The 223,915-nt window shown below is 57.8% G+C and carries 255 protein-coding genes, 3 tRNA genes and 1 pseudogene (1 of these 259 cut by a window edge); 102 read left to right on the top strand and 157 right to left on the bottom strand.

The window, feature by feature from the left end; genetic code table 11:
- On the bottom strand, positions 1–604 hold the 5' portion of the coding sequence (gene parC, locus G6R15_RS20320) for a DNA topoisomerase IV subunit A (protein ID WP_164661805.1). The gene continues 1,748 nt to the left of window position 1, outside the view; the window shows 604 of its 2,352 coding nt (coding positions 1–604); its start codon is at positions 602–604; the stop codon falls past the left edge of the window.
- A 210-nt stretch (positions 605–814) separates the two neighbouring features.
- On the opposite strand from parC, the gene G6R15_RS20315 reads away from it, so the two are divergent.
- From G6R15_RS20315 to G6R15_RS20290, 6 genes are all read left to right on the top strand, one after another.
- On the top strand, positions 815–1,453 hold the full coding sequence (locus tag G6R15_RS20315; RefSeq protein WP_164661804.1) for an SH3 domain-containing protein: 639 nt from the start codon (positions 815–817) through the stop codon (positions 1,451–1,453).
- Between the two features lie 69 nt (positions 1,454–1,522).
- Positions 1,523–2,353 (top strand): SDR family NAD(P)-dependent oxidoreductase, encoded by an 831-nt coding sequence (locus G6R15_RS20310; RefSeq protein ID WP_164661803.1) that lies wholly within the window; start codon positions 1,523–1,525, stop codon positions 2,351–2,353.
- An 80-nt stretch (positions 2,354–2,433) separates the two neighbouring features.
- A complete protein-coding gene (locus G6R15_RS20305) occupies positions 2,434–2,640 on the top strand; it encodes a twin transmembrane helix small protein (RefSeq protein ID WP_164661802.1) in 207 nt (68 codons plus the stop codon).
- A complete protein-coding gene (locus G6R15_RS20300; protein WP_164661801.1) occupies positions 2,641–3,213 on the top strand; it encodes a cob(I)yrinic acid a,c-diamide adenosyltransferase in 573 nt (190 codons plus the stop codon).
- A 240-nt stretch (positions 3,214–3,453) separates the two neighbouring features.
- Positions 3,454–4,212 (top strand): electron transfer flavoprotein subunit beta/FixA family protein, encoded by a 759-nt coding sequence (locus tag G6R15_RS20295; protein WP_164661800.1) that lies wholly within the window; start codon positions 3,454–3,456, stop codon positions 4,210–4,212.
- A complete protein-coding gene (locus tag G6R15_RS20290) occupies positions 4,212–5,141 on the top strand; it encodes an electron transfer flavoprotein subunit alpha/FixB family protein (protein WP_164661799.1) in 930 nt (309 codons plus the stop codon). Before G6R15_RS20295 ends, G6R15_RS20290 begins: the two co-directional genes overlap by 1 nt.
- A gap of 56 nt (positions 5,142–5,197) precedes the next feature.
- On the opposite strand, the gene G6R15_RS20285 is transcribed toward G6R15_RS20290, so the two are convergent.
- Complete coding sequence (locus G6R15_RS20285) at positions 5,198–6,019, bottom strand: DUF6473 family protein (RefSeq protein WP_164661798.1); 822 nt, start codon at positions 6,017–6,019, stop codon at positions 5,198–5,200.
- Positions 6,020–6,185: 166 nt separating this feature from the next.
- Between G6R15_RS20285 and G6R15_RS20280 the strand changes: the two genes are divergently transcribed.
- Entirely contained in the window at positions 6,186–7,061 is an 876-nt protein-coding gene (locus G6R15_RS20280) for a 3-hydroxybutyryl-CoA dehydrogenase (RefSeq protein ID WP_164661797.1), read from the top strand.
- A 12-nt stretch (positions 7,062–7,073) separates the two neighbouring features.
- Here G6R15_RS20280 and G6R15_RS20275 read toward each other — a convergent pair whose 3' ends face one another.
- The 7 genes from G6R15_RS20275 to G6R15_RS20245 are packed head-to-tail and all read right to left on the bottom strand — an operon-like array spanning position 7,074 to position 12,477.
- Positions 7,074–7,964, bottom strand: coding sequence for a lysophospholipid acyltransferase family protein (locus G6R15_RS20275; RefSeq protein ID WP_164661796.1), 891 nt, complete (start codon positions 7,962–7,964; stop codon positions 7,074–7,076).
- Between the two features lie 44 nt (positions 7,965–8,008).
- Positions 8,009–8,278, bottom strand: a complete 270-nt coding sequence (locus G6R15_RS20270) for an HPr family phosphocarrier protein (protein WP_085794338.1) — start codon at positions 8,276–8,278, stop codon at positions 8,009–8,011.
- A 15-nt stretch (positions 8,279–8,293) separates the two neighbouring features.
- Positions 8,294–8,686 (bottom strand): PTS sugar transporter subunit IIA, encoded by a 393-nt coding sequence (locus G6R15_RS20265; protein ID WP_164661795.1) that lies wholly within the window; start codon positions 8,684–8,686, stop codon positions 8,294–8,296.
- 9 nt (positions 8,687–8,695) lie between these two features.
- Positions 8,696–9,577 carry an RNase adapter RapZ gene (gene rapZ, locus G6R15_RS20260; RefSeq protein WP_164661794.1) on the bottom strand — a complete coding sequence of 294 codons (882 nt, stop codon included), beginning with the start codon at positions 9,575–9,577 and terminating at the stop codon, positions 8,696–8,698.
- On the bottom strand, positions 9,574–10,026 hold the full coding sequence (locus tag G6R15_RS20255; RefSeq protein WP_164661793.1) for an HPr kinase/phosphorylase: 453 nt from the start codon (positions 10,024–10,026) through the stop codon (positions 9,574–9,576). The genes rapZ and G6R15_RS20255 overlap by 4 nt, the downstream gene beginning before the upstream one ends.
- 3 nt (positions 10,027–10,029) lie before the next feature.
- The gene (locus G6R15_RS20250; protein ID WP_164661792.1) at positions 10,030–11,739 is read right to left on the bottom strand and encodes a sensor histidine kinase; all 1,710 of its coding nucleotides are present in this window, start codon (positions 11,737–11,739) and stop codon (positions 10,030–10,032) included.
- Between the two features lie 33 nt (positions 11,740–11,772).
- On the bottom strand, positions 11,773–12,477 hold the full coding sequence (locus tag G6R15_RS20245) for a response regulator transcription factor (RefSeq protein ID WP_164661791.1): 705 nt from the start codon (positions 12,475–12,477) through the stop codon (positions 11,773–11,775).
- 339 nt (positions 12,478–12,816) lie between these two features.
- Between G6R15_RS20245 and G6R15_RS20240 the strand changes: the two genes are divergently transcribed.
- The 4 genes from G6R15_RS20240 (at position 12,817) to G6R15_RS20225 (ending at position 17,441) form a co-directional block, all read left to right on the top strand.
- Entirely contained in the window at positions 12,817–14,415 is a 1,599-nt protein-coding gene (locus G6R15_RS20240; RefSeq protein WP_164661790.1) for a phosphoenolpyruvate carboxykinase, read from the top strand.
- Between the two features lie 349 nt (positions 14,416–14,764).
- Complete coding sequence (locus tag G6R15_RS20235; RefSeq protein WP_164661789.1) at positions 14,765–15,058, top strand: hypothetical protein; 294 nt, start codon at positions 14,765–14,767, stop codon at positions 15,056–15,058.
- A 29-nt stretch (positions 15,059–15,087) separates the two neighbouring features.
- Positions 15,088–15,633 carry a hypothetical protein gene (locus G6R15_RS20230; protein WP_240336819.1) on the top strand — a complete coding sequence of 182 codons (546 nt, stop codon included), beginning with the start codon at positions 15,088–15,090 and terminating at the stop codon, positions 15,631–15,633.
- 284 nt (positions 15,634–15,917) lie between these two features.
- A complete protein-coding gene (locus tag G6R15_RS20225) occupies positions 15,918–17,441 on the top strand; it encodes a trimethylamine methyltransferase family protein (protein ID WP_164661788.1) in 1,524 nt (507 codons plus the stop codon).
- A gap of 3 nt (positions 17,442–17,444) precedes the next feature.
- Here G6R15_RS20225 and G6R15_RS20220 read toward each other — a convergent pair whose 3' ends face one another.
- Positions 17,445–18,212 (bottom strand): TSUP family transporter, encoded by a 768-nt coding sequence (locus tag G6R15_RS20220; protein ID WP_373456020.1) that lies wholly within the window; start codon positions 18,210–18,212, stop codon positions 17,445–17,447.
- 143 nt (positions 18,213–18,355) lie between these two features.
- Here G6R15_RS20220 and G6R15_RS20215 point away from each other — a divergent pair, with 143 nt between their 5' ends.
- The gene (locus G6R15_RS20215) at positions 18,356–20,047 is read left to right on the top strand and encodes an acyl-CoA dehydrogenase family protein (RefSeq protein WP_164661786.1); all 1,692 of its coding nucleotides are present in this window, start codon (positions 18,356–18,358) and stop codon (positions 20,045–20,047) included.
- Positions 20,048–20,320: 273 nt separating this feature from the next.
- Positions 20,321–20,710 (top strand): META domain-containing protein, encoded by a 390-nt coding sequence (locus G6R15_RS20210; protein ID WP_164661785.1) that lies wholly within the window; start codon positions 20,321–20,323, stop codon positions 20,708–20,710.
- Here the strand turns inward: G6R15_RS20210 and recO are convergent.
- The gene (recO, locus tag G6R15_RS20205) at positions 20,694–21,419 is read right to left on the bottom strand and encodes a DNA repair protein RecO (RefSeq protein ID WP_164661784.1); all 726 of its coding nucleotides are present in this window, start codon (positions 21,417–21,419) and stop codon (positions 20,694–20,696) included. The genes G6R15_RS20210 and recO overlap by 17 nt on opposite strands.
- Before the next feature lie 121 nt (positions 21,420–21,540).
- On the opposite strand from recO, the gene G6R15_RS20200 reads away from it, so the two are divergent.
- Positions 21,541–21,846 carry a hypothetical protein gene (locus G6R15_RS20200; RefSeq protein ID WP_164661783.1) on the top strand — a complete coding sequence of 102 codons (306 nt, stop codon included), beginning with the start codon at positions 21,541–21,543 and terminating at the stop codon, positions 21,844–21,846.
- A 5-nt stretch (positions 21,847–21,851) separates the two neighbouring features.
- Here G6R15_RS20200 and G6R15_RS20195 read toward each other — a convergent pair whose 3' ends face one another.
- From G6R15_RS20195 to folK, 11 genes are all read right to left on the bottom strand, one after another.
- Complete coding sequence (locus G6R15_RS20195) at positions 21,852–22,181, bottom strand: DUF1491 family protein (protein ID WP_164661782.1); 330 nt, start codon at positions 22,179–22,181, stop codon at positions 21,852–21,854.
- Positions 22,178–23,086: a GTPase Era gene (era, locus tag G6R15_RS20190; RefSeq protein ID WP_164661781.1), complete on the bottom strand. Its 909-nt coding sequence runs from the start codon at positions 23,084–23,086 to the stop codon at positions 22,178–22,180. Before era ends, G6R15_RS20195 begins: the two co-directional genes overlap by 4 nt.
- A 76-nt stretch (positions 23,087–23,162) precedes the next feature.
- Positions 23,163–23,846, bottom strand: coding sequence for a ribonuclease III (rnc, locus tag G6R15_RS20185; protein ID WP_164661780.1), 684 nt, complete (start codon positions 23,844–23,846; stop codon positions 23,163–23,165).
- Positions 23,843–24,658: a signal peptidase I gene (gene lepB / locus G6R15_RS20180; protein WP_164661779.1), complete on the bottom strand. Its 816-nt coding sequence runs from the start codon at positions 24,656–24,658 to the stop codon at positions 23,843–23,845. The genes rnc and lepB overlap by 4 nt, the downstream gene beginning before the upstream one ends.
- Before the next feature lie 65 nt (positions 24,659–24,723).
- Positions 24,724–25,143 (bottom strand): holo-ACP synthase, encoded by a 420-nt coding sequence (gene acpS / locus G6R15_RS20175; protein ID WP_164661778.1) that lies wholly within the window; start codon positions 25,141–25,143, stop codon positions 24,724–24,726.
- A complete protein-coding gene (locus G6R15_RS20170) occupies positions 25,140–25,763 on the bottom strand; it encodes a LysE family translocator (RefSeq protein WP_164661777.1) in 624 nt (207 codons plus the stop codon). Before G6R15_RS20170 ends, acpS begins: the two co-directional genes overlap by 4 nt.
- Positions 25,760–26,506 (bottom strand): pyridoxine 5'-phosphate synthase, encoded by a 747-nt coding sequence (locus G6R15_RS20165; protein ID WP_164661776.1) that lies wholly within the window; start codon positions 26,504–26,506, stop codon positions 25,760–25,762. The genes G6R15_RS20170 and G6R15_RS20165 overlap by 4 nt, the downstream gene beginning before the upstream one ends.
- A 33-nt stretch (positions 26,507–26,539) precedes the next feature.
- The gene (locus G6R15_RS20160) at positions 26,540–27,196 is read right to left on the bottom strand and encodes a DUF2062 domain-containing protein (RefSeq protein ID WP_164661775.1); all 657 of its coding nucleotides are present in this window, start codon (positions 27,194–27,196) and stop codon (positions 26,540–26,542) included.
- 30 nt (positions 27,197–27,226) lie between these two features.
- A complete protein-coding gene (locus tag G6R15_RS20155; RefSeq protein ID WP_164661774.1) occupies positions 27,227–29,359 on the bottom strand; it encodes a bifunctional (p)ppGpp synthetase/guanosine-3',5'-bis(diphosphate) 3'-pyrophosphohydrolase in 2,133 nt (710 codons plus the stop codon).
- A gap of 27 nt (positions 29,360–29,386) precedes the next feature.
- Entirely contained in the window at positions 29,387–29,740 is a 354-nt protein-coding gene (gene rpoZ, locus G6R15_RS20150) for a DNA-directed RNA polymerase subunit omega (protein ID WP_164661773.1), read from the bottom strand.
- A gap of 94 nt (positions 29,741–29,834) precedes the next feature.
- Positions 29,835–30,407, bottom strand: a complete 573-nt coding sequence (folK, locus tag G6R15_RS20145; protein WP_205520595.1) for a 2-amino-4-hydroxy-6-hydroxymethyldihydropteridine diphosphokinase — start codon at positions 30,405–30,407, stop codon at positions 29,835–29,837.
- Between the two features lie 131 nt (positions 30,408–30,538).
- On the opposite strand from folK, the gene G6R15_RS20140 reads away from it, so the two are divergent.
- The 5 genes from G6R15_RS20140 (at position 30,539) to G6R15_RS20120 (ending at position 34,015) form a co-directional block, all read left to right on the top strand.
- On the top strand, positions 30,539–31,114 hold the full coding sequence (locus tag G6R15_RS20140; RefSeq protein WP_085794315.1) for an NYN domain-containing protein: 576 nt from the start codon (positions 30,539–30,541) through the stop codon (positions 31,112–31,114).
- 268 nt (positions 31,115–31,382) lie between these two features.
- A complete protein-coding gene (ispH, locus tag G6R15_RS20135) occupies positions 31,383–32,333 on the top strand; it encodes a 4-hydroxy-3-methylbut-2-enyl diphosphate reductase (RefSeq protein WP_164661771.1) in 951 nt (316 codons plus the stop codon).
- Positions 32,330–32,929, top strand: coding sequence for a class I SAM-dependent methyltransferase (locus G6R15_RS20130; RefSeq protein ID WP_164661770.1), 600 nt, complete (start codon positions 32,330–32,332; stop codon positions 32,927–32,929). The genes ispH and G6R15_RS20130 overlap by 4 nt, the downstream gene beginning before the upstream one ends.
- Positions 32,922–33,389, top strand: a complete 468-nt coding sequence (gene rnhA, locus G6R15_RS20125) for a ribonuclease HI (RefSeq protein ID WP_164661769.1) — start codon at positions 32,922–32,924, stop codon at positions 33,387–33,389. Before G6R15_RS20130 ends, rnhA begins: the two co-directional genes overlap by 8 nt.
- Entirely contained in the window at positions 33,386–34,015 is a 630-nt protein-coding gene (locus tag G6R15_RS20120; RefSeq protein WP_164661768.1) for a trimeric intracellular cation channel family protein, read from the top strand. Before rnhA ends, G6R15_RS20120 begins: the two co-directional genes overlap by 4 nt.
- Before the next feature lie 94 nt (positions 34,016–34,109).
- Here G6R15_RS20120 and G6R15_RS20115 read toward each other — a convergent pair whose 3' ends face one another.
- From G6R15_RS20115 to def (G6R15_RS20090), 6 genes are read right to left on the bottom strand one after another with little or no spacing between them, the layout of a single operon-like run.
- Positions 34,110–34,349 (bottom strand): GlsB/YeaQ/YmgE family stress response membrane protein, encoded by a 240-nt coding sequence (locus tag G6R15_RS20115; protein WP_164661767.1) that lies wholly within the window; start codon positions 34,347–34,349, stop codon positions 34,110–34,112.
- A gap of 1 nt (position 34,350) precedes the next feature.
- Positions 34,351–34,587, bottom strand: coding sequence for a hypothetical protein (locus G6R15_RS20110; protein WP_164661766.1), 237 nt, complete (start codon positions 34,585–34,587; stop codon positions 34,351–34,353).
- A gap of 13 nt (positions 34,588–34,600) precedes the next feature.
- A complete protein-coding gene (gene fmt, locus G6R15_RS20105) occupies positions 34,601–35,506 on the bottom strand; it encodes a methionyl-tRNA formyltransferase (RefSeq protein WP_164661765.1) in 906 nt (301 codons plus the stop codon).
- An 8-nt stretch (positions 35,507–35,514) separates the two neighbouring features.
- Positions 35,515–36,012: a peptide deformylase gene (gene def / locus G6R15_RS20100; protein ID WP_164661764.1), complete on the bottom strand. Its 498-nt coding sequence runs from the start codon at positions 36,010–36,012 to the stop codon at positions 35,515–35,517.
- On the bottom strand, positions 36,009–36,503 hold the full coding sequence (gene def, locus G6R15_RS20095) for a peptide deformylase (protein WP_164661763.1): 495 nt from the start codon (positions 36,501–36,503) through the stop codon (positions 36,009–36,011). The genes def (G6R15_RS20100) and def (G6R15_RS20095) overlap by 4 nt, the downstream gene beginning before the upstream one ends.
- Positions 36,504–37,022 (bottom strand): peptide deformylase, encoded by a 519-nt coding sequence (def, locus tag G6R15_RS20090; protein WP_164661762.1) that lies wholly within the window; start codon positions 37,020–37,022, stop codon positions 36,504–36,506.
- A gap of 98 nt (positions 37,023–37,120) precedes the next feature.
- Between def (G6R15_RS20090) and G6R15_RS20085 the strand changes: the two genes are divergently transcribed.
- Together G6R15_RS20085 and G6R15_RS20080 are read left to right on the top strand one after the other, a co-directional pair.
- Complete coding sequence (locus G6R15_RS20085; protein WP_164661761.1) at positions 37,121–38,290, top strand: MalY/PatB family protein; 1,170 nt, start codon at positions 37,121–37,123, stop codon at positions 38,288–38,290.
- 2 nt (positions 38,291–38,292) lie between these two features.
- A complete protein-coding gene (locus tag G6R15_RS20080; protein WP_164661760.1) occupies positions 38,293–38,826 on the top strand; it encodes a murein L,D-transpeptidase family protein in 534 nt (177 codons plus the stop codon).
- A 255-nt stretch (positions 38,827–39,081) separates the two neighbouring features.
- Here G6R15_RS20080 and G6R15_RS20075 read toward each other — a convergent pair whose 3' ends face one another.
- Positions 39,082–39,435, bottom strand: a complete 354-nt coding sequence (locus tag G6R15_RS20075; RefSeq protein ID WP_164661759.1) for a hypothetical protein — start codon at positions 39,433–39,435, stop codon at positions 39,082–39,084.
- A gap of 220 nt (positions 39,436–39,655) precedes the next feature.
- Between G6R15_RS20075 and G6R15_RS20070 the strand changes: the two genes are divergently transcribed.
- Entirely contained in the window at positions 39,656–40,630 is a 975-nt protein-coding gene (locus G6R15_RS20070) for a glutathione S-transferase family protein (RefSeq protein ID WP_164661758.1), read from the top strand.
- On the opposite strand, the gene G6R15_RS20065 is transcribed toward G6R15_RS20070, so the two are convergent.
- Complete coding sequence (locus G6R15_RS20065) at positions 40,627–40,989, bottom strand: response regulator transcription factor (protein WP_164661757.1); 363 nt, start codon at positions 40,987–40,989, stop codon at positions 40,627–40,629. The two genes, G6R15_RS20070 and G6R15_RS20065, sit on opposite strands and share 4 nt — an antisense overlap.
- A 191-nt stretch (positions 40,990–41,180) precedes the next feature.
- Between G6R15_RS20065 and cobD the strand changes: the two genes are divergently transcribed.
- Genes cobD through G6R15_RS20050 form a run of 3 tightly spaced genes read left to right on the top strand, consistent with a single transcriptional unit; the run spans position 41,181 to position 44,253 of the window.
- Positions 41,181–42,146 carry a threonine-phosphate decarboxylase CobD gene (gene cobD, locus G6R15_RS20060; RefSeq protein WP_164661756.1) on the top strand — a complete coding sequence of 322 codons (966 nt, stop codon included), beginning with the start codon at positions 41,181–41,183 and terminating at the stop codon, positions 42,144–42,146.
- Entirely contained in the window at positions 42,143–43,060 is a 918-nt protein-coding gene (gene cbiB / locus G6R15_RS20055; protein WP_164661755.1) for an adenosylcobinamide-phosphate synthase CbiB, read from the top strand. Before cobD ends, cbiB begins: the two co-directional genes overlap by 4 nt.
- Before the next feature lie 29 nt (positions 43,061–43,089).
- Entirely contained in the window at positions 43,090–44,253 is a 1,164-nt protein-coding gene (locus G6R15_RS20050; RefSeq protein ID WP_164661754.1) for a lytic murein transglycosylase, read from the top strand.
- 258 nt (positions 44,254–44,511) lie between these two features.
- Here G6R15_RS20050 and G6R15_RS20045 read toward each other — a convergent pair whose 3' ends face one another.
- The 5 genes from G6R15_RS20045 to G6R15_RS20025 form a co-directional block, all read right to left on the bottom strand.
- Positions 44,512–44,877 carry a hypothetical protein gene (locus G6R15_RS20045; protein ID WP_164661753.1) on the bottom strand — a complete coding sequence of 122 codons (366 nt, stop codon included), beginning with the start codon at positions 44,875–44,877 and terminating at the stop codon, positions 44,512–44,514.
- 55 nt (positions 44,878–44,932) lie between these two features.
- A complete protein-coding gene (locus tag G6R15_RS20040) occupies positions 44,933–45,310 on the bottom strand; it encodes a hypothetical protein (RefSeq protein ID WP_164661752.1) in 378 nt (125 codons plus the stop codon).
- A 46-nt stretch (positions 45,311–45,356) separates the two neighbouring features.
- On the bottom strand, positions 45,357–48,812 hold the full coding sequence (locus G6R15_RS20035) for a chromosome segregation SMC family protein (protein ID WP_164661818.1): 3,456 nt from the start codon (positions 48,810–48,812) through the stop codon (positions 45,357–45,359).
- Positions 48,813–48,926: 114 nt separating this feature from the next.
- A complete protein-coding gene (locus G6R15_RS20030) occupies positions 48,927–49,490 on the bottom strand; it encodes a hypothetical protein (protein WP_164661751.1) in 564 nt (187 codons plus the stop codon).
- A 34-nt stretch (positions 49,491–49,524) separates the two neighbouring features.
- On the bottom strand, positions 49,525–50,742 hold the full coding sequence (locus tag G6R15_RS20025; protein ID WP_164661750.1) for a PLP-dependent aminotransferase family protein: 1,218 nt from the start codon (positions 50,740–50,742) through the stop codon (positions 49,525–49,527).
- 174 nt (positions 50,743–50,916) lie between these two features.
- On the opposite strand from G6R15_RS20025, the gene G6R15_RS20020 reads away from it, so the two are divergent.
- Entirely contained in the window at positions 50,917–51,687 is a 771-nt protein-coding gene (locus G6R15_RS20020) for a FadR/GntR family transcriptional regulator (RefSeq protein ID WP_164661749.1), read from the top strand.
- Between the two features lie 302 nt (positions 51,688–51,989).
- Here the strand turns inward: G6R15_RS20020 and G6R15_RS20015 are convergent, their stop codons facing one another.
- The 6 genes from G6R15_RS20015 to G6R15_RS19985 all read right to left on the bottom strand — a co-directional run bounded on the left by G6R15_RS20015 (position 51,990) and on the right by G6R15_RS19985 (position 56,559).
- Positions 51,990–52,550 (bottom strand): F0F1 ATP synthase subunit B, encoded by a 561-nt coding sequence (locus tag G6R15_RS20015; protein ID WP_164661748.1) that lies wholly within the window; start codon positions 52,548–52,550, stop codon positions 51,990–51,992.
- A gap of 5 nt (positions 52,551–52,555) precedes the next feature.
- Entirely contained in the window at positions 52,556–53,101 is a 546-nt protein-coding gene (locus G6R15_RS20010) for a F0F1 ATP synthase subunit B' (RefSeq protein ID WP_164661747.1), read from the bottom strand.
- 86 nt (positions 53,102–53,187) lie between these two features.
- The gene (locus tag G6R15_RS20005; RefSeq protein WP_011048925.1) at positions 53,188–53,412 is read right to left on the bottom strand and encodes a F0F1 ATP synthase subunit C; all 225 of its coding nucleotides are present in this window, start codon (positions 53,410–53,412) and stop codon (positions 53,188–53,190) included.
- A gap of 48 nt (positions 53,413–53,460) precedes the next feature.
- Entirely contained in the window at positions 53,461–54,219 is a 759-nt protein-coding gene (locus G6R15_RS20000; protein WP_164661746.1) for a F0F1 ATP synthase subunit A, read from the bottom strand.
- A gap of 3 nt (positions 54,220–54,222) precedes the next feature.
- Positions 54,223–54,564, bottom strand: coding sequence for an AtpZ/AtpI family protein (locus G6R15_RS19995; protein WP_164661745.1), 342 nt, complete (start codon positions 54,562–54,564; stop codon positions 54,223–54,225).
- Positions 54,565–55,662: 1,098 nt separating this feature from the next.
- A complete protein-coding gene (locus tag G6R15_RS19985; RefSeq protein ID WP_164661743.1) occupies positions 55,663–56,559 on the bottom strand; it encodes a LysR substrate-binding domain-containing protein in 897 nt (298 codons plus the stop codon).
- Positions 56,560–56,662: 103 nt separating this feature from the next.
- On the opposite strand from G6R15_RS19985, the gene G6R15_RS19980 reads away from it, so the two are divergent.
- Together G6R15_RS19980 and G6R15_RS19975 are read left to right on the top strand one after the other, a co-directional pair.
- Positions 56,663–56,872 carry a hypothetical protein gene (locus G6R15_RS19980; protein WP_164661742.1) on the top strand — a complete coding sequence of 70 codons (210 nt, stop codon included), beginning with the start codon at positions 56,663–56,665 and terminating at the stop codon, positions 56,870–56,872.
- A gap of 39 nt (positions 56,873–56,911) precedes the next feature.
- Entirely contained in the window at positions 56,912–57,253 is a 342-nt protein-coding gene (locus G6R15_RS19975) for a helix-turn-helix transcriptional regulator (protein ID WP_164661741.1), read from the top strand.
- Positions 57,254–57,522: 269 nt separating this feature from the next.
- Here G6R15_RS19975 and G6R15_RS19970 read toward each other — a convergent pair whose 3' ends face one another.
- The 4 genes from G6R15_RS19970 to G6R15_RS19955 form a co-directional block, all read right to left on the bottom strand.
- Complete coding sequence (locus G6R15_RS19970; RefSeq protein ID WP_164661740.1) at positions 57,523–58,218, bottom strand: DUF2268 domain-containing putative Zn-dependent protease; 696 nt, start codon at positions 58,216–58,218, stop codon at positions 57,523–57,525.
- A gap of 88 nt (positions 58,219–58,306) precedes the next feature.
- A complete protein-coding gene (locus tag G6R15_RS19965; RefSeq protein WP_164661739.1) occupies positions 58,307–58,762 on the bottom strand; it encodes a GNAT family N-acetyltransferase in 456 nt (151 codons plus the stop codon).
- Positions 58,755–59,678: a DMT family transporter gene (locus G6R15_RS19960; protein WP_205520598.1), complete on the bottom strand. Its 924-nt coding sequence runs from the start codon at positions 59,676–59,678 to the stop codon at positions 58,755–58,757. The genes G6R15_RS19965 and G6R15_RS19960 overlap by 8 nt, the downstream gene beginning before the upstream one ends.
- Complete coding sequence (locus G6R15_RS19955) at positions 59,675–60,553, bottom strand: LysR family transcriptional regulator (protein WP_164661738.1); 879 nt, start codon at positions 60,551–60,553, stop codon at positions 59,675–59,677. The genes G6R15_RS19960 and G6R15_RS19955 overlap by 4 nt, the downstream gene beginning before the upstream one ends.
- A 131-nt stretch (positions 60,554–60,684) precedes the next feature.
- Here G6R15_RS19955 and G6R15_RS19950 point away from each other — a divergent pair, with 131 nt between their 5' ends.
- The gene (locus G6R15_RS19950; RefSeq protein WP_164661737.1) at positions 60,685–61,266 is read left to right on the top strand and encodes an FMN-dependent NADH-azoreductase; all 582 of its coding nucleotides are present in this window, start codon (positions 60,685–60,687) and stop codon (positions 61,264–61,266) included.
- A gap of 236 nt (positions 61,267–61,502) precedes the next feature.
- Here the strand turns inward: G6R15_RS19950 and G6R15_RS19945 are convergent, their stop codons facing one another.
- The gene (locus tag G6R15_RS19945; protein ID WP_164661736.1) at positions 61,503–62,030 is read right to left on the bottom strand and encodes a prolyl-tRNA synthetase associated domain-containing protein; all 528 of its coding nucleotides are present in this window, start codon (positions 62,028–62,030) and stop codon (positions 61,503–61,505) included.
- 80 nt (positions 62,031–62,110) lie between these two features.
- On the bottom strand, positions 62,111–62,620 hold the full coding sequence (locus G6R15_RS19940; RefSeq protein ID WP_205520593.1) for a hypothetical protein: 510 nt from the start codon (positions 62,618–62,620) through the stop codon (positions 62,111–62,113).
- Positions 62,621–63,005: 385 nt separating this feature from the next.
- Here G6R15_RS19940 and ffh point away from each other — a divergent pair, with 385 nt between their 5' ends.
- The 13 genes from ffh to G6R15_RS19875 all read left to right on the top strand — a co-directional run bounded on the left by ffh (position 63,006) and on the right by G6R15_RS19875 (position 73,388).
- Positions 63,006–64,520 (top strand): signal recognition particle protein, encoded by a 1,515-nt coding sequence (gene ffh, locus G6R15_RS19935; protein ID WP_164661734.1) that lies wholly within the window; start codon positions 63,006–63,008, stop codon positions 64,518–64,520.
- Between the two features lies 1 nt (position 64,521).
- On the top strand, positions 64,522–65,064 hold the full coding sequence (locus G6R15_RS19930; RefSeq protein ID WP_164661733.1) for a GNAT family N-acetyltransferase: 543 nt from the start codon (positions 64,522–64,524) through the stop codon (positions 65,062–65,064).
- The gene (locus G6R15_RS19925) at positions 65,061–65,588 is read left to right on the top strand and encodes a GNAT family N-acetyltransferase (protein WP_164661732.1); all 528 of its coding nucleotides are present in this window, start codon (positions 65,061–65,063) and stop codon (positions 65,586–65,588) included. Before G6R15_RS19930 ends, G6R15_RS19925 begins: the two co-directional genes overlap by 4 nt.
- Positions 65,589–65,700: 112 nt before the next feature.
- The gene (locus G6R15_RS19920) at positions 65,701–65,997 is read left to right on the top strand and encodes a chorismate mutase (RefSeq protein WP_164661731.1); all 297 of its coding nucleotides are present in this window, start codon (positions 65,701–65,703) and stop codon (positions 65,995–65,997) included.
- 41 nt (positions 65,998–66,038) lie between these two features.
- On the top strand, positions 66,039–66,398 hold the full coding sequence (gene rpsP, locus G6R15_RS19915; protein WP_164661730.1) for a 30S ribosomal protein S16: 360 nt from the start codon (positions 66,039–66,041) through the stop codon (positions 66,396–66,398).
- Between the two features lie 14 nt (positions 66,399–66,412).
- The gene (gene bluB, locus G6R15_RS19910) at positions 66,413–67,048 is read left to right on the top strand and encodes a 5,6-dimethylbenzimidazole synthase (protein WP_205520591.1); all 636 of its coding nucleotides are present in this window, start codon (positions 66,413–66,415) and stop codon (positions 67,046–67,048) included.
- 6 nt (positions 67,049–67,054) lie between these two features.
- A complete protein-coding gene (rimM, locus tag G6R15_RS19905) occupies positions 67,055–67,573 on the top strand; it encodes a ribosome maturation factor RimM (RefSeq protein WP_164661729.1) in 519 nt (172 codons plus the stop codon).
- Positions 67,574–67,714: 141 nt separating this feature from the next.
- The gene (gene trmD / locus G6R15_RS19900; protein WP_164661728.1) at positions 67,715–68,515 is read left to right on the top strand and encodes a tRNA (guanosine(37)-N1)-methyltransferase TrmD; all 801 of its coding nucleotides are present in this window, start codon (positions 67,715–67,717) and stop codon (positions 68,513–68,515) included.
- 68 nt (positions 68,516–68,583) lie between these two features.
- Positions 68,584–69,339: a TylF/MycF/NovP-related O-methyltransferase gene (locus G6R15_RS19895; protein WP_164661727.1), complete on the top strand. Its 756-nt coding sequence runs from the start codon at positions 68,584–68,586 to the stop codon at positions 69,337–69,339.
- Positions 69,340–69,611: 272 nt separating this feature from the next.
- Positions 69,612–69,995 carry a 50S ribosomal protein L19 gene (rplS, locus tag G6R15_RS19890; RefSeq protein WP_164661726.1) on the top strand — a complete coding sequence of 128 codons (384 nt, stop codon included), beginning with the start codon at positions 69,612–69,614 and terminating at the stop codon, positions 69,993–69,995.
- An 11-nt stretch (positions 69,996–70,006) separates the two neighbouring features.
- Entirely contained in the window at positions 70,007–70,228 is a 222-nt protein-coding gene (rpmE, locus tag G6R15_RS19885; protein ID WP_108789909.1) for a 50S ribosomal protein L31, read from the top strand.
- 105 nt (positions 70,229–70,333) lie between these two features.
- Positions 70,334–72,442, top strand: a complete 2,109-nt coding sequence (locus G6R15_RS19880; RefSeq protein WP_164661725.1) for a DEAD/DEAH box helicase — start codon at positions 70,334–70,336, stop codon at positions 72,440–72,442.
- Between the two features lie 136 nt (positions 72,443–72,578).
- Entirely contained in the window at positions 72,579–73,388 is an 810-nt protein-coding gene (locus G6R15_RS19875) for a division plane positioning ATPase MipZ (protein WP_164661724.1), read from the top strand.
- 154 nt (positions 73,389–73,542) lie between these two features.
- Here the strand turns inward: G6R15_RS19875 and G6R15_RS19870 are convergent, their stop codons facing one another.
- Entirely contained in the window at positions 73,543–74,790 is a 1,248-nt protein-coding gene (locus G6R15_RS19870; protein WP_164661723.1) for an adenylate/guanylate cyclase domain-containing protein, read from the bottom strand.
- A 78-nt stretch (positions 74,791–74,868) separates the two neighbouring features.
- Complete coding sequence (locus tag G6R15_RS19865) at positions 74,869–75,306, bottom strand: MarR family winged helix-turn-helix transcriptional regulator (RefSeq protein ID WP_164661722.1); 438 nt, start codon at positions 75,304–75,306, stop codon at positions 74,869–74,871.
- A gap of 71 nt (positions 75,307–75,377) precedes the next feature.
- On the opposite strand from G6R15_RS19865, the gene hmgA reads away from it, so the two are divergent.
- The 7 genes from hmgA (at position 75,378) to maiA (ending at position 82,281) form a co-directional block, all read left to right on the top strand.
- On the top strand, positions 75,378–76,733 hold the full coding sequence (hmgA, locus tag G6R15_RS19860) for a homogentisate 1,2-dioxygenase (protein ID WP_164661721.1): 1,356 nt from the start codon (positions 75,378–75,380) through the stop codon (positions 76,731–76,733).
- A 114-nt stretch (positions 76,734–76,847) separates the two neighbouring features.
- Positions 76,848–78,107 (top strand): fumarylacetoacetase, encoded by a 1,260-nt coding sequence (fahA, locus tag G6R15_RS19855; protein WP_164661720.1) that lies wholly within the window; start codon positions 76,848–76,850, stop codon positions 78,105–78,107.
- A gap of 12 nt (positions 78,108–78,119) precedes the next feature.
- The gene (locus G6R15_RS19850; RefSeq protein ID WP_164661719.1) at positions 78,120–79,070 is read left to right on the top strand and encodes an MBL fold metallo-hydrolase; all 951 of its coding nucleotides are present in this window, start codon (positions 78,120–78,122) and stop codon (positions 79,068–79,070) included.
- Positions 79,071–79,208: 138 nt separating this feature from the next.
- Positions 79,209–80,819 carry an FAD-dependent oxidoreductase gene (locus G6R15_RS19845; protein WP_164661718.1) on the top strand — a complete coding sequence of 537 codons (1,611 nt, stop codon included), beginning with the start codon at positions 79,209–79,211 and terminating at the stop codon, positions 80,817–80,819.
- A gap of 5 nt (positions 80,820–80,824) precedes the next feature.
- Complete coding sequence (locus G6R15_RS19840) at positions 80,825–81,025, top strand: DUF2783 domain-containing protein (RefSeq protein WP_164661717.1); 201 nt, start codon at positions 80,825–80,827, stop codon at positions 81,023–81,025.
- 3 nt (positions 81,026–81,028) lie between these two features.
- Positions 81,029–81,574 (top strand): VOC family protein, encoded by a 546-nt coding sequence (locus tag G6R15_RS19835; protein WP_164661716.1) that lies wholly within the window; start codon positions 81,029–81,031, stop codon positions 81,572–81,574.
- Positions 81,575–81,642: 68 nt separating this feature from the next.
- The gene (maiA, locus tag G6R15_RS19830) at positions 81,643–82,281 is read left to right on the top strand and encodes a maleylacetoacetate isomerase (RefSeq protein ID WP_164661715.1); all 639 of its coding nucleotides are present in this window, start codon (positions 81,643–81,645) and stop codon (positions 82,279–82,281) included.
- A 15-nt stretch (positions 82,282–82,296) separates the two neighbouring features.
- Here the strand turns inward: maiA and G6R15_RS19825 are convergent, their stop codons facing one another.
- The gene (locus G6R15_RS19825) at positions 82,297–82,482 is read right to left on the bottom strand and encodes a hypothetical protein (protein ID WP_164661714.1); all 186 of its coding nucleotides are present in this window, start codon (positions 82,480–82,482) and stop codon (positions 82,297–82,299) included.
- 116 nt (positions 82,483–82,598) lie between these two features.
- Here G6R15_RS19825 and speB (G6R15_RS19820) point away from each other — a divergent pair, with 116 nt between their 5' ends.
- Complete coding sequence (gene speB, locus G6R15_RS19820) at positions 82,599–83,558, top strand: agmatinase (protein WP_164661713.1); 960 nt, start codon at positions 82,599–82,601, stop codon at positions 83,556–83,558.
- Between the two features lie 11 nt (positions 83,559–83,569).
- Here speB (G6R15_RS19820) and G6R15_RS19815 read toward each other — a convergent pair whose 3' ends face one another.
- Positions 83,570–85,720 carry a glycosyltransferase family 41 protein gene (locus G6R15_RS19815; protein WP_164661712.1) on the bottom strand — a complete coding sequence of 717 codons (2,151 nt, stop codon included), beginning with the start codon at positions 85,718–85,720 and terminating at the stop codon, positions 83,570–83,572.
- A gap of 145 nt (positions 85,721–85,865) precedes the next feature.
- On the opposite strand from G6R15_RS19815, the gene G6R15_RS19810 reads away from it, so the two are divergent.
- The gene (locus G6R15_RS19810) at positions 85,866–86,201 is read left to right on the top strand and encodes a DOPA 4,5-dioxygenase family protein (protein ID WP_164661711.1); all 336 of its coding nucleotides are present in this window, start codon (positions 85,866–85,868) and stop codon (positions 86,199–86,201) included.
- Between the two features lie 6 nt (positions 86,202–86,207).
- On the opposite strand, the gene G6R15_RS19805 is transcribed toward G6R15_RS19810, so the two are convergent.
- The 9 genes from G6R15_RS19805 to G6R15_RS19770 form a co-directional block, all read right to left on the bottom strand.
- Positions 86,208–87,836, bottom strand: a complete 1,629-nt coding sequence (locus G6R15_RS19805) for an acyl-CoA synthetase (RefSeq protein WP_164661710.1) — start codon at positions 87,834–87,836, stop codon at positions 86,208–86,210.
- A gap of 124 nt (positions 87,837–87,960) precedes the next feature.
- A complete protein-coding gene (locus tag G6R15_RS19800; protein ID WP_164661709.1) occupies positions 87,961–89,679 on the bottom strand; it encodes a metallophosphoesterase in 1,719 nt (572 codons plus the stop codon).
- Between the two features lie 55 nt (positions 89,680–89,734).
- Complete coding sequence (locus G6R15_RS19795; RefSeq protein WP_205520589.1) at positions 89,735–89,941, bottom strand: hypothetical protein; 207 nt, start codon at positions 89,939–89,941, stop codon at positions 89,735–89,737.
- Entirely contained in the window at positions 89,935–90,054 is a 120-nt protein-coding gene (locus G6R15_RS23145) for a hypothetical protein (protein WP_373456022.1), read from the bottom strand. Before G6R15_RS23145 ends, G6R15_RS19795 begins: the two co-directional genes overlap by 7 nt.
- A gap of 263 nt (positions 90,055–90,317) precedes the next feature.
- Positions 90,318–90,950, bottom strand: coding sequence for a DUF4166 domain-containing protein (locus G6R15_RS19790; RefSeq protein WP_164661708.1), 633 nt, complete (start codon positions 90,948–90,950; stop codon positions 90,318–90,320).
- Positions 90,947–91,417 (bottom strand): thiol-disulfide oxidoreductase DCC family protein, encoded by a 471-nt coding sequence (locus tag G6R15_RS19785; RefSeq protein WP_205520588.1) that lies wholly within the window; start codon positions 91,415–91,417, stop codon positions 90,947–90,949. The genes G6R15_RS19790 and G6R15_RS19785 overlap by 4 nt, the downstream gene beginning before the upstream one ends.
- A gap of 103 nt (positions 91,418–91,520) precedes the next feature.
- The gene (locus G6R15_RS19780; RefSeq protein ID WP_164661814.1) at positions 91,521–92,822 is read right to left on the bottom strand and encodes an ABC transporter permease; all 1,302 of its coding nucleotides are present in this window, start codon (positions 92,820–92,822) and stop codon (positions 91,521–91,523) included.
- 5 nt (positions 92,823–92,827) lie between these two features.
- Positions 92,828–93,634 carry a taurine ABC transporter ATP-binding protein gene (locus G6R15_RS19775; RefSeq protein ID WP_164661707.1) on the bottom strand — a complete coding sequence of 269 codons (807 nt, stop codon included), beginning with the start codon at positions 93,632–93,634 and terminating at the stop codon, positions 92,828–92,830.
- A gap of 96 nt (positions 93,635–93,730) precedes the next feature.
- Positions 93,731–94,720: an ABC transporter substrate-binding protein gene (locus tag G6R15_RS19770; protein WP_164661706.1), complete on the bottom strand. Its 990-nt coding sequence runs from the start codon at positions 94,718–94,720 to the stop codon at positions 93,731–93,733.
- 165 nt (positions 94,721–94,885) lie between these two features.
- Between G6R15_RS19770 and G6R15_RS19765 the strand changes: the two genes are divergently transcribed.
- The 4 genes from G6R15_RS19765 to G6R15_RS19750 all read left to right on the top strand — a co-directional run bounded on the left by G6R15_RS19765 (position 94,886) and on the right by G6R15_RS19750 (position 98,400).
- A complete protein-coding gene (locus G6R15_RS19765; RefSeq protein WP_164661705.1) occupies positions 94,886–95,065 on the top strand; it encodes a hypothetical protein in 180 nt (59 codons plus the stop codon).
- 65 nt (positions 95,066–95,130) lie between these two features.
- On the top strand, positions 95,131–96,528 hold the full coding sequence (locus G6R15_RS19760; RefSeq protein WP_164661704.1) for an aspartate aminotransferase family protein: 1,398 nt from the start codon (positions 95,131–95,133) through the stop codon (positions 96,526–96,528).
- Between the two features lie 183 nt (positions 96,529–96,711).
- Positions 96,712–97,302: a GNAT family N-acetyltransferase gene (locus tag G6R15_RS19755; protein ID WP_205520586.1), complete on the top strand. Its 591-nt coding sequence runs from the start codon at positions 96,712–96,714 to the stop codon at positions 97,300–97,302.
- A 240-nt stretch (positions 97,303–97,542) separates the two neighbouring features.
- Positions 97,543–98,400: a DUF2189 domain-containing protein gene (locus tag G6R15_RS19750; protein ID WP_164661702.1), complete on the top strand. Its 858-nt coding sequence runs from the start codon at positions 97,543–97,545 to the stop codon at positions 98,398–98,400.
- A gap of 43 nt (positions 98,401–98,443) precedes the next feature.
- Here the strand turns inward: G6R15_RS19750 and G6R15_RS19745 are convergent, their stop codons facing one another.
- Together G6R15_RS19745 and G6R15_RS19740 are read right to left on the bottom strand one after the other, a co-directional pair.
- Positions 98,444–99,430 carry an NAD(P)H-quinone oxidoreductase gene (locus tag G6R15_RS19745; RefSeq protein WP_164661701.1) on the bottom strand — a complete coding sequence of 329 codons (987 nt, stop codon included), beginning with the start codon at positions 99,428–99,430 and terminating at the stop codon, positions 98,444–98,446.
- Between the two features lie 41 nt (positions 99,431–99,471).
- Positions 99,472–100,161 carry a COQ9 family protein gene (locus G6R15_RS19740; protein WP_164661699.1) on the bottom strand — a complete coding sequence of 230 codons (690 nt, stop codon included), beginning with the start codon at positions 100,159–100,161 and terminating at the stop codon, positions 99,472–99,474.
- Positions 100,162–100,271: 110 nt separating this feature from the next.
- Here G6R15_RS19740 and rpsU point away from each other — a divergent pair, with 110 nt between their 5' ends.
- On the top strand, positions 100,272–100,478 hold the full coding sequence (gene rpsU, locus G6R15_RS19735; RefSeq protein ID WP_005614280.1) for a 30S ribosomal protein S21: 207 nt from the start codon (positions 100,272–100,274) through the stop codon (positions 100,476–100,478).
- A gap of 86 nt (positions 100,479–100,564) precedes the next feature.
- On the opposite strand, the gene G6R15_RS19730 is transcribed toward rpsU, so the two are convergent.
- Together G6R15_RS19730 and ppk2 are read right to left on the bottom strand one after the other, a co-directional pair.
- Positions 100,565–101,377 carry an amidohydrolase family protein gene (locus tag G6R15_RS19730; RefSeq protein WP_205520584.1) on the bottom strand — a complete coding sequence of 271 codons (813 nt, stop codon included), beginning with the start codon at positions 101,375–101,377 and terminating at the stop codon, positions 100,565–100,567.
- A gap of 304 nt (positions 101,378–101,681) precedes the next feature.
- The gene (ppk2, locus tag G6R15_RS19725) at positions 101,682–102,572 is read right to left on the bottom strand and encodes a polyphosphate kinase 2 (RefSeq protein ID WP_373456021.1); all 891 of its coding nucleotides are present in this window, start codon (positions 102,570–102,572) and stop codon (positions 101,682–101,684) included.
- 276 nt (positions 102,573–102,848) lie between these two features.
- On the opposite strand from ppk2, the gene G6R15_RS19720 reads away from it, so the two are divergent.
- Positions 102,849–103,688, top strand: coding sequence for a CPBP family intramembrane glutamic endopeptidase (locus G6R15_RS19720; RefSeq protein WP_164661696.1), 840 nt, complete (start codon positions 102,849–102,851; stop codon positions 103,686–103,688).
- Here G6R15_RS19720 and G6R15_RS19715 read toward each other — a convergent pair.
- On the bottom strand, positions 103,685–104,143 hold the full coding sequence (locus G6R15_RS19715) for an Lrp/AsnC family transcriptional regulator (protein WP_164661694.1): 459 nt from the start codon (positions 104,141–104,143) through the stop codon (positions 103,685–103,687). The two genes, G6R15_RS19720 and G6R15_RS19715, sit on opposite strands and share 4 nt — an antisense overlap.
- A 138-nt stretch (positions 104,144–104,281) precedes the next feature.
- On the opposite strand from G6R15_RS19715, the gene ald reads away from it, so the two are divergent.
- Complete coding sequence (gene ald / locus G6R15_RS19710) at positions 104,282–105,397, top strand: alanine dehydrogenase (protein ID WP_164661693.1); 1,116 nt, start codon at positions 104,282–104,284, stop codon at positions 105,395–105,397.
- A gap of 121 nt (positions 105,398–105,518) precedes the next feature.
- On the opposite strand, the gene G6R15_RS19705 is transcribed toward ald, so the two are convergent.
- The 6 genes from G6R15_RS19705 to G6R15_RS19680 form a co-directional block, all read right to left on the bottom strand.
- A complete protein-coding gene (locus G6R15_RS19705; RefSeq protein WP_255456191.1) occupies positions 105,519–106,505 on the bottom strand; it encodes a D-cysteine desulfhydrase family protein in 987 nt (328 codons plus the stop codon).
- A 61-nt stretch (positions 106,506–106,566) separates the two neighbouring features.
- Positions 106,567–107,082, bottom strand: a complete 516-nt coding sequence (locus G6R15_RS19700) for a hypothetical protein (protein ID WP_164661690.1) — start codon at positions 107,080–107,082, stop codon at positions 106,567–106,569.
- 111 nt (positions 107,083–107,193) lie between these two features.
- Entirely contained in the window at positions 107,194–107,937 is a 744-nt protein-coding gene (locus G6R15_RS19695) for an aspartate/glutamate racemase family protein (RefSeq protein ID WP_164661689.1), read from the bottom strand.
- A gap of 41 nt (positions 107,938–107,978) precedes the next feature.
- Entirely contained in the window at positions 107,979–109,217 is a 1,239-nt protein-coding gene (locus G6R15_RS19690) for an FAD-binding oxidoreductase (protein WP_164661688.1), read from the bottom strand.
- Positions 109,218–109,221: 4 nt separating this feature from the next.
- Positions 109,222–111,435: a TRAP transporter fused permease subunit gene (locus G6R15_RS19685; protein WP_164661686.1), complete on the bottom strand. Its 2,214-nt coding sequence runs from the start codon at positions 111,433–111,435 to the stop codon at positions 109,222–109,224.
- Between the two features lie 81 nt (positions 111,436–111,516).
- The gene (locus G6R15_RS19680) at positions 111,517–112,524 is read right to left on the bottom strand and encodes a TAXI family TRAP transporter solute-binding subunit (protein ID WP_164661685.1); all 1,008 of its coding nucleotides are present in this window, start codon (positions 112,522–112,524) and stop codon (positions 111,517–111,519) included.
- A 129-nt stretch (positions 112,525–112,653) separates the two neighbouring features.
- Here G6R15_RS19680 and G6R15_RS19675 point away from each other — a divergent pair, with 129 nt between their 5' ends.
- Complete coding sequence (locus G6R15_RS19675; protein WP_164661683.1) at positions 112,654–113,592, top strand: LysR family transcriptional regulator; 939 nt, start codon at positions 112,654–112,656, stop codon at positions 113,590–113,592.
- Positions 113,593–113,782: 190 nt separating this feature from the next.
- Here G6R15_RS19675 and G6R15_RS19670 read toward each other — a convergent pair whose 3' ends face one another.
- The 3 genes from G6R15_RS19670 to ectA all read right to left on the bottom strand — a co-directional run bounded on the left by G6R15_RS19670 (position 113,783) and on the right by ectA (position 116,074).
- Positions 113,783–114,187: an ectoine synthase gene (locus G6R15_RS19670; protein WP_164661681.1), complete on the bottom strand. Its 405-nt coding sequence runs from the start codon at positions 114,185–114,187 to the stop codon at positions 113,783–113,785.
- A gap of 3 nt (positions 114,188–114,190) precedes the next feature.
- Positions 114,191–115,477, bottom strand: coding sequence for a diaminobutyrate--2-oxoglutarate transaminase (gene ectB, locus G6R15_RS19665; protein ID WP_164661680.1), 1,287 nt, complete (start codon positions 115,475–115,477; stop codon positions 114,191–114,193).
- A 66-nt stretch (positions 115,478–115,543) separates the two neighbouring features.
- Entirely contained in the window at positions 115,544–116,074 is a 531-nt protein-coding gene (ectA, locus tag G6R15_RS19660) for a diaminobutyrate acetyltransferase (protein ID WP_164661679.1), read from the bottom strand.
- A gap of 216 nt (positions 116,075–116,290) precedes the next feature.
- Between ectA and G6R15_RS19655 the strand changes: the two genes are divergently transcribed.
- Positions 116,291–116,767, top strand: a complete 477-nt coding sequence (locus G6R15_RS19655; RefSeq protein ID WP_164661677.1) for a MarR family winged helix-turn-helix transcriptional regulator — start codon at positions 116,291–116,293, stop codon at positions 116,765–116,767.
- A gap of 53 nt (positions 116,768–116,820) precedes the next feature.
- Here the strand turns inward: G6R15_RS19655 and G6R15_RS19650 are convergent.
- Positions 116,821–116,897: transfer RNA gene (locus G6R15_RS19650), tRNA-Met, on the bottom strand.
- Between the two features lie 83 nt (positions 116,898–116,980).
- On the bottom strand, positions 116,981–117,787 hold the full coding sequence (locus G6R15_RS19645) for a mechanosensitive ion channel family protein (RefSeq protein ID WP_164661676.1): 807 nt from the start codon (positions 117,785–117,787) through the stop codon (positions 116,981–116,983).
- A 224-nt stretch (positions 117,788–118,011) separates the two neighbouring features.
- Between G6R15_RS19645 and G6R15_RS19640 the strand changes: the two genes are divergently transcribed.
- Entirely contained in the window at positions 118,012–118,710 is a 699-nt protein-coding gene (locus G6R15_RS19640; protein WP_164661674.1) for a glutathione S-transferase N-terminal domain-containing protein, read from the top strand.
- On the opposite strand, the gene G6R15_RS19635 is transcribed toward G6R15_RS19640, so the two are convergent.
- Positions 118,707–119,153, bottom strand: a complete 447-nt coding sequence (locus G6R15_RS19635; protein WP_164661672.1) for a YtoQ family protein — start codon at positions 119,151–119,153, stop codon at positions 118,707–118,709. The genes G6R15_RS19640 and G6R15_RS19635 overlap by 4 nt on opposite strands.
- 76 nt (positions 119,154–119,229) lie before the next feature.
- Positions 119,230–121,626 (bottom strand): phenylalanine--tRNA ligase subunit beta, encoded by a 2,397-nt coding sequence (gene pheT / locus G6R15_RS19630; RefSeq protein WP_164661669.1) that lies wholly within the window; start codon positions 121,624–121,626, stop codon positions 119,230–119,232.
- A 262-nt stretch (positions 121,627–121,888) separates the two neighbouring features.
- On the opposite strand from pheT, the gene G6R15_RS19625 reads away from it, so the two are divergent.
- Positions 121,889–122,989: a DUF2652 domain-containing protein gene (locus G6R15_RS19625; RefSeq protein WP_164661667.1), complete on the top strand. Its 1,101-nt coding sequence runs from the start codon at positions 121,889–121,891 to the stop codon at positions 122,987–122,989.
- Here G6R15_RS19625 and G6R15_RS19620 read toward each other — a convergent pair.
- From G6R15_RS19620 to G6R15_RS19600, 5 genes are all read right to left on the bottom strand, one after another.
- Positions 122,980–123,783, bottom strand: a complete 804-nt coding sequence (locus G6R15_RS19620; RefSeq protein WP_164661812.1) for a polyhydroxybutyrate depolymerase — start codon at positions 123,781–123,783, stop codon at positions 122,980–122,982. The two genes, G6R15_RS19625 and G6R15_RS19620, sit on opposite strands and share 10 nt — an antisense overlap.
- 65 nt (positions 123,784–123,848) lie before the next feature.
- Positions 123,849–124,256 (bottom strand): cupin domain-containing protein, encoded by a 408-nt coding sequence (locus G6R15_RS19615; RefSeq protein WP_164661665.1) that lies wholly within the window; start codon positions 124,254–124,256, stop codon positions 123,849–123,851.
- 144 nt (positions 124,257–124,400) lie between these two features.
- On the bottom strand, positions 124,401–124,676 hold the full coding sequence (locus G6R15_RS19610; protein ID WP_164661664.1) for a hypothetical protein: 276 nt from the start codon (positions 124,674–124,676) through the stop codon (positions 124,401–124,403).
- A gap of 21 nt (positions 124,677–124,697) precedes the next feature.
- Positions 124,698–125,771 carry a phenylalanine--tRNA ligase subunit alpha gene (pheS, locus tag G6R15_RS19605; RefSeq protein ID WP_164661662.1) on the bottom strand — a complete coding sequence of 358 codons (1,074 nt, stop codon included), beginning with the start codon at positions 125,769–125,771 and terminating at the stop codon, positions 124,698–124,700.
- A 66-nt stretch (positions 125,772–125,837) separates the two neighbouring features.
- Complete coding sequence (locus tag G6R15_RS19600) at positions 125,838–126,905, bottom strand: Hint domain-containing protein (protein ID WP_164661660.1); 1,068 nt, start codon at positions 126,903–126,905, stop codon at positions 125,838–125,840.
- Between the two features lie 166 nt (positions 126,906–127,071).
- Here G6R15_RS19600 and G6R15_RS19595 point away from each other — a divergent pair, with 166 nt between their 5' ends.
- Positions 127,072–128,265: a YbfB/YjiJ family MFS transporter gene (locus tag G6R15_RS19595; RefSeq protein ID WP_164661658.1), complete on the top strand. Its 1,194-nt coding sequence runs from the start codon at positions 127,072–127,074 to the stop codon at positions 128,263–128,265.
- Positions 128,266–128,551: 286 nt separating this feature from the next.
- Here G6R15_RS19595 and rplT read toward each other — a convergent pair whose 3' ends face one another.
- From rplT to pyk, 4 genes are all read right to left on the bottom strand, one after another.
- Positions 128,552–128,917 carry a 50S ribosomal protein L20 gene (gene rplT, locus G6R15_RS19590; RefSeq protein ID WP_164661657.1) on the bottom strand — a complete coding sequence of 122 codons (366 nt, stop codon included), beginning with the start codon at positions 128,915–128,917 and terminating at the stop codon, positions 128,552–128,554.
- A gap of 15 nt (positions 128,918–128,932) precedes the next feature.
- Positions 128,933–129,133 (bottom strand): 50S ribosomal protein L35, encoded by a 201-nt coding sequence (rpmI, locus tag G6R15_RS19585; RefSeq protein ID WP_164661656.1) that lies wholly within the window; start codon positions 129,131–129,133, stop codon positions 128,933–128,935.
- 112 nt (positions 129,134–129,245) lie between these two features.
- Positions 129,246–129,470, bottom strand: coding sequence for a hypothetical protein (locus G6R15_RS19580; protein WP_164661655.1), 225 nt, complete (start codon positions 129,468–129,470; stop codon positions 129,246–129,248).
- Between the two features lie 28 nt (positions 129,471–129,498).
- Positions 129,499–130,944, bottom strand: a complete 1,446-nt coding sequence (gene pyk / locus G6R15_RS19575; protein WP_164661654.1) for a pyruvate kinase — start codon at positions 130,942–130,944, stop codon at positions 129,499–129,501.
- Between the two features lie 115 nt (positions 130,945–131,059).
- Between pyk and G6R15_RS19570 the strand changes: the two genes are divergently transcribed.
- From G6R15_RS19570 to G6R15_RS19560, 3 genes are all read left to right on the top strand, one after another.
- Positions 131,060–131,797, top strand: a complete 738-nt coding sequence (locus tag G6R15_RS19570) for an N-formylglutamate amidohydrolase (protein WP_164661652.1) — start codon at positions 131,060–131,062, stop codon at positions 131,795–131,797.
- Between the two features lie 122 nt (positions 131,798–131,919).
- Positions 131,920–132,159, top strand: coding sequence for a DUF6868 family protein (locus G6R15_RS19565; protein WP_164661651.1), 240 nt, complete (start codon positions 131,920–131,922; stop codon positions 132,157–132,159).
- Between the two features lie 297 nt (positions 132,160–132,456).
- Positions 132,457–132,771, top strand: a complete 315-nt coding sequence (locus G6R15_RS19560; protein ID WP_164661650.1) for a DUF1244 domain-containing protein — start codon at positions 132,457–132,459, stop codon at positions 132,769–132,771.
- Here the strand turns inward: G6R15_RS19560 and G6R15_RS19555 are convergent.
- The 4 genes from G6R15_RS19555 to dgcN form a co-directional block, all read right to left on the bottom strand.
- Positions 132,758–133,948 (bottom strand): CaiB/BaiF CoA-transferase family protein, encoded by a 1,191-nt coding sequence (locus G6R15_RS19555; RefSeq protein ID WP_164661649.1) that lies wholly within the window; start codon positions 133,946–133,948, stop codon positions 132,758–132,760. The two genes, G6R15_RS19560 and G6R15_RS19555, sit on opposite strands and share 14 nt — an antisense overlap.
- An 85-nt stretch (positions 133,949–134,033) precedes the next feature.
- Complete coding sequence (locus tag G6R15_RS19550; RefSeq protein WP_164661648.1) at positions 134,034–134,894, bottom strand: D-amino-acid transaminase; 861 nt, start codon at positions 134,892–134,894, stop codon at positions 134,034–134,036.
- Between the two features lie 10 nt (positions 134,895–134,904).
- Positions 134,905–135,870, bottom strand: coding sequence for an N-acetyl-D-Glu racemase DgcA (gene dgcA, locus G6R15_RS19545; protein WP_164661646.1), 966 nt, complete (start codon positions 135,868–135,870; stop codon positions 134,905–134,907).
- 75 nt (positions 135,871–135,945) lie between these two features.
- Positions 135,946–136,947: an N-acetyltransferase DgcN gene (dgcN, locus tag G6R15_RS19540; protein ID WP_164661645.1), complete on the bottom strand. Its 1,002-nt coding sequence runs from the start codon at positions 136,945–136,947 to the stop codon at positions 135,946–135,948.
- Between the two features lie 301 nt (positions 136,948–137,248).
- On the opposite strand from dgcN, the gene G6R15_RS19535 reads away from it, so the two are divergent.
- Both G6R15_RS19535 and G6R15_RS19530 read left to right on the top strand, forming a co-directional pair.
- Positions 137,249–138,208, top strand: coding sequence for an L-malyl-CoA/beta-methylmalyl-CoA lyase (locus tag G6R15_RS19535; protein WP_164661644.1), 960 nt, complete (start codon positions 137,249–137,251; stop codon positions 138,206–138,208).
- A gap of 70 nt (positions 138,209–138,278) precedes the next feature.
- Complete coding sequence (locus G6R15_RS19530) at positions 138,279–138,902, top strand: hypothetical protein (RefSeq protein ID WP_164661643.1); 624 nt, start codon at positions 138,279–138,281, stop codon at positions 138,900–138,902.
- A 228-nt stretch (positions 138,903–139,130) separates the two neighbouring features.
- Here G6R15_RS19530 and G6R15_RS19525 read toward each other — a convergent pair whose 3' ends face one another.
- Entirely contained in the window at positions 139,131–139,712 is a 582-nt protein-coding gene (locus G6R15_RS19525) for a hypothetical protein (protein WP_164661642.1), read from the bottom strand.
- A gap of 146 nt (positions 139,713–139,858) precedes the next feature.
- Positions 139,859–140,311: an Lrp/AsnC family transcriptional regulator gene (locus G6R15_RS19520; protein ID WP_164661641.1), complete on the bottom strand. Its 453-nt coding sequence runs from the start codon at positions 140,309–140,311 to the stop codon at positions 139,859–139,861.
- A 73-nt stretch (positions 140,312–140,384) separates the two neighbouring features.
- Between G6R15_RS19520 and G6R15_RS19515 the strand changes: the two genes are divergently transcribed.
- Positions 140,385–140,978 carry a LysE family translocator gene (locus G6R15_RS19515; RefSeq protein WP_164661640.1) on the top strand — a complete coding sequence of 198 codons (594 nt, stop codon included), beginning with the start codon at positions 140,385–140,387 and terminating at the stop codon, positions 140,976–140,978.
- 6 nt (positions 140,979–140,984) lie between these two features.
- Here G6R15_RS19515 and G6R15_RS19510 read toward each other — a convergent pair whose 3' ends face one another.
- Positions 140,985–141,818: a GyrI-like domain-containing protein gene (locus G6R15_RS19510; RefSeq protein ID WP_164661639.1), complete on the bottom strand. Its 834-nt coding sequence runs from the start codon at positions 141,816–141,818 to the stop codon at positions 140,985–140,987.
- 124 nt (positions 141,819–141,942) lie between these two features.
- Between G6R15_RS19510 and G6R15_RS19505 the strand changes: the two genes are divergently transcribed.
- Positions 141,943–142,905 (top strand): acetyl-CoA carboxylase carboxyltransferase subunit alpha, encoded by a 963-nt coding sequence (locus G6R15_RS19505; protein ID WP_164661638.1) that lies wholly within the window; start codon positions 141,943–141,945, stop codon positions 142,903–142,905.
- 260 nt (positions 142,906–143,165) lie between these two features.
- Here G6R15_RS19505 and G6R15_RS19500 read toward each other — a convergent pair whose 3' ends face one another.
- The 6 genes from G6R15_RS19500 to G6R15_RS19475 all read right to left on the bottom strand — a co-directional run bounded on the left by G6R15_RS19500 (position 143,166) and on the right by G6R15_RS19475 (position 148,358).
- Complete coding sequence (locus G6R15_RS19500) at positions 143,166–144,305, bottom strand: lytic murein transglycosylase (protein WP_164661637.1); 1,140 nt, start codon at positions 144,303–144,305, stop codon at positions 143,166–143,168.
- A 40-nt stretch (positions 144,306–144,345) separates the two neighbouring features.
- A complete protein-coding gene (locus tag G6R15_RS19495) occupies positions 144,346–145,134 on the bottom strand; it encodes an ABC transporter permease (RefSeq protein ID WP_164661636.1) in 789 nt (262 codons plus the stop codon).
- A complete protein-coding gene (locus G6R15_RS19490) occupies positions 145,127–145,894 on the bottom strand; it encodes an ABC transporter ATP-binding protein (RefSeq protein WP_164661635.1) in 768 nt (255 codons plus the stop codon). Before G6R15_RS19490 ends, G6R15_RS19495 begins: the two co-directional genes overlap by 8 nt.
- Before the next feature lie 7 nt (positions 145,895–145,901).
- Positions 145,902–146,915, bottom strand: a complete 1,014-nt coding sequence (locus tag G6R15_RS19485; protein WP_164661634.1) for an ABC transporter substrate-binding protein — start codon at positions 146,913–146,915, stop codon at positions 145,902–145,904.
- Positions 146,916–146,990: 75 nt separating this feature from the next.
- Positions 146,991–147,635, bottom strand: a complete 645-nt coding sequence (locus G6R15_RS19480) for a GntR family transcriptional regulator (RefSeq protein ID WP_373456019.1) — start codon at positions 147,633–147,635, stop codon at positions 146,991–146,993.
- Between the two features lie 36 nt (positions 147,636–147,671).
- Positions 147,672–148,358 carry a M48 family metallopeptidase gene (locus tag G6R15_RS19475; RefSeq protein WP_164661632.1) on the bottom strand — a complete coding sequence of 229 codons (687 nt, stop codon included), beginning with the start codon at positions 148,356–148,358 and terminating at the stop codon, positions 147,672–147,674.
- 97 nt (positions 148,359–148,455) lie between these two features.
- Here G6R15_RS19475 and G6R15_RS19470 point away from each other — a divergent pair, with 97 nt between their 5' ends.
- Both G6R15_RS19470 and G6R15_RS19465 read left to right on the top strand, forming a co-directional pair.
- Complete coding sequence (locus G6R15_RS19470; RefSeq protein ID WP_164661631.1) at positions 148,456–148,782, top strand: TIGR02300 family protein; 327 nt, start codon at positions 148,456–148,458, stop codon at positions 148,780–148,782.
- Positions 148,783–148,945: 163 nt separating this feature from the next.
- A tRNA-Ala gene (locus tag G6R15_RS19465) sits at positions 148,946–149,021 on the top strand.
- A gap of 84 nt (positions 149,022–149,105) precedes the next feature.
- Here the strand turns inward: G6R15_RS19465 and G6R15_RS19460 are convergent.
- Both G6R15_RS19460 and G6R15_RS19455 read right to left on the bottom strand, forming a co-directional pair.
- Positions 149,106–149,807, bottom strand: coding sequence for a hypothetical protein (locus G6R15_RS19460; protein WP_164661630.1), 702 nt, complete (start codon positions 149,805–149,807; stop codon positions 149,106–149,108).
- Positions 149,800–150,243: an SRPBCC family protein gene (locus tag G6R15_RS19455; RefSeq protein WP_164661629.1), complete on the bottom strand. Its 444-nt coding sequence runs from the start codon at positions 150,241–150,243 to the stop codon at positions 149,800–149,802. Before G6R15_RS19455 ends, G6R15_RS19460 begins: the two co-directional genes overlap by 8 nt.
- A 194-nt stretch (positions 150,244–150,437) precedes the next feature.
- On the opposite strand from G6R15_RS19455, the gene G6R15_RS19450 reads away from it, so the two are divergent.
- A complete protein-coding gene (locus G6R15_RS19450; protein WP_164661628.1) occupies positions 150,438–151,889 on the top strand; it encodes a trimethylamine methyltransferase family protein in 1,452 nt (483 codons plus the stop codon).
- The gene (locus G6R15_RS19445; protein WP_164661627.1) at positions 151,886–154,306 is read left to right on the top strand and encodes an FAD-dependent oxidoreductase; all 2,421 of its coding nucleotides are present in this window, start codon (positions 151,886–151,888) and stop codon (positions 154,304–154,306) included. The genes G6R15_RS19450 and G6R15_RS19445 overlap by 4 nt, the downstream gene beginning before the upstream one ends.
- 3 nt (positions 154,307–154,309) lie before the next feature.
- Here the strand turns inward: G6R15_RS19445 and G6R15_RS19440 are convergent, their stop codons facing one another.
- Positions 154,310–155,092 carry a pyridoxine 5'-phosphate synthase gene (locus G6R15_RS19440; RefSeq protein WP_164661626.1) on the bottom strand — a complete coding sequence of 261 codons (783 nt, stop codon included), beginning with the start codon at positions 155,090–155,092 and terminating at the stop codon, positions 154,310–154,312.
- Positions 155,093–155,520: 428 nt separating this feature from the next.
- Between G6R15_RS19440 and gap the strand changes: the two genes are divergently transcribed.
- A complete protein-coding gene (gene gap, locus G6R15_RS19435; RefSeq protein ID WP_164661625.1) occupies positions 155,521–156,552 on the top strand; it encodes a type I glyceraldehyde-3-phosphate dehydrogenase in 1,032 nt (343 codons plus the stop codon).
- A 6-nt stretch (positions 156,553–156,558) separates the two neighbouring features.
- Here gap and G6R15_RS19430 read toward each other — a convergent pair whose 3' ends face one another.
- Positions 156,559–157,497 (bottom strand): LysR family transcriptional regulator, encoded by a 939-nt coding sequence (locus tag G6R15_RS19430; RefSeq protein ID WP_164661624.1) that lies wholly within the window; start codon positions 157,495–157,497, stop codon positions 156,559–156,561.
- Between the two features lie 159 nt (positions 157,498–157,656).
- On the opposite strand from G6R15_RS19430, the gene G6R15_RS19425 reads away from it, so the two are divergent.
- The 7 genes from G6R15_RS19425 (at position 157,657) to G6R15_RS19395 (ending at position 163,419) form a co-directional block, all read left to right on the top strand.
- Positions 157,657–158,664 (top strand): TRAP transporter substrate-binding protein, encoded by a 1,008-nt coding sequence (locus tag G6R15_RS19425; protein ID WP_164661623.1) that lies wholly within the window; start codon positions 157,657–157,659, stop codon positions 158,662–158,664.
- Positions 158,665–158,736: 72 nt separating this feature from the next.
- The gene (locus G6R15_RS19420) at positions 158,737–159,273 is read left to right on the top strand and encodes a TRAP transporter small permease (RefSeq protein ID WP_164661622.1); all 537 of its coding nucleotides are present in this window, start codon (positions 158,737–158,739) and stop codon (positions 159,271–159,273) included.
- Positions 159,274–159,289: 16 nt separating this feature from the next.
- Positions 159,290–160,630, top strand: a complete 1,341-nt coding sequence (locus G6R15_RS19415) for a TRAP transporter large permease (protein ID WP_164661621.1) — start codon at positions 159,290–159,292, stop codon at positions 160,628–160,630.
- Positions 160,631–160,647: 17 nt separating this feature from the next.
- The gene (locus tag G6R15_RS19410) at positions 160,648–161,142 is read left to right on the top strand and encodes a universal stress protein (RefSeq protein ID WP_164661620.1); all 495 of its coding nucleotides are present in this window, start codon (positions 160,648–160,650) and stop codon (positions 161,140–161,142) included.
- Between the two features lie 37 nt (positions 161,143–161,179).
- The gene (locus G6R15_RS19405) at positions 161,180–161,566 is read left to right on the top strand and encodes a nuclear transport factor 2 family protein (RefSeq protein ID WP_164661619.1); all 387 of its coding nucleotides are present in this window, start codon (positions 161,180–161,182) and stop codon (positions 161,564–161,566) included.
- Positions 161,567–161,595: 29 nt separating this feature from the next.
- The gene (locus G6R15_RS19400; protein ID WP_164661618.1) at positions 161,596–162,999 is read left to right on the top strand and encodes an FAD-binding oxidoreductase; all 1,404 of its coding nucleotides are present in this window, start codon (positions 161,596–161,598) and stop codon (positions 162,997–162,999) included.
- Between the two features lie 57 nt (positions 163,000–163,056).
- Positions 163,057–163,419 carry a cupin domain-containing protein gene (locus tag G6R15_RS19395; protein ID WP_164661617.1) on the top strand — a complete coding sequence of 121 codons (363 nt, stop codon included), beginning with the start codon at positions 163,057–163,059 and terminating at the stop codon, positions 163,417–163,419.
- Between the two features lie 45 nt (positions 163,420–163,464).
- Here G6R15_RS19395 and G6R15_RS19390 read toward each other — a convergent pair whose 3' ends face one another.
- Positions 163,465–164,355: a LysR family transcriptional regulator gene (locus tag G6R15_RS19390; RefSeq protein ID WP_205520582.1), complete on the bottom strand. Its 891-nt coding sequence runs from the start codon at positions 164,353–164,355 to the stop codon at positions 163,465–163,467.
- 141 nt (positions 164,356–164,496) lie between these two features.
- On the opposite strand from G6R15_RS19390, the gene glyA reads away from it, so the two are divergent.
- Positions 164,497–165,759, top strand: a complete 1,263-nt coding sequence (glyA, locus tag G6R15_RS19385) for a serine hydroxymethyltransferase (RefSeq protein ID WP_205520580.1) — start codon at positions 164,497–164,499, stop codon at positions 165,757–165,759.
- Positions 165,760–166,029: 270 nt separating this feature from the next.
- The gene (locus tag G6R15_RS19380) at positions 166,030–167,202 is read left to right on the top strand and encodes an NAD-dependent epimerase/dehydratase family protein (protein WP_164661615.1); all 1,173 of its coding nucleotides are present in this window, start codon (positions 166,030–166,032) and stop codon (positions 167,200–167,202) included.
- On the opposite strand, the gene G6R15_RS19375 is transcribed toward G6R15_RS19380, so the two are convergent.
- The 5 genes from G6R15_RS19375 to rpmH all read right to left on the bottom strand — a co-directional run bounded on the left by G6R15_RS19375 (position 167,199) and on the right by rpmH (position 172,988).
- Positions 167,199–169,055, bottom strand: coding sequence for a glycosyltransferase family 2 protein (locus G6R15_RS19375; RefSeq protein WP_164661614.1), 1,857 nt, complete (start codon positions 169,053–169,055; stop codon positions 167,199–167,201). The two genes, G6R15_RS19380 and G6R15_RS19375, sit on opposite strands and share 4 nt — an antisense overlap.
- Positions 169,056–169,059: 4 nt before the next feature.
- Positions 169,060–170,697 carry a hypothetical protein gene (locus G6R15_RS19370; protein WP_164661613.1) on the bottom strand — a complete coding sequence of 546 codons (1,638 nt, stop codon included), beginning with the start codon at positions 170,695–170,697 and terminating at the stop codon, positions 169,060–169,062.
- A 52-nt stretch (positions 170,698–170,749) separates the two neighbouring features.
- A complete protein-coding gene (locus tag G6R15_RS19365) occupies positions 170,750–171,910 on the bottom strand; it encodes a porin (protein ID WP_164661612.1) in 1,161 nt (386 codons plus the stop codon).
- 495 nt (positions 171,911–172,405) lie between these two features.
- Complete coding sequence (rnpA, locus tag G6R15_RS19360) at positions 172,406–172,828, bottom strand: ribonuclease P protein component (protein WP_164661611.1); 423 nt, start codon at positions 172,826–172,828, stop codon at positions 172,406–172,408.
- A 25-nt stretch (positions 172,829–172,853) separates the two neighbouring features.
- Complete coding sequence (gene rpmH, locus G6R15_RS19355) at positions 172,854–172,988, bottom strand: 50S ribosomal protein L34 (protein ID WP_005632162.1); 135 nt, start codon at positions 172,986–172,988, stop codon at positions 172,854–172,856.
- Between the two features lie 317 nt (positions 172,989–173,305).
- Between rpmH and G6R15_RS19350 the strand changes: the two genes are divergently transcribed.
- The 16 genes from G6R15_RS19350 to G6R15_RS19275 all read left to right on the top strand — a co-directional run bounded on the left by G6R15_RS19350 (position 173,306) and on the right by G6R15_RS19275 (position 188,498).
- Positions 173,306–174,037: a TVP38/TMEM64 family protein gene (locus G6R15_RS19350; RefSeq protein ID WP_164661610.1), complete on the top strand. Its 732-nt coding sequence runs from the start codon at positions 173,306–173,308 to the stop codon at positions 174,035–174,037.
- Between the two features lie 3 nt (positions 174,038–174,040).
- On the top strand, positions 174,041–175,459 hold the full coding sequence (locus tag G6R15_RS19345; protein WP_164661609.1) for an NAD(P)/FAD-dependent oxidoreductase: 1,419 nt from the start codon (positions 174,041–174,043) through the stop codon (positions 175,457–175,459).
- 16 nt (positions 175,460–175,475) lie between these two features.
- Positions 175,476–176,861, top strand: coding sequence for a sensor histidine kinase (locus G6R15_RS19340; protein ID WP_164661608.1), 1,386 nt, complete (start codon positions 175,476–175,478; stop codon positions 176,859–176,861).
- Positions 176,862–176,925: 64 nt separating this feature from the next.
- Positions 176,926–177,002 (top strand) — tRNA-Arg (locus tag G6R15_RS19335).
- A 440-nt stretch (positions 177,003–177,442) separates the two neighbouring features.
- Positions 177,443–177,688: a membrane protein insertion efficiency factor YidD gene (gene yidD, locus G6R15_RS19330; RefSeq protein WP_164661607.1), complete on the top strand. Its 246-nt coding sequence runs from the start codon at positions 177,443–177,445 to the stop codon at positions 177,686–177,688.
- Between the two features lie 169 nt (positions 177,689–177,857).
- A complete protein-coding gene (ttcA, locus tag G6R15_RS19325; protein WP_164661606.1) occupies positions 177,858–178,727 on the top strand; it encodes a tRNA 2-thiocytidine(32) synthetase TtcA in 870 nt (289 codons plus the stop codon).
- Positions 178,728–178,802: 75 nt separating this feature from the next.
- Positions 178,803–180,344, top strand: a complete 1,542-nt coding sequence (locus G6R15_RS19320; protein ID WP_164661605.1) for a bifunctional diguanylate cyclase/phosphodiesterase — start codon at positions 178,803–178,805, stop codon at positions 180,342–180,344.
- A 126-nt stretch (positions 180,345–180,470) separates the two neighbouring features.
- Positions 180,471–182,291, top strand: a complete 1,821-nt coding sequence (gene yidC / locus G6R15_RS19315) for a membrane protein insertase YidC (RefSeq protein WP_164661604.1) — start codon at positions 180,471–180,473, stop codon at positions 182,289–182,291.
- Positions 182,288–183,028 (top strand): MOSC domain-containing protein, encoded by a 741-nt coding sequence (locus G6R15_RS19310; RefSeq protein ID WP_164661603.1) that lies wholly within the window; start codon positions 182,288–182,290, stop codon positions 183,026–183,028. Before yidC ends, G6R15_RS19310 begins: the two co-directional genes overlap by 4 nt.
- Complete coding sequence (gene yihA, locus G6R15_RS19305; RefSeq protein WP_164661602.1) at positions 183,025–183,678, top strand: ribosome biogenesis GTP-binding protein YihA/YsxC; 654 nt, start codon at positions 183,025–183,027, stop codon at positions 183,676–183,678. Before G6R15_RS19310 ends, yihA begins: the two co-directional genes overlap by 4 nt.
- Positions 183,679–183,701: 23 nt before the next feature.
- Entirely contained in the window at positions 183,702–184,040 is a 339-nt protein-coding gene (locus G6R15_RS19300) for a DUF2946 family protein (RefSeq protein WP_164661601.1), read from the top strand.
- A gap of 74 nt (positions 184,041–184,114) precedes the next feature.
- The gene (locus tag G6R15_RS19295; protein ID WP_164661810.1) at positions 184,115–185,524 is read left to right on the top strand and encodes a PepSY domain-containing protein; all 1,410 of its coding nucleotides are present in this window, start codon (positions 184,115–184,117) and stop codon (positions 185,522–185,524) included.
- A gap of 114 nt (positions 185,525–185,638) precedes the next feature.
- A complete protein-coding gene (argB, locus tag G6R15_RS19290; RefSeq protein ID WP_164661600.1) occupies positions 185,639–186,502 on the top strand; it encodes an acetylglutamate kinase in 864 nt (287 codons plus the stop codon).
- Between the two features lie 57 nt (positions 186,503–186,559).
- On the top strand, positions 186,560–187,354 hold the full coding sequence (locus G6R15_RS19285) for a sterol desaturase family protein (protein ID WP_164661599.1): 795 nt from the start codon (positions 186,560–186,562) through the stop codon (positions 187,352–187,354).
- Positions 187,291–188,004, top strand: coding sequence for a ferredoxin (locus tag G6R15_RS19280; RefSeq protein ID WP_240336817.1), 714 nt, complete (start codon positions 187,291–187,293; stop codon positions 188,002–188,004). Before G6R15_RS19285 ends, G6R15_RS19280 begins: the two co-directional genes overlap by 64 nt.
- Positions 188,001–188,498 (top strand): histidine phosphatase family protein, encoded by a 498-nt coding sequence (locus G6R15_RS19275; protein ID WP_164661598.1) that lies wholly within the window; start codon positions 188,001–188,003, stop codon positions 188,496–188,498. The genes G6R15_RS19280 and G6R15_RS19275 overlap by 4 nt, the downstream gene beginning before the upstream one ends.
- A gap of 49 nt (positions 188,499–188,547) precedes the next feature.
- Here the strand turns inward: G6R15_RS19275 and G6R15_RS19270 are convergent, their stop codons facing one another.
- The 32 genes from G6R15_RS19270 to G6R15_RS19115 all read right to left on the bottom strand — a co-directional run bounded on the left by G6R15_RS19270 (position 188,548) and on the right by G6R15_RS19115 (position 211,814).
- Positions 188,548–189,339 (bottom strand): amino acid ABC transporter ATP-binding protein, encoded by a 792-nt coding sequence (locus G6R15_RS19270; protein ID WP_164661597.1) that lies wholly within the window; start codon positions 189,337–189,339, stop codon positions 188,548–188,550.
- A gap of 12 nt (positions 189,340–189,351) precedes the next feature.
- Positions 189,352–190,650, bottom strand: coding sequence for an amino acid ABC transporter permease (locus tag G6R15_RS19265; RefSeq protein ID WP_164661596.1), 1,299 nt, complete (start codon positions 190,648–190,650; stop codon positions 189,352–189,354).
- Between the two features lie 3 nt (positions 190,651–190,653).
- Positions 190,654–191,886 carry an amino acid ABC transporter permease gene (locus tag G6R15_RS19260; protein WP_164661595.1) on the bottom strand — a complete coding sequence of 411 codons (1,233 nt, stop codon included), beginning with the start codon at positions 191,884–191,886 and terminating at the stop codon, positions 190,654–190,656.
- A gap of 131 nt (positions 191,887–192,017) precedes the next feature.
- The gene (locus G6R15_RS19255; RefSeq protein ID WP_164661594.1) at positions 192,018–193,034 is read right to left on the bottom strand and encodes an amino acid ABC transporter substrate-binding protein; all 1,017 of its coding nucleotides are present in this window, start codon (positions 193,032–193,034) and stop codon (positions 192,018–192,020) included.
- 211 nt (positions 193,035–193,245) lie between these two features.
- Complete coding sequence (locus tag G6R15_RS19250) at positions 193,246–193,953, bottom strand: ATP12 family chaperone protein (protein WP_164661593.1); 708 nt, start codon at positions 193,951–193,953, stop codon at positions 193,246–193,248.
- Positions 193,954–193,956: 3 nt separating this feature from the next.
- Positions 193,957–194,628: an HAD-IA family hydrolase gene (locus G6R15_RS19245; protein ID WP_164661592.1), complete on the bottom strand. Its 672-nt coding sequence runs from the start codon at positions 194,626–194,628 to the stop codon at positions 193,957–193,959.
- Positions 194,625–195,668 (bottom strand): RluA family pseudouridine synthase, encoded by a 1,044-nt coding sequence (locus G6R15_RS19240; protein ID WP_164661591.1) that lies wholly within the window; start codon positions 195,666–195,668, stop codon positions 194,625–194,627. The genes G6R15_RS19245 and G6R15_RS19240 overlap by 4 nt, the downstream gene beginning before the upstream one ends.
- Positions 195,665–196,045 carry a fluoride efflux transporter CrcB gene (crcB, locus tag G6R15_RS19235; RefSeq protein ID WP_164661590.1) on the bottom strand — a complete coding sequence of 127 codons (381 nt, stop codon included), beginning with the start codon at positions 196,043–196,045 and terminating at the stop codon, positions 195,665–195,667. Before crcB ends, G6R15_RS19240 begins: the two co-directional genes overlap by 4 nt.
- Positions 196,046–196,341: 296 nt before the next feature.
- The gene (locus G6R15_RS19230) at positions 196,342–197,652 is read right to left on the bottom strand and encodes a replication-associated recombination protein A (protein WP_164661589.1); all 1,311 of its coding nucleotides are present in this window, start codon (positions 197,650–197,652) and stop codon (positions 196,342–196,344) included.
- A gap of 561 nt (positions 197,653–198,213) precedes the next feature.
- On the bottom strand, positions 198,214–199,596 hold the full coding sequence (locus G6R15_RS19225) for a trypsin-like peptidase domain-containing protein (protein ID WP_164661588.1): 1,383 nt from the start codon (positions 199,594–199,596) through the stop codon (positions 198,214–198,216).
- A gap of 369 nt (positions 199,597–199,965) precedes the next feature.
- Positions 199,966–200,385 carry a 50S ribosomal protein L17 gene (gene rplQ, locus G6R15_RS19220; protein ID WP_164661587.1) on the bottom strand — a complete coding sequence of 140 codons (420 nt, stop codon included), beginning with the start codon at positions 200,383–200,385 and terminating at the stop codon, positions 199,966–199,968.
- Between the two features lie 135 nt (positions 200,386–200,520).
- Positions 200,521–201,537: a DNA-directed RNA polymerase subunit alpha gene (locus tag G6R15_RS19215; RefSeq protein ID WP_164661586.1), complete on the bottom strand. Its 1,017-nt coding sequence runs from the start codon at positions 201,535–201,537 to the stop codon at positions 200,521–200,523.
- A 117-nt stretch (positions 201,538–201,654) separates the two neighbouring features.
- A complete protein-coding gene (gene rpsK / locus G6R15_RS19210) occupies positions 201,655–202,044 on the bottom strand; it encodes a 30S ribosomal protein S11 (protein WP_164661585.1) in 390 nt (129 codons plus the stop codon).
- A 15-nt stretch (positions 202,045–202,059) separates the two neighbouring features.
- The gene (rpsM, locus tag G6R15_RS19205; RefSeq protein ID WP_164661584.1) at positions 202,060–202,428 is read right to left on the bottom strand and encodes a 30S ribosomal protein S13; all 369 of its coding nucleotides are present in this window, start codon (positions 202,426–202,428) and stop codon (positions 202,060–202,062) included.
- A 198-nt stretch (positions 202,429–202,626) separates the two neighbouring features.
- Positions 202,627–203,205: an adenylate kinase gene (locus G6R15_RS19200; protein WP_164661583.1), complete on the bottom strand. Its 579-nt coding sequence runs from the start codon at positions 203,203–203,205 to the stop codon at positions 202,627–202,629.
- A complete protein-coding gene (gene secY / locus G6R15_RS19195; protein WP_164661582.1) occupies positions 203,202–204,566 on the bottom strand; it encodes a preprotein translocase subunit SecY in 1,365 nt (454 codons plus the stop codon). Before secY ends, G6R15_RS19200 begins: the two co-directional genes overlap by 4 nt.
- A 108-nt stretch (positions 204,567–204,674) precedes the next feature.
- Complete coding sequence (gene rplO, locus G6R15_RS19190) at positions 204,675–205,148, bottom strand: 50S ribosomal protein L15 (RefSeq protein ID WP_164661581.1); 474 nt, start codon at positions 205,146–205,148, stop codon at positions 204,675–204,677.
- A gap of 141 nt (positions 205,149–205,289) precedes the next feature.
- A complete protein-coding gene (locus G6R15_RS19185) occupies positions 205,290–205,919 on the bottom strand; it encodes a 2-hydroxychromene-2-carboxylate isomerase (RefSeq protein WP_164661808.1) in 630 nt (209 codons plus the stop codon).
- Between the two features lie 69 nt (positions 205,920–205,988).
- On the bottom strand, positions 205,989–206,147 hold the full coding sequence (locus tag G6R15_RS19180) for a DUF1127 domain-containing protein (protein ID WP_240336816.1): 159 nt from the start codon (positions 206,145–206,147) through the stop codon (positions 205,989–205,991).
- 275 nt (positions 206,148–206,422) lie between these two features.
- Positions 206,423–206,797, bottom strand: a complete 375-nt coding sequence (locus tag G6R15_RS19175) for an ectoine synthase (protein WP_164661579.1) — start codon at positions 206,795–206,797, stop codon at positions 206,423–206,425.
- A 140-nt stretch (positions 206,798–206,937) separates the two neighbouring features.
- Complete coding sequence (gene rpmD / locus G6R15_RS19170; protein WP_164661578.1) at positions 206,938–207,126, bottom strand: 50S ribosomal protein L30; 189 nt, start codon at positions 207,124–207,126, stop codon at positions 206,938–206,940.
- Positions 207,127–207,138: 12 nt separating this feature from the next.
- Positions 207,139–207,708, bottom strand: coding sequence for a 30S ribosomal protein S5 (gene rpsE / locus G6R15_RS19165; protein ID WP_164661577.1), 570 nt, complete (start codon positions 207,706–207,708; stop codon positions 207,139–207,141).
- 115 nt (positions 207,709–207,823) lie between these two features.
- Positions 207,824–208,183, bottom strand: a complete 360-nt coding sequence (gene rplR, locus G6R15_RS19160; protein ID WP_058283506.1) for a 50S ribosomal protein L18 — start codon at positions 208,181–208,183, stop codon at positions 207,824–207,826.
- Between the two features lie 11 nt (positions 208,184–208,194).
- Entirely contained in the window at positions 208,195–208,728 is a 534-nt protein-coding gene (gene rplF, locus G6R15_RS19155; protein WP_164661576.1) for a 50S ribosomal protein L6, read from the bottom strand.
- Positions 208,729–208,739: 11 nt separating this feature from the next.
- The gene (gene rpsH, locus G6R15_RS19150) at positions 208,740–209,132 is read right to left on the bottom strand and encodes a 30S ribosomal protein S8 (protein WP_164661575.1); all 393 of its coding nucleotides are present in this window, start codon (positions 209,130–209,132) and stop codon (positions 208,740–208,742) included.
- 13 nt (positions 209,133–209,145) lie between these two features.
- Positions 209,146–209,451 carry a 30S ribosomal protein S14 gene (rpsN, locus tag G6R15_RS19145; protein ID WP_085794083.1) on the bottom strand — a complete coding sequence of 102 codons (306 nt, stop codon included), beginning with the start codon at positions 209,449–209,451 and terminating at the stop codon, positions 209,146–209,148.
- A gap of 18 nt (positions 209,452–209,469) precedes the next feature.
- Entirely contained in the window at positions 209,470–210,030 is a 561-nt protein-coding gene (gene rplE, locus G6R15_RS19140; protein ID WP_164661574.1) for a 50S ribosomal protein L5, read from the bottom strand.
- On the bottom strand, positions 210,023–210,334 hold the full coding sequence (gene rplX / locus G6R15_RS19135; protein WP_085794081.1) for a 50S ribosomal protein L24: 312 nt from the start codon (positions 210,332–210,334) through the stop codon (positions 210,023–210,025). The genes rplE and rplX overlap by 8 nt, the downstream gene beginning before the upstream one ends.
- 2 nt (positions 210,335–210,336) lie before the next feature.
- Complete coding sequence (rplN, locus tag G6R15_RS19130) at positions 210,337–210,705, bottom strand: 50S ribosomal protein L14 (protein WP_005621870.1); 369 nt, start codon at positions 210,703–210,705, stop codon at positions 210,337–210,339.
- A gap of 86 nt (positions 210,706–210,791) precedes the next feature.
- Complete coding sequence (gene rpsQ, locus G6R15_RS19125) at positions 210,792–211,022, bottom strand: 30S ribosomal protein S17 (RefSeq protein ID WP_024088546.1); 231 nt, start codon at positions 211,020–211,022, stop codon at positions 210,792–210,794.
- A 12-nt stretch (positions 211,023–211,034) separates the two neighbouring features.
- Positions 211,035–211,241 carry a 50S ribosomal protein L29 gene (rpmC, locus tag G6R15_RS19120; RefSeq protein ID WP_074736205.1) on the bottom strand — a complete coding sequence of 69 codons (207 nt, stop codon included), beginning with the start codon at positions 211,239–211,241 and terminating at the stop codon, positions 211,035–211,037.
- A 198-nt stretch (positions 211,242–211,439) separates the two neighbouring features.
- A complete protein-coding gene (locus G6R15_RS19115) occupies positions 211,440–211,814 on the bottom strand; it encodes a hypothetical protein (RefSeq protein WP_164661573.1) in 375 nt (124 codons plus the stop codon).
- 136 nt (positions 211,815–211,950) lie between these two features.
- Here G6R15_RS19115 and G6R15_RS19110 point away from each other — a divergent pair, with 136 nt between their 5' ends.
- Positions 211,951–212,292, top strand: coding sequence for a DUF6122 family protein (locus tag G6R15_RS19110; RefSeq protein WP_164661572.1), 342 nt, complete (start codon positions 211,951–211,953; stop codon positions 212,290–212,292).
- Positions 212,293–212,294: 2 nt separating this feature from the next.
- Here G6R15_RS19110 and G6R15_RS19105 read toward each other — a convergent pair whose 3' ends face one another.
- The 9 genes from G6R15_RS19105 to G6R15_RS19065 all read right to left on the bottom strand — a co-directional run bounded on the left by G6R15_RS19105 (position 212,295) and on the right by G6R15_RS19065 (position 218,153).
- Positions 212,295–212,915, bottom strand: a complete 621-nt coding sequence (locus G6R15_RS19105) for a 2OG-Fe(II) oxygenase family protein (protein WP_164661571.1) — start codon at positions 212,913–212,915, stop codon at positions 212,295–212,297.
- 110 nt (positions 212,916–213,025) lie between these two features.
- The gene (locus G6R15_RS19100) at positions 213,026–213,211 is read right to left on the bottom strand and encodes a hypothetical protein (protein ID WP_240336815.1); all 186 of its coding nucleotides are present in this window, start codon (positions 213,209–213,211) and stop codon (positions 213,026–213,028) included.
- 204 nt (positions 213,212–213,415) lie between these two features.
- Positions 213,416–214,456 carry a hypothetical protein gene (locus tag G6R15_RS19095; protein ID WP_164661569.1) on the bottom strand — a complete coding sequence of 347 codons (1,041 nt, stop codon included), beginning with the start codon at positions 214,454–214,456 and terminating at the stop codon, positions 213,416–213,418.
- A 569-nt stretch (positions 214,457–215,025) separates the two neighbouring features.
- Entirely contained in the window at positions 215,026–215,439 is a 414-nt protein-coding gene (gene rplP, locus G6R15_RS19090) for a 50S ribosomal protein L16 (protein WP_108792445.1), read from the bottom strand.
- Positions 215,440–215,453: 14 nt separating this feature from the next.
- Positions 215,454–216,161, bottom strand: coding sequence for a 30S ribosomal protein S3 (gene rpsC / locus G6R15_RS19085; protein ID WP_164661568.1), 708 nt, complete (start codon positions 216,159–216,161; stop codon positions 215,454–215,456).
- Entirely contained in the window at positions 216,161–216,541 is a 381-nt protein-coding gene (rplV, locus tag G6R15_RS19080) for a 50S ribosomal protein L22 (protein ID WP_164661567.1), read from the bottom strand. Before rplV ends, rpsC begins: the two co-directional genes overlap by 1 nt.
- Positions 216,542–216,544: 3 nt before the next feature.
- Positions 216,545–216,823, bottom strand: coding sequence for a 30S ribosomal protein S19 (gene rpsS / locus G6R15_RS19075; protein ID WP_010437056.1), 279 nt, complete (start codon positions 216,821–216,823; stop codon positions 216,545–216,547).
- Between the two features lie 3 nt (positions 216,824–216,826).
- Positions 216,827–217,669, bottom strand: coding sequence for a 50S ribosomal protein L2 (rplB, locus tag G6R15_RS19070; protein WP_164661566.1), 843 nt, complete (start codon positions 217,667–217,669; stop codon positions 216,827–216,829).
- A 289-nt stretch (positions 217,670–217,958) separates the two neighbouring features.
- Positions 217,959–218,153, bottom strand: a complete 195-nt coding sequence (locus G6R15_RS19065; RefSeq protein ID WP_164661561.1) for a hypothetical protein — start codon at positions 218,151–218,153, stop codon at positions 217,959–217,961.
- A gap of 133 nt (positions 218,154–218,286) precedes the next feature.
- Between G6R15_RS19065 and G6R15_RS19060 the strand changes: the two genes are divergently transcribed.
- Positions 218,287–219,564 carry an adenylate/guanylate cyclase domain-containing protein gene (locus G6R15_RS19060; RefSeq protein ID WP_164661565.1) on the top strand — a complete coding sequence of 426 codons (1,278 nt, stop codon included), beginning with the start codon at positions 218,287–218,289 and terminating at the stop codon, positions 219,562–219,564.
- A 191-nt stretch (positions 219,565–219,755) separates the two neighbouring features.
- On the opposite strand, the gene speB (G6R15_RS19055) is transcribed toward G6R15_RS19060, so the two are convergent.
- The 6 genes and pseudogenes from speB (G6R15_RS19055) to tuf form a co-directional block, all read right to left on the bottom strand.
- On the bottom strand, positions 219,756–220,724 hold the full coding sequence (gene speB / locus G6R15_RS19055; RefSeq protein WP_164661564.1) for an agmatinase: 969 nt from the start codon (positions 220,722–220,724) through the stop codon (positions 219,756–219,758).
- A 166-nt stretch (positions 220,725–220,890) separates the two neighbouring features.
- On the bottom strand, positions 220,891–221,187 hold the full coding sequence (locus G6R15_RS19050; RefSeq protein WP_108792439.1) for a 50S ribosomal protein L23: 297 nt from the start codon (positions 221,185–221,187) through the stop codon (positions 220,891–220,893).
- Complete coding sequence (rplD, locus tag G6R15_RS19045) at positions 221,184–221,801, bottom strand: 50S ribosomal protein L4 (RefSeq protein ID WP_164661563.1); 618 nt, start codon at positions 221,799–221,801, stop codon at positions 221,184–221,186. Before rplD ends, G6R15_RS19050 begins: the two co-directional genes overlap by 4 nt.
- Positions 221,798–222,523, bottom strand: a complete 726-nt coding sequence (gene rplC, locus G6R15_RS19040) for a 50S ribosomal protein L3 (RefSeq protein WP_164661562.1) — start codon at positions 222,521–222,523, stop codon at positions 221,798–221,800. Before rplC ends, rplD begins: the two co-directional genes overlap by 4 nt.
- 18 nt (positions 222,524–222,541) lie before the next feature.
- Positions 222,542–222,856: a 30S ribosomal protein S10 gene (gene rpsJ / locus G6R15_RS19035; protein WP_037314942.1), complete on the bottom strand. Its 315-nt coding sequence runs from the start codon at positions 222,854–222,856 to the stop codon at positions 222,542–222,544.
- A 733-nt stretch (positions 222,857–223,589) separates the two neighbouring features.
- Positions 223,590–223,915, bottom strand: a pseudogene (gene tuf / locus G6R15_RS19030) (elongation factor Tu); the annotation flags it as partial.

Genomic DNA, 223,915 nt, shown 5'->3' with positions numbered 1-223,915 from the left:
CGCAAAGCTCGGCGATGTTGTGGGGCGGAATGTTGGTCGCCATACCGACCGCGATACCACTGGATCCATTGGCCAGCAGGTTCGGAAATTCGGCAGGCAGAACAACCGGCTCGGTCAGGCGCCCATCGTAATTGTCGCGAAAATCAACGGCGTCTTCGTCCAGCCCCCGCAACAGTGCCTCGGCCACAAAGGTCATCCGCGCCTCGGTGTATCGGCTGGCCGCCGGGTTGTCGCCGTCGATGTTGCCGAAATTACCCTGCCCGTCGACCAGCGGGTAACGTACGTTAAAGTCCTGCGCCAAACGCGCCATCGCGTCATAGATCGCAGCGTCCCCGTGGGGGTGGAAGTCCCCCATCGTGTCACCCGATATCTTGGCGGACTTCAGAAATTTGCCGTTCGACGCCAGCCGCAGCCTGTTCATCGCATAAAGGATTCGCCGGTGAACCGGTTTCAGGCCGTCGCGTGCATCTGGCAAAGCGCGGTGCATGATCGTGCTCAGCGCATAGGTCAGATAACGCTCACCAATTGCGCGGCGTAGCGGCTCGGCAACTTCTCCGGCGCCTTGTGGGGACTTCATGTTGGGGTCGTCGATAGTATCCGTCATAGATGATGTGATACGCCGCCTGCGGGCGCGGGTAAAGCAAGCAAGGGCGATTTTGCTGGGGACAACTCGGCAAATGCGCCACAGGGGGAGGAAACGCACCTCCTTCCCCCGGATTTCGACTCTTTGCCCACGATATGGTAATCTGTATCGATAAGTCTGCTGTCGATTTCTGCTATTGTTTGACCTTTTGCCTGTGGGGGGAGGCGCGCCATGCGCTTTGTTTTGATTTCTTTCGCCTTTTTGGGCTTTGCATTTTACGAGCTGAGCGGAGGCGCCGAATTTGAGCCACGCGGTGTCCGCTCGGCCGAATCCGAAAAAGTGGCCTATACACCAGCCCCCAAAACAAAACCCATTGCCGAGCCGGTGACCGCGGTTGCTTTGGTTGCCAAACCCGTGCTGACGCCACGCAGCGCCAAGGTTGCGGCCCCTGAGTCCCCGGTGAAACCCGAATTGACCGCCGAAGAAGCAGCCATTCGGCTTGGGCGGATCTCAACAGGATTGCAGGGCGGCCTGAACGCTCTGGAACAAAATCCGGGCGCGACCTTTACCCTTGCCTCTCTCGAACAAGGCGCAGTTTCTTTCCAACCGAACACCGAAATTGTTGCGACTGAAGCGCCCCAAGTGGCTGCACCAGTTATTCCCAAGGCTGACATTCGCGAGGTTCTGGGCACCCGTGTGAACATGCGCGATGGCCCCGGCACCATTTACCCAGTCGTTGGCCGCCTGAATATCGGCCACAAAGTCGAAGTTCTGGGCGAATCCGGCACCGGTTGGCTGCGGCTGCGAATTCTACCTGAACAGCACACAGGCTGGATCGCCGCGTCACTTGTCAGCAAAAAAGCCCCCTGATCTGTACCCTCCATTGATTCGTCATCTACAATCGGCATAGCTGCGACCAAACCGCAGGCGAGGGACGACATGCAAAAAACCATCCTGATTACAGGCTGCTCATCCGGTATCGGTTACGACGCAGCCTTGGGCATGCGCGACCAAGGGTGGCGCGTCTTTGCTTCCTGCCGCAAACAGGCGGACTGCGACCGGCTCCGCGCGGAAGGCTTTGACAGTCCCCCGATAGATTACACCAACACAGAATCCATTACCGCCGGCCTGCAAGATGTTCTAGAGGCTACTGGGGGAACGTTGGACGTTCTGTTCAACAACGGCGCGCACGGGTTTCCCGGCGCGGTCGAGGACATCCCGACAGATGGTTTGCGTGAAATCTTTGAGACCAATTTCTTTGGCTGGCACGAGCTGACCCGTCAAGCCATCCCAGTGATGCGAAAGCAAGGACATGGGCGGATTATCCAATGTTCTTCCATCCTTGGGCTTGTCGCTTTTCCCTGGCGTGGTGCTTACGTCGCAACAAAGTATGCGCTTGAAGGGCTGACAGATACCATGCGACTGGAACTGCATGGCTCAGGGATCGAAGTGTCGTTGATCGAACCTGGCCCTATCACGTCCAAGCTGCGTGAAAATGCAGTCCCAATTTTCGAGAGATTCATAGACTGGGAAAACTCGGCACTGCGGGACAAATACGAAAGTTCCCTGCTCAAACGCCTCTACAGCAGTTCAGGTCGCCCCGATACGTTCGAATTACCGCCCTCTTACGTGACCAAGCGCCTTGTGCATGCCGCCACCGCCGCCCGTCCGCGTCCGCGATACTACGTCACAACACCAACTTACATCGGCGGTTTCCTGCGCCGAATTCTGTCGACACGGGCAACTGACCGCATCTTGACGCGCCTGTGAGACAAAAAAACCTGTTCGCTTTTGCATGAACCGCCGCTAGATGAGCGGCATCGGACCCTTAACCCTCTGCGAGGCCATTCATGGAAAACCTGGTTTTTGTCATCATGCTCGGGGCCATGTTTGCCGTCGTGCTGGTTCTCGCCATCGGCATCGGAGGGTTCGGCGCAGGCGGCAAGTTCAACGCCAAATACGCCAACAAGATGATGCGCCTGCGCATCCTGTTTCAGGCCATCGCCGTGGTTCTGATCGTTCTTTACGTCTATCTGCGCGGACAAGGAGGCCAGTAAATGGTCGTTCTCAACAAGATCTACACCCGTACCGGTGACAAGGGCGACACGGCGCTTGGCAATGGCGACCGCGTCGCCAAGTACTCGGACCGTGTGACGGCCTATGGCACCACGGACGAGCTCAATTCCTTTGTCGGCGTTGCCCGGCTAGCCGCCCAAGGGGACGTGGATGCCGCCCTCTCGCGCATTCAGAATGACCTGTTCGATCTGGGTGCCGACCTCTGCCGCCCCGACATGGCCAAAGACGCCGAGGCTGAATACCCACCCTTGCGTGTCACCCCGGAACAGATTGACCGCCTTGAGGCCGAGATTGACGTCATGAACGACGCGCTGGACCCGCTGCGCAGTTTTATTCTGCCAGGTGGTTCTGCTTTGGCCGCACATCTGCACGTCTGTCGCACCGTGGCACGCCGTGCTGAGCGGCTGGCAGTAGAGTTGGGCGCTCATGAGCTAGTGAACCCTTCGGTGATCAAATACCTCAACCGACTCAGCGATTGGCTTTTTGTTGCAGCCCGTGTTGCCAACAATGGCGGCAAGGACGACGTGCTCTGGATTCCTGGGGCAAACCGCTAAAACCTGCATTTCCGTTGCGACAAATTGGCCCTGCACCTGACCTGGCGATTCAGGCTACAGGCGCACATGGGCGAAATTTTCTTGCGTTTAGCGCTCACGAAATGACGAAACGCGACGTCGATAAAGGCTGACGTGACGATTTTGCCCTGTTGTGATGTGACCCAAGGCGCTATCTAGCCCGTGAGAGCATTGGTGGAGTCGCATTGCGGCTTGCCGTTTTTGTAAGGAGCAAACGCAAAAATGAAGGTACTTGTGCCTGTCAAGCGCGTGATTGACTACAACGTAAAAGTCCGTGTGAACGCGGACGGAAGCGGTGTCGATCTCGCCAATGTAAAAATGTCGATGAACCCCTTCGACGAGATTGCAGTGGAAGAGGCGATCCGCCTGAAAGAAGCCGGTAAGGCCGACGAGATTGTCGTTGTGTCGATCGGCGTCGCGAAAGCCCAGGAAACCCTGCGCACCGCACTCGCCATGGGTGCTGACCGCGCGATTCTGGTCGAAGCAGCTGATGATGTTCACACCGACATCGAACCGCTGGCCGTCGCCAAGATCCTGGCAAAAGTTGTCGAAGAAGAGCAGCCCGGCGTTGTTCTGGCCGGCAAGCAGGCCATCGACAACGATATGAACGCCACCGGTCAGATGCTGTCAGCCCTGCTGGGCTGGTCGCAAGGCACGTTCGCATCCGAGCTGGACATCGACGGCGACACCGCCAAGGTGACCCGCGAGGTCGACGGCGGCCTGCAGACCATCAACGTGAAGATGCCCGCCATCATCACCGTTGACCTGCGCCTGAACGAGCCGCGTTACGCGTCGCTGCCCAACATTATGAAGGCCAAGAAAAAGCCGCTGGATACCAAGACTGCCGCTGACTATGGCGTCGACGTTACTCCGCGTCTGGAAATCGTCAAAACCGAAGAGCCGCCCGCACGTGCCGCAGGCATCGTGGTTGGTTCGGTTGACGAGCTGGTCGAGAAACTCAAAGAAGCGGGGGCTGTGTAATGGCTGTTCTTCTTCTCGCCGAAGTAAACAATGGTGAACTGGCGCTAGACGCCACCGCTAAGGCTGTCACCGCCGCAAAAACTCTGGGTGACGTGACCGTTCTGGCCGCTGGTGGCTCCGCCGCCGCAGCCGGCGAAGCCGCCGCCAAGATCGACGGTGTGGCACGCGTTCTGGTCGCCGAAGACGAAACCCTGGGCCACCGCCTGGCGGAATCGACTGCGGCGCTGATCGTGTCGCTGGCTGGCGATTACGAGCACATCGTTGCACCGGCCACCACCGACGCCAAGAATGTGATGCCCCGCGTCGCAGCTTTGCTGGACGTGATGGTGATCTCGGACGCGACCGAAGTGGTTGATGGTTCGACCTTTGTTCGCCCAATCTATGCCGGCAACGCCATGCAGACCGTCAAATCGTCGGACGCCAAGAAGGTCATCACCTTCCGTACGTCGACCTTTGACGCCGCTGGCGAAGGCGGTTCGGCCTCGGTTGAAACCGTGTCGGCAGCTGCTGATCCGGGTCTGTCGAGCTGGGTCGAAGACAAGGTTGCCGCAAGCGACCGCCCCGAACTGACGTCTGCTGGCGTTGTTGTGTCGGGCGGCCGTGGCGTCGGCTCTGAGGAAGACTTCAAACTGATCGAAGGTCTGGCAGACAAGCTGGGCGCTGCGGTTGGCGCATCGCGCGCTGCGGTCGATTCGGGCTATGCCCCGAATGACTGGCAGGTTGGTCAGACCGGTAAGGTTGTTGCACCTGAGCTGTATGTCGCTGTCGGCATCTCGGGCGCGATCCAGCACTTGGCCGGAATGAAAGATTCGAAAATCATCGTCGCAATCAACAAAGACGAAGAAGCACCGATCTTCCAGGTTGCTGATTTCGGTCTGGTTGCCGACCTGTTCGCCGCTGTGCCCGAGCTGACTGAGAAACTCGGCTAAGCCAACAGCGCAGACATGAATTGGAAAGGCCCGTCATATCTGGCGGGCCTTTCTCGTTAGTCCAGATCCCGCAATGCGCGATACACGCGATCGGCAATGATCTGATGCGTCGCAGGCCCAATCATGTGCTCTGCCGCAGGTTCCTGCATAGTGCCAAAGATCATATCACCCAGCTCTTCTGAGTCCCCGGCCATTTTGACCGGAAGCTCGATCACCGACGCAACGGCCCCCCGCAGACTGTCCACCATGTCCGGCGTGACCATCAACGGTTCCGTTCCCAAGGGCGCTTCGCCATCCTCTGACGGGGCATAGCGCAGCCACAGCAGCAGTACCTGACCATCAATCGCCTCAACCAAAGAGCGCATCCGCGCCATCCAGGCCTGCCGCAATTCCTCGCACACGATTTCAAACCGACCTTGCGAGATTTCGAGCAAGCGCCCTAGCAAGTGCTTATTGAAATTAAACTCGGTGTAATCCACCTCGTCATACAACGCCTTTAGCAAATTAGATGCCTCAAGAAACCGGTCATTACGGCGTGGATGCACTCGATACAGCCGGTTGGACAGGTTCTGCGCCCCGGGCAATTGCACAATGCATGCTTCGGCTTTATGTGCCAGCCGCATAAGTTCTGGATCGTTCAAAACCGAATCCAAGCCGCTGTTTATGCTCCCAAAGTTGACACACGCCCCACTTAACTGTCGCTCTAACAATGCCGGAAATGGATCCGGTACAAACCTCCCATAGGTTTCGGTTCCGCCGATACAGGCCACATACGGCGCCTCCAGGGACCGTTTAGGCCCGCGAAAATGCAGTTTTGATACCCCATATCGACAGGTCAAATGGTCGGGCGTATGCACGCCCTGCACTTCATAACTCATGTCACCCACCAAAGTGTTTTGTCACCCGATGCCAGTTTTCGACCCCAAGCATTGCGATTCCCCTAATGTGCGGATTTGAAGCAATTTGTTCCAACTCCCGCCCCTTGCCGCCGCCCCCGCGCTGCGCATAAGGTCACCTGAGCGCGGAAACAAAGGCATATGGCAGATGAACATCCAAAAGGTCGGCATCGTCGGAGCAGGTCAAATGGGCAATGGCATTGCCCACGTCATGGCGCTGTCCGGATATGATGTCTTGCTGAGCGATATCAGCCAGGACGCATTAGATGCGGCCCTGAACATCGTTCACGGCAACCTGTCCCGCCAAGCTTCACGCGGGAAGATTTCGGATCAAGATGTTGAGGCCGCGATGGCCCGCATCCAGACCACGTTGCAACTTACCGATATTGGTCAAACCGATTTGGTGATCGAGGCTGCAACCGAACGCGAAAACGTCAAACAGGCTATTTTTGACGAACTACAGCCGCATTTGCTACCGCATACTATCCTGACCTCGAACACATCATCAATCTCGATCACTCGGCTGGCCAGCCGTACAGACCGGCCTGAACGATTCATGGGCTTTCATTTCATGAACCCGGTGCCGGTTATGCAGTTGGTCGAACTGATCCGCGGCATTGCCACGGACGAGCCCACTTTTGCCGCATGCAAGGCCGTCGTGGATCGCCTTGGAAAGACCGCCGCCAGCGCCGAAGATTTCCCCGCTTTCATCGTAAACCGCATCTTGATGCCTATGATCAACGAAGCCGTTTACACGCTGTACGAAGGCGTCGGGAATGTGCAGTCCATTGACCAGTCGATGAAACTGGGTGCAAACCACCCCATGGGGCCGCTCGAATTGGCGGACTTCATCGGGCTGGATACTTGCCTGGCGATCATGAACGTGCTGCACGAAGGTTTGGCAGACACCAAATACCGCCCCTGCCCCCTGCTAACCAAATATGTCGAGGCCGGATGGCTGGGCCGCAAGACCCAACGCGGGTTCTATGATTATCGTGGTGAGGTTCCGATCCCGACCCGTTGACGCCGATCGGGATTACTTTTTTCCCAAGCTCAGCGTGTGTTCGCGCAGCCAAGCCATGAACCCGCGCGGATTGCTTTCAAGCAGCTCCATATCCTCGTCCGAGACAGGTGCGCCGACAACTGGTGCCTGCGGCTTGTTGCAGGACCGCACGATCTCGTGCAGCAACAACCCCTGACGCAGGATTGCCGAAACGCGATTGGCCATCAGATACCAGCGCGAGTTGCAGCCAGGAAAGAAGATCGGAACGACTTTTGCTCCAGACCGACGGATCATCTTGGCGGTAAAAACATTCCATTCCTGCTCGATCGCCGGGCCGAACAGCGTGTCCGATGACATCACCACCCCCGACGGGAACAGCGCCACAACGCCGCCATCCTTCAGATGCCCCATCGCTTTGGCTCGCATCTCGACCATCTTGGCCTGCGCATCCGGGTCATGCGGAAAGGGCACCGGGATCATGAAAGACGTCGCCGCCTCATCCAGCCCAGTCAGGACCGAGCGGGTCAGGATGCGATAATCCTGTCGCACATTGCCAATCAGATCGGCCAGTATCATCCCGTCGACCATGCCATGCGGATGATTGGCAACCACCACCACCGGCCCGCTTTCGGGTATGTTCGCCAACTGCTCTTGCGGCGTCCGCAAATCGATTCCCATGATGTTCAGCGCACCACGCCAGAACTTCTGCCCGCGGAAATTCTCGTTCTGTTTTTCGAATCGATTAACCATACGAAGGATCGTAATTTTGCCCGTCAGCCACTCGATTGTTTTGATCGCTGTAGACGTCCAGACATCGTCAAACGAATTTGCATAGGTCAACGTGCGACGATCATAGATCTCGCCCACTGCGTCATCAGCTTCGGATACGGCACCCGTTTTATTGCCTTGGGTGGTCTCTGCCACGTGCACGTCTTTCTGTTTCGGTGTGTCCCCCAGGGCAGTAGCTCTCAGAATCCTTCGCCGAATTTATCGGCCACCAGAGTTTCGAGCGCATCTGCCAACGCCTCAGCATCCGGGCCAGACGTCTCGACGTCAATAGTGGTTCCGCGCGACGCTGCCAACATCAAAAGGCCCATAATACTGTCACCCGAGGCCGACAGGCCGTCTTTTGACACTTCGGCCGAGGCATCAAAGCCTTCGACAACCTCAACCAACTTGGCCGAGGCACGGGCATGCAGCCCTTTTTCGTTTTCGATTTTCAGAGTTCGATTAATCATGTGAAACCAAATATGTCATTCCGGCGCAACGTTGCGCATGTTGATGTACTTCTTGCCTGCTTCCATGGCACCCCGCACCGCGTCCCCGATGGGAAGGTGGCGGCTTTTGGCCAATTTGATCAGCATTGGTAGGTTGGCCCCATACAGGATTCGACGATCCGATGGGGTGCAGGCCCGCAGGCTGAGATTAGAAGGCGAGCCGCCAAACAGGTCTGTCACCATGACGACGCCATCCCCACAATCCACCGCGTCGGCCGCGACACAGATTTCCTGCTGCTTGGCCTCTCGATCATGATCCACTTCGATCGAGATGGCGCGCATACCTGCCTGTTGTCCGACCACATGTTCCATGGCAGCCAGGTACTCCTTGGCCAGCCCCCCATGTGCCACGATCACTATTCCGATCAATCCGGCCTCTCAGTCGCCTTTTCGGCGTTCCATCTCGCGGTGCCTAATTGACACCCGCATGCCCTGATCTGCAAGGGATTTCGCGGTGGTTTCGGCCAACAAAACAGAACGATGTTGTCCTCCGGTGCACCCAAACGCAATTGACAGATGCGTTTTGCCTTCAGCTTGGTACGCCGGGATCAAAAACTGGATCAAATCCAGCGCACGCTTCAGAAAGGGTTCGAACCGTTCGTCTTTGCGCACATGGTTTGCAACACCAACATCGCGCCCGTCCATCGCGCGCAAGGCCGGGTCCCAATACGGGTTGGACAGGAACCGGCAATCCAGCACCATATCCACGCTCGCGGGCAACCCACGTTTGTAGGAAAACGATTGAACCGAGACAGCCAACTGACGCCCGCCTTCGGGCGCAAACCATCTTTCGACCTCGTCCCTCAGTTGATGAACATTCAAATCTGAGGTGTCCAGCAGAAAGTCAGCCATGTCCCGGACGGCGCTTAGAAGATCCATTTCCCGGCGGATGCCCACCTCGGGGCGATCCTCGGGGGCCATGGGATGTCTGCGACGCGTCTCGGAAAACCGCTGTAGCAGAACCTTGATCCGACAATCCAGATACAACGTCGTTGCATCAGTGTTGGTCAACTCGCGCAGGTCTTCTACAAGATCCAGGAACCCCGCAGTGGTAAAATCACGATTACGCGTATCAATCCCAAGCGCCAAAGGGCGTTCCGCTGACGATGCCTCTACCAACCGCATCACCATACCCATTGGCAAATTGTCGATTGCTTCGAATTCCAGATCTTCCAGAACGCGGATTGCTGTTGTCCGACCTGCCCCTGATGGCCCGGTTACCAGCACTATCTGCTTAGAGTTTTTTGCCGTTTCGGTCATTCCGGATCGTGCCAACCCTGTTTCAGCGCCTGGACCAGCCCCGCCGCGAAATGGGGGCCCTCTACCCTGTAGAACAAAGGCAGGCTCTTCCCGATCAGCGTAATTTCATGCTTTTTGGGCAACCGGTCTGTTTCAAGAATATCCATATCAACAACTGCAACAAGTTTTGCAGAACCACTTAACATTGCCGGGATCAATCCGATACCCCGCGCCTCGATCAATTTGGGTAAACTCAGCGGTGCGTCAGCCATCAGGTGCTCTGCGCGGATCGACAATGCCACCCGATCATCCGCGACAAGATCGCAACCATAAGCCATCATTTGCAGCGCTAGAGCAGATTTTCCGCTACCCGACGCCCCCTTGATCAACAGGCCTTGCCCCGCCAACGACACACAGCTCGCATGAACGATGTTTGAGGATGTTAAGTGATCAACAACGCCGCCCGGCATGGTTCAAACCGGAAGCCCAACAACAAAACGCGCGCCCAGTGGATCCGAGGTTACATCAGCTTCTGTCGGGCGGATATTTTCGGCCCAAATCACGCCGCCATGCGCTTCGACAATTTGTTTCGAGATCGCGAGCCCAAGGCCAGAGTTGTTGCCAAAGTGCTCTTCAGGGCGTTGCGAATAGAAACGTTTGAAAATCTTGCTCAGCGCCTGGTCCGGGATTCCAGGGCCGGTATCTTCGACCACGATCAACACCCGATTGGACCGCTTGCGCGTCCAAACCCGGATCGCGTCGCCTTCTTCGCAAAACGAAATCGCATTGGTGATGAGATTTACAAAGACCTGCGCCAGCCGCGCCTCGAGCCCGTGAATGACGATTGGATCAGATGGCAGATCGGTTATATAGTCGATCCCTTTACCGCGGGCATCTTCACCCAAATACTGGTTCAGATTGCCCAGCATCACCAACAAATCAAATGGCGTTTCGTCTTCCTTGACCAGCTCAGCATCCAGACGCGAGGCGTTGGAAATGTCGCTGACCAGACGATCCAACCGTCGCACGTCATGTTCGATAACTTCCATCAGTTTTTCACGCTGATCGTCGCGTTTGACCATACGCAACGTTCCAACCGCGGACTGCAAGCTGGCAAGCGGGTTTTTGATTTCATGGGCCACGTCGGCAGCAAATTGTTCGTTGCCATCTATCCGGGAATAGAGCGCCGAGACCATGCCGCGAAGTGCGCGGCTTAGTCGCCCAATTTCGTCAGGACGCGCCGACAAATCCGGAATTCGGATGCGACCTGGGTTCATTCGCCGCGCATTGCGATCACGGCCCAGTTCAGCGGCCTCAGCCAGATCTGCCAAAGGATTTGCAATGGTCGAGGCCAACACAAGGCTCAAGCCCACGGACACCAAAAGCGCCACGATGAACATCTGCAACACACGCTCGCGCTCGCGCTTGGCCAGCATGTCAATCTCACCCGCTGGGCTGGCCATCGCCACTACGCCAACGGGGTTGCCGTTTTGCACGATCGGCGTCGCCGTGGCGAACACACGCCCGCCGGCCACATTCTGCAAGACTTCAACCTGCGTCCCACTGGACAGGGCCAGCGGCACGAGCTTTTGCAACTCGGTTTCCAGATCTGCCGCAGCTTGTTGCGCAGGCGACGAAAACAGGCCAGAGACCGCGCCCCAAAGCCCTGATAATGTGTCACTTATGAAGGTTGAGCTGTCGTTCTGCCCCGCCTGCAGCTTCAATGTCCCAGGCGCGTCATTACCGGTTCCATGTGCAATCAGGGTATTGGCGCTGTCATAAACAAAGACCTCAACACCGGCCCGCAAGCTCAGCCCCTCAAGTGTTTCGGCCGCATCAATACCGTCGCCAGTTGCCAGGTTGACCGGGCTGCCCTCGGGCATCTGCGCCTCAAACACATCGGCAACCAGTCGGGTTTCCCCGACCAGTGCCCCAGCCCGTTGGGTGATCAGGCTGTCGCGCGAGTCACTGAGATACAAAATCCCCGCGACCAGAATTATCAAGGCGATCAGATTAAAAGTAATGATCTTACGCGTAAGCGGCGAACTTTTGAGCGAGAAAAGACTACGGCGGGCCCGCTTGACCCGCAGCTCTTTCGAAACGGTGCTTTGCGGAGCGACCCAATCGTCGCCCAACACTACATCACCGCTGTCGTCGCCCTGAGATGTGCCGGTATCGCGCACGACATCCCTTTCGGATTGAACCGGTCCGGTCCGTTACTCTTCGTTATATCTGTAGCCGATCCCGTACAGCGTCTCAATCGCTGCGAAATCTTCATCCGCACTGCGCATCTTTTTGCGCAGGCGTTTGATGTGGCTGTCGATGGTGCGGTCGTCAACATAGACCTGATCATCATAGGCGACATCCATCAGCTGATCCCGACTTTTGACAAAGCCGGGACGCTGAGCCAGCGCCTGCAACAACAAGAACTCGGTCACAGTCAGCGATACGTCCTTGCCCTTCCAGCTGACAGCATGGCGTAACGGGTCCATCCGCAGATGGCCGCGCTCCATGACCTTGGTCTCGCCGGTTGTTGTTCCGGCCGCATCGCCCTCTACCGTTTCTTGCCGACGCAAAAGAGCTCGGATGCGTTCGACCAAAAGGCGCTGCGAGAACGGTTTTTTGACATAGTCGTCCGCCCCCATCCGCAGCCCCAGAACCTCGTCGATCTCATCATCCTTGGACGTGAGAAAGATCACTGGCATCTGGGTTTTCTGCCGCAGACGCTGCAACAGATCCATGCCATCCATGCGCGGCATCTTGATATCCAGCACTGCCATATCGGGCAGCTTCTTGTTAAATGCGTCCAGCGCGGCTTGGCCGTCGTTATATGTTTCAACTTCGAAGCCTTCGGCTTCGAGAGTCATGGAAACCGACGTCAGGATGTTCCTGTCGTCGTCCACCAAAGCAATTTTTGACATCTGAATGTGCCCCTATGCTGCTCAATTCTGCCTTATTTTTTTCTCATACATCGCTCTTTTGACATGGCGAATCAATCCATAACTGCGATTCGAACGTCTCTTTCCCGAGCATTGAGGCAAAAAAACCTTTCTCTGGAATGAATATGTGCTCCTCAATGCAGCTGAAAAATGATGGTTGCGCTAAACATTGCCTTGGTTGCGCTAACTGCGCCAAAGCGTCCTGTTCATGTCCTGAACCGTCATGTTAAGACCCGCCTCACCGGCGATCAGGTCGGACCAAAAGCCCCAACGGTGATAGACCGGCTTCAAGCGCCGCGCACCGACACAGGAGAATAAAGCATGACATCTGGACGGGTTAACCCGCAATTCCGCCTCGAAGATCAGGGCATCGAGGGTCTGGGCAATGTCTATTACAATTTCATGGAACCAGCGCTGATCGAAGCCGCTCTCAAGCGGGACGAAGGTACGCTGGGCAATGGCGGCGCGTTTCTGGTGACCACCGGCAAATTCACTGGCCGCTCGCCCAAGGACAAGCACGTCGTCAAGACCAACAGCGTGAAAGACACCATCTGGTGGGACAACAACGCCGCAATGACCCCCGAAGGGTTCGATGCGCTCTATGCCGACATGCTCGAGCATATGAAGGGCAAGGACTACTTTGTGCAGGATCTGGTCGGCGGATCTGACCCAGCCTATTCGATCAACGTGCGCATGGTGACAGAACTGGCGTGGCACAACCTGTTCATCCGTCACCTGCTGCGCCGTCCCTCGCGCGAAGATCTGGACGAGTTCGTGTCGGATTTCACCGTCATCAACTGCCCCAGCTTCAAAGCGGACCCAACCAAGCACAACTGCAACTCGGAAACCGTGATTGCGCTGAACTTTGACAAAAAAGTCATCCTGATCGGCGGCACCGAGTACGCGGGCGAAAACAAAAAATCGGTCTTTACCCTGCTGAACTACATGTTGCCCGAAAAAGGCGTCATGCCGATGCACTGCTCGGCCAACCATGCCATTGGCAACCCGGTTGATGCAGCCGTATTTTTTGGCCTGTCGGGCACCGGCAAGACAACCCTGTCGGCAGATCCCTCGCGCACCCTGATCGGTGACGACGAGCACGGTTGGTCGGACCGCGGCACCTTCAATTTCGAGGGCGGCTGCTATGCCAAGACCATCAACCTGAGCGCCGAAGCTGAACCGGAAATCTATGCGACCACGTCGAAATTCGGGACCGTGATCGAAAACATGATCTTTGACGAAGAGACCAAGGAACTGGACTTCGACGACGACAGCCTGACCGCGAACATGCGCTGCGCCTACCCGCTCGAATACATTTCGAACGCGTCCGCATCAGCCATGGGCGGTCACCCCAAGAATATCATCATGCTGACGTGTGACGCATTTGGTGTTCTGCCCCCGATCGCGCGTCTGACACCGGCACAGGCGATGTATCACTTCCTGTCAGGCTTCACGTCCAAGGTTGCAGGCACCGAGCGTGGTGTGACCGAACCGCAGCCGACCTTCTCGACCTGCTTTGGCGCGCCTTTCATGCCGCGTCGCCCCGAGGTTTATGGCAACCTGCTGCGTGAAAAAATCGCTCAGCACGGCGCGACCTGCTGGCTGGTCAACACGGGTTGGACCGGCGGTGCGCACGGCGTCGGTTCGCGCATGCCGATCCGCGCGACCCGCGCATTGCTGACAGCCGCTCTGGACGGTTCGTTGGCCGACGCCGAGTTCCGCAAGGACTCCAACTTTGGCTTTGACGTCCCGGTGACCGTTCCTGGCGTGGCCGAGGTGCTGTTGGATCCGCGCCGCACTTGGGATGATCAGGAAGCGTTCGACAAACAGGCCGCCAAATTGGTGCAGATGTTTGCCGATAATTTTGAGCAGTACATCCCCTACATCGACGACGATGTGAAAGCCGTCGCAATCGGGTGATGCGGTTTCACACCAAAGATCGAAGAGTTTTAGGGCCTCACAGCAAAATGTGGGGCCTTATTATATGACCATATACAAATTGTGATCGGATATTGATTGCCTGATCAATCAAGCTTCGTTACAGTTTTTTGTCAGAAAAAAACCCGGCACCTGACGGCACCGGGCAATGCAATAAAAGGATCTTATTGGCTGCCACCACTCACAGAAAAGCAGCCTAACTTCATGTAGACTACGGCATTGATTTCATGTGTCAATATGATACTTATCGAAATCAGTAACTTTTGGCTGCGATGATATCGCGACTGCATGAAATTGAGATCAATTAGTCACTGAACAGGCAACTGAACTTATGTGTGAACTTTCGAAACTGGCGGAACTCAGAAAACTCATGCTCAGCATGGAGCGTTCGCTGGGATTACAAGACCTTACACCGGTTGAACGTGACATCTATTATGCCGCCAACGAGCTGTCAGAAAATGGAAATGGGGTTCGAACTGTCGGCCTGATCGAACATGCCCTACTCGAAACCGTTTCCCGCCCTACGTTTTTTCGTGCGCTGAAGTCCCTGGTCACAAAAGGGTACCTGTCGCACTGCAATTCGGTGAACAGAGGGCAATATACGGTTAATGGGCCGAGAACTTAACGAGACAGCGTTCTTCAGCGGACTCCCTTGTGCGTACGCTGGCTAAAGAAACACTAATTGCATCAGGTCTTTACCTCGCAGCTTTTCTGGTTGTGTTCGAGGTCGTGACGCCGTTGCAAAGCATGTTTTTCCCCGAGTTTCCGAGCCGGGCGAGCCTGTTGTTTCTTCCTCATGGCATTCGCGTTCTGACGGCATGGTTGCTTGGGTGGCGAGCCATTCCGGCGCTGTTGCCCGGCGTCTTTCTTGTTTTCCTCTATGTCGGCGGCATGGATGTGTTCCTGCCCAGCCGACTTGCCGCCATCGCAATCGCGGTTTCGGTGGCCCCGGTTGTATTCATGTCACTTGCGATGGTGGGTCAGGACATTCGACCGCAACCAGGAAAGGCGCCCTGTTGGCCCTGCGTTATGGGGGTCGGCATTGTGACTTCGGTGCTGACAGCATTGTTGACGAACATGGCCTTTGGCAGTGAAACGGTCGAATACGTGGCCTATCTGATCGGCGATATCTTTGGTTTGTTCTTCCTGATGCTTGGTTTGCTTTACGTGTTCCGCCACATGCGCCGCCGTCAAACCTGAAGCAACTGGGTCGTCCAAAAAGACAGGGGCTCCCGCACCCAAGCGATCCCGACTTCGTCGGAACCGCTAACGGCTTTGGGCCCGGCACTGCGCTATGCGCAGTGCCGGGCCCAACAGGAGGAGGTGTTTCGTCAGAAACATCGACGACAGGCGGGAGCGCCTTCGGCAAAACATTTCAAGTTCTGAAAACTTGATTTACCGATGCCGCATCCGGGTCGCGATGCTTGAGCGCGGCCCCTTTGCTCGTGTCTAGTTCTTTTCATCAAGAATAAGGGGCAGCAAACGTGACTTCGCCAACACAGAGCCGGGCCCGCCGATCAGGGCGCAAGGAACGCCACGCGCGACGCGCGGCGCCGCCAAAAGTGAACCCTTGCCCTCCCGGGCAGTTTGGCGGGCAGTACAAGCCCCTATCCGAACATGACTTGAACGCAATCTTTGACACGGCACTGCGTCTGTTGGCCGAACTCGGGATGGGCGAGACACCGGACCGGCTGGCGAAGGCGCTGCTCGACGCCGGAGCAACGCGGTTGGGAGATCGTATCCTGTTACCCAGGACACTCGTCCGATCCACGCTCGCGACGGCACCACGCACGTTCCGCTTGCATGGGCGCGATCCGTCCCGCAGCATCCAGGTAGGCGGACAGCGAGTCTATTTTGGCACAGGCGGTGCCGCGGTGCAGACACTTGACCTGAACACCAAACAATATCGTGCATCCACCCTCCAGGATCTTCGAGACTTCACCCGTCTACAGGACCGCCTGACCAACATCAGCTGGTTCACCCGCTGCTGCATTGCCACAGACATCGAGGACACGTTCAAGTTGGACGTGAACACGGCATACACGCTGCTCAAGAACACAACAAAACCGGTCGCCACGGCCTTTACCCTGGCCGACCACGTGGCACCTATCGTAAATATGCTGGACGTTGCTGCAGGTGGCCCTGGGGCGTTTTCCCAAAGGCCGTTTCTCAAGGCGCACATCTCGCCCGTCATCTCTCCGATGCGCTATGCTGAAGACGCGGTAGACGTTACATTCGCCTGTCTAGAACACAATATCCCTGTCTCCTGCATAACGGCGGCACAAGCCGGAGCCACGGCCCCCGCTACTTTGGCTGGGTTCCTAGCACAATCGCTGGCGGAAACCCTTGCAAGCCTGGTGATGGTGCACGTCATCAAACCGGGACATCCAATGATATTTTCCAACTGGCCGCTCGTGATCGACCTGCGCACCGGTGCCTTTACCGGCGGCGGCGGTGAGATAGCGGTGCTCAACGCCGCCTCAGCTCAACTCAGCAACTGGCTGGGTCTGCCCTCGGGCGTGGCGGCTTCGATGACCGACGCCAAGGCGCTGGACGCGCAGTATGGGGCAGAGAAAGCCATGACGTCTCTGGCCGCGGCCCTGGCCGGAGGCAATCTGATATACGAAAGCTCGGGCATGATGGCGTCGCTTTTAGGCGTCAGCTTCGAAGCATTTGTTTTGGACGACGAAATGCACGCCCACACGTATCGCGCCCTGCGCGGGGTCGAGGTCACACCAGAAAACCTTGGATTTGACGCGATCTGCGAAGCGATCATGGGCGAAGGTCATTTCCTGGGCGGCGCACATACCTTATCCGCGATGGAGCGGGACTATTTCTATCCAGGCATCGCAGATCGGGACACGCCCAAAACCTGGGAAGACAAGGGGGCGCCAGATGCCTGGTCGGTAGCCCGCACCAAGGCGCAAGCCATTCTGGACGAGCATCATCCGAACTATCTGACCCCAGATCACGACAAGGATATCAGGGCGCGTTTGCCAATCCTGTAGAACTCAGCCCATCAACGCTCGTCGCAGCAGGTTCAGCGCTGCGACCAACAACACAATCAGGGTAATCCGGCGGAACGCGGCTTGATCAATTCGATCCTGCAACTGACCGCCGGTCCACATACCCGCCACCCCAGGTGCAACTAGGGCCAAAGAAAAAATCAACGTCTCGCTCCGCAGGATGCCCGAAGTCAGATGCGCACCAACCAGCGCCACTGCTCCCAGGCCATAGATCACACCCTGCACCCGCATCTGATCCGCTTTGGGCGTATTGAGCGCCGTCAGATATGCTACCGTGGGTGGCCCCCAAACGCCTGCCATACCGCCGACGAAACCCGCCACCGCACCTGTCGCGGCCTCAATTCGCACAGAAGGCGCTGACAAAGTGAATCTCAACCCCACAAGCTGCATCACGGCAAACAACGCCACAGGGACAGCAATCATAAGCAGGAAAGTTTCGGGATCCACACGTGTGACCAATTGCGAACTGATCAAAAGAAAGACCAGCCCAACTATCAGAAACACCCGAAACCGTCGAACCGACGTCATCGCCGCCTGCGCACCCTGCCCCATGGCCTGCATGCCATTGGTTACAAGCGTTGGAATGATCAACCCAGCCAATGCCCAATCCGGGGGCAATACCATGCTGAGCCCGGCGATCGAGATCATCGGCATGGCAAATCCAACCATACCCTTGATCAAACCCGCAAAAAACAGGACGCCAAACGCCAGGGCCCATTCCATTGGGCTGAGGATGGAAAACAGGGTCATCATCCTCCACCAATATCACCCCTGTTGCGCGCTGCACTGCAAAAATCATGACGCAACAATTGAACCTTACATGGGGTTTTTGTGTATTTTTGTTGCGCTGCGCGTGCAAAATGATATGACCAAGCCAAGAACAGAGGAACTGATTCATGGCCCACGACGGACAGGATATGACGACGATGACGAACCCCGTGATTTTGCCCGACCTTCTGACGTTGACCGGCGCGGCGATTGCCCCCGTTGATGCTGTGTTTGACGCCGCCCACGCGTCGGTCCGCAAGATGGTGAGCGCAGATGGCAAAGTATCGGGCGCGTTGATCGAAGCCCACCAGACGGCCGCGCACGGCTTGGCATGGCTCGCAACCTACCAGAACTCGCTGCAACAGATGCAGCGTTGGGCCGAGACGCTTCAAGCCGATGGCAACTTTGGCGAGATGGAGCAGTTGCTGCACCAGATCGCGTTCGGCGAATACCTGCACCAGATCGCAGGCGGCATCCCAATGAACCAAACCGAAGTTGTGCGCCTGCAGGACATGGGTTTGGGTTGGGACGTTTTGTCTGGGTTCCAGTGCATCGAAGTGCAGAGCCTCATGTCCTCAGCAAACACCCAGGCCGCGCGCTCGCGTCTGGTCGAGTTGATGGAAGAACAGGCCGGCGCCACCATGTTCGGCGCTTCAGGTCTGGACGAAGAGCTGGAAATGATCCGCGATCAGTTCCGCCGCTACGCTGCCGAAAAAGTCGAACCCAACGCCCATGACTGGCACCTCAAGGACGAGCTGATCCCGATCGAGATCATCAACGAGCTGGCCGAAATGGGCGTCTTTGGCCTGACCATCCCCGAAGAGTTCGGCGGCTTCGGCCTGTCCAAGGCGTCGATGTGCGTGGTGTCCGAGGAACTGTCTCGCGGCTACATCGGTGTCGGATCTCTGGGCACCCGCTCGGAAATCGCGGCCGAGCTGATCATGGCAGGCGGCACCGACGAGCAAAAAGCCAACTGGCTGCCCAAGATCGCCAACGCCGAGATCCTGCCAACGGCTGTGTTCACCGAACCGAACACTGGTTCAGATCTCGGGTCCTTGCGCACCCGTGCAGTCAAGAATGCAGAAGGCGATTATGAGGTCACCGGCAACAAGACCTGGATCACTCACGCCGCCCGAACTCATGTCATGACCCTACTGGCGCGCACCAATTCTGACACGGCGGATCACCGCGGCCTGTCGATGTTCCTGGCCGAAAAAACGCCGGGCACGGATGAGAACCCTTTCCCAACCCCCGGCATCACCGGCGGCGAGATCGAGGTTCTGGGATATCGCGGTATGAAAGAATACGAGCTGGGTTTTGACGGCTTTAAGGTCAAAGGTGAAAATCTGCTGGGCGGCGAAGAGGGCAAAGGCTTCAAACAACTGATGCAGACCTTCGAGTCGGCCCGCATTCAGACCGCCGCCCGCGCTATTGGTGTGGCGCAATGCGCGCTGGATATCGCGATGCAGTATGCACAGGACCGCAAGCAGTTCGGTAAATCACTGATCAACTTCCCCCGCGTGTCGGGCAAGCTGGCGATGATGGCGGTCGAAATCATGGTGGCGCGTCAGCTGACCTATTTCTCGGCCTGGGAAAAGGACCACGGCCGCCGCTGCGACCTTGAGGCCGGGATGGCAAAACTGCTGGGCGCGCGCGTGGCTTGGGCTGCGGCGGACAACGGCCTGCAGATCCATGGCGGCAATGGATTTGCACTGGAATACAAGATCTCCCGCGTTCTGTGCGACGCGCGTATCCTCAACATCTTTGAAGGCGCCGCAGAAATTCAGGCGCAGGTCATCGCCCGCCGCCTGCTGGGCTGAGCAGCAACATCAGAACATTCCCCAACTGGGCCCGGTTTCAAACGCCGGGCCTTTTCTTTTGGGACGCCCTGCGTCACTTCCACAAGCGCGCGGGATGTAGAAAGCCTGACAGCGCGGGAGAGCGCCAAGCAGTCGCAGGCGAAGCCGGCGCCTGCTTGGCCCAACGGGAGGAGGTGTTTCGTCAGAAACATCGACGACGGGCGGGAGCCCTCCCCCATTGCAGACCACCTGACACCTCAGGTACCAACAGCGCACCACCTTCGGAGAGCCGCAATGCGAACCCTGCTCATTCTGCCCTTTCTCGCCCTGTTCCAGTGCAACTCGGATGAAACCGTCGCGGCCTATGGCGCCGCCGGTCTGAGCTGGCAACTGCACAACATCGACGGGCAGCGCTTTCCTACACCGATCACTCTGATGTTCCCTGAAACCGGCAAGATCACAGGTCAGGCGCCATGCAACGCCTATCGTGCCGCTCTGAATGCGCCTTACCCATGGTTCGAACTCAAAGCCTTCGGGGCCGACACCTCTGAATGTCCCCACCTTGTCGAGGAAGGCACCTATTTCGCCGCCCTTCTATCAATGACCCAGTCCGAAGTTTCTGGTGAAACCCTGATCCTGCGCAATGACGCGGGGAATGAAATGGTGTTCACAACCGCCGAGTGAAAGCGTCCACAAATCGCCCCCGCGCGTCGGGCAATGGTCGCGACCCCAGGGCGGGTGCCAATCGGTGTTCCAGGAAATACCCGGTGGTGCGCAGCGCTCGCGCCACTTCATCGTCCGGAGCCGACCCCTGACCCAGCATCACCGGCGGCAGATCCAGCAATCGGTCGGCCCACTCCCCCGCCCCTGCACGCGAAACGGCGCGGCCTGACTTGGGCGAGACATAGGCCAAATCCTTATCCGACCCGGTCACCGCACAGGCGGACAGATCCATCCCAAATCCCAATTCATCCAGCAAGGCCATTTCCCACTGCAAATAGGCCAGCGGCCAAATCTCATTTTGCCCCAACAGATCCAAAAGCTGCTCTGACCGCCAATGCAGATCGGCATGCGGCTCACGCTCGGGCAAGGCAAAGGCCAACAGGCTTGTCACCGCGTTCAACCCCGACAGAGGCAACCGCCCCGACAACGCCACAGCCGCCCGGCTGCGTAGAGGTTCGACTTGATAGCTGCCCAGGTGATCCTCAAGCCGCGCGCGCCACAACAGGTCCAGCTGCGCGCCAGGTTGCAGGATCGGGGCGATCTTGCGGCTGGTCCCACCGCGCACAACTCCGGCGTGACGCCCGTGCCCTTCGGTGAACACGTCGATTATTGCCGCCGTTTCTCCGTGACGCCGCACCGTCAGCAGAATTCCATGATCACGCCAGTCCATAAACTGCCCCTTACACCTTCGTCCGCCAAAAGAACGCAAGCTCCGATGCGCCGCAAGCCCACTTGACTCCGCAGCTTTCGCCATCATTATTTAACCTAAGTGTTAATAATGGAGCGACATCATGCGTGCAATCACCATCACCTATACCTACAGTGGCGACGAAACCGCCTGGAAGAACGCCATAGATACCTTTGTATCAGCGCTCGACGCTGACGCGGAATTGAACGGGCGCTTCTCGTACCAAGTTGCCATCGCCGACGACAGGGAAACGCGCATCCACTGGGGTCGTTGGGACAGCGCCGAAACATTGGCACATGTACAGGCGCAGCCATATTTTAAAGAATTCGCAGGTAAAGTCAGGGATTTCGCGGGTGGCGCGCCAAACGCTACAGGCCATGACATCTTCACCAAAACGGGAAATTGGTAAGCAGGTTATTCTAACCCCTCATCCCCCAGCAAATGGCGACCCTGATGGTCTTCAACCTCGATCACCCAAAGATCGGGGTCAAATCCGCGTTGGCGCGCGATGGCGGCATCAACTTCCGGCTCGACACCTGACGCCAACTCAGACCACGCCCGCTCCCCTGTCATCAGGTTGTATTCCCGTTGATAGGCCACCGCTTGCCCGTTCAGCGTGTTCAGTTTGACCAAAACTGCCCCTGCGGTGTCATCACCATGGGCCACGACAAAGGCGGGGATTTCCTGAAACCTGAGCCGTGCCAAATAGGCTTGAACCCAAAACTCGGCTGTCAGCCGGATCATGCGTTCCCGTCTTTGAAATCTAGGCCCATCTCTGAATAGCGCTCGGCCTCATCCAGCCAATTGGGCCGCACCTTGACCTGCAGGAACAGGTGGATCTTGCGGTCCAGAAACTCTTCCAGCTCGGCCCGCGCCGCCTGGCTGACTGCTTTGATGGTTTCGCCACGTTTGCCCAGAACGATGCCTTTGTGGCCGTCACGGACGACATAGATCACCTGATCGATCTTGGCCGAACCATCCTTGCGCTCTTCCCAATTCTCGGTCTCGACCGTCAGCTGATAGGGCAGCTCCTGATGGAGGCGCAGCGTCAGCTTTTCACGGGTCATCTCTGCCGCGATCATCCGCATCGGCAAGTCAGCGATCTGATCTTCGGGGTAGAGCCATGGGCTTTCAGGCAGCTTGCCCGCCAACCATTTACGCAAGGTATCCACACCATAACCACGTTCGGCCGAAATCATGAAGGTTTCGGCGAACGGGTAGCGCTCGTTCAGATCCTGGGTCAGTCCCAGCAGAACTTCGGATTGTACCTTGTCAATCTTGTTGATCGCCAACGCCACGGTGCGGCCCTGCCCGATCTCTTGCAGGCCGTCCAGAATGCGTTCGACGCCTTCAGTGATGCCACGATGGGCCTCGATCAGCAGCACGATGACATCGGCATCCGCCGCTCCGCCCCAGGCCGCTGCGACCATGGCGCGGTCCAGCCGCCTGCGCGGTTGAAACAGACCGGGCGTGTCCACAAACACCAACTGGCTCTCGCCTTCCATCGCAACGCCACGAATACGCGCACGGGTGGTTTGCACTTTATGGGTCACGATCGACACTTTTGCGCCAACCATACGATTGAGCAACGTGGACTTGCCCGCATTGGGTTCACCGATCAGAGCAATAAATCCGGCACGTGTGGTCATGAGAGCCTCATAAATTCGAAGGTGCGGTATCTAGCCGAGTTTCACGGAAAGGGCCAGTACCTGCAAACCCCAGGTTTTACCCATCGGTCAGGGACTCAAGCAATGCCTTGGCAGCGGCCTGCTCTGCCTGCCGCTTTGCACCGGCCGTGGCCCGCGCCTCGGTCCCATCTTGCAGGCGCGCAACGATAGTGAAAACCGGGGCGTGATCCGGTCCGCTGCGCGAGACCTGTTCGTACACGGGCGGCTTTTGCCCCCGCGCCTGCGCCCATTCCTGAAGCGAGGTTTTGGCATCCCGCGCATCTGCTTCGACTGCGGTCACGCGCTTGCCCCAAAGCCGCAAGATCATCGCCTGCGCCGCATCAAAGCCCCCGTCCTTGTAAACGGCCGCGATCACTGCCTCCATCGCGTCACCCAGCAAAGCCAGTTTCCGGCGACCGCCGGACATCATCTCGGATCGGCCCAGTTTCAAAACCGCGCCCAGATCAATCTCGCGCGCGACATCAGCACAGGCTTCCTTGCGCACCAACGCATTGAACCGGGGGGCCAACTGACCTTCGGTTGCCTTTTTGTCGTGATCCAGCAGAGCAGTGGCCATCACCAGCCCCAACACCCGATCGCCCAGAAACTCCAGCCGCTGGTTGTCACCGCGCGTAGGGGACGAGATCGAACCATGGGTCAGCGCGCGCACCAACAGCTCGGGCCGGGTAAATTCATACCCGATCCGCTCCTGAAACGCTTTCATATCTGCCGAAAGTTTCACTGAACTGCCTTGAAGAAACGATTGCTACGCCAAGTCCAAAAATATAGCATCGAGCGGCCGGCCGACGAGAACATAATGCGATCAGCACGACCAATCAGGTTTTCATACGGCACGAATCCAACGCCACCAGCAGACTGCGGCAGTCGGCTGTCGCTGGAATTGTCGCGGTTATCACCCATGAAGAAATAATGCCCTTCGGGTACAGAATAGATGCCAGTGTGGTCCGAGGACTGATTGCCGATGTTCAAGATCGCGTGGCTCACCCCATTGGGCAGCGTTTCGATCTGGCGCGACTTCAGGCACACACCGCCTTCGCCCACCGGACCGTTCTCACAACGCGGGCGTAAGCGTTGCGGACCTTGCTCGGTATAGGTTTCTTCGAACACGCCGTCATCTTCGAGTTTGACCGCCGTACCGTTGAGATACAGCACCCCGTTTTTGACCTGCACCTTGTCACCCGGCAGGCCGATCAGGCGTTTGATGTAGTCACGCCCCGACACCGGATGGCGAAACACAACAACGTCGCCGCGCTCAGGCTCTCCGCCCCAAATGCGGGTGTTGTCCCCCTTGGCCCAGCCACAGATATCTTCTGCATCGACGATCAGACTGGGGCAGGACGCATAGGAATAACCATAGGCCATCTTGTTCACGAACAGGAAATCCCCAATCAGCAGCGTTTCTTTCATCGAACCTGACGGGATCCAGAACGGTTGAAAAAACAGCGTGCGAAAGACACCAGCAATCAGCAGGGCATAGACGACAGTTTTGATCGTCTCAACGATAGCGTTTCCTGATTTGGCTTTGGTGGCCATTCGGTTCTCCGATCCAATCGATCTAATAAAGTGTTGGGGCTACATGCGGGTGGGTTCAGGGTAAGTCAAGGTTCCCGCAGAGGATCGGCTATAGGGCGCGCCTCGATCACAACAAAGGCCTGCGCCCAGGGGTGATCATCGGTCAAAGTGACGTGAATAATAGCCTCGTGTCCATCTGGCGTCATCTCGTTCAAACGCTCGGCTGCCCAGCCTGTGACATGCATCACTGGCTGCCCCGTGCGCAGGTTTGTGACGGCCATGTCTTTCCACGCAATCCCCATGCGCAGACCCGTGCCAAGCGCCTTGGAACACGCCTCTTTCGCGGCCCACCGTTTGGCATAGGTTCCGGCGGTATCTTGGCGCCGCTCTGCCTTACGCTGTTCGATGTCGGTGAACACACGATTGCGAAACCGGTCGCCAAAGCGGTCCAAGGTGCCTTGGATACGTTCGATGTTTGCGAGATCCGTGCCGATGCCCAAAATCATGACAGCCGAACAGTCAGGATTTTATAGCTAGCCAACCCAAAGAACCCGGCAAAAGCCAGATCAAACCAACGCCGCGCGCGTCGGTAGCCGCTGACCATTCGGGCCGAAGAGAACAGGAACGCATAGCCAATGAAGATCAGCAAAGACCCGGAGTAGAGCATCGCAAAATAGCCCAAAAGCATGGCTAGGCTCGCGTCGTTTGGTGCCACGATGGCATAGATCGATCCCCAACTCAGGATCGCCTTGGGGTTGGTCAAGTGGATCGCCGCCCCCTTGCAAAAAACCGTGCCAAGCGAACCTTTGACTGGGTTGCCAAGTGCAACCTCATCCGGCCGCAAGGCACGCAATAGAGCCTTAGTCGCCAGCCACCCCAGATAGGTGACACCAACGTAGCGGATCACCTCGAACACCCAGACGTTGGCCAACATGATTGCAGACAACCCCAGAGCCGCTGCAATCCCCCACGCGGCCGAACCAGCGCAGATACCAAGCGCAAAGGCCAAACCGGATCGGCGGCCTTCGGTCATCGCGGTTCCGGCGATGCCCATGGTGGCAGGACCGGGTGAGCCACCAGCCAGCAGCCAAGCGATCCAGATCGCTATGAAACCTGGCGTAATCATGCGCGCGCCTCGTCCATCAGGCGGCGCATCTCCTCAATCGCGGGTGTCATCCCCCGAAAAATTGCTTCACCAATCAGGAAATGCCCGATGTTGAGCTCCATAACCTCAGGAAACGCCGCAATTGGTTTCACCGTATCATAGGTCAACCCGTGGCCTGCGTGCACCTCAAGCCCCAGTGAACGGGCCAAAGCGGACATTTCGCGCAGGCTTTCCAGCTCGCGGTCGCGTTCGTCTAAACGACCTTCGGCATGGGCATCGCAATAGGCACCGGTGTGCAACTCAATCACCTCGGCCCCGATCCGATGGGCCGCTTCGATCTGGGCGCGGTCAGCGGCGATAAAGATCGAAACCCGGCAGCCCGCATCGCGCAGCGGCGCAATGTAGTGGGCTAGGCGGTTTTCCTCACGCGCGACTTCAAGCCCGCCCTCGGTGGTGCGTTCCTCGCGCTTTTCGGGCACGATACAGACTGCATGGGGTTTGTGACGCAACGCGATCTTCTGCATCTCTTCCGTTGCAGCCATCTCGAAATTCAGCGGTACTGTCAGAACATCCATCAGCCCATCGATATCCGCGTCCGAGATGTGGCGGCGGTCTTCGCGCAAATGGGCCGTGATACCATCGGCCCCGGCCTCCTCGGCCAGTTTGGCGGCGCGTAGCGGATCGGGATACGCCCCACCCCGCGCGTTTCGAACGGTTGCTACGTGGTCGATGTTCACACCAAGGCGCAGGTTGTTGCACGACATGCTGCACTTCCTTTTATTCAATTCAGTCTGAGCCTAATCCGCTTTGGACAGCGGGTCAGCCTCGGCTTCGGCCTTTTTGCGGATGGCGTCGAACTTGGCCTTGATCCTGGCCCGGCGCCGTTGCTGATAGGCGCGGATCACCGGTACACTCAGATAATAGCAGATGGCGCCAGTGACCAAACCAGGAATGATCCCGCCTATCATGTAGGGATAAAAAACCTCATCAAAGAAAACGCCCAGGTCATGCCAGTTTACTTCGCGACCCGTAAAAAGCGCGACTGTGTTGTCCTTGAGATCGCCAGCCGCATCCGCGAATTTGCCCAAGAAACTGCGCTTGTCGCCATCGTCGAACTCTGTCCCCAACAGGAAATGACCCGATTTCAAGCTGATGACACCAATGGGGACATAGGTTAGCGGGTTACCAAAGAACGTCCCGCTCAGCGCCGCCAGAATGTTGCCGTTGATCATCCGGGCAGCCAGGGCTGCAATCACAAAGTGGACGCCGTAAAACGGTGTAAAGGCTGCAAAAACCCCTGCCCCAATGCCACGCGCGATGCGTTCAGGCGAATCCGGCAAGCGGCGCACGCGGTGTTTGACGTAGTGAAAGGCTCGGGTCCAACCACCGCGAGGATACACGAATTCCGAGGCGATCTGCACTGGCGTGCGTCGGTCTCGGCGTTTGAATACCACCCGTGTGTTCCTTTCCGTGCCAAACTGGCGTTAGCTAGCCCCGGATTTCCCCGAGTATTTTTCGCGATACCGTTCAACAGCGGCAACATCGCTCTCCGCTTCAAGCATCAACATCAAAGAATGCAGCTGCTCAATATCCCGCAGCTCTGCGTTTACCATCAATCGGTAGTAATCAGGTTTCCTGTCCACGATCTCCAAGTTCGAGATATTGGCCTTTTTCTCGCCAATCAATGTGCAAATACGCCCCAGGACACCGGCATCGTTGCCAATCGTCAAGTCAAGCGTTGTCCCGTAAACGGCCGGGTGGGTTCCGGCGTGCCAATGCAGGTCGATCCAGCGTTCACTCTGGTCCTCGAACTCGCTAAGCCGGTCGCAATCTATGGTATGCACCACCACGCCCTTGCCGCGATATGTAATGCCCAGGATGCGTTCGCCCGGCAGCGGCTGACAACAAGGCGCGCGTTCAAAGCTCTGCCCCGGTTCCAGGCCGATCACGGCCCGACGCAATGGGATCGCATCGCCCTCATCTGGTGCCAGTTCGGGATAGACGGCCTGCACCACGTCATGCGCCGTCAACTCGGCACTGCCAAGACGCGCCAACAGCTCGTCCCGGTTTTTCAGGCGCAGGTTCTTGGCGGCCGTGTCCAGCGCCTTGTCAGTCGATTTGCGTTGCACATGTTCAAAGGCTGAACGTGCAAGCTCCTGCCCCAGTTTGATAAATCGTTCCCGATCCACCTCGCGCAGGGCGCGACGGATGGCAGTGCGGGCCTTGCCGGTCACGGCAATGTCCAGCCAGGTCACCTGCGGCGTCTGGCCTTCGGCGGTGATAATATCAACCGACTGACCGTTCTTTAGCCGTGTCCACAGCGGCACCCGAATACCATCGACCTTGGCCCCGACACAGGCGTGCCCGATCCGTGTGTGGATGGCGTAAGCGTAGTCCAATGGTGTGGCGCCGCGTGGCAGCTTGACCACGTCACCCTTGGGCGAAAAGCAGAACACCTGGTCCGAATACATCTCAAGCTTCACAGCTTCGAGGAAATCCTCGTGATCTTCTTCGCTGTCAAACTGTTCGGTCAGGTTCGCGATCCACTTGGCCGGGTCCACGGCAAAGGGGTTCTGGGTGCGCACCCCATCGCGATAGGACCAATGCGCCGCCACGCCGGTTTCGGCCACGTCATGCATCTGCCGCGTGCGGATCTGAACCTCGACCCGCTTGCCATCGCGCCCCGACACCGTGGTGTGGATCGAGCGATAGCCATTCGATTTTGGCTGACTGATGTAATCCTTGAACCGCCCCGGAACCGCGCGCCAACGCTGGTGGATCGCACCTAAAGTGCGATAGCAGTCCTCTTCAGACGCGGTAATGATGCGAAAACCGTAGATGTCCGAGAGCCGCGAAAATCCCTGTTCTTTTTCCTGCATCTTTCGCCAGATCGAATAGGGCTTCTTGGCACGACCAAAGACCTCGGCTTCGATCCCTGCCTTCTCCAGCTCGTACCGCATGTCGCCAGTGATCCGGTGGATTACATCGCCGGTTTCGCGCTGCAACGTGATAAAGCGGCGAATGATCGACTGGCGGCCTTCGGGGTTCAAAACACGGAACGCCAAATCCTCAAGCTCTTCGCGCATCCACTGCATGCCCATGCGACCTGCAAGCGGCGCATAGATATCCATGGTTTCACGTGCCTTGACCACCTGCTTTTCCGGGCGCATCGCCTTGATGGTGCGCATGTTGTGCAAGCGGTCGGCCAGCTTGACCAGAATGACCCGCAGGTCCTTGGACATGGCCATGAACAGCTTGCGAAAGTTCTCGGCCTGTTTGGTCTCGCGGCTCGACAGCTGCAGATTGGTCAGCTTGGTGACACCATCGACCAGCATCGCGACCTCATCTCCATATCGCCTGGCCACCTCGGTATAAGACGCTTTGGTATCTTCAATGGTGTCGTGGAGCAGGGCTGTGATGATGGTCGCATCGTCCAGCCGTTGCTCGGTCAGTATAGCGGCAACGGCGACAGGATGCGTAAAATAGGGCTCGCCCGAGTGGCGGAACTGCCCGTCATGCATCTCCTCGCCAAAATCATAGGCATCGGTAAGGCGATCAGCATTTGTTTTTGGATTGTAGTTGCGGACCAGCGCAATCAGATCTTCGGCTGCAATCATTTCCGGTCCGCACCCTTTCGCGGCGGTTTAGCCTTGGCCTTGTGCTTCCATCAGCGCACGCAGCAGCTTTTCTTCGGACATGTCGTCCTCGGCCGGCTTGTCGGAATCAGCACCCATAAGTAGTGCCATCTGATCTTCTTCGGGCTCATCGACCTCGATCTGGGTCTGATTGCTCTCGATCAAGCGCTCGCGCAGGTCTGCGGCGCTCTGTGTCTCATCAGCGATCTCGCGCAGTGACACGACAGGGTTCTTGTCGTTGTCGCGGTCCACGGTGATCGGCGCACCCGCAGAAATCTCGCGCGCACGATGGGCGGCAAGCATAACCAGTTCAAACCGGTTCGGTACTTTGTCTACGCAGTCTTCAACCGTCACGCGGGCCATTGGGCAATCTCCAAAGTGAAACCTTGTCCAGAAGGGGTGTATGTAAGGGCGAATCCCTTGCTTGACAAGCGGGAATCGACATCGACCCCAAGGCTTACAACACCACCACCTCAGCCACTGTATCCTCTGGCAATTCCGCACACATCTGAGAGACTGTCTTGCCGCTCACCGGGTGGCACCAATCAGGCGCGACATCGCGCGTGGGAACCAATGCAAACGCCCGATCTTGCAACCGAGGATGGGGCAGGATCAGGTGTTCCGGCGTGGCGCAGACCTGCTCTTCGATAGGCAGATCGTGCCAGCGATCAAAAGTGTCTTGGTCCGGCAGCACCAGATCGTCAAACAGCAGAATATCCAGATCCAGCGTCCGCATACCCCATCGCTGTTTGCGTGCTCGCCCGAACTCGTGCTCGATGTCATGCAACACATGCAAAAGCGCGCCGGGCGATAGCTGGGTTTCCACCCGAATCGCTGCATTTACATAGTCAGGCCCTGTTCCTGGCGGAAAACACGGCGTTCGGTAAAATTGGCTCTTTCTGCGCACCAAAATCCCAAGTTCGGTGATTCGCTTTGTCGCTTGTCGCAAGGTCACCTCAGGGGTACCTTCTAGAAAAGGTAGGTTTCCACCCAATGCGATAACCGCATTTGACTGCAATTGTGTCAACATTGACCCCCGTTCATAAAGATATCATACTTGCGGTACACTTGAATTCTCCTAAGTTAATGGCACCATTTCGCCGATTTAAGCACTCACTCACGGACAACAGGGCGAATGGATTATACCGGAAGGACATATTTATGTTTTACAAGGACGAACGGCTAGCGCTGTTCATCGACGGTTCGAATCTTTACGCCGCCGCCAAAGCACTGGGCTTCGATATCGACTACAAGCTGCTGCGCCAAGAGTTCATGCGCCGCGGCAAGATGCTTCGTGCGTTCTACTACACAGCGCTCCTCGAAAACGACGAATACTCGCCAATCCGCCCATTGGTCGATTGGCTGCACTACAACGGCTTTACCATGGTGACCAAGCCGGCCAAGGAATACACTGACAGCATGGGCCGTCGTAAGGTCAAGGGAAACATGGACATCGAACTGACTGTCGATGCCATGGAGCTTGCGCCCCGTGTTGATCACATCGTGCTCTTCTCCGGCGACGGCGACTTCCGTCCGCTGGTGGCCAGCCTGCAGCGTCAAGGTGTACGCGTTTCGGTTGTATCGACCATCCGCAGCCAGCCCCCGATGATTTCGGACGAACTGCGCCGCCAGGCCGACAACTTCATCGAGCTCGAAGAACTGCGTGACGTCATTGGACGTCCGCCGCGCGAAATGCCGATGGAACCGCGCAGCGTCGCGGCAGCTGCCGGACAGTAAACGGGTCTGCAAATGCTGCTCGGTTAAGCCAGACAGTGGCTCCAAGCGTTACAAAAATAAAGACCCCGATCTTTGCGGATCGGGGTCTTTTCAAATCTATACGACGCTCACTCACATGGTCGAAAAAGGCCCCGTAAGTCCGCTGATCTATACCTAGGTCACTTAATGCCCGCTTGATACAAGGCACCCGTGTCAGATTCGTGACAACTTCTCGCACTGGACCTGGGGTCACCAAAGCCTTACCTGTCCCCGACAAGGAGACGCCGACATGACCAAACAGCCCCTCACTTTGTACCTGGCCGCCCCGCGCGGGTTTTGTGCCGGTGTCGATCGCGCCATCAAAATCGTGGAAATGGCGCTCGAAAAATGGGGCGCTCCGGTCTATGTGCGCCACGAGATCGTGCACAACAAATTCGTCGTCGATGGCCTGCGCGACAAAGGCGCGGTGTTTGTCGAGGAACTGAACGACTGCCCCGACGACCGGCCGGTGATCTTTTCCGCGCACGGCGTTGCAAAATCCGTCCCCGCCGAAGCCACCCGCCGCAACATGGTCTATGTCGATGCCACCTGCCCGCTGGTCAGCAAGGTGCACGTCGAAGCACAGCGCCACTCCGAGGCCGGCTTGCAAATGATCATGATCGGCCACAAGGGCCACCCCGAAACCATCGGCACCATGGGCCAGCTTCCCGATGGTGAAGTTCTGCTCGTCGAAACCGTCAGCGATGTGGCCACCGTGCCCGTGCGCGACGCTGACAACATTGCCTATGTCACGCAAACCACGCTGAGTGTCGATGACACCAAGGACATCGTCGCCGCCCTGCAGGCGCGTTTCCCCAAAATTGTGGGCCCGCACAAAGAAGACATCTGCTACGCCACCACCAACCGGCAAGAGGCGGTCAAGGCCATCGCTCCGAAGGTGGGTGCCATGCTGGTGGTGGGCGCGCCCAACTCTTCAAACTCGCGTCGCTTGGTCGAAGTCGGGTCGAAAGCGGGCTGCAATTATGCGCAACTGGTTATGCGGGCCGAAAACATCGACTGGCGCGCATTGGACGGCGTGACATCTGTTGGCATCACCGCCGGCGCTTCCGCGCCTGAGCTGTTGGTGAACGAGGTGATCGAAGCATTCTGTACGCGCTTTGACGTGACTGTTGAGACAGTTGAAACCGCAGTTGAAAATGTCGAATTCAAAGTCCCGCGCATTCTGCGGGTGCCCGCATGAGCGACAAACAAACACTTGAAGTATACGCCGACGCTGCGCAGCAGTACGCGGACGGCTTCGCCAGATCCAAGGACGTGGATCAGAAATCAGACCTGCGCGGTTTTCTGGGCCTGATCCCCGCAGGCGGACATGTCCTTGATCTGGGCTGTGGCCCCGGCCATTGGGCCGCGCGGTTCAAGAACGAAGGGTTGCAGGTCGACGCAACCGATGCCTCGCCCGAGATGGTGTCGTTGGCCAAATCCGACTTCGGCGTCGACGCGCGGGTCGAGACCTTTGACCAGATGACCGCTAAGGGGGTCTATGACGGTATCTGGGCCAATTTCAGCCTACTGCACGCGCCGCGCGAAGAGTTTCCGGCCCATCTGGCCCGCATCCATCGCGCCCTTAAACCGGGTGGTGCCTTTCACATCGGCATGAAACTGGGCAGCGATCAGGGTCGCGACAGCCTGGGCCGTTTCTATTCCTATTTCAGCGAGGATGAATTGCGCGACCATCTGAAAACCGCGGGCTTTACAGTCACCCGTTCCAAACGCGGCAACGGCGAAGGACTGGCCGGCAACGTTGAAACCTTTGTCACCATGACCACCCATGCCTGAGCTTTTTGCCTATACCGATGGTGCCTGTTCCGGCAATCCCGGCCCCGGCGGTTGGGGCGCTTTGCTGCTGGCCATGGATGGCCAAACCGTCGTCAAAGAGCGCGAGCTCAAGGGCGGCGAGGCGGAAACGACCAACAACCGTATGGAGTTGCTGGCTGCGATCAACGCGCTTGAAGCCCTCGAGCGGCCATCGACAATCACCGTGGTCACCGACAGCGCCTATGTGAAGAATGGCGTTTCGGGCTGGATCTTTGGCTGGAAGAAGAACGGCTGGAAAACGGCCGCCAAAAAGCCGGTAAAGAATGTGGACCTGTGGCAGCGTATCGACGAAGCCCAACAGCGTCACGACGTGACCTGGGAATGGGTCAAGGGACATGCAGGCCATCCCGAAAACGAACGTGCCGACGAATTGGCCCGCGCAGGCATGGCCCCGTTCAAGCCGAAGAAGACCAAGGCGTGAATGGGCTCGCCCTGTTAGATTACGCCTCGGTTCTGATCTTTGCCCTGACCGGAGCATTGGTCGCCAGCCGGGCACAGCTTGATCTGGTGGGGTTTGCTTTTGTGGCCTGTCTCACCGCAGTCGGTGGGGGAACTGTGCGCGACCTGTTGCTGGACCGTCACCCGGTGTTCTGGGTTGGGGAACCCACCTATGTCGTGATTGCAGCATCGGCTGCGCTGCTGGTGTTCTTCACTGCCCATCTGGTGGAGAGTCGATACAACTGGTTGATCTGGCTGGACAGTTTCGCATTGGCCATTGCAGTGGCTGCGGGCACGGGAGTTGCCTTAACGTTAGATCAACCGCCCGTCATCGTGGTACTGATGGGCATGACGACCGGGTGTCTGGGCGGATTGATGCGCGACGTGGTCTGCAACGAAATCCCGTTGGTTCTCAAACAAGGAGAGCTCTACGTCACCTGCGCCCTGGTCGGTTCTTGCGTTGCGCTTATCGGCAACGCGCAAAGCCTGCCACAACTTACGACTTTGGGGTTGGCCGCACTGACTTGTTGGGGCCTGCGCGCAGGATCACTGCTCTTCGGCTGGCGCCTGCCGGTCTACAAAAGCCGCCCACCCCGCAATCGCAGTTAGCGGCACTCCCGCCCGTCGTAGATGCCCCATACGGGGCACCTCCTCCCGTTGGGCCAGGCTCACCCGGGCAAAGCCTAAGGACCTCCATCCCCAGTCAATGCTTGCGAAAATAGGTCTTCCAAATCCAGATCACCAAAAGCGCGCCGATTACGGCGCCAACGAATCCGGACAATATACCCATCACGCTGACCAAGACGCGCAGGACAAACCCACCGATCAACGCACCGATGATACCGATGAACATGGTGGTGGGAATATCGGCCTCGATCCGCATCAGCCGCGTGGCCAGAAACCCGGCCGCTGCCCCGATTACGATGAGTGCCACAATCGTCATGTCAGTTCCGCCAGTGAAACGGAACAATGACCAGCGCCCCGATGCTCGACACGATGGCGTTCATACCCGGAGAGGCAAAGCCAATCCCGAACATGATGCGAATGAAATAGAACAGGAACGCACCGCCGATGCAGATGATCATGGATTGCAGGATGCCGTTGTGGGTCCAGCCGGTCCGTTCAGAGGCATAGCCCACGATACCGGCGATCACCACGGTCCCCATCAGCGTCATGAACATCACGTCATCCCTTTCAGAGCTGTGCACCCTCGGTCACTGGACAGCCGCGCAGAAACACGTCCCTATCCTGCGCACCCTTGCCCGCCCGTTGCAAGCGCAAGAGGGACACGGCCCCGTCACCACAGGCCACGGTCAGTGCGTCATCCAGCACCCCACCCGCCGTTCCCAGTCCGTCAGCCAGACGCGAGGCCAGCAGCTTTACCCGCTGTCCGTCAATTTCAGTCCAGGCACCGGGGAATGGCGACAGGCCGCGGATCTGGCGATCCACCTCAACCGCCGGTCTGGTCCAATCAACGCGCGCCTCTACCTTGTCGATCTTTTGCGCATAAGTCACGCCGTCTTCGTGTTGCGTCACCGGGGTCAGATCAGGAAGGCGCGCCAGAGCGTCAACGATCGCCTCCGCTCCGATCTCTGACAGCCGATCATGCAATTGTGCTGTGGTCTCTTCTGCCTCAATCGGCGTGGCTGCGCGCAAGAGCACCGGTCCGGTATCCAGCCCGGCCTCCATCTGCATGATGCAAACACCGGTTTCCGCGTCCCCTGCCATGATCGCCCGGTGAATTGGGGCTGCCCCCCGCCAACGCGGCAGCAGGCTGGCATGGATATTCAGACATCCCGCATTGGGCGCGTCCAAAACCGCCTGCGGCAGAATCAGACCATAAGCCACGACCACGGCCACATCGGCCCGCAATTCAGCAAATGCCGTTTGCTCATCTATGCCTTTCAAGGACACCGGGTGGCGCACTTCCATACCCAACTCAATCGCACGCGCATGCACGGGCGTCGGGCGCTCTTTCTTGCCGCGGCCCGCGGGGCGTGGTGGTTGGCAATAAACAGCGGCGATCTCGTGTCCCGCGTCAACCAGGGCATCCAGCACCGGAACCGAAAACTCGGGCGTTCCCATAAAGATGATGCGCATGTTTTGCCTCAGCTGTTCTGTTTCTTTGCCTTGCGCAGCAGAATGTCGCGTTTGACCTTGCTAAGACGGTCAAAATACATCCTGCCGTTCAAGTGGTCGATTTGATGCTGCACGCTGGTCGCCTCGATCCCGACAAAGTCGCGCCGATCCACCGCGCCATCCTCGTTCAGGAACCGCACCGTGACAGCGCGCGGACGTTTGATTTTGGCCGACATACCCGGCAGGTTCGGACTGGCTTCGTCATGCTCACGCAGCTCTATCGACGAATGCAGTATCTCGGGGTTGGCCAAACATACCGCGCGCCCCCGCTCGGTCGAGCCATCAACAACCGCCAACCGCAGCATCACGCCGATCTGGTTGCCGGCCAGGCCAACGCCTGGCATCGCCTCCATCGTGTCGATCATGTCGGTCCAGATCTCGCGGATCTCGTCGGTAATCTCGCTTACGGGTTCTGCCTTGGTCCGCAAGCGTTTGTCGGGCCACGGCAGGCATTTGCGAACTGTCATGCGTTCATTTCCCTGTAATGCGCCATGGCCGTGCGGCGGGCGATGTCATCAAGACGGTCAAAGGTCACCATTCCATTCAGATGGTCGAACTCGTGCTGGATACAGCGGGCCTCGAACCCGTCGAAATCGGCCATGTGAATGTCCCCCTCGGGCGCGGTCCACTGTACCGTCACCGCGCGCGGGCGCGAAACAGTGACCATGATATCAGGGATCGACAGGCAGCCCTCTGCCCCGATCTCTTCAGCGCGTTCAGCCGCCATGATGAAGGGGTTGATCATGGCAATGGGTGAGGGCTCTCCCTCTTTCCAACCACTATCCATCACGAACACACGGCTAAGCACACCGATCTGCGGTGCAGCCAGACCCCGGCCCTGTGCGGCATACATCGTGTCGAACATATCCACGATCAGCCCATCCTCTGGCCCGGTCACCGGCGCGCATCGCGTGCTCAACCGGTCATCAGGCCAGGTCAGGATCGGCCGGACCGCCATTCAGGCGCGCGCCCGCTCACGCTTGAGCTTTTGCATTTTGCGCGTAATCATCTGTCGCTTCAGCGGCTTGAGGTAGTCGATGAACAACTTGCCATCCAGATGGTCGATCTCATGCTGCACACATGTGGCCCACAGACCATCGAACACCTCTTTCTGCGCATTGCCGTTCTGGTCCATCCAAGCCACCTCAACCTCGCGCGGGCGGGTGACTTCGGCATATTGATCCGGGATCGACAAACAGCCTTCTTCATAGACGTTCAGATCGTCCGAAGACGATACGACCTCTGGGTTGAACATCACCAGCGGGCGGAGCGCCTCGCCCTCTTCCTTAACGCAATCCAGCACGATCATACGATTGAGCACACCGATCTGCGGCGCAGCCAGACCGATGCCAGGTGCCTCATACATCGTCTCAAGCATATCATCGGCCAGCTTGCGCAAATCGTCCGAAATATCGGCAACGGGATCACACAGCTTTTTCAAGCGCGGGTCGGGATGTATCAGAATGCTACGTTTCATGCGGGTGATTTAGGCCATCAGGCGCGCCACCGCAACGCCCCCCTTGCGCCCACTGGATATAACGCTAGCCTGCCCGGCGCACATGACAGGAGAGGCTCATGAATTTCGACGACCTGATTGACCGCCACGGCACCCATAGCACCAAATGGGATATGATGGAGCCGCTCTATGGCGTTCCTGCGGACACGGGCCTGTCGATGTGGGTGGCCGACACTGATTTCCACCCCCCCGAAGCCGTACGCCGCAAGATCCACGAGGTCGCGGACGGCGTTTTGGGTTACACTAATCTGGATGCCGATTACAAAGGCGCGATTCAGTGGTGGATGGAACACCGTCATGGTTGGAACATCGAACAGGATGCGATCTTTACCACCACCGGATTGGTGAATGGTGTGGGCTTGTGTCTGGACACGTTCACAGCGCCGGGCGACGGCATTGTCCTGTTCACTCCAGTCTATCACGCCTTTGCCAAGGTCATCCGCGCCGCTGGCCGTACAGTGATCGAATGCCCGCTGGTCAACAATGATGGCCGGTACGAGATGGATTTCGCGTCCTATGATGCGGTGATGACCGGCTCGGAAAAGATGGTCATCCTCTGCTCGCCGCACAATCCCGGTGGCCGTGTCTGGACGCAGGAAGAGCTGCAAGGCGTTGCCGATTTCGCCAAGCGCCACGATCTTCTGCTGCTGTCGGACGAGATTCACCACGATCTGGTTTATGCAGGCCACAAACACATCGCAATGCAGAACGCCGACCCGTCGATCACCGACCGGCTGCTGATGCTGACTGCACCGTCCAAGACCTTCAATATCGCCGGTTTGCACACCGGTCAGGTGATCATCCCCGATCCCGACCTGCGTGCCCGATTCGCAACCCGCATGGCCGCGCTCAGCGTAGCTCCCAACTCGATCGGACAGTTTGCGACGGCAACGGCCTATTCGCCGGAAGGCGCCGAATGGGTCGACGCACAGGTTGCCTATCTGCATCAGAACCGACAGATCTTTGATGCAGCCATCGCCAAGGTTCCGGGGCTGTCATCGATGAAGCTGGAATCCACCTATCTTGCCTGGGTCGATTTCACCGACACCGGCATGGACCGCGAAGAATTCACGGGTCGCGTTGAACAGGACGCTCAGATCGCCGCCAACCATGGCACGACCTTTGGCCTGGGCGGTGAAAGCTTCCTGCGGTTCAACCTGGGCACCCAGCGGTCGCGGATTGAAGAGGCCTGCGCACGTCTGACCCGCGCCTTTGGTGATCTTCAGTAACCATGCTGGGGCGTGTCCTGTGGACCATTCTGGCGCTGGTGCTAATGACCGGCGCCGGCGTCATGCTGTGGGACCGCTTTGCACCACGGACCGCACCGTCCCCGCTGGTGCTCGAAATTGATCGGATCGATCACATCCTGATCGAAAAGTCGGAACGCCGTCTTACGGCCATGGTCGATGGTCAAGTGGTCATGCAAGTGCCCGTGGCCCTTGGGTTTTCACCTGCAGGTGACAAGGTGCAAGAAGGCGACGGCAAAACGCCATTGGGCAAATTCGTCATAGACCGCCGCAACCCCAACAGCGCCTTTCACCTGTCGCTTGGCCTGAACTACCCCAGGCCGCAGGACATCGCGCGCGCCGAGACGGACGGTGTTGATCCCGGCAGTGACATCTTCATCCACGGTCAGCCCAACGGCATAGTCGGTATTTCACTGCCAGGAGACTGGACCGCGGGCTGCATCGCCATCAGCAACGCACAGATGGCACAGCTCTGGTCCGTTACACCCATCGGCACCCCGGTCGAAATCCGACCCTGACTCGAAACGCTCCCGCCCGTCGTCGATGCCCCTGACGGGACATCTCCTCTCGGTTGGGCCGGGCCGCGCTTCGCGCGGCGGTTGGCGTACTGCGTTACCCGATTCGAACAAGGGCGAAACACTGGCACCTAGCGCAACCACGCCGTGCCGAAGGCGAGGCGCCCGGCCCAAAGCCGCTAGCGGGGCTGGCGCAGCCAGGATCGCTCGGGTGCGGGAGCTCTCCTTTCCAACTGAATTGCAGCTGTACCGGCCTATTCAGCCGTCCTTGCCCAACAAGGCAATCGGCGCATCAGGCTCGCGGTAGAAATCCAGCGGGGCCTTGTCGGACGCAACCGTGTTGCGCTTGAATTCATAGCGCATCTCGCCAGCCTCGTCCTCGATCGCGATGATCAGACATTGATAGAGGTGGTTCGCCCCATCATAGAGGTCGACCAATCCTCGCAAGCGCGGCGTCGTTTCAGCCTCTACCGCAAAGCCATCCTTCCACAGGCGCAGAACCTTGAAATACTCCTGCCCCATCTCGACGCGCAGACGGCTGGCCTTCTTCAGGCTCGCAATTCGGGCCGCATTCAACCCATCGCTAATCTCTTTCGACACATAAGTGCTCATGCCGTTTCCTCCAGACGAACAAACACCAGCCTCGCTGACATGGTGTTAAAATCAAGATAAGTTTTTATGACTCTGTGAATCCAGTTAAGGCGTTGCCATGAAACCTCAACGCGCCCTTTCCCCCGTTGTGCAGCAATGCAGATAACTTGCGCGCCCCTGATCATGGGCGAACTTCAGTTGCCGTATTAGGTTAATCGCAAACAACGATCGGAGATCACACATGGGCTTGCTCATCGACGGCACCTGGCACGACCAGTGGTATGACACCAAATCCCACGACGGCGCATTCAAACGCAGCGCAGCACAGTTCCGGAACTGGATCACCGCCGACGGCAGCGCTGGCCCATCCGGCACATCCGGCTTTGCCGCTGAAAGCGGGCGCTACCACCTCTACGTCAGCTTTGCCTGTCCCTGGGCGCACCGCACGCTGATCTTTCGTCAGCTCAAGGGGTTGAGCGATCACATCACCGTTTCGGCCGTACATCCCGACATGCTCAACCAAGGCTGGAGCTTTGATGCGGACGATCACGGTGCAACTGGCGACGGCCTCTATGGTCTGGGCCACGCACATCAGATCTATACCAAAGCAGATCCCGCCTATTCCGGCCGCGTGACCGTTCCGATCCTTTGGGACAAGCAGCGCGAGACGATTGTCTCGAACGAAAGCTCGGAAATCATTCGCATGTTCAATTCAGCCTTCGACGGGCTGACCGGCAACTCCGATGACTACTGGCCAGAGCCGATGCGCGACAGCATAGAAGAAGTAAACGCTCGCACCTACGACACCCTGAACAATGGCGTCTACAAATCCGGCTTTGCCACAAGCCAAGCCGCCTATGACGCTGCTGTTCATCCGCTATTTGATACGCTGGACTGGCTCGAGGATCGCCTGACCACGAACCGCTATCTTATGGCGGACACTCTGACCGAGGCCGACTGGCGCCTTTTCACCACCTTGATCCGCTTTGACCCCGTCTATCACCTACATTTCAAGTGCAACCGCAATCGGATCATCGATTACCCAAACCTTTGGGCCTACACCCGCGAGCTCTATCAGTGGCAGGGGGTGGCCGAGACGGTGAATATGAACCACATCGTGCGCCATTATCATTATAGCCATGAGAGTGTGAACCCACATCGAATCGTGCCGATCAATCCGGTAATCGATTACCTGGAACCGCACGGGCGCGGTTAACGCACGGCTGCGTAATGCTCGACCATCGCCGCCAGATCCTCTGGCGGCGTGCCACTTTGGACATAGGCGCAGGCGTTCGGGCTGTGGGCAAAAATCGACCCATCCGAGAAAAAGCTGGTGTTGGTTACAAAAATGACCCGCGCCTTGGGGCGGCGATAGCTGGCGAAATCCGCAACGGCCAGGGCGCTACCGCCTTCCAGCACCAGATCCAGCACGATGATCTCGAAATCTGTCCCGTATAACGCCAGAATCGCCGATTCCTGCGAGTTGACCAGAGTCACCTCAGCCCCTTGCCGTTCAAGATGGCGCTTCCACAGCAATCCCAAATCCGGATTGCCCTCAACAATCAGAACATTCATAGCAGACTTCGGGCACGTTCTTTTCTTAGACTATGTGCCTCTCCCCTTTCCAACCGTGATCTTTCTTTTCCCTTAACAAACTCTTAACACAATGCGATGCGACTGAAGGAATATGCGCAACGCTTGCGTAGATGGCGAATTTCCGCTTGAACCGAATCCAACCTATCATACCGCAAAATCGGACTCGTGGCATGGCAGAACTTATAGACATAAACCCGCGTGCCAAACGCGACCACGGCGGCGGCCTTGCGGCGGCCCGTCAACAGTTCGGCGGCGCGCCACAGGATTGGGTCGACCTGTCCACAGGCATCAACCCTGCGCCTTTCCCGGTTCAGGGGCTGACCGCACAGGATTGGGCGGCTCTGCCTGACCATGACGCGTTCGAGGGGTTGGTCGATGCCGCCCGCACCTTTTGGAATGCGCCCCATGGCGCCGCTATTTTGCCTGCGCCCGGCGCGTCCGCCCTAATCGCTCGCCTGCCTGTGTTGGTGCAAGCCGCGCGGGTCGAGATCACACCGCCGACCTATAACGAACACGCTGCTGCGTTTTCAGCCCAAGGCTGGCAAGTCACCGACCAATCCCCGGCCCAAGCCCGCGTTCTGGTCCACCCCAACAACCCTGACGGGCGGCTCTGGAGCCAAGATGACGCCACAGGCCACGAACTGACCGTGATCGACGAGAGCTTTTGCGACGTTACACCCGAGGCGAGCCTGATCCACCTGGCCGAAGCCCCCAATACGGTTGTCCTGAAAAGTTTTGGCAAGTTCTGGGGGCTGGCAGGCTTGCGGCTTGGGTTTGCGATCGCCCGCCCGGACATCATCGCGCGCCTGAACGACCTGACGGGCCCCTGGGCGGTGTCAGGGCCGGCCCTGCGCGTGGGCACCCAAGCCTTGCACGATCTGGCATGGGCCGAAGCAACCCGCATTCAGCTGGCCTGCGATGCCGAACGGCTGGATACGATGATGACCGCCAAAGGGGCCTCCATTGCCGGTGGCACCTCACTGTTTCGCCTCTATCATGTGGATGACGCCAAAGCCTGGCAGGCCCAACTGGCCGAGCACCACATCTGGAGCCGCGTCTTCCCATACTCGGACACGTTCCTGCGCCTCGGCCTGCCGCCCGCGGACCGCTGGGCGCAGTTGGAGCGCGCCTTATGACACCCTTTGTCCTTGCCTCGGCCATGTTGCTGGATGCCGCTCTGGGTGAACCCGACTGGCTGTGGTCCCGTATGCGCCACCCTGCCGTGTTGATGGGCGACTGTGTGGGCTGGCTGGAACGTCGCCTTAACACCGGCGATAACCGCCGCATCAAAGGCACATTCGCGGTCATTGTCCTGACGCTTGGCGCTTGGGGTCTGGGCGCGCTGCTTGCCGCTTTTGGCCCGGTGGTCGAAATCCTGTGCTGCGCCATCCTGTTGGCGCATAGATCTCTGATCCAGCATGTGCAGGATGTGGCTGACGCCCTACGCCTGTCGGTGACCGACGCCCGCCACATGGTCTCGCGCATTGTCAGCCGCGATACCGGTGAGATGACGGGCCCGCAAGTGGCCCGCTCTGCCATCGAAAGCGCATCCGAAAATCTGAGCGACGGAGTTGTGGCGCCCGCCTTCTGGTTCCTGGTTGCTGGCCTGCCAGGACTGCTGATGTACAAGGTGATCAACACAGCCGACAGTATGGTTGGCTACCGAAACGACCGTTTCCTGCACTACGGCTGGGCTTCGGCCCGGTTTGACGATCTGCTGAACCTGATCCCCGCCCGGCTGACCGGACTGCTGATCGTGGTCCTGTCCAACCAATGGTCTAAGACAGGCGAGATTATCGAAGACGCCCAACGCCACATCTCGCCCAACGCTGGCTGGCCCGAAGCCGCCATGGCCCGTGCGCTGAACGTCGCGCTGGCAGGTCCGCGCAGCTATCACGGCCAGATCCGCCACCTTGCCTGGGTCAACGAGGGCGCGCGTGAAGACATCGGCGCGCGCGAGGTCGAGCGCGCTGCCACCATGCTCTGGCAGGTTTGGGCGCTGTGCCTGGGACTGGTGATTGCCTGCCTTGTGGTGATGCTGATAGTCTAATCCAAACATCCTTTGGACTTTTTGATTGCATGAAAATTTCCCACCTTCTGGCTGCTCTCATTCTGCTGCCCGACGCGGCCCACGCCCAATGCGGCGGATCGTTCAACAGCTTCGTATCCGGCCTCAAATCCCAGGCTGTCGCCAATGGCCATGACGCCGCAGCGACTGACCAATTCTTCCAGGGCGTGTCCCAGGATCAAAAAGTCCTGCGCGCCGACCGGGCTCAGGGCGTTTTCCAGAAACCCTTCATCGAGTTCTCGCGCCGCCTGATCTCGCAAAGTCGCATCGACCGAGGCCGCGCGATGGCCAAGAAATACGACGCCGTCTTTGACCGGATCGAAGCGCAATATGGCATTTCGCGCGGTGTTCTTCTGGCGTTCTGGGCGTTTGAAACCGACTACGGATCGTTTCAGGGCGATTTCAACACCCGCAACGCCCTGGTGACGCTGGCCCATGATTGCCGCCGCCCCGATCTGTTTCGACCACAGATTTTTGCTGCGCTCGAACTGTACGCGCAGGGTGGTTTCGACCCGGCCCGCACCACAGGGGCCTGGGCCGGTGAAATCGGCATGGTGCAGATGCTGCCCCGCGACATCTTGGAAAACGGCGTGGATGCAGACGGCGACGGCACCGTGTCGCTCAAAACTTCGGCCCCTGACGCGCTGACCTCGGGCGGCAAGATGCTATCGCACCTGGGCTGGACAGCAGGACAGCCCTGGCTGCAAGAAGTTACTTTACCCGCCAATATGGACTGGTCGCTGAGCGGCCCTGGCAAAGCGCGCCCGGTGTCAGAGTGGCAGGCCATGGGCGTTCAGGCGCGCGCTGGTTCGCCGGCAAACCTGCCCGCCTCGCTAATCCTGCCGCAGGGGCACAAAGGACCGGCTTTCCTCGCCTATCCGAACTTCGACGTCTACTTCGAATGGAACCAAAGCTTTGTCTATGTCCTGACCGCAGCCTATTTCGCCACCCGGCTTGAGGGCGCGCAAATCTATGATGCAGGCACCCCGGATCAGGGGCTGAACGGTGCCCAGATGAAACAACTACAACGCAAGTTGCAAGCCCGCGGCCATGACGTAGGCAAGATCGACGGCATCCTGGGTGCAGGCACCCGCGCCGCCGTGCAGGCCGAACAGGCCCGCCTGGGACTGCCCGCCGACGCCTGGCCAACTCCGAAGCTGCTGGGACGTCTCTAGCGTTACTATGGCCCGTCGAGGGAGCGCTCCCGCCCGTCGGTGGCGTTCCTGGCGGAACACCGCCTCCCGTTGGGCCGGGCCTCGCTTCGCTCGGCGGTTGGTGCATTAGTGCAACCGGAGATGCGAGTTCGACGGCTCACGAAACGCTGGCCTCACGCGAGCCCGCGCCGGGCTTTGCCCGGCGCCCGGCCCAAAGCCGCTAGCGATGCCGACGAAGTCGGGATCGCTCGGGTGCGGGAGCCCCCCGGGCCTGCTGTATCAATCATTCGGCTCAGGTCGCACAGGATACCGCTCGCCTTTTTCGTTGATCAGTACCAGCCGCCCACTGCTGTGCACAAACAGATCGCACCGTCGAAAGCCATTTCGGAAATCCGTACAAATACTGCCATCTGCGGCCACAGCAAAGGTGCCAAATGCTGTCCCTCCGCCATTGTCAGCAGCATAGGTGTACGAATAAGCGCCCCCCGCGGAATACAGGGATTGACCGTCATCATAGAACGTCAGCACTCGCCCCTCTAACGCCCCCAGTTCGGCTTGCGTCAACGGAACATCCCCATCACGCAAGGCCCACTCCGCTGCAGTCACAGGTCCAGCCACCAACAGAAAGATCAAGAGATATCGCATAGGCCGATCTTGCCGTGCCCTTTGCCACAATGGGAATCACGTTGCGGTGAAGCGATCAGGGGCGGATGCCAAACTCGAAAATCAATGGCAGACGCCCTTTGTTCTGGCGGCGCACCAATTTCACCTCATCCTTGTCGATCTGGACGTCGCACTCTCCCGGCTGGCTGCGCAGGTTAACGCAGATATGGCCTTTCCAATGGAGTTTGACGTTCTCCCCCACCGACACGCCATCCCCAAAACGATCCGCAAGCTCGCCTCCGTCCAGGCCGCCTTCATCCCGTTCATATTGCATCTGTTGCAAACCGGACACTGTGCTGCCTTCGGTTGCAAAATCAGTTCCGAAACGTGACGCCCCAATGCGCCACAATGCCAATTCATCCGCAAGGGCCGGGCTCGCCAAGACAATGATAACAAAGGCATAAACAACACGCATATTGGCAGCGTAACAGAGAAGATGTGGTTTTTCTACCAATGCGTGATCAGGCCACCAGAGATTCCGCTTTCTTCAGATCAACTGACACCAACTGGCTTACGCCCTGCTCCTGCATGGTCACCCCAAACAGACGATCCATCCGTGCCATTGTCACCGCATGGTGGGTGATAATCAGGAACCGGGTGTCGGTCTGACGGCACATCTCGTCCAGCAGATCACAAAAGCGCGTGACGTTGGCGTCGTCCAATGGTGCGTCAACCTCGTCCAGCACACAAATCGGCGCCGGATTGGCCAAAAACACCGCAAAAATCAGCGCCATCGCGGTCAGCGTCTGCTCGCCGCCGGACAGCAGAGACAGCGTCGACAGCTTCTTGCCCGGCGGCTGACACATAATCTCCAGCCCCGCATCCAGCGGGTCTTCGCTTTCGACCATCACCAGATTGGCCTCGCCGCCGCCAAAAAGGTGCTTGAACAGCATGGCAAAGTTCGAATTCACCTGCTCGAACGCGGTCAACAGACGTTCGCGCCCCTCGCGGTTCAGGCTGGAAATGCCGTTGCGCAGGGTCTTGATCGCCTCTTCCAGATCGGCCTTTTCAGCCGCCAGCGTGTCGTGCTCTTCCTGTACCTCGCGCGCGTCTTCCTCGGCGCGCAGGTTCACCGCGCCCATGGCATCGCGCTGTCTCTTGTGACGGTTGACTTCTGCTTCCAATGTCTCGGCATTGGGCATCCTGTCGGGATCCACATCCAACTCGTTGAGGAGTTGGTTCGGGGTCAGTTGCTGATCCTCGGCAATCCGTTCCGCCGCCGCCACGACGGTCTCTCGAGCAGCCTCGGCCCGCGCCTCTGCCGCAGCCCTCGCCTCGCGTGCCTCGGATGCCAGCCGCTCAGACTCGCGCTCGGCCAGCATCGCCTCGCGATGGGTCGTCTCGCCAACGGCCAGAGCATCCGCAGCGGCCTTGCGGCGTTCTTCGGCAGCCTCGGACTGTTCCGCCAGTTCTTCGCGCGCCTCGGCAATTTCGCCGGGCACAGACATCGCCTCGGCCAGATCTTCCTCGGACGCTGCCTTACGCTCGACAAGCTCGGCGATCCTCTTTTCGGCCGTCTCCAGCCGATGCCGCCAGCCGCTTATGTCCTTGGTCACCTCTTGCGAGCGCTTGGTGCGCGCATCGCCCTCACGCCGCAGCTCGTCATGGGCTGAGCGATGAGTCAGCATGGTGATGCGCGCCGCTTCGACCGTTTGCTTGATGTCCTCGACCTGCTGGCGTGCTGTATCCAGATCGCCCAGTTCAGTTCGTGATTTCTCGGCTTCACGCATCTGCACCCGCGCAGCCATTGCATCCTCTTTGTGCCGGTCCACCGCCAGCCCCAAGGTCTCCAACCGTCCCTGCGCCAGATTGCGGTCTGCCTCGGACTTGGACAGCGCCCGCGCCGCTTCGGCCACACGCTGATCGGCGGCCCGGCGGGCCTCTCGCGCGCGACGGTCGGCTTCGGTCACATCAGCCAGCTGTTGCGACAGCGCCTCATGCGCAGCTCTGGCCCCATCAGCACGGGCGCTCACCCGCTCCAGCTCCTGCTTCAAAGCCTCCAGCCGGTTGAGCTGCTCCAGCCGCATCGCCGCGGCACTTGGTGCATCTTCGGCCCAAGCCCGGTAGCCGTCCCACCGCCACAGATCGCCTTCGCGCGAAACCAGCCGCTGACCGGATTTCAGAGCGGCCTGCAACCGCCCACCAGTCTCCGCGCTGACAATTCCGATCTGCGCGATCCGGCGGCTCAGACGATCCGGCCCGGACACATGCAGCGCCAACGGTTCCGCCCCTGCAGGCAACGCCTGATCCGCGTCATACCCCGGCACTTTCACCCAGCCAGACGGGCCTTCATCCTCGGCCAACGGTGCACGCAGATCATCTGACAGCGCGGCCCCCAGGGCTTTCTCATACCCCGGTGCTACGCGCAGCAAGTCCATCACCTGCCCGCCCTCGGCCGTGTCCCGCGCAACCAGCTTGGCCAGCGCCGTAGTCTCAGCCCGGATCGCACCCACTTCGCCCTCGGCCTCGGACCGTTGCGCGCGCGCCTCGCTCTCGCGGGCCTGCGTGTCATTGCGCAATTCATCCGCTGCTTCCAAAGCCTCCTCAGCAGCCTCGGCCGCTTCGCTCGCCTCTTCCTCGGCGTCCAGAGCTTCTCCGTAAGCATCGACCGACCGCTCCAAGGCCATTTCGGCCTCGTTCATCGCATCGCGAGCGCGGGCCTCTTCCCCCTCGGACCGGTCCAGCGTCTTGCGACTGTCATCGACCAGACGCTGCGCCGACTGATGCCGCGCCGCCAGACGGGCCACGTCTTCGGTCATCTGTGACAGGTGATCCTCGCGCTCTTGCAAAACGCTCGCGGCCTCGCGCGCAATCTCTGCGGCTTCGGCCAGCTTGTCGGTCTGCCCGTCGCTGGCCTTGGCCAGCTCGCGGGCTTCCCATTCCAGCCGTTCGATCGTGTCTCCCGCATCACGGTTCAACCCGGTCTCACGTTCAATGTCCTGGCCCAGCTGGTTGATCCGTGCCGTCAGCGTTTCAATCGTTTGACGCGCACGGGCCTCCTGATCACTCAACGCGTCGCGCTCGACTTGCATTCGTTGCAGGACCGCCGCCGCAATCGCCTCTTCTTCGCGCAACGGCGGCAAGGCCTCTTCCGATGTGGATCGCGCCTTGGCCGCAGCCCGTGCCATTGCTTCGGCTTGGGCCGCCTCGGTCGTGCGCCCACGCAGCACCTCTTCGGCGCTCAACCGCGCCTCGTCGGCTTCTTTCCAACGACGATAGAGCAACATCCCCTCGGCTTGCCGCAGCAACGTGCCAATCTCGCGGTACCGCGCCGCCTGCCGGGCTTGGCGCGCCAATTGCGATAACTGTGCCGCCAATTGCTCCAAAACGTCGTCGACGCGGGTCAGGTTGGTTTCGGCCCCCTTCAGCTTCAACTCGGCCTCATGCCGCCGCTGATAGAGCCCCGAGATCCCCGCCGCCTCTTCCAGAATACGCCGACGCGCCTTGGGCTTGGCGTTGATCAGCTCCGAAATCTGCCCCTGCCGTACCAATGCAGGGGAATGCGCGCCCGTCGACGCATCAGCAAACAGCATCTGCACATCGCGCGCGCGCACGTCTTTACCGTTGGTTTTATAGGCGCTGCCCGCATCGCGGGTGATCCGGCGAATGATCTCCAACTGGTCGCTGTCGTTGAACCCCGACGGCGCCAACCGTTCGGAATTGTCCATGATCAAGGAAACTTCGGCAAAATTGCGCGCGGGCCGGGTTGCAGCCCCGGCAAAGATCACATCCTCCATCCCGCCGCCACGCATCGCCTTGGGGCGGTTTTCACCCATCACCCACCGCAATGCTTCCAGCAGGTTGGACTTGCCGCAGCCGTTCGGTCCCACGACTCCGGTCAACCCGTCCGCGATGATCAGATCGGTCGGATCGACAAAGCTTTTAAAGCCGGTCAGTCGGAGTTTGGAAAAGCGCAAATGGCGGGCCCTTGGTGATTCCTTGTCCAAACCAGCCTGCGCAGCCATTTCCGACCTGTCAACGCCGACGCCACCCTATCTAGACCACGCCAGCAGGTTATCCACAAGATATTGCTACTGCGGATCACACGTCATATCTGTCCGCCCATCTCCTGACTCAGTGATCCAGGTAATTTGCTCACATTCCAAAGTTAGATACTTCAACTTTGGATCACCGCCATAAGGCTCGCAAGTGATGTTGGTCCAAATCTCGGACCCGTTTGAGAATGTGGTCGAGCTCCACTCGTGACAATCATACTGCGGCTTGCCTTTGTTGGCGGCCTTCTTTTGCGAATTTCCGGCCACGATCTTGTCGGCCTCGGCAATAAACGCCCGCGCCTGTTCCATGTTGCAGCCCTTGACACCCCAAGTCACGAACCGACTGACGCGATACACCTTGGCAATGGGACAGCCCGACAGCTTCCCCATCATCTGTTCCAATGCCACATAGTAGGCGTCCGTGTTGTGCAGATCCGACACCCGGCGACGCGCCTTGACCACATCGTCGTTGATCTGAACCTCAACGGCATATCCGCCAACGCTGAGCTTTTGCACTGGCTGTTCGGCCGTGAACCCCGCCTCGGGCGGGGCACAGCCGACAAGCAGCCAAAGGGCCACAAAACCAAAGAACCGGATCATGCCGCTACAGTCGGCAGGAATGGTTAACAAATCCTTAGTCAGAGAGAGCCCGACGGAGAACGGCCCCCAACCTAGATACGCCCTCGGCAATTGCAGTTTCGTCCGAGTTGGAAAAGCTCAACCGGATCGTGTTGGCCCCCGACCCATCGGCAAAGAAAGCCCCACCCGGAACAAACGCCACTCGCTGGTCACGGATCGCGCGATCCAACAAATCCGCACCATCCATGCCCTTGGGCAAGGTGATCCAGATAAACATGCCCCCCTCGGGCCGAGTCCATTCCACCCCTTCGGGCATGTGATCCGCCAAGGCTGCCAACATAGCATCCCGCCGCGCGCTATAAGCCGCGCACAGTGTCGCCACATGGGTATCAAAATGCCTCTCAGCCACGCCATGAATAGCCATCTGGTTGATTGTTGGCGAATGCAGATCTGCGGCCTGCTTCATCAGCACGAGCTTGGAAATCACCGGCTTTGCAGCAACGATCCAGCCGACGCGCAAACCCGGTGAAAGGGTCTTGGAAAATGACCCGCAATATATCGTCCGGCAAGCCTCCAGATCACCGGTGCGCGCCAGCTCTATCGCAAGGATCGGCGCGATTGCTTCGCCATCGTAGCGCAGCGCCTGATACGCACCGTCCTCGATGATCGCGCAATCCAGCGCTTCGGCCATGTCCAGAAGACGTTCGCGCCCTGTCGCATCCACGGTCTCACCCGTAGGATTCGAAAAATCCGCCGACAGATAAGCAAACTTGACCCGCCCGCCTTCGGCTTCGGCCCGCTCGCCATATTCGGACACGCTATGATTTGCGCCCAGATCCAACCGATCAAACCGCGGTTCATAGGCAGTGAACGCCGCCAGAGCACCCAGGTAGGTCGGCCAGTTGACCAGCGCCGTATCCCCCGGCGACAGCATCAGCTTGCCCAGATAATCCAACGCCTGTTGCGAGCCAGAAGTGATCAGGATGTTGTCGACGTCACACGGCACGCTGATGCCAGCCATATGCGCGGCCAGCCACTCGCGCAGCGGCAGATACCCCTCGCTCACCGAATATTGTAGCGCCTTCGCCTGATGTTGTAGGTCCAGCGCCTTTGCAAAGGCCGCCTGAAACGCCTTGGCCGGAAACAACGCCGGATCAGGAATTCCGCCCGCAAACGAGATGATGTCGGGCTGGTCTAGCAGTTTCAGCAACTCGCGGATTTCCGAGGCTTTGAGCCGATCGGCACGTGTTGCAAACATCTCCTCAAGCTCCATGTGTCTCTCTCCTCTAAAGCTGCGGATCAGACTAGGCAGACTCGGCATTAAGTCAAACATGCTGACCTTTGTTACAACAGATGTGATCGGTCAACTTCTCTGACCTTTCCTCCCTTGCAGCCACGCCCCCACCGTGGTCATATGTTTTGACCAATTTTCACAAAGGCCCCGGTCATGCCCTTTCAAAAAGTCCAGCCCGAGAAACTGTCGACCTCGGTGGTGCGCCAGATCGAATTGCTGATCCTGCGCGGTATCCTGCGCCCGGGCGAACGCCTGCCGTCGGAACGCGAATTGGCTGATCGTCTTGGCGTCTCGCGCCCCTCGCTGCGCGACGCCATTGCCGAGTTGCAGGAACAGGGCTTGCTGAGCGCCAAGGCGGGATCAGGCGTCTTTGTGGCCGAGGTTCTGGGCAATGCCTTCTCCCCGGCCCTCACGCGGCTCTTTGGGGCACATGACGAGGCGATGTTCGACTATCTCTCGTTCCGCCGGGACATCGAAAGCCTGGCGGCAGAACGTGCGGCACGACTGGGGTCGGACAGTGACCTCAAGGTCATTCAGGCAATCTTTGACAAGATGGTCGTGGCCAACGAGAACCCCGGATCCGAAGAAGAGGCGCGGCTGGATGCCCAGTTTCACATGGCAATCCTCGAAGCGAGCCACAACGTCGTCATGTTGCATATGATGAGGTCTATGTTTGACCTGCTGCGTGCAGGCGTGTTCTACAACCGTCGCATCATGTTCCACCAGCAACACACCCGCGCCTCGATCCTGGACCAGCACCACGCAATCAACGACGCCCTGCAGGCCCGCGATCCGATCGGAGCGCGCGAAGCGGTGGAGGCACATTTGAATTTCGTCAAGCAATGCCTGTCGGATCAACAGATTGCCGAGAGAAATGAAGCAATCGCCCGACAACGGCTGGAACACAAAACCGAGCAAGGCTAACGGTTCCCCCGTTGCGATCAAGGGAACGGGGCACTCCCGCACCCGAGCGATCCTGACTTCGTCAGCATCGCGAACGGCTTTGGGCGTAGCGCCGGGCAAAGCCCGGCGTGGTGCCGCTTGGGGCACCCGTTTCGCCACAAACGCCACCTGCCGAGCGAAGCGAGGCCCGGCCCAACGGGAGGAGGTGTTTCGTCAGAAACATCACCGACGGGCGGGAGCACCCCCGGATCACCGGCCCTTCGTCAGCCACAAAAAAACCCGACGCCAGGGCCGGGTTCTTTCAAGTCAATCTGGTGCCACGCTTAGTGCAGCTTGGTGTCCACTTCGGCGATGGCGGCGTCGATCAGCTTGTTGCCTTGCGCCGCAGTCATCTGCTTGGCGATCACCTCATTGGCCGCCGATATGGCGATGGTGATGGCCTGATCGCGGACCTCTTTGACGGCCGAAGCCTCAGCCGATGCAATCTGGTCTTGCGCAGCGGCCAGACGGCGCGCAATCGATACTTCCAGATCGGCCTTAGCCTGCTCTGCCGCCAAAACGGCGTCATCTTTTGCTGCTGCCACGATGGCGGCGGCCTGGTCCTGCACCTCTTTCTGCTTGCGCTCGAACGAGGCCAGCAGGGTTTGGGCTTCATCACGCAGTGCACGGGCTTCATCAAGCTCGGACTGGATGCCCTGAGCGCGATTGTCCAATGCACCGCCGATCATGCCGGGCACCTTGAAGTAGAACAGCACCCCGATGAACACCAGGAAGCCAAGCGTCACCACAAAGTCGGTGTTGCCCAGCGAAACGAACGGACCGCTTGCAGCAAGCGCGGGGCTTGCGACACCAGCTGTCAGGACAAGGGCGAGAGTATTACGCATGGCTCTTATCCTTTCATCCGGGCGTCGACCGCACCAGCGATACCAGCCTCATCTGCTTGACCGCCCAGGGCGGCCACAACTTCACCTGCGGTGTCTTTGGCAACAGCCTGAATGCTGTCCAGGGCACCGGCTCGGATCTCGGCGATTGCCGCTTCCGATTCAGCTGCCTTGGCGGCAATCTCGGCATCCGCCTTGGCGATTGCGACATCCAGGTCAGCCTGGATTTCGGCACGCGCCTCGGCTGCGATGGCCTGTGCTTGTGCACGGGCATCGGCCAGAGCCTTGTTATAGGTCTCTTCCGCTTCAACCGCTTTGGCCTTCAGGTCCTCAGCAGCAGCGATGTCATTTGTAATGGTGCCCTGACGTTCAGCCAGGATCGCACCGATGCGCGGCAGAGCCACACGCGACAGGATCAGAAAGATCGCTACCAACGTAATGACGAGCCAGAAGATCTGGTTGCCCATCCACTCTCCGCAGAGCTGGGGCATGCCAACCGCGCTGCCGTACGAGTCGACGCAGGCGCTGACGATGTCTTTGGTCTCAGTTGCCATGTCGGTCTCCTTGGAAACTTAGCTTACATTGGGCAGCACAACGGCGTTGAACTGCCCAACCGTAAGGATGTCGGTTCCCGAAGGTCTTAGACGGCGAACATCAGCAGCAGAGCGACCAGGAATGCAAAGATGCCCAGAGCTTCTGCGAACGCGATACCGATGAACAGTGTCGCGGTTTGCGATGCGGCGGCCGAAGGGTTGCGCAGAGCGCCGGCCAGGAAGTTGCCGGCCACGTTGCCAACACCGATTGCGGCTGCGCCCGAGCCGATTGCTGCCAGGCCTGCGCCGATGTGTGCGAGATCGCCTTCCATGAGAATTCTCCTTACGATTGGAAGTTTCGATTTTGAGGGTTCAGAACCTTAGTGCGACGGATGCAGCGCATCCTTCAGATACACACAGGTCAGAATTGTGAACACGTAGGCCTGGATAAAGGCCACGAGGATTTCCAGACCGTACATGGCCGTGATGGCCAGAACGGAAACCGGCGAGATGACGGTGATAGCGGCAAAGCCTGCAAACACCTTGATCACCGCGTGACCCGCCATAACGTTACCAGCAAGACGGATCGAATGGCTGACAGGACGTACAAAGTACGAAATCAGTTCGATGATCGCCAGAATGGGGCGCAGCGCCAGCGGCGCGCTCGATACCCAGAACAAGCCCAGGAAACCGGCGCCGTTGAGGACGAAACCAAGGATGGTCACGGTCAGGAACACGGCCAGCGCCAGAACAGCGGTGACAGCAAAATGCGAGGTCGTGGTGAAAGACATCGGCAGCAGGCCAAGGAAGTTGGCGCTGACGATGAACATGAACAACGTCATGATGTAGGGAAAGAACTTGATGCCGTCCTTGCCACAGATATCTTCGACCATCTTGTAGATGAAGCCATACGTCAGTTCCGCGATGGACTGGCCGCGGCCGGGGACGATGGCGCGTTTAGACGTCGGCAGAACCAGCAGGGCAATCACGGCCACGATGGCCAGAGCCAGCCACAGGGTCATATTGGTGATGGTGAACATGCCAACTGCACCGTCGCCGAACAACGGCTTGACGATGAACTGATCCATCGGGTGGAAAACCAGGCTGCTACCTTCTGCGGCGGTTGTATCGCTTGCCACGATCTAGTCCCTCTCGTCTTGTTCGGCGCCGGTGTTGTTCTCGGCGGCCAATGCCTTGTCCTGAACTTCTTTCGCGCTGCGCATCATCGTCTTGATGCCGGCGGCAAAGCCCAACAGTGTAAACAGCACCAGGAATATCGGGATGGTCCCGAACAGGTAATCCAACCCGTACCCAATGCCAAAGCCGATCCCGATGCCGGCCGTCATTTCGATGACCATCCGCCAGGCAAGCTCGCCATGGGAAAAGCCGCGATCTACGCGTGGAGCAGGCTCGTTCGCCTTTTTCACCGTCGCGATCCGCGCCTCCAGCTGCGACAGGCGCTGCTTTTGGTCATCTTCGGTCACGGGTGAACCCCTCACGTTGTCTTGGGCTAGGTGCTAAGGCTGTGGGGGCTCAGAGTCAACGACAGTTATGTCGCAGAAAGTACCAACCTAAATCATTGCTTTAAAACAGTAAAATTTTAGATGTCGCATTCAATCAAACCGATCTCCGACGACGAAACCCCCTGAAATCACCTAATTTCCATATTCAACCAAAAGGTTGATTAACGCGAATTCGTCACCCCTTGAACCAAGATCATGGGCCGCTGAGTCAAGCCAAAAGCCAAGCTAACACCGCGAGCACCAAGAATTTGCAATCCGCATTGCCATGTGGCTGCGCGTTCTTGCTCACTCAATCGCTGCTCCGCGGAATGGCTGCTTCGAGCCCGAAACGGACATTAGTGATTGCCAAAGAACAGTTTCATTCTTTGGTCTGGCAGGCGTGTGGACACCTGAAAGTATTTATCGACCCCCCTGCCCCATCACCGAATTGCGGTTTGCTTTGTGCATCTGGTAATCCTGATAGGCTTGGGTCCCTGGTTCCGGAACACATGCAGCAAGGCTCAAGATGACCCCCATCAGGAACAGACATTGAAAATGCGCCAACATGTGCTCACCCTGTGTATACTTCCCTTTATCAAAGGATAGGACGGCACACGAAAGAGTCACTGAAAAAAGGAGCCAGTTATTTGTAAACACGGCAAGTCGTCGAACAAGAGGCAAGGCCAATCGCTGACAGCTCAGTGCAGAAAGGGGCCGCCGACACATCGGGCGAATTCCGTTGTAAAACACCTCCTTGAACGAAGCTGGCATTGCCAATTCAATTCCCATATTGATTGGGCTATTTGGCGATGATGATGGGATCGAAGCAGGGGCCACAGGCGGTGCCATTCTAAGAGCTCTCGTTAGAGCACGCGTCCCGCACGACCATCTACTGCGCTCGATAGATCAGCTCGTCGATTTGAGCGGCACCCGCCAGTATCTCGCAAGTTATGACGGCCACACTGGCCGCCTTTCGATTGGTCCTGAACTGCTGATCCAATTGCCAATGGCCGACTATCGTTTCAGTATCCGGTCAGAACATCTCAGCCCGTCGGGTCCCAAAGGGGAAAGATCGGCACTTTAGTTGGAACAGGACCAACCGCGTAGATCCGAGGTTTCATCGAGCAGCCATTCACGAAAAGCGCGCGCGGCCTTGTGCCGCCGGGCCCGCGTGCTTTGCACAAGCCGCATGGCGCCATCGCGAAAGCCCGCGTCAAAACACCGGACCAGACGCCCGGCCCCTACCTCTCCGGCCACGCAGTCCCCTGCGCCCAGATAAACGCCCAAGCCTTGCACCGCTGCCTCAAACGCCAGCTCGGTTTCCAGGTATTTGCGCGGGTCAGACACCTCTCCCGGTGCCAATCCGGTCAATTGACCCCACCGATCCCAGATGCCTGCACCGCGATCCTTGAAACGACGATATTCCAGCACCTCGCGCGGGTCGCTCCACCCTTCGGGCCGCAGGTCCGGCGCGGCATAGACGTGCAGCGGCGTGTCACTGATCAGGTCGGATGGCGCGTCCAGCTCACCTCGAAAGGCGAACCTCAGAGCGATGTCGGCTTCGTACCGGTCCACATCAGCCAGGGCATTGGTCGCCTCGATATGCACCTCGACATTAGGAAAGACCGCGTAGAAGCGTTTCAGTCGCGGCATCAACACCTTGAGCGCAAAAAGCGGCTCACTGCTGACAGTGATCCGCCCTTCGGGCGTTTCGCCCAAATCCTCGGTCGCGTCCGAAATCAAATCCAGCGCAACAGTGACCCGCGACAGGTAATTGCGCCCCTCGACCGTCAGTTCCAATCCACGCGGCAGATCCCGAAACAAGGCCACGCCCAGACGGTGTTCCAACCCGCGCACATGGCGGCTGATGGCAGAATGGCTGACATTCATCTCTTCAGCAGCGCGGCTGAAGTTTTCGTGTCGTCCCGCGGCCTCAAAGGCGCGCAAGGCGTTCAAAGGGGGCAAAGGGCGAGCCATACAGTATATGTGCCTTTTTGGCACAATAAGTGTCAAGCAATTGAAGTTGTGAAGATGGGGAGGAACCTACATATCTCTTGAAATAAAGGAAAGTAGGTGTGACATGACCGCAATTGACCTGACCCAACCCGCGAAACCCATCGCAACCTTTTTGCACAGAATGCGTGCGTGGTTCGTGCCAAAGGCACCAATACCGACCGGCACCATGCCCCAAACCGACAGGTTTGCGCGGGACGCTGGGCTTGGCCCGACAGATCGTGCCCTGCTGCAATTGCAATACCCATCGCAGACGACACGCCACCCGATGCTCTGAACCCTTTCCGGGCGACGCAACTCGGGCTATGACCGTGACATGACCGACCAACTCGATGCCGTTTTTGCTGCCCTTGCCGATCCGACCCGCCGCGCGATCCTGTCGATGCTGCTGGAGGATGACATGGCCGTAACGGATGTGGCCGATCCCTTCGAGATGTCGCTGGCCGCAATTTCAAAGCACCTGACCATCTTGACCCGGGCCGGCTTGATTGCGCAGGAAAAGCGGGGCCGGGTGAAATGGTGCAAGCTGGAACCCGACGCGATGCGCGCCGCCAGTGTCTGGATGCAGGGGTTTGGTCAATTCGAACCGGTCAACTTGGACGCCTTTGAACGCTTCCTTGAAGAAGAACTCGCTGGCCAAAAACCAACTGAGACCTAAAGCACCTGCGCCCGCGCTGAGTGCTTCAAACAATCCAAGGTCACGGGCGCAACCGCGCCGGGCAAAGCCCGGAGCCCGGCCCAACGGAAGGAGGTGCCCCGAAAGGGGCATCGCCGACGGGCGGGAGCGCTTCTCCCAATCGCCGCGCACGTCCAGAGCATAAGACTCGAAACGCTCCCGCCCCCGTTTCATGCCCTATCGGGCCCTCACAGCGTTGGGCCGGGCGCCTCGCTGACGCGAGGCGCGGCACCGCAGAACGTGAGCCCATCCTAATCGGCAAACGGATCGCAACGACCCGCGTGCCAGCCGCGCAAAACTTCCGCCTCATCCACGCCCACCGCTTGGGATGCCGTCATCCCCCGCTTGGTCAGCCAATGCCGCACCAGAGCGTAGCCAGTCGAATAACCACATTGATAGGGAAACTCGGCATCCCCCCCTGCCCGGCCAAACATCCAGTCGGTCGGCTGCCCCGGCAGGTCCCACCGGCCAGCCCCCACATGCTCTCGCGCTTTAACCGCAAACCGCTGCAGCGCCTCTCCCTGGCATTCCACGGCATAAAACGGCGTTGGCTGGCCCATTTCCTCCTCGTAGCAACAGGCCAGCCCTTCGGCCACCAGGCTGCCGCCGTAAGTTTCGGAATGGCTGGTTCCGCGCGCCTTGGCTCGCGCACAATGGTGCAGCTCATGCGCCAGAGCCGCCCGAACGGCTCCGGCGAAATTGGCCCGCAGATGCGCGTGCTTTACGTCCAGTGTCACCGTTACCTGATGCGCGCTATAGGCAAGGCCGCCGATCCCTAACCGCGGGATCACCTCCCATGGCACATTCATCACCACCACATCGATATCAGCCAGATCGAGCTTGAGACTGCAGTCCTGTGAAGTTTGCTCCAACACCGACATAAGATCGTCGCGCATTTGCCCGGCCAGAACGCCGCTGGCTTGCAGGATGTGAAATCGAACCGACATGAAAACCTCTTACAAAAATCACCACAGCGGCGAATACCGCCAGTGCACACGCACACAATATTCAAATCCTCGACCACAAGGTCAGATGTCAAAGAATCCGCCGCAACCGTGGCCCGACCTCCTCGAACCCCTCTCGCTGGTAAAACCCTAACGTCCGCGCCCAGTCCGGCTGAGGCGGCGCGCCAACCTCCAGCCGTTTCCAGCCCCGCTCCTGCCCTAAGGTGCGCGCCGCCTGCACCAGCAGGCTTGCCACCCCAGTCGAGCGCCAATCCGGGTCAACGTAAAGCTCGGAAATCTCGCCAAATAAGCCACCTGCGTAGATCGCCGCGCATTCATTTAGCACCAGCACGCCTACAGCTTCGTCTCCGGCGACGGCCAAGAAAGCCGTCACTGCGGGCAACCCCAGCACCGCTTCAGCACTCAGCGCGACAGAGATCGGATCGACCGACGCCCCATCCAATTCGGACAGAAGCTTGGCAACCAATCGCGCAACCACCGGTGTTTCATCCGGCCTCGCCTCCCGTACCACAGGCACCTCACGCATCGTCCAACCCCTTCGAAACCGTCGCCGCCGATTTGGGCTTGCTAACATCCAGCAACATCCAAAGCGCAACAACCGTCAATGCCACGCCCCCCAACACCAACCCGGTGGGCGCACCGTGGCCCAGCGCTATCTCCCAGACGATGACCCAACTGGGCGTCAGATAGGTGTAGGCCATGACCTTGGCCGCGGGCAGATGCAGCGTTGCAAACTGCAGCAACACAAACGTGGCCGCACTGGCAAAGATCGCCACATAAATGATCGTGACCCAAACCATCGGCCGCAAACTGGCCCAGTCCGTGGTGCGGATATCGGGCCAACCGTAAATCCACAACAGGCCGCCGCCCGCGACCAACATGCCAAAGGTAAAGACCACCGCAGGCTCGCCCCGGTTCAGCTTGCGCACCATCGGGGTATAGATCGCATGCGCAGCACAGCCCCAGAAATAGATGATTTCGCCCTGCCCGATTTCGAACGCGCGCAAAGCCATCAGATCAGCGCGAAAGATCACCCAAAGCGCTCCGGCCCCGCCCACGGCCAACGCCAGCGCCATCCAACGAGTCGTGACCTGCCTGAGCAGCACCCACCCTGCGACCGCGGCCATCACCGGCGTCAGCGTGAACACCGCTGCCGCACTCACCGGCGGCGCCGTCTTGAGCCCCTCGAACATCAGTACAAAATAGGTGGCAAAAAGCCCACCCAACACCAGATACCGCCAAGGCGCCTGCGCCGCCGTGCGCGGCAACCCGGTCGTCGCCAGGGCCGCCACCCCGATCACCACCGCCGCAACGACAAAGCGCACCGCATTCAGGGCCGTCGGTGCGATGTCATTTGCGACCAGCCCGCCCAAAGAAAAGCTACCTGCGACCAAGGCAGAGAAACACAACATCGCCAGATGCCCGCGTGCAACCGGTGTCAGATGGCCCACGACTTCGACCGCTCCTTGAGGAACTTCAGGAACGCTTGCACCTTGGTGGTGCGATGCAGATCCACATGTGTCACCAGCCACAGCTTGCCTGACCAATCCGGCATCGGCGCGCTCACCTGCACCAGGTCCGGTTGCTGCGACGCAACCCAGCGGGACATGAACCCGATACCTGCTCCGGCACGAATCGCCGCATGCATCGAAAAGATATCGGTACACCGAAAGACGATCTGCTCGTCGGACACATGATTGCGCAGCCAGCGATTGAATGGGGCTCGGCTGTTTTCATCATCCGTGCCAACAAAGATGTGGCCTTCGAAGTCGTCCACACCAGACGGCAACCCATGGTGTTCAATATAGCTGTTACTGGCATAAAGCCCGACCGTGTCGGACACGAACGGCTGCACCACATTGTCGGGTTGGTCCGGTGCCGCGCCGGCGCGAATAGCCACATGTGCCTCACCGTACTCCAGACGGAACACCCGGTCGCCCGTCAAATAGCGCACCACCAACTCGGGGTGCATCTGCTGAAATTCAGCCAGTTCAGGCACCAGCAACGGACCAAGCGCTGACAGCGAGGTCACCACCAACTCGCCCGAGACGTCATCGCCCTGCCCCTTGAGCCGCCCAACCAACTGATTGAACTGATCCTCGGTCGCCTGCGCCACGCGCAGCAGGTCCGATCCCGCCTCGGTCGGCGTATAGCCACGCGCATGGCGCTGAAACAGCTTGATCCCCAGCCGCGCCTCGATCGAGTCGATGTGACGGATCACAGTCGCATGGTGCACGCCCAGCACCTCGGCCGCGCCGCTGACAGTGCCCATCCGGGCCACCTGAAACGCCGTGCGCACTTCATCCCAATTGTCCATGACACCTCCCTTGACACTGACCTATGTGCAAAAACAAACAAAACTTGTTTAATCATGCCAATTGCGTTCGTTTTTGCAATGTCTATTTCCAATGGAACAGTTCCCGCAACCGCCTTCAAGGACAAACGCTCATGACATCTACCGTACTCCACATCGACACATCGGCCCGCCGTCACGGCTCCGCCACACGCGAGCTGACCGACCAGATCGTCAAACAGAACGCCCCCGCCCGCATCATCCGCCGTGACCTGGCCACACCCCTGCCCCTGATCACCGAAGAATGGGTCAACGCCAACTTCACCCCTGCCGACGCCCGCAGCGCCGAACAACTGGAGCTGCTGTCCCTGTCCGATCAACTGGTCGCAGAGATCAAGGACGCAGACACCATCGTCATCGGCCTGCCCATGTACAACTTCGGCGCCCCGGCCAGCTTTAAAGTCTGGGTCGACCTGATCGCTCGCGCCGGTCTGACATTCGAATACTCGACCGAAGGTCCCAAGGGCCTGCTCACCGGCAAACGCGTCATCGTTGCCGCGGCCACGGGCGGCGTGCCGCTGGGCTCGCCGACTGATCACCTCTCGGGATTCCTCCGCCAGATCATGGGCTTCATCGGCCTGACGGACGTAGAATTCGTCGCCGCCGAAGGCATGGCCACCGACCCCGAAACCGCGCTACAAGCAGCCCGTGATGCGGTCGCCAATCTGGCAGCCTGATCCAGGCAACACGTGCAAAAGCGCTGGCATGACGAGCACATCGCAAGTCCAGACGCCGATTCAGCAGCCTCAAACATCAAAGCGCCCCCGCCAAACTTGCGTGGGCGATACTGCCTAAAGAATTCAGCTTGCGACACAAGCAGACTTTGTTTCAAAGTCTGTAAGTAAATCCTGAAACAGGATTTACCTACAATTCTTGTATCAAGAATTGTAGGGGACCGCAGCGATGGGATCGATCATATCCAGTTCACCGCGCACCCGATCCGCTCGAAGAACGCCATCGTATCAGCCCGCGTCATCACCACCGTGCGATCGTTGACCAGCGGATGCATGTTGATCACATCGGCCTCTCGCGCTGCAACGTCCATGAAGAACTGAACACCGTTTTCGACTCCGTTGATCATCGACAGGGGGCTCACTGCGCCTGGACGGATGCCAAGGTTCTGCATCAAACGTTCGGCAGATCCAAACGACAGGTTTCCCACACCCAGCTCCGCGCCCAGTGCCTTCAAATCAATCCCGCGGCTTTGTTCCAGCGTCACCAGATAGTTCCGCTTCTTGCGGTCGCGAAGGTACAGGTTCTTGACCCGCAGCACCGCCTCTCCGGGCACCATGAACTGATTTTCCACTGCCATCGCATCCTCGACCGTGCGCAGCGGCACGTGGTTGTGCAACCGGTAACCGAGCCCCCAACCATCCATCTGTCTGAGCAGCGCATCCGAACTGAACGGAAGAGTGTCCTGATAAGCGGATGAAGCGTCCATAGCGGGAAATCCAAATTCATCGAATGGGTTTGCACCGGACTATCACGAGGCCCACCAGATGCAACGGCGCGTTTCGACATTCACCCCGTGTAGGTGCAATACTCCTGTACATAACGTATGTAACCCGTGGTAAACATCTCGGCCTTCGCACGCACATCCGGTCCCTGCTGCATGATAAAGACTTCGGTTTTGCGTTCGATGTAATGCGTTGTCCCGTCTCCGCGGCTGGAAGCGGTATACGCGCCCTTGGGCTTTCGCTGGAACGGTTTTTCATGAGAGAAATCAGTTCCCTCTTTCGCCTTGAAAAACACCAGCGCTGCAGGAGGCTCCATTTCAGCATAGACATAGTAGTCGATCTCTGGCGTGGCCGGGTTTTCGTTCAGACCCACCGACAGCATGGGAAATTCAAACGACGTCCACAACACCCAGCCCTCGCCCTCGACCTGTTTCCAGCGATAGGTGGTCAGCTGGCAGTCACTAACTTCAACCGCGTGCCGCTCGTCTTCGAATTCATTCTGACCGCCCGCCTCAATCTGCGCGATCAACGCGGCCCGGTCGGACGCCGCGGCAACGGACCCCATCAATGCCATCACTAGAAACAAACTTAAGACCCGCATATTCTCTCTACCCTTGCTCGCCCCCCAAGACCTAGGTAATTCAACCCCTGGCTGCAAGCGCATCCCCACTGCCTCCTCTCGCTCAAAGCATGAGCGAGGCCAGCGCCCCCAAAACCCAGCGCCACTTGACTCCGCGCCCCATTCGGCATAGTTCCCGCGCAACATCCGGAAGCTTTACCCCTTCCGGTCCCTTGAGTCGTTCAGGGATCGCCCCCCACCAGCGTGTTACGCCCGTGGGGGTAAACTTGTATGGCTCGCCCTGATCCGCATTGCGCCACCTTGGCACAATTGGAAACGACCCCGCCGCCCCTTAAGTTAGGGGCACCTGAATGAGCCGGCACAGGAGCCACGACGCGTTATGTTTGAAAATCTATCCGAACGCCTCTCTGGGGTCTTTGACAAGCTGACAAAACAGGGCGCGCTCTCCGAGGAAGACGTCAAAACCGCCCTGCGCGAGGTCCGCGTCGCCCTTCTGGAAGCGGACGTTTCCCTCCCCGTTGCCCGCGACTTCATCAAAAAGGTGCAGGATCAGGCCACCGGTCAGGCTGTCACCAAATCGATCACCCCCGGCCAGCAGGTCGTCAAGATCGTGCATGACACGCTGGTTGACGTGCTGCGCGGCGAAGAAGACCCCGGCACGCTGAAAATCGACAACCCGCCCGCGCCGATCCTGATGGTCGGCCTGCAGGGCGGCGGTAAGACGACGACCACCGGTAAGCTCGCCAAACGCCTGAAGGACCGAGAGGGCAAAAAGGTCCTCATGGCCTCGCTCGACATCTACCGTCCGGCGGCGATGGACCAGCTCAAGGTACTCGGCGCCCAGATCGGCGTCGACACCCTGCCCATCGTGCCCGGCCAGACCCCCGTCGACATCGCCAAACGCGCCAAGCAACAGGCCGCACTTGGAGGCTATGACGTTTACATGCTCGACACCGCCGGTCGTTTGCAGATCGACGAAGTCCTGATGCAAGAGGTCGAAGACGTCCGCGACGTCGTCAGCCCCCGTGAAACCCTGCTGGTGGTCGATGGCCTGACTGGTCAGGTCGCGGTCGAGGTCGCCGAAGAGTTCGACGCCAAGATCGGCATCTCGGGCGTGGTCCTGACGCGGATGGACGGCGATGGTCGCGGCGGTGCGGCGCTGTCGATGCGCGCAGTCACCGGCAAGCCGATCCGCTTTGTCGGTCTTGGCGAAAAGATGGACGCGCTCGAAACGTTCGAACCCGACCGGATCGCGGGCCGCATCCTGGGCATGGGCGACATCGTTGCTCTTGTCGAAAAAGCCCAGGAAACTATCGAGGCCGAGCAGGCCGAAAAGATGATGAAGCGCATGATGAAGGGTCATTTCAATATGAATGACCTGAAAATGCAGCTTGAACAGATGCAGCAGATGGGCGGCATGCAAGGCATGATGGGCATGATGCCCGGCATGGGCAAAATGGCCAAACAGGTCGAAGAGGCCGGTTTTGACGACAAGATCATCAAACGCCAGGTCGCCCTGATCCAGTCCATGACTAAGAAAGAACGTGCCAACCCCGCCCTGCTACAAGCCAGCCGCAAAAAGCGGATCGCGGCGGGTGCAGGGATGGAGGTCTCCGACCTCAACAAACTGCTCAAGATGCACCGGCAGATGTCGGACATGATGAAAAAGATGGGCAAGATGGGCAAAGGCGGCATGCTGAAACAAGCCATGAAGGGCATGCTTGGCAAAGGCGGTCAAAGCCCCGAACAGATGGCCCAGGGCATGGACCCCAAGGCGCTCGAAGCAGCGGCCAAAGCCATGGGTGGCAAGGGCGGAATGCCCGGCGGCCTGCCCGGTCTGGGCGGCGGCATGGGCCTGCCCTCGGGCCTTAGCGGTTTTGGGAAAAAGAAATAACGTGATCCAGATCCCCACCATATCGACCCCGCGCCTGACGCTGCGCCCGATGGAAGCCCGCGATTTCGCGAGCTTCACGGACTTCTTTGCGTCCGAGCGGTCGAAATTTGTGGGCGGCCCGATGACGGCCGAACAAAGCTGGCGCGCACTCGCCACCGAACTGGGCCACTGGCAACTGCGCGGCTTTGGCCGCTGGGCAGTCGAAGAAACCGAAACCGGCGAATTGGCGGGCATCATCGGCCCCTGGTTCCCCCACGGCTGGCCCGAACCCGAATTGGGCTGGGACCTGATGAACGGGTTTGAGGGCAAAGGATACGCGACCGAGGCCGCGTTGGCCGCGCGCGAATACGCCTATGACACCTTGGGCTGGAAAACCGCGATCAGCCTTGTTGCCCCCGAAAACGCAGGCTCCCGCAATGTCGCCAAACGCATGGGCGCGACCTACGAGGGCATCTACGAGCACGAACGCCACGGCGCGCTGGAAATCTGGCGTCACCCATCTCCGCAAGCTCTCGCCGCAGGCGGGATGGAGGCCTACGCATGACCGCGCTCGACCTCAACGTCCCCACCATCGAAACACAGCGCCTGATCCTGCGTGCCCCGCATGCAGACGACCTGCCGCGCATGGCCGCCTTCTTTGAAACGAAACGCAGCCATATGGTCGGCGGTCCCAAGACCGCTGCCGAAAGCTGGGAGTCGCTGGTCAGACGTCTGGGTCACTGGACACTGAACGGTTTTGGCCTTTGGCACCTAACCAACAAGGCAACAGACGCGTTCATCGGCTGGGCGGGCATGATCTATGCCCCCGGCTGGGACGAGCCCGAACTGGGCTGGACCGTGATGGAAGAGGCCGAAGGCAAAGGATACGCATTCGAGGCCGCCCATGCCGCCCGCGATTTTGCCGCCCGCCATCAGGGGCTGAACGGCGTGATGAGCTACATCGCCCACGGCAACGACCGTTCCATAGCGCTCGCCACCCGTCTGGGGGCCAGCTATGAGCGCGAAGGCGCGTTGTTGGGCAAAACATGCCAGGTCTGGCGGCACCCGGTTTTGGAGGTCGGTCAATGAACACGCCCAACCAACATTTTGCTGCGGCGTTTCGGTGCACGGGTAGTGCACGCTTGGTGCACGCCTTGTGCACCCCGTATTTCACCCAATTTGTTGCAACGCAGAGGCCATCATGACTGACCCCGTGACACGCGCAGCCGAGCTGCTGAAAGACCACCGCGACAGCATCGACCGGCTCGACGCGATCCTCGTCTACACGCTTGGCGAGCGGTTCAAGCACACCCAAGCGGTGGGCCATCTGAAAGCGACTCATGACCTTCCCCCGTCCGATCCAGCCCGCGAAGCGACCCAGATCGAACGCCTCGAAGACCTGGCAAAAGAAGCCGAACTGGACCCCGATTTTGCCAAGGCTTTTCTGAATTTTATCATTCAGGAAGTCATCCGACACCATAAGAAACACCAAGAATAACAGGCTCTTGCCTGCTAACGCCATCTAAAGGAGATAAACCCATGGCTATGAAAATTCGTCTCGCCCGCGGCGGCTCGAAAAAGCGTCCCTTCTACCGCATCGTGGCTGCTGACAGCCGCATGCCGCGCGACGGCCGCTTCATCGAAAAGCTGGGCACCTACAACCCACTGCTGCCCAAAGACAGCGAAGAGCGCGTGAAAATGAACATGGAGCGCGTTCAGTACTGGCTCGACCACGGCGCCCAGCCGACCGACCGTATCGCTCGCATGCTGGAAGCAGCTGGCGTCCGCGAAAAAGCGGACCGCAGCAACCCCAAGAAAGGCGCCCCCGGCAAAAAAGCCCAGGAACGCGCCGAAGAGAAAGCCGCCAAGGCTGCTGAAGCCGCTGAAGCGACTGAATAATAGGGATAATCTGCGTGCAGGATCAGCCTTTCACAGACGATTTTCGCACGCAGCTTGACCTGTTGATGCGGCTCCGGCGCGACGTGCGTCGGTTCCGCACTGATCCGGTGAACGAGGCGACGCTCGCGCGTTGCCTCGACGCCTTTTCCATGGCCCCTTCGGTGGGGTTGTCGGAACCTTGGCGCATCCTGCGTATCAAAACCGAGACGGCCCGTGCCGCCGCGCTGGAAAACTTCTGCACCGCCAACGCCGAAGCCCTGTCGGGCTATTCCGGCAAACAGGCCCAAAACTACAGCAAGCTCAAACTCTCGGGCATGCAAGAGGCCCCAGTGCACCTCGCCATCTACTGTGACGACGCCACGCCCAAAGGCCACGGCCTGGGTGCCCGCACCATGCCCGAAATGCGCCGCTATTCTGTCGTGGCCGCCACCACCCTCTTCTGGTTGCGCCTACGCGCCGAAGGGTTGGGACTGGGCTGGGTGTCCGTGCTTGACCCCAAGCAACTGGCAATCGACCTCAATGCCGACCCCAGTTGGCAGTTGATCGGCTATTTTTGCATTGGCTGGCCGGAACAGATATCTGATACACCTGAATTGCAGCGCGAGGGCTGGGAACAGCGTCACGCACAACTGCCCATCGAAACCCGCTGAGGCCCCATGTCCGATACCAACGATAACGAACTGGTCTGTGTCGGCGCCATTGTCGGCTCTTACGGGGTACGCGGCGAAGTGCGGATCAAATCCTACTGCGCGGTCCCTGAAGACATCGAAACATATTCACCGCTGACGGATGAGACCGGTACCAAATCCTATTCCATCTTGCTGACGCGCGCGATCAAGAATGGCTTTTCCGCCCACATCGGCGACGTAGAGACCAAGGAACAAGGCGACGACCTGCGCGGCACACGCCTCTTTGCACGCCGCGATCAACTGCCCTCACTGCCCGACGACGAGTACTACCACGCGGACCTGAAGGGCCTTGCCGTCTTCGACACCGGCGGCACCCAACTGGGTCGCGTGAAAACCGTCCAAAACCACGGCGCTTCGGACCTGCTCGAAATCGAGGGGCCAGGGATCAAGGGCACGGCCCTCCTCCCCTTCACGCTGGCAGCCGTCCCTACAGTCGACCTCGCCGCGGGCCGCATCATCGTCGACCTACCCGAAGGTCTTCTCTGACAACTTCACCTGGCTCCAAGTATCCCGGAGCGCGAGGCAGAGCCTCGCACACTGCGCCGCAGGCGCTCATCGAGCGTGCGCAAGCACACAATTGGATCACGCGGGCTTTCCCAGACCCCACAGTTTGCCTATGACTCTGACATGACCGACGCACCCCAAAAATCCCATGGCCGCAAGGCGATCCGCCCCACCCTGAAACCGCGCGAGCTGATCACGGCCACGCCGGATCTGCACGGCGTGTGGAAGGCCAAGATCCTAACCCTCTTTCCTTCGGCCTTTCCCGGCGTGCTAGGAGAGAGCCTGACCGGCAAGGCTCTGCAAGATGGTCTGTGGCAATTGGAAACCATCGACCTGCGCCAATTCGGAGTCGGTAAACATCGCAATGTCGACGACACCCCCGCCGGCGGGGGCGCGGGCATGGTTCTGCGCGCCGACGTGTTGGGCAACGCCATCGAACATGCAATGGAAGGCGTCCGTGGCAATTGGCCAATCATCTACCTCTCGCCGCGTGGCAAACGTATGGATCAGCCAATGATGCGCAATCTCGCACGCGCTGACGGGGTTACCCTGCTCTGCGGCCGTTTTGAGGGCGTCGATGAGCGGGTTCTGGAACACTATGGCATTCAAGAGGTCAGTCTCGGCGACTTCGTCATGACGGGCGGCGAGATCGCGGCGCAGGCCCTGATCGACGCCACCGTTCGTTTGATTCCCAACGTTCTGGGGAACGCCGCCTCGACCGAGGAAGAAAGCTTTTCCTCGGGCCTGCTGGAACATCCCCAATACACCCGCCCCGCCGAATGGAAAGGCCGCCCGATCCCGGATGTCCTGATGTCCGGTCATCATGGCAAAGTCGCACAATGGCGCCAGGACCAGAGCGAAGAGCTGACCCGCACCCGTCGCCCCGACCTGTGGGATGCACTCCAGAAGCCCGCCAAAGACTAAGCCGTGCTTGACACCTTTGGCTCGACCCTGTCGAACTGTTCCCAACCAAAAGATCAAGGGAGAGCAGCGTGTTTTACGGTCGCCTAAAGGGACAAGACGGCGAACGTTTTCGCGACGCCTTGAAAACGCTACAGGAACTCTGCGGGCCGATGTTTGCCTCGGACAACCTGATCGGCCTGCAACGCGCCGCAGGTTTTCGTGAAGATCAGAAGTTCGTCGACACGCTAAAGCGCAATGCCGAAACCAAGCAAGAACTGTCGTTGGCATGGCGGTTGCACACGCTGTTGTGGGCTGCACAGAACACGCTGCACCTACCGGGGGATTTCGTGGAATGTGGGGTCTGGAAAGGCTTTTGTTTTGCCTTCATCACCGACTATCTGCAATTCCAGACCCTGGACAAAACGCTCTACCTCTACGACACCTACGAGGGCATTCCTGACGAAATGAACTCGGAAAAACGGTCCAACCAAGCGTATGAGAGGGACGTCAAGGATGACCCCGACGCGATCCTCAAGGTGGTTCAAAAGCGGTTCGCAGAAATCGCCAACGCCCGCATCGTGCGTGGGACGGTGCCCGATAGCTTTGCACAAGATTGCCCCGAACAGATCGCGCTCTTGCACATCGACATGAACTCGGCAGCTTCGGAAATCGCGGCCCTTGAGGCGCTCTTTGACAAGGTCGTTCCGGGCGGTTTGATCGTGTTTGACGACTATGGCTGGACCGGTTACGCCGCACAGCGTCACGCCGAAAACGCGTTCATGGCGGAACGCGGACACAACGTGCTGGAACTGCCCACAGGTCAGGGACTAGTGATCAGGCACTAAACGCCAATGGGGGTTGATCCTGCATCCCAAAAGACGTAAGTGACGCCAAGTCTGGAATCGCCCCTGTGCGCTCCGGGCTTTTGGCTGTTTCTGCCACAGCACCCTGAATGTCTTCTTCGACCGATGGGACCGGTAGCCAAACAGTCAACTTCAAGGAACAGACGACCTGATCTCTGGCGGGCTGCGCAAGCGGAACCCGATGAAGACCAAGAGCTATCTGGCCGCGCCCAAATCTTCGTGGAACAACCACGAGCAATAGTAGGAGACCTGCGATGGACCTGATCGCACAACTCGAGGCGGAACAAGTTGCCGCTCTGGGGAAAGACATCCCCGACTTCAAGGCCGGTGACACCATTCGCGTCGGTTACAAAGTGACCGAAGGCACGCGTAGCCGTGTTCAGAACTACGAAGGCGTCTGCATCAGCCGTAAACACGGTTCGGGCATTGCCGGTTCGTTCACCGTTCGCAAGATTTCGTTCGGCGAAGGCGTGGAACGTGTGTTCCCGCTGCACTCGACCAACATCGACAGCATCACCGTTGTCCGCCGTGGTCGCGTCCGTCGCGCCAAGCTGTACTACCTGCGCTCGCGCCGTGGTAAGTCCGCACGGATCGCAGAAGATTCCAACTACAAGCCCAAGTCGGGCGCTCAGGCGTAAGGATCGGTCTCATGAAAAAAGATACACATCCCGAGTACCACGTCATCAACGTCAAGATGACCGATGGCACCGTCGTTCAGATGAAATCCACTTGGGGCGCCGAAGGCGACCAGCTGGCTCTGGACATCGACCCCTCGGTTCACCCGGCATGGACCGGCGGCAACACCCGCCTGCTGGACGCCGGTGGCCGCGTATCGAAGTTCAAGAAGAAATACGAAGGTCTGGGCTTCTAAGCCATCTCGACCCTCACTTGACCCCAAAGGCTGCCTTTTGCCTAAGGCAGCCTTTTTTCATTCTCTCCCATCCGCGCGGGATCTGCCCGCGAGAAAGCCGTCCCCGTGAAACAAGTTCTTGCCGATGCGCTCAAAGAGCGCGGTTACGAAACCCTGACCCAAGTGCAGGAGGCCGTGACGCAGCCTGAACTCAACGACCGTGATCTGCTGGTGTCCGCGCAGACTGGATCGGGCAAGACTGTGGGCTTTGGCCTGGCGCTTGGTCCCACCCTGTTGGGTGAGGATGAAGCATTTCAGCAAGCCAATGCCCCTCTGGCCCTGATCATCGCCCCTACCCGCGAGCTGGCCTTGCAGGTGAAGCGCGAGCTGACGTGGCTGTATAACGGTGCGGGTGCATTTCTAGCGTCTTGTGTGGGCGGCATGGACATGCGCGACGAGCGTCGCGCTTTGTCGCGCGGTTCGCATATCGTTGTCGCTACTCCTGGACGTCTGCGCGACCACATCATGCGCGGCTCGATCGACCTGAGCCAGGTGCGCGGTGTCGTACTGGACGAAGCGGACGAGATGTTGGATCTGGGCTTTGCCGAAGATCTGGAATTCATCCTTGGCGAATGCCCCGAAGACCGCCGCACCCTGATGTTTTCCGCCACGGTGCCCCGCGGCATCGCCAAACTGGCCGAAAACTATCAAAATAATGCTGAACGCGTCACAACCGTTGCCGAGACCTCGCAGCATTCCGACATCGAATACCGGATGATGTCCGTGGCCCCTCAAGACGCCGAGAACGCGATAATCAACGTGTTGCGGTATTACGAGGCCCCCAACGCGATCATCTTTGCCAATACCCGCGCCATGGTTGCCCGCCTGACCGCGCGCCTGTCGAACCGGGGTTTCCCGGTTGTGGCCCTGTCGGGTGAGCTGACCCAATCCGAGCGTACCAACGCCCTGCAATCCATGCGCGACGGTCGTGCCCGCGTTTGTGTGGCCACCGACGTGGCCGCGCGCGGGATCGACCTGCCGGGTTTGGATCTGGTGGTCCACGCCGAACTGCCCAACAACCACGAAACACTGCTGCACCGCTCAGGTCGGACCGGCCGTGCCGGGCGCAAGGGCGTCAGCGCGTTAATCGTGCCACCCAAGGCGCGTTCCAAAGCACAACGTATTCTGCGGTTCGCCAAACTGACTGCCGAGATGTGCAACGCGCCTTCGGCAGACGAGGTAAAACTGCGCGATGAAGAGCGGATGCTGGCAGACTCTGCATGGCAGGAAGCCGTTTCCGAAAACGAGCAGGCGCCCGTTCAGAAACTGATGGATCAGTTCAGCCCGGAGCAGATCGCAGCTGCGTATTTGCGTCTGTACCACGAGCGCCATTCCGCCCCCGAAGAGCTTAACGCTGCGGACGCAGGCAAACAGCAGAAACCGCGTGCGGCCTTTGGCCCAAGCGTCTGGTTCTCAATCTCGGGCGGTCACGATGCTGGCGCCGAACCCCGCACCTATTTGCCGATGATCTGCAAGGCGGGTGATCTGACCAAGGACGACATCGGTGCGATCCGCGTGCAACAAAGCGAAACCTTTGTTGAGCTGAAACAAGAGGCCGTCGCGGGCTTCCTTGCCAATCTCGATGGCAAGACCGAACTTGAGCCCGGTGCGGTGCTGAAACAGCTCGCCTCGGCCCCCGATATTGCAAATTCACCGCGTCCAAGTTTCAAAGGCAAGCCACGCCCGGATCGGTCTGATCGCGGTGAACGCCGAGCCCCTCGGGATCGTGATGGTCAATCCGAACGTCCCGCGTGGAAAGACAAAGGCCACAAGGACGAGGGACGCAAGCCGCGTACCGGCAAGAGCGACAAACCAGCCCGGTCGACTCCGCCAATTGATTGGAACGACGCCTCAGAGCCGCGCAGGAAAAAACCCAAGGCTGGAACCCCCGGGAAAAGCGGTGATGCGCCATACAAAAAGCGCTCGACCGACGACCGCAGTGGCCCGGGTATTGTCGCGGAACCAGCCAAGAAACGGGCTGGCTCCAAACCGGGCTCCAAACCCTATGCCGGAAAAGCCGCTGACAAGCCCCGCGGCGGAAAGCCCAAAGGCCCGCCGCCGCCGGCCGGAAAACCGGACAGCAAGAAGAACAAAGCGCGCGCGATGGATTCCAGCAAACGGTACAACCCCAACAAGGGCGGGGATGCCAAGCCGCGAAAACCTCGCAAAGGGTGATGTGATACAGACCTGCTCAATCCACCCATAGATTGAGCAGGCAATGCCCAAGAACACTTTTCATGGTGTTCTTCTCAACATATAGTGGCGTCAACAATCGCGAGGATAACCTCGCGGAGCAAGGGACACGGGGCACATGGCGCATATCATTGTCGTCGGAAATGAAAAAGGCGGCGCAGGTAAATCCACTGTATCCATGCATGTTGCGACCGCGCTCGCCCGCATGGGGTTCAAGGTCAACACGCTGGACCTGGACCTGCGCCAACGCAGCCTGGGGCGCTATTCTGAAAACCGGGCAAGCTTTTTGAACAAGGCAGGTATTGAGCTACCGACGCCCCATACTCATGACCTGCCCGAGATCGACCCAGCCTCGCTGAAACCCGGCGAAAACATCTATGACCACCGCTTGTCGGCGGCCGTGTCCCGGCTGGAGGCCGATAGTGATTTCATCCTGATCGACTGTCCCGGCTCGCACACCCGCCTGAGCCAAGTGGCGCATTCGCTGGCCGATACTCTGATCACACCGCTCAACGATAGCTTTGTGGATTTCGATCTGCTTGCGCGAATTGATCCACTGGGCGAGAAGATCCTGGGTCCGTCGGTTTATTCCGAAATGGTCTGGAACGCGCGGCAGCTGCGAGCACAGGCAGGCCTGAAACCCATCGACTGGGTTGTCGTGCGCAACCGAGTCGGCACTCAGCGTATGGTAAACAAAGAAAAGATGCAGCGCGCGATCGAAATGCTGTCCAACCGCATCGGGTTCCGCATCGCACCCGGTTTTTCCGAGCGTGTGATCTTTCGCGAGCTGTTTCCACGTGGCCTGACCCTGCTGGATCTCAAGGACATTGGCGTTAAGCAACTTAACATTTCGAACATCGCGGCGCGCCAGGAATTGCGTGACATGATGAAGGCGCTCAATCTGCCTGGTGTCGAAATCGATTTCTGACACATCCTCGGAGCACTCCCGCCCGTCGTCGACGCCCCCCCATGGGGGCATCTCCTCCGGTTGGGCCGGGCTCATGCGAGCTGCGCCCGCATGAGCCTCTCTCGAAACACCTTGACGGGACAAACAACCCCCCGGTGGACACGGTTGCAGCGCTTCAGTGTTGTGGCGCGTAGATCGTATACAGTTCTTGCGGCTCAGACACACCGCGCAGCATGTACCGCCCGAGGCTGACCAGATCGTGCTTCGTTCCACCGCTTGCACGCACAATAGGCTCGGACAGGATAACACTGTGACCAACGGAACGGTGCAAGCCTGACAGTCGAACCGTCAGATTCACAGCAGGTCCTATCACGGTAAAATCCAACCGGTTCTCAGCTCCGATGTTACCGTAGAGAATCTCGCCCGCGTGCATCGCCAGCGTCACACCTGTTGTCGTCTCGCCATTGGCGCTCCGCTCTGCGTTTTTCTCGTCCATCTTGTTACGGAGTTCTGAAACCGCATCAAGACCCGCTGTCACCGAAGCCTGCAGGCTTTGGAGGTTGAACATCGCAAGAATGCCGTCACCCATGAACTTCAGGATGTTCCCGCCGTGCCCCTGGATCACGCCAACAGCCAGACCAAAGTAGTCGTTCAGCATCGCAATCAATTCGGGCCCTGGCGTGCGCTCGGTCAGGCTGGTGAAGTCTTTGAGGTCGAAGTAACACAGGACCGCATCAATCTGCTGCAAGGACCCGCGTTGCATTTCCCCTGACAGCACGCGCCGACCTGCGTCGCGGCCCAGATAGACTTGCAACAGATCAGCCGCCACGCGCCGGTTTGCGGCCGCTTTCAAAGCCAACGCCAGATAGGGCTGCGCTGCCCGGATCACGGACAAGTCACTGTCATGGAACCCATCTTCACCATCGCTGGTCCAGGACAGCAGAACTCCTTCGGGCGCGTTGGTCGGGTCCAGCGGCTGATCATCTTTGCGGGCTTCAAGCACAACGCCGGCCGCAAAGTAATCCGTCGCGCCAAGTTCCCTAAGTTCATCGAGAAGCGGAAACCGGCTTGTTTCGTTGCTGTCAATCAGCCGTTCGCGAAACTCGGTCAGGTTGCTTTCGAGCAAATGATAGAGCGGGCTTCGCAGCCACTCTGCGCGCGGGGTTTCCGAATAGGTATATTCCTCGCTGCTCATCCCCTCTTCACGCAGCCACTCAAACCCGATGCCACCGTACTGCGGGTGAAACGCGCTTTGGGCGACGTGCAGTCGATAAAGGGGAATGCCAAGATCCACCAGCTGTGAACAATAGCCTTGCAGCACTTCTTCTTGCGTAGCCCCCTCAAGCCCGCGTTGCAGCAACCAAGTGTTCAGCACATCGGCAGATGCATCGATAGGTGCGTGTCGTTGCCCGACATCGGTCATGGGGATCTCCTGTCCGCTACTTTTATTACCGGCGATATGTGCATTCGTATCGCGTTTGGACAGCCCCAGTATTCAGGTTTAGTCTAAACCGGCCAGCCGTCTCAGCATCATACGCAACAGAACCACTTCTCCGGCGGTGAATTGTTTTCCCAGCTGAGTCTCATAGGCCTCGGCCTCCTGGCGCAGCTCGCGATAGACGACAAGGCCTGCTGGGGTCAACGTCAATCGCTCGGACCGGCGGTCGTGCTCATCACGTGTGCGTGTAAGATAGCGCCGCTGGCTCAGCTTGGCCACGGCGCGACTGATCTTAGTCTTGTGCATGACAGCGCGCTCGCCGATTTCTTTGGCGGTCATCTCGCCATAGTTGCCCAGATGGAACAACACCCGCCATTCGGTGCGCAGCATCCCATAGCGATTCTTGTAGGTACGCTGAAACCCCAAGGAGCTTTGTTCCGCAGCCAGGTTCAGCAGAAACGGCATGAAATTCCGCAAATCAAAGTCGTCTTTTTCGGTCATTTTTGCTCTCCTTGTTCTTGTTAGTTACAAAATCAACTATTATTCCACAAGCCAGAACGGAGGAACGCGCGATGAATCGTCCAACCGACCCACATAATTTTGTTCAGGCCACAACGGCAACCGGTACGACCGAAGGCTACATGCCCGGCTTTGGAAACGACTTTGAAACCGAAGCCCTGCCGGGGGCCTTGCCCCAAGGCATGAACAGCCCGCAAAAATGTAACTATGGCCTTTACGGAGAGCAGTTGAGCGGCACGGCCTTTACCGCCAACCCGCCGGAACGGACCTGGTGTTACCGCATCCGGCCGTCGGTCAAGCATTCGCACCGCTATGAAAAGATCGACCTGCCCTATTGGAAATCGGCCCCTTGCGTTGATCCTGATGTGATCAGCTTGGGTCAGTACCGTTGGGACGCGGTCCCACATTCCGACGAGGGGCTGACCTGGATGACAGGCATGCGCACTATGACCACGGCCGGCGATGTAAACACACAGGTCGGCATGGCCACGCACATCTATCTGGTGAGCGAGTCGATGGAGGATGCCTATTTCTTCTCGGCCGACAGCGAGATGCTGGTGGTCCCGCAAGAAGGGCGCCTGCGTTTTGCGACCGAGCTGGGGATCATCGATGTCCAACCGCAAGAGATCGCCATCCTGCCACGTGGCCTCGTCTATCGGGTCGAAGTACTCGAAGGGCCTTGCCGCGGTTTTGTCTGCGAAAACTATGGGCAGAAATACGAACTGCCGGGACGCGGCCCGATTGGCGCCAACTGCATGGCGAACCCACGCGATTTCAAGGCACCAATCGCGGCATTTGAGGATCGCGAGACGCCCTCGACTGTCACCGTGAAATGGTGCGGCCAGTTCCACACTACCAAGATCGGGCATTCGCCGCTGGACGTGGTCGCCTGGCACGGCAACTATGCGCCTTACAAATACGACCTGCGTACCTATTGCCCGGTCGGCGCGATCCTGTTTGATCACCCGGACCCGTCGATCTTTACCGTACTGACCGCGCCTTCGGGCCAACCGGGTACAGCCAACATCGACTTTGTGCTGTTCCGTGAACGTTGGATGGTGGCAGAAAACACCTTTCGCCCGCCATGGTATCACAAGAACATCATGTCCGAGTTGATGGGCAACATCTATGGCCAGTATGACGCCAAGCCGCAGGGGTTCGTGCCCGGTGGCATGAGCCTGCACAACATGATGCTGCCCCACGGTCCGGACAAGAACGCGTTCGAGGGCGCGTCGAATTCGAACCTGGGTCCCGAAAAGCTGGACAACACCATGTCCTTTATGTTCGAGACCCGCTTCCCGCAGCATCTGACAGGGTTTGCCGCAAACGAGGCACCGTTGCAGGATGACTACATCGACTGCTGGGAAGACATCGAAAAGAAATTTGACGGCACACCAGGGATGAAGTGAAGGTGACAGGGGGCGCTGCCCTCCTCTTGCCCCGATGGGGCAAGTTCCCCCCGCCGTATTTGGAACAAGAAGAAACATGGGGGCCGCGCTCCCCCGCACCGAAAGGACAAGACATTGCCTTTGATGACATCCTGGGTGGCCTCGGCCAACGACGCCAACCACCCGTTTCCGCTCAACAACCTGCCGTATGGTGTGTTTTCGACCGAAGGCTCTGACCCGCGCTGCGGCGTGGCGATCGGGGACATGATCCTGGACGTCACCGCCGCCGAGGCCGAGGGGCTGATGGCCCTGACCGATGAGCCGCTCTTTGACATGCCGTTTTGGAACGTCCTGATGGAAGAGGGTCCGGCTGTCTGGACCGCCTTTCGCGAGCGTCTGACTGCGCTGCTGGCTGAAGGATCCAGCGAGCAGGGCAAGGTAGAGCCGCTGCTGGTGGCCGCCGCCGACGCCGATCTGCACATGCCTTTTGCCGTCAGCGAATACACCGATTTCTACGCCGGTAAGCAGCATGCTCAGAACATGGGCGCGATCCTACGCGGCTCGCCTGATCTGCCTGCCAACTGGCTGCACATTCCCATCGGGTACAACGGTCGCGCGTCGTCCGTTGTGGTTTCGGGCACACCGATCCACCGCCCCAATGGTCAGACCAAGGCGCCGGATGCAGATATGCCGTCTTTTGGCCCCTCCAAGCGGCTGGACATTGAACTGGAAATGGGTGCCATCGTCGGCACCGGATCGGACTTTGGTCAGCCCGTCACGGTCGATGAGGCTGACGCCATGATCTTTGGCTATGTGCTGCTGAACGACTGGTCAGCTCGTGACATCCAGGGGTGGGAGTATCAGCCGCTTGGTCCGTTCCAGGGCAAGGCGTTTGGCACTTCGATTTCACCGTGGATCGTGACCGCTGCGGCACTGGACAGCTTCCGCGCGCCTACCCCCGCGCGTGACAAGGAACTACTGCCCTACCTGAACGGCAGCAAGGACGGCCTGTATGACATCGAGCTTGAGGTTCTGATGCAGCCCGAAGGCGCCGACGCCGCATCCGTCATCGCCAAAACCAACTACAACCGGATGTATTATTCCGCCGCCGAACAGCTGTGCCACCACGCGATAGGCGGCTGTGAAATGAACGCCGGCGACCTGCTGGGTTCTGGCACCATTTCCGGCCCGGTGCGCGAGGAATACGGCTCGCTCATGGAACTCAGCTGGGCAGGCCGTGAGCCTTTCACGCTGGAGACCGGCGAGACCCGCGGTTTCATCGAAGACGGCGACACACTGACCCTGCGCGGCAATGCCCGTGGCGACGGGTTCACCATTGGCTTTGGCGACTGCACCGGGGAAATCCTGCCCGCCGTCAGCTGGCCCGCAGAATAAGGAAACAGACCCATGGCAAAAGCATTCGCGTCCCAAGGGGACATGTCCGAGAAGAAGATCACCTTTGATGAAATTGGCGAGGGGCTTTACGCCTTTACCGCCGAGGGCGACCCGAATTCGGGCGTGATCATCGGCGACGACAGCGTGATGATCGTCGAAGCGCAGGCCACCCCACGCCTGGCAAACAAGGTGATCGAATGTGTGCGTTCGGTGACCGACAAACCGATCACCCATGTGGTGCTGACCCACTATCACGCGGTTCGCGTATTGGGGGCGAGCGCGTTCAACGCGCAGCAAGTGATCATGTCGAACACCGCCTACAACATGGTGCTGGAGCGCGGGCAAGAGGATTGGGACAGCGAATTCCAACGCTTCCCCCGCCTGTTTGAAGGCCACGAAAGCATTCCCGGCCTGACCTATCCGACCACCACATTCACCGATCAGATGACTGTTTTCCTGGGCAAGCGCAGGGTCGACATCAAACAGATCGGCCGTGCACACACCGCTGGTGACGCGGTGATCCACGTGCCGGATCAGAACGTCATGTTTACCGGTGACATCGTCGAATACCACTCGGCCTGTTATTGCGGCGACGGGCATTTCGCCGATTGGGGCCAGACGCTGAACAACATCAAGGCCTATGACGTGGACGCGATTGCGCCGGGTCGCGGTGATGCTCTGGTGGGCAAAGAGATGGTGAACGCCGCCATCGAAAACACCCGCGATTTTGTCGATAGCACCTATCGCCCGGTACAGCGGATCGCCGCACGCGGCGGGTCGCTGAAAGAGGCATGGGACGCCGTGCGCGCCGAGTGTGACCCCAAGTTCGCGGACTATGCCATCTACGAACACTGCCTGCCGTTCAACGTCGCCCGCGCCTATGACGAAGCCCGTGGCATCGCACACCCCCGCATCTGGACCGACAAACGCGATCTGGAAATGTGGGCAGAGTTGCAGGGCTAACACGCTGCAGGGGCGTCTTTGATCCAGATCGTGTCGCCCTAAACCGAAACGGAAGACAATAAACCATCACTCCCGGCGGTCCATCGCCGGGACCCAGGAAACTTGTGCCTTCTGGCACCGTTTGAGGGGGGAGAGCCCATGAACAAGATCTTCGAAGTTCCACTTTACGCCTACAACCGCAGCCCGGATCAAGACGCGTCTGCACCTGTTCGGCACAAGGTAGCCGTCATTGGTGCGGGCCCCGTTGGCCTGGCCGCCGCCATTGATCTTGCGCAGCAAGGGATTGAAGTTGTCGTGCTGGATGACAACGACAAGGTCAGCTTTGGTAGCCGCGCCATCTGCTTTGCCAAACGCCCCCTGGAAATCCTTGACCGTCTTGGCTGCGGCCAACCGATGGTCGACAAGGGCGTGCAATGGAACATGGGCAAAGTCTTCTTTGACGATCGCCAGGTCTATGACTTCAACTTGCTGCCCGAAGAGGGGCACGCGCGCCCGGCCTTCATCAACCTGCAGCAATACTATTTCGAAGAGTATTTGGTAGATCGCGTTCGCGAATTGCAAGCCGATGGCGCCCCGATTGAAATCCGCGGCCGCAACAAGGTCGAAGCGATCGGCACCCACCCAGACCATGTGAAACTTGAGGTCGAGACGCCTGAAGGATCGTACACGATTGAGGCCGAGTGGCTAATCGCCTGTGATGGAGCCGGGTCACCGACCCGCCGTATGTTAGGCAAGGATTTTGTTGGTCGCGTGTTCGAAGACAACTTCCTGATCGCCGATGTGATCATGGACGCCGATTTCCCGACTGAGCGTTGGTTCTGGTTCGATCCACCGTTCAACAAGGGGCAATCGGCGCTGCTGCACAAGCAACCCGATGGCGTCTGGCGCATCGACCTGCAATTGGGCTGGGACATCGACAAGGAACGTGAAAAGCGCCCGGAGAATGTCATCCCGCGCCTCAAAGCGATGCTGGGCGAGGACATCGAATTTGAGCTGGAATGGGTCAGCATCTACACTTTCCAATGCCGCCGGATGGAGCAATTCCGCCATGGGCGCGTGCTCTTTGCAGGCGACGCCGCACATCAGGTCTCGCCCTTTGGTGCGCGGGGTGCGAACTCGGGCCTTCAGGACACTGACAACCTGGTCTGGAAGCTTAAGCTGGTGATGGAAGGCAAAGCGCCCGAAAGCCTGTTGGACAGCTATGACATTGAACGTGTGCACGGAGCCGATGAAAACATCCTGAACTCGTCACGCTCGACCGATTTCATCACGCCAAAGTCCGAGATGAGCCGCATTCTACGCGACGCAGTGCTCGACTTAAGCGAGCATCACGAATTTGCCCGCCCGTTGGTAAACTCGGGTCGCCTGTCGGTGCCTTGCACCTATGACGGCTCCCCACTGAACTCTGCCGATGCACTGGATGGCCCGGCCCGCACACGACCCGGCTCGGCTTGCCCAGATGCGCCGTTGGGGGATGGTTTCCTGCTGCCGAAACTGGCGGACAAATTCACCCTGCTCACCATCGACGCGGACGCGCCGGATATGATCGAAGAAGACGGCGTCGAGGTCACCCGACTGGCGCTGTCGGTCAAGGATGACGCAACGCTGGCGCTCAAAGAGCGGTATCTGGGCGACAACGACAGCGGTGTCTACCTGATCCGTCCCGATCAGCACGTGGCCGCCCGCCGACCCAGCTTTGACGAACCCCAAATCCGCGCCGCGATCCGTCGCGCCACAGGCAAGGAGTAACACAGATGAACGACCTGATCCTGACCCCGAACATCGACGGAGCAGATGACTTCTACGCCGAGTTGCTCAGCCTTCACGAAGGCCTGGACAAGGCCGACAGCGACGCGCTGAACGCGCGTCTGGTGCTGGTTCTGGCAAACCACATTGGAAACCGCGCGACCCTGACCCAGGCGCTGGCGGCTGCCGCGCTCAAAGAGGAGGTTTGATACATGAAAGTCGAAAAGATCCACCACGTTGCCTATCGCTGCAAGGACGCAAAAGAGACGGTGGAATGGTACGGCAAAATGCTGAACATGGAGTTCATCCTGGCAATTGCCGAGGATCACGTGCCGTCCACCCACGAACCTGATCCCTATATGCACCTGTTCCTGGATGCCGGAAATGGTAACGTTCTGGCGTTCTTTGAACTACCCACAAAGCCCGAAATGGGCCGGGACCCGAACACACCGATCTGGGTTCAGCACATCGCATTCAAGGTCAAAGACCGCGATACACTGATCGAGTTCAAAGAGCACCTCGTGGCCAATGGCGTTGAAGTTTTGGGTGTCACGGATCATTCGATCTTTCACTCGATCTATTTCTTCGACCCCAATGGTCACCGTGTGGAACTGGCCTGCCCTGATCCTGAAGAAGAAGCCATGCTCAAGCGCATGGATGAGGTGAAGTGGGATATGTTGAACGAATGGTCCGTGACCAAAAAGGCGCCCAAACACGCCGATTGGCTGCACGCCAAAGAGCTGAACAAAGTCGACTGAATCCGCTAGGCTGAATCAACAGAGACCGGCTCAACGGGCCGGTCGCTCGCACATGTATGGAGGCCTTGATGAGCGATACGATCCTTTTTGACTACTGGAGATCTTCGGCCAGCTATCGGCTGCGTATCGCGTTGAACCTCGCAGGGATCGATTATCAGGCGATCTCGGTCGATCTGGTCAAAGGCGAGCACAAGTCGCCCGAGCATCTTGCCCGCAACCCGCAAGGGTTTGTGCCAGTGTTGGAAATCGACGGGCTTCGCCTGACACAGTCGCTGGCAATCCTCGACTATCTGGATCAGACCCGAGACCTGGGCCTGCTGCCCAAAGACCCAGGCGCGCGCGCGCAAGCGCAGGCCCTGGCGCATTCCATCGCCGTGGACATTCATCCGGTTTGCAATCTGCAAGTCGCCAAACATGCAACAACACTCAGCGGCGGGGTCGACGGCATGCCCGGCGACTGGATGACCCATTTCATCCAACCCGGCCTGCATGCGTTCGAGACCATGCTAGGCGCATACGCACAAGCCCCATTTTGCACCAGCGACACACCGGGATTGGCCGACATCTGCCTGATGCCACAGCTTTACAACGCCCGCCGCTGGGGTGCTGACATCAGTGACATGCCCCGGCTTACCAGCGTGGAAACCGCCTGCGCCGCACATCCTGCATTTGCCGCAGCCCACCCCGATCGCTGGAAACCTGCCTAAGCGTGAGGTCGGGGTTTACAACCATTCCGAAAACTCACCTATTTCCACACCGCTCGACCCAATGGTCATGTCGAGCTGCTTCAAGAACACAGGGTTTACATCCTCAAGATCATGAACAGTGGCGCCGCCGAGTTCAGGTTCATTCAGGGCAAGGCCCTCGTTCGCAGCACCGTCCAGATGATCATCAATCCGAGATCGCATTTCCAAATACCTCTGAAATTGAAAATTTTGCTACCTCCGACGCGGATTTGACGCTTTCGAACTGTCCTTGTCCAGAGACGTCGAGTTAGAATCGGAAAAACGACAGGGGACAAGATATGGCCAAACACGGTTATGAAAGCGGACGGTTGAACCTGCCTTTTGTGGGCATTTGCACCTTCGGAAAATACCCATATGTCGAGGATTGGGATCAGATCGACGCCGATGTGGCCGTCATGGGAGCACCGTTCGACTTTGGCACTCAATGGCGGTCCGGAACCCGCATGGGCCCGCGCGCGATCCGCGAGGCATCAACCCTGTTTTCCTTTGGGCATGCCGGCGCGTACGATTTTGAGGACGACGTGACCTATCTGGACCCGGCCAAAGTCACCATCGTCGACATCGGCGATGCAGATATAATTCACACTGATACGATCCAGAGCCACGCCAACATCGAATACGGTGTGCGCAAGATGCTGCAAGCGGGTGCCCTGCCGGTGGTTTTGGGCGGCGATCATTCGATCAACATCCCCTGTATCAATGCCTTTGATGACCAGGAACCGATCCATGTGGTTCAAATCGATGCTCATCTGGACTTTGTCGATGAACGTCACGGCGTACGATATGGCCACGGCAACCCGATGCGGCGTGCGGCCGAGAAGCCCTTTGTGACCGGGCTCAGCCAAATCGGCATTCGCAACGTCTCGTCCACAGCCAAGGACGGATACGAAGACGCCCGCTCGATGGGATCAGACATCCAATCAGTCCGCCATGTCCGTAAGATGGGCGTCGAGGCGATGCTGCGCCGCATCCCCGAAGGCGCGCGGTACTATCTGACTCTGGACATCGACGCCTTTGACCCGTCAATTGCGCCAGGCACCGGCACACCCAGCCATGGGGGTTTCATGTACTACGAGGTATTGGAACTGATCGACGGGCTGGCGCAACGAGGCGAGATCGTGGGCATGGACCTGGTCGAGGTTGCTCCGGACTATGATCCTACTGGAAGCACGTCGATCCTAGCAGCGCAATTGCTTATGAACTCTATCGGACGCATTCTGCATCATCGGGACTTGTAAGCGCGACGGCATCAAATTTCGCTATTAGGCTGAACCCAAAAATCTCTGGGTGCTTTCCGGGATCTTTGTATCCCAGCAACACCCGCAAAGGCGGTCTCTAGGTCCCTGACGAATTGCGCTGTGTCAAACAGTCGGCACGTGTTTCGCGCAGCAGAAAGCCTGGCTCGAATTTGGGTTAACTGCCGTGGCTGCTCTGCCAGTTGCAGTGCGAGCGTCTCATAACCCTGTTCTGTTTTGGCAATCAGTTCCGGGAAGCCAGCGGCTTGCAACAGGCTTGCCCCCACCCGCGCCGCGAACTGCTGCCCGGGCTTCGTTATCATCGGCACCCCTGCCCAAAGAGCATCGCTGGCCGTCGTATGTGCATTGACCGTGAACGTATCCAGGCAAAGATCAGCCAATCGATGCCGCGCGAGATGATCCGATGCAGGCATCCGATTTGCAAAGACCAATCGCATTGGATCAATACCCCGATTGAACGCTTCGCGCCGCAAGTTCTCTTCGGCCCATTCATTGCCTCTCAGCAACCATAAAACGCTTCCCTCCACTCGGTTCAGCAAGCGCATCCAGATGTCGAATTCGGCGGGGCCGATCTTGTAACTATTGTTGAAGCAGCAAAACACAAAGGCCGCCTCGGGCAGCCGGCACTCAGCGCGGGAAAATTCAACGGCGGCGATGCCGCGTGAATTATCGTTGATCTGATAACTGCCGGGCAAATAGATCACATTCTCGACAAAGCCATCGCGCTGAGAGGGTGGTAGTACAACCTGATCGGCGATGACATAGTCGTATGCCGCAGATCCCATGGTGCTGGGATAGCCAAGCCAAGACATTTGGACCGGCGCAACCCCGTGAGCAAAAACGCCACAGCGGTTGTCGCCCGTATACCCTTTCAGATCGACCCCAATGTCCAAGCCATCCGCCCGCGCGATTTCAGCAATCTGGGCATCCGACAGATGGGAAACCTCATGAACTGCCACAACATAATCGGCAATCCGTTTGCACGTTGCCTCGGGCACTTTTGGCCCAAAGGAATAAATGTAGATCTCGAAATTCGAAAGGTCGTGGTGCTCGAACAGCCCCCCCATCAAATACATCGTGGCGTGGTCATGAAAATCCGCCGAGAAATAGCCGATCCTGAGCTTTTTTGAACAGGTGTTGGCTGTGGAAAATTTAGCACCCTCGATCCCGCGCAAAATTCGGTCGGCATATAGTTCGGACCGGCGACGTTGCCGGATCGGGTTGTCTTCCATCGCGAGGCAGGGAAAGGGGCTTGTCCCCCGGTCTCCAAGCGTGAAATCCGAAGGTGCCTGTCTCAGCTGATCCAGCCACCGCCAATCGCACATTTGCGCCATCTGGTGAATAAGCTCGACCCTGACTGCATCATGGGTAGGCTCCGCCGCCAGGATGGCTTCAAAACTGCGAACAGCCATCTGTAGATTACCCCGCAGTCGCTGCACCAGTCCCAAATTGTACCTCGCTTCGATCAGGTCCGGGCGCAAATCCACCGCCACCTGCAGCTCCTGTTCAGCCAGTTCACGCGCCCCAAGCTTGGAGTAGGCATTGCCCAGATTGAAACGAACCACGGCATTGCCCGCAGCCAATTCCCGCGCCTTTTCGAAAAATCTGACGCTCTCTTTGTCGCGTCCCGTGGAACACAAAAGGTTGCCACAATTGTTGAGCGCGGTCAGGTCTTTTGGGTTCAGCGTCAAAGCATTGGAATACAATTGAAGCGCTTTGTCCGCTCGTCCGGCTGCACGGTGTATATCCCCTAACCCTGTCACCGGAGCGCTGGCCGTAGGGTCAAGCATGCGAGCCTGTTCGAATGCCAGTTCCGCTTTTGAAAGTTCCGCCTGTTTCAAAAGCGTATTCCCCAAAAGCAGCCACAATGAATAAGACTGCGGAAAGCTCTCGATCAATTGGAACAGTTGCGGCTGAAGCGTGGAATATCTGCCTTCTGCAAATGCTTGAGCAAACTTGGAGGACAGCTGGTTTGGCACATCATTTGTGCGTTTGAACTCTTGGACAATCGCCGTGAGCTGTTGTCGTACCAACTTGTTCTTGGGGTATCTCTTCAAGAAGTCATCGCAAAGCGCAATAGCCTGTTCCCCGGCGCCCTGTTTGGCAAGCTTGCGCGCCTTTTGCAAAACTTGGTTTGCTGACATTTGATCCCCATGCGTACTACTCAACAAATCTTGCGTAGCCGAGGATTGCTAACACCTGATTAAGTCTCGTCTTGACGGCACCCCTTACTGACGTGTCACATCAGACAAATAACTACGGCCCAAGGCAGAGACTAAAGGAGCCAACATGCCTCAGATCAAAGGCTACCATGCACATGTCTATTTCGACGCCGGTACCGTCGACGCGGCCCGTTCAGTATGCGAACAAGCAACAAGGCTTTTCGACGTCCAGATGGGGCGGATGCATGAACGAAACGTGGGACCGCACCCCCGATGGAGTTGTCAGTTGGGGTTTGGTCCCGAAGTTCTGGATCAGGTGCTGCCTTGGCTGATGTTGAACCGCCAAGGGTTGACCATCTTCACCCATCCCGACACCGGCGAGCACCTTGAGGACCACCGAGATCGGGCCGTATGGATGGGAGAGCTGCTGGAACTCGACTTGTCGATTTTTGACGGGGCTTGAAAATGATCAGAGCGCCCGCGCCTGATCACGTAAAACGAACTTCTGGATCTTGCCTGTGGACGTTTTGGGCAAACCGCCGAACACCACCGTCTTGGGCGCCTTGAAATGTGCCATGTGATCGCGGCAAAAAGCGATGATCTCGGCCTCGGTTGCCTCTTGTCCCGGTTTCAGTTCGACAAAGGCGCAAGGTGTCTCACCCCATTTGTCATCCGGGCGGGCGACCACTGCGGCGTCCATCACAGCGGGGTGTTTGTACAGGATGTCCTCGATCTCGACCGACGAGATGTTTTCGCCGCCCGAGATGATGATGTCCTTGGACCGGTCCTTTAGCGCGACATAGCCATCGGGGTGCATGACCCCCAGATCACCGCTGGCAAACCACCCCCCGTTAAACGCTTTGTCGGTGGCATCAGGGTTCTTGAGGTACCCCTTCATCACGATATTGCCCTGCATGAAAATCTCGCCCATCGTTTCCCCATCCGCTGGAACAGGCTGCAACGTTTCAGGATCGGCCACCATCAGGCCGGAGAGCGCCAGATATTTCACCCCCTGACGCACTTTGAGGGCGGCTTTTTCTTCGGCAGGGCGGTCGTTCCATTCGTTTTTCCAGGCACAGACAACCGAAGGGCCATAGGTTTCGGTCAGGCCATAGACATGAGTGACCTCGACGCCCATGCCTTCCATCTTTTCGATCACAGCAGCAGGGGGCGGGGCGCCTGCGGTCATGGCATTGATCTTGTGATCAAAATCTTTCATCTCCTCTGGCGCGTTGGCCAGCATGTTCAGCACGATCGGCGCGCCGCAGAAGTGCGTGACCTTTTCCTCGCGGAACGCGCGATAGATCGGTTCGTCCCGCACGGCGCGTAGGCACACAGACACGCCTGCATTGGCGGCCATGGTCCAAGGAAAACACCAGCCATTGCAGTGAAACATCGGCAGCGTCCACAAATACACCGAATGCTGCGGCATGCCCCACGTCAGGATGTTCGAGGTCGCGTTCAACGCCGCCCCTCGGTGGTGATAGACGACGCCCTTGGGGTTACCCGTGGTGCCAGAGGTATAGTTCAGGGTGATCGCGTCCCATTCGTCGTTTGGCAAGGACCAGTCAAAAGTCGGCTCACCTTCTGCCAGCAGTGCATCATAGGTCAGCGACCCCAGCTTCTCGCCCCCATCAAAACTGTCGTCTTCGATGTCAATCACCAGCAGGTTCGAACTGTCGAACTGGGACAGCGCCTCTTTCACAACGTTCGAGAATTCAGGATCAACCAGCAGCACCTTTGCTTCTGCGTGTTCCAGAATATAGGCGACGACGGGTGCATCAAGTCGTGTGTTGATGGCATTAAGAACAGCACCGGACATAGGAACACCAAAATGCGCCTCAAATAGCTCGGGGATGTTGGCGGCGATGATCGACACAGTGTCACCTTTGCCGATCCCGCGCTGATCCAAAGCACTGGCCAGCTTGCGGCAACGGTCATAGGTTGCCAGCCAGTTCTGGCGGCGCGTACCGTAAACGAGGGCAGGATAATCGGGATAGATCAGCGCCGTACGCTCAAGATAGCTGAGCGGCGACAGCGCGGTGTGATTGGCCCGGTTTTGATCCAGATGTTGTTCGTAGATGTTTGGTGGTGCCATGATCTGTCCCCCTTGGTGCCGCGCATAGTGCAGGTGCCTGAATAATGATCACAGGAAACGCCTGACGCCAACATCAAGTTGGCGTCAGACCGCAGGCCGTTTGCGACCCGACATCACAAGGCGCTTAGCCGCGCGACAGGGTCAATGACCGCCCCGCCGGTGTCAGATTGCCCAACCGGTCAATCAACCCATGACGCGGATTGTAACCGCGATCGATGGTTTCAAATGTATCCAGCATCACCGTAACGCGAGGATGCCCTGCACGACCGCGCACCAGTTCAGCCACGCTTTCCACAATATAGTCATCGTCAAAATTCGCGGTGGCCGGGCTGCCGGTCATCAATTGCACCGCCACTGCACCTTCGATCCCGCGATGTTCGAATGCGTCTTGCAAGCCGCCGATCTTGCCCAGCCAGTCCGCGCGCCAACCTACCGCAAAGATCGGTCGCAGCGGTAGACCTGTGTCAGCCAACGCATCCAGGATCTCGGCTCTGCGGGCATAACGATAGCCGGTCCAGACGTTATGTGCATAAATCTGTCCCTCGACCGCGTTATCGGCTGAGGTTGCAGCGCGGCTGACGTATAGAGGCACGTCCGCCACTTTGATGAACGCTTTGGCGATCTCTTTGACCCGAACCAGATCCGGCTCCACCTGTACGATCTCAAGCCCCGCCAGAGCATCGCAATTGTCAGCAATCAACGCCAGCACATCGTCACTAGGCATCGACGTTGTGAACATGTGGAAGCGAATGCCGGTGGCGGCAAAATCTTGTACCCGGCGCAGGCTTTCGGGGCGGGCCAGATCGGCCAGAGGGGTGCGCACTGTCTCGATCCCCATCTGCCACAGACGCAGCAACGGATAATCATTGCGCGCCCGCTTGCGCGAAAACTCTTCCATTGCACCGGTGTAGGGCAGATCGCGGCTCTGATACCAAGCGTGGCGCATGAATGGCACTAGGCCCGATTTCGCAGGCGGCTTGCGTTGGCTCATATCGACCACAGCATCGGATTCCGCGCCGCCCGTGGGCACGAACCGCAACCGATGCCCATCCGCATAGACGTCGACCAACATGATCCCGAACTTACCACGGTCGTTGCGACCAAACTCGGCCTCGGGGCCTGCGTTGTACAACTCGGCAAAGTCCTGACGGGTAAAGCTGGTGGCGGGAAGACAATAGAACTTGGTCTCGCCCGCTCGGTTGAAAAAGAACTGATGCACATGGCCGGACAGCACCGCCTCGACCTCATGCCGTTCAATCATTTCAAGCAGTTGCGCACGCTCCTCCGGCCCGTAATTGTCATAGTGTTCGTCCTCGTCTACCGCATCGATGAACAGCGGATAATGCGAGAACAAAAACGTTCGCTTGTCGGTGCCCAGCACCTCTTCGAGCCAGTCGAATTGTTCCTGCTCGGCGTCCAAACCGCTTCCAATGATAGACGAGTTGATCAGAACGAACCGGCAATCCTCATGATCTACGTGGGACCACTGATCGCCGAACTGGCCTGAATAAGCCGCAACCGCATCAGGCGTCACCGCGTCGGCGGGCGAGGCATCATGCGGTTTGTCGCCAATATCGTGGTTGCCCGGCACGAAATGCAAGTTGGGTTCAAGACAAGCAAAGACCCGGCGCGCCTCCTGGCACGCCGAACCATAAGCCGCCATATGCGGCAAGGGATGGACCATATCTCCGAGGTGGATGGTCAAGGTTGGATCTTGCGCTGCCGCCAACGCTGCCGCCACCTCGGCCCGCGCGTTGGCCTTGGTGTTCACCGCATAGGGCGATGACAGATCCCCTTCGGGCGCACGGATGTGTGTGTCGGTGAAGACGGCGAATGTGAACATCGGGTCGGTCAAGATTACGGCACCTCGATTTTGACGCCACCCAGCCGCTGCCAGATCAGCAGCCTACGGTCAGCGCGGTCAGCCCCCAGAATACCCAACAGATCGTCGAACTGAAGAAAATGCTGTAATCCCCGCTCGAGATCGTCAGCGACTGGCGGAGGTTATCCTCTAGCAGCGGTTCCAGGATAAAGGCAATTAGGAACGGTGCCGCAGGGATCGATGTCTTGAGCATGGCGTACCCCACCAGACCCATCATCAGCATGGCGCCGACATCATAGGTCGAATTGTTGGCCGCATACGCGCCATTAGATAACCATCGAACACTGTGCAGGACGCTGCGGGCGAGCCCGGCGCGTTGATCAGAATAGCTGTGATCGAACCACCCTAAATCCCGCCTTGTAACGCCAACATCCCCGCCATCATGATTGGTAAAAAGGCTAGCGACATGATGTTGCAGGACCGGCGATCAGGAGCGCAAAAAGCGGCCTGGCCGATCTCCGAGCAGGTGTCTTGAGGCGCTGGAACGGCATCACGGTTTCGAACAACAGGACGAGCACTGCACACCACATGCTGTACTCGTACTGCAAACGTCACCAGCCTCGACAAGAGACCCACCCGATACAACCTTTCCCCTCCGCTCAAGCTTGCATCAAACCTCCGCCAAGGGGGTATTGGCGGAAAGACCGGATTCGGCGCTTACCGAGTCCGGTTTTCAAATGGTCCGCCGGGGCCCCGCCCTCTGGCAACAACCAACCGCGATAGGCAGCGATCCGGCCGATCCATGGCATCGTGATTTCAACGTCGAACACAAAGCGGTCGTCGACCTGCGTCTCAAAGCTCTCTCCAGTGGGCAAAAGGGCTTTGGGCAAAGGCACGCCGATCATGGACCAACTGACGGGTACCAGAGCCCGCCGATCACCGTTAGAATGGAACGCCACTGTCACATTGATCATTCCAAAGCGTTCTTGCGCCACGCCTAGCGGCGAATTTGATCTCATAAACTGGTAAGACTTGAACTGCTTTCCACCAAAATCCCGCATCCAAACCTCGCCAACATTGTCTGGAATGAAATCGACTGACACCGGGACCGCGTCTCCTGGCGGCGGCAGACGCATTATCCACCCTAACACGCTGGCCACTCGGCCTGTACCTCGGCGCACTTCGGCTTGGCCCGACCATCGGCGGGGCTTGGCGCTGCCGTGCAGAGCACGGAGTTTCGGCGGGAGGTCATCAAAAACATCACCAAGAATGCGGCGGTACAGGACAGTCATCTGAACAACCTACGCTGCACCTCGGGATCTGGCATATTGCACATGTCGCCCTGTCCGAACCAACGGTAACGGTTCCGCGCAACAACCCGATAACATGCGTCGCGCACAGGTCTCGGGATGATCCGCAGCACAGTCAAGAGACGCCACTTTCTGCCCAGCTTCTGGCCACTACGAATGATCGCATCCGTGGACGTGCGGCCTTGCCCCCGCTCAAGTAATAGCCACGAGGTCGGATCATTTGGATCAAGTCCGTTTTGCTCCAGCAACACCTGACCAAGTTCACTTTGCATCGGCACAATCAGGAACTCTTGATCCTGATCATTATGGGCGATCCAGGCGGCACCCCGAGCGCAAAGTGCACAATGAGCATCCATGACCGTCACGGCGCTCCGCGTCATGACATCCGCCACCTGCGCGGTCAGGGATATAGGCTGATCCGCTTTCACCATGACATTAAGCTGGTTCAAATTCTGACCGTCCACAATTGACAAAACGTCTCAGGGTTGTCCCCAAAAGAAACCGGGGCCCGCTATCTAGCGCGCCCCGGTTCATGTCTAACTCACACGTGTATCAGACTTTGCCTTTCCACGGGATCAGCCAGGTTTCCAGCTTGCGCATGCCAACTTCGATGGCAAAGCCAATGACGCCGATCACGATGATACCGACGATAATGATGTCGGTCAGCTGGAACTTGGACGCGGTCACGATCATCTTGCCGAGCCCCACGTTCGCCGCAACCAGTTCGGCGGCGACAACCGTCCCCCAACAGACACCCATCGCAACGCGCGCACCGGTGAAGATGTCAGGCAACGAGTTCGGGACAATGACCTTGCTCAGGATCTGCCATTTGGACGCCCCCAGCGAATAGGCCGCATGCACCTTGGAAATCGCGACACCCGATACCCCTGATCGGGCGGCAATGATCATGATCCACAGAGCAGCCAGGAACAGCAGGACGACCTTACCGATCTCGCCGATACCAAACCAGATGATGATCAGCGGGATCAAAGCCAAGGGCGGGATCGGACGCATGAATTCGACGATTGGGTCGAACCAACCGCGTGCCCAGCCTGTCAGGCCCATGGCATATCCAATCGGGATGCCGATCAAAGCACCAAAGAAAAAGCCCAGCAAAACACGCTGCAACGAGTAGCGCGTGTGCTCAAACAGGGTGTAGCCCTGATAGCCTTCCTTGTTCAGCCAGATGAACCGCTGGAGCACAACCTCGGGCGCTGGCAGGTACAGACGCGCCATGCGCAGACCTTTGGCCGGCTCAAACGTCGGGGTCCCCTTTTCGGTCAGGCGGATCGTACCATCATCAGTTTTGATCTCGCCACCAGGCTCGATTGGCTGACCATTGATCGTGATGATCTTTGAGCCTTCTTTCTTGCTGACTTCATCGTTTTTCCAGACGTTCACCACCTTGAACGCGTAGCGGGCAATCGTCAGTGTGTCGTTCTTGGCAAAACCCTCACCCGGCTCGATCTCGATTGCCGCAGGCTCACGACCCGGCTCGCCGTTTTCATCCACTGTCTGCTGGATGTCTTCACGGTAAACCCGGACCGAGACTTTGGCTTCGTCGGTCGTGCCATCCTCAAGCTGCACCGTATAGGTAAAACTTGTGTCTCCTGAGAAGGGGCCAGGCATCTTGGGCAGAGGAATGACAGAGTTTGTAAACGCAACCCACAGCCAGAACACCGTGATGATTGAGACGATCGAGGCAACTCGGTTCGCTGTAACCGCGCTTTCGTCGCCAAATGTCACCGTTTTTAGTCTGTTGAAGCCCTTTTTCTCAAACGCGCTTTTGAACACGCGCTTTGCGATGAAAAACGACCCAAAGAACGCACCTACATAGAGGGCAAGGACGAGCAAACCAGTCATGCGCTTTCCTCCGTCCGGCCCATGATTTCTTCTTCCATGCTCCAGATCATTTCCAGGATTTCTTCACGCGTTCCCGCGTAATCCTTGTGTTTTTTGACTTCGCGCAGGTCGTTGCCGACGCCAAGGCCAGCAAATGGCAGGCGGTATTCTTTGTGCACACGACCGGGGCGCGGCGCCATCACCAGCAGTCGTTCGCCCAAGAGCAACGCCTCTTCGACCGAGTGGGTGATCAGGATGATGGTTTTGCCGGTGTCCTTCCACAGGTCCAGAACCAGCGATTGCATCTTTTCACGCGTCAGTGCATCCAAGGCCCCCAGCGGCTCGTCCATCAATATGACGTCAGGGTCATTGGCCAGACAACGGGCCAACGCAACACGCTGCTGCATGCCGCCCGAAAGCTCGTAGATCGCCTTTTCCTTAAAATCCTGCAGGCCAACAACCTCAAGAAGATGCTCGACCTTCTCTTTGCTTTCCGACCGGCTGACGCCTTTCATATCGGGGCCGAAGCTGACGTTGTCACGCACATTCATCCATTCGAACAGCGCGCCTTGTTGGAATACCATGCCACGTTCCGAACTGGGCCCGGTTTCGACGTGCCCATTCAGTTCTATCGTGCCTTCGGTCGGGGCTAGAAAGCCCGCAACGATGTTCAGAAGCGTTGTCTTGCCACAGCCCGATGGGCCCAAAACGCTCATCAGCTCGCCGGATTTGATGTCCAGCGTCACGTTTTTCAGCGCTTGGACATGACCACCATTGGGCAGGTCAAAGCGCATCGAGATATCATTTATGAGAAGTCCAGACACCTGGATCCCCTTCTTTCCAAGATTGGTTCGCCTTACACGTAAAGCGAAAAAGGGGTGGGTGTTTTGCCAAACACCCACCCCGCATCACAATAACGCTTAGTTACCGCCCAGAGGACCCGCGTTCACGTTGTCTTCGTAGGACGCTTTAGCCGCGTCGATAGAACCCGATGCAACAAAGACGTCGGCAACACCCTTCATGAAGTTTGCCGCGTTACCGCCCAGCCAGGCTTCGCTTAGCTGCTCGTCAACGGTCGGGAAAACAAACGTAGACAATGTTGCGGCCGCGTCATCTTCGGACATACCCGCATCTTTCGCGATAACCGGCAGCATCTTGGCACGGTTGGCCTCGTCCGCCCACATCGCGTTGGCTTCAGCGGTTACAGCCAGGAATTTGGAAACCATGTCGCCTTCTTGCGCCACATAGGACGTGGGTGCAGTTGTTGCATCGAACACAAGGATGCCCAACTCGGTTTTTTCAGCACCAGTCAGCAGCACATTGCCGGATTCCAACATGCGGCGCAGAGCACCACCCCAACCACAGGCCATGTCGATGGCGCCCTGGCTCAGCGCGGCTTCGCCTTCGGCCGGAGCCATGTCGACAATTTCCAGGCTATCGAGCGAAACACCAAAGTGCTCCATCTGCTTCAAGAAGCCATAGTGCGCGGCGGTCCCCAGTGGAACGGCGACTTTCTTACCGGCCAATTCGCTTGCACTGTCTTTGTCGATTTCGTGATCGGCACGCACCACGCAGTTGTCGTTGTCCGCATAGGATACAGCAACATCAACAACCTGAAGGTCCTGACCCGCCGAAGCCGCAACCACGAACGGTGGGATGCCCTGGCTGACCGACAACTGAACGTCGCCCGACGCCATCGCCGCGGACATTGCCGTGCCTGTGTCAAAGCTGACCCAGTTGATCTTGGTGCCAAGAGCCTCGTCATACATGCCGGTTTCTTTGGCAAACTGGAACGGCATCGGCCACTCTAGGAAATATGCCACAGTCAGGTCTTCGGCCATCGCAGGTGCAGCACCTGCCAGCATAGCCGCACCAGCTACCGCGCCCATCAGCTTGGATTTGAAAGTCATACGTCGTCTCCCTGTTGCCCGCCGAAATGGCAGGTCGAATATAACGGGCGGTATTCCGCCTCTATGAGTGTTCATGGCGGTACCCCAAGACGTTTTTGGGACCCGCTCGTTGATCCGAGCCGATAATCCTCGAGCAATCAATGCCTTTTCTGAGGCTTCCCCAAAATGAAAGAAGATGAAGTCGGAGCTTTCAAAAAGCAAAAACCGCAAAATTCCGTGATTTTTCAGACAAATATTGATGTTACTGGCAAGCGAAATTTTGATGTGGATTCAACTCTGGACTTACCGCAGCGAAGCTTCTGGCCCTATCCGCGTACCTATTTAATAAAGTCTCTGGAGTCTTGAAGACGGCTCTGATTTCCTCATGAAAGATAGAGTCGATATCTGGCAGAATTTTGAAAGGACATGTCATGGACGGCACGTTCAACGAGAACGATCTTTCGCGCGTGGTCGAAGCGGACCGCGCCCACATCTGGCATCATCTGATCCAGCATAAATCCTTTGAAACCAATGATCCCCGTATCATTGTCGAAGGCAAAGGCATGCGTGTCTGGGACCAAAAAGGCAAAGAACACCTGGATGCTGTTTCGGGCGGTGTCTGGACCGTCAACGTCGGCTACGGCCGCGAATCCATCTGCAAGGCGGTCTACGACCAGTTGATGAAACTGTGCTACTTCGCGAACACCGCTGGTTCGATTCCCGGTGCTATCTTTGCCGAACAGCTGATCGACAAAATGCCTGGCATGAGCCGCGTCTACTACACCAACTCTGGGTCCGAGGCGAACGAGAAGGCCTTTAAGATGGTCCGTCAGATCGCGCACAAGCGCTATGGCGGCAAGAAAACTAAGATCCTGTATCGCGACCGCGACTATCACGGATCGACCCTTGCGACGATGTCGGCAGGTGGTCAGGACGAGCGCAACGCGCAGTATGGCCCGTTTGCACCTGATTTTGTCCGCGTTCCCCACTGCATGGAATACCGCAAGCACGAGCTGGGTCACGAGGACCTGTCGGGCGAGGCATTCGGCAAGGCAGCAGCAGACGCTATCGAAGAAGTGATCCTGCGCGAAGGCCCCGAAACCGTTGGTGCGCTGTGCCTAGAGCCGGTGACTGCAGGCGGCGGCGTTATCGAAGCGCCCGAAGGGTACTGGGAGCGCGTGCAAGAGATCTGCAAAAAGTACGACGTGCTGCTGCACATCGACGAAGTGGTCTGTGGAGTTGGCCGTACCGGCACCTGGTTTGGCTATCAGCAGTATGGGGTCAAGCCTGACTTTGTGACCATGGCAAAAGGTGTCGCCTCGGGCTACGCCGCGATTGCCTGCATGGTCACCACCGAAGAAGTCTTTGACATGTTCAAGGACGACGCAGCTGATCCGATGGGCTACTTCCGCGACATCTCGACCTTTGGTGGTTGCACCGCCGGTCCGGCGGCGGCGATCGAAAACATGCGCATCATCCAGGACGAGAACCTGCTGGGCAACTGTGTCAACATGGGTGACCGCATGCTAGGCAACCTCCAAGAGCTGATGGACAAGCACAAGATCATCGGGGACGTGCGCGGCAAGGGTCTGTTCCTAGGCGCCGAGCTGGTCACTGACCGTGCAAGTAAAGAGCCCGTCGAAGAGAAGCTGGTTCAAGCCGTTGTGGCCGACTGTATGAACCAGGGCGTGATCATCGGTGCGACCAACCGGTCGCTGCCGGGTCGCAACAACACCCTGTGCTTCTCGCCTGCGCTGATTGCAACGGCGAACGACATCGACCAGATCACCGACGCCGTTGACGGCGCCCTGGGTCGGGTTTTTGGCTAACTGACATTTGCACGCCCCTCTCTCCCCGCTTGGGGGTGCAAACTTAAAACCGGCGCGCCCTCCGCGTCGGTTTTTTTGTCTCTCACAAATTGGACTGCCTATCTTTTCAAACTTTGGAACTTCTTCACCCTCCGGTTTTGCGGCACATCGCCTGAAACCCGATTGATTTTTAGGAGCTTCATGATGTGGGCCACCCCTGTCACATTGCACGGCCAACACGCCAACCTTGTCCCATTGGACCCCGTACATGCCGACGACCTGGCTGCGGCGAGCGCTGACGGCGAACTACACCGCCTGTGGTACACTTGGATTCCGGCCCCCGATCAGGTCGGCGAAGAAATCATCCGCCGCCTGTCGCTGCAAGAAGACGGCAGCATGGTGCCTTTTGCGGTTCTCAATGCGTCCGGCCGTGCGGTTGGGATGACCACATACATGAACATTGACCATACCGCGAAACGGTTGGAGATCGGTTCGACCTGGTATGCCCGTTCGGCGCAACGGGGACCGCTCAACACCGAATGCAAGCTGATGCTCTTGCGGCACGCATTTGAATCGCTGGATGCCATCGCGGTTGAGTTCCGCACCCATGCGCTCAATCACCAAAGCCGCCGTGCGATCGAGCGTTTGGGGGCCAAACTGGACGGTGTACTGCGGTCGCATATGGTGATGGCCAACGGGACATTGCGCGATACGGCCGTCTATTCCATCATCGCCGGGGAATGGCCTGCGGTTCAGGTCAATCTGACGTGGCAGCTGGAGAAACCGCGCGAATGAGAGGTGGTCTCGCAGCTGTGACAGCGCGCGGCAGCAGTTTGTGCTATACTGTTCCCATGCGTTGCAGATCGGCCGGGCCGGGCGCAACCATATGTCAGGCCCCTTTTATGCCGCGTTGCGACGCCTCGTGCGTTTCGAGAAGCTGTCGCTTCGATGGGTCGTACATGCCTGAGAGCGCGAAGCGCGGCAAGGTATGTGCGATGCACACCCTTCTTGAAACGCTTTAGGAAGGGGAAAGATATGGCAAAAACAATCGGCAATCCGATCAGCTGGGCCGCCCAGAACCTGGGTGCCACTGGCGATCACATGGGCGAAACGGCCACCCAGCTTGGCAGCGAGAACACTGGTAACCTACCCGAAATCCGCACTTTGAGTACCGACGACATCCGGTACGCCTTGCGCGCAGGCTATAACGATTTTCTGGCCAGCCGAGCCGACGCGATTTTCATTGCGGTGGTCTATCCGCTGGCAGGTCTTGTCCTGTTCGGACTGGGCATGCGCATGGACATGGTTCCGCTTTTGGCCCCGCTCGTCATGGGCTTTGCATTATTGGGGCCTGTGGCTGCCGTCGGCCTATATGAAATCAGCCGCCGCCGGGAATTGGGGCAAGAGGTGCGTTGGCTGGATGCTTTCGGCGTCTTCCGCTCTCCCGCGTTTGGGGCGATCTTGGCCTTGGGTCTGTACCTTACGGCCCTATTCGTGACTTGGATCCTGACCGCACAAAGCATTTACGTCCAGACCCTTGGGCCAGAAGCACCTGTTTCACTGATGGCCTTTCTGACAGAGGTAACCACCACCGCCGCTGGCTGGACCATGATGATCGTGGGCGTCGCAGTTGGGTTCCTGTTCGCTCTGATTGCTTTGGCGATCAGCATTGTGAGTTTTCCGTTGCTGCTGGATCGTCAGGTCGGCGTTCCGGTCGCCGTTGTCACATCCGTCCGGGTTATGCGACAGAATCCACGCGTGGTTCTGACCTGGGGTGCAACCGTCGCGGCCATGCTGGTGATCGGCTCGATCCCGCTGCTTTTGGGATTAATTTTCGTCATGCCCGTTTTGGGACACGCAACATGGCACCTGTATCGCCGAGCCATTGCCTAGATAGGGAATGCGCAGGCCGCTGTCAGGCCTGCGCCAAGATAGCTTAACCGCCGACCTTCATGACGATTTTGCCGATGTGGCCAGAACTTTCCATGCGCGCGTGCGCATCTGCTGCTTGCGCGAAATCAAACTCACTATCCATGACAGGCGCAACAGCGCCAGCATCCAGCAATGGCCAGACGGCTTCGCGCAGATCCTGTGCTATCCGCGCCTTGGCCAGATCGCTTTGCGGGCGCAGAGTACTGCCGGTCAGGGTCAAACGTTTGACCATCATCAAAGCAAAGTTCAGCTCGACCACTGGTCCTTGCAGAAACGCGATCTGCACCAGACGCCCATCCTCGGCCAGACATTTGACGTTGCGCGGGATATAGTCACCGCCCACCATGTCCAGGATCAGGTCGGCACCGCCTTCGGCGCGCATCACCTTGACGAAATCCTCGTCCCGGTAATTGATCGCCTTTTCAGCCCCCAAATCCAGACAGGCCTGGCATTTTTCATCTGATCCAGCCGTGGCGAAGACCCGCGCGCCAAAGGCTTTGGCCAGTTGAATCGCGGTCGTCCCGATACCGCTGGACCCGCCATGAACCAGGAACCGCTCTCCCGCTTTCAAACCGCCGCGGGTGAAAACATTGGACCAGACGGTGAAAAACGTCTCGGGCAGACAAGCCGCCTCTTTCATCCCCATGCCAGCAGGCACCGGCAGGCAATGCGCTGCAGGTGTCGCCACATATTCTGCATAGCCCCCACCGGGTAGCAGCGCACAAACCTGATCACCAATACTCAGCGAATCGACACCATCACCAAGGGCCACAACCTCTCCCGAGCATTCCAGCCCCGGCAGGTCGCTGGCACCCGGGGGCGGATCATAGGCCCCGGCCCGCTGCAGAGCGTCAGGACGGTTGACGCCAGCATAAGCGACCTTGAGCACGACCTGACCGTGGCCGGGTGTCGGCATCGGTCGGTCCGTGAGTTGCAGTACCTCGGGGCCGCCGGGTTTGGTGATTTCGACGGCGCGCATTGTTTCGGTCATCCACGATCTCCTGGATTAGGTTTGTTCGTCATGTCAGGCGATCAGTCGCGCGGTGTCAACGACCCCGGCAAGTCCTTCATTCGACCCGGTGCTTTGATCTGGCTCATCAACCAATTCGGCCCAGCCAACAAAGGTTTGAAAAGCGGGTTCTTGTTGACTTGGGCTTTGAGTTTTTCGAGCTGCATTACGTTCTCGATCCGGCGATCAATGAACTCCCACGTGGCTTGATAGTTGGGCGAATCATCACCCAGCCAGAACAACACGGTCGAGGAATAGACCGCCGATAACGTCGCGCGCTTGGTGTACCAATTCGCATCTTGCGAGGTATCGCCAAGCGTATCCCATATCAGGTCGCAGGTGCCCCAGATCGCCTTGGCCCCGTCTGCGGCATAAGCGGGCAGCGCAAACAGCGTCGTGCCCCGGCGCACCGCTTCTTTGTCATCAGAGGCTTCCAGCCGGAACCGCACGGCAGCCGCAACCTTTTCGCTGAATCGCAACTCGCTCATGTCTTCGGACTGCATCCGCGCGACCATCTGCGCATCTCCACGTGCATGATAAGCCAAAGCCAGATCAACCGCCCCGCGCGGGCAAACAGCGCGTGCCAGAGTCATGTCGATATCCGCATCCGACACCGCAGCGACAAACGTCGCCTCTGTCCAACCGTCAAAGGGAACATGGGTCAGAGCCACGTCCAAAAGGGTTTCACGCAGGTCTTCGTAAGGCATGGTCATGATCAATCTCCGAACTGTTACACACGTACTAGACATAATAGCAGGCCTTTGCTATACGGCCACTTCCTGCAAATCCTTGCAACTCTATCTAGAAAGGTGGTGAAAACCACATGCAGGTTAGTGTTCGTGACAACAATGTCGATCAGGCGCTTCGTGCCCTGAAGAAAAAGCTGCAGCGTGAAGGCGTCTTCCGCGAAATGAAGCTCAAGCAACATTTCGAGAAACCGTCCGAGAAAAAAGCGCGCGAGAAGGCTGAAGCGATCCGTCGTGCCCGTAAACTGGCGCGTAAGAAAGCACAGCGTGAAGGTTTGCTCTAAGCAAGTCAGCGGCTCTTTACAGACGCTATTTGACGACCCCCGAGGCATCGCCCGGGGGTTTGTCGTTTCTAGAGCGGTGTTAATCTTTAAAGTCCGAACACCCGCTTGGCATTGCCTGCCAGAAACATATCTTGCCGGGTCGGATCCAATCCCAAACTGTCCAATCCTTTGAGCGCCTTTTCGGGTGGCATCATCGGATAGGTGCTACCAAACAGCACCTTGCCCGCGCCATGCCCGTTGAGGAACCGCACCAGTTCTGGCGGATACCGTTCCGCTGTGTAGGCTGAGGTATCGATGTAGACGTTTTCATGTTTGGTCGCGACCGCCACCGCCTCTTCGGTCCAGGGGTAACCAATGTGTCCGCCAACGATAGTTAGCTCAGGGAAATCCAAAGCCACTTGATCCAGATACAGCGGCCGCCCGACTTCGGACGGCATCAGCGGGCCGGTGTGACCGATTTGGGTGCAGAACGGCACGCCTAGATCGACACAAGCGGCATAGACCGGATAGAACCGGCGATCTGTCGGTGGTACCTCCCACAGCCAGGGAAGAACCCGTATCGCCTTGAACTCCAGCTCGGTTACGCAGCGCCGGACCTCGCGAACCGCCTCCATCGGGCGGGCAAGGTTGACCGAGCCAACTCCGATCAACCGATCAGGTGCTTGAGCCACAAATCCAGCAACCTCATCGTTTGAAATCATCGTGTTGCGCGGTGCCTCCCACGCGCTGATCAACATCCGGCCAACCCCTGCCTGATCCATCAAGCCAACCGTGGTTGCCACCGGCAGCTCCTCGGTCGGGGTTGGGGTCTTGGTCCAACGTCGCAGCGAATCGAACATTGGATCTTGGGAATGTCTGAGCGTAGGGTGCTGGCCCCAGGCGTCGATAATTTCACTCACCGGTGATCTCCTGATGACAAAACGGAATCTGAGTCCTGCTCTAGAGTGTAACTCTAACCAATGGTCACGCGGAACGGGCTGACGAAAACGCCATACTCGCCAAGACCCTCGCCGCTTGGCGCTTACTGCTGATCGAGGCCGGTGCCTTACGCCCAATGTTCGAGATGATGATTTTTGCACAGCCAATAGGCCCGGCGCAGGTCTTTTGTCGGGCGTGGCTATCTGGTCGAAACACAGACGACCCGCGCGATCATGCGCGGGCGTTTATCGACAATGCTTGCAGGGCTTTGCTCCTAATTGCGGATCAATAAATCTTTGGTACGTAGAGTTCATCTGGAAGGAACTGGCGTTCGTATTCGGGGTTGTACTTGCGATCCGGCAAATTGACCTTTTCGCTTGGTACATCCTCGTATGGAACCTGAGTCAAAAGATGTTCGATACAGTTAAGTCGCTCGCGCTTCTTGTCGTTACCCTCAACAATATACCAAGGCGCCTCAGGAATGTTTGTTCGCTCAAACATCTCTTCTTTCGCTTTGGTGTATTGCTCCCACCGGACTCGACTTTCCAGATCCATGGGGGATAGTTTCCACTGTTTCATTGGATCGTGAATGCGCATGAGAAATCGCAACTGCTGCTCTTCGTCAGTGATCGAAAACCAGTATTTCAGCAGGATGACCCCTGAGCGCACTAGCATCCGCTCGAACTCGGGCACGTCGCGGAAAAACGCTTCGACCTCTTCGTCGGTGGCAAAACCCATGACCCGTTCCACTCCGGCGCGGTTGTACCACGACCGGTCGAACAACACGATTTCACCGCCTGCAGGCAGATGCGGCACGTAGCGCTGGAAATACCACTGACTCTGCTCCCGGCGCGAAGGAGCAGGCAGAGCAACAACGCGCGCAACCCGCGGGTTCAGCCGTTGGGTGATCCGCTTGATCACCCCACCCTTACCGGCCGAGTCGCGCCCTTCCATCAAGATCACAACTTTTTGGCCAGTGTGCTGCACCCAATCCTGAAGCTTTATCAACTCGGCTTGCAGACGCAGTAGATTGCGGAAATACACCTTGCGATCAAGCATCTCGGGATGTTGCGCACGATAAATCTTGCGGATTTCCATCGATAGCATCGGTTCGCTGAATTCGATCTCGAAATCCTCGTCCAGCGTGTCCTCCAGCTCGGCTTCCAACCAGTCCATTGCAGATGTGTTAGATTCCTCGGTCACGGGCTGGTTCCTTCCTTCAATTCAACACACACCCAATACGGGGATCAGGTAACGCTTTGGTGTCGGCCTTCAATACGGTGGCCTTTGCACTCATGCCCAACAAACGGAATACCGCAGGCTTGAGACACGACATGATGATATGGCTGGCAGATCAACACAACCGCAATATGCTTGCGAGCAAATGCTTGCCAATGCCTTGATTTTGATCAACGTGTGGGCCGCAGAACTGAGAAATTCACAGGAAACAGTATGCCCTATCTGTTGTCCAACCTGGCCGATCTTTGGCCGTGGCTGATCCTGATGGCTGCACTCGGCAGCGGTTGGGCCGGGTTTGCGCGTTCGGCTTTTGCCTTGCTTGCCGTCTGGGCCTGTATCGCTGTTTATGTTGGCATTCTGTCCATCACAGCCCTGATCGCAACTGCCCTGGGGCTGGCGTTGGCGGCATGGCTGCGGGATGCCTCTGGACTTTTGGCCATTGTAGGTTGGACTGCCCTGATGGTGTGGTCGGTGGCCATGGGCGCACATTTATTACCCGGCTTCAACAATCCCATCGCTCTGGACAACGTTATGGCAGGTCCAGGCAGTCGTCCCTTCACCATGCATTTGAACGCCGACAAACCACTGGTGTTCTTTGCGCTTCTGTTGGCCTGGCGCCCTCTGTTAATCTCTGATCGCCCTCTCAGGCTCACTCCTTTGCTACTCTCATCGGCTCTGGCCCTTGCGCTTTTCCTCATTGCCATTGCCGCTGACGCCTTGGCGCTGGAAGTGGGCCTGCCTGAGTGGGCACTGCTCTTTGCGCTGGCCAATCTGCTAATGACTTGCCTGACAGAAGAGGCGTTTTTTCGTGGCTTCCTACAAAAAGCGCTCACTGCGCGTATCGGGATGACAGGCGGTATTGTCGCTGCCAGCCTTTTGTTCGGGATGGTTCATTTTCCAGGCGGACCTGCGGTGGTGGTCTTTGCCACCTTGCTCGGGGCAGCGTGTGGATTGGGCCAATGGTATGGGGGGCGGCTGCGCTATGCTGTGTGGATCCACTTCGGCTTTAACATGCTTCATCTGCTGTTTTTCACCTACCCCGGCCCGACCTAAACCGGTAGGGCTGTTGTCTTGAACACGGTACGTAAGGCAAACGAGCTCTGCATTTGCGCCACCCCAGGAAGCCGCGCCAGATGTTGGCGGTGAATGCGTGCAAAATCCTCGGTATTTTCAGCGACCACCTTTAAGATGTAATCCGCTGTTCCGGCCATCAGGTGACACTCCAGAACATCCGGAATGCGACCAACGGCCTTTTCGAACGCATCCAGGACTTCATCCGCCTGCCCCTGCAAGGTGATCTCGACAAAAACCGTCGTCGGCACGCCGAGCTTTCGCGGATCGAGCAGTGCAACATAATCGCGAATGTAGCCATCCGCCTCAAGCCGCTGCACCCGCCGGTGGCAGGCGGACGGGGACAGATTGGCCTTTTCCGACAGTTCTGCGTTGGACATTCGCCCCTTGAGTTGCAGCGCCCTGAGAATCCGTCGATCTGTTGCGTCCAAGGCCATTCGCGCACATCCTTTGCATCATTTAGCTATCTTGCGCGACATTATCCCGAAAATACCGCAGTATACGAGGGGGGTTTCAGAAAAATTGCGGCCAACATCTGCACATAATTTGGGCAGATTGTGAACGGAGGAAGCACAATGAAAATCGGGTGCCCCACAGAAATCAAACCCCAGGAATTCCGCGTTGGCATTACGCCGGATGCCGCCCGCGAGGCGGTCAACCACGGCCACGCAGTGATCATCCAGAAAGGCGCGGGCGCAGGTGCCGGCTTCACCGACGAGGACTATGTCTCGGCTGGTGCGGCCGTCATCGACACGGCAGAAGAGATCTTTGCCACCGCCGACATGATCGTGAAGGTCAAAGAACCCCAAGCTGGTGAGCGCAAGATGCTGCGCGAAGGGCAGCTGCTTTTCACTTATCTGCATCTGGCCCCTGATCCGGATCAGACACATGATTTGATCGAATCCGGCTGTACCGCCATCGCTTATGAGACTGTAACCGACGACCGAGGCGGCTTGCCCCTGCTGGCACCAATGTCCGAGGTTGCCGGTCGTCTGGCACCCCAAGTTGGCGCATGGACCCTGCAAAAAGCCAACGGTGGCCGCGGCGTTTTGATGGGTGGCGTACCCGGTGTGGCCCCGGCCAAGGTTGTGGTCATCGGCGGCGGTGTCGTGGGCACCCACGCGGCCAAGATTGCCGCAGGCATGGGCGCGGATGTCACCGTTTTGGACCGCTCTCTGAACCGTCTGAAATACCTCGACGACGTCTTTGGCCGTGACTTCAAAAACCAGTACTCCACTGCTGGCGCCACTGCCGAGTTGGTGCGCGAGGCCGACATGGTGATCGGCGCGGTCCTGATCCCCGGTGCCGAAGCCCCCAAACTGGTGTCGCGCGCTCAGCTGAGCGAGATGAAGCCGGGTGCGGCTCTTGTCGACGTCGCAATCGATCAGGGCGGTTGTTTCGAGACCTCCAGGGCAACCACTCATGCTGACCCGATTTATGAGGTCGATGGCGTCTTGCACTACTGCGTGGCCAATATGCCTGGCGCTGTGGCTCGTACCTCGACCCAAGCATTGGGTAACGCAACATTGCCCTTCATGCTGAACCTGGCCAACAAAGGTTGGAAACAGGCCTGTGCCGACGATCCGCACCTGCTGAACGGCCTGAACGTGCATGCTGGTCAACTGACATACTATGCGGTTGGCAAGGCCTTGGGTATCGACGTCGTGTCACCGCAACTGGTGATCAAGTAGGTTCAAGTTACTCCAAAACAGACCCCGGCCATCGTGCCGGGGTTTCTTGGGAGTTGCACCTAGTGCAGTACTAGATCCAAGTTCTATGCCATCAGAGACGGTTTGGCACCGAGGCCGAAACTCAATCTTCCATTCCTGACGGAAGGTCCGATATCAGTTCATTCTGATACCCAAACAGCGCTGGCAGCCCCCCAGTGTGCAACATGACAACTTTTTGCCCTTGGTCAATTTCTCCAACAGCAACCAAGTGCAACAATCCCGCGAATGTTTTTGCGGAATAGACCGGATCAAGGAATACCCCTTCGGTCCGAACCATCTTTTTCAATGCACTGTGCGTGTTGGCGCCCAATTGGCCGTATCCCGGAGGAAGCGCCTCGTCCAGAACCCTAATCTTGTCCAACAAGGGCGCAGCTTCAATATTCAGCAGATCAGCCAGTTTCTGAAGCACAATCCGCATTCGAGCGATTTGCTTGTTACTGTCTCTTCGCACGCACACTCCGAAAACGGAAGAAGCCCCGCCCTCCAGCGCTAGTCCGGTCAGTAATCCGGCATGCGTTGCGCCGCTGCCTGAAGGGACAACGACCGCATCAAAGTCCGGCATCTGGCGCTGTAGCTCCAGCCCGGCTGAGACATAACCCAACGCACCAAGGGGCGGGTGGTGTAGCCCAAGGTGAATGACATATGGCTTACGGCCTTGAACCTTAAGTTCCTCTGCACGTGCGTGCAAAGCTGCGTCTGCACCACTCTCATCCTCTCTTTCAGGATAGCTCATATGTTCGGCGCCCAGAAGTTTGGCCAACAGCACATTGCCTGAGGTGTAATAGTCCGGCCCCATATCAGGTACACGCTCTTCCAGTTGCAGCACCGATTGCATGCCCAAGCGTGCCGCCGCCGCTGCGGCAGATCGCACATAGTTGGATTGAACGGCACCGGTGATCAGAATCGTATCTGCACCCTTCTGAACGGCATCCCCGATGTAAAACTCAAGCTGGCGCGTCTTGTTACCGCCAAACCCAAGCCCGGTCAGGTCGTCGCGTTTAAGCCAAAGGTCGATGCCAAGCTCCTTGGACATTCTGTCTAACCGTTCAACCGGAGTTGGCCCCGACATCAGTATGGCGCGAGGGAATCTAGCCAGAATGTCATCCTGTGTCATCTTCTGCCTTTCGAGACTATGTCAGTGTGTATGCACGGTGAAAGAGAACGCAGCAGGCGATCAAAGACACCATCCGGATGGCTCGGGTGGTCAGTGACTGTGGCAACCTTGGACCAAGAACACGGCCTGCCAGACTACCTGTCAGGGTCACGGCGACGAACCCTATCAGCAATGATCCGAACAGTAGGACTTGCGTCTCTTTCAGGCTGTGCAACACAAATGCGACACCATATGCCACCAAAACAATCGCCTCGTTCATTAAAGGATAGACAACAAGACCCGCCACCACCCCAACGAGGCATCCAACAATTACAATCGGAATAGTCTGGGAATTAGCCCGCACAACATGCCGATCCGTGGCCACCGCTGAAACTATGGTGTTGAGCAATAGCAAAACGGGAATGGCTGTTGAGGTTACAACAAGGATCATCATCGGTGGGCCCGCGATGATGCTGAACCCGATGCCAACCCCAACTTGCAATGTCGCGCCCAGACAAATTGCGACCATCAGGATAGAGAATTCAACAGACACACAAAGCTCCTAAAGGCGAATTTCATCTTTTACACATTGAACGATCCAGAATTTGGTCCCTGGTTCCATGGCCGTTTGCAAAGAGGAATGCGACTCTACCTCCCGCTTTTGTCACTTCGACCATGGCATGATCCCAGTGTACGCCCCCCGCGTCCCAACCAAATGCGCCATTTGCGCCAACGTCGTCAGATCAAAAATCGGCAGGTTCAGTTCTTCCTGAAGTCGCGCGGCATAGGGTGGCAAGTCTGTGCATTCCAGAACCACAGATCGAATATCAGGTGCCTTTTGTCTGAGACGGCGGGCCGCCTCGAGCACCTCGAGCTCAATCAGATCCGTGTCCATGCGGGTCCGAGTGTTGCGCAATATGACTTCGGCGAACTCCTGCGTGTCTTCGAGACCCTGCACCGCAACCGGTATGCCTGCCGCGCCTACACCTTCAAAATGGCGCGGCGTCAAGGCCGATGCATCGGCGGACAATACGCCCACAGGTGCAGAAGCTCCGGTCATGTGAAATGCCAATGGCACTTGGATCAGGCTCGAAGCAAAAACCGGCACCGACACGGCCGCCGCCAGTTCCCTTTGGAACAGCGCCAGGAACCCGCAACTGCCGGTGATAGCACGCACACCTTCCGCTTCGAGCCGCTGTGCGCCCTTGATGAACGGGTCCAAAAGTTCGGGCGTTGCGTTGTTCAACAAGGTTGGGACGGTGATCCCGTCGATCATCTCATACAGCACCGGAAATGGCAGGCCTGAGGGGTTTTTGATGTGCCCCGGTGGTTTCGGGAAATAGCTTTCAAGGCATAGAACACCTATCGAGCCTCCGCAGATGTTTTGACCACCCTCGTAAATCGGCATTGCAAGCACATCCTTTCGGTTCAAGAAGTTGGGAACATTGGCTAGAACCGGGTCACCGCAAACGGGGCCAGATCCACGTTGGGGTTTCGGCCTGACATCAGGTCGGCAACAAGCTCACCGGTCTTGGGCGCCATCATCAGGCCGTAATGGGAATGACCAAAAGCCGTAAACAGACCGTCCAACCCTTTGACCCGCCCAAGTGCGGGCAAGCTGTCGGGGAAGGACGGGCGCCGTCCCATCCAGAATTTAGATCGGCCAGTGTCCAGATCCGGCAACATATCCTTGGCCTGCGCAGTCAGAATCTTTTCCTTACGCGGGTCAGCGGGGGCATCGATGCTGCCAAACTCGGCCGTGCCGGCAACACGCAAACCGCCCTGCATCGAACTGGCAACAACCTTGGCGTCCACATCCATGACCGAGTTATTCAGGCTCACATCAGGAGTTTGAAATTCGACATGATACCCCCTCTCCGCCACAAGCGGTACGCGCAGGCCCAGGGGTTTCAGCAAATCCGCGGACCAGACACCCGCGGACAGGATCACCTGACGGGCGCGCAGTGGTCCTTTAGTGGTGATCAACTGCCATCCGCTGCCCGTCGCGCGGGCCAATCCAGTTACTTCGGTGCGCAAGATCTCAGCGCCCTGCGCACGCGCCTTGTCTGCAAGAACCGCCCCCATGCGACCTGGCGATGTCACGCGCGCCTGCCCTTTTATCACAACCGCTGCCTTGAATTCATTGCTCAGCGCGGGTTCGATCTGGCGTAGTTCAGCCCCGTTTACTCGCTGCAGATCGCCCCCCTTTTCGCGGCGGATCCGATAATCCAGCCCCTCAAGGTTGGCCTGCTCAGGATTGCGAAAGGCATGCAGATAGTAGCTGTCAGTGATTAACTCCTCTTGCCCTGTACCCTGCAAATGCCGGCGATAGAGGTCGATAGACGGGCGGCACAACAGTTCCATCGCGCCCGACGCCTGACGCAGCGAAGCCTCATTTGCCTTACCCAGGAACTGCAAACCCCAGGGGATCATTCTGGGCCAGAACGCCGTTCGAACCGACAAAGCGCTGTTCTGATCGAGCAGCATCTGGGGCAACCGCTTCCAGATGCCTGGAACCGCTTGCGGGATGATCGACCAAGGAGAGACGACACCCGCGTTCCCGAATGAGGTCTCTTGCCCCGGTTCGCCCCGGTCGATCAGCCGAACTTGCACCCCGCGCTCTTGCAGCGAAAGGGCGCAACAAATGCCGACGATTCCTGCGCCGATAATGGTCACTTGCTCTGTCATCGGGTCAGGCCAACGATTGACTGCGGTTGCGGGCGATCAGTTGGGTGACAATAACCGGAGAGGCCACTGCCAGCGCGATAAGATCAGCTGTCAAACTGGGCGCCACAAAGATGATGCCCGAGATCGCCACCAGAATCCGCGCCATCACGTTCATTGGTTGCAACCAATAGCCTACGACCGCAGCCGACAGGGCAATGACCCCTGCGATACAGCTGGACGCAGTATACGTGAACTCCCACAGGTCAAATCCGGTTGACGACACAAATAGCAGGACCGGAGCATAAACAAAGGCCATAGGCGCGACCACTTTGCCCAGGCCAAGGGTAAAGGCGGACAGACCTGTGCGGAACGGGTTTGAGTTTGCGATGGCTGCCGCCGCGTAAGCTGAGGTGCAAACAGGCGGTGTAATCTCGGACACCACGCCATAATAAAGCACGAACAGGTGGCTCGCGATCGGGGGCACGCCCAACTGCGCCAATGCAGGCTGCGCGACCGAGACCAGCATAATGTACAGCGCCGTGGTCGGGATGCCCGCCCCCATCAGGATGCACACAACCGCGATGAACACCAACGAGATGAAGAGTTGCAAATCCTCCATCGTAAAGAACTGGAAACTGCCAAAAGAGATCATGTTGTAGAGATCAGCCGCCAGATTTCCCGCGCCCTGGGTCACCATGAAACCGATGCGGAAACCAATGCCGGTCGTATTGATCACTCCGACGACGATACCCACTGCAGCCGCAGCTGCCCCCACGGCCAACGAGTACTTCACGCCAAGCTCAATCGCTTGCAACATTTCTGGCACTTCGATCCGATTTTGTGGGTTGAACGTCGCGATCACAGTCAGGATCGACAGGATTGCCGTCATGGTCAGGTCAAACCCACCGTCCGAAAACTTCCACAGCACAAAGGCCAAGAAAGCCGCGGCATAGACCAAGGTCGGCGGCCGTTTGACACGCGACATTCCTGTGATCACCGCCAACGAAATGCCGCAGAAGGCGGACATAAAGGGCGTGTATCCGGTGAATAGCACCACCAACAGGCCAATTAACGGCACAATGTTGGCCCACCCTTCAGACCAGACGGCCTTGAAGTGCGGCAATTGCTCTTTGGTCAGGCCTTGCAGGTTTAGCTTGCGTGCCATCAGGTGCACGACTGTAAAAACACCCACATAGTGCAGCAGCGCCGGAAAAATCGCAGCGATCACGATGGTGGTGTACGGGACTTCAAGGAACTCGGCCATGATAAAGGCCGCAGCCCCCATGATCGGCGGCGTGATTTGACCGCCCGCCGAGGACGCGGCCTCGACCCCGCCAGCGAAATGACCCGGATAGCCAAGGCGTTTCATATTCGGGATGGTCAATGCCCCGGTCGAAACGGTGTTGGCCACTGACGAGCCTGAGATGGTGCCGAAAAACGCGGATGACACAACCGAAACCTTGGCCGGACCACCGGTATAGCGCCCGGCCAGAATGGTGGCGTTGTCGATAAAAAGCTGCCCCAGTCCCGTGCGCTGTGCGATCACGCCGAACAACACAAAGTGGAACACGATAGTCGAAACGACCCAAAGCGTGACGCCATAGATACCTTCCTGCGGGAAATACATCGAAGACACAAAGGTTTTGAAATTCACGCCAGGATGCTGCAGCAAACCCGGGAAATATGGTCCCAACAGGGCGTAAGAAATAAAGACACAGATGATCAGGGGCAAAACCCAACCCAACGTGCGCCGCGCGATGTCCAGAACCAGCAGGATGATGATCACCCCAAGCACCACATCGTACGTGTTGGGATTCCCCATGCGGAACGTCTGTTCCTCTATCCCAAAAAATGCAATTCCACGCCAAGCGAACCCGACATAAAGCGCTGCAACGATACCGAGCGTCATGAAGACCAGATCATATAGGGGGATGTTACCGATACGGAAACGGCTGACTTTCAAGGCATACAAGCTTTTGAGGCTGACAACCGGGATCGTGGCATAGACCAGGATGAACAGCAGGGCCAGATAGATGCCCATGTGCCAATGGTCAGCAGGAAGACCGAAACCAGCAGTGAAGAATTCGTAGAACGCAAAGATCAGGGCGACGACTCGCAAAAACATGCCGGTGGTTGGTGTGACCTGACGGACTGCGGCCCCTTCGTCGAACTGTTCTTCGATGGCAGCCAGTTCCTCGGCCGTAAGTGTATGGTCATCCAAATTCTGGGTCTCGGACATGATGGCCCCCTGATGTCACATAAGTCTAAGGTCCGGTGCCCCGTTCTGGGGCACCGGACGTTGATTTGCAGTAAGTTGCGATTACTTCAGCAGCCCGGCTTCTTTATAGAACTTCTCGGCACCCGGATGCAGCGGCACACCCAGGGCTTCGACGCCGTCAAGCGCAGTTTCCGCCGTGATCTGTTTGCCCTTGGCATGGCCATTGTCCAGCAGCTTGCGAGTGTTGTCGTTCCACATCGCCTTGGTCAGTTGATAGACTAAATCTTCGGACAGGTCCGAAGACACAACCAGCATGGCGCTGACCGCAGGGGTCTTGGTCTCTGCATCTATCCCCTCATAGACGCCGCCGGGAATGGCCGAAGGAATGTAGGCCGGAATGATCTCGTTGATCTTGGCCAGATCGTCATCGCTGAAAGAGTGCAGGTTCATGCCCTTGGTCGACGACAGTTGCACCATAGCGGCAACAGGCCAGCCTGCGGCGTAAAAATAGGCGTCCAGTTGACCGTCGGCCAAGCGTTCCGCGCTCTGGCTGTTGTTCAACTCGGCTTCGTCCATGTTGTCACGGTTGACGCCCCAGGCGTCCAGCATTTGCAACACCGCCACTTGGGTCCCCGAACCGGCCTGCGCAATGCCGACACGTTTGCCTTCGAGATCGCTTAGGTCGCTGATGGTTTGACCTTCGGGCAGCACCAGATGCAGGTCTTCGGGGAACAGGTTGGCGACGATGCGCAGCTTGGGGTGCGGTTTGCCGTCAAACTTACCCTCGCCCAGATACATCGAACGGGTGACGTCCGCTGCGGCCAGCCCGGCCTCCAGCTCGCCATTCTGCACGGCGGCATTGTTGAAGACCGACGCAGTTGTGGACTGAGCGATTGCAATCAAGCCAGGAACACCGCATTGGCCACCCTGGTCGCAGGCACGCGAGCCTGGAGGGGCCGAAATACCGTTTGCGATGGTCCCACCGATAGGAAAGTAAGTTCCGCCAGCACCACCTGTGCCGATGCGGAAAAAGGTTGGGTCCTGTGCCAGAGCGGGGGCAGCCAAAGCACCTGCCAACGCAAGGCCAGCCAGGCTTTTCACAAGTTTCATCTTCGTCTCCCTTGTTGGATCGTTGGATTCGGTTCCGCCGAATTTTCGATCCTTCAAGCCTAGAGGGAATTTGCATTAATACAAATTTGTTATATTTCACAAAACTAAAGTTTACCTTATACATTCGATATGAACCTAACGCAGCTCACGGTATTTCGCGAAGTGATGGAAACTGGCTCCATCTCTCAAACCGCCAAGAAACTGAACCGCACACAGCCCGCGATCAGCTTGGCTTTGAAGAACCTTGAAAAAACACTTGGGTTAACCCTCTTCGAACGCAAGGGACGCAGGCTAGTTCCTGTCCCCGAGGCTCATTATCTGTTGGCTGAATCGTCCGAAGTTTTGGATCGGCTTGCAACGATTTCGCGCACGATGGACGGGCTAATCAAGGGCAGCTCTGGCAGTTTGAACATCGCGACGATGCCAGGGCCCTCGGCCTTTCTATTCCCTCACTTCATAAGCGCGTGGGTTGGCGGAAATCCCGACATCCGAACAACGTTATCCACCCGCAGCTCGCCTCAGATAATGGAGCTTGCGGGGAGCCAAACCATTGATTTCGGCTTTGCCGATTTTGAGCATTCGACTGGAAAAGAGCCTCAGTACTCAGCAGACATTGTTAGGGCAGATTGTTTTTGTGCGGTGGATTGCGATCATCCGCTCGCGTCAAGCGGCAGCATCTCGATCTCTGACCTTGATGGAGCTCCGATGGGCGGCATGCATGCCAACCACCCATTTCAGCGAAGAATCCGACAGGAATTTCAGGACGTAACCGCCAATTACAACCCGACGGTGACCTGTCAGTACTTTCTCCCCCTCATACCGTTTGTCAGCTCGGGACAGTGCTGTTCGATCGTGGATCCGCTGACCGTGTGCACCGAACGGGCGCTCAACCTGTCAAACGGCAGGGTCATCTTCCTGCCGTTCAAAAACCCGCTCCGGTATGAGTATGCGATCCTTCAACCCAAACACCGACCGCCGTCTCAATTGGCGTTGAAAATCAAGGCTGGCTGGAAAGCCGAAGTGTTAAGAATGCTGGAAGAGGTAAAGGCCAACCCCAGTGCAGAGTGAACTGCGCTGGCACAATAGTTGGAAAGGCGAAGCCCGCAATCATCGGGATGGAACAAGCACACACCGCATGGTGACAGTGGATCGAAGTGTCGCGCAGCTGGCAGATGCGCGACGATGAGCTGTCGCCGATTTTCTAAACGGTGTGCCTAGGGGAATAGCGACGTTATCCGGCCAAGAAAGTCAGAACCTCTCAGGCCGTCTCCAGGTCCTCTGCAGTCGCATAGGAGCCATCTTCGCGATGCACTTCGTTCCCGGTCACTGGCGGGTTGAAGCAACACGCCATGACCAGTTCTTCTTCGGCACGCAGGATGTGGCGGTCATGCTTGTCCAGCGCATACATCACGCCCGGCTTGATGTAGTGTGTTTCACCGGTCGCGACGTCGGTGATCGAACCTGTGCCTTGCATGCAATAGACGCTCTCGAAATGGTTCTTGTATTCGAACGTGTGTTCCGAACCTGCGTCAAGAAAGGTGATGTGGAAAGAAAACCCCATTCCGTCATCCGCCAGCAGCATACGAACGCTGCTCCATTGTGCATCTGACACGACGCGGTCGCGCTCTTTCTCAACGATCTCGTTAAAATCTCGTACAATCATGCCTTACTCCGCCGCAAATTTGCTTGAATCGGTGACCCGGCGAATGGCGTTTCGCAGGATGTTGAGACCTCTCTGAAGGGTCTCTTCATCCGTGGTCAGTGGGGCCAAGATCTTGACCACCTGATCCTCATTCCCTGAGGTTTCGATGATCAACCCGTCCCGGAAAGCCCGGGCGCAGATCTCGGCGGCTAGATCGCCTGACCCCACATCCAGCCCCTGCATCATGCCACGCCCCTTGAGCTTGGACCCCGGCAGCAGCTCGGCCATCTCCTCCAACGCTGCAGTCATTTGCCGCGCTTTGGCGGCGACGTCTTTCTGAAAGCGATCATCGGCCCAGAATTTTGTTACCGCCACGCGTGCCGTGACAAAGGCGTGAGTGTTGCCGCGGAACGTGCCATTGTGTTCGGCTGGACCAAAGATGTCATGCTCTGGACGAACCAGCAGCAACGCCATCGGCAGGCCAAAGCCTGAAACGGATTTTGCCAGCGTGACAATGTCCGGGGTTACGCCCATATCATCAAATGAGAAGAAACCGCCGGTCCGACCGCACCCCGCCTGAATGTCATCAACGATCAGAAGCGCGCCATGTTCTTTGGCAAGCTTAGCAATGCGACGAATCCATTCGGGGCTGGCAACATTCAACCCGCCTTCACCCTGCACCGTCTCCAGAAGGATCGCCGCCGGAGCATCAAGCCCAGACGAGCGGTCATTGAGCATCGCTTCGAGGAAATCGGCGGTGTCGGTGTCGCCAGGGAAATAGCCATCATAAGGCATCCGGGTCACGCCGTTTAGTGTGGTGCCTGCACCACCGCGGTGATAGCTGTTGCCGGTCGCCGAAAGCGCCCCTAGCGTTACGCCGTGAAACCCGTTGGTGAAGGCAAGCACATTGTCGCGCCCGGTTACCTTACGCGCAAGTTTCAGCGCCGCCTCAACCGCATTTGCCCCCGTTGGGCCGGTAAACATCACCTTGTGATCCATCTTGCGCGGCTGAAGGATGAAACGGTCGAACGCGGTTAGAAACTCGGCTTTGGCATCGGTGTGCAGATCCAGCCCATGGGCCAGCCCGTCAGACTCAAGATGAGCAATCAAAGCTCGCTTCATGTCCGGGTCATTGTGGCCATAGTTCAGCGAGGAACACCCGGCAAGGAAATCAATGTATCGTGTGCCACTGGTGGCGATCAGTTCGGATCCGCTGGCCGAGGTGAAAACGGCATCAAAGCTCCGGCAATAACTGCGCGCCTCGGATTCGCGGCGTGAAAAAATGGCAATGTCGGACGGGTTCGTAAGCATACGACCTCTCTCGGGTTCTGGCGGTTGAAAAAGTAACAGGCTGCTCAGCAGTGGGGGGCGCATGACTTAGGCGGCCAGCCGCGCCCGATTGGCCAATGGAATCGTGACCATGTGCTCGGTCTTGTGACGCTCCTGAAAATGCAGCGACTGCGTGTAATAGGGCGTGACGTCCAATTCAGTTTCCTGACGGCGTGCAAATTTGCGGAACAGAGACCAAGAGGCCTCATTGTCAGCGGTAATGGTCGTTTGCACTCGGGTCACGTCTTTGCACTGCGGGCGGTTCAGGATTGTTTGCAGCATCAAACCACCCAGCCCCTGTCCGCGCGCGATATCCGAAACCGCGACCTGCCAGACAAACAACGTATCGGGTTCGTTGGGCATGACATAAGCGGATATCCAACCCGCAATCTCGCCCTGCATCTCGGCCAGAACGCAAGTGTCGGCAAAGTGATCGCATTGCAGCAGGTTGCAGTACATGGAGTTTTCATCGAGCGGACGGCAAGCCCGGACCAATTTCCAGATATCTGCGCCATCTTTGGCGATGGGCTTGCGCAGAGTTGGTAGATCAGCGCGCATTGGGTGAGCGGGGTGTTGCATTGCGGGCTCCTTTCGCTTCGGATATCGAAGTAACATGGCAGATCCAAAAGCTCAACAGCCGAAGCAATATTGCCGGAATGCTCGAGATTTCATTGATTTTTTAGGCAAAATTCAGACACCCCGGTGAGGAAAAAGCTTTGACTTGCCAATTAAGTTTGAATTTGCACCTCAAAGATGAACAAAGTATATTTCGTCAATCAAACCAATGGAGGCGATTTGGATCGTATCGACAGCAGCTTGATTGCCCTAAGGCGGATTGTGCGCGCGACAGAACTGTTCGGCCGTGAAATTCGCCAGTCAACGGGCGTCACTCCCACCCAGTTTCGCGTCCTGCAAATTGTCTCGGAACAAGGATACGCCACAGCCAAGGCCATTTCGGTCAGAATGCGCGTCTCTCAGGGTACAGTGACCTCTCTGGTCGACAAATTGGTCCGTGACGGGTTGGCAGTGCGCGAAAAATCAACTCAGGACCGGCGCCAGATAAACATTTTGCTGACCGGCGATGGCCGCACGGTCCTCCAGGAAGCGCCGGATCCACTGCAACAACGTTTCGTGCGCAAGTTTGCCGCCATGGAAGACTGGGAGCAGGCCATGCTCGTCGCCAGTCTTGAACGTGTGGCCACCATGCTAGATGCAGAGGACATGGACGCGTCCCCGGTCTTGGACACGGGCGAAATCAGGCCTACCGAATAAGTGTTCCGCAATGGCGCTTTTTTGCCCCTAGGATGTCGCATGTCAGAAAAGACTGGTAGCGTGAGGCGGACTTGAACCGCCGACCCCAGCATTATGAGTGCTGTGCTCTAACCAACTGAGCTATCACGCCGTATCCAGTGCGAGGTGCAGTACCCAAGGCTTGGGCCGGTGTCAAACGGATTCCTGACGATCCGGCCCAAAAATTTGCAGGCTTCAGCCCTTTTTCTGTATCTCGACTGCGTGGGGGTACGGGATCGAAATTCCCTTGGCGTCGAACGCCTCTTTCACCGCTTTGGTCAGCTGAAATTTCAGCTCCCAATAGTCCGCCGCGTTGCACCAGATCCGTGCCGTCAAATCGACGGAGCTGTCACCAAGATTGGTGACACGCACCCATGGTGCAGGATCGGACAGAACACGCTCGTCTGCCACGGCCACTTCTTCGATGATCTGTATCGCGGTGTCGGCGCTGTCACCATAATCAATTCCGAAAACCAGATCGACCCGACGGGTGTCATGGGCAGAATAGTTGGTAATGACCGAACCCCAGGCCTGACCATTGGGCACGATGATTTGCACGTTGTCGGGTGTCACAAGCTCCGTCACAAAAAGGTTCAAATCCTTTACCGTGCCCGCAGTGCCACCAATATCCACATATTGACCCAGCTTGTAGGGGCGAAACACCACCAACATCACGCCAGCCGCCAGATCGCTGAGTGTCCCCTGCAGCGCCAGACCAATGGCCAGCGAGGCCGCGCCCAGTATGGCGACGATGCTTGTCGCCTGGATACCAAAGATACCAAGGACAGCCACCAGGACAATCGCCAGGATGACCCATTTGACCATGCTGGCCATGAAATTACCCAACGTGGGGTCGATCTGGGGCGTCTTGTTTATACGGCGCCGTACCATACCTCCAATCATCCCAGCCGCGATCCAGCCAACGATCAGAACAATCAGCGCCTTGACGGCATTTAGTACGACCGGGCCATAGGCTTCGGTTTGTGAGAGAACCTCTTCCACGTGCGTCTCCTTTATATGACACATTGTCCCGTGCTGAGATCCCTCCCGCACAGGTTGCCAATGATCATTCGTAAAATTCTCTGCCCCGTCTAGGTTTTTGATCGAGCTCAGTTCCCCATCATGTTCACATGTGAACAGTCACCCCAAGCAGGACGCACAGGATGCCCCCTGTTATAACGCGCATCAGCCCTTAAGTTGGAGTGCAGCAAAACCCGGAGAACCAAATGACCGACCTATCCGCTTTTCCCATTACCCGGAAATGGCCCGCCCATAATCCCGACATTCTTCAGCTTTACTCTTTTCCGACCCCAAATGGCGTCAAGGCGTCGATCATGCTTGAGGAAACCGGGCTAGAGTACGAGGCCCATAAGGTCACGTTGGCCGATGCAGACGTCAAAAGCCCCGAATTCCTGTCGCTGAATCCCAACAACAAGATCCCCGCAATCATCGACCCCAATGGGCCGGATGGCGCGCCGATTGGCCTATTCGAAAGCGGTGCGATCCTGTTGTATCTAGCAGAAAAGACTGGCAAGTTCATCGGCAATACCGCCAGCGACAAGCATCACATCACCCAATGGTTGATGTTCCAAATGGGCGGCGTTGGCCCGATGCTGGGCCAGCTTGGGTTCTTCTACAAATTTGCAGGCGCAGAAATCGAAGATCCTCGTCCGCGTGAACGCTACATCAACGAGGCCAAGCGCCTGTTGAGTGTAATAGACGGCCAGCTGGATGGGCAGGATTGGATCGCCGGCGACTATTCCATCGCCGACATGGCCATTGCGCCATGGCTCAAGGGGCTGGATTTCTACGGCGCAGCCGACGTTGTCGAACTGCCCGACCGCAAAAACGTCGTGGCATATCTTGAACGCTTCCTCGAACGCCCCGCCGTACAGCGAGGCGCAAACATCCCTGCGCGCGATTAACCGGGCAAATTGCCTGACAGCACATAGTGCAGGATTTCGACGACCTGCTGCGGCTCTTCTGCGACAGCCAGGGCCGCAGCGTGAACTTCTTTCAGCGCGTGCTGATGCTCGGGCGGGTTAAGGACAATGATCGACTTGCCAAGGGCTGCGGCATAGCCCGCGTCAAAAGCAGCGTTCCACTGTTTATATTTGTCGCCAAAGCGCACAACGACCACATCCGCGTCTTCGATCCCCTTACGAGTGCGAATCGCGTTGACCATCGCGCCCTTGTGGTCGTGCCAATACTTGTTCGGCTCTGCACCCAGGATCGACACGCCGCAATCATCGCTGGCCTCATGATCAGTGACCGGGCTGCTGAATGTCACATCCAGACCTTGCGCCCCTTGGGTAATCTGTTCGCGCCAATCGGTGTGGATCTCGCCGGACAGGTAAACCTTCAACATCTCTTTCTCCTCCTGACATGAAAAAGGGGCACAATTTGCCCCTTCTTCTTATTCCAAATACGGGCCTGCACCGGGGTCAGCCGCGCAGTGTGCCGCCGGTTGCCTTGACCACCTTGTCGACGATCTTGGTGCTGATCGCTTCGATGTCTTTTTCTTTCAACGTCTTTTCGGTCGGCTGCATGCGTACAGTAATCGCAAGCGATTTCTTACCCTCACCCAACGACCCGCCGATAAATTCGTCGAACACGCGGACTTGTTCGATCATCACTTTGTCGGCCCCCGCAGCGGCATTAACCAGTGTCAGCGCCTCAACGCCTGCGTCGACGACAAAAGCAAAATCACGCTCGACCGCTTGCAGATCGCGCAGTTCCAACGCCCCGCGGCTTGCGCCAGATTTGCGCGGCATCGGCACCTCGTCTGGCCAGATGGTAAAGGCCACAGCCGAACCCTTGATATCCATCGCTTGCAGCACTTTGGGATGCAGCTCGCCAAAGACGCCCAACACCTTTTTGGGACCCAGGCAGATCTTGCCGTGGCGGCCCGGATGCCACCAACCCTGCGCGCCGCGCAGGATTTGCACCTTGGCAGGTGCACCGATTGCTGCCAACACCGCCTCGGCGTCCGCCTTGGCGTCGTAAAGATCAATGGGACGCGATGCGCCATGCACATCCTTGGGACCATTGCGTCCGACCAAAAGGCCCGAAATTAGGTTGTGCTGCTCGCCCGGCTCCCCACCATGGAAGGCAGGGCCTACCTCGAACAGAGCCAAATCCATATACCCGCGGGCCTGGTTGCGCGCTGCAGCCTGCAACAAACCGGGCAGCAACGCGGGACGCATGTGCGACATGTCCGAGCTGATCGGGTTGGCCAGCATCGTCGCATCATCCCCGCCACCAAACAGTGCCGCCGAGGCCTGATCGATGAAGGAGTAGGATACGCATTCGTTGTACCCCAAAGCCGCGCAGGTCCGGCGTGCCATCTGTTGACGGCGCTGCTGAGGCGTCATCACCGGCTTTGGCACCCCATCGGTCAATCGCGGCAGCGGCTTACCTTCGAGCTTGGTGAGAGAGGCGATACGGGCAACCTCTTCGACCAGATCAGCTTCACCCTGCACATCGGGGCGCCAGCTGGGCACATGGGCCATGTTACCCTCAAGACGGAACCCCAGACGGGTCAAAGTCTGGCGCTGTTCGCTTTCGGGAATATCCATGCCCACCAGCGATTGCACACGCTCCGCGTCCAGCTTGTAGGCGCGTGAATGGTCCGGCACAGCGCCGGCGGTTACCACGTTAGAGGCTTCACCACCACAGATATCCAGAATCAACTGAGTCGCGTGTTCCAGCCCTTCAAGCGTGTACTCGGGATCAACGCCGCGTTCGAACCGATACCGCGCGTCCGAGTTGATTTTCAGCGCACGACCCGCCAGAGCAATCTGAACGTGATCCCAGAACGCGCTTTCCAGAAACACATTCACGGTTTCTTCGGTGCAGCCTGTTTCGTCGCCGCCCATGATACCGGCGATGCTTTCCGGTCCTTTGTCGTCCGAAATCACCATCATGCCGGGCTGAAGGGCATATTCCTTCTCATCCAACGCCGTCAGACTCTCGCCACCCGCCGCGCGATGCACACGCAGATCGCCCGAAACCTTGTCGGCGTCAAAGACGTGCAGCGGGCGATTGGCGTCAAACGTCATATAATTGGTGATGTCTACCAAAGCCGAGATCGGACGCAGGCCAATCGCGGTCAGCTGATCCTGCAGCCACTGCGGGCTGGGGCCATTCTTGACGCCACGGATCATACGACCGGTGAACAGCGGACAGCCGTCCAGCGTGTCGTCGTCAATGGTCACCTTGATCGGGCTTGCGAATTCACCCTGCACCGGCTCATAAGCACGCTCTTTCAGCACACCCAGACCACGCGCGGCCAGATCACGGGCAATTCCGTGCACACCCAAAGCGTCAGGACGGTTCGGTGTGATCGCAATTTCGATCATCGGATCGACCTTGGCGGGTGCATTCTCGGCCAGCCAATCGACAAAGCTATCGCCGACCTCGCCCGAGGGCAGTTCGATGATGCCGTCGTGCTCGTCCGAAAGCTCCAGCTCGCGCTCGGATGCCATCATGCCAAAGCTTTCGACGCCCCGGATCTTGCCCACACCAATGGTGATGTCCAGGCCGGGGATATACATGCCCGGCTTGCAGACCACGACGGTGATGCCTTCGCGCGCATTTGGGGCACCGCAGATAATCTGCAACTCGCCCTCATCGGTGTCGACCTTGCACACCCGCAGCTTGTCTGCGTCGGGATGTTTCTCGGCATGTTTCACATAGCCCAGTTTGAACCCTTTGAGGCGATCCGCTGGGTTGGTGATCTCTTCGACTTCAAGACCCAGATCGGTCAGGGCCTCGGCGATCTCGTCCACTGATGCCTCAGTGTCGAGGTGGTCCTTCAGCCAGGATAGGGTGAATTTCATTGCGTCTCGTCCGCGATTGATCAGAAAGTTACAGCAGGCTTTATCGGATCAGCCCGGACGGGGAAAGGGGACAAGGGCCTGCTATGTCATTTTGCCTGAATCCGTTGGCCGAATGCACAAATCAGAATACTTTGACCCATTCACGAATTTGTGAGTACGTTAAGGGCGCTGTTTTTCAGAAAGTATCAAGATGACATCAAGAAACACCGGGCCCCAGTCTGCCTTCTTCGTGATTGCCGATATATCCGGGTACACGAAATTCATGTCCGAAACAGAAATCACGCATGCAAAAGGCATCCTTGAGCAACTGTTCGGCGCATTGGTCCCGGCGATCCGGTCTCCGCTGACCATTTCCGGCCTGCAGGGCGATGCGGTCTTTGCCTTTGCGTTCGAAAGCGACGTGATGACCAAGCAGTTCATCATCGACTTTGCCGAACAGATCTACTGCGCCTTTGCCCGCAGCAAGGAAAAGATGCAGATCAACACCTCGTGCGGCTGCGGTGCTTGTACGAATGTTGACGGGCTCGAGCTCAAAATCGTGGTGCATCACGGCCAATGCGTCGTGCAAGAAACCGGCGGGCGGCAAGAGCTGGCCGGAACGGATGTCATCACTGCCTTTCGCTTGCTCAAAAACACGGTCAAGGAACGCACAGGTATGGACGCCTATATGCTCGTCTCGTGCAACGCCCTGCGCAAGATGGACATGAAAGAGCTCTTCTCAGAGGACGAGTTTTATACCGAAGACATCGAGCACATTGGCGAGCTTGAGTATGTTGTGCGCGATCTGAAACAGGCGTGGGAACGCAGGCGTGGTTCAGAGCAAACATTCGTCAAACCCGACGAAGACCTACTTATGGAAGAATGGGCCATTCCGGTAACTGTGTCTCCAGCGGCGGCCTTCACGGCATGCACACGCCCTGACATGCGCGCCAAATGGCTGGGTGCGGATGCCGTTGATCTGCTTGGCCTGAACAAAGGCAAGATCGAACCCGGTACAATGTATCACTGCCACCACGGCGACGATATCTTTCCGTTCGAGATCATTGATTGGCGCCCCGGTGAATATGTCACAGGTCGCTACAACCTTCCGATGGGCCTGACGATGTACGAAACCAACGAGCTGGTGTCGGTTGGCGACGGCACGATGATCAAGATCCGATTTGCTACGCCTAAGGGCAGTTCATTGATGGGACGGCTCATGACCGGCATGGTCAAGAAAAAGCTCAAGTCGATCATCGTCCCGGACAAGGAAAACCGGATCCGGCGTTTGAAAGAGATTTGCGCCAATTGGCTGGCCGAAGAAGCGTCGCTGGCCCCGGAAAGACCGAAAGACGTCAGAGAGCTGATCGGCGCTCAAGGATAAGTCGGCGTACGGCCCAACAGCTCGTCAAGCTGCCGCCCAACCCAACCGTGCGGAATGAAGTGCCCGCCGGGATGGGTGTCCAGCGTCACCTTGCCTTGCGCGCAGGACGTCCATTCCATGCGACTGAGTGTCAGGAAGGGTTCAACACTCCAATCGCCTTTCAGGGTGGCATCGCCGCAATCGAATTGCGCCCGCCACAAAGCAACAGGATGGGTTGTGTCGCCATCCGGACCAAATGGGAAACCCATAACCGTATCGCGCAGCCCATGCACATGGCGCACCTCGGTCGGGGCGGAGGGGCAGTGTTCCGATTGCCGGATTGTGCCTGCAATTCCCATCAGCGCAGCAATCTGCGTTTTGGACTGGCAAGCATACCGCCACGCCATCGCCCCACCGTACGAATAGCCCGAGACGTAGATGCGATCCGGGTCGATGGGGTAGTGCCTGGCAATATCGGCCAGCACATCATCACCAAAGCTCACGTCATCGGTGTCCGAAGTCCAGAAATCCCAACTTTTATGCCGCCCGTTCGGCGCCACCAGCAACACGCCGCGTAATTTCGTATGCCCCGCAATCCGTTGATGGCGCACCACCACATCGCCCTGCCGCGACCAGCCGTGAAAATGCATCAACACCGGCAGGGGCGTCTCCCTATCCCACCCATCTGGCTCCAGCACGTGATAGGACCGGTCGCCAAGGTCGCAGGCCGTTTGACCATGGCAATCCGATTTCCAGGGGCCCATGGCCCAGGCAGACTTGGTAGCAAAGATTAGGCAGACAAGAGCATATTTCATCATGAGCGAGAGCCTACGCACGCAACCGGCGTTGTCACCTAACATCTCTGTGGTCGCCTCGTGCGCTAGTTCAGCGGCTCTGTGTTGGGCACATCCGTCGCCCCGACAAAGACGGCCAGGATGCGAACGATCCCTGCCCCTGAATTGACGCCCGAATGGGGGGAATTGAACGCCTCAATCAGCGCATCCCCTTTGCGATAGGTCCGTGTGCCTGCCGCGCCATAGTCCACCGTGATCTCACCCTCGAGGATATAGGCGGCAAGGGGGGCGTCATGTTTATGCAGCCCAGTTTTCTGCCCCGGCTGCATCGTGACGATGGCCATGGTGATCTGCGGCGTGCCTTCGGGATAGGTCAACGGCTCTCCAATGACCGAGGTGGTGGATTGCAGCAGCAAGTGCACCGGAGGGTAAGCGTCTTTAGCCTGTGCTGTGGCAGCCAGACAGATCAGCGCGGCAGGGAGAAGATGTTTCAAATTGGCAACCCTTGAGCAAATGACATCCCCAACACCATGAAGCGCCCCGCCCCCACAGTCAAAGCCGCGCCATCGCCAGCCCGTCCGGGCGGTCTGGCAATGGCGCGGCGGCCTATCGGCCTTGATTCCGTGCCGGACAACATTTTACTTTCTGAAGCCTTTCAGCAGCTTCCTGGTGCGATAGACACCCTCGCTTCGATGCCGCGTAATTTGATCTCGTTTTTTCCAAACCGAATCGAAAGCATGCGCAAAAACGGAAACAGGACCCCAGACGAAAACGGAATAGGCCAAGAACATCCAAACCGGCGTGAAGAGCAATACGACCACAGACAGGACAAAGGCCACACCAATTATGGCGTGGCCCTTCCATCGCGGCATTGCCTCGGCATGTCGCAACATCCAGTTGTAAATGACAGCCATGTAATAGCTGACACTGAACATTCAGCGGCTCAAACCACCATGCAGGTTCGGCATGTCCAGCGCGGCGAACCCATAATGGCGCAGCCAGCGTAGGTCGCTTTCAAAGAAGGCGCGCAGATCGGGAACGCCGTATTTCAGCATCGCGATCCGGTCGATCCCCATGCCAAAGGCAAAGCCCTGATACTCGTCTGGATCAATGCCACCGGCGGCGATCACCTTGGGGTGCACCATGCCCGAGCCCAGAATCTCCAACCAATCGTCGCCTTCGCCGATCTTGAGCGTTCCGCCCTCCCACGAGCAGCGGATGTCGACCTCGGCCGATGGCTCGGTGAACGGGAAGTGCGAGGCGCGGAAGCGCAGGTCAACGCCGTCGACCTCAAAGAACGACTTCACGAACTCTTCGAGAACCCATTTCAGGTTCGCCATCGAAATGTCCTTGTCGATGGCCAGACCTTCGACCTGATGGAACATCGGCGTGTGCGTCTGATCATAGTCGGCGCGATACACGCCGCCCGGACAAATCACACGGATCGGCGCGCCGGTTTTTTCCATCGACCGGATTTGAACGGGCGAGGTATGCGTGCGCAGCACATGCGGCGGGCGATCGTCGCCCTCGGCGCGGTGCATATAAAACGTGTCCATCTCGGCCCGCGCAGGGTGGTGGCCGGGGATGTTCAGCGCGTCAAAATTGTACCAGTCGGTTTCGATCCGGGGCCCTTCGGCCACGGCAAACCCCATCTCGGCAAAGATCGCGGTCAGCTCTTCGCTGGCCTGGCTGATCGGGTGCAGACTGCCCTGACGGCTTGGCCGCACGGGCAAGGTCACATCCAGCCATTCAGAGCGCAGACGCTCGTCCAGCGCGGCATCGGCAAGACCCGCCTTTTTGGCAGCCAATGCCGAGTTGATCTCGTCCTTGAGCGCATTGAGCGCGGGGCCTGCAACCTGGCGTTCCTCGGGCGTCATCTTGCCCAATTCGCGCATCTTCAGCGCCACTTCGCCCTTTTTGCCGACAGCAGCAAGGCGGATGGCCTCAACCGCGTTTTCGTCGCCTGCATCGGCGATTTGACCCAGATATTTTGCCTTAAGATCGTCCATGACGGTCCCCTGATCACGTGTTCCTGCCCTGCTATCACAGCAGCCGGTGAAAGCAAGTGCAGGCGATCAGGCGCGGCGCAACAATGTGGCCTGCGGGCCGCTTTGGATCGCGCGGGCGGGTGCGCCGTAGACCTCGGGCGTATCACGCAACTCAGGGAATAAGCTGAACAGCTCCTGCGCTGTCTCATCCTCTAACGTGCCAAGCGCCAGTTGTCCGGGAAAGAAGCTCTCGCTGTCCAGGCCACTTGTGGATACAATTTGATGCGCATCGAAAAGGATGTGAACGTAGCGAACGATATCCTTGGGCTTCCAACTCACGCCCTGACCATCGATCAGAGATTTCGCGGGCACCAGAACCTCGTCTTCGCCAAACAATAGTTCGACCTGCCATCCCGAGATCAAAATGCGGTGCTGTGCTGACACCAAAACATCGCGATGGGCCCCATGGGTGCCCGCCGCTATCCGGACCGGCGCATATCGTCCGTGACCGCGCACTGTCTTGGACCCGACCCAACGCACCGGCTGCAAGCCGTCATCGCGCGTCATCACCAGATCGCCGGGTTTGATGACCTCAACCTGGCGTTCACCACTGGCGGTGTCGATCAATGTTCCAGCCACAAAACACGCCAACCCAGAATCGCCTGGGTTGACTGTGCCATAGGTCAAAACGTCAGGATCAGGTTGATTGAATTGCAGCGTCGTCGTGGTGGAATTCGGCCCGACTAGCACGGGCAGGTTGTCAGATGTGGCCCCTGCCGCGGCGCCATTGTTGGCTGTGATGTTCTGCGTACCACCACCAATGTCGTAAAAATCAACCACGTCGTTCGTCGACGTATTGGTAAGCGCATAAGCTTCGTAGTTGTTCGACCCGCCCCCATCAGGATCCGTCAGGCGGATATTGAAGAAATCCGCCGAGATAACATAAACGATTTCACCATTGTCTGGGTCCACTGAAACCTGAACTCCGGGATCGTCCAGTTGAACTTCGATTCCGACGTTCCCGTTGGATTGGTAGAACGACACAGTGAAATCAGCCGGGTTTTCACTGGGGCTAAGTGAAACCTCAAGAAATTCGGATATGCCTGAGGTACGCGCATAGGCGTTGGAGTAATGAAGTTCACTGATACGAGCCACGGTGTTGCACCACACTTTGTTTCCTGGCCCAGTTATGCTGTCGCAAACTGGCAAAAATAGGGTTTTATTTGGAACCCGGCATCAAATTTGCCATATTGCGCAACGTTTCGCTTGCGTCTGATCGGCTCCTGCCAGAGCGTTTCTCGGTGAGAAGAGGCTTTTTTGAATGCAGATTGTGACACCATCGAGGCCCTGGCTGGTCCTGTTGGGGCTGGCCTTGGGTGTATGTGTCACCAATGGCTTTGCCCGCTTCGCCTATGGCCTAATTTTGCCGGCGATGAAATCTTCGCAAAACTGGACCTACGCCGAAGCGGGCTGGCTCAACACCGCCAACGCTTTGGGTTATGTTTTCGGGTCGTTGTTCACCGTTGCCCTAATCCGCCATGTCGGAGCGTCTCGTCTGTTCAGTGCGGGCGTTGTCCTGACGGCTATCTGTCTGTTTGCAACCGGGTTGAACGCTTCGCTGTTCGCCCAAAGCCTGTGGCGCATTCTGGCTGGCGTCTTTGGCGCCGGGTCTTTTGTCGCCGGGGGCGCCTTGGCTGCAGCCCTGTTTCAAGATGACCCAAAGCGCAATGCTCTGTCGATCGCGTTCTACTTTGGTGGGGGCGGTGGTTTGGGCATCGTCTTGTGTGGCGCATCTTTGCCCCTGATGCTGGAATGGTTGGGGCCAGAGGCCTGGCCGTGGAGCTGGATAGGGATCGGATTGGTCAGTTTTGCCATTTGCCCGCTGAGCATATGGGCAGGCGAAGCATTGCGGGTCCCTTCGACGCCAACTCAGACGCGCCATCCAGTGCCAATACGCAAGATGCTGGGCGAGATCTGTGGCTATGCCGGATTTGGGCTGGGATACATAGTGTACCTGACGTTCCTTGCTCTATGGATGAAAGAGCGCGACTACAGTGCCACTTTGATCTCAGGAGTTTGGGTTCTTCTTGGGGCATGCATCACCCTGTCCCCATTTATCTGGAGATCTGTCTTTGCGCGTTTCGCCAACGGCATCCCTCTCGCCATGATCCTTGTCGGAATAGCAGCCGGATCAGCTTTGCCGATTTTTGTTCCGACCCCGGCAGGATTACTGGCATCAGCTGTCGTTTTTGGCTTGTCGGTTTTCATGGCGCCCGGAGCAATCACCAATTTCACCCGCCAGAACATGCCACAGGAAAGCTGGGGGGCTACAATCAGCATGTTCACCGTTGTCTTTGCAGTGTCCCAAACGGTCGGCCCCATAGGCGCCGGATTGATCGGTGATCGGACTGGTGACATTGGCGACAGCCTGCTGGCGGCGTCTGCCCTGCTGATCTTAGGGGCTGCATTGGCGTTGACGCAAAAGCCACTTGCACGAGATGAGGATCAACCTTAGCGCGACACAGTCACTCGCCAATTGAACCGCTGGCCCACCCAACAACCAGGCGCTCCCGCCCGTCGTCGATGTTTCTAGCGAAACACCTCCTCCCGTTGGGCCGGGCACTGCGCTTTGCGCAGTGCCCGGCCCAAAGCCGCTAGCGGTGCCGACAAAGTCGGGATCGCTCGGGTGCGGGAGCTCTCCGTTTTCAGGAAAGCGCAAAACCCCTGATGAGTTATCGCAAAGAAAAAGGGCCGACCCACGCTAGATCGACCCTTCTGTTCACTGTCGCTCGTTTACCGTCTTACGCGGCCAGAGCTGCCTGTGCCTTGGCTACGATTGTGCCGAACGCTTCGGGCTCGTGCACGGCCAGGTCGGCCAGGACCTTACGGTCAACTTCGATGCCGGCCAGGTTCAGGCCGTTGATGAAGCGCGAATACGTCAGCGCCTCGTCGTGCGAACGCACCGCAGCGTTGATACGCTGAATCCACAGTGCGCGGAAGTTCCGCTTGCGATTCTTGCGGTCGCGAGTTGCATACTGGTTTGCCTTGTCGACGGCCTGAGTAGCGACCTTGAAGGTGTTCTTGCGGCGGCCATAGTAACCTTTGGCGGCCTTAACAATCTTCTTGTGACGGGCGTGAGTCGTGGTTCCACCTTTAACGCGGGACATATCTCAGATCTCCTCTTAACGATCGTAGGGCATGAAGCCCTTGACGATCTTGGCGTCGGGGGCAGAAAGTGTGGTGTTGCCGCGGGCATCACGGATGAATTTTCTGGTCCGCTTGATCATGCCGTGGCGTTTGCCGGCCTGGCCACCAAGGACCTTACCTGTCGCAGTCACCTTGAAGCGCTTTTTGGCGCTCGACTTTGTCTTCATCTTGGGCATTTCCGTCTCCTTGAGTTCGGGTTCGGTTCAGACGCGACTCGGCATGCCACTATAAGCCGGTCGCGCGGTAAGAAGCGCCGTTTACGCAAGTCAGATCACTTAGGCAAGAGGGTCAGGGCATGAATCGCGCCACAACGCCGAAAAAAACTTCCGGGATTTGGTCGAATGTAAAGCCGCCCGGATAGGTAAGGATGGCATAAGCCATCGCAGCCAAAGAAATCAACAGGACAATCGCAGAAGCACGGATGGGTCTGTCATCGCTGTAGGCCGAGATCATCGACGGTATCGACAAGACGGCAAAGACCATCCCCAAAACAAGTATCAGATCGGTGTCCATGTCGCGCTCCCCATCAGGAGAGAGCGTATTAGCCCGGATCAGTGTTGTAAATCAGCCGTTCATCACAAGGGGCAACCCGCAAGATGTTGGTGGACCCGGGCACGTTGAACGGCACGCCCGCCGTCACCACGATCTGATCCGTCTCGGTTGCGAACCCGTCCGCCCGTGCAGCACGGGCCGCATTGACGACGGCACTTTTGAATCTTTCCAGTTCTGGCGTCATCACGCAATGGCAGCCCCACGACAGGCACAAGCGCCGCGCCGTGCCGCGCAATGACGTCAGGGCAAGGATCGGAACACCTGGCCGTTCGCGCGCCGTCTTGAGCGCCGTTGTCCCGCTTTGGGTGAAGCAACAAATCGCCTTGATGTCAGTTTTCTCGGCAATCTCGCGTGCCGCCGCCACAATGCCGTCGGCCACAGTTGTGCCCTTGGCCGTGCGCGAGGCGGCGATGATCTGAACATAGGTCGGGTCTGCCTCGACCTCAGTCGCGACACGGTCCATGGTTTGCACTGCCTCGACGGGATAGCCACCAGCTGCCGATTCTGCGCTCAACATGATAGCGTCGGTGCCTTCATAGATGGCCGTCGCCACGTCCGAGACCTCGGCCCGGGTTGGCATCGGGCTTTCGATCATGCTTTCCAACATCTGCGTCGCCACGATAACCGGCTTGGCCGCCGCCCGGCATTTGCGCACCAGGCGCTTTTGAATAGGAGGCACCGCAGCCACCGGAAGTTCGACACCCAAATCACCGCGGGCCACCATGATCCCGTCGGACGCATCGAGGATGTCATCAAACGACTCAACCGCCGCAGGCTTTTCGATCTTGGACAAGATCGCAGCACGGCCATCAGCCAGCGCGCGCGCCTCGAACACGTCCTTGGGCCGTTGCACAAAGCTGAGCGCCAGCCAGTCGACACCCAACTGGCAGACAAACTCCAGATCGGCGCGGTCTTTTTCGGAAAGGGCCGCAAGTGGCAGCACCACATCCGGCACGTTCACACCCTTGCGGTTGGAAATCGTACCGCCAATCACAACCGTGCAATTGGCATGATCCGCGCCGCAGCTGTCCACCAAAAGGCGGATTTTTCCGTCGTTGATCAGCAAATGCGCGCCCGGTTCCAAAGCTTGGAAAATCTCGGGGTGCGGCAGGCAAACGCGGGTTGCATCACCGGGCGCCTCGTCCAGATCCAAACGGAACGACGCTCCCGGCTCCAACTCTTCGGCGTCGCCTGCAAAAACACCCACACGCAGTTTCGGCCCCTGCAGGTCCGCCAAAATGGCAATCGGACTGTCCAGGTCTTTTTCGATCTGGCGGATGATACGGTGCTTTTCGCGGATCTCGTCATGCGAGCCGTGGCTCATATTCAAGCGGAACACATCAGCGCCCGCCTCGTGCAGCGACCGGATCATGTCATAGTTTTCGGACGCCGGTCCCAACGTCGCCACGATTTTCACATTTCTGAGGCGTCGCATGGTGACACTCCCTGTTTCTGCTCATTGTTACCGCAAACGGGTTTGCACCGCTTATCGCGCAATTCCCTTTCTGCGGCAACTGTCCTACACCTGCGACAAAAGGGATGACAGGCACATGACATACACTCCTTTCTACACACACGGTGAGAACAAACCGTCCCGCTGGCTGATCACATGCGATCACGCCTCCAATACCGTCCCGCCTGTAATCAATGGTGGAGACTTGGGTCTGCCGCGCGAAGATATGGAGCGTCATATCGCCTATGACGTCGGCGCCTATGAAGTGTCCCGGCATCTGGGTGAGATCCTGAATGCGCCAGTGCTGGCCTCGAACTTTTCGCGACTCGTGATCGACCCGAACCGGGGCGAAGATGACCCCACACTGTTAATGAAACTCTATGATGGCTCGATCATTCCCGGCAACCGCCACGCGGACACGGCCGAGCGGGAATGCCGGTTGAACATGTGCTATCGCCCCTACCACCGCGAATTGGCGCGGATGGCCGCCCTGCCCCACGCGATCATCGTCTCGATCCATTCTTTCACACGGCAATTGCGCGGCCGCGATCCGCGCCCGTGGGAGATCGGCATTCTTTACACCCCGGATGAGCGATTTTCTCGCCCGCTTATCAATCGTCTGAAGGCCGAGGGCGATCTGACGGTTGGCGAAAACGAACCCTACACCGGTGTGCTGCCTGGCGATGCCATCGACACGCACTGTACTACGCATGGCCGCCCCAATGTGTTGATCGAGTTGCGCAATGATCTGATAGCAGATCACGCAGGGCAGCGGGCTTGGGCCGAGCGTTTGGCACCAATTCTGACTGCGGCGCTAGAGGACAGCGGTCTTTAGCACTCAGGTATGACGCAAGGTCAATCAAGACCGATTTCGACGCTCACAATCTTGTGAGACCATCCCCTGACCCCCATATTATGGGCAAGGAGGACAGCAGATACCCCAGAAAGGAGTGTATCATGACCGTAGAGTTTCTGACCACCGTGTTTGGGTGGATGACCGTTCTGAACATCGGCTTCCTGGCCCTCACCACAGTGATGCTTTTTGCGATGCAGAATTGGGTAACCGGGGTCCACGCCCGGATGTTCAAGATGGAAGAGGCTGACGTGCGCAAAGCGTACTTCGCCTATCTTGCAAAGTACAAAACACTGACCTTGGTCTTTGCCGTGGCACCTTACCTCGCCCTTAAACTGGCCTAGGGCCCAAGCGGAACGCGCAGTCGCGCGCTCCGCCAATTTCGGTTCCGGTTCCATAAAGTCGCCCGCGAAGTTCTGTCCAAGTGCGGAGTCTAAACCGTCACTCCACGATAGGCGAAAACGGGCACAAACCGTCCAACCGCATCCCAATCCATTCAAATACTGGCTAAAAGTTCGGCGTGACCGTGCTCCTGAAGTACATAGCGTTTTCGAGGATCTGCCCTCCCCTCGCGCGCCCGTTGTAACTCTTTCTCCCGGTTGTTACCTCTACGGCAAACCCAAGTCATTCGGAGCCACCCCATGGACCAGCAGACAGAAATCGAACTCCAGGCCGCCGCCTTTCGCCGCCTGCAAAAGCACCTGATGGAAGACCGCACCGACGTGCAGAACATCGACATGATGAACCTGACCGGCTTCTGCCGCAATTGTCTGTCGCGTTGGTACCAAGAAGCGGCCAACGAAAAAGGTATCGAGATGGACAAGGGTCAAGCGCGCGAGATCTTTTACGGCATGACCATGGACGCGTGGAAAGCCAACTATCAGACCGACGCCAGCCCCGAAAAACAGGCCGAGTTCAAAGTCGCGTTTGAAGAAAACGTGACTAACAAGGGCTGAACACCACGCCCTGATCTTGCAAGGCATCAAACTCGGCTTGGCCAATCCCCAACTCGGCCAGAATCTCCCGGCTGTCAGCCCCATGCACACGCGGTGCGTGGTCCAGCGATGGCCCGCCGTGATCAAAACCGAAACCAGCCACTGCGAGCGCCACATTGTCGACTGACTGGATCACCGGACGCGTGGCCAACTGTTCTTCCTGCAAGGTTTCGGCCAATCCGCGCACTCGCGCTGCCGGAACATGGGCCGCATTCAGCCTGTCTTCCCACTCGGCTGCTGATCGCGACATGAGCGCCTTAGCCAAAACCGCTGCATCTTCCTCCCGCCGCGCACCAATCTGCGCCCGGGGCGTCGCCTGAATGGCATCCGCCCGCGCGTCCTCTCCAATCACGCGCATCAGGTTGGCCATCTGCGCGTTGGAGAAGGCGCCAATCATCAGCTGACCCTCTGCGGTGTCATAAGTCGCATAGCCCGCAAGACTGGGATCATGATTGCCATGCGGCTTGGGCGCGCGCCCCGTCGCCAAGGCCGTCGCGGTATGCGAGTTCATCAACATCAGCGCACAGTCCGACATCGACACGTCGATCCGCCGCCCCAGACCCGTCCGCGACCGCCCAAACAGCGCGGCCGAGATCGCCATGGCCGCCTGCACGCCGGTGCCATAGTCCACCATCGCGGGGCCAACCCGCACCGGATCGCTGTCAACCTCGCCGTTGGCAGCCATGATCCCGGTATAGGCTTGGATCACTACGTCATAAGCCGCATGGCCTGCCTTGGGCCCGGTCGCACCGAACCCGCTAATCGCACAATAGATCAAATCGGGTTTCAACGCGGACAGGCGATCATAACCTAGTCCCAGATCCTCAACGGCGTGTGCCGTGTAATTCTGCACCAAAACATCTGCCGTCGCAACCAACCGGTCGAACACCGCCCGACCCTGCTCTGACTTCAAGTCCAGCGCCAAAGCCCGCTTGCCCCCACCCTGCGCCTGAAACGACAAGCCCATGCCCAGGGCGTTCAGAGCGGCATCTGCCCCTTCGGCGCGGGTCATGTCGGGCTGATCCGCAGGCTCGATCTTGATGACCTCGGCCCCCAGAACACCCAGCTGATAGGCACAAAAGGGACCGGCAAACACATGGGTAAGGTCCAGCGCCCGCAGGCCTTCGAACGGTCTCATAAAAAGTCCTCCCTCAGGTCAGGCTGACCCAAGGGAGGATTGCAAACTGTTCCATTCTCGTCAGAGACGCGTCGCGTTCTGCGCTTTAGATCGCGGCTTTAAGGCTTTCATCCAGGTAGATCTCGCGCAGGCGTTTGGCGATCGGACCCGGAGCGCCGTCACCCAGCTGAACGCCGTCGATCTCAACCACTGGCATCACAAAAGCCGACGCCGACGTGGTGAACGCCTCGTCCGCCTCTTTCGCCTCGTCGATGGTGAACAGACGCTCTTCGACTTCCATCTGCGCCTCGGTCGCCATGCGTAGAACTGCCTTGCGGGTGATGCCGTGCAGGATGTCGGTCGACAGCGGGCGGGTCACGATCTTGCCGTTCTTGACGAAATACGCGTTGTTGGATGTGCCTTCGGTCACGTGACCGTCCTCGATCAGCCAAGCGTCGTCGCAGCCGGCCGCTTTGGCCATCATCTTGCCCATCGACGGGTACAGCAGCTGCACGGTTTTGATGTCACGGCGGCCCCAACGGATATCCTCGATCGAGATGATCTTGGCACCCTTCTTGGCAGCCGGGCTGTCGGCCAGACCCGGCTTGTTTTGGGTGAACAGCACGATGGTCGGTTTGGTGTCCGCTGAAGGGAACACAAAGTCACGGTCGCCATCACTGCCGCGTGTGACCTGAAGGTAAACCAGACCTTCGTTGATGTCGTTCAGTTCAACCAGCTTGCGGTGGATTTCCAGCAGTTCGTCCTTGGTGCAGGGCTCGGCCATCTGCAGCTCGTCCAGCGAGCGTTTCAGGCGCACGGCGTGACCTTCGAAATCGATCAGCTTGCCGCCCAGAACGCTGGTTACCTCGTAAACGGCATCTGCCATCAGGAAACCGCGGTCAAAGATCGACACCTTGGCCTCGGTCTCGGGCAGGTATTCGCCATTCACATAAACAGTACGGGTCATGTTTGTCTCCTCAGCCCCAGAGGTCCGTTTCAGGCGGATGCACTCCGGCGTCGTCAAAATTCAGCGGTGTGTCGCGGTCTTCGGCCAACAAAAGCGGGCCGTCAAGGTCGGTTACAACTGCACCCTGTGCTACCAGTGTAGCAGGAGCCATCGCCAGCGAGCTGCCAACCATGCAGCCCACCATGACCTCGTACCCTTCGGCCAGGGCCGCATCGCGCAATTTCAGCGCCTCGGTCAGGCCGCCGGTTTTGTCGAGCTTGATGTTGACCACATCGTATTTGCCCTGGAGCTTGGGCAGGCTGGTGCGATCATGGCAGCTTTCGTCAGCACACACCGGCACCGGACGATCCATCCCGATCAGCGCGTCGTCTTCGCCTGCCGGCAGGGGCTGCTCGACCAGAGCAACACCAAGGCGCACCAAATGTGGCGCCAGATCGGCATAAACTTCGGCGGACCACCCTTCGTTGGCATCCACGATAATCGTGGAATTGGGCGCGCCTGCGCGAACCGCTTCTAAACGCGGCATGTCATCGGCGGTGCCCAGCTTGATCTTTAGCAGCGGACGATTTGCGTTTTCTTCGGCCTGCTTGCGCATGTCTTCGGGAGAGGCCAGCGACAGCGTATAGGCGGTGATCTCAGGCCCCGGAGCGTTCAGCCCTGCCAGATCCCACGCCCGTTTACCGGCGCGTTTGGATTCCAGATCCCACAGGGCGCAATCAACCGCGTTTCGCGCGGCGCCCGCAGGAAGCAGATCCATCAGGCCTTCGCGGTCGAATGTGCCGGGCAATCCCCGGATCTCGGCCTCAACCGATTCCAGCGTCTCATCATAGCGGGCATAGGGCACGCATTCGCCGACGCCCTGATGTTCGCCATCACTGATCCGCACCGTCAGCACATGTGCCTCGGTTCGTGATCCGCGCGAGATCGTGAACACCTGCGCCAGTTTGAACACATCACGGGTGACTTCTATCTGCACGCGCCCCCTCCTTCTTCTCGTTCAAAATACGGCCACCGGAGGCGGATCAACCCCTCCTCCGGCGGCACGCTTAGATCAGATTGCAGCCAGTGCATCCACCAGCTTTTCCGCACCGAAACGGAACGGGTCGGTAGCGGGCAGGCTCATGTCGGCTTCCAGCTCGGCCAGATAGGCCTTGGCCTCATCCTCGGGCATGTGCTGGGTGTTTACCGAGATGCCGACAACCTGGCAGGCCGGGTTGGCAACTTTGGCCAGCGCCAGTGCCATGTCACGCAGTTCAGCCAGCGAAGGCTGCTGATAATCGGGCAAACCGCGCATGTGCTCGCGAGTCGGCTCGTGTGCCAGCACCAGCGCGTCGGGTTGACCGCCGTGGATCAGGGCCATGGTAACACCCGAATAAGACACGTGGAACAGGCTGCCCTGCCCTTCGATGTGATCCCAGTGGTCTTCGTCATTGTCAGGTGTCAGCCATTCGACCGAACCCGCCATGAAGTCGGCAATCACGGCGTCCAGCGGAACACCGTCGCCGGTGATCAGGATGCCGGTCTGCCCGGTGGCGCGGAACGACGATTTCATGCCGCGCCTGCGCATTTCGGCATCCATGCACAAGGCGGTGTACATCTTGCCCACGGAACAGTCGGTGCCCACCGCCAGAACGCGCTTGCCCTTGCGCTTGACGCCATTGGCGATTGGATACTCGACCTCGGGCACACGCACGTCGTGCAATGTGCCGCCGGTGGCTTCGGCCACGGCAACAAGGTCCGGTTCGTCGCGCAGCAGGTTGTGCAGGCCCGATGCCAGGTCGAACCCTTCTTCCAGCGCCATCACCAGCACTTTTTTCCAGGCCTGGCTGATCACGCCACCCCGGTTGGCCACACCGATGACCAGCGTCTTGGCGCCAGCCGCCTTGGCTTCGGCCAGGTCCATGTCTTTCAGGCCCAGATCGGCCTTGCAGCCCTCCATGCGGAACTGGCCAACAGCATTCTCGGGGCGCCAATCCTTGATGCCGATGGCAACCTTGGCTGCGAGTTGGTCGGGCGCATCGCCCAAAAACAGCAAATACGGTGTCTCGATCATTGCGGTGCACTCCTATTCTTGATTCTGGCTTATGCTAATGAAGCGGCCTCACGAGCACTTCGCGTTGTGACGAGTTTGAAAACCATCAAAGGGAGAATTTTGCGTGATCGATCAGGGTTGCGCAAAAATATTCCAAGTTTTCACTTCGATTAAACTTTGTGCAGCTTATTGGCCACTCACGTCGAAGATGCTGCGCCGGCAATGCTGCATCTGCACAAACAGCCTTGCGCTGCGGTGCGCAATTTAATACCCCATTTCCAAAGAAAATCGAAATATCCTTACTTTCGCAACAGGAGATCACATGAGCTTCCGCATTCAGCCCGCTGCCCCCGCGCGCCCCAACCGCTGCCAATTGTTCGGCCCGGGCTCCAACACCAAACTCTTTCCTAAGATGGCGGCGTCTGCTGCGGATGTGATCAATCTCGATCTCGAGGATTCGGTGGCTCCCTCCGATAAGGACGTGGCCCGCGCCAATGTGATCGAGGCGCTGAACAACGTCGATTGGGGCAACAAATACATGTCTGTGCGCATCAACGGCCTGGACACGCCCTATTGGTATCGCGACGTGGTCGACCTGATGGAACAGGCCGGTGACCGCATTGATCAGATCATGATCCCCAAGGTGGGCTGTGCCGAAGACGTCTATGCGGTCGACGCTCTGGTCACCGCTATTGAGCGCGCCAAGGGCCGCACCAAGCCGGTGAGCTTTGAGGTGATCATCGAATCCGCCGCTGGCATCGCCCATGTCGAAGCCATCGCCGCCTCGTCCCCTCGTATGCAGGCGATGAGCTTGGGTGCTGCAGATTTTGCCGCCTCGATGGGCATGCAGACCACCGGCATCGGCGGCACGCAGGAAAACTACTATATGCTGCGCGAAGGTGTGAAGCATTGGTCGGATCCTTGGCACTGGGCGCAAGCCGCCATCGTCGCGGCCTGCCGCACGCATGGCATTCTGCCGGTCGACGGACCCTTCGGCGATTTCTCGGACGACGAGGGGTACATCGCGCAAGCCAAGCGTTCGGCGACGTTGGGCATGGTCGGCAAATGGGCCATCCACCCCAAGCAGATCGCATTGGCAAACGAGGTCTTCACCCCATCCGAAGAAGCCGTATCCGAGGCCCGCGAAATCCTGGCCGCAATGGAACAGGCCAAAGCCAACGGCGAGGGTGCCACCGTCTACAAGGGCCGTTTGGTCGACATCGCTTCGATCAAACAGGCCGAGGTGATTGTCGCCCAGTCGGAACTGATCGCAGCCGGGTGACACTTTCCCTGCAATTCATGCATAAATGGGGCGTCCAACCGGGCGCCCCTTTTCATTTTGAGATACAAAAATGACCGATCTGACCCTGTTTCACACCGCCGATGTGCATCGCGCCACCTTTGATGCACTGGCCAACCGCCTCGCGCCCGAGGCGAAGCTGACGCATGTTGTCCGTCCCGATTGGCTCGAGCGCGCGCAGGGTGGGATTGACGTCGCACTGTCAGACGAAATCCTGACCGAGATCGCCCTTGCCCCCAACGCGCTGTGCACCTGCACCAGCATTGCCCCGGTTGCGGTTGATGCTGGTGCATTGCGTATTGATCGCCCGATGATGGACGCGGCGGCGGCCACCGGTGGTCCAGTGCTAATGGCCTATTGCCTGGACAGCACGCTTGCGCCGTCGTCCGACCTGTTAACGCAGGCGTTTGCAGAGATCGGTAAGGCCCCGGGCATCCATCCACTCCCGCTGCCGGAGCTGTGGGAGCTGTTTGAAACCCAACGGCCTGAAGACTTTGCCAAACAAATCGCCAAGCGCATAGATCAGGCCATTGACCAACGACCCGAGATAACTTGTGTGGTTCTGGCGCAAGCCTCCATGGCTCAGGCAAGCCAATATGTGACAACGCCTGTGCCTGTTCTGTCCTCGCCGGAACTGGCGCTGCGGCATGCGCTCGGCCTCTCCTCGGCGGGATAACGAAACAGCGACATTACCGGCTGTGCATCCGCCGCTTGCAGTCCCGCGTGGTCGACGTCGCGGCCTCGGACGCGTCATGGTAGGCGCCGAACCACGTCCCATGGCATTTTCGAATTGCCATAGCTGCACTCGCAAAACCGATGATGCGATTGGTGAAGAGCCAAGCAAAAAAACGGCCCGCCAAGTGTAGGGCGAGCCGCAAAATGTTCACGTTCGAATGCTGTCAGATCAGTGGCCAAACACGCCGTTCTTAACCCACTGCATCTTCTTTCCTTTTGCCCCCATACGCATCATCAGACACGAGGTGTTGAGACGGTTGAAGTACAGGATATCCAGCTTGTACCAGCCCGCCTGCGGCACCTCGACCTCGGACACGATGGTGCTGTCACAGGTCTGGCGGCCATCGAAACGCCCCACGCGCTGCCCGCCAATGCGGGCATCAATCCCGTCGTTTGTAAAAAAGTCGATCTGATAGACGCCCGGCGCGTCAAAGCGGATGTATCCCTTGATCGACGCGGCAACATTCTCAGCTCGACCCGAAGTCAGAGTCGGATCGCCCTTGTTGTTGTCACGATAATCCAGCCCGCGCAGCGGGGCGCCGCGTTTCGCACCGGATTTCAACACCGAACGCGCCTCGGACAGGTATTTGATATGCTGGCCTTCCTTGGCAAACCCATAGGTCACAGACAACCCGCCTTTCAGGCCCCCAGGCTGCGGGCTGGCAGGTTTCAGCTTCAAAGGCGCAGCACCGGCTGCGGTCGCGATGATCAACGACAGCGCGGCGGCGGCTCCGATCAGAATGGATCTCATATTGGTCTCCCTGTTGAGGACGTTGCTGTCGGCTTTTGCCGATCTTTTGCAACGGAAATGCTACAAGCAGGAGCGAGCCTAGGCGGCAAAACCCATCGCGGCAAGGGTTGAGGCGTTCACATTTTCCCCTGCACAGACTCCGCCGGTCAAGCGCGCAAGTCTTTGGGAGAGCCGATAACCACGTAAGATGTGATCGACGTGACATGAGGCAACGTGCCAAGAACTTCGGTATGAAAGGTCTTGTAGGCCGGCAAGTCAGCACATTCGACGCGCAAAAGGTATTCAATTGTGCCCGTAGTGTTGTGGCACTCCACAACCTCGGGCACCTGCCGCAACGCTTTCTCGAATCCTTCCTGCGTGGCTTTGCTGTGCTCGCCCAACCCGACCCCGATATAGGCCACAAACCCAATACCTATTGCAGATGGGTTCAGCACCGCACGATAGCCGGAAATCACGCCCGATCGTTCAAGTTCTTGCACACGTCGCAAACAAGCCGAAGGCGACAGGCCCACACGATCAGCGAGTTCCAGGTTGGATATGCGACCGTCATGCGACAATTCATGCAATATCTGTTGGTTTATTCTATCATTCTTCATCATTAGTTGTGCAGATTGGACATCTTAAACACAAAACGCAATTTCATTTGCCCCAAAATCCGCAAATCTGCGCGCAATGACCCACGACCTCCTCCTTGCGCTTGTCGCTTTCGCCTTCGTGTCCTCAATCACACCGGGCCCCAACAACCTGATGCTCATGGCGTCAGGTGCAAATTTTGGGTTCCGCCGCACGATCCCCCACATGCTGGGAATCGGGCTCGGTGTCGTGTTCATGATCTTGTTGGTTGGGGCTGGCCTGATTCAGGTGTTCGACGCATTTCCCGTCACCTATCAAGTCCTAAAATTCGTATCAGTGGGCTATCTCTTGTTTCTCGCATGGAAGATCGCAACTGCGGCCCCGATCGAAAAACAAGACTTCGACAGTTCACCAATGAGCTTTTTTCAGGCCGCCGCGTTTCAATGGGTCAATCCAAAGGCGTGGACCATGGTCCTGACAGCGACCACAGCCTATACCCCCAACCAGACGCTCGGCGCTATCTTGATCGTAGCTGTGGTCTTTGGTGCGGTGAATCTGCCCTCCGTCAGCACTTGGACCGTGTTGGGTCAGCAAATGGCGCGGATTCTGACAAACCCGCGCCGGTTGACCCTGTTCAACTGGGCGATGGCCTTGCTGCTGGTTGCCTCGCTTTATCCGGTTCTGTTTCCCTAACGCAGGTCACTTCAACGGCAGGCAGATCTCGGTCAACAGATCTTCGGGCGCGGTAGCGCGCGGATTGTTCAGACTGACTTCATAGCAGGGCGCATCTGCGGGTTCTTCGCCGCTTGCAGGCAACCATTGCCCGAACAAAGCCTGATAAGCCGCCGCCAGCCCGGAATACGGGCCCTTGTGAATCATGACGGCTGTCTTCCCGCCGTCAATCACCCATTCTTCCATCCCCTGAGGGATATTATCGCCGCGCCATTCGGCCCCGGCCAGGCTGTTAAGTTCTGCCTCGGGCACGACTTCGGGGTTATCCAGATAAACGCCAATAACTGGCCCTACCTGAGGCCACAGCCCACGTGCTTCGCAGATGGCGCCAAATTTCTCAAAGCTTTGGCCGATGGTATAATACGCCCCCTCGTGGCGCAGCATCGCCAGGCGGCGTTTGGGTTCGGTTCGGATTTCGGTGGGATGCATGGGAAATTCTCCTGGATCAGGTTTCGACAAAGGCGGGCGCAAACGCCCTGCTTGGCGAAACGGACCCGGACGCTGTCCGAAATCATCCGCAAATGCGCGGGCAAAGCTGGCCGCATTGGGATAACCGCAGCGAGCAGCAATTTGTTCGACCGGCCAGCCTGTCTGGACAAGCCAGACCGCGGCTCGGTTCATTCGCATCCTGCGCACGGCTTGTGCACAGGTCTCACCAGTAATCGCCCGGAACACCCGGTGCCAGTGAAACCGCGACATCGCAGCCTCGTCCGCCAGCCGATCCAGAGACAAATCCCCCGCAGGGTTGTCGTGGATGTAGGTCAGAACCCGCAACAGGCGGTCTTCGTATCGGCCCGACATTGCGCCCTCTTTGGTCTGTTTCGCATCCCAATTGGTGCCATAATCGCAGTTCACAAATCTTGCTGAGTTGCATCTGCGGCAAGCTGACGTCATATAACCAGCAAATTCCGCGTTGAGAGGCGTCATGACTCAGTATCTGGATTTCGAAAAACCCCTGGCCGAGATCGAAGGCAAAGCAGAAGAGCTGCGTGCAATGGCACGCGCCAATGAAGAGATGGACGTAGCCGAAGAGGCCGCCGCTCTGGATGCCAAGGCCGCCTCGTTGCTCGAAGACCTGTACAAGGACTTGACGCCTTGGCGGAAATGTCAGGTGGCACGCCACCCCGAGCGTCCCCACTGCAAAGACTATATCGACGCGCTATTCACCGATTACACGCCGCTGGCTGGGGACCGTAATTTTGCGGACGATCACGCCGTTATGGGCGGTCTGGCTCGATTTGATGGCCAGCCTGTCGTCGTCATTGGCCACGAAAAGGGCACCGACACCAAATCCCGGATTGAGCGTAATTTTGGCATGGCCCGTCCCGAAGGCTATCGTAAGGCGATCCGCCTGATGGAGATGGCCGGGCGCTTTGGTCTGCCGGTGATCACGCTGGTAGACACCCCCGGTGCCTATCCCGGCAAAGGCGCCGAAGAGCGCGGCCAATCCGAGGCCATCGCACGGTCGACCGAAATGTGCTTGAAAATCGGCGTGCCACTGGTGTCTGTCATCATCGGCGAAGGTGGTTCGGGCGGTGCGGTTGCCTTTGCCACCGCCAATCGAGTGGCGATGCTCGAACATTCAGTGTACTCGGTGATCTCTCCCGAAGGCTGCGCCTCGATCCTGTGGAAAGACGCCGAGAAAATGCGCGAAGCGGCCGAGGCCCTGCGCCTGACGGCCCAGGATTTGCACAAACTGGGCGTGGCGGATCGCGTTATTGTCGAGCCCAAGGGCGGCGCGCATCGCGATCGCGTCGCGGCTGTTACATCGGTCGGCCACATGATCGAAGCGATGCTGGGCGAGCTCAAGGATATGGACGGTGATGCCCTGGTGGCAGACCGTCGCAAGAAGTTCCTGGACATGGGTTCCAAGGGGTTGGCGGCCTAAGCACCTATCATATCAAACAGACAAAAAAGGGTCCGTTGCATGCCTGCCCGGACCTTTGCTTTTTTGGATCTGACAAGCCGGAAGCGCTCCCGCCCGTCGTCGATGCCCCTTACGGGCCTCCTCCTCCCGTTGGGCCGGGCGCCGGGCTTTGCCCGGAGCCCGGCCCAAAACCGCTAGCGGTGCCGACAAAGTCGGGATCGCTCGGGTGCGGGAGCCGCCCTTTTTGGTGTGGCATTACATAAGCAACTTAAGAGCACCCCTTACCCCCGCAAACGCTGCAACAAGGCCGCCGAAGGTTCCCCTGTCACCGACAGTCCATTGGCACTCTGATAGCTGCTGATCGCTGCCTTGCTCTTCGACCCGATCACGCCGTCTGCTCCGCCAGTATCGTATCCAGCCTTCGTCAGTCGGGTTTGCAGCTCTTTCCGATCATTCAGGGTCAACCCATTTGCATCCGGTCCAAATGGTGTTTTGAGCGGACCCCCACCTGCGATCCGATCTGCAAGGTGTCCAACCCCCAACGCGTAGCTGTCCGAGTTGTTATATCGCTTGATCACCGAGAAATTCTTGAACACTGCAAACTGCGGCCCCGGCTTTTGTGGCTGGATGACGGAAACCGGAGAGGCCGACCTGGCAGCTGCCGACCCGACCTCACCGCCCCAGGTTTGCCCACGCACCCAGCCTGATCGCTGCAGATACGCAGCAGCCGAAGCCAAAGCATCAGTGGGATCATCCGACCAAATGTCACGACGGCCATCGCCGGTGAAATCCACCGCATAAGCCAGGTAAGACGTCGGGATGAATTGCGTATGCCCCATCGCCCCGGCCCAACTGCCGGTCATGTTGGCAGGCGTCGTATCACCGTTCTGCAGGATCTTGAGCGCCGCCACGAGTTGCTTTTCGAAAAACGCGCCGCGCCGCCCGTCATAAGCCAGCGTCGAAAGCGCCGAAACTACCGGTATGTCGCCGCGCCGCGCGCCGTAACGGCTTTCGAGCCCCCAAATGGCCACCACGATCTGCGGCGGCACGCCATAGCGCCCCTCAAGCTGCGTCAAAAGCGTGCGATAGCGCGTCAACATCTGCTTGCCGGTCGCGATCCGCTCGTCCGAAGCGGCAATGGCCAGGTAATCCTCAAGTGTGCGTTTGAATTCGGTCTGGTTTCGATCTCGCTCGATCACGATGGGCAAATACCCTGCCCCGCGAAAGGCCGTGTTAATTGTGGACTGGGAAATCCCTTGTGCTGCGGCGCGGGCCTTGAACCCATCAACCCAAGCGTCCCACCCGGCGTTGGGAACCGATTGCACCCGAGGCTTGGCGGCTGGGGTGGCCACATTGTTCGACCCACAGGCCGACAACGCCAAAGCCCCAACACCAAGCGAGAAAAACCTGCGATCCATCATGACAACACCTGCTCATTGTTTTGCAGGCAGGATACCGCGATCAGGCGCGCCAAGCCAGCAGGCGTTTTTCGAAACTCCCGATGATCCAGCTGGTCAGGACGCCTAGTGCCGACAGAATGACCACACCGGCAAAAAGCCGCTCAAGATCATAGAGCGATCCGGCCTGCAGGATGTAGGCACCGACGCCGTATTCGGCCCCTAGCATCTCGGCTGCGACCAGCAGGATGATCCCGATGGCAAGGCTGACACGCAGGCCCGACAGGATGCCGGGCAACGCACCGGGAAGGACGATCTTGCGCACGATGGACAGCCAGCTCAGGCCAAAGCTCTGCCCCATGCGGATCAACCCGCGATCCACGTTGTCGACTGCGCCGTAGGTGGCCACGATGGTTGGGGTAAAGGTGCCCAAAGCGATGAGGGCGTATTTCGATCCCTCGTCAATGCCGAACCAGATCACGAACAACGGCAAAAGCGCGATCTTCGGAATCGGGAATATCGCAGCCACGACCGGCACCAATCCAGCGCGAACATAAGAAAAGAGCCCGATCAGCACGCCAATGCCAATGCCAGCCGAAACCCCCAGCAAAGACCCTACAATCAACCGGGTCAACGATGGCCCCAAATGGGTCCAAAGTACCCCGGACTGCGCCAGATCGAACAGCGTTGCCCCAACATCCGACGGCCGCGGCAAGGTCAGGTTGGTAATCCAACCAGCGCGCGTGCCCCACTCTAAGAAGAGCAGTACGAAGACAAAGACCAATACGCCCACGCCGCGCTTGGATTGCGGGCGGAACCCGCCACCTCGAAAGGGCACATGTTGCTCAGCCATGGACAAGTTCCTGATCAGCCGCCAAGGCCTCGTCCCGCATCAGGTGCCACAGGCGCGATTGCAGCGCGTCCAGTTCCGGCAACCCCGGCGCACGTTCAGACAACGGCAGGTCAATCTGGATCACCTCGCGGATTCGCCCAGGGCGTCTGGACAGAACCGCAATCTGGTGCCCCAGTCGAACGGCTTCGGCCAGGTTGTGAGTCACATAGACGGCGGTGAACGGCTGGCGGGCCCAGAGGCTCACCAAATCCTCCATCAGCAGTTCGCGCGTCTGCGCATCGAGCGCCGACAGAGGCTCGTCCAGCAGCATCACCGCCGGGTTCACCGCAAGCGCGCGTGCAATAGCCACCCGTTGCTTCATGCCCCCCGATAGCTGCCGGGGCAGCGCATCCCGGAAATCGCTAAGCTTTGTGCGGGCCAGAACACTGTCGATGATCTGGTCGATCTCAGCTTTGGGCAGACCGTGATCCTCAAGCACCAGCGAGATGTTCCCCGCCACGCTGCGCCATGGCAACAGGGCAAAGTCCTGAAACACGAACGTCAGCGGGTTGAGGCACCCCTCGGGCGCCTCCCCCCCTTGCAAAACCCGCCCCTGATCCGGCTGCTCCAGCCCCCCCAGCATGCGCAGCAAGGTCGACTTGCCGCAGCCGGATGGGCCGATGACACATAAAATCTCGCCCGCAGGAATGCGCAGCGACACGTCATCCAGCACCAGCATGTCGCCATAACGGTGGGTCAGGTGGTCCAGAGTCAGGTCCATACGCGCGTCAGATCGTCGGTGCGTAAGACGAGTCGACAAGCGCCTCAGAGGTAATGCTGTCCTTGATCAACCCTTCGGATTTGAACCAGTCCAACTGATCTTGCACGCTTGACATGTTCAGGCCCGCGTTCTGATTGATCCGCATTGCGCCGTTGCGAATGGATTTCTCTGCCTTTTCGAACGGGCGGTCCGCGTAGACGTATTTGTGGATCAGTTTGACCATGTCGGTCGCTGCCTCATCCCCAGCGGTTTTGTCCACCAAGGCCGCGTTGAAATCGTCGGCTCCGCGCGAAAACGCACGCAGGAACGCCTCGGTCTGGCCGCGTTCGTTCGCCGCGTTCTGGGCTGAGGTAAAGACGGTCGTGACCTGATAATTCGGGATGTAGTCGGCCACATTACCGATGATCTTGACTGCACCGGCGCCAGCCAACCCCTTCGCGATGTGCGGCACGATCGACCAGGCGTCGACTTGTCCGGACTTCATCGCACCGATGATTGCGCCGACTTTTTGCAGCGGCTTGAACTTGACCGATACGCCCTCGGCGGCGGCGATCTTGGACCCCATGTAATGAAACGATGATCCTGCCTGCGTGACGGCATAGTTCTTGCCCGCCAATGCTGCAGGGCTGGTCAAGCCAGCCTCATAGGCCGCATTTGACGCCAGGATCTTTTGCCCGTCGATTCCCTTTTCCTCGCTCAGAGCACCACCAATCACCTTGGTCGCGCCCTTTTCGGCAAGGCTCACCAGACCACCGGAAATGGCAGTTACGGCATAGTCAGCATCACCCGAGGCAATCGCCACAGCCATGGGTTGCGCGGCCTGAAAGAACTTGAACTCGACATCCAGCCCCTCGTCCGCGAAATACCCTCGCTCGAACGCCACGAAAGACGCCGCGTGGCTGGTGAACCGCAAAGCCCCTACAGTCATCTTCGTATTGGCCAGTGCCGGAGCTCCCAGCATCGGCAAAGTGGCTGCACCACCCAATAGGCCCATAGCGCCGCGGCGTGAAAAAGTGGTCATGATCTCTCTCCCCTGAAAATTCCGTCTCACTTTAAGACTTTGTGGAATCGCAGCGCAATCCCACAAACGCGCATCTCAGGTCACCAACAACCGCAAGCCCTGCGTCACGTCCGAGCGCACTGCCAGTCGCAGGCCCGGTTCGTCCCCCGCCTTGAGTGCGGCAATGATCAACCTGTGCCCCTGTGGCGGGTCGGTTCGACGCAACCGACCATAAAGCGCGCGCATCGTCGGCCCCAGTTGCAGCCAGACGGTTTCGGCCATGGCCAGCATCGCCGGGGCTTGTGCGCGCAAATAGAGCGTACGGTGGAATTCCAGGTTAGAGCGGATGTACCCCACGGCGTCGCGTTTGGTGACCATTTCCGCGACATTCATGTTGATACTCTGCAAGCGGTCGATCAGCGCGATATGGGCCCGAGGCAAGGCCCGACTGGCTAGTTCGACCTCAAGCAGAGCACGCAGCGCGGCCAGTTCCTCAATCCGATCGTTGGTCAGCTCAGGTGTGGACACCCGACCCGATGCGGATAGAAACAACGCCCCTTCAGCAACAAGCCTGCGGACAGCTTCGCGGGCTGGCGTCATCGACACTCCGAACTCGGCCCCGATCCCCCGCAGTGTCATTGCCTGGCCGGGAGCAATCTCTCCATGCATGATCCGGGTTCGCAACATGCGATATACTCGGTCGTGGGCGGAAGCGGTCTGTTCGGTGCTACGGGCGTTCATCATGGCCCCTATATGTGATCACATATTGAAAACGGGTCAACCATCGAACCGATAGCGATGCAGGGATGCGCCCTCGTCCCGCAGCCATTGCCGCTGCTCGCGGTATGGGCCATGAATATCCTCGACCAGATCCCAGAAGGCTTGCGAATGGTTCATCTCGGCCAGATGCGCGACCTCATGCGCCGCCACATATCGCAACACCGGCGGGGGGGCCAAGATCAGCCGCCAAGAATACATCAGTCCACCCTGCGCCGTACAAGAGCCCCAGCGAGACCGGGTGTCCCGGATCGAAATCCGCGAATAGGACCGCCCCAGGCGCGCACTGTACTGGTCCGAAGCCTCGGCCAGTCGATCGCGCGCCAGTTCCTTGAGGAACCGTTGCACACGACGTGGCGCGGACGTGGCGGGCACCAAGATCGCATCATCCGACAGGACGACGTTGCGCCCCTTTCCCACATCAACCCGACGTTCCACACCTTCGACCGGGATGTTGGACCCGATGTCGATCATTTCATTGGACTGACGCGCATCCAGGTGAGAGCGAATCCAATCTTCTTTCTCTGCTGCGAACTCCAGCGCATGACGCTCGGGCAGCCCATTCGGCATGGTCAGCGTCACCCGGCCATCCAGCTGAGAGATCCGCAAACTGATCCGGCGGGCCCGTGCCGACCGGCGCACCGTCAACGGTACGGGCGGATGTCCGGGCAGTTGGTGATCGGCCATGCGGCTCCCCATTTGCTCAAAGGCTTTGACAGTGCCCACGTCATGTGGCACCTGACCTGAATCGTCGACGACTCACCTGATATCAAGGGGATTTCACATGCCCAAGGAAGAATGGGGTGTAAAACGCGTTTGCCCGACCACCGGCAAACGTTTTTATGACCTGAACAAAGATCCGATTGTTAGCCCCTACACGGGCGAAATCGTGGAACTGGAAACCGGCAAAAGCCGTATGATTGCTGCAGATGCTGAAGATGCAGCAACACTAAAGAGCAAACAGTCCGCTGACGCAGAAGACGTCGTGCTGGATGATGATGACGACGTTGATGTCGATCTGGGCGATGATGTTCTGGATGACGACGATGACGAAGGCGACGTGTCGCTGGACGAAATCGCAGACGTTGCTTCAGAAGACGAAGACTCCTGAATATTGAGCGGGCCGGGCAATTCCCCGGCCCTTTCATTTCGGGCCAGGCTCGCTAACTGCGCCACAAAAAACGAGGTCAAAATATTTTGACAATGGGTGTTTTTTGTCTTGCGCTCTTGCCTGTCCTTTCATAAACGTCCGTCCACCGCAGCAGCGGTGGCATGGGGCCTTAGCTCAGTTGGGAGAGCGCTTGCATGGCATGCAAGAGGTCAGGGGTTCGACTCCCCTAGGCTCCACCATTCTCCAGACGATCCGGAACTCAAGACACGCTCTGATAGAGCGATTGTCAGACCATGTTCAGCACGGTCAGCCCAGCCCTCAGATCACAGGGTCAACAGCCGACCATATCCATTGACCGCATCGCCAAGCCCGATTGCCCGCAACGTTTGCCAATAGACAGCCGCGTTACAGGCCACGATCGGCTTGCCATATTCCGCTTCCAGCTCCTCGATCAACGAGACCACGGGTAGGGCCGTTCCGACCTGCAATATGGCGTCACAGTCAGACTTCGCCATCCGGGCAAACACGGCGCGAATATCATCAAGGGGCGTTTCGCAAATCTCGGGCAGCGAAGGCGCGCAAGTCCCCTCGATGGCAACCACCTCGAACCCGGCTTCTTCGGTATTGGCCTTCACATGTTGGTCGATCTCGGCATTGAACGGTGTCACCACCGCGACCCGCTTGGCCCCCAACGCGCGAAGCGCCGCGTGATCGGCGACCGAAGCATTCAGAACCGGTACCCCCACAGCAACCTCTAATTCGCTACAGCGCCGCGCCAGCCGGTCAACACCGCCTGGGCCCGCATCCGTGGTCAACCCGATGCACAAAGCCGCCGGGTTGCAATCCATCAGCTTGCGCGCTTCGTCGATCAGATCCTCTGACACGGCATCTCCGCCCAAGCGAAACCGCTGCATCTGGTTGGTTACGCCTTCGGGGCGCAGCAGCTCCAGTTCGGGTTGCACGACGGTGTTCATGGCGGGGGTCATGACGCCGATGATGGCACGAGGGGCAAGAGTATCAGCCATTGTCGCCTCCGGTCAGATGGGCATCCAGGCCGGTCATCGCGCCGACATAGATGCCATCGCCAACAATTGCGCCCATGCCCTGTTCAAGATCCTTGGCGCAATCAAACCGGCTCTCCCAGATGCCAAGGGTCTGATTTGTATGGGTGATCGGGATGAACCGATGAGTCGAGACATAGTTCTGTACTGGCAAGGGACTGTCGATGATGTCGTAGGTATAGAAGTGATCCACATCCGACAGTTCCAGAAGAGTTTCGCGAAACACCGTCCCGTCCACGATGTCGAGATGTCGGATACTGCCCACAGATGTGGCTGTGCCTGTTTCCATGCGAGCAGAGGTCACACCAGGGTTCCACTGGGACACACCATCGAATGCGCGGACAGCGGACCAAACCGCATCAATCGGCGCATCCAGGATCATGCTTCGATACACATGCATGGGCAACTGCTCCTTTGGGTTAAACCGATGTTAAATCCCGACCCTGGGCCATAGGCCCGTAAAAACCGACTTCATCATGTCGTTTTTTCGAAAGCAACCGTCTCAATCAACGCGTTGCCTGAAAGGGCGCAACAGGATCGGAACAGGCATTGGTACGGCGGGCAAGAGAACAACAGACGCCACGCGGGATTCGCGTGACCCCTCCGCCCCGGGGCGGCACCTTTCGCCCGTTGGGACCCCGGCGCCTGGACCAGATCACTCAGGCCGCCTTTGATATCCTTGAAAAGATCGGCCTGGCCGACTGCCCCAAAGACGTGGCTGCATTGGCCATCGAACAGGGTGCAAGGTGCCGTGACGATGGCCGCTTGTGCTTTCCGAAGGCCATGATCGACGCCACGCTGGCCAAGGCCATGAAACGCATCAACCTGCCGGGGTTTTCCGAGGATTTCGGCCTGACCATCGGCGGCGGTCACGTTCACATCGGCACAGGCGGCGCTGCGGTCGAGGTGCCTGATGACGCGGGCGGGTTTCGCCCAGCGCAACTGTTAGACCTCTACCGGCTCATGCAAATCGTGGGCCGCACTGAAAACATCCACTACGGTGTGCGCCCCATCGTGGCACGGGACATGGAAACGCCCTGGGACTTGGATGCAAACACCGCCTTTGCCTGCCTCAAGGCTTGCCCCAAGCCAATCGGGATCAGCTTTGACACCGCCCTTCACGTGCCACGTATCGCCCAGATGTTCGACATCGCTTTGGGCGGCGAAGGCCGGTTTAGACAGCAACCTTTCTGCATGGGCATCATCGTACATGCGGTGTCCCCCTTGCGCTTTGCGCCCGAAGGGGTCGAGATCATGAAGGCCGCGATCAAGGCCGGAATGCCCCTGCAAATCTGCACCGCCGCACAGGCCGGCGCGACCAGTCCCGTGACCCTGGCCGGTGCCCTGGCCCAAGGGCTGGCCGAGTCATTGGCCGGCTTGATCATCGCCAATGTGCTCAGCCCCGGTTTCCCGACGATCCTGGCCTTCATGCCCTTCATCAGCGACCTGCGCACCGGCGCGATGACCGGCGGCAGTGGCGAAGCTGCCGTGGCCAACGCCGCCGCCGCGCAGCTGTTGCTGAACCTCGACATCCCCGCGACCGTGTCGGCCGGCATGACGGACGCAAAGGTGCCGGATGCGCAGGCGGGCTATGAAAAGGGCTATACCGTTGCCTTGGCCGCACAGGCCGGGGCGGACATGATCAACCTGAGCGTCGGCATGTTGGGTTCACTCATGGTCGCCTCGGCCGAGGCGCTGGTCATCGACGATGACATGTGCGCCGCCATCCTCCGCTCGGTGCGCGGGGTCGAATTGGCCGATGACGCGCTGGACCTGGACATGATCGAAGCGGTCGCCAGCGGCCCCGGTCACTATCTGGGCGAGGCGCAAACGCTGGCCCGGATGCGCACCGAATACGTCTATCCCGCGCTGGCCGACCGGCAAAGCGTTCAGGACTGGCAAGAGGCCGGGCGCCCTGCCCTGACGGATCGCGCCAAAGACCGCGTGCGCGAACTGACAGCGCGACCCCCAACCCATTTGCCCAAGGATCGCGAAGCCGCCATTCGCGCGGCATTCGACATTAAGCTGCCAGAGGATCATCCATGACCACCCATAAACGCGTCGTTGTCATTGGTGGGGGCGCCGTGGGGTGTTCGATCCTGTATCATCTGGCCTTGGCAGGTGTGACCGATACTCTGCTGTTGGAACGGGACGAACTGACCAGCGGCTCTACCTGGCACGCGGCGGGTAATATCCCAACCTATGCGACCTCGTGGCTGGGGATGCGGGCCGGGAACTATGGCTGGCAGCTTTACAAGGATCTGGGCGACACCGTCGACAGCGCGATCACCTATCGCCACACCGGTGCATTCTGGCCCGCCCACACCAAGGAACGGATGGAACTGTTCGGCCACCTCGAAGGGATCGCAGGCAGCGCCGGGTTCGATCTGCATCGCCTCAGCCCGTCCGAGATGGACGCCATGCACCCGTTCTGGTCCCCCGATGACACCGTTCTGGGCGGGATCATGGACCCCTACGAGGGCGACATCGACCCGAGCCAGTTGACACAAGCGCTCGCCAAAGGGGCCCGAGAAAAAGGCGCGCAGATTAAGCGGTTCTCGCCCGTGACCGGCATCACCCGCACGGCCAGCGGCGATTGGCAGGTCACAACCGCGACCGAGACGATCACCGCCGAAATCGTCATCAACGCCGCCGGGTTCTATGGCGCCAAGATCGCTGCAATGGCCGGGCTGCAGGCCCCCGTGATCACGCTGGAACATCAGTATCTGGTGACCGAACCCTTGGCCGAGCTGGACGCCCACCCCGACCTCTTCCCACTGGTGCGTGACCCGGACATCCGGTTCTATCTCAGGCGCGAGCGCAACGCATTCCTACTCGGCTCTTACGCGCACGCGGGACGCCCGGCCTGGCCCACCGACGGCCCGCCGGATGACTTTGCCCACCAACTGTTTCCCGACAGTATCGAGGACATCCTTGACGTGCTCGATGACACCATCGCGCACGTCCCCCTGCTGGCCAAGGCAGGCGCGCAGCGGTTCGTCAACGGTCCCATCGCCTATGCTCCGGATGCCCTGCCTCTGGTCGGGCCCGCGGCTGGTGCACCGAATTTCTATCACGCCACCGGGGTGCAGGTGGGCATCACCCATTCGGCCGCCATCGGCAAAGCAATGGCCGAATGGATCACCCAAGGTGAAACCGAATGGGATCTGTCCGCCTGGGACCCGCGCCGGTTCGGCGATTGGGCCACGCCCGATTACGCCCACGCCCGCGCGTCCGAACATTACGATTTGCAATACGCCATCCCCTATCCGCATCGGAACATGCAATCTGGCCGCCCGCTGCAACGCACGCCGCTGTACGACCGGCTCAAAGCCTCTGGCGCGGTGATGGGCCAGATCGGCGGGTGGGAGCGTGCGTTTTGGTTCGAAACACCCGACCACCCCGACACCGGCGCGTTGAGCTATAACGAAGAGCCCTGGCACGCGGCCATACGCGACGAGATTGAAACCGTCGCCAGCTCCGTCGGTGTCATGGACCACGGCGGCTTTACCAAATTCACGGTCGAGGGCCCGGGGGCCGAGGCTTATCTGGACAGCGTGTTCTGCGGCACCCTGCCCAAACCGGGACGCATCAAGCTGAGCTACATGCTCACCCCAAATGGGCGCATCTATTCCGAGGCCACCATTGCCCGCCTGTCCGAAGACTGTTTTGTCTTATGCGGTCCGACCCTGGCCAGCCTACGGGATTTTGACCTGCTGTCAGAACAGTTGCCCGATACCGGCGTCACCCTGTCGATGGGGCATCAAAAGGACGGCGCGCTGATGGTGATGGGCCCCAAGTCGCGCGAATTGCTTGCCGGGTTAACCTCTGCCGATCTGTCCGCGGCTGCCGCGCCTTGGATGTCGGTGGCAGAATGCCAGATCGCGGGCGTGGACGTCATCGCCATGCGCGTGTCCTATGTCGGCGAACTGGGGTGGGAGCTGCATGTGGCAAGCCGCGTTCTGCCCACGCTGTACGAGGCGATCATGGAACGCAGCGCGGAATTTGGCATTGGCCAGTTCGGCTCTTACGCTCTGAACTCGATGCGGATCGAAAAAGGGTATCACGGATGGGGCGCTGATTTCGGAACCGAATACACCCTGTTTGATGCCGGATTACAGGGGTTTGCCAAAGCCGACAAAGGCACGTTTCAGGGACAAGAGGCGCTGATGGAACACGCAGGCCAACCCGCCGAATGGGAATGGATCGGGTTGGAAGTGACCCAAGCCTCCCCAGAGCCTCTGGCATCCGAACCTATCGTCAAAGACGCCAAGGTCATCGGTTACGTCACCTCGGGCACCTATGGCATCCGCACCGGCAAGACGCTGGTTCTGGGTTATGTGGAACGCGGGACATTGACGATGGGCGAGGCCTGCCATGTTCGCATTCTGGGCGAGGATCACACAGCGATCCGGCACAGCCCCGCGCAATTCGATCCGCAGAACCTACGCCTCAAACAATAACGTTCAACTCAGCACTTGCAGATAGCGGCGCACCGCCTCGGGGAAACCCATCACCAAAGCATCGGCCGTGATCCCATGGCCAATAGACACTTCGGCCAGATCGGGAACAGTCTCTTTCAATGCGGGCAAGTTCGACAGCGTCAGGTCGTGCCCGGCATTCATCGTCAGCCCCCGTAAGCCAGGCTGTGCGTTATGCCCTGCCTGTCGCGCCGCATGGGCGGCTTCACGCAATTGGCCCAATTCCTGAACATGATCGGATCGTTCAAACAATGCCGCGAAGGGACCTGTGTAAAACTCGACCCTATCCGCTCCGACCCCTCCTGCCGCAAGGACGTCAGCAGCGCGAACATCAACAAAGAGAGAGACCCGCTGACCGTTTGCATGCAGGGCGCCGATTGCGCGGTACAACAGATCGTGGTCCTTCTCGACCTGCCATCCGTGGTCCGATGTGGACTGAGAGGGGTCGTCCGGCACCAACGTCACCTGATGCGCCTTTGATGCCATCGCCAAGTCGAGGAAGTCCGGCGATGGATACCCTTCGACGTTGAACTCGGCCTCTGGGTATTCCGACACAATCAATGCGGCCAGGTCATGAACATCGCTGAATCGGATGTGGCGTTGATCCGGGCGCGGGTGGACCGTGATCCCATGCGCGCCAGCGTCCAGCACAAGGCGCGCGATGTCCACCACATTTGGCCACGGCATGTCCCGGCGGTTTCTCAGGAACGCAACTGCATTCAGGTTGACCGAAAGCTTGGTTGGAACTGCGGCAATCTCATCCAGCATAAAATAAGCCCTTAACGCATCGACATCACTCGTGCTTTAGCAACCATGCTGTCCGCCCAGAACCTCCAATCTTGGACAAACGAGCTAGACCAATTTTTTGTCCCGGCGATCCCTCACTTACATAGATCTAATCCAACTGATCCCCTCGGACCCATTGGGCTGTGCCGAATTACCATTTGGCGGGTCAAAACGCACCACGGGGCCGAGTCGCGTTTGAGAAAGTCCGATAAGCAGCGCAGCCATTCAGGCCCCTTCAGACGCCTGGCCGCCCATTCCTCGGAAACATCGCCATAGCGTTATTGCGGATTCCGACGCGTCATCCGGCCCGAGGTCTATCATCACAAGAGCCTTGCATTACGCAGATGTTAGCGCTAACTATTCTCGCAACTGGCCCACATCGGGTCCCGATTTCGCAGGGGAGAGGCGAGATGACATTGAAAATCGCAATCAATGGCTTTGGCCGTATCGGCAGGGGTGTACTACGGGCACTTTTGGAAAGCGCGGCCGATGACATGCAGGTGGTCGCCATCAATGATCTGGCACCGGCCCAGACCCTGACCCACCTGCTCAAGTATGACAGCGTTCACGGCCGACTTGGGCAATCGGTGATGCTGGACGGTGAAACGCTTCGGGTCGGGAAACACAGCATCCGTCTGTCACAATGCCCAGCGCCTGAAGATCTGCTCTGGCAAGACGTTGACATCGCTTTTGAATGCACCGGGCGTTTTACCTCTCGCGACCAACTGCAGCGGCACCTGCAAAACGGATCAAAGCGGGTGCTGCTGTCCGCCCCTGGAACCGACATGGATCGCACCATCGTCTTTGGCGTCAATGACGATCAGCTGACACCCGACGACCTGATCGTGTCCAATGCATCCTGCACCACCAACTGTCTGGCCCCCATCGCCATGGTGTTGGATCAGGAATTCGGTATCCAGACCGGCTACATGACTACAATCCACGCCTTCACCGGCGATCAGCCGACACATGATACGCCGCACCGCGATCTTTATCGCGCGCGGGCGGCATCTGTTTCCATGATCCCAACTTCGACCGGCGCCGCGCGGGCCATATCACATGTTCTGCCCCATCTCGAAGGCCGCCTGGAAGGGTCGGCCATTCGCGTGCCTACGGCCAATGTATCGCTGGTCGACCTCAGCTTTGTGCCCCAACGCAGCGCGACTGTGGACACGGTGAATGCCGCGATCCGGACGGCCGCCAAAGGGTCATTGGCGGGCATACTGGCCTACGAAAATGACCCGCTGGTTTCGGCCGACTTCAACCACGATCCCAATTCGTCGTGTTTTGCCGCTGCGCAAACCACCGTGACGCGCGACGGCATGGTGCGCGTCGTCAGTTGGTATGACAACGAATGGGGCTTTTCCAATCGCATGCTCGACACCGGCCGCGCAATCGGACGGCTGATGCAAAGCGCAACGACAACCCGGCTGGCAAGCTGAGCCACGTCACGCCTGTTCAGCTCCCTCTTGCTGATGATCCGCAATCAGCGTTTCACGCAGCACCTGCGTGATCCGCGTCGGTTCCGGTCGTTTCCGGGTGATGATCGCAAACTGGGTTCGATAGTGCAGCTCATCCGGTTTCACCGCCCGCATTACCCCCCGTGCCCGAAATGGCTCGGCCAAATGGTCTGGCAGGAACCCGATGTAACGCCCCGACATGATCAGGACCATCAGCGCATGTTCCGATTGCACCTTGGCCGAACGGCGCAGTTTCAATTGCTGACCAATCCGCAAGTTCGGTGAATTCACACTAATGCCGACATAATTGCTGCCCCGTACATCGTCCATCGTCACATAGTCCTGATCGCCATCAAAGAACGGATGCCCGACCCCGCAATACATGAACATATGCTCGCCATAGATCGGGCTGTAGTCCAGGCTTTCCGAGGGCCGGTTCAGCGGCACGATCCCCAAATCCAGCTGCCCTTCGATCACCTGGCTTTCGATGACCGTCGGTGGCTCCATCGACAGTTCGACTTGCACGGCCGGTGCAATGTCGTTGAACTTGCTGATCGAGCGGGCGACATGGGCCTCGGGGTTGGACGCGCAAAGATCGAACAAAGCCACACGCACGGTGCCCGCAAGGTTTTCTTTGATTTCATTCACCTCGACCCGAAATCGGGTCACCGCCGCCAACATCTCATCAGCGGCTTCCAACACGCGCGCGCCTTCTTCGGTCAGTGAAAATCCCGCCGGACCGCGATGGCACAACACCAATTCCAGTCGTGTCTCCAGATCCGAAATGTGTTTCGAAATCGTGGACCGGCCGATATTCAATTCGGTTTCCGCCGCGGACAGTCCACCACTGTCAACCACCGCCTTGAAAATTCGCAACAATCTCAGATCCGAGTCACCGATCCGGGTGATCAAAGACTTCTTCTTCATTTTTACGTTCGCTTTTTATGAAACTTTGCGCGAATAAGTTTACATACGAGAAACATAAGAAACAACCTAAGACCTCCCTCACCGGAGCAGAATCGGACTGGCTCAACTCTCCCCGCGCCAGCGCGCGCTCCGGCCAAATCGACAAATGGGAGGACCTCCATGTCATTTTTCAAAAAGCTCAGCACCCTGACCGCCGCCGTTTCCATGGCAGCAATCATGGCCGCTGGCGCAGCTGACGCCAAAAACTTCAAGATCGCGGTTGGCGACGGCGCAGGTGGGACACAAGAAGCTCTGGGCAAAGCGTTCATCGCTGCTCTGGAAGAAAACACCGACCACACCGCAACCCTGTTCCTGAACGGCCAGCTGGGCTCCGAGCAGGACACCGTGAACGAAGCGGCCATCGGCACGCTGGATTTCTCGATCCTGGCGATCAACAACGTCACACCGTTCTCGCCGACCGTTGGCACGCTGACGCTGCCCTATATGATCCTGTCCCTGGAAGACGCTGAAAAGCTGACCCAAGGTCCGGTGGGCGAAGAACTGGTGGCAAACACCATCCGCGATTCCGGCGTTCGTATCATTGGCTGGGCCTATTCAGGCTTCCGTGTTCTGACCAATTCCAAACACCCGGTCAAATCGGTTGCGGATCTGTCCGACCTGGTTATCCGGACCCCCAAGAACGAAATCATGATCGCGACGTACCAGTCGTGGGGTGTGAACCCGACGCCGATGGCATGGTCGGAAACCTTTGCAGGCTTGCAGACCAAAGTTGTTGATGGTCAGGACAACCCCTACATCACCAACTACGCGATGAAGTTTGACGAAGTTCAGACCTACATCACCAACCTGCGTTACCTCTTCTCGATCGAGCCTCTGATCGTTTCTGAGGCCGTATTCCAGGACATGTCGGCTGACGACCAAGCTGCCGTTTTGGCCGCTGGTCAAGCTGCGACCCAGTTCTCGGCTCAGTATCTGCGCGATCAGGAATCCACCATCAAAACCGAGCTGCAATCGCGCGGCATGGAAATTGTTGATCCTGAGAACAACGAAGAAGAGTTCATCACTCTGGCGACCGAAGCCGTCTGGCCGAAATTCTACGACTCGGTTGGTGGCATCGACAAAGTGAATGCTGCCCTGGCCGAAATCGGCCGCGATCCGGTCAAATAAGACCCCGCAGAAAAGACCGGCAAAGAGCGCGACCCTCGCGCTCTTTGCTTTCTCAGGGAGGAGTAACAAGAAATGTTCTGGAAATTCCTGGACAACATTGAAAGCGTCATTTGCCGGATCCTTCTATCCGGATTTGTCGTCCTGTTGTTCACACAAATCATCGCCCGAGAGGTGTTCGGCTTTTCGTTCAGTTGGATCGAAGAACTATCCGTCTACATGTTCGTCTGGTTCGTCTACTTCGGCGCCAGCTACGCCGCGCTGAAAGGGGCCCATAACCGGGTGACCTTCCAGTTCCGCTTCCTGCCTGATGGCGCGATCAAATACATCGAAGCCTTTGCCGATCTCTTTTGGCTCTTCTTCAATGTCTATTTCATCTACCTGGCCTCTGATTTCGTCTTCAACAAGATGAACAAGTTCTGGAAATCCCAGACCTTGGGCATCGAGATGAAATACATCTACATGGTGCTGCCCTTTGCGTTCACGCTGATGACCATCCGCGTCCTGCAAGTGAACTATCGCAAACTGATCAAGGGCGAAGACATCGCCGACCCCGATCAGATTGATCTCGACGAAATCAAAGCTGCCACAGACGCAGCGAAATCCAAGTGATTGGGGGGGAGAAATCATGGAATCTGAAATCGTAAGCATCCTGTTTGGATCCTTCCTGTTCTTGTTGCTCATCGGCGCGCCCATCACGGTGGCGCTTGGATGTGCTTCGCTGGTCTCGTTCCTGTATCTGGGCGAGAACCCGATCAAATTCGTGCAGATCGCCTTTACCTCGGTCGGGTCCTTCCCGCTGATGGCACTGCCTGCCTTTATCCTTGCGGGCGCCTTGATGGAGGCCGCCGGCATTTCGAAACGCCTGATCAACGTGGCCGAAAGCCTTGCCGGTCCCTTCACCGGCGGAATTTCAGCTGCGACCGTCATGGCGTGTCTGTTCTTCGGCGCGATCTCGGGCTCTGGCCCGGCAACCACGGCGGCTGTGGGTATGCTGATGATCCCGGCGATGATCGACCGCGGGTACGAGCGTGGCTATGCATCGGCCATCACCGCCTCGTCTGGTGGTCTGGGTATCATCATCCCGCCTTCGATCCCGATGGTTATCTTCGGCATTGCCGCGCTTGGCTTTACCGCACCACCCGAGGCGGTCGAAAAATTCGGCACCTTCCAGTCGGTTTCGATCTCGAAACTGTTCATCGCGGGTTTTGTCCCGGCCTTCCTGATCGCCGCTTCGATCATGACGCTGAACTACTTCATGTCAAAAAAGCGCGGCTACTCCGGGTCTGCTGATGGCTGGTCCGCCAAGAACATCGGGTGCGAAATGTACCGCGGCTTCTGGTCTCTGATGGCACCGCTGGTGATCCTAGGCGGTATCTACACCGGCTTCTTCACCCCGACCGAGGCTGCGATTGTCGCGATCTTCTACACCCTGTTTGTGGGCGTGGTCATCTACCGCGAAATCACCTGGGCCAAGCTGTTCCAGTCGCTGGAAGCCACCACATGGCTGACAGGACGGGTGCTGCTGATCCTGTTCACCGCAACCGTGTTTGGCCGTCTTCTGGTGGAAAACCAGATCCCGGCGCTCATCGCGGACTCGATGCTTAGCTTTACCCAAAACTTGTACGTGATCTGGGCGCTGATCATCTTCTTCCTGCTCTTTGTGGGCATGTTCATGGAGACGCTGGCAACTATCCTGATCCTGGTTCCGGTGATGCTGCCTGTGGCCTATTCGGTGGGCATCGACCCGATCCACTTTGGTGTGGTGATGGTGTGTACCCTGGGCATTGGCTTCCAGACGCCACCACTGGGTGAAAACCTGTTCATCGCAAGCGGTATCTCGAACATCTCGATCGAAGAGATCTCGCTCCGCGCCCTGCCGTTTGCAGCCGTGAACACGATCGCGATCTTTATCATCGCCTTCTTCCCGGAACTGTCGCTGTGGCTACCACGCGTCTTTGGCTACTGACCTGAAAGGATACACTGATGGAACCAATGGTTACGCATATCCTATTTGCCACCGACCTGTCGCACAACTCGACCTATGCTTTGCGCCACGCTGCTGCGTTGGCGCAAAGCACAGGGGCCAAGATCCACGTCCTGCACGTGAACGAGCCCCTGTCGGATGACGCCAAGGTCACGATGGAGATGTTCATCCTGAACGAGGACACTCGCAAACAGGCCACCGAGCGCCGCCACGAAATGGTGCGCAAGGTCCTGGCCGAACGGCAGGCCAACTTCTGGGCCAAGTTCGAAGGGGACGACGCCAAGATCAAGGATCAGGTTGCCTCGATAGAGGTAACCGATGGCCACCCGGCCGAGGTGATCCTGCGTCGCTCACAAGAGCTGAAGTGCGATCTGATCGTGCTGGGGGCCCATGATCATGGGTTCTCGCACACATTTCTTGGAACTGTCGCAAAACGCGTTTTGCGCCGATCCACCATTCCAACCCTGATCGTCCCTCACCCCAACGACGGGTGAGGCGCGATCGCTTCTCTGACTGAAAAGGAAACCTCAAATGACCAAAACCCTGACCGCGCAGGACCTGGCCGATACGTTCGACGCGTTCAACCGTCATGACATTGACGGGGTGATGACCCATTTCGCCGATGACTGTGTGTTCTACACCGTCGGCGGTGACGAGAAATACGGCAACAAGGTCGAAGGCAAAGCCGCCATCGCCACCACGTTCTCGGGTGTGTGGGCCGGCATGAAAGACGCGCATTGGGATCACCACAGCCACTTTGTCCACGGTGATCGCGCCGTGTCCGAGTGGACCTTTTCGGGAACCGATGCAAACGGCATGCGGATCGAAGCCGAAGGCGCCGATCTGTTCACCGTACGTGACGGCATGCTCGTCGTGAAACAGGCGCTGCGCAAGTCGCGCCCGATGTTCAAAGCGTAAGCAGCGAACCCAAACCGGAGGAGTTAAGAATGGTGGACAACAGCATCCCTCGGCACTGGCCCAAAACCAGCTATGATCCGAAATACGATCCGATCATTGACGCTGGTCCGGGGCACAACCGTGATCATGCACCGACCTATTGGATTGGTACGGCGGGCACCCCGCCTGCCGATGACGGTCCTGTTTCCGGTGACATGGAAGCCGACGTTGTGATCGTCGGGTCGGGGTATACCGGCCTGTCGACCGCCATTCACCTCGCCAAGGAGCACGGCATTCAAGCCGTTGTTCTGGAAGCAAACACCGTGGCCTGGGGCTGCTCGACCCGCAATGGCGGGCAGGCCCAGATCTCGTCCGGTCGTCTCAAGCGGTCGCAATGGATCAAACGCTGGGGCGTTGACGTGGCCAAGGGCATGCATCGCGAAGTGTCCGAGGCGTTTGAGCTGTTCAATGATCTGATCGACAGTGACGACATCAACTGTGACCCGCAAACGGGCGGTCACTATTACATCGCGCACCGTGAAAAGGTAATGGCGGGCCTGCAGAACGAAAGCGACCTGCTCAACAGCACCTTTGGCTATGGCTCGCGCATCATCGGCAAAGAAGAATTGCACGCCGAGCACGTGCACGACCGGGATTCCTATGGCGCCATGTGGGAGCCCGATGGCACCTGCATTCATGCCGGTAAACTGGCGTTCGGCTATGTGAACATGGCCCGCCGTCTGGGCGTCAAGATCCACACCGGCTCGCCGGTGATGGGCTGGGAAACCAAGAACGGCATTCACCACGTCCGCACTCCAGGCGGCATTGTGAAAACCAAGAACGTGGCTCTGGCCACGGCGGGTTACACACCTCCGGGCCTGAACTCGAAAACCAAGCACCGGTTGATGCCGATCCTGTCGAACTCGATGGTGACGCGTCCGCTGACCCAATCCGAGCTGGACGATTGCGGTATCAAGACCAAATCGCCCCTGACAGATACCCGTACCCTGCGCCACTACTACCGCCTGCTGCCCGACAACCGGATGCAAATCGGCTCGCGCTCGGCTGTGACTGGGCGTGATGCGGAAAACGACAAGCACCTGCAGATGTTGCGCGCCAATCTGGCCCGCAAGTTCCCGGCGCTCGAAGACATCAACCTGGATTATTCCTGGTGGGGTTGGGTGGACGTCAGCCACGACATGATGCCCCGCATCTTTCAGCCCGACCCGAACCAGCGCGTGTTCTACGCCATGGGATACGGCGGCAACGGCGTGATGTACTCGGCTCAGGCGGGCCGCCGCATGGCGCAGCTGGTGGCCGGCAAAAAGGACGAGGCGTTCAATCTGCCCATTTTCACCTCGCCCTTGCCCAGCCACGGCCTGTTGACCCCGTTTCGACGGATGGGACAGCGGATGGCCTATGTCTGGTACTATCTCAAAGACGAAGTGATCTGATACCCTTTCCAACACAGGCCCCTTCGGGGGCCTTTTTCCTTATAGGAGACGCCCCACATGACGCATGTCATTTCCCTGTTTGACGACCCCGCCTCGCGCAGCGAACGCCGCCTTGCCGATCTGCCCGACCGCGTGACCGAAGGCGACCCACATCACAAGGTCGGCATGCATTTCACCAGTCCCGACGGCAAGTTGTCGGCCGGCACCTGGACGTCAACCCCCGGCAAGTGGCATGCCTTCACCGACAAGGACGAATACTGCTACATCGTGTCCGGTCACTGCGCGCTGATCCACGAAGACGGCACCCGCCGCGACTTCAAAACCGGCGATAGCTTCATGATCCCCGATGGTTTCCGTGGCTTCTGGGAGGTGGTCGAAACCACAACCAAGCATTTCGTCATTCGCGACACAGCGGGCTGATCGCAATCGTCGCCCTTGGCCACCCCGGCCAAGGGTCACACCTTGTCACGCCGAGAGTTTCTCGATCATGGCAAGCTTCAGCATTTTGCAGGCCACTGTGTTGCGGAACCGTGGCGCGACGTCCATGACAAGGCTGCGATCCAGGGACACTTTGTGCGGGAATGGCGCAACCAAGGCACCGGCCTGAAGCTTCGCCAGCACCAACGCTTCATGGGCCATCAATATTCCTGCTCCGTTACAGGCTTCTTCCAGGGCGACACTGAACAAGGAATGCGTTGGTCCTCGCTTGCCATCACGAGCGCTATCGGGAACGCGTTCCAGCCAATACCCCCAATCCCCGGCCCATGTGGAATCGTGGATCAGGGTTTCGCCCTCCAGATCCGAAACCGACGTCAAGCGCGCCGCGATCTCAGGTGTGCAGACAGGAAAAATCCGGTCCTGAAACAGGTCGGTCTCGGTGCTCGACAATTCCCCATGCTTGAAGAATATCGAGACATCATAAGGATCCCGCGCCAGATTGGGCGAGGTTTCAACGGCAACAACAGACACTGAAATATCCGGCGCAACACGACGCAGCTCTCCCAGCTTTTCGGACAGCCAGAGCTGCGCGATCGACGGTAAGGTCGCAATCCTAATCTTGTTGGGTGTGCTTTTGGTCCGCAGCGACTGCACGGCACTGCCCAACATGTCGAAAGCCGCAGTGAATTCAGGCAACAACTCTTCTCCAAGCGGTGTCAATTCGACGCCTCTGGTTCGCCGCACAAACAGATCGTTTTCCGCCCAAGCTTCAAGCGCCTTGATGTGTTGTGTGATGGCGCCAGGGGTCACGCAAAGTTCGTTGGCCGCGGCAGCAAAGCTTTTCAATCTCGCGGCGCTTTCAAAGGCGCGCAAAGCGTTCAGATGGGGGCCCTTGGGACGAGGCGGTGCGACAGACATCAATCACTTGGTTGAGTTTTTCTACGGCAAATAAATAGCAAATCTCATTTGCCCTGTCCACACCGTGTGGCCGAATATGGGCCCAGGCCGCCGGGCAAACCGGGGGCATCCAGACACTGTTTCACCATGAGGAACTCCGCTATGACGGCCCATTTCGACACACATGTCGCCGTTGCCGATCCGCTGATCGCGGATGCGCTGCGCCACGAAAAATCACGCCAACAGGACCAGATAGAACTGATCGCATCCGAAAACATCGTCAGTCGCGCCGTTCTTGATGCACTTGGGCACGAGATGACCAACAAGACGCTCGAAGGGTATCCCGGCAACCGGTTCCATGGCGGCGGCAAATTCGTCGACATCGTGGAACAGGCCGCGATTGACCGCGCCAAGCAGCTTTTTGGCTGCGACTATGCCAACGTGCAGCCTCATTCCGGCAGCCAGGCCAATTTGGCCGTCTTCTTTCTGTTGCTCAAGCCGGGCGACAAGGTTCTCTCGCTGGACTTGGCGGCAGGCGGGCATCTGAGCCACGGGCTCAAGGCCAACCTGTCGGGCCGCTGGTTCGAGCCGCATCATTACGGTGTCGATGCCACATCCGAAGTCATCAACTACGACGATCTGGAAACGCAGGCGGCAAAAATCCGACCCAAGCTGATCATTGCAGGCGGCTCCGCCTACCCGCGCGAAATCGACTTTGAGCGCATGGGGCAAATCGCCGAAAAGGTCGGCGCCTGGTTCCACGTCGACATGGCGCACATCGCGGGCCTGGTGGCTGGCGGTGTTCATGACAGCCCGTTTCCCCACGCCGACATCGTCACCTGCACTACGACCAAGACGCTGCGCGGCCCACGCGGGGGGCTGATCCTCACCAACAACGAGGACTGGTTCAAGCGGCTTCAGTCGGCCGTCTTTCCGGGCGTTCAGGGGTCAATTCACACCCAGGTGCTGGCCGCGAAAGCAATCTGTCTGGGCGAGGCATTGACGGGCGAATTCAAAGACTATGCCGCTCAGGTCAAGACCAACGCCCGCGCCCTGGCCCAAACCCTGCAAACCCGCGGTATTCGCATCGTATCAAGCGGGACAGACACCCATATTGTCCTTCTGGATCTCAGCTCCAAGGGGTTGACCGGCAAGCAAGCCGAGGTGATTCTGGAACGCGCCAACATCACCGCCAACAAAAACGCCATCCCCAACGACAGCCCACGCCCGCCGGAATGGGTCGGCCTGCGCCTGGGCACCGGTGCTGCAACCACTCGGGGCATGAAAGAGCCAGAATTCGCGATCTTGGGCGAAATGATCGCAGATCTGGTCGAGGCCGAAGCAGCAGGTGACAGCACCGAAACCGTGACCCGGTGCAAAGCTCAGGTATCGGGCCTCTGCGCAGCTTTTCCGGTCTACCTGTAACAGGAAACAGCGTCCTCGCGCTGCCTGCACATACCAGAACCCCGGATCTCACCGCGCGCCTTCGCGGCGGGCTCCGGGGTTCAACTGTTAGAGCTTTAACCAAGTTGGTGTCCCAACTATGAGCCTCGCCTCGATGACCTTTTCGTCCTTTTGCGACCACGCAGACGTTGGAACATTCAAGCCGCACCGCGCCAAGCTTGACACAAAACGCCTCAAACCTACCCTAGCCAAACAATATTATCGTTATTTTTGAATTTGGGGATTGAAGCTATGAAGGTTCTGATACTGGGCGGAGATGGGTTTTGCGGTTGGCCCACGGCTTTGCATTTGTCCAACAATGGTCACGACGTCATTGTCGTGGACAACCTCTCTCGCAGGGAAATCGACATAGAGCTGGAAGTGGAATCTCTCACCCCGATCCGGCCATTGGGCGAACGTTTGGCGACCTGGAAAGAGCTGACAGGCAAAACGATCAAGCACGAGCGGTTCACGGTGGGGGAACATTACCACCGCTTGCTGGCGCTGCTGAAAAAGGAAGAACCCGACGCCATCGTGCATTTCGCTGAACAGCGTGCAGCGCCTTATTCAATGAAGTCATCCTACCACAAGCGATACACAGTCAGTAACAACCTCAATGCGACCAATGATGTTCTGGCCGCAATCGTCGAAAGCGGGGTGAACAGTCACTTGGTGCATTTGGGAACTATGGGTGTCTATGGATACGGCACCGCTGGGATGAAGATCCCCGAAGGGTACCTGAAAGTACACATCGACACGGACGATGGTGAACACATCGACGCCGAAATCCTGTACCCAGCAAATCCGGGGTCGATCTATCACATGACGAAAACCCAGGATCAGCTGTTTTTCTTTTTCTACAACAAGAACGATGGGGTCCGTGTGACGGACCTGCACCAGGGGATCGTCTGGGGCACCCAGACGCCCGAAACCAAGTTGGATGAACGCCTGATCAACCGGTTCGACTATGACGGGGACTATGGCACCGTCCTCAACCGGTTCCTGATGCAGGCCGCCGTCAAGTATCCTTTGACCGTGCATGGAACAGGCGGCCAGACCCGGGCCTTTATCCATATCCGCGACACCGTGAAATGCATCGAGCTGGCGATCCTCAACCCGCCCCAGCACGGCGAGCGGGTCAATATCTTGAACCAGATGACAGAAACGCACCGTGTTCGGGACTTGGCAAAGCTTGTTGCCGACAAGACCGGAGCCGAGATTACATTCGTTGATAACCCACGCAACGAAGCTGATGAAAACGAATTGCATGTGGCCAATGATCGTCTTCTGAACCTTGGTCTGAAACCAACCTATCTTGCGGATGCGATCCTGGAAGAGGCCCGTGAGATCGCCGAGAAATACGCTGACCGCTGTGACCGTTCTAAAATCCCGTGCGTGTCGCTTTGGAACGAGCCGAAACCCTAAGCCTCGCGGATGGTCTTCCCTTCGGGGCGGACCAGCGCACCCTTTGAATACAAATGCTGGCCGTGGTCCTTGACCGTGATCGTCAGGTTGCTTTCCAGCGTGAAATAGGCGCGCAGCAGTCGGAACAGCAGATATTCCGGGATGTAGAGCAAGCCCTTGAATGACCGGTTCAACAGCGCGCATAGCACTGACATCAAGGCAGGCGCGCCAATTGCTACGGCCAGAATCGCGTGCCAAGGGATGGCGCGCGCCTCCGCTCCGGGGCCGATTGCGACCAGAATGCCAAACAGGATCATCGGCACCATCATCGCGCGCATGGCCGAGTTCAACAGCATAAAGGGCAACAACACCTTGCCCCTAACACTCATACGGCCCGAATAGATCAGATCGCGACACCGGGCTGCGACGTGAAACACGCTGCGAAACCAGCGCAATCGCTGCTCGCGCATATGCTTGTATGACGCGGGCACTTCGCTGATGAACTGGATTCTGGGGTCAACAATCAACTGATACCCCAACTCTCCGATCCGCAGTGACATGTCTGTATCCTCGCCATTCATGCCCTGGACAAAGCCACCCAACTTGCGCGGCAGCTCAGTCCGATAGGCCGCAAACATGCCCGGAACCCCCACAACCGAATTCACCGCGCTCAACCCCACCGAATAGAACCCGTGTTTAACCACAAGCTCTAACAAACGCGGTCGGTCAAAGGGGCCGCTGCCGGGGGGCACGGGCAAACCGCCAACTACGCCCACATCCGGGTTTCGCATCCTGAGCATCGCATAGATCAGCGCATCCGGGCCGATCTGCGTATCGGCGTCGATGCGGATCACAAATTCGGTCTGGGTCGCCTGCAAGGCGGCGTTCAGCGCATGGGCTTTGCCCGGTGTGCGCTCCGGGATCACCCGACCTTGGGCCGTTTGACAGGCGCTCAGCGCCTCGGTCGCCACCTCGCTGGTGCGGTCGGTCGAATTGTTGTCCATCACCAGAATGGACACCGCACCCCCATATTCCGTTGCCGCTGCGTCGATCGCAGCAACAGTACGGGTAATGATGTATTCCTCGTTATGGGCCGGAATGATGATCGTCAGCGCCGGGGTAAAGGGCGTACTGTCCACGCGCGAGGTATCGATGCGCGCCAAGATGTACAACAGCAGAAAGACCAGCGGCAGAAACAGAAACACCCCCGGCCCAATCCCCCCCAACAGGGCAAATTCGCGCGCTGCGGTGATCGTGTTGGGCAGAATATTTTCGGCCGAGATGGTCAGAACGGCCGAAATCAGCAGGATCAACACCAGCCGGAACATCATGCGCTTGTTGCGGGTTGCGCCGCGCTCAACCTCGATCCGCGACGGCATGTTGCCCCGTTCCAGCAACTTGAACGAATAGATCGCATATCCCAGGAACCCGGACAGGATTTCGATGACCTTCAGGGGCATCGGCGCATGCGCCAGCACATCGAACAACAAAGCCGTGACATCAATCAGCGCGCAGAACGCAAGATAGGTGATCGCCATGTCGGCCGTGAACCCGATCCGCCAGAGCAGTCGACCGTTAGACAACAGACCGAAGGCGATCATGTACGACAAAACAAACAGACGCAGGGGCATTGAATGCCCACCTGAAAAAGGCGCCGTGACAATATCTCCGCCTCGAAAGACGCTCTGGAACAACGCCACATGTTCCAGCGCATAAAGGCCTGCACACGAGACCAGGACAAACAGGCACAACAACACCGGCGCACGCCACATGGGCACATTCGACGAAAACCCAACTGGCGCCGAGTCGACCGAAACAAACTCGTTTTGCGACGGCTTGCTTGAGGTCGCGTTCGGCTGATCCGGCGCAGGCATCGCCCTATTCGCCTTGCGTTGCAGGAACGACGATCAAAACACTTTCCGGACGGTACAACCCAATCGCTGCCATCAACTTCGGGTCGCGCCCCTCAAACGCGAAAACCTCGGGTTTTGGCGCAGTGGTTACAACCGAATAGGCCACCCAGAATGGGCCACCTTCCCCCTTCATCCGTTCCACGGCTGACGTCAGGTTTTCGGCCGATACAATGGTCACACTCGGCTGCAAGCGGTCCAGATTATCCAACCCGCCCTCCCGGTAATCAAACGAGTTGTGCAAAAAAATCTTGGACAACGCGAGGAACCCGAAATTCAGATCATGCGCCGTGATGGGCTTTTCGATCGTCAGGGTGATCTCGGGCGCCATCGCATTCAGGACACCGGCATAAATTTCATCCGAATCCGCCCCCCTGCGGTCAAGCTGTGTGCCGACCCGGATCTTGGCGGCAGCAGGGCGACCCTGCACACATCTGCCCGTTTTTTCTTCGTCACTGATCAGGCTCACACGCAACTCGTTGTCGATGGTTTGAACATTCTGCGGCAGCGCGATGCTCTGCTCGAATGTGGTCTGAGTGGCCGGCAGGGTCCGTGAATAAACGATATCGCCATTTAGGAAAACGATCAGCAACCACGACGCTGATGTGTCCGTCGACACCATCTGCATCTTCAGATCCAATGTATCGGGCAACTGCAAGTCAGGCAGCGAAGTGCGTGAATATCGGTGAACCCAACTTGTCCGATTGCGAAACTCGCGACTGGCCGACGCGCCGTCCTGTCCAACGATGAGCAGTGGCCAGCTCAAGTTGTTATCCCCGTCCAGCTGGCGTCGGATATTTTCCTGCTGAACCACCCAATGATGCAGTTCAACCACGTCTTCGATGGGAACTTCGACGTCTATCTCGCGCGCCACTTCCTTGTCGACAAAGCTCGCTTTGGCCACAAATGGAAGCCACCGCCACGAAATTACCGGATCAGCCGAAGTAATGGCTTCAGGCGTCGTTGAAGGCCAGACAATCCGGACCGGAAACCCGGAAGAGATCAGCGCGTCGGCGGTTGAAGTAATCGGCTCGTCCAAAGCCACTCGCACATGGGTTTCAGGTTCGATCGTAACGACAACACCGCCCGTCCAATCGTCTACACATTCGGCCTTGGGGTTGCTGCCGTCGACGGTGACGCTCACGTCAATCCAGGGACGCTCCAAATCAAACGGCTCCAGCGGAATTCTGATCCGCATGTCCGTCTCACCCGGGTTAAGGACGATCTCACCCCGGCGGCGACCGTTGACTTCGAATTTCAGGCGTCCCGCCGTTTCGACCTCCATCTCGGTTTGGGCAAAGATTTCCAGCACCGCCGCCGAAAAGGCGGTATCGCGAGGCAACGGCAAGCTGAATCGGCGATGCCCCGAAAACCCGGCGAGCGCGGTCCATTCATCCGATTGCAGAACCTCCAGATCCACATGGCCGGCCTTACCCTCGATCTTGTCGGGCAGTTCGGCTTCTCCGGTTTCCAGTACGTGAACCTCGCGCCCGTCCCGAATATCCTGCAGCCCACCTGTTTCGAACAGGTCTTCGCTGCGATTAACGGCGATGGCGACAAACGCAAACAGGATCAACGCCAGAACCGCAATTCCGATAAGTCTCAATTCAGTCCCCCCTCATCCGCGCCGCCCTTGTCGCAGGTCATCAATTTGACCGCTAAAATCGCCACCGGATGCCCGTCAAAACGGCGTAGCTGTCAAAATAGTCCGCCGTATCATCATCATAGTCGTAGTTTCGGATCGTTGCATAGACTTCGAATTTTTGTGCCTTGAACTGCTGAACGACAGCCAATCCAATGGAATTCCCAACCTGATTGTTGTGCCGGGAGTCTTCATAATAATAGTAATCCAAAGAGGCCGCCGTCCAACCATAGGGCAAGAATTTGTACCAACGACGACCAAACTTGGCATAAGCATAATAGCCCGAGTTTTGTTCGATGCCGTAGGCCAGCGTCAGATTGTACCTGGATGGTTTGTGCAATATGGACCCAGACGCAATAAAGCTAAGCTGTTTTGGCCGATACTGCGTGTTGTCATACCCCCCGGCCCAGCGCACGGCAGCGGCCCCACGATAGCGCCAGTCTCCGTGCTGCCCATCATATCGAACTGCGGCATCAGCATAATATCGCCCGTCTCTGTCCTCCAGAACCTCACGGCCTGCAGCGACGGAAAAGGACAGGTTGTTGTTGATGGGCGTGTCATACCGCACCCGCAACCTGCGGCTGCTGCCAAGGGTACGAAAGCGATCCTTGATGCGGAAATTTGTCAGCGTGCCGTCCGTGCGGCGGAAATAGAACCCTCCGGCAACGTCTTTGACCGCTGCGCCCGCGACAACATTCGTCAACGACAGATCCTGCCCGGTCACACCGTCGCTGGCCATGGCCCCCTGCCCCAAATAGAACGTGCCACGGTCCGGGTGCGAAAACGAAACCTCCAGCTTGCGCAGAGGCTCGGATGCATTGCCAAAGCTCCCCGAAAACCCATCCACCTGATTGATTGCGTTGGTTTCGCCCCAAACCAACCCAACCTCTCCGCGGGCCTGAAACTGCCAGCCGTTGTTCATCGGCGTGTCATAGGTCACACCAAGACGGGACACCGATTTAGAGCTGTCCACAAACGGATAGACATCGCTGTCAGCCCCATCATCGAAAAACAAAATACCGCGGTTTATCTGACCGTAAACGTCAATGCCCTGCTGTTCTTTCTGATCCTCGGCCAAAGCAACCTGCGGCAAGATCAATACCAGCCCACACAAAACACCGGCTCCGGACAGGCGGAACAACCTGGCAACCCTGCTCAACGAAAATGTTCGGACCATGTTTGTATCCAATCAGTTTTGCGAAAAAACTCGATACTAAAACGCACAATTGCTTCTACCAACCTGATACTAGGGGCAGCACAAGGCCCCTGCCAAGAGCCCCAGACCATGAAACCTGACCGGTGGCGTTTGTTTGCCCCAAGATCTTTGCGACCTCGAAACCTGCCAGATGACCGGGCCTTTGATGGCCTCGACCGGTCCGCGCTCTTTCCGGGCGATCAGACGTATTCAAACCGTGACGGTGTGATCATCTATGTAAGAGAGCAGATATTCGGGGCGAAGCAGAAGTATTAGAAGGTTCCGTACAAAGAAAACACCACAACTTTCAGCCCAATCAAGACCTTTGATGCGCCACAGGCGTACACCCTGCTGAATGACCGTCACGAGCGCAACAAGACCATGCCACAAGTGTTGGGGCATCTGGTCACGTTCACTGAGTGTCCCGCAATTCCACCGGAAACACCGGACCCGTACCAGCGGCCAGCCAAGTAAACGTCACTTGTGCAGTTTGCGTAGGGCATACTCCAGATCACTGACCAAAAGCGGGAACGGGCGGGCGATGGTGTCGGTTTTCTTGCCGATCACTACATAATCCCAACCGGGTTTGCCCTGAGCCAATAGGACGGCGCGCGCGGCCTCGCGCAGGCGGCGCTTGGCGCGGTTGCGGGCCACGGCGTTGCCGACTTTTTTGGAACAGGTAAAGCCGATGCGAATGCCGTCCGCCTCACCCTCAGGCCGCTTGCGGGCCTGGACCAGCATCGAGGATGTGCCCTGTTTGCGGGCGCGGGCAGCTTTCAGAAAGTCGGCGCGCTTGGCCAACACCTGCATTTGTCCGCTGGTGTGCAGACAAACGGAAACCGCCGGTGGCCTGTTCCCTTGGCTGCTTGAGCCAGTCTTGGGGGCCTCCGGCGGTGTCATGTTCTGCTGAACAGAATCGCTGAGCTTATGCGCTCAGCGACTTACGGCCGCGGGCGCGGCGCGAGTTCAGGATCTTGCGGCCGGCTTTGGTGGCCATGCGTGCGCGGAAACCGTGGCGGCGTTTGCGAACCAGGTTCGAAGGCTGATAGGTGCGTTTCATCGCTCCGTCTCCATCTATTGTATCGGTCGGGTGCGGTGCAGATTCGCCCGCCCGGTGTATTCGAAGCCCGTCCTTTAAGGCTGAAAGGAAGGCAAGTCAAACCCCTGCCCGGGGAATTCCGCGCCTTTTGCAACAAAATTCACCCCAGCGCCAGTGCAATGGTTTCAGTTTTGTTGGTTTTAGCGACATTCTCTCACGAAACGGGGCGTTACGATCAACCGCCCGTGAGGTGACTGTTGTCCGGGCACGAGACACCGCATGTTTAGGGCAAGTTCACAAAAGCTCAAAGAATGCCCCAACAACCACCGGACCAAAAGATGACTGACACGACCCCCGCTGCCAAAAATGGCCTGAGCCGTCATATCCCGCTTCTGGTGATTCTTGCCGTGGCGATTGTGGGGTTCTTCACTCTGAGTGATTACCTGAGCTTTGAGACACTGCGCGACAACCGCGAAGCGCTGTTGGCCTATCGCGATGCACATTATGGCGCGTTGGTGGCGATTTTCGTGGCGGCTTATGTGGTGATCGTGGCCTTTTCGTTACCCGGCGCGGCTGTGGCGTCGATGACTGGCGGTTTCTTGTTCGGGTTGACGGCGGGGACTGTGCTGAACGTTGTATCGGCCACCATCGGTGCCTCGGCCATTTTCTGGGCCGCTCGACTGGGGCTGGGCAATTCACTGACGGCCAAGCTGGAAACATCCGAGGGCACGATCCGCAAGCTGAAGGACGGACTGCGGGACAACGAGATTTCAGTGCTGTTTCTGCTGCGCCTCGTGCCTGCTGTGCCGTTCTTTGTGGCCAATCTGGTGCCTGCGCTGGTGGGGGTAAAGTTTTCCAACTATCTGTTCACCACCGCTTTGGGCATTATCCCAGGCGCGATTGTGTTCACCTGGATCGGGGTTGGTCTGGGCGGTGTGTTCGATCGCGGCGAAACGCCGGATCTGTCGCTCTTGTGGGAGCCGTTTGTGATCGGGCCGATTGTGGGCCTCTGTATTCTGGCCGCCCTGCCGATTGGCATCAAAGCCCTGCGTGGCAAGAAAGAGATGTAAGCCGTGAAAGAGATCAAGACAGATATTCTGGTCATCGGGGCCGGATCGGGTGGGTTGTCGGTCTCGGCTGGAGCCAGCCAGATGGGCGCAGACGTGACCCTGCTGGAAGGGCACAAGATGGGCGGTGATTGCCTGAATTTTGGCTGCGTTCCGTCCAAGGCGCTGATCGCTAGCGGTAAGGCAGCTTACGGCCAGGCGCATGCGGCCCAATACGGCGTCGCGGATGTGGTGCCCAGCATCGACTACGGTGCGGCCAAGGATCATGTCCACGACGTGATTGCCCAGATCGCACCAGTCGACAGCCAAGAGCGGTTCGAGAGCTTTGGTGTCCGGGTGATCCGCGAGTTTGGCGAATTTGTCTCTCCGACACAGGTGAAGGCGGGCGATCATATGATCACTGCGCGCCGGGTTGTCATCGCCACGGGCTCGTCCCCTCTGGTGCCGCCGATCCCCGGCTTGGACAGCGTACCGTATGAAACCAACGAGACCATTTTCGACCTACGCGACAAACCCGAACATCTGCTGATTGTGGGCGGTGGCCCGATCGGGATGGAGATGGCGCAAGCGCACATCCGGCTGGGCTGCAAGGTCACGGTGATCGAAGGCGCAAAAGCCCTTGGCAAGGACGACCCCGAAGCCGCCGCCGTGGTGCTGGACGCGTTGCGCGCCGAAGGGATCGAGATCGCCGAGGACGCGCTGGCGGCCCAGATCCGAGGCACAGCCGGTGCGATTGAGATTGCCACACAAGATGGGCGCATCTTCAAGGGTTCACATCTGTTGATGGCAGTGGGACGCAAATCCAACATCGACACGCTGAACCTGCAGGCCGCAGGGATCGAGACAACACGCACGGGCATCAAGGTCGACAACAGCCTGCGCACCACCAATCGCAAGGTCTATGCCATCGGTGATGTCGCGGGCGGACTGCAATTCACCCATGTGGCAGGTTATCAGGCGGGGGTCATCATCCGCTCAGCCCTGTTTGGGCTGCCGTCCAACGCCAAAACTAGCCACATCCCCTGGGCGACCTATACTGACCCGGAATTGTCCCAGGTCGGCCTGACCGAGGCACAGGCGCGCGCTGAGCATGGCGATAAGGTCGAGGTGGCGCGGTTCGACTATCACCACAACGACCGGGCCATTGCCGAACGCAAAACCACCGGGTTCATCAAGGTGATGGTGGTCAAGGGGCGCCCTGTGGGTGTCACCATCGTTGGCCATCAGGCGGGCGAATTGATCAACTTGTGGTCGCTGGCGCTGGCCAATAACCTGAAGATGAGTCAGGTTGCTGCCATGGTTTCGCCCTATCCAACGATTGGCGAGGTTAACAAACGTGCCGCGGGGGCCTACTTCACCCCAAGGCTGTTTGAGAATCAAACGGTTAAACGTGTGGTCAGGTTCGTCCAAAGGTGGATCCCCTGACCGGGAAAGGACCTTGATGCTGAACTCGCTTTCAGGCCGGTTTTTGATCCTGACAACGGTCTTCGTGATGTTGGCCGAGGTCTTGATCTTTGTGCCTTCGATCGCGCGGTTCCGCGAGGATTACCTGCTCAACCGTCTGGAACGGGCGCAAATCGCCTCGCTGGCGCTGTTGGCCGACGACATGCTTGAGGCCAAGCTCGAGGCCGAACTGCTGGAGAACGCGGGCGTCTTTAACGTGGTACTGCGCCGCGACGAGGTGCGCCAGCTGATGCTGTCGTCGCCGATTCCGCAGCCGATCACCGAGACGTATGATCTGCGCATGGCAGGGCCCATGGTGTTGATCAAGGACGCGATCACAAGACTGTTCAACCCGGACGATCAGATCATTCGGGTGATTGGCGCGCCAGTGCGCGAGGCCGGGTTGCTGATCGAGGTGACGATGGAAACCGGCCCGCTGCGGTCGGCCATGATTGATTATGGCCTGCGTGTTCTGGCCCTGTCTGCCGTGATTTCAATCATCACGGCTTTCCTGCTGTTTCTGGCGGTACGTGTCGTTCTGGTGCGCCCGATCAAGGGCGTGGTGGACACGATGCAGCGCTACGCTCTGGCCCCCGAGGACGCCCGCGGGGTGATCCAACCAAACGCAGGCGTGACCGAGCTGCGCGAAGCCGAAGAGGCGCTGTTGATGCTGCAGACCGAGCTGACGCAAGCCCTGAAACAGCGCGAGCGTCTGGCGCAACTGGGTGGTGCCGTGGCCAAGGTCAGCCACGACCTGCGCAATATCCTGACGTCGGCGCAACTGTTCACAGACCGGATCGAAGGCAGCGAAGACCCGCTGGTGCGACGGATGGCCCCCAAACTGGTGAATTCCATCACCCGCGCGGTCAGCTTGTGCGAAAGCACCCTGGCGTTCGGGCGCGCCGAAGAACCGGCGCCGACACTGACGATGGTGCAGCTGGGGGATGTCATTGATGACGTGGTGTCCAGCGAGCGATTGGCGATTGCAGATGCCTGCGTTCAGATCAGCAACAACATCCCCGAAGATCTGATGGTTCGGGCCGACCCCGAGCAGATTTTCCGTGTGGTGATGAACCTGGTGCGCAATGCACGGCAGGCTTTGGTTGCGTCGAACAAGCCCGGCCAGATCACCGTAACCGCAGGCGAGCGGGATGACGCGTGGTGGATCGAGGTGCGCGATACAGGCCCCGGTCTGCCGCCAAAGGCCCAAGAGAACCTGTTCACCCCTTTTCAGGGCGGTGTGCGCAAGGGCGGCTCGGGTCTGGGGCTGGCGATTGCCGAGGAATTGGTGCGCGGGCACGGTGGATCCTTGATGCTAAAGCACACTGGACCTGAGGGAACGGCCTTTGAAATATGCCTGCCACGAGGTGACGGAACTTTTTGAAAGTTTTTTGACGAATCGGCTTGCGCCCCCCGAACGCTGGGACTAAATACCGCCTCACCAACGCGGACCGATAGCTCAGCTGGATAGAGTACCTGACTACGAATCAGGGGGTCGGGGGTTCGAATCCTCCTCGGTCCGCCATTTTCCTTTGAATACATAGGGAAATTTGGCGGTTTACTTCAGTTGCCCACCTACTTCCAATAGCACCAACTTTTTTGAAGTTTTGGCGCGATTGAGTAAAGACTTCATGTCATAGCTACTGTTTCGCCAAGGCGACCTAGAATGAGAAGCCTTTCTTGAAACGCTTACGCCGCTGTTCCTCGCCCCCCCTTTTTCCACGCTTGGTCCATGCTTAGAAAAGACAGGCAGGGGATCTGCAAAAGTTCAGCGGTGACCGCGAGGTTCTGAACCGCGGTGTCATTGATGTAAGAACCGACTGCGATACGTTGCTGTCCGTTTGCCAAAACACCCGACGACGCCATCGCGCGTTTGTCATCGCTGTCCCAAAGGTCACATTGCTGACGGCAGATCGGTCATCGCGCCACCTTTTCCCGCCCTACATTTGCCCTTATCTTCCGCGCATGTCGCCTCTCGCTCATATCGTTGCCCTGCCCGTGCGCGCCTACAGGCTTATCTTCAGTCCCTGGGTAGGGTTTAACTGTCGGTATCAGCCGACCTGCTCGGCCTATGCGCTAGAGGCTTTGGAAAAACACGGACCGATCAAGGGCAGCCTGCTGGCCGCGCGGCGAATCGGGCGGTGCCATCCCTTGGGCGGCGATGGCTATGATCCTGTACCTGATCCCAAAACGACCAAGGACAAAGGTTAACTCCTGCCTGTTGCATCAGCGGTGCACGCCCTGTGCACGCTTGGTGCACGCATGTCACAGCCCCTTTTGGGGGAATTCTGACAAGTGTAAACGCGCGGTGCGTTGCCCGTGAAAGTTACTGCGCCGCGCGGGCCTTGCCCGGTTGTCGCAACTCGGGTAAGCCCCGCCCATGCTGGACGATGACACAGATATCCACCCCCTCTTTGCCGGGGCGCCCTCGACAACCGAGTTCAAGAAGCTGCGCAAGCGGATCGTCCGCCATACGCGCGAGGCGATTGAACAATACGGCATGATCGAACGCGGCGCGCGCTGGCTGGTGTGTCTGTCGGGCGGCAAGGACAGCTATACCCTGCTCGCTGTGCTGCACGAATTGCAGTGGCGCGGGCTGCTGCCGGTCGAGATTCTGGCCTGCAATCTGGATCAGGGACAGCCCGGATTCCCCGCAACTGTCCTGCCTGAATTCCTGGAAAAGATGGGCGTTCCGCATCGGATCGAATATCAGGATACCTATTCCGTCGTTATGGACAAGATACCTCAGGGGCGGACGTTCTGTGCGCTCTGCTCGCGGTTAAGACGCGGAAATCTTTATAGAATTGCGCGAGAAGAGGGATGTTCGGCCGTTGTGCTGGGGCATCATCGCGACGACATCCTAGAGACGTTCTTCATGAACCTCTTTCACGGCGGGCGCCTGGCGACCATGCCGCCCAAGCTGGTGAATGAAGAGGGCGATCTGTTTGTCTATCGCCCGCTCGCACATGTGGCCGAAGCCGATTGTGAGAAGTTCGCAACAGCGATGAACTATCCCATCATCCCCTGCGATCTGTGTGGCAGTCAGGATGGTTTGCAGCGCCAGCAGGTGAAGCAGATTCTGGACGGATGGGAGTCGAACTCCCCCGGTCGCCGCCAGGTCATGTTCCGCGCCCTGATGAATGCGCGTCCCTCGCACCTCTTGGACCCCAAACTCTTTGATTTTGCAGGGCTTGAGCGGTCAGCGGAAAAAATTTCTGAAAATTCAACCGAAATTCCCGTCTTGCGTTAACGTCTGGGTCAGACTGGTTTCCTAGGGTTCTTCCAGCGTGTGAATGAGCCCCCAGCGAAAGGCCCGACCAGTAAGATGCGGATTTTGCAGTATATTTCCCAGCTCCGTACTCAGGTGCTGTCGGTATTGACGGGCCCCCCGATTCTCGCCTTCCTCCCAGCCATAACACTAGGCGCATTCTGGCTAGGCGGAGAGGCCGCACTCATCTTCGCGTCCCTCGCGTTGCCTTTGCTTTTTGCCTTTGTCGGCGCGTTGGTGAAATGGCCAAGTGCCATCCACATAAGACGCAATCGCCTAACTGGCCTTGTCCTGCGCGATGAATTTTTTCGTTCAGTCGAAGACATTTGCGCGCAAACCAAATCCTCGGGATTGAAATCTGCAAACTTCCTGATCGAAATAGACGAGCTCGAAAAGTTAACCGGTCAGTTCGGTAAGTCTACCACTGATTTGGTGATGCAACGAAGCGGCGAACGCATTCTGTCTGCCGTGCGCGATCAGGATACCGTAGCTCGACTTGATGATGGCACCTTTGCGGTATGCCTATGCCCCGTTCCTCAACTTGATCTGGAACTGTGCATACAGTTGGCAGGCCGCATCCAAAGCGCTGTCGAAGACCCGATTTCCGTCGACGGAACCTCTGTCTATGCCTCTTGTTCGATAGGGTTTTGCCAGCAATCGCGCGCACCAGGGCCAGATGCACTGGATTGGCTGGACGCCGCAAAAGTCGCGTTGCGTGAAGCAAAGGCTTGCGGACCTTCGACTATTCGCGCGTATTCCCCGGACATGCAAAAGAGAACAGCGCTTGATAGCGATCTGCGCTCGGAACTTGTCAGCGCGTTGGAGAACGGTCAGATTCAACCTTGGTACCAACCACAAATTTCAACCGACACTGGACGAGTGACCGGTTTTGAGGCTTTGGCACGCTGGACTCACCCGGTGCGTGGTGTCCTGACCCCTGACAAGTTTCTGCCAATGATCGAACAAGCCGGATTGCTTGAACGATTGGGCCAGGTCATGCTTTACCACGCACTGACCGCGCTCAAAGCGTGGGACGGCGCCGGGGTTGATGTTCCCAGGGTTGGTGTCAATTTCGCCTCGGACGAATTGCGCAATCCAGAACTGGTCGAAAAAATCCGTTGGGAATTGGACCGGTTCGAACTGACACCCGACCGCCTGTCCGTCGAAATCCTGGAAACAGTGTTCAGCAACACCCCCGATGATATCATCACGCGCAACGTCGCCGGTCTGGGCGCCTTGGGGTGCCGCATTGATTTGGATGACTTTGGCACGGGCCATGCATCAATCGCGTCGATCCGCCGATTTACGATTACGCGGATCAAAATTGACCGTTCCTTTGTGATGAAGGCTGATCGCGACCCCGAGCAGCAGCGCCTGATCGGGGCGATCCTGACGATGGCTGAACGTTTGGAATTGGAGACTTTGGCCGAAGGTGTCGAGACGGTGGGTGAGCATGCGCTTCTGGCGCAACTCGGGTGCGACCACGTTCAGGGCTTTGGCATTGGCAAGCCCATGCCTTTTGACCAGACGCTGGATTGGATTGCCGCCCATCAAGCGAAACTGCAAGATGCCCCGCGCATTGGGCGCGAAACAGGCTGAAACCGGCTTCCACGACAGCATTTCCGCTGAATTTACGCCCGGATGCGACGTGATTCCGCTTGACCTTTTGACCTGCACTCTGTTGAACCCTCCCTTGTCTCATAACGCACAAGGTGGCTGTCCCCGATGGACGATCAGAACAAGAATCTCATCCTCGCAACCGCGCTCAGCTTTCTCGTGATCCTGGTTTGGTTTGTGTTGTTCCCGCCACCGGAACCCAGCACCCCGACTGAGGACGCGACGATCGCGGCAACCGAAGGCTCAACGGCCACAGCCCCAACCGCCGTTGATGCCACAGCAACCAGCCCGGTGGACGCCGAGGCTGAAGAAGCCGCCGAAGCACCGCGAATCGACATCGATACCCCACGCCTAACCGGCAGCGTCTCACTCAAAGGTGGTCGCATTGATGATTTGTCGCTCAAAGACTATCGCGTCTCGATTGAACCGAACGCACCGATCGAAAAGGTTCTTTATCCTCTTGGTTCGGAATCTGCCTATTACGCGCTTTACGGCTGGGCGCCCGGATCGGGTGTTGCGGTCGAGGATGTTCCTGGCGCCAACACCGATTGGGTTCTGGAAAAGGGTGCTGCGCTGACCACCGACACTCCTATCACACTGGCGTGGCAGAGCCCCAATGGCCTGACCTTCCGACGTGATATTTCAGTGGATGACAACTATATGTTTTCGGTCACCCAGTCGGTTACCAACAATTCGGGCAACTCTGCCAGCATGGCCCCGTATGGCATCCTGGCGCGCCATGGCACTGGTGAGGACGCTGATCTGCCAGGGCTGAAAAGTTTCTTCATCCTGCACGAAGGTGTTGTCGGGATGACCGACGGTACTCTGGCCGAGATTTCATACAGCAATGTACGCGACTTTGACGTTGACGCGAACGAGGGTGTGCAAGCTGAAGTATTCCAAGTTCAGGAAAACGGCTGGATCGGCTTTACTGACCACTATTGGATGACAACGCTGATCCCGGAACCCGGCAGCAAGTTCAAGGCAGCCGCCAAGTACGACGACCGCCGCAAGATCTATCAAACGGAAACTGTTCTTCCAACACTGACGGTCGCGGACGGTGAAACTGCCGCAGTGTCGACGCGTCTGTTTGCTGGTGCCAAGGAATGGGAAACCATCCGCAACTACGAACGTACCGGTATCGAAGGTTACATCGATAGCATTGACTGGGGTTGGTTCTTTTTCTTGACCAAACCGATCTTCTGGCTGCTGCACGAGATCAACAAACTGATCGGCAATATGGGTTGGTCGATCATCGGCCTGACACTGATTATTAAGGCGATCCTGTTCCCACTGGCCTATAAATCCTACGTCTCGATGGCAAAGATGAAGGAACTCCAGCCGCAGATGGAAGCCCTGAAAGAAGCTGCTGGCGACGACCGCCAGAAAATGCAGCAGGGCATGATGGAGCTCTACAAGAAGGAAAAGGTAAACCCGGCCGCCGGCTGTCTACCGATCCTGATGCAGATCCCGATCTTCTTTTCTCTGTACAAGGTGATCTTTGTCACCATCGAACTGCGGCAGGCCCCATGGTTCGGTCCCTTCCAAGACCTCAGCATGCCAGATCCAACCTCGATCATGAACGGCTTTGGCTGGCTGCCGTGGGGTGGTCCTGAAGCTGACACGATCATGGCGTTGATCTTTATCGGCATCCTGCCACTGCTCCTTGGTATCTCGATGTGGCTGCAGCAGAAACTGAACCCGGCACCCACCGATCCGACCCAACAGATGATCTTCGCCTGGATGCCGTGGGTGTTCATGTTCATGTTGGGCAGCTTTGCCAGCGGCTTGGTGGTATATTGGATCGCGAACAACACGATCACGTTCACACAACAGTATCTGATCATGCGCACCCAAGGTTACAAGCCTGACGTCTTTGGCAACATCATGTCGTCGTTCAAGAAATCGTCGAAACCGGATCAGAAATGACCGGTTTCGTCACCAGCCTCTGGCGGTACCCCATAAAGAGTCATGGCCGAGAGGCGGTGCAGCAGGCAGGTTTCAACCCCGGGCAAACCATGCCCGGGGATCGCGTTTGGGCCGTAGCGCACGAACAATCCAAGGCCGACGGATCCGAGTGGGTGCCCTGTGCCAATTTCAGCCGCGTATCCAAAGTGGCGCAACTGATGGCGATCACCTGCCGATTGTTGGACGATGAGCGGATTGTCCTGTCTCATCCAACGCGTCCCGAACTTGAGTTTGATCCAAAAACAGAAACGCAAGCGTTTCTGGATTGGGTCAAGCCGCTGATGCCAGAGGATCGCGCGGCGTCGGCCCGCCTGGTTCGCGTACCCGGGCGCGGCATGACCGACAGCGATTTCCCTTCGGTGACCCTGTGCAATATGGCCTCGCATCGCGCGGTGGAACGCAAGGTCGAACGAGATCTGTCAATCCATCGCTGGCGCGGCAACATTTGGTTCGACCAGGTGCCAGAATGGCAGGAATTCGACTGGATGGGGCGTGACGTGCAAATTGGCGACGTCGTGTTTAGGGTTAAGGAACCCACCGACCGATGCATGGCCACCACCGCAAACCCCGAAACCGGCATCCGTGATACCGACACGTTGGGCGCGCTGACCCATTGGGGTCATCAGGATTTCACCGTGCGAGCCGAAGTGATCCAAGGCGGGCAATTGTCCGTCGGAGACAAGGTAACTTTGTTATGACCCAACTTCCCTTCCCCGAGGTTGAAACGCCCGACCCCGCCACCCTCGAACGCGGCCGCAAGCTCTTTGCTGGACAGTCTGAGTTCGTCAAAGGCGTGGTCGCCATGTCTGGCCTGCCCCCGGCAGACCGGATCGAGGTGTGTTTTGCTGGCCGTTCAAACGTAGGCAAATCCAGCTTGATCAACGCTCTTACCGGCACCAAGGGTCTGGCACGTGCGTCAAACACTCCCGGCCGCACACAAGAGATCAACTATTTCACTCAAGGTCCCGATATCTATCTGGTGGACCTTCCGGGCTATGGTTATGCAAATGCGCCGTTGCCGGTTGTCGAAAAATGGCAGCGGCTGTTGAAGCAATACCTGAGCGGGCGTCAGACACTGCGCCGTGCCTTTGTGTTGATCGACGCGCGTCACGGGGTCAAACCGGTGGACGACGAGATCATGAAGCTGCTGGACACCAGCGCCGTGACCTTTCAGTGCGTTCTAACCAAGTCAGACAAAGTCAAAGCCAACGAACGCGAGCGCATCCTGGCGCAAGTGCGCGGTGCCTTGTCGAAACACCCCGCTGCCTTCCCCGAGATCATCCTGACCTCGTCGGAAAAAGGCGACGGCATCCCGACCCTGCGCTCGGTTATTACGACCCTCGAATGATCCCCATCCGGTTTGCAGCACTGATGGCTCTGCTTGCGGTGGCACTCACCAGCGCGATTCCGCAGGGCTGGATGCCAGCAACCTCTGATGATGGTCGGATATTGCTTGTGCTCTGTACGGCAGACGGAGCCGTGGAAACCTGGGTCGACTTAAACGAAGGCGACCCAGACCATCACGACAGCGATGAACGTATGTCCTGTCCTTTTGCCGGAACCTCAGAAAGCGCGCTAGAACTTGCGTTCGCCGGACCATTTCCCCTGACCTTTCCATTACAGGCCCGTTGGGCCCACGACGAATTCACCCATCGCTCGGCCGGTTTTCACTGGCGCTATGATGCGCGCGGGCCGCCTGCGCTCTCCTAAACTTTCGAGAACACCCAACACTAAATTGCGGTCTGTGCATATTGCACAAGGCCCGTTCCGATATGGAGAATCTAATGGCGTTGAACACCAACACCAAACCTATAGGCGATGCCCAAACACCTGACGGTTTTGCCCAAAAGTTCTATTTCGCTGCCTGGCGGTGGCACTTTTATGCAGGCCTCTTTGTCATCCCATTCCTGATCATTCTGGCCATTACCGGGCTGATGATGATGTTCATCACTCAATTCGACGGACGCGACGGTGAAAAGATCGCGATCGACAAGGGCGAAGTCGCGCTGCCTGTCTCTGAACAAGCAAACATCGCGATCACCCATGTGCCGGGATCGGTTGTGGAATGGATTGGACCAAAGTCCGACACGTTGGCCACCGTTTTCCGCGTCAAAGGTGAAAGCGGCCAGCGGATGGTCGCTGTGAACCCCTACACCGGCGCGGTTCTGGAAACATGGGATCGGCGCGCAAGCTGGTATGATCTGGCTGACAATATTCACTCGACCCTGCTGATCGGCGACACCGGTGATCGGTTGCTGGAAATCGCAGCAGGCCTGAGCCTGATTCTGGTGTTTACCGGGCTGTACCTCTGGTGGCCGCGCGGCAATGCAATGGCCGCCTTTGTGCCGAATTTGCGCGCACGGGGACGCGCCTTTTGGAAATTGCTGCATGCTGTGACGGGCTTTTGGATGACGGGCCTGTTGGTGGTGTTCTTGATCTCGGGCTTGTCCTGGGCCGGTGTTTGGGGCGGTATGATCGTGCAACCCTGGAGCAGTTTCCCGGCCGAGAAGTGGGACAATGTCCCCCTGTCCGATGATATCCACGCCAGCATGAATCACGGCGCACAGAACGATGTCCTTTGGGCGCTGGAACAAACCCACATGCCCGCTTCGGGCTCGGATGTGGGCGCATTCGGAGTACCCCAAGGCCAGCCAATGAACATCGACACCTTGGTCGAGTTGGGACTGTCACTAGAAATGGAAGGACGGTTCCGCGTCGCTTTCCCGAATGGTGACAACGGCGTCTGGACCCTGAACCGCGATTCCATGAGCAGCGATTCCCATGAGCCCACCACCGACCGCACCGTGCATGTGGATCAATACACCGGCAAGATCCTGGCCGATGTGGGCTATGTCGATTACTCGGTCATGGGCAAGGCCATGGCGCTTGGCATTCCGTTTCACATGGGGCTGATGGGCACCTGGAATTTCATTCTGAACACGCTGTTCTGCCTGTCTGTGATCTTCGTCTGCGTCTCGGGTGCGGTCTTGTGGGTCAAACGTCGCCCGTCCCGCGCCGGACGCCTGGCTGCGCCGCCGTTTCCTGCGGATCTACCATTCTGGAAAGGAGCCGTGCTGATCGGACTATTCACCTCAATGGCCTTTCCACTGGTTGGTCTGACCCTGCTTGCAGCGCTGACCTTTGACCTTCTGATCCTGGGAAATATCCCGGCGATGAAACGCGCGCTTAGCTAACCTCGAACCCTGTCGCGACGGTGTGTCACCGTCGCGGTAAGGACCCCATCAGCGATCCTATCTTGGCTTATGGGTCCAAAGGCCCTAACACAGGTGGCCAAAGGGACCTGGACGATGAAGAAGCAGAACATGAACCGCGATTGGATTGCGACCGCCGCCACACTCAGCAGTGCCTTACCATACCTGCAACGTTATGATGGCGCGATTGTCGTTATCAAGCTGGGCGGGCATGCCATGGGCAGTGACGAAGCGATGGAAAGCTTTGCCCGCGACATCGTTCTGATGCAACAGGTGGGTGTAAACCCGGTGATCGTGCACGGTGGTGGCCCGATGATCAATGCGATGTTGAAAAAGCTGGATATCCAGTCCGAGTTCGTGAACGGCAAGCGTGTAACCGATGCCGCCACGGTCGAGGTGGTCGAGATGGTGCTGTCCGGCGTAGTCAACAAACGCATTGTGCAGGCGATCAATGCTCAGGGTGGTACCGCCGTCGGCCTGTCGGGCAAGGATGCCAACTTGATCACCTGTAATCAAACCGACGCCTCGCTTGGCTTTGTGGGTACTCCGTCGCAAATGAACCCCAAAATTCTGCATGATCTGTTCGAAACTGATGTGATCCCGGTGATTGCCCCATTGGGCGCCGGTCGGAATGGCGAGACCTTCAACATCAACGGCGACACCGCCGCCGGTGCCATCGCCTCGGCCTTGAGCGCTGACCGCTTGCTGTTGCTGACGGATGTAGCCGGGGTCAAGAATGCCGCAGGCGACGTTGTGACCGAGCTCAAGGCGGCAGATGTCGAAGCAATGACCGCAAGCGGCGTCATCGCCGGCGGGATGATCCCCAAGACAGAGACGGCGCTAGACGCCGTGCGCAACGGGGTTAGGGCCTGCACCATCGTTGATGGCCGTGTTCAGAACTGTGTTCTACTAGAGCTGTTCACTGATCACGGCGCTGGATCGATGATCCGTCCCAACTGACGCAGTCGTGTTGCCTTCCGGCTTGCAATACACATTTCATTGACGGAATGTGACCTGATGGAATATGAGATCCCTATCCGTTTCGCGGCGTTTCTGGGCCTGATTGTCTTCTTTGCATCGGCTGAAACCGCTCTGCCCCGCCGACCGCGCCTTTTATCGCGCATGTCTCGCTGGCGCACCAATCTGTGCATCACCATCCTGAACACGCTCACGCTGCGCCTTATGGCGGCAGTGATGCCACTTCTGGCGATTGGAGCTGCCTGGGATGCGCAGAAGCAGGGTTGGGGACTGTTCAATACACTGGAGTTATACGCGTGGGTCGAGTTGATCATTTGCATCCTGGTTCTGGACTTTGCGATCTGGGCCCAACACTTGGTCACTCACAAAGTGCCTTTGCTGTGGCGATTGCACCGCGTGCATCACGCGGACCGGGATATGGATGTCACGACTGCCGTTCGCTTTCATCCCGTCGAGATCGCCCTGTCGATGCTGCTTAAGATCGGGCTGGTCTATCTACTGGGGCCGAGCGTCCTGGCCGTGCTGGTCTTTGAGGTTCTGCTCAACGGTACGGCCCTTTTCAATCACGCAAACCTGAAACTTCCTCTTGCTCTGGATGCCGTCCTGCGTAGGGTTCTGGTGACGCCGGATATGCACCGGGTTCATCATTCAGTGCACCGGCATGAACATGACAGCAACTATGGGTTCGCCCTGTCGATCTGGGACCGGATGCTTGGCACCTATGTCGCGCAGCCAGATCAAGGGCACGACCAGATGACGGTGGGATTGGAATGGCAAGACGATCGACCCGCACACCTGAGATGGAGCCTGATGCTCCCGTTTCAGCGCAAGTGACCTATGCGCAAGTTGACGTCGCAACGCAGGATGCGGGCCTGATCGTCATGGGCGCACAACACCCGCGCGAGAGCGACGCAAAGCAACTAGAAGGTGGAACACTGATCCTGCTCGGAACAGCAGCCGCGTTCTGGGACGTTTTTGAAACCTCGCCTGAATGGGCTGACAAGCAGCCTCACCCGATCGACAGATGGTCAACCCGAGTAGTCGAAGGTCTTGCGCAGGATCTGACCGCGACCGCCTACTTCCCCTTTGGCGGCCCGCCCTATACTCCTTTCATCGACTGGGCCCTCAAATCGGGCCGCACGTTCACCAGCCCGGTAGGCGCCTTGGTACATGACAGTGTCGGCATGCTGATCTCACTACGAGGTGCGTTACATTTTGAGCAGGAATTCGACGTTACCACCCCCTCGGGCGTTTCCCCTTGCACTGACTGCCCGGCCCCTTGCGCCACCGCTTGCCCGGTTGAGGCATTGAATGCCCACGCGTTCTATGACGTCGACAGCTGCCACAGCTATCTAAACACTAAATCCGGGCAAAGTTGCCTGACTGAAGGGTGCGCAACGCGGTTGGCCTGCCCAATCAGTGACGGTGCCGAGCGTGGTCGGACACAAACCGCACATCACATGAGAGCGTTTCACCCATCATGACCTTAACCCTGATCCTGACGCGGCATGCAAAGTCCAGCTGGGGTGACCCCGGCCTGCCCGATCACGCCCGCCCTCTAAACAAACGTGGCCGCGCCTCGGCCGAGGCCGTCGGAATCTGGCTCAAAAAGAAAGGTGTGCTGCCAGATCAGGTTCTCAGCTCTTCGTCGCATCGCACCCGCGAAACCTATCAACGCATGGCCCTGACCGCACGCACAACGACCTTTACTGACGATCTGTATCACGCATCCGCCCAACATATCCTAAACGAGTTGAACCACGCCACCGGGCAAACTGTACTGCTGTTGGGACACAATCCCGGAATGGCGGAATTTGCGCGTCAGATTGTTAAAGCCCGGCCCGAGGCTGAGCGGTTCCATGAATACCCAACATGCGCCACCACGGTCATGACTTTCGATACCGCCAAATGGGACGAAGTTGATCGACACAGCGGGTTGGTACTGGACTTCATCACGCCGAGGCAGTTGCTGGAATGAAAAAGGGCGGGGAAGTCCCCGCCCTTTTAGAAATCTAAATGTCCCGGCCTCAGTGACCCAGAATCTGGCTGAGGAACAGCTTGGTCCGATCAGATTGCGGGTTGTTGAAGAACTCTTCGGGTTCGTTCTGTTCCACGATTTGACCTGCATCCATAAAGATCACGCGGTTCGCAACCTGACGGGCAAAACCCATCTCGTGGGTCACACAGAGCATGGTCATGCCCTCTTCGGCGAGCTCGATCATGGTGTCGAGCACCTCTTTGATCATCTCGGGGTCCAGCGCCGACGTTGGTTCATCGAACAACATGATCCGCGGCATCATGCAAAGCGAGCGGGCAATCGCCACTCGCTGCTGCTGACCACCTGAAAGCATGCCGGGATACTTGTCGGCCTGCTCGGGGATCTTGACCTTTTCCAGGAAGTGCATCGCGCGCTCTTCGGCTTCTTTCTTGGGCGTTTTGCGCACCCAAATCGGGGCCAGCGTGCAGTTTTCCAGGATCGTCAGATGCGGGAACAGGTTAAAGTGCTGGAACACCATCCCAACTTCGGACCGGATCTTGTCGATGTTCTTCAGATCATTCGACAGTTCGGTGCCATCCACCACGATCTTGCCTTGCTGATGTTCTTCAAGAGCGTTCAGGCAGCGGATCAGCGTGGACTTACCCGAGCCCGACGGGCCCGCGATAACAATCCGCTCGCCCTGGTTTACGGTCAGATTGATGTCGCGCAGTACGTGAAAGGACCCGTACCACTTGTTCATGTTGTTGATCTCGATGGCGACCTCGTCGCTCACCTGCATTTTCGAACGATCAATCGCGCGGTCAGACATAAGTTCAGACATAGTTTGAACTCCTTAATGGTGGTCGGTGGCGAGGCGACGCTCGAGCCACTGTGAGTATTGAGAAATGCCGTAACAGACGACGAAGAAGACCAGTGCAGCAAAGCCCCAAAGCTCCCAATAGACGCCGTTCCATTCGGTAGACGCCAGGATGGGGCCACGGATCATGCCGACCAGATCGAACATCGAAATGACCGAAACCAGTGTGGTGTCCTTGAACAGCCCCACTGCTACGTTCACGATGCCCGGGATCGAAATCTTCATTGCCTGCGGCAGGATGATCAGTCGCATGGCCTGCGGATAATCCAGACCAAGGCTGTCTGCGGCCTCATATTGCCCACGGGGCAAAGCCGCGAGACCACCCCGGATCACCTCGGCGATATAGGCGGACGAGAACATGGTGATCATGATCACCACGCGCAGAAACAGATCGACCGTGCTTTCTGGCGGAAAGAAGTAGGCCAGCATCACCGACGCGACGAACAGCAACGTAATCAGCGGAACACCACGGACAAACTCGATGAAAACAACGCTGATCCATTTGATCAGTGGCATGCGCGACTGACGCCCCAGGGCCAATGCAATGCCCAAAGGCAAAGACAGCGACACACAGGTCAAGCCCAGCATCATGTTGAGCATATAGCCCCCCAGATCACGACTTGGAACAGCCGTAAGCCAAGCGTTTTCTGACGCCCCTTCGGGGATAAGCCAACCACCCGCTTGCCAGACGACCAGCGCGGCCACGATGGCCCCAAAGAAGCCGGCCGCAAAGCTGTTCTTGCCTGCCTTCTGGAAGACAAAGCCACCAGCAACGCAACCAAGCAAAGCAACCACTGGCACAAGGATGGTGCCCCCCCAGATCAGCCAGAATGCCACAAACGGGTACACTGCGGTAATGATCAACAGCTTACGCGGTAGATCAAAGAACAGCACCGGAGCCAATGCAATCAGCATCAGCACAAAGGCAACATTTGGTCGCCAATAGGCGTCCACGGGATATTTGAACCCATAGATCAACTGCGGCCAACGCTCGGTCAGAACCGCAAAACAGGCCCCCGTTCTACCAGCCAGAATCTCACGACACTCGGCCAGGGAGTTCGCGTTCCAGACCCCGTTCAAAATCCACGGAAGAGTATTTTTCAGCAGCAGATAGATCAGGACCAATGCCAGGATCGTCAGGATCGAATTTGTAACGCCGGAAAACAGATTATCCCGCAGCCACTTGACCACACCCGTTTCATTCGCCGGTGGCGGAGATTCAGGTATGTTCCCGTCAGCTACAAAAGCAACAGAGTTGGTTGTTTGATCAGCCATGGCTCAGCGCTCCTTCAGCTTGACGGAAGAGTTGTAGATGTTCATCACCGTCGAGATCGTCAACGACGCTGTGAGATAGAACAACATCAACAGCAGGACGCATTCAATCGCCCGCCCCGTCTGGTTCAGTGTGATGCCACCCAAGGTCGCCGTGATGTCCGCGTAACCCACCGCAATCGCCAGCGACGAGTTCTTGGTGATGTTCAGGTACTGCGAAATCAGCGGCGGGATGATCACCCGGAGAGCTTGAGGCAGAACAACAAGGTTCATGATGCGTCCCTGACGCAAGCCCAAGGCTGCTGCCGCTTCGGTCTGACCTTTCGAGATCGCCTGAATACCTGCACGCACGTTTTCCGCGATGAAAGCGCCAGTGTAGATCGACAAAGCAAACCACAGTGCGATCAATGGTCCGCCGATCTTGATGCCACCTTTGAAGTTAAAGCCCTTGAGAGCGGGCACCTCCCACGTCAGGCCCATGATGAGCATCAAGATGGCGAAAGGCACAAACCAGATCGCCAGCTTGAGCAGCAGCGTCTTTGGGCGTTCCCCGGTCTCTTCCTGTTTGTGATTGGCCCAAGTTGTGACACGACCCGAAACAAACCACGACAGCAAGAATCCAGCCAGAACAAGCACCCAATTCATCGCAGTCGAAGCAAACAGACCGCTTTCAAACCACGGCATCGGTATATAGACACCCCGATTGGTGAAGGCAAAGAGATCCAAAACCATGCTGGACGTTGCATCGTCACCCCGGAAGGCACGTGGCCCAGGCATTACTGCAGTCATGATAGTGAAGATGATGATGATCCAGATCAGAATCGGAATATTCCGGAAGATCTCGACATAAACGGCCATCAATTTGGAAACGAGCCAGTTGTTGGACAGGCGTAACACGCCCGCAACCACACCAAAGACGGTCGCAGTGATACAGGCCAAGAAAGCCACTAAAAGCGTGTTGAGAACACCAACAAGCGCAGCGCGCGCATGCGATGACTGGCTGTTGTAATCGATCAGTCGCTGATTGATGTCATATCCGGCAGGATCGCCGAGGAAACTGTAGGAAATGTTCAGACCTGCGGCGCGCAGATTCTGGATTAGGTTGTTGCCCAGATACCAGATGCAAAGGGCCAGAACGATGGCCGCAATCACCTGGAATGTCAGTGAACGATACCTTGTATCGTTGAAAAGCATGGACAACCGAAAACCAGCATTTGGTGGGTCGGTCAAAGTTGACATGTTGTGGGATCCCCGTGGCTTGCGGTTGCCGTTGGTCCCGACGGGGTTGACCCCGCTCCGCAACAGCCCGCAGCGTTATAGTAGATACGAAGAGGGCGCGAGAATTTCTCGCGCCCTTTCCGGTTTGCGTCTTAGCGGAACGGCGGCGAGTACAGCAGGCCGCCTTCGGTCCACTGAGCGTTCAGGCCACGTGCCAGACCGATCGGAGTTTCTTCACCGATGTTCTGAGCAAAGATCTCACCATAGTTGCCACCAGCTGCGACGGCGCGCTTGGACCATTCAGCGTCCAGACCCAGCATCTCGCCCAGGGTACCTTCGGTGCCCAGGATACGGTTGATTTCCGGGTTGTTGGTGCCGGCTGACATCTCACCGATGTTCGCCGAAGTGATACCCAGCTCTTCGGCTGAGATCAGCGCGTTCAGAGTCCAGCGAACAACGTCGCCCCACTCGTGGTCGCCGTGACGAACCAGCGGACCCAGAGGCTCTTTCGAGATGATCTCGGGCAGCAGGACGTGATCACCGGGGTTCTCGAAGGTGGCGCGTGTTGCAGCCAGACCCGAAGCGTCGGTGGTGTAAACGTCACATGCGCCAGCAAGGTACTGCTGCTGCGCTTCAGCGTTGGTTTCAATCGGAACCGGCTCGTAGCTGATGTTGTTCGAGCGGAAGAAGTCCGCCAGGTTCAGCTCGGTCGTGGTGCCGGTCTGGATACAGACGGTCGCGCCGTCCAGTTCCTTGGCCGACGAAACGCCCAGATCCTTGGGAACCATGAAGCCCTGACCGTCGTAGTAGTTCACGCCGGTGAATTCGAACTTCAGATCAACGTCGCGCGAGAAGGTCCATGTGGTGTTACGAGCCAGCATGTCGATCTCACCCGAAGCCAGCGCGGTGAAGCGCGTCTTACCGGTTGTTGGTACGAATTCAACTGCGCTGGCATCACCCAGAACAGCAGCCGCAACGGCGCGGCACACAGCCACGTCAAAACCTTTCCATTCCCCATTAGCATCCGGCGCCGCAAAGCCAACCAGACCTGTGGTTACGCCACAGTTCAGTTTGCCGCGTGCCTTGACGTCATCCATCGTGCCTGCTGAAGCAGCGACTGCTGCCAGGCCGGCGACGGTGAACGCGCCCAAAAATACTGTTTTTTTCATTTTTACCTCTTCCTGATTTTCCACCCCTTTGTGAGGCGGTTCGACCGGCATGAGTTTTCTGCCGGAACGTTTACCAAAAAGGGATCTCCCCTTTAGTGGGGCCAAGTTTGGGCGCAATCATCACGAAACGTCAAGGGTGGGATCATAGAAATCAATGATCTGACAGCTATTGCTTACCCTGCGTCATCCAATTCGGGCGTTATGCGAAGGATCAACCCGAGACATCAAAGAACCGTTTAGCGTGTAAAAACGACTGGCGCTTTATCTCTGCTTGTTCGGTTGCTTCTTCGTCAACACCCCATTGCTCCTCTTGCCACAGTTCGTCCAATCGCGAAATCCGCCATATCTCGTCCGCTTCACGCCAATTTCTGGCGGCTGCAAACCCCAAGATCAAAGAGCCCGACAGGCCGACCAAATCATGGAAAGCAGCCAGGTGAAATGGCCCGAGTGCGTGGACCTGTACCGACAGGGCGCTAAGCACTTCACGAGATTGTGGTTCATGCACCACCCCGGAAACGGGTTTGAGTCGCGCACCCAAGGTTTCAGCGGCCCAATCCAGCGCTGGAGACCACAGTTGGTCCTGGCGCAGAACCAATTCCTGCGGATGTGAAGCACGGTAACACAACAAGTCCGAATCGCCGTACGCCGCCAGCATATCGGCAACCTCAGCGTGTTGAATGCGGACTTTGTCGACGGCGGCGTTTGCCGATCTGGTGAATGGCATGGTGGCAGGATCAACCGCGTCCACTTGCGCATCCCATTCCCTCGCGATGGCCTGCGCCATCTCCAGCGTCGGAACAAGTAGGCCAGCCTTGGCCGGCGTCTTTACCCTTCGTCCGTCCAGCTCAACGGTAAACCCACCATCAACCTCAACAACCGTGCTGTCCTTCCAAAAACGTTTTGGCTTGCACTCACTCATATCTCAGGTCCAGATCTGCGCCAATGCTTCGGGCAATTGGTCGAATGTATCAATGATGGTATGTGCAGCGGTCAGCTCGGACTCACTGTGATAGCCCCAGCTCACCCCGACCCCGGTAACGCCAGCAGCAGCGGCCATGTCCATGTCAAAGCTGGTGTCGCCGATCATTACGCAATTCGCAGGCTCTACCCCTGCCTCATCCATGGCTGCATGGATCATCGACGGATGCGGTTTCGATGGATGGAAATCGGCAACTTGTTGGGTCACGAACAATTTCTCCATTCCGTGCGCCTCAATCAAACCATCAAGGCCACGCTTGGACTTCCCGGTGGCAACGCCCAACAGGTTCTCAGGAACGGCATGCAGTACGTCGAGCATCTCCATCGCGCCAGGATAAAGCGGCGAATGCGCCGCCCCCTGCGCCAACCGCTGATCGCGATAACTGTCTTTGTACCCTTGCACCAACTGCGCCTGAACGCTGCTGTTCTGCTTAGGTGCCAAACGCACCATCGCTTGCGGCAGAGACAGACCAACGATGGACAAGATCGACCGCCGTTGAGGTACAGTTAAACCAAGCGAGTCAAAGGCCGCTGTCATCGACCTGACAATGGCCGCCTGACTGTCAACCAAAGTACCGTCCACATCAAAGAGGATCAGCCGCAGATCAGCGGTCATCGCAGCTCCTCAAACGGATCGTCTGCAGCTAGATCCTCAGTCCACCCCAGAGTGTCCCAGCTGTCTTTCATGTGCGCAGGTAATTTGGCAGTCACGGTCACCGGTTTGTGGGTGATCGGATGCTCAAAACTCAGCGTCCGAGCATGCAGGTGCAGCTTTTTACTGATGATACCGCCCAGTTGCGCGCCCCAGCCGTCGCCCAGGTTTTCCTGCCCCGAGCCGCCGTATTTCCCATCGCCAATGATCGGATGCCCCATACCTGCCATATGCGCCCGCAGCTGATGGGTCCGACCAGTAATTGGCTCCATCGCCACCCAAGACGCGCGGCTGGCAACACGATAAAGCGTAGCGTAGAGCGTGTGTGATCGCTTGGCCCCCGGCGTGTCGTCAATGTCACGAGGGTCAATGGCGATCATCTTTTCGCCTTCGCCCTGTTTTCCGTGTCCCGATGCTTTGACCAAACCCGTCTTGATCTCTCCCAGATAGGGGGTAGGAACGCCCGCCACCAAGGCCCAGTAAATCTTGTGTGTGTTGCGATGACGGAAGGCGGCAGTCAGACCTTTGGCTGCCTCGCGTGTGCGGGCCAGCAACAGGACACCAGACGTATCCTTGTCCAACCGGTGCACCAGGCGTGGATTTTCGTCCAGGTCAAAACGCAATGCTTCGGCCAGACCATCGACATGCTTAGTTTGCCCGCTGCCGCCCTGAACAGGCAGACCGGCGGGCTTGTTCAACGCAATCACGTGATCGTCGCGATAGATCACGCAGTCCTGAATCATGCGGACATCCGCGTCCTTGATCCGGGGGCGGTGTTCGGTCGGCCTCTGGTCGCTGGCGGGCAGCGGTGGGATGCGAACAACCTGTCCAACCTCGACCCGGCTGGATGCCTTAACCCTGCCGCCATCAATCCGTAGTTCGCCCTTGCGGCACATCTTTTCGATGCGCCCCTGGCTCACATGCGGAAAAAGACGGCGCAGCCAGCGATCAATACGCTGGTCGCCGTCACCCTCGGCCACGGTGATCATCTGTACTCCGCTCATGCCCATACCCCTCTGGCCAAAACCAGGCCTAACATCAGTGCCGCAATCGACAGGCCCACCGACAGCGCAACATATAGCGCCGCGTGCCCAAGATCGCCGCGTTCATACAAGTTCACCGCCTCCAGCGAAAACGCTGAAAACGTCGTGAACCCACCCATGATCCCAGTCGCCACCAGCGGGTTGAGATGCGTCAACCCTTTGTGCGCAGCGGTTACCACAAACACCCCCATCAGGAACGAGCCAATGACGTTTACGGTCAGAATGGCAATCGGGAACTCCTGATGGCCAAACGCGCGCAGCACGCCCACGCCCGTCAAATACCGGAGCGACGCCCCGATCGCGCCGCCAAGCGCCACATGTAGAACCGAAGAAAACATGGGGCTCCCTTGGCCCGCCCTGCCGGGGATGTCAAGTTTTGCAGACTTCAATCGGCGGTGCGCTACACGCAGAGCGTGGCAAAGCAGGAGAACCGCGTTTCAATCTCCCTTTCAACGGGGCAATGAAACGTGGGCGGGTCAATTCTGTCTGGGGAATAGTTCAACCCGGAAAGCCCATCCGCGGCGCCTTGGTCAAAGCCTGTTCGTCTTCTGAGCGAACATCATGTAAACCACCACCTGCGCCAAGTCGCCCCTCGGAATGGCCGAGCCGCCAGTAAATTTCCCAGGAATGCAGATTAGTCAAACTTCTTCGGTGTAGCTTGACCAGTTACTTTCATCCAATATTCGTCGGCGCGTTTTTCGAAGGTCGACGCATCACGAGCTTCGCTTTTGTAGAAGCGCCCCCGTTCAATACCTGGCGCATAGTCCTGCTCGACCCAACCTCTGGGATCGTTGTGGGGACTGCGGTACCCGCCATGACCAAGCTTAGCGCTGCCTGCGTAATGAGTGTCTCGAAGATGCAAAGGCACAGCTTGAGGTGGTTCGTTGGCGACAGCCTGCAAGGCGGCCGAGATACCAGCGTTCGCGGAACCCGATTTGGGCGCGCGTGCAACATGCAAAGCAGCATGGGCCAAGATAATACGTGCCTCGGGATATCCAATCATTTCCACTGCCTGGGCAGCTGCCACAGCAGTTTGTAGGGCAGTATTGTCCGCCAACCCCACGTCTTCAGAGGCTTGGATCATGATCCGGCGCGCAATGAAACGCGGATCTTCGCCCCCATGGATGAGCCGCGCAAGCCAGTAAAGTACCGCATCCGGCGCTGCTCCGCCGCGCATTGATTTGATAAAGGCAGAAACGACGTCGTAATGCTGATCCCCGGACCTGTCGTGGTTAATCGGAGCGGACAAATAGGCCTCTTCAATCATTTCCTCAGTGACGACAACGGGCTCATCTGAAGTATGACCAACTGCAAGGCTCTCGAGCGTCGTCAAGGCTCGGCGGGCGTCGCCTCCAGAGCGTCCCGCGATCAACTGTAGATTCTCAGGCGATAGAGTTACTTGGATACCGATGCCCGCCAGATATTCGAGCCCGCGGGCGACAACCTTCTCCATATCCTTGATCGAAATCGGCTCAAGTTTCAGGATTGTTGAGCGTGAGACAAGAGCCTTGGGCAACGCAGTGTAAGGGTTCTGAGTCGTCGCGCCCATGAAATCAGCTGTGCCTTCTTCACAGATAGCAAGGAGATCGTCAGCCTGTGTGGCCGAGAACCTGTGAACTTCATCAACGAAAATAAGAAGAGGGCGCATTCGCGCCTCGTCTGCAAGTTGACGGATTTCCTTCACACCAGCCCGCGTTGCGTGAAGCGGACGGAAATCTTTGCTGAGCATGTTGCCCACTGCGCGCGCGATTGAGGTCTTACCGATTCCCGGCGGACCGTACAGAACAATGCTACCGAGTTGATCGGCGGCAATCCTGCGCTGCAATATCGACCCCTTTGCTGTTAGGGCATCTTGACCGATAATGTCATCTAGCGAGTTTGGCCTCAAAGCCGCGGCGAGTGGCTGCCTGCCTTGTTCTTTGCTTAGATCGAAGAGATCTGACATCTAGTTAACCTCGCTTCCGACTTGAGTGGGCTTGCAAGAGACACTTCGTACATTGAGTGGCCGAAATAATCCTACGAGTACTGACTGATCCTGTTGCAGTCTCAAAACCTACAACTAAAACTGTATGTAACGCGTCCATCTACCCAAGTATTCGACCTAAACAACGATCTCATCAGATTCAATCCAAGTCGCCCAACCCTTCCTGAATCCTCTCCGTGAGACCATCCTTCTTTAAAGTGATGCGTTCAGCGACGGAAATTCGGCTCAAAAAAACCGGGTTGCTTTCGCAGTGCATTGAAGAATTCACTTCGGGAGTAAGTGCAACGATGAACTTATCAATCAACTCACCATTGCTGTAAGCGCGTCTAGACACACATCAGTCTCCATCGTCAGGTTTTTTGACGCCAAAAACAGCTCAGCCCAAGCGCGTGTTCCACCCGTTCTTTTGGTTCGATTATGCGGTCAGAGACCTGGGCCGACGGCCAGCGGCGAGTGCCAATCTGACGTCTCACTCACTGCGACATTGATCCCTGAAACTGCGCCAGACAGGTTCACCATGAGTCACAAACGAAATCGCAATGACAGCTTCTGACCGCGCCGCTGCAGATCCAACTGCACCCACCGGCCGGTTCTGGTCAGGGCCTGACGGACGTCCTGGGTTGTCTCCATCGCCTCGCCATTGATCCCATCCACGATGTCCCCGCGCTGCAGACCCGCTCGGGCACCAAAGGGGCCGGGATCGACCACAACGACACCGTTGGCTGAAAGCGGCAGACCTAAATAAGAAATCACAGCTGGGTTGGCACGCGCCACCACAAGGCCAGGCAACACGGTTTGGTCATCAAGCTTGATGTCTTCGGCGGGTGGTTCATCTGGCGCCTCCATCATCTCGACGCTTAACTCTCCGCGCTCGCCATCACGCAGGCGGGTCATCGTCGATACACCACCAATGCCTGTCACCGACATGCGGAACATCATTTCGGAAGGTGAATTCACCGGCTCGCCATCCACATGGGTCACCACATCCCCAACTTCGAACCCAGCTCGCGCAAGTGGGCTGACCATATGTATGTCCGAGATCACAACCCCTTCGGGTAGAACCAGCCCGAGCGAATCCGCAATGTCCGCGTTCATCGGCTGCCCCGCAATCCCCGCCCAGGGGCGCACAAAATATTCATTTCCCTCGCGCGCCTGTCGCAAAAATTCGCGCACCAGATTGGCAGGGATGGCAAATCCGATCCCATTCGACCCACCCGAACGACTGAGGATCGAAGTGTTGATACCGATCAGATCACCGTTCACGTCGATCAACGCCCCTCCGGAGTTTCCTGGGTTGATCGCCGCATCTGTTTGCAGGAAATACCCGCGCGCCTTGCCGGTCGCAGCCCCCGACCGCGCAAGACCGGACACAATCCCGCTACTTACGGTTTGCCCGACCCCAAAAGGGTTGCCGACGGCCAATACGAGTTCACCAACCTCAACCTGATCTGAATCGCGCAGGGATAGAGACGGCAAATCTTTTGCGTCCTCCATCCGCAAAATGGCAATGTCACTCTCTTCATCGCCCAAGACCACACTCGCCGAATACTCGCGGCGGTCTGTTGTCACCACTTGAATCTCCGATGCCATACCAACGACGTGATAGTTCGAGACGACATAGCCATCGTCGCTCAGAATTACACCCGAACCCAATGAATTCTGAACCCTTTGTTGCGGTGCTCCAAAACCTCCAAAGAAGTCTTGAAAGAAGGGGTCGGAAAAAAACGGGTTGGGCTGATCGTTGGTGATAATCTTGGCATAAATATTAACCACCGCGGGAGCCGAGTGTTTAACCACAGGCGCAAAACCCAACGAAATTTCGCTTGATGAGGTTGGAACGCGTGTCTCAGCGATCGCATCGGGTGCTGCCAAAAGCAACATCATGGGCAAGATGGCGCGGATCATAGGTCCTCCGGGAACGCTCGGCTACGACAGCGATATGCGGGGGCACTTGCCAGAATGCAACCCGTCACCAGCGACCAGAATCCTTATCAGGACAATATTGGTGTTCAGAAACGTCCATTGCCCCTCAGGTTATTCACCCATCACGTTAACCGAGGCGTCCGTTGCGCCACGTTCTCCCCAACTTGGATCCTGTGGCTCAAATTGTAAGCCGAATAGCAATTCGTCACGCCGCTCCCGGTCGTTAGATGTTGGTTAGGCGTGAAAAACCTCACGCTGTTTCACCAGTTCCAATAAGTCCACGCGCCCGCCCAAAGAAAAACCCCCGTTCGAGTGAACGGGGGTTCGCAATCGGTTCAACACCGGGTGCGTTTAGTCTTCGGCGGCCTCTTCGGCAGCAATACGAGCTTTGTCGCCAGCGCCTTTTGCGTCGACGTCGCGGTCGACGAATTCGATGATTGCCATCGGAGCCATGTCACCATAACGGAAGCCTGCTTTCAGGACACGGACGTAACCGCCCTGACGGTCCTTGTAGCGGGGGCCCAGAATGTCGAACAGTTTCGCAACATACTGGTCTTCTTTCAGGCGGGCTGCGGCCTGACGACGTGCGTGCAGGTCACCGCGTTTGCCCAGGGTGATCAGTTTTTCGATGATCGGACGCAGTTCCTTTGCCTTGGGCAAAGTTGTTTTGATCTGCTCGTGCTCGATCAGCGAGCCAGCCATGTTCGCAAAGAGCGCCTTACGGTGCTCATGTGTACGGTTCAGGCGGCGATATCCACGTGCGTGACGCATTTTTCAAATCCTTCGTCTAGCTTTTGCTTTGTCCGATGGCCGATGCGTGTCAGCCATTCACCTTGGGGCGGGTTTGCCCATTCTTCCCCGGCAGTCCGGGCATTGACGGGAAGGGCTGACGCCCTTCCCGAATTCTTAGAAGTTGTCTTCGAACTTCTTGGCAAGATCTTCGATGTTGTCCGGCGGCCAATCCTCGACGTCCATGCCCAGGTGAAGACCCATGCCCGAAAGCACTTCTTTGATCTCGTTCAATGACTTGCGGCCAAAGTTCGGCGTCCGCAGCATCTCGGCTTCGGTCTTCTGGATCAGATCGCCGATGTAGACGATGTTGTCGTTCTTCAGGCAGTTTGCCGAGCGAACCGACAATTCCAGCTCGTCCACTTTCTTGAGCAGCAGCGGGTTGAATTCCAGACCGTCGTCTTCGTCCTGGCGACCAGCAGATTCAGGCTCATCGAAGTTGACGAAGATCGACAATTGATCCTGCAAGATGCGCGCTGCAAAAGCGACAGCGTCATCCGGGGTGATCGACCCGTCTGTGTCAACCTTCATGGTCAGTTTGTCATAGTCCAGAACTTGACCTTCACGGGTCGGCTGAACGTCATAAGACACCCTCTTGACCGGCGAATAGATCGCGTCGATCGGGATCAGGCCGATAGGTGCATCTTCGGGCTTGTTCTTTTCAGCCGATACATAGCCCTTGCCGGTGTTCACGGTCAGTTCCATGAACAAGTCGGCGCCATCATCCAGGTGACAAATCACGTGGTCGCGGTTCAGGATCTCAATGCCAGCGCTCTCACTGATGTCACCAGCCGTGACAACGGCAGGACCTTTCGCATTAATCGACAAGCGCTTGGGCCCTTCGACTTCCATGCGCAGGGACACCTGCTTGAGATTCAGAATGATGTCGGTGACGTCTTCACGCACACCGGCCACGCTGGAAAACTCGTGCAGAACGTTGTCGATCTGAACGCTGGTGATGGCAGCGCCTTGCAGCGAGCTCATCAGGATGCGACGCAGGGCGTTGCCCAGAGTCAGACCAAAGCCACGCTCAAGAGGCTCGGCCACGACCGTTGCTTGACGTGCAGGGTCATTGCCCGGCTTAACGTCCAGCTGGGTCGGCTTGATCAGTTCTGCCCAATTCTTGTGGATCATGTTGTCCCTCCATTCCTGTCTGCGCCCCATGTCCGGAAAGGTGCAGACGCCCGAGGTTTAAAATGACGGACTGGGGCCGTGTCCGATGACACAGCCCCAGTTCAAATTTGGTATCGCTTAGACGCGGCGGCGCTTCGGTGGGCGGCAGCCGTTGTGAGCGATCGGCGTCACGTCACGAATCGACGTGATGTTGAAGCCCACTGCAGCCAGAGCGCGCAGAGCCGATTCACGACCCGAACCGGGGCCCTGAACTTCAACTTCCAGCGTTTTGACGCCGTGATCCTGTGCCTTTTTGCCTGCATCTTCTGCAGCCATCTGAGCAGCGTAGGGAGTCGATTTCCGCGACCCTTTGAAACCCATGGTACCAGCCGACGACCATGCGATCGCGTTGCCCTGTACGTCCGAGATCAGGATCTTGGTGTTGTTGAACGAGGAATTCACATGGGCTACGCCCGAAGCGATATTCTTACGCTCTTTTTTCTTGGTACGAGTCTTATCGCGTGCCATTGATCAAACCCTCCCTTATTTCTTCTTACCAGCAATGGCCTTTGCAGGACCTTTGCGAGTACGAGCGTTGGTGTGGGTACGCTGACCGCGAACGGGCAGGTTACGACGATGGCGCAGACCGCGGTAGCAGCCCAGGTCCATCAAACGTTTGATGTTCATCTGAGTTTCGCGACGCAGGTCACCTTCGACGGTATAGTTTTCGTCGATGTGCTCGCGGATTTTCAGAACTTCGGCATCCGACAGTTCATTGACGCGACGGGTCGCTTCAATACCCACGGCTTCGCAGATTTCTGCGGCCGAAGTGTTACCGATACCGGTGATATATGTTAGGGCGATTGGTACCCGCTTTGCAGTCGGGATATTAACGCCGGCAATACGTGCCACGTGTCACTTTCCTTTTCGTTGCGGTTCCGTAACTCCAGAACCTTTTTTCACAACGCTTTACCTTGGCAGTGTCGCCAGAGGGTCCAGCATTATTTGAGGTAGTCCTTGAACGCGAAACGAATCTCGCGGACGCGGTCGATTCCCAGAGGGATGTGGGTCGATATGGGCTTTTCCCCTCAGGGTCAAGCCCATATGTGATCAGGCATCTAGAATGGCGCCGATCTCACTTTGTACCGCTTCAATTGCGCCCAGACCATCAACATCGGTCAGCAGACCTTTGGCGTGGTAGTAACCGATCAGCGGAGCGGTCTTTTTATAGTATTCCATCAGCCGGATGCGCACGCTGGCCTCATTGTCGTCGGCGCGGGCTTCTTTGCCTGCAGCAACGGCTTCGGCCGCCCGGTTGACGATTCGCTGCACCAGCGTTTCATCATCAACTTTCATCTCGATCACTGCGGCCAGGGCCTCACCCTTTTCGGCCAACAACTCGCCTAGGGCATCGGCTTGCGCCAGTGTGCGTGGGAAACCATCGAAGATGAAACCACCTTCGGCACCTTGCTCCAGCTTTTCGCGGATCAGGCCGATGACGATCTCATCTGTGACCAATTCTCCCTTGTCCATAACCTCGGCAACGCGCTTACCCATTTCGGTGCCGCTGCTCTTTGCTTCGCGCAGCATATCGCCTGTGCTCAGCTGTACCATGCCGCGGGACGTAACCAAATGCCCCGCCTGAGTACCTTTGCCCGCACCCGGCGGGCCCAATAGAATGATGTTCATCGACGAGCGGGTCCCTTCCTACCGCGTTTCTTACTTTTGCCACGCAGTTGGGACTTTTCAATGAGTCCTTCGTATTGATGCGCAAGCAAGTGACTTTGTACCTGCTGAATCGTATCCATCGTAACAGAGACGATAATCAGCACCGAGGTACCACCGAAATAAAACGGAATTGCAAACTGGCCTCGCAGGATTTCCGGCAACACACAGACCAGCGCAAGATAGGCCGACCCCATGACCAGAATACGATTAACCACATATTCAAGGTACTTAGCTGTGTTCTTGCCTGGGCGGATACCTGGAACAAAACCGTTCTGGTTCTTCAGGTTGTCCGCCACATCATCGGGTTTGAACGAAACGTTGAACGTATAGAAATACGCAAAGAACACGATCATCGAGACGAAGAACAACAAGTAAAGCGGCTGACCTGGACCAAAGTTTGCAAGCAACCAGGACATGATCGGGCCGTTGGCTGTACCTTGCGAGAACGTCGAGATCGTGACCGGCAACAACAGCAGCGAGCTGGCAAAGATTGCCGGGATCACACCTGCGGGGTTCACTTTGACCGGAAGGTGGCTGGAGCCACCGTCATAGACCTTCATGCCGACCTGACGACGCGGGTATTGGATATGAATCTTACGCAGGGCACGTTCCATGAACACCACAAACGTGATGGTGGCGATTACCATCAGGATCACAGCAATGATCACGGCTGGGCTCAGCGCGCCCGAACGACCAGAAGCCAGGAACTGCGCCAAGGCGGCAGGAACTTCGGCGATGATGCCCACAAAGATAATCAGCGAGATACCGTTGCCTATTCCGCGTGCGGTAATCTGCTCACCCAGCCACATCAGGAACATCGTGCCGCCGACCAACGTGATCATGGTCCCGAAACGGAAATAGAGACCGGGATCAGTCGCCAGATCGCCCGATTCCAGAGACACTGCCAGGCCATAGGCCTGAACAGTGGCCAGCGCCACGGTGCCAAAACGAGTGTATTGGTTGATCTTTTTGCGACCCTGTTCGCCCTCTTTCTTGAGTTGCTCAAGTTGGGGAACCATGGCCGTCAACAGCTGCACGATAATCGAGGCCGAGATGTAGGGCATGATGCCCAGGGCAAAGATGCCCATGCGCCCAAGCGCCCCGCCGGTGAACATCGAAATCATTCCGCCGATGCCCTGCCCCGCCTGCTCCATGAACTCACGCAGGGCGACGCCGTCGATACCCGGCACCGGAATAAAGGTGCCCAAGCGATAGACGATCAACAAACCCAGGGTGAACAGGATGCGGTTGCGCAGATCGGTGGCTTTGCCAAGGGCGGACCAACTCGTGTTAGCCGCCATTTGTTCTGCTGCTGATACCATTATCGGTCTCTCTTATGAAAACGCCGCCCTGAACCGTCTTCCGGCTCGGGCGGCGTCATGGAAAACTCATGCGACTATGTAAGCGGCTTAGGCGCCGCTCACAAGCGCTTACTCTGCCGCAGCAGCTTTTGTGACTTTAAGTGAACCGCCCGCTTTTTCGACTGCTTCAACAGCAGCTTTCGATGCGCCGGTTACTTCGATGTTCAAAGAGGCGGTCACTTCGCCTTTTGCCAGAACGCGGATGCCGTCCAGTTTGCGGCGAACCAGACCGGACGCGATCAGCGCGTCTTCGGTGATGGCTGCTGCGCTGTCCAGTTTCTTGGCGTCGACGAACTTCTGGATCAGGCCCAGGTTCACAACGGCGAATTCCTTACGGTTCGGCTTGTTAAAGCCACGCTTGGGAAGACGCTGGTACAAGGGCATCTGGCCGCCTTCGTAGCCGTTGATGGCCACACCCGAACGGGATTTCTGACCTTTGATACCACGGCCACCGGTCTTACCTTTGCCGGAACCGACACCGCGACCTACGCGGGTGCGTTTTTTGGTTGCGCCGACGTTGTCACTCAGCTCGTGCAGTTTCATATCGCTTCTCCTAAGCCGGATGTGACCCTCGAAGCGAGTGGGCCAACCACGGCATTTCTTGATTTTGATTCTCGCGGCGCTCTGCGCCACCGGGCGCGTATAGCGGGCCTGTCAGCGCAGATCAAGCCTTTCGATCCACGGTCAGCTAACAGGTGGATTGGCCCACTGAGTGGGCTCAAACGGGCATTGTACCGCTCGCTCAACCAATTCCAACCGATCCTGACCGTAAAATGGGTCGCCATCCACAACATAGGTCGGCGAACCAAAAACACTGAGTCCAAGCGCGTCTTCGGAATTTGCCGCGACTATGGCCTGCGCCTCTGCTCCAGCACCCTGCTCGGCCAACACGTCCCCATCCTGGCCGCATTGCTGCGCGATTCTCATCAGTGTCGCGCGATCCGACAAATTCGCATCATCCCGCCAATGCGCCTCCAGGATGGCGTGAGCAAAGACATCTACGTCTGGTCCGGAAAAACCAAGAGCTGCAATCATTCCAGAGGCCAAACTATAATCAGCGTCATGATGGGTCGGGCGGTATGAAATCACCGGGACATCGCGGTATTCCGCCCAACGTTCGATTTCGCGCCCAAAGAAGTAGTCGACATGTGCCTGCGTCCGATCACGAAACGGCAACGAGCCCTGAGCCTCGACCACCGGCGACAGTATGATCGGCTTATGGATCAAGGTAACCAAGTGCTGTTTGCAAACTTCGTACAGACGGCGAGATCCGAGGTAGGCAAAAGCCGAGTGGGCCGAGTAGTAATAGTCAATCGTGTTCCTCTCCGCGAGACTAGATGCAACTCATCGCTACAGCAAAGAAAACCTGCCCACCTGCAGCGATCACAGGTGACGGAACTGGTCACCATAAACGTGGCGATTCGCGATGTCGTGAATCTCGTAACGGCTGAAGCCAAAGTCGTGCAGTTCACGATCGGTCAGGCCGGAAAGCTCGTTCACAGTACGACTGTATTCACGACGTAGAACGCGTGACTGTTTCATGTTGTCGTACGCCGCACGGATGCGAGCTGTCAGGGTGTGACCAAATCCTTGGTGTGTTGCGACATATGCCATTCTTCAATTCCTCATTCGGATCGGGCCTGATTACCCGGCGGGTTTGCTTCTGTTCTTTAAGACAAACCGCACGTATGACCTGCGTGACCTGAGGACAACGCACACTCGGGTCTGGCCGCTATGCAGCTAAAGCAACCCTTGACAAAAAACGCCCCCGGAGCTCGGAGGCGGTCTAACTTTAGCCTGGAGACCCGAACTCAGGACTAATCGTAGCTGCCGTCTGCATCGTGTCGCTCTTCGCCGCTCAACGCAGGCGTGAAGACGCAAACAAAGCGCATCTTCGTCTTGGTTCGCAGTATGTGTGCATCATTCTTATCTAAAACATAGATCGAGCCAACACTCAGATCGTGAACCTCACCGGTCGCCACGTTTTCAACCGTTCCCACACCCTCAATCACATAGTTGGATTCGATGTGGTTCTTGTACTGCAGGTGCAGCTCATTCCCGGCCTCGACCACGGTGTCATGCAAGGAGTACCCCAACCCATCGCGCGCCAGCAGAATGCGGCGACTTTCCAGGTCGTAACCTACCATGTGATCACCTGTTCCGATCACGGATTTCAGATATTTGACGATCATGTCACTCTCCCATCTGCCAAAGCGCCAACTGACGCACTGTTTCGCAGACCGTGTTCCCCGGCAACAGATTTTCGCGAGAGACAAAAGAGAAACGCCCCCGGTTTCCCGAGGGCGTTTTCTAGTTCTGACTTTCAAAAAGCTTAGTCGCGCTCTTCGATGATCTCAACAAGATGCGAGATCTTGTTGACCATGCCACGAATCGAAGGAGTATCTTCGAGTTCACGGGTTTTGTGCATCTTGTTCAGACCCAGCCCAACCAGAGTAGCACGCTGGTCGGCGGGGCGGCGGATCGGGGAACCGATCTGCTTTACAACGATGGTTTTTGCCATGTGTCCGTCTCCTTACGCTTCAGCTTCGGCAGCAGCCGGTGCTTCGTCCCGCTTGGGCAGGATGTCAGCAACCTTTTTGCCACGACGCTGTGCAACCGAACGGGGGCTGGCTTCTTTTTTCAGCCCGTCGATGGTGGCGCGGATCATGTTGTACGGGTTCTGCGAGCCGATCGACTTGGAAACCACGTCTTTCACGCCCAGCATTTCGAACACAGCACGCATCGGACCACCGGCGATGATACCAGTACCTTCCGGTGCGGTCCGCATCACAACTTTGCCTGCGCCGTGACGACCTTCGACGTCGTGGTGCAGGGTGCGGCCTTCGCGCAGAGGCACGCGGACCATCTGGCGCTTGGCTTGCTCGGTGGCTTTACGAATGGCCTCGGGGACCTCTTTCGCTTTACCTTTGCCAAAGCCTACGCGGCCTTTTTGATCGCCAACAACAACCAGAGCAGCAAAGCCAAAGCGCTTACCGCCTTTTACGGTTTTGCTGACGCGGTTGATCGCGACCAGGCGATCTGCGAATTCCGGAGTTTCGTCGCGGTCACGACGGTTGCCCCGGCGGTTATCACGTTCTGCCATGAGTGGCATTCCTTTCATCAGGGCGACTGGCACCCAAAATATTCAATCCTGGTGGGTCCGACCGAAACCGGAACCCCCGGATCATCGGGGCGATGCAAGCACCGCCCACACTGATTTAGATCTTCAGGCCGCCTTCACGGGCAGCGTCGGCCAGGGCCTTCACTTTACCGTGGAACAGGAAACCACCGCGATCAAAGTACGCTTCTTCAACGCCAGCTTTCTTTGCGCGCTCGGCAATTGCCGCGCCCACTTTGGTAGCTGCTTCGACGTTGTTCTTGCCAACGACGCCCAGATCTTTTTCCAGGGTCGAGGCCGAAGCCAGTGTCACGCCACGAACATCGTCGATCAGCTGGACGCTGATGTTCTTGTTCGAACGGTGAACGGACAGACGCGGACGTCCGGCGTTGACCTTGCGAAGTTTGTTCCGGACGCGCAAGCGGCGCTTCAGAAACAGGGTTCTTTTGCTGTTTGCCATTTTGCTGGTCCTTACTTCTTCTTGCCTTCCTTACGGAAGATGAATTCGCCCTTGTAGCGAATGCCTTTGCCTTTGTAGGGCTCGGGCTTACGCCATGCGCGGATTTCAGCAGCAACCTGGCCGACCTGTTGTTCGTCGTTACCTTCGACAACAATCTCGGTTTGCTTGGGCGCTGTGATGGTCACGCCTTCGGGTGCCACATAGTCAACGTCGTGCGACAAACCCAGGTTCAGCTTCAGGGTGTTGCCCTGCATCTGAGCCCGGTAACCAACACCTTGGATCTCCAGCTCTTTTTTGAAGCCGGAAGTCACGCCGGTCACCAGATTGGCAACCACGGTGCGGGACATGCCCCACTGCTGACGCGCACGCTTGGACATGCCGCGCGGGGTGATTTTGACGACGTTGTCTTCGACACTGAGTGTCACGTCGTCAGTCGCCGAGAAGCTACGGGTCCCTTTGGGGCCTTTGACTTCGATGGTTTGGCCGGACACCGACGCGGTTACACCGCTGGGCAGTTCGACCGGTTTTTTACCAATACGAGACATTGCAGACCTCCTTAGAAGACGGTGCAGAGCACTTCGCCGCCAACATTGTTGGAGCGAGCGTTTGCATCCGACATCACGCCTTTCGGAGTGCTGACAATCGACACGCCCAGGCCCTGACGGACCGACGGGATGTCATTGACGCCCATGTAGACGCGACGACCGGGCTTGGAGACCCGCTTGAGTTCGCGAATGACAGGAGTGCCTTCGTAGTACTTGAGGCTGATTTCGATTGCCGGATGGCCGTCGACACCAGTGGTTGCTTCATAACCGCGAATGTAACCTTCGTCCGCCAGCACATCCAACACCCATGCCCGCAGCTTGGAAGCCGGGGTCATGACGGTGGATTTGCCGCGCATCTGAGAGTTACGGATACGGGTGAGCATATCGCCGATAGGATCGTTCATATCTATGTCTCCCTTACCAGCTCGATTTCACCATGCCGGGGATCTGACCAGCAGAGCCCAGCTCGCGCAGCGCAATACGGCTGATCTTCAGCTTACGGTAATAAGCGTGAGGACGGCCGGTCAGCTGGCAGCGGTTGTGCAGACGAGTTGCCGAGCTGTTGCGCGGCAGTTTCGCCAGTTTCAGACGCGCTTTGAAACGCTCTTCCATCGGCTTGCTTTCGTCATTCGCGATCTCTTTGAGCTCGGCGCGTTTGGCAGCGTATTTTGCCACCAGGCGCTCGCGCTTCTTTTCGCGTTCGATCATTGCTTTTTTAGCCATGTCTTATCCTCCCGGCGCTTACGCGTTGAACGGCATGTTGAAAGCTTTCAACAGTGCCTTGCCTTCAGCGTCGGTGTTCGCTGTGGTGGTGATTACGATGTCCATGCCCCAGTTCTCGTCGACTTTATCAAAGTCGATTTCGGGGAACACGATGTGCTCTTTCATGCCCATGGCAAAGTTGCCACGACCGTCGAAAGAAGGCTTCACACCGCGAAAGTCACGGATACGCGGCATCGCGATGGTGATCAGGCGGTCCAGGAATTCGTACATCCGGTCACCGCGCAGGGTCACCTTGGCACCCAGAGGCATTTCTTCACGAACACGGAAGCCCGCGATCGATTTCTTTGCCTTGGTGGACACAGCTTTTTGACCTGCAATCGCAGTCAGATCCTCGACAGCCGATTTGGCTTTCTTCGAGTCTTTGACCGCTTCAGCACCACAACCGATGTTCAGAACGATTTTATCCAGCTTAGGCAGCTGCATGTCGTTCTTGTAGCCGAACTCTTCTTTCAGAGCGGCACGGATGGTTTCAACGTACTGAGTTTTCAGACGCGGGGTATAGTTTGCGGAATCAAGCATCGATCACGTCCCCTGTGGTCTTGGCGAAGCGGACCTTCTTGTCACCTTCCATGCGGAAGCCAACGCGGGTTGCTTTACCGTTTGCGTCCAGCAGAGCCAGGTTCGACAGTTCGATCGGCATCGCTTTGGGGATGCGACCGCCCTGGCTGTTCTGCGTCTGACGGGTGGCGCGGATAGCGACATTCACGCCATCGACCACTGCTTTGCCTGCGGACGGGTCAACCGAGGTGATAGTGCCCTCTTTGCCCTTGTCCTTACCGGCCAGCACGACGACCTTGTCGCCTTTGCGGAGTTTAGCAGCCATAGTTACAGCACCTCCGGAGCGAGCGAGATGATTTTCATGAAGTTTTTCGCGCGCAGCTCACGAACAACCGGGCCAAAGATACGTGTACCTACGGGCTCGTTGTTGTTGTTCAGGATAACGGCAGCATTGCGATCAAAACGGATCGCTGTACCGTCTTCGCGACGTACTTCTTTGGCGGTGCGAACGACGACGGCCTTACGGACATCACCTTTCTTAACGCGACCGCGCGGGATGGCTTCCTTAACCGAAACGACGATGATGTCGCCAACGGATGCGTACTTACGCTTGGAGCCACCCAGAACCTTGATGCACTGAACTCGGCGAGCGCCAGAGTTGTCAGCAACATCCAGGTTTGTTTGCATCTGGATCATGTGGTTTCTCCCGACCTATGGGGGGCCGATGCGTGGCCTGATCCCCAGGGTTTCGACTCTGTCGAGTCGTCCGGGAAGCTTAGGATTTAAGCTTCCAGAACTTCCCAACGTTTCGTTTTCGATTTCGGCGCGCATTCGATGATGCGTACAGAGTCGCCGACCTTGAAAGCGTTCTTTTCATCGTGAGCCCGGTATTTCTTGGACTTACGGATGGTTTTCTTCAGAACGGGGTGTGTGAAACGACGTTCAACCGAGACAGTTACGGTCTGTGCGTTGGCGTCCGATGTCACGGTGCCTGTGAGGATACGTTTGGGCATACTTCAGGCTCCTTATTCTTCAGAAGCTGCGGCTGCAGCTTTTTCGTTCAAAATGGTTTTTACACGAGCAGCATTGCGGCGCGCCGCCTTGATGCCTGCAGTGCTTTCCATCTGACCGGTTGCCTGTTGAAAGCGCAGGTTAAAGCTCTCTTTCTTCAGGTTTGCGAGTTCCTCGCGGAGCTGGTCCGGAGTCTTGTCACGAAGTTCTTGGGCGTTCATCGCCTTTTCCTTTTCTCAAAACACCAGAAGGCCCCGTAAACGGGTCACCTTTGACCTGGTGGATGAATACAACACATGCGAATCCCCCGACTCGGTCAGGGGACGCACAAGATGGTGCTCTATAGGGGAGGCCCGACATGGGGGCAAGGGAAAGTTTTCGCCTTTTCCCCTTTGTGCATTGACGCAATGCCAAGGCATTCAAACCCTTTCAATCACCCGTTGCACGATCGTTTCAAACCGCCAAGCATCGTGCAACCGGGGCAACCACAATCGAGAAGTCCCACCAATGATCAGCAGCGAGCTGCGAGTCCCACGGAAACCGACAATATCAGATACTCCAATTTCCCCCACAACCCCGTCAGGCTCGACCACCAAAACTCGCTGTGTGGTAACAAGGTAAACTGAACGTCGAAACATGCGATGTACGGTCAGCCAGGGCATCAGCATCAAGGTCGGTGCAAAGATGGCGATATAGATGGCGTCCTTGAGTATGGGAAGCACCCGGCTCTGCTCAGAAAAAACAATCTGCTCGCCTTCACTCAGTGTAACCGCTTGGAATTGAGAGGTGATCATGTGGCGGGAGATCTTGAGTAAGCGAATGCAATTGCGGCTTTTTTTCACAAGCCCCGCATAAGACACAACCCATAATCGACTTGATCTGAAACCGTCTTTGAACAATCAACGCAGCGGATAAAGTTCGGGGCATATCATGAACGAAACCATCGCGCATTTGATCCACTACGGCTTTCACTTTTTGATGCCGTTTGCCATTGCGCGTGTGGTGTTCGGGCGCGAACGATGGTTGGTCGCAGCTTTATTGATGATTGTGGCCAATATAATAGACGCCGATCACCTGCTCGCCACACCGATCTTTGACCCAAATCGGTGCAGCATTGGGTTCCACCCCCTGCACTCTGCCATAGCCGCCGCTACCTATGGCTGTGCCATGCTCATCCCGTCTTGGAAAGTCCGTGCCTTTGCGCTCGGTTGCCTGTGGCACCTGGCGACCGACAGCCTAGATTGCATCATGCAGGGCACATTCAACCTTTGACGTCAGTCCCAGCGGTAGTTGAAACTGACAGAGATCCGCTCATCCTCGGCCATATTCATCGGCACCTCGTGGCGTAACCAGCTTTCCCAAAGCAAAACGTCGCCCACCTGCGGCTTCACATATATGAACGGCTGCAGTTCGCGGCGCCCCTCTTTCACCCGTGTCGGTGCCGCCATCATTCGGGCTGAGCGAGGATCTTCGAGCTTCAATGCACTGGCTCCCTCGGGCATCGAAACATAGGTGGTGCCTGAGATCACAGAATGGGGGTGAATGTGGCTGGAGTGCATGCCGCCTTCGGGCAGGATGTTGATCCAGATGTCTTCCAGCTTGAGTTCGCGGTTATCCAGATCGAATTCCAAATCCTTGGCAAAAGCCATCACATGGCTATCCAGCGACTTGATCATATCGGCGAAAATCGGGAACCGCCAACCCAGATCGGTCAGCGAAGCATAAGACGTATAGCCAGGATAACCGTTCTCTTCGCACCACTCCTGCCCTGCCTCATCGTCTTCGGCAATGGAATAACAGGACGCCTCCAACTCTTGGGCATCGACCATGGGGCCAAATTCCGAAAGCGCGGCGTGATAAAGGCGGGTGACGAAAAGCGATTCAATCTTGGGCATGCGCCCTCATACCTCAGCAGTTGCGCAAGCGCGAGAGTGTGAAGGGTGGATAATCCCTGATCTCTGAATCAAATAGGGCGGCCCACTGGACCACCCCTTTGTTTTCTTGCTCAGGACAGCGGCGAGCAGACCGTGGCACCAGCTGTGGTGGTGGCCAATGTGTAACCTTCGGGGCAGCTGGCGTTACCTAGCTTGTCATAGGTCGGAGTAAATGTGACCGGCACGATCTCTTCCTGCTGAGCGCAGGCAACCAGCGTCGCGGCAACCAGACCAAGGGCAGCAAACTTCAGTTTCATCTTCAATTGTCCTCTCGTTCAAATATTTGTTCCCAGCACGTGGGACTCTGTGCGAGGAAACGTTCCTCTCCCCAAGATTTGCAGAAAATCTGCCAGAAGTCGAATCCGATATTCACGCTTGCGAATTTCAGTCGGCGAAATCAGGCTGGCTATTCAGCACGTTGGCTTGGTTTTGCTGATGCCCACACGTCACGGTCACTGCATTCAAGCAGTCGTGCCGTCGATCAGTTCCACGTCAGCCATCGTAACACCTGGCGCACCGATCAGGATATGCACCTCACGCGTTATCAATTCGTCGCTTTCATACGTCAGGATAATCCGACTGCCGTCGTCGCCATCCGCCTCGCTGCGTGCACCGGCGAACGTGTATTCATCGTTCAGCGTACTCGCTTCGATCGACAGAACATCTACGCCCGCTTCGAAATCGGGAAGGCTAAACGCAACAGCACCGAGCGTTTCGTCATCGACAAAAAACATGTCGTACCCAGGTTCATAGGGATTTTCGTTTTGCTCTCGAACGTCTTCAGCGGTCAGCGAATCATCCGAGATCTCTCCCTCGTCAATCAGCAGTTCAAATCGGTCAGCGCCAGCACCACCAAAAGCCTCTTGGATCGCGACATGCGAGAAAGTCTGAAAAGGCGAAACCGGGTCGAGGCGAAGCGTATCGTCCCCTTCACCAGCATAGACGTGAGTTGAGTACCCATCACCCGAGTACCCTTCATACAACGCTTGAATGTAGTCATCGCCTGCACCGCCGTGAATTTCGACATCGTTAGTTTCGGAGGCGTCAATTGTATCGTTGCCGTCGCCCCCGTCGATCACTGTGTTCCCCCCAGTACTCTCGGACCCATAGCGAATGGAATCGTCGCCATCCCCGCCCGAAATCGTGCCCGGGTCACCATTCAATTCTTCCATCACGATGGTATCGTTGCCCGCGCCCCCAGACACCTCGTCAAAGTTCGCTCGCACGGAATGCTTTTCGCCAGGTGTGAGGACCTCGTCAATCAATGCATTGAAATCAATAAGGTCGTCACCTTCGCCGCCACGCACCTCGGCACTTCGGTTGTCTTCCAACTGGTCCAGGTTGCCCGCACTCAGCGTGTCGTTGCCCATCGTTCCGACAAGATCGTTGTTTTCGTCGAGGTCAAATCCTGTGGCCTCGGAAACCTCATCGTCGTCGTCATTTAGCACCATGGCCCCGACACCAACCGACACCCCAAGTCCCAAAAGAAATAGCAGCTCCATTAGCACCCCCAAATATATCACAAAAGAATCAATTCGTCTTTAGATTGTAACAATAAAAGGAAAGTGGAGAAATACATTCTGGCCACCCCCAAATAAAATCTACTAAGGCAGCCGCACCGAAAAATGACTACCACTCAAAGTACTTTGTCGGTAAATCGTTGGATGCAGATACTGCATACTTCCCAGAAACGAGGCCTTTTCCCAAAGCCTGCCCTGCTAGAGTTCTGCGATCCCGTTTCCACCGCTTGCCCCCTTGGTAGAAAGCAGATCGGAAAACTCTACGCGGATGTTACTGACATCTACCTCTAAGCACATCGTTGAATAGGGATTTTCGATCTCTTGCTGCATGGCCCGGCTTCTGCCCGTTGCGAACTCGACAATGGCTTTCAGCGCTGGACCGGTGATGCCAGTAGCTCAGATCAATTGAGTGGTTTGTGGCATAAAATACTGTTCTGCATTCTCCCAAATTGACCCCGAGCGACATATGACCCGCACGAAACTGCGAACACGCAAAAAAGAACCCCGCCGATCACTCGGCGGGGTTCCAAAGTCTTGCGATATAAACCGGCTTACCAGTCTTCGCGAACCACGATACGGGTTTTGATCGGCAGCTTCATCGCAGCCAGGCGCAGGGCCTCGCGTGCGATGTCGTCATTGACGCCGTCGATTTCGAACATCACGCGGCCAGGCTTGACCTTGGCTGCCCAGAAATCAACGGAACCCTTACCTTTACCCATACGAACTTCGGTCGGCTTCGAGGTGACCGGAGTGTCGGGAAAGATACGGATCCATACACGGCCTTGACGTTTCATGTGACGCGTCATGGCACGACGTGCAGCTTCGATCTGGCGCGCGGTGACGCGCTCAGGCTGCAGAGCCTTCAGACCATAGGTGCCGAAGTTCAGATCAGATCCGCCTTTTGCCAGGCCTTTGATCCGGCCCTTGTGCATCTTGCGGAATTTAGTGCGCTTTGGTTGAAGCATAGTTCAAGCCTCCCTTAGCGACGACCGCCAGCACCACGAGGTGCAGGGCCATCTTGGAGTTCCTGTGCTTTACGGTCACGCGCCTGCGGGTCATGCTCCATGATCTCGCCTTTGAAGATCCAGGTCTTGATCCCGATGATCCCGTAGGGAGTAGTAGCTTCCACATTTGCATAATCGATGTCGGCACGCAGAGTGTGCAGAGGCACACGACCTTCGCGGTACCATTCGGTCCGTGCGATTTCAGCGCCGCCCAGACGACCAGCCACGTTCACCCGGATACCCAGGGCGCCCATGCGCATGGCGTTCTGAACCGCACGCTTCATGGCGCGGCGGAAGGATACACGACGTTCCAGCTGCTGAGCGATGGACTCGCCAACCAACTGTGCGTCCAGCTCGGGCTTACGAACCTCAACGATGTTGAGGTGCAGCTCGCTGTCGGTCATCGAAGCAATCTTCTTGCGCAGAGTTTCGATGTCTGCACCTTTCTTGCCGATGATGACGCCCGGGCGTGCAGTGTGGATCGTGACGCGGCACTTTTTGTGCGGACGTTCGATGATCACACGAGCAATACCCGCTTGCTTGCACTCATCCTTGATGAACTCGCGGATTTTCAGATCCTCGAGCAGCAGGTCACCATAGTCTTTGGTGTCTGCGTACCAGCGGCTGTCCCAGGTACGGTTGACCTGAAGGCGCATGCCGATCGGATTTACTTTGTTACCCATTACGCTTGCTCCTCAACTTGACGCACCTTGATGGTGAGTTCCGAGAACGGCTTGATGATCTTGCCGAACCGGCCACGTGCCCGCGGGCGACCGCGCTTCAGGGTCAGGTTCTTACCCACATACGCCTCGGCGACGATCAGTTCATCGACGTCCAGGTTGTGGTTGTTCTCGGCGTTGGCGATTGCGGACTGAAGGCATTTCTTCACGTCTGCTGCGATACGCTTGTTCGAGAAGGTCAGATCGGTCAAAGCACGATCAACCTTCTTGCCGCGGATCATCGCTGCAACCAGGTTCAGTTTCTGCGGGCTGGTGCGAAGCATGCGCAGTTTTGCCATAGCTTCGTTGTCTGCCACGCGGCGGGGATTCTTTGCCTTGCCCATGACTTACTTCCGCTTCGCTTTTTTGTCAGCGGCGTGGCCATAATAGGTACGGGTCGGCGAATATTCACCGAACTTCTGACCAATCATGTCTTCCGAGACGTTGACGGGAATGTGTTTATGACCGTTGTACACACCAAATGTCAGACCCACGAACTGGGGTAGGATGGTGGAACGACGCGACCAGATCTTGATCACTTCGTTACGGCCCGATTCACGAGCAGCTTCTGCCTTTTTGAGAACGTAAGCGTCAACAAAAGGGCCTTTCCAAACAGAGCGAGACATCTATTAACGCCCTTTCTTCTTGGCGTGCCGCGAGCGGATGATCAGCTTGCTGGACGCTTTGTTCTTGTTGCGGGTACGTGCACCCTTGGTCGGCTTACCCCATGGGGTCACCGGGTGACGACCACCCGAAGTCCGGCCTTCACCACCACCGTGTGGGTGGTCGATCGGGTTCATGACAACACCACGAACCGACGGACGGATGCCTTTGTGGCGCATACGACCGGCTTTACCGTAGTTCTGGTTGGAGTTGTCAGGGTTCGACACTGCACCAACGGTGGCCATGCATTCCTGACGCACCAGGCGCAGTTCGCCCGAACTCAGGCGGATCTGAGCGTAACCGCCGTCACGACCAACGAACTGAGCATAAGTACCAGCTGCGCGGGCAATCTGACCGCCTTTACCGGGCTTCATTTCGATGTTGTGAACGATGGTACCGATCGGCATGCCCGAGAACGGCATTGCGTTACCCGGCTTGATGTCGGCCTTTACCGAGGCAACAACGGTGTCACCAACAGCCAGACGCTGCGGAGCAAGGATATAGGCCTGCTCGCCGTCGTCATATTTGACCAGTGCGATGAACGCAGTCCGGTTCGGGTCATATTCGATCCGTTCAACGGTTGCTGCGACATCAAATTTGTTACGTTTGAAGTCAACGATACGGTAGAGGCGCTTGGCCCCACCCCCACGACGACGTGAGGTAATCCGTCCGGTGTTGTTCCGGCCACCCGATTTCGTCAGACCCTCGGTGAGGGCTTTGACGGGGCGTCCTTTCCAGAGCTCCGAACGGTCGATCAGCACCAGCCCACGCTGGCCTGGCGTCGTCGGCTTATACGACTTAAGTGCCATGCTTTCTGTCTTCCGTTTAGCGTGCCAGACCTTAGGTTGTTGTCTTTGGTCCAGCTATGTTAAAGGCCCCCGCCCGTCAGTTTCCATTGGAAACGTCCTACTAAGGTGCCTGATGTATAGGGCCCCGAAGGTCCCAGATTCCAAAATCAAGAGCCCCGGAACGAATCCGAGGCTGCACGATTGCTGCGACGTACCAGAGAACAATAGGGGTGTCTATAGAGTCATCGCAGATTCCCTGTGCCGACATTCAAGCCGAGCAGGAACCCACGTCAACAGGTGGTTCGCGCGCTCACTTCTTGTCGCGCGCGGCCTTCTCTTCCTTGGTCAGCTTGTTGTTCCAGACATTCTTGCTGAGCCCCAGCTCGGGGTTCGCAGGCTTAGTCTTGCCAACGCTCACTTTACCGCCCTTGTTCAGGAATTCCTGAATAAGAGCGTCATCTGTCGTTTCTTTGGGCACATGCTTCATGTCCACGAGCCTATCCACGTCACGCACCCAAAGCAATGGCTGCCCTGAGCACAAAACCAATGGCCACAAACAGTCAGCCGTGAATTTGTTTGGTAAACGCAGTCATGCCAGACTAAGTTTGGTATTGTGCCAAATGGGACAAAGACAGGCTGTGACAGAAGATGCAGATCGCAAAAGTCAGGTAGAAAAATCTGTTCGCAAGCAAGAGCGCGAGCAAGCGACGCGCGACATTCTCAACGTCATTAGCCAAAGCCGCGACGACGAGGGGCCGGTGTTCGACGTGATTCTTGATAATGCTGAACGCCTTTGCAGTGCATCCGGCAGCGGTCTAATGCTTGCCAACGATGAACGAACGCATTTAACGCTTCATCGAATTGGGCCTAGATTGGACAAAGGCACATTTCCGCTAGGATTCAAAATAGGAATGAACGAACCCCTTGCGATGTGTGCTGCAGTGCGTGAGGGCGTGGTGCAGCACATAGCCGACTTAAAGAAAACCGACCTCTATCGCGCGGGCCACGAAGGGCGGCGCAGACTTGTGGACGATGCGGGCGTACGGGCCAATCTCAGCGTACCTTTGATGCGCGATGGCATCGCCTTTGGAAGTATCAGCCTGACTCGGCAAGAACCGGAGCCTTTTTTGCCGGAAGAGGTCAAATTGGTTGAGACATTTGCCGCCCAAGCTGTGATCGCCATCGACAATGTCCATCAGTTTCGAGCACTCGAAGCGCTCAACGCTGAGCTAGAAGAAAGAGTCAAAGAACAGGTGGCTCATGTCGAGAGGATGGGAAGGCTCAAACGCTTTCTTCCTTCTGCTGTGGCCGATACGATCATTTCCTCTGGGTCGGAAAAGATGCTGTCGAGTCACCGAGCCCTACTCGGCGTGCTGTTCTGCGACATCCGTGGGTTCACGGCGTTTTGCGAAACGGCTGAACCCGAAGAAACCATAGAAGTGCTGCAAACTTATCACAAAGAGATGGGCAAGTTGATCAATGCCCATAGCGTAGGTGTTGATCTCCGGATGGGAGACGGGATCATGGCATTGTTCAACGACCCGCTGCCCTGTGACGACCCGGCTGGAAATGCCGTCCGGCTGGCGATTGCCATGCGCACCCGGATGACGGATCTTTGCCAGACATGGAAGCGTATGGGTCACCGTTTGGGCTTTGGCGTCGGCATATCGCTTGGCTATGCAACTGTTGGTATGGTTGGATATGAAGGTCGCTCAGATTACACCGCGTCCGGTACGGCGATCAATGTCGGCTCACGCCTCTGCGAACTAGCTGAAGACGGTGCAATCTTGCTAAGCGCCCGCGCCGCAATCGCGGTAGAGGAAAATTTCCCTTCGGTCTCCGTCGGGAAGGTAACTCTCAAAGGCATCCGAGATCCGGTTGATGTCTTTAGATTGGCCAACAATCATTCAGCCTAGGAAGAACTCCATCAAGGGCGACTGATCTACCAGATGTTGAAGGCTAAAAGCGGTGTCTGCAAATATGAAAGGTCCCCCGCTTTTCAGCGAGGGGCCTTCAAACCTATAGAGAGGCGAATCTCAGAGTCCGGCGGACACGTCGATGGCGTTGACTACTGCGATCCAAGTGGCAGGCTGAGCATCGCAGACCGTCAGGTCGATTGCTTCACATTCTCTGCGTGGACACACAGGATTTCCGTAGCGATAGTCGCGGCGGCAAGGCTGGTGATCTGCGCGACGTCATATGACGGCGAAACCTCAACCAAATCCGCTCCGACAAAATCGATCCCGACAAGCCGTCGCAGGATCGACAATGCCTGATGGGACGAAAGGCCGCCAACAACCGGGGTCCCCGTGCCCGGCGCAAATGCCGGGTCCAGGCAATCGATGTCGAATGTCAGGTATGTTTTAGACGTTCCCACGACCTCGCGCACGGCCACTGCCACTTCGGCCGCAGACATCTCTTGCACTTTATCAGCGTGCAGGATGGTCATTCCATGGCTTTGCTCGCCTTCGAACGTCGTACGAATTCCAATCTGTATCGACTTTTCCGGGTCAATTAGCCCGTCTTCAAGCGCGTAGCGGAACATAGACCCGTGATCTTGGCAGCGGACATCCGAGACCTCGACGTCCCGGTGAGCATCGAAATGCAAAAAGGCCAAGGGGCCATGCTTTTTAGCCTGCGCTTTCAGCAGCGGGTACGAGATATAGTGGTCCCCACCCAAGACCAGAGGGAAAGCCCCAGCATCAATAATGGGTCTCATATGATCCACAATCGCTTCATCGATCAAAGCAGACTTGGCGTAGTCGATGGCGCAGTCGCCATAATCGACAACGGCCAAAACATTAAAAGGATCAAATCCCCAGGGCCAGATCGGCCCCCACGCCAATTGCGCCGAAGCACGGCGAATAGCCTCAGGGCCAAATCGACATCCGGGGCGGTTTGATACCGCACAGTCAAACGGAACACCCGTTACGGCAACATCAACCCCGCTCAGATCCCGACTGTACTTTCGGCGCATGAAACTCAGGGCTCCCGAAAAACTGTTTTCGAGTTCGGTTCCCTTCAGGTCACTCCTAAGAAACGCCTGATCGACCGGGATGTCATCTGACTTGGCCACGGATACCCTCCTGATTTTCTGTTGCCGGGTGCTGTCCCGATCAACCCACGGTCGCCCGTCCAGCACAACCCAAATTTTTGATCAAATTACGATCTTGTGTCAATTTGAACAAAAAAAGCCCCCCGCCTTTCAGCGAGGGGCTTTCAATTCTTCAGAAAAGCTAATCTCAGAGTCCGGTGGACACGTCGATTGTGTTGCCTTCTTCCAGCATCACATAGGCCTTCTTCACGTCTTTACGCTTGCCCAGCTGGCCGCGGAAACGCTTGACTTTACCTTTGGTGATGGTGGTGTTGACCGCTTTGACCTTTACACCAAACAGGGCCTCAACGGCCTCTTTGATCTGAGGTTTATTGCTGTCGATCGACACTTCGAACACAACCGCGCCGTTTTCGGACGCCATGGTTGCCTTCTCGGTGATGACCGGCTTGCGGATCACGTCGTAGTGTTCTGCCTTCGCGCTCATTTCAGTCGAGCCTCCAGTGCTTCGACACCCGCTTTGGTGATCACCAGGGTGTCACGCTTGAGGATGTCATAAACGTTTGCGCCCATTGTCGGCAGGATATCCAGACCTTCAATGTTGCGCGCAGCCTTCAAGAAGCCTTCGTTCACGGAAGCGCCGTCGATGACCAGTGCACGTTTCCAGCCCAGGTTTGCAACCTGTTTGGCCAGAGCAGCGGTTTTGGCTTCGGTGTCAGCGTTCTCGATCACAACCAGCTCACCCGCAGCCATTTTAGCGGACAGCGCGTGACGCAGACCCAGCTTGCGGAATTTCTTGGTCAGCTCGTGGCCGTGGCTACGCGGGGTTGGGCCCTTGTAGATACCACCACCGCGAAAGATCGGAGCCGAGCGAGCGCCGTGGCGTGCGCCACCGGTGCCTTTTTGGCGATAGATCTTCTTGGTCGAGTATTTGACTTCCGAACGGGTCTTTACCTTGTGGGTGCCGGCCTGCGCGTTGTTGCGCTGCCAACGGACCACACGGTGCAGGATGTCCGCGCGGGGCTCCAGGCCGAACAGGTCTTCCGACAATTCGATGTCGCCTGCTTTGCCGCCATCCAGTTTGATCACGTCAAGTTTCATGCTTCACCACCTTCCGCGGGTGCTTCTTCAGCAGGTGCTTCAGTTGCGGCCGCTTTAACAGCCGCCGGGAACGGCAGACCTTCGGGGGCTTTCTTCTTCACGGCATCCTTGACGGTGACCCAGCCACCTTTGGAACCGGGAACGGCGCCTTTGATGAAGACCAGACCACGGTCGGCGTCGGTTTTGACGACTTCCAGGTTCTGTGTGGTGATACGGGCAGCGCCCATGTGACCAGCCATCTTCTTGCCTTTGAAGACCTTACCCGGATCCTGACACTGACCAGTCGAACCGTGCGAACGGTGCGAGATCGAAACACCGTGCGTCGCGCGCAGACCACCAAAGTTCCAGCGCTTCATCGCGCCGGCGAAACCTTTACCGATCGAGGTGCCCGAAACGTCAACTTTCTGACCTTCCAGGAAGTGCTCGGCCGAGATTTCTGCGCCGACTTCGATCAGTGCATCCTCGGACACGCGGAATTCGACCAGCTTGCGCTTGGGCTCAACCTTCGCGCCTGCGAAGTGACCGCGCATAGCTTTGGAAACGCGCTTAACTTTCGGGGTACCCGCGCCCAGCTGAACGGCGGTGTAGCCGTCTTTGTCAGCAGTACGCTGAGCCACAACCTGCAGTGCTTCAAGCTGAAGAACGGTCACAGGAATCTGCTTGCCGTCTTCTTTGAACACGCGGGTCATGCCCACTTTCTTTGCGATAATACCAGAGCGCATAATCAATACCCTCCGATCTTACGACTGCAACTTGATCTCGACGTCCACACCAGCGGCGAGGTCGAGCTTCATCAGCGCGTCCACGGTCTGGGGAGTCGGATCAACGATGTCGAGCATACGCTTGTGCGTACGAATTTCGAACTGATCGCGGGACTTCTTGTCAACGTGGGGGCCACGCAGAACTGTGAATTTCTCGATCTTGTTCGGCAGGGGAATCGGGCCACGAACGTTGGCGCCGGTCCGCTTGGCAGTGTTGACGATCTCTTGTGTGGACGCATCCAACACGCGATAGTCAAATGCCTTCAACCGAATACGGATGTTTTGGCTTTGCATAAGCATGTGCCTTTTCTTAGGCGTGGAGGTTGAGAGGAAGGGACAGCGACCACCGCAACCCCTCTTCGAACCCAAAAGACGGGAATCACCCCGCCTCCATGTTCTTCATGAGAACTCGCGCGCTATACGCTTGAAAAGGCAGTGTGACAAGGGGTTGGTCGACATATTCTGGGAGAAATTCATTTTGCCCAAATCCGCAATCTTCCTCTTGGATTGCTATAATGGCAAACAATGCATCTCTTCAAAGGAAGTATCCTGTGAAATTGAACTTGAACGAACCTTTCAACCACAAAGATGTTCAACGCTTAATTGCCTCGAAGGACGACACACAGAACAGGCAACTCCGTGTCTCCAACGATGGAATGGCATACCTCTCGGACGTTGTAGGGAACCTCGATCTAGAGGATGTCGCTTTTTGCTTTGAAACTTGGAGTTTTGATTGCGGATACTGCGGTCCAACTGCAGCGAAGGACTCTTCGTGGACTCAGGCTATTCATAAAGCCCTTTTGGACAATTGGCCGAACCCACCTTGTCGTTACCTTGACGACTATTGATCACCCGAACGACCCGCATTCGACTCGCGCCCAGCCCGCCCTGCTCTAAGGAAGGTCAGCGCAAAGAAGAAGGCCGCTCCGATTGGAGCGGCCTTCTTTGTTTGTCTCACCGGTGTGGCTTTCGGGAGCTCTTGCCTGAGGCAAAAGCCCCTGTCGCCACTATCAGAGCAGAGCTCTGATTACTCAGTGATTTTCGACACAACGCCGGCGCCTACGGTGCGGCCGCCTTCGCGGATCGCGAAGCGCAGACCCTGCTCCATTGCGATCGGTGCGATCAGTTCAACGTCGAACTTCAGGTTGTCGCCAGGCATAACCATTTCGGTGCCCTCGGGCAGGTTCACGGTGCCGGTGACGTCAGTCGTACGGAAGTAGAACTGCGGACGGTAGTTCGCGAAGAACGGCGTGTGACGGCCACCCTCATCCTTGGTCAGGATGTACGCTTCGGCTTCGAACTTGGTGTGCGGTTTCACCGACTTGGGTGCGCACAGAACCTGACCACGCTCAA

The sequence above is a fragment of the Tropicibacter sp. Alg240-R139 genome, assembly GCF_900537075.1.
Lineage (GTDB): Bacteria > Pseudomonadota > Alphaproteobacteria > Rhodobacterales > Rhodobacteraceae > Falsiruegeria.
The sequence above is the reverse complement of the archived record's forward strand: the minus strand, read 5'-3'. Positions and strand labels throughout refer to the sequence as shown.

Coding starts and splice junctions, on each gene's coding strand:
- G6R15_RS20305 (WP_164661802.1), top strand. CDS start 2,434: ATGGAAAACCTGGTTTTTGTCATCATGCTCGGGGCCATGTTTGCCGTC.
- rpsH (WP_164661575.1), bottom strand. CDS start 209,132: ATGAACGATCCTATCGGCGATATGCTCACCCGTATCCGTAACTCTCAG.
- fmt (WP_164661765.1), bottom strand. CDS start 35,506: ATGCGCATCATCTTTATGGGAACGCCCGAGTTTTCGGTTCCGGTGCTG.
- G6R15_RS19920 (WP_164661731.1), top strand. CDS start 65,701: ATGACTGACCCCGTGACACGCGCAGCCGAGCTGCTGAAAGACCACCGC.
- crcB (WP_164661590.1), bottom strand. CDS start 196,045: ATGTTTTCTTCGGTTCTACATGTGGCGCTTGGCGGCGCGATCGGGGCG.
- G6R15_RS19970 (WP_164661740.1), bottom strand. CDS start 58,218: ATGTCGGTTCGATTTCACATCCTGCAAGCCAGCGGCGTTCTGGCCGGG.
- G6R15_RS19510 (WP_164661639.1), bottom strand. CDS start 141,818: ATGTCGGGCCGATACGAAGACCGCCTGTTGCGGGTTCTGACCTACATC.
- G6R15_RS20195 (WP_164661782.1), bottom strand. CDS start 22,181: ATGATCCGGCTGACAGCCGAGTTTTGGGTTCAAGCCTATTTGGCACGG.
- G6R15_RS19365 (WP_164661612.1), bottom strand. CDS start 171,910: ATGGTCCGAACATTTTCGTTGAGCAGGGTTGCCAGGTTGTTCCGCCTG.
- G6R15_RS19295 (WP_164661810.1), top strand. CDS start 184,115: ATGGCGTTGAACACCAACACCAAACCTATAGGCGATGCCCAAACACCT.
- G6R15_RS19390 (WP_205520582.1), bottom strand. CDS start 164,355: ATGTCTGTCGCACCGCCTCGTCCCAAGGGCCCCCATCTGAACGCTTTG.
- rpmE (WP_108789909.1), top strand. CDS start 70,007: ATGAAAAAAGATACACATCCCGAGTACCACGTCATCAACGTCAAGATG.
- G6R15_RS19795 (WP_205520589.1), bottom strand. CDS start 89,941: ATGCTGATGATGGGTCTGGTGGGGTACGCCATGCTCAAGACATCGATC.
- cobD (WP_164661756.1), top strand. CDS start 41,181: ATGGCAGAACTTATAGACATAAACCCGCGTGCCAAACGCGACCACGGC.
- ectA (WP_164661679.1), bottom strand. CDS start 116,074: ATGCAACACCCCGCTCACCCAATGCGCGCTGATCTACCAACTCTGCGC.
- G6R15_RS19595 (WP_164661658.1), top strand. CDS start 127,072: ATGCAGATTGTGACACCATCGAGGCCCTGGCTGGTCCTGTTGGGGCTG.
- G6R15_RS20235 (WP_164661789.1), top strand. CDS start 14,765: ATGTGTGAACTTTCGAAACTGGCGGAACTCAGAAAACTCATGCTCAGC.
- G6R15_RS20155 (WP_164661774.1), bottom strand. CDS start 29,359: ATGATTGCAGCCGAAGATCTGATTGCGCTGGTCCGCAACTACAATCCA.
- G6R15_RS19680 (WP_164661685.1), bottom strand. CDS start 112,524: ATGAAACTTGTGAAAAGCCTGGCTGGCCTTGCGTTGGCAGGTGCTTTG.
- G6R15_RS19410 (WP_164661620.1), top strand. CDS start 160,648: ATGGAACCAATGGTTACGCATATCCTATTTGCCACCGACCTGTCGCAC.
- G6R15_RS20085 (WP_164661761.1), top strand. CDS start 37,121: ATGAATTTCGACGACCTGATTGACCGCCACGGCACCCATAGCACCAAA.
- glyA (WP_205520580.1), top strand. CDS start 164,497: ATGACGGCCCATTTCGACACACATGTCGCCGTTGCCGATCCGCTGATC.
- G6R15_RS19500 (WP_164661637.1), bottom strand. CDS start 144,305: ATGATGGATCGCAGGTTTTTCTCGCTTGGTGTTGGGGCTTTGGCGTTG.
- rpsQ (WP_024088546.1), bottom strand. CDS start 211,022: ATGCCCAAACGTATCCTCACAGGCACCGTGACATCGGACGCCAACGCA.
- rplD (WP_164661563.1), bottom strand. CDS start 221,801: ATGAAACTTGACGTGATCAAACTGGATGGCGGCAAAGCAGGCGACATC.
- G6R15_RS19745 (WP_164661701.1), bottom strand. CDS start 99,430: ATGACCGAAACAATGCGCGCCGTCGAAATCACCAAACCCGGCGGCCCC.
- yidC (WP_164661604.1), top strand. CDS start 180,471: ATGGACGATCAGAACAAGAATCTCATCCTCGCAACCGCGCTCAGCTTT.
- G6R15_RS19670 (WP_164661681.1), bottom strand. CDS start 114,187: ATGATTGTACGAGATTTTAACGAGATCGTTGAGAAAGAGCGCGACCGC.
- lepB (WP_164661779.1), bottom strand. CDS start 24,658: ATGGCCACCAAAGCCAAATCAGGAAACGCTATCGTTGAGACGATCAAA.
- G6R15_RS20045 (WP_164661753.1), bottom strand. CDS start 44,877: ATGCGATATCTCTTGATCTTTCTGTTGGTGGCTGGACCTGTGACTGCA.
- G6R15_RS19445 (WP_164661627.1), top strand. CDS start 151,886: ATGACCACCCATAAACGCGTCGTTGTCATTGGTGGGGGCGCCGTGGGG.
- rplS (WP_164661726.1), top strand. CDS start 69,612: ATGGACCTGATCGCACAACTCGAGGCGGAACAAGTTGCCGCTCTGGGG.
- G6R15_RS19380 (WP_164661615.1), top strand. CDS start 166,030: ATGAAGGTTCTGATACTGGGCGGAGATGGGTTTTGCGGTTGGCCCACG.
- G6R15_RS19415 (WP_164661621.1), top strand. CDS start 159,290: ATGGAATCTGAAATCGTAAGCATCCTGTTTGGATCCTTCCTGTTCTTG.
- G6R15_RS20200 (WP_164661783.1), top strand. CDS start 21,541: ATGCGTGCAATCACCATCACCTATACCTACAGTGGCGACGAAACCGCC.
- rplR (WP_058283506.1), bottom strand. CDS start 208,183: ATGGCAAACAGCAAAAGAACCCTGTTTCTGAAGCGCCGCTTGCGCGTC.
- rplV (WP_164661567.1), bottom strand. CDS start 216,541: ATGGGCAAGGCAAAGAATCCCCGCCGCGTGGCAGACAACGAAGCTATG.
- rplB (WP_164661566.1), bottom strand. CDS start 217,669: ATGGCACTTAAGTCGTATAAGCCGACGACGCCAGGCCAGCGTGGGCTG.
- G6R15_RS20015 (WP_164661748.1), bottom strand. CDS start 52,550: ATGCGTAATACTCTCGCCCTTGTCCTGACAGCTGGTGTCGCAAGCCCC.
- G6R15_RS19270 (WP_164661597.1), bottom strand. CDS start 189,339: ATGTCTGAACTTATGTCTGACCGCGCGATTGATCGTTCGAAAATGCAG.
- G6R15_RS20030 (WP_164661751.1), bottom strand. CDS start 49,490: ATGATCCGGTTCTTTGGTTTTGTGGCCCTTTGGCTGCTTGTCGGCTGT.
- trmD (WP_164661728.1), top strand. CDS start 67,715: ATGACCGACGCACCCCAAAAATCCCATGGCCGCAAGGCGATCCGCCCC.
- G6R15_RS19525 (WP_164661642.1), bottom strand. CDS start 139,712: ATGAGATCCATTCTGATCGGAGCCGCCGCCGCGCTGTCGTTGATCATC.
- G6R15_RS19535 (WP_164661644.1), top strand. CDS start 137,249: ATGAGCTTCCGCATTCAGCCCGCTGCCCCCGCGCGCCCCAACCGCTGC.
- G6R15_RS19965 (WP_164661739.1), bottom strand. CDS start 58,762: ATGCGTGAGGTGCCTGTGGTACGGGAGGCGAGGCCGGATGAAACACCG.
- hmgA (WP_164661721.1), top strand. CDS start 75,378: ATGAATCGTCCAACCGACCCACATAATTTTGTTCAGGCCACAACGGCA.
- rplC (WP_164661562.1), bottom strand. CDS start 222,523: ATGCGCTCTGGTATTATCGCAAAGAAAGTGGGCATGACCCGCGTGTTC.
- yihA (WP_164661602.1), top strand. CDS start 183,025: ATGACCCAACTTCCCTTCCCCGAGGTTGAAACGCCCGACCCCGCCACC.
- G6R15_RS19810 (WP_164661711.1), top strand. CDS start 85,866: ATGCCTCAGATCAAAGGCTACCATGCACATGTCTATTTCGACGCCGGT.
- G6R15_RS19350 (WP_164661610.1), top strand. CDS start 173,306: ATGACTGACACGACCCCCGCTGCCAAAAATGGCCTGAGCCGTCATATC.
- rpsP (WP_164661730.1), top strand. CDS start 66,039: ATGGCTATGAAAATTCGTCTCGCCCGCGGCGGCTCGAAAAAGCGTCCC.
- G6R15_RS19945 (WP_164661736.1), bottom strand. CDS start 62,030: ATGGACGCTTCATCCGCTTATCAGGACACTCTTCCGTTCAGTTCGGAT.
- yidD (WP_164661607.1), top strand. CDS start 177,443: ATGTCGCCTCTCGCTCATATCGTTGCCCTGCCCGTGCGCGCCTACAGG.
- rpsE (WP_164661577.1), bottom strand. CDS start 207,708: ATGGCAGAACGTGATAACCGCCGGGGCAACCGTCGTGACCGCGACGAA.
- gap (WP_164661625.1), top strand. CDS start 155,521: ATGACATTGAAAATCGCAATCAATGGCTTTGGCCGTATCGGCAGGGGT.
- G6R15_RS19230 (WP_164661589.1), bottom strand. CDS start 197,652: ATGTCAGATCTCTTCGATCTAAGCAAAGAACAAGGCAGGCAGCCACTC.
- G6R15_RS20140 (WP_085794315.1), top strand. CDS start 30,539: ATGTTTTACAAGGACGAACGGCTAGCGCTGTTCATCGACGGTTCGAAT.
- G6R15_RS19300 (WP_164661601.1), top strand. CDS start 183,702: ATGGCTCTGCTTGCGGTGGCACTCACCAGCGCGATTCCGCAGGGCTGG.
- rpsJ (WP_037314942.1), bottom strand. CDS start 222,856: ATGCAAAGCCAAAACATCCGTATTCGGTTGAAGGCATTTGACTATCGC.
- G6R15_RS19225 (WP_164661588.1), bottom strand. CDS start 199,596: ATGATCCGCGCCATCTTGCCCATGATGTTGCTTTTGGCAGCACCCGAT.
- pheT (WP_164661669.1), bottom strand. CDS start 121,626: ATGAAATTCACCCTATCCTGGCTGAAGGACCACCTCGACACTGAGGCA.
- G6R15_RS19975 (WP_164661741.1), top strand. CDS start 56,912: ATGACCGACCAACTCGATGCCGTTTTTGCTGCCCTTGCCGATCCGACC.
- G6R15_RS19640 (WP_164661674.1), top strand. CDS start 118,012: ATGACCGACCTATCCGCTTTTCCCATTACCCGGAAATGGCCCGCCCAT.
- G6R15_RS19095 (WP_164661569.1), bottom strand. CDS start 214,456: ATGGAGCTGCTATTTCTTTTGGGACTTGGGGTGTCGGTTGGTGTCGGG.
- G6R15_RS19865 (WP_164661722.1), bottom strand. CDS start 75,306: ATGACCGAAAAAGACGACTTTGATTTGCGGAATTTCATGCCGTTTCTG.
- rpsC (WP_164661568.1), bottom strand. CDS start 216,161: ATGGGTAACAAAGTAAATCCGATCGGCATGCGCCTTCAGGTCAACCGT.
- G6R15_RS20020 (WP_164661749.1), top strand. CDS start 50,917: ATGCCCTTTCAAAAAGTCCAGCCCGAGAAACTGTCGACCTCGGTGGTG.
- G6R15_RS19475 (WP_164661632.1), bottom strand. CDS start 148,358: ATGGCCGATCACCAACTGCCCGGACATCCGCCCGTACCGTTGACGGTG.
- G6R15_RS19495 (WP_164661636.1), bottom strand. CDS start 145,134: ATGGCTGAGCAACATGTGCCCTTTCGAGGTGGCGGGTTCCGCCCGCAA.
- G6R15_RS20240 (WP_164661790.1), top strand. CDS start 12,817: ATGACATCTGGACGGGTTAACCCGCAATTCCGCCTCGAAGATCAGGGC.
- G6R15_RS19340 (WP_164661608.1), top strand. CDS start 175,476: ATGCTGAACTCGCTTTCAGGCCGGTTTTTGATCCTGACAACGGTCTTC.
- def (WP_164661762.1), bottom strand. CDS start 37,022: ATGAAACGTAGCATTCTGATACATCCCGACCCGCGCTTGAAAAAGCTG.
- G6R15_RS19395 (WP_164661617.1), top strand. CDS start 163,057: ATGACGCATGTCATTTCCCTGTTTGACGACCCCGCCTCGCGCAGCGAA.
- G6R15_RS20050 (WP_164661754.1), top strand. CDS start 43,090: ATGAAAATTTCCCACCTTCTGGCTGCTCTCATTCTGCTGCCCGACGCG.
- G6R15_RS19560 (WP_164661650.1), top strand. CDS start 132,457: ATGGACCAGCAGACAGAAATCGAACTCCAGGCCGCCGCCTTTCGCCGC.
- G6R15_RS19400 (WP_164661618.1), top strand. CDS start 161,596: ATGGTGGACAACAGCATCCCTCGGCACTGGCCCAAAACCAGCTATGAT.
- G6R15_RS20170 (WP_164661777.1), bottom strand. CDS start 25,763: ATGATTACGCCAGGTTTCATAGCGATCTGGATCGCTTGGCTGCTGGCT.
- ttcA (WP_164661606.1), top strand. CDS start 177,858: ATGCTGGACGATGACACAGATATCCACCCCCTCTTTGCCGGGGCGCCC.
- G6R15_RS20065 (WP_164661757.1), bottom strand. CDS start 40,989: ATGAATGTTCTGATTGTTGAGGGCAATCCGGATTTGGGATTGCTGTGG.
- G6R15_RS20165 (WP_164661776.1), bottom strand. CDS start 26,506: ATGTCGTGCAACAACCTGCGCCTTGGTGTGAACATCGACCACGTAGCA.
- G6R15_RS19490 (WP_164661635.1), bottom strand. CDS start 145,894: ATGGACCTGACTCTGGACCACCTGACCCACCGTTATGGCGACATGCTG.
- G6R15_RS20270 (WP_085794338.1), bottom strand. CDS start 8,278: ATGATTAATCGAACTCTGAAAATCGAAAACGAAAAAGGGCTGCATGCC.
- G6R15_RS19260 (WP_164661595.1), bottom strand. CDS start 191,886: ATGTCAACTTTGACCGACCCACCAAATGCTGGTTTTCGGTTGTCCATG.
- G6R15_RS19940 (WP_205520593.1), bottom strand. CDS start 62,620: ATGGCATTGATGGGGTCCGTTGCCGCGGCGTCCGACCGGGCCGCGTTG.
- G6R15_RS19705 (WP_255456191.1), bottom strand. CDS start 106,505: ATGTCGGGGCCAACTCCGGTTGAACGGTTAGACAGAATGTCCAAGGAG.
- G6R15_RS20070 (WP_164661758.1), top strand. CDS start 39,656: ATGGGCTTGCTCATCGACGGCACCTGGCACGACCAGTGGTATGACACC.
- rpsU (WP_005614280.1), top strand. CDS start 100,272: ATGCAGGTTAGTGTTCGTGACAACAATGTCGATCAGGCGCTTCGTGCC.
- G6R15_RS19250 (WP_164661593.1), bottom strand. CDS start 193,953: ATGAGTGAGTGCAAGCCAAAACGTTTTTGGAAGGACAGCACGGTTGTT.
- rpsK (WP_164661585.1), bottom strand. CDS start 202,044: ATGGCACGCGATAAGACTCGTACCAAGAAAAAAGAGCGTAAGAATATC.
- rpmD (WP_164661578.1), bottom strand. CDS start 207,126: ATGGCAAAAACCATCGTTGTAAAGCAGATCGGTTCCCCGATCCGCCGC.
- G6R15_RS19980 (WP_164661742.1), top strand. CDS start 56,663: ATGACCGCAATTGACCTGACCCAACCCGCGAAACCCATCGCAACCTTT.
- rplX (WP_085794081.1), bottom strand. CDS start 210,334: ATGGCTGCTAAACTCCGCAAAGGCGACAAGGTCGTCGTGCTGGCCGGT.
- rplO (WP_164661581.1), bottom strand. CDS start 205,148: ATGAAACTGCACGAGCTGAGTGACAACGTCGGCGCAACCAAAAAACGC.
- rimM (WP_164661729.1), top strand. CDS start 67,055: ATGTCCGATACCAACGATAACGAACTGGTCTGTGTCGGCGCCATTGTC.
- G6R15_RS19770 (WP_164661706.1), bottom strand. CDS start 94,720: ATGACTTTCAAATCCAAGCTGATGGGCGCGGTAGCTGGTGCGGCTATG.
- pyk (WP_164661654.1), bottom strand. CDS start 130,944: ATGCGACGCCTCAGAAATGTGAAAATCGTGGCGACGTTGGGACCGGCG.
- G6R15_RS19405 (WP_164661619.1), top strand. CDS start 161,180: ATGACCAAAACCCTGACCGCGCAGGACCTGGCCGATACGTTCGACGCG.
- G6R15_RS19420 (WP_164661622.1), top strand. CDS start 158,737: ATGTTCTGGAAATTCCTGGACAACATTGAAAGCGTCATTTGCCGGATC.
- argB (WP_164661600.1), top strand. CDS start 185,639: ATGAAGAAGCAGAACATGAACCGCGATTGGATTGCGACCGCCGCCACA.
- G6R15_RS19115 (WP_164661573.1), bottom strand. CDS start 211,814: ATGATCACCTCTCAATTCCAAGCGGTTACACTGAGTGAAGGCGAGCAG.
- G6R15_RS19375 (WP_164661614.1), bottom strand. CDS start 169,055: ATGCCTGCGCCGGATCAGCCGAACGCGACCTCAAGCAAGCCGTCGCAA.
- G6R15_RS20310 (WP_164661803.1), top strand. CDS start 1,523: ATGCAAAAAACCATCCTGATTACAGGCTGCTCATCCGGTATCGGTTAC.
- rnpA (WP_164661611.1), bottom strand. CDS start 172,828: ATGACACCGCCGGAGGCCCCCAAGACTGGCTCAAGCAGCCAAGGGAAC.
- G6R15_RS19950 (WP_164661737.1), top strand. CDS start 60,685: ATGACATCTACCGTACTCCACATCGACACATCGGCCCGCCGTCACGGC.
- G6R15_RS19815 (WP_164661712.1), bottom strand. CDS start 85,720: ATGTCAGCAAACCAAGTTTTGCAAAAGGCGCGCAAGCTTGCCAAACAG.
- G6R15_RS19955 (WP_164661738.1), bottom strand. CDS start 60,553: ATGGACAATTGGGATGAAGTGCGCACGGCGTTTCAGGTGGCCCGGATG.
- G6R15_RS20220 (WP_373456020.1), bottom strand. CDS start 18,212: ATGATGACCCTGTTTTCCATCCTCAGCCCAATGGAATGGGCCCTGGCG.
- G6R15_RS20210 (WP_164661785.1), top strand. CDS start 20,321: ATGCGAACCCTGCTCATTCTGCCCTTTCTCGCCCTGTTCCAGTGCAAC.
- G6R15_RS19620 (WP_164661812.1), bottom strand. CDS start 123,783: ATGAAATATGCTCTTGTCTGCCTAATCTTTGCTACCAAGTCTGCCTGG.
- ectB (WP_164661680.1), bottom strand. CDS start 115,477: ATGCTTACGAACCCGTCCGACATTGCCATTTTTTCACGCCGCGAATCC.
- G6R15_RS20110 (WP_164661766.1), bottom strand. CDS start 34,587: ATGTTCATGACGCTGATGGGGACCGTGGTGATCGCCGGTATCGTGGGC.
- G6R15_RS20245 (WP_164661791.1), bottom strand. CDS start 12,477: ATGTCAAAAATTGCTTTGGTGGACGACGACAGGAACATCCTGACGTCG.
- G6R15_RS19570 (WP_164661652.1), top strand. CDS start 131,060: ATGACATACACTCCTTTCTACACACACGGTGAGAACAAACCGTCCCGC.
- rpsS (WP_010437056.1), bottom strand. CDS start 216,823: ATGTCTCGCTCTGTTTGGAAAGGCCCTTTTGTTGACGCTTACGTTCTC.
- G6R15_RS19610 (WP_164661664.1), bottom strand. CDS start 124,676: ATGGCTGTCATTTACAACTGGATGTTGCGACATGCCGAGGCAATGCCG.
- G6R15_RS19515 (WP_164661640.1), top strand. CDS start 140,385: ATGACCCACGACCTCCTCCTTGCGCTTGTCGCTTTCGCCTTCGTGTCC.
- G6R15_RS19050 (WP_108792439.1), bottom strand. CDS start 221,187: ATGAGCGCGAAGGCAGAACACTACGACGTGATCCGCAAGCCGGTCATC.
- G6R15_RS19175 (WP_164661579.1), bottom strand. CDS start 206,797: ATGATCGTCAAATATCTGAAATCCGTGATCGGAACAGGTGATCACATG.
- G6R15_RS19845 (WP_164661718.1), top strand. CDS start 79,209: ATGAACAAGATCTTCGAAGTTCCACTTTACGCCTACAACCGCAGCCCG.
- G6R15_RS19850 (WP_164661719.1), top strand. CDS start 78,120: ATGGCAAAAGCATTCGCGTCCCAAGGGGACATGTCCGAGAAGAAGATC.
- G6R15_RS19470 (WP_164661631.1), top strand. CDS start 148,456: ATGCCCAAGGAAGAATGGGGTGTAAAACGCGTTTGCCCGACCACCGGC.
- def (WP_164661763.1), bottom strand. CDS start 36,503: ATGGCGGTCCGGCCGATCCTGACCTGGCCTGATGACCGGTTGAGCACG.
- G6R15_RS20010 (WP_164661747.1), bottom strand. CDS start 53,101: ATGGCAACTGAGACCAAAGACATCGTCAGCGCCTGCGTCGACTCGTAC.
- ispH (WP_164661771.1), top strand. CDS start 31,383: ATGACCAAACAGCCCCTCACTTTGTACCTGGCCGCCCCGCGCGGGTTT.
- G6R15_RS19740 (WP_164661699.1), bottom strand. CDS start 100,161: ATGACCATGCCTTACGAAGACCTGCGTGAAACCCTTTTGGACGTGGCT.
- G6R15_RS19550 (WP_164661648.1), bottom strand. CDS start 134,894: ATGACCCGTACTGTTTATGTGAATGGCGAATACCTGCCCGAGACCGAG.
- G6R15_RS19480 (WP_373456019.1), bottom strand. CDS start 147,635: ATGAACGCCCGTAGCACCGAACAGACCGCTTCCGCCCACGACCGAGTA.
- G6R15_RS19635 (WP_164661672.1), bottom strand. CDS start 119,153: ATGTTGAAGGTTTACCTGTCCGGCGAGATCCACACCGATTGGCGCGAA.
- G6R15_RS19695 (WP_164661689.1), bottom strand. CDS start 107,937: ATGCCGATTTACGAGGGTGGTCAAAACATCTGCGGAGGCTCGATAGGT.
- G6R15_RS19755 (WP_205520586.1), top strand. CDS start 96,712: ATGTGGGCCACCCCTGTCACATTGCACGGCCAACACGCCAACCTTGTC.
- rpmI (WP_164661656.1), bottom strand. CDS start 129,133: ATGCCCAAGATGAAGACAAAGTCGAGCGCCAAAAAGCGCTTCAAGGTG.
- dgcN (WP_164661645.1), bottom strand. CDS start 136,947: ATGATCGAGACACCGTATTTGCTGTTTTTGGGCGATGCGCCCGACCAA.
- G6R15_RS19275 (WP_164661598.1), top strand. CDS start 188,001: ATGACCTTAACCCTGATCCTGACGCGGCATGCAAAGTCCAGCTGGGGT.
- G6R15_RS20255 (WP_164661793.1), bottom strand. CDS start 10,026: ATGCCGGGCGGCGTTGTTGATCACTTAACATCCTCAAACATCGTTCAT.
- rpmH (WP_005632162.1), bottom strand. CDS start 172,988: ATGAAACGCACCTATCAGCCTTCGAACCTGGTTCGCAAACGCCGCCAC.
- G6R15_RS20300 (WP_164661801.1), top strand. CDS start 2,641: ATGGTCGTTCTCAACAAGATCTACACCCGTACCGGTGACAAGGGCGAC.
- rpmC (WP_074736205.1), bottom strand. CDS start 211,241: ATGAACGCCCAAGAACTTCGTGACAAGACTCCGGACCAGCTCCGCGAG.
- G6R15_RS20290 (WP_164661799.1), top strand. CDS start 4,212: ATGGCTGTTCTTCTTCTCGCCGAAGTAAACAATGGTGAACTGGCGCTA.
- rnhA (WP_164661769.1), top strand. CDS start 32,922: ATGCCTGAGCTTTTTGCCTATACCGATGGTGCCTGTTCCGGCAATCCC.
- speB (WP_164661713.1), top strand. CDS start 82,599: ATGGCCAAACACGGTTATGAAAGCGGACGGTTGAACCTGCCTTTTGTG.
- G6R15_RS19105 (WP_164661571.1), bottom strand. CDS start 212,915: ATGCCCAAGATTGAATCGCTTTTCGTCACCCGCCTTTATCACGCCGCG.
- rplP (WP_108792445.1), bottom strand. CDS start 215,439: ATGCTTCAACCAAAGCGCACTAAATTCCGCAAGATGCACAAGGGCCGG.
- recO (WP_164661784.1), bottom strand. CDS start 21,419: ATGGACTGGCGTGATCATGGAATTCTGCTGACGGTGCGGCGTCACGGA.
- pheS (WP_164661662.1), bottom strand. CDS start 125,771: ATGGACGATCTTAAGGCAAAATATCTGGGTCAAATCGCCGATGCAGGC.
- G6R15_RS20025 (WP_164661750.1), bottom strand. CDS start 50,742: ATGGAGCTTGAGGAGATGTTTGCAACACGTGCCGATCGGCTCAAAGCC.
- ppk2 (WP_373456021.1), bottom strand. CDS start 102,572: ATGGACTGGTTGGAAGCCGAGCTGGAGGACACGCTGGACGAGGATTTC.
- G6R15_RS19800 (WP_164661709.1), bottom strand. CDS start 89,679: ATGTTCACATTCGCCGTCTTCACCGACACACACATCCGTGCGCCCGAA.
- G6R15_RS20130 (WP_164661770.1), top strand. CDS start 32,330: ATGAGCGACAAACAAACACTTGAAGTATACGCCGACGCTGCGCAGCAG.
- G6R15_RS19715 (WP_164661694.1), bottom strand. CDS start 104,143: ATGGCCTTGGACGCAACAGATCGACGGATTCTCAGGGCGCTGCAACTC.
- rpsN (WP_085794083.1), bottom strand. CDS start 209,451: ATGGCTAAAAAAGCAATGATCGAACGCGAAAAGAAGCGCGAGCGCCTG.
- rplT (WP_164661657.1), bottom strand. CDS start 128,917: ATGTCCCGCGTTAAAGGTGGAACCACGACTCACGCCCGTCACAAGAAG.
- G6R15_RS19870 (WP_164661723.1), bottom strand. CDS start 74,790: ATGACCGATGTCGGGCAACGACACGCACCTATCGATGCATCTGCCGAT.
- G6R15_RS19245 (WP_164661592.1), bottom strand. CDS start 194,628: ATGACCGCTGATCTGCGGCTGATCCTCTTTGATGTGGACGGTACTTTG.
- folK (WP_205520595.1), bottom strand. CDS start 30,407: ATGTTGACACAATTGCAGTCAAATGCGGTTATCGCATTGGGTGGAAAC.
- G6R15_RS20295 (WP_164661800.1), top strand. CDS start 3,454: ATGAAGGTACTTGTGCCTGTCAAGCGCGTGATTGACTACAACGTAAAA.
- G6R15_RS19690 (WP_164661688.1), bottom strand. CDS start 109,217: ATGACAGAGCAAGTGACCATTATCGGCGCAGGAATCGTCGGCATTTGT.
- G6R15_RS19555 (WP_164661649.1), bottom strand. CDS start 133,948: ATGAGACCGTTCGAAGGCCTGCGGGCGCTGGACCTTACCCATGTGTTT.
- G6R15_RS19320 (WP_164661605.1), top strand. CDS start 178,803: ATGCGGATTTTGCAGTATATTTCCCAGCTCCGTACTCAGGTGCTGTCG.
- def (WP_164661764.1), bottom strand. CDS start 36,012: ATGACAGTTCGCAAATGCCTGCCGTGGCCCGACAAACGCTTGCGGACC.
- G6R15_RS19805 (WP_164661710.1), bottom strand. CDS start 87,836: ATGGCACCACCAAACATCTACGAACAACATCTGGATCAAAACCGGGCC.
- G6R15_RS19280 (WP_240336817.1), top strand. CDS start 187,291: ATGGCAAGACGATCGACCCGCACACCTGAGATGGAGCCTGATGCTCCC.
- G6R15_RS19520 (WP_164661641.1), bottom strand. CDS start 140,311: ATGATGAAGAATGATAGAATAAACCAACAGATATTGCATGAATTGTCG.
- G6R15_RS19110 (WP_164661572.1), top strand. CDS start 211,951: ATGAACGAAACCATCGCGCATTTGATCCACTACGGCTTTCACTTTTTG.
- G6R15_RS19460 (WP_164661630.1), bottom strand. CDS start 149,807: ATGGCTGATACTCTTGCCCCTCGTGCCATCATCGGCGTCATGACCCCC.
- G6R15_RS19310 (WP_164661603.1), top strand. CDS start 182,288: ATGACCGGTTTCGTCACCAGCCTCTGGCGGTACCCCATAAAGAGTCAT.
- G6R15_RS19265 (WP_164661596.1), bottom strand. CDS start 190,650: ATGGCTGATCAAACAACCAACTCTGTTGCTTTTGTAGCTGACGGGAAC.
- rapZ (WP_164661794.1), bottom strand. CDS start 9,577: ATGACCGAAACGGCAAAAAACTCTAAGCAGATAGTGCTGGTAACCGGG.
- G6R15_RS19285 (WP_164661599.1), top strand. CDS start 186,560: ATGGAATATGAGATCCCTATCCGTTTCGCGGCGTTTCTGGGCCTGATT.
- G6R15_RS20005 (WP_011048925.1), bottom strand. CDS start 53,412: ATGGAAGGCGATCTCGCACACATCGGCGCAGGCCTGGCAGCAATCGGC.
- G6R15_RS19840 (WP_164661717.1), top strand. CDS start 80,825: ATGAACGACCTGATCCTGACCCCGAACATCGACGGAGCAGATGACTTC.
- G6R15_RS19835 (WP_164661716.1), top strand. CDS start 81,029: ATGAAAGTCGAAAAGATCCACCACGTTGCCTATCGCTGCAAGGACGCA.
- G6R15_RS20080 (WP_164661760.1), top strand. CDS start 38,293: ATGCTGGGGCGTGTCCTGTGGACCATTCTGGCGCTGGTGCTAATGACC.
- G6R15_RS19765 (WP_164661705.1), top strand. CDS start 94,886: ATGAAAGAAGATGAAGTCGGAGCTTTCAAAAAGCAAAAACCGCAAAAT.
- cbiB (WP_164661755.1), top strand. CDS start 42,143: ATGACACCCTTTGTCCTTGCCTCGGCCATGTTGCTGGATGCCGCTCTG.
- rplQ (WP_164661587.1), bottom strand. CDS start 200,385: ATGCGTCACGCACGTGGATATCGCCGCCTGAACCGTACACATGAGCAC.
- era (WP_164661781.1), bottom strand. CDS start 23,086: ATGACCACACGTGCCGGATTTATTGCTCTGATCGGTGAACCCAATGCG.
- G6R15_RS20215 (WP_164661786.1), top strand. CDS start 18,356: ATGGCCCACGACGGACAGGATATGACGACGATGACGAACCCCGTGATT.
- G6R15_RS19505 (WP_164661638.1), top strand. CDS start 141,943: ATGACTCAGTATCTGGATTTCGAAAAACCCCTGGCCGAGATCGAAGGC.
- G6R15_RS19985 (WP_164661743.1), bottom strand. CDS start 56,559: ATGGCTCGCCCTTTGCCCCCTTTGAACGCCTTGCGCGCCTTTGAGGCC.
- rplN (WP_005621870.1), bottom strand. CDS start 210,705: ATGATCCAGATGCAAACAAACCTGGATGTTGCTGACAACTCTGGCGCT.
- rplF (WP_164661576.1), bottom strand. CDS start 208,728: ATGTCTCGTATTGGTAAAAAACCGGTCGAACTGCCCAGCGGTGTAACC.
- G6R15_RS19565 (WP_164661651.1), top strand. CDS start 131,920: ATGACCGTAGAGTTTCTGACCACCGTGTTTGGGTGGATGACCGTTCTG.
- ald (WP_164661693.1), top strand. CDS start 104,282: ATGAAAATCGGGTGCCCCACAGAAATCAAACCCCAGGAATTCCGCGTT.
- G6R15_RS20040 (WP_164661752.1), bottom strand. CDS start 45,310: ATGCGTGTTGTTTATGCCTTTGTTATCATTGTCTTGGCGAGCCCGGCC.
- G6R15_RS19255 (WP_164661594.1), bottom strand. CDS start 193,034: ATGAAAAAAACAGTATTTTTGGGCGCGTTCACCGTCGCCGGCCTGGCA.
- G6R15_RS19100 (WP_240336815.1), bottom strand. CDS start 213,211: ATGAAACTGAAGTTTGCTGCCCTTGGTCTGGTTGCCGCGACGCTGGTT.
- G6R15_RS19875 (WP_164661724.1), top strand. CDS start 72,579: ATGGCGCATATCATTGTCGTCGGAAATGAAAAAGGCGGCGCAGGTAAA.
- G6R15_RS20285 (WP_164661798.1), bottom strand. CDS start 6,019: ATGAGTTATGAAGTGCAGGGCGTGCATACGCCCGACCATTTGACCTGT.
- G6R15_RS19440 (WP_164661626.1), bottom strand. CDS start 155,092: ATGCTGGATGAGATTGCCGCAGTTCCAACCAAGCTTTCGGTCAACCTG.
- G6R15_RS19760 (WP_164661704.1), top strand. CDS start 95,131: ATGGACGGCACGTTCAACGAGAACGATCTTTCGCGCGTGGTCGAAGCG.
- G6R15_RS19825 (WP_164661714.1), bottom strand. CDS start 82,482: ATGCGATCTCGGATTGATGATCATCTGGACGGTGCTGCGAACGAGGGC.
- rplE (WP_164661574.1), bottom strand. CDS start 210,030: ATGCTTGATTCCGCAAACTATACCCCGCGTCTGAAAACTCAGTACGTT.
- G6R15_RS19685 (WP_164661686.1), bottom strand. CDS start 111,435: ATGTCCGAGACCCAGAATTTGGATGACCATACACTTACGGCCGAGGAA.
- G6R15_RS19215 (WP_164661586.1), bottom strand. CDS start 201,537: ATGATCCACAAGAATTGGGCAGAACTGATCAAGCCGACCCAGCTGGAC.
- maiA (WP_164661715.1), top strand. CDS start 81,643: ATGAGCGATACGATCCTTTTTGACTACTGGAGATCTTCGGCCAGCTAT.
- G6R15_RS19790 (WP_164661708.1), bottom strand. CDS start 90,950: ATGACTGTCCTGTACCGCCGCATTCTTGGTGATGTTTTTGATGACCTC.
- secY (WP_164661582.1), bottom strand. CDS start 204,566: ATGGTATCAGCAGCAGAACAAATGGCGGCTAACACGAGTTGGTCCGCC.
- acpS (WP_164661778.1), bottom strand. CDS start 25,143: ATGATTTTGGGCATCGGCACGGATCTCGCAAACATCGAACGTATCCAA.
- G6R15_RS19625 (WP_164661667.1), top strand. CDS start 121,889: ATGTCCGAAACAGAAATCACGCATGCAAAAGGCATCCTTGAGCAACTG.
- G6R15_RS20075 (WP_164661759.1), bottom strand. CDS start 39,435: ATGAGCACTTATGTGTCGAAAGAGATTAGCGATGGGTTGAATGCGGCC.
- ffh (WP_164661734.1), top strand. CDS start 63,006: ATGTTTGAAAATCTATCCGAACGCCTCTCTGGGGTCTTTGACAAGCTG.
- rpoZ (WP_164661773.1), bottom strand. CDS start 29,740: ATGGCCCGCGTGACGGTTGAAGACTGCGTAGACAAAGTACCGAACCGG.
- G6R15_RS19925 (WP_164661732.1), top strand. CDS start 65,061: ATGACCGCGCTCGACCTCAACGTCCCCACCATCGAAACACAGCGCCTG.
- G6R15_RS19530 (WP_164661643.1), top strand. CDS start 138,279: ATGACCGATCTGACCCTGTTTCACACCGCCGATGTGCATCGCGCCACC.
- G6R15_RS19675 (WP_164661683.1), top strand. CDS start 112,654: ATGAACCTAACGCAGCTCACGGTATTTCGCGAAGTGATGGAAACTGGC.
- G6R15_RS19750 (WP_164661702.1), top strand. CDS start 97,543: ATGGCAAAAACAATCGGCAATCCGATCAGCTGGGCCGCCCAGAACCTG.
- G6R15_RS19580 (WP_164661655.1), bottom strand. CDS start 129,470: ATGGACACCGATCTGATACTTGTTTTGGGGATGGTCTTTGCCGTCTTG.
- G6R15_RS19180 (WP_240336816.1), bottom strand. CDS start 206,147: ATGAAACAGTCACGCGTTCTACGTCGTGAATACAGTCGTACTGTGAAC.
- G6R15_RS19720 (WP_164661696.1), top strand. CDS start 102,849: ATGCCCTATCTGTTGTCCAACCTGGCCGATCTTTGGCCGTGGCTGATC.
- G6R15_RS20115 (WP_164661767.1), bottom strand. CDS start 34,349: ATGACGATTGTGGCACTCATCGTAATCGGGGCAGCGGCCGGGTTTCTG.
- G6R15_RS19485 (WP_164661634.1), bottom strand. CDS start 146,915: ATGACCACTTTTTCACGCCGCGGCGCTATGGGCCTATTGGGTGGTGCA.
- G6R15_RS20315 (WP_164661804.1), top strand. CDS start 815: ATGCGCTTTGTTTTGATTTCTTTCGCCTTTTTGGGCTTTGCATTTTAC.
- G6R15_RS19430 (WP_164661624.1), bottom strand. CDS start 157,497: ATGAAGAAGAAGTCTTTGATCACCCGGATCGGTGACTCGGATCTGAGA.
- G6R15_RS19455 (WP_164661629.1), bottom strand. CDS start 150,243: ATGCATGTGTATCGAAGCATGATCCTGGATGCGCCGATTGATGCGGTT.
- G6R15_RS20280 (WP_164661797.1), top strand. CDS start 6,186: ATGAACATCCAAAAGGTCGGCATCGTCGGAGCAGGTCAAATGGGCAAT.
- G6R15_RS19425 (WP_164661623.1), top strand. CDS start 157,657: ATGTCATTTTTCAAAAAGCTCAGCACCCTGACCGCCGCCGTTTCCATG.
- G6R15_RS19240 (WP_164661591.1), bottom strand. CDS start 195,668: ATGAGCGGAGTACAGATGATCACCGTGGCCGAGGGTGACGGCGACCAG.
- G6R15_RS19200 (WP_164661583.1), bottom strand. CDS start 203,205: ATGAACATCATTCTATTGGGCCCGCCGGGTGCGGGCAAAGGTACTCAG.